The organism is Sphingopyxis sp. GW821-FHT10B01, assembly GCF_059415685.1.
This window is the reverse complement of sequence record NZ_JBWKNS010000004.1, coordinates 110,685-331,905: the sequence shown is the minus strand read 5'-3', so window position 1 is coordinate 331,905 and position 221,221 is coordinate 110,685. Positions and strand designations below refer to the sequence as shown.

At 64.7% G+C, this 221,221-nt stretch carries 223 protein-coding genes and 2 tRNA genes (2 of these 225 only partly in view); 103 read left to right on the top strand and 122 right to left on the bottom strand.

The genetic code is table 11. The annotated features are described in order from the left end of the window. Together AC07NV_RS14330 and AC07NV_RS14325 are read left to right on the top strand one after the other, a co-directional pair. Window positions 1-387, top strand: the 3' end of a protein-coding gene (locus AC07NV_RS14330) for a response regulator (RefSeq protein ID WP_495167037.1). The gene continues 393 nt to the left of window position 1, outside the view; the window shows 387 of its 780 coding nt (coding positions 394-780); the start codon falls outside the window, past its left edge; the stop codon is at window positions 385-387. Next, window positions 384-1,748 (top strand): ATP-binding protein, encoded by a 1,365-nt coding sequence (locus AC07NV_RS14325; protein ID WP_495167036.1) that lies wholly within the window; start codon window positions 384-386, stop codon window positions 1,746-1,748. The genes AC07NV_RS14330 and AC07NV_RS14325 overlap by 4 nt, the downstream gene beginning before the upstream one ends. Here AC07NV_RS14325 and AC07NV_RS14320 read toward each other — a convergent pair. The 4 genes from AC07NV_RS14320 to hppD form a co-directional block, all read right to left on the bottom strand. Next, window positions 1,745-2,116, bottom strand: a complete 372-nt coding sequence (locus AC07NV_RS14320; protein WP_495167035.1) for a Rieske (2Fe-2S) protein — start codon at window positions 2,114-2,116, stop codon at window positions 1,745-1,747. The two genes, AC07NV_RS14325 and AC07NV_RS14320, sit on opposite strands and share 4 nt — an antisense overlap. Window positions 2,117-2,164: 48 nt before the next feature. Continuing rightward, window positions 2,165-3,463 carry a fumarylacetoacetase gene (gene fahA / locus AC07NV_RS14315; protein ID WP_495167034.1) on the bottom strand — a complete coding sequence of 433 codons (1,299 nt, stop codon included), beginning with the start codon at window positions 3,461-3,463 and terminating at the stop codon, window positions 2,165-2,167. Then, window positions 3,460-4,752, bottom strand: a complete 1,293-nt coding sequence (gene hmgA / locus AC07NV_RS14310; protein WP_495167033.1) for a homogentisate 1,2-dioxygenase — start codon at window positions 4,750-4,752, stop codon at window positions 3,460-3,462. Before hmgA ends, fahA begins: the two co-directional genes overlap by 4 nt. A gap of 69 nt (window positions 4,753-4,821) precedes the next feature. Beyond that, complete coding sequence (hppD, locus tag AC07NV_RS14305; protein WP_495167032.1) at window positions 4,822-5,868, bottom strand: 4-hydroxyphenylpyruvate dioxygenase; 1,047 nt, start codon at window positions 5,866-5,868, stop codon at window positions 4,822-4,824. Window positions 5,869-5,943: 75 nt separating this feature from the next. Here hppD and AC07NV_RS14300 point away from each other — a divergent pair, with 75 nt between their 5' ends. Then, the gene (locus tag AC07NV_RS14300; protein ID WP_495167031.1) at window positions 5,944-6,405 is read left to right on the top strand and encodes a MarR family winged helix-turn-helix transcriptional regulator; all 462 of its coding nucleotides are present in this window, start codon (window positions 5,944-5,946) and stop codon (window positions 6,403-6,405) included. Window positions 6,406-6,491: 86 nt separating this feature from the next. Here AC07NV_RS14300 and AC07NV_RS14295 read toward each other — a convergent pair whose 3' ends face one another. Continuing rightward, complete coding sequence (locus AC07NV_RS14295; RefSeq protein WP_495167030.1) at window positions 6,492-7,793, bottom strand: HAMP domain-containing sensor histidine kinase; 1,302 nt, start codon at window positions 7,791-7,793, stop codon at window positions 6,492-6,494. Continuing rightward, the gene (locus AC07NV_RS14290; RefSeq protein WP_495167029.1) at window positions 7,790-8,506 is read right to left on the bottom strand and encodes a response regulator transcription factor; all 717 of its coding nucleotides are present in this window, start codon (window positions 8,504-8,506) and stop codon (window positions 7,790-7,792) included. The genes AC07NV_RS14295 and AC07NV_RS14290 overlap by 4 nt, the downstream gene beginning before the upstream one ends. A 168-nt stretch (window positions 8,507-8,674) precedes the next feature. Here AC07NV_RS14290 and AC07NV_RS14285 point away from each other — a divergent pair, with 168 nt between their 5' ends. The 6 genes from AC07NV_RS14285 (at window position 8,675) to AC07NV_RS14260 (ending at window position 14,555) form a co-directional block, all read left to right on the top strand. Continuing rightward, the gene (locus AC07NV_RS14285; protein WP_495167028.1) at window positions 8,675-9,001 is read left to right on the top strand and encodes a BA14K family protein; all 327 of its coding nucleotides are present in this window, start codon (window positions 8,675-8,677) and stop codon (window positions 8,999-9,001) included. 181 nt (window positions 9,002-9,182) lie between these two features. Then, window positions 9,183-9,752: an EF-hand domain-containing protein gene (locus AC07NV_RS14280; protein WP_495167027.1), complete on the top strand. Its 570-nt coding sequence runs from the start codon at window positions 9,183-9,185 to the stop codon at window positions 9,750-9,752. Between the two features lie 74 nt (window positions 9,753-9,826). Further along, a complete protein-coding gene (locus tag AC07NV_RS14275) occupies window positions 9,827-11,239 on the top strand; it encodes an efflux transporter outer membrane subunit (RefSeq protein WP_495167026.1) in 1,413 nt (470 codons plus the stop codon). Next, window positions 11,236-12,624, top strand: coding sequence for an efflux RND transporter periplasmic adaptor subunit (locus AC07NV_RS14270; protein ID WP_495167025.1), 1,389 nt, complete (start codon window positions 11,236-11,238; stop codon window positions 12,622-12,624). The genes AC07NV_RS14275 and AC07NV_RS14270 overlap by 4 nt, the downstream gene beginning before the upstream one ends. Window positions 12,625-12,627: 3 nt before the next feature. Next, entirely contained in the window at window positions 12,628-13,350 is a 723-nt protein-coding gene (locus tag AC07NV_RS14265; protein WP_495167024.1) for an ABC transporter ATP-binding protein, read from the top strand. Next, window positions 13,347-14,555 carry an ABC transporter permease gene (locus AC07NV_RS14260; RefSeq protein ID WP_495167023.1) on the top strand — a complete coding sequence of 403 codons (1,209 nt, stop codon included), beginning with the start codon at window positions 13,347-13,349 and terminating at the stop codon, window positions 14,553-14,555. Before AC07NV_RS14265 ends, AC07NV_RS14260 begins: the two co-directional genes overlap by 4 nt. A gap of 164 nt (window positions 14,556-14,719) precedes the next feature. Here AC07NV_RS14260 and AC07NV_RS14255 read toward each other — a convergent pair whose 3' ends face one another. The 5 genes from AC07NV_RS14255 to AC07NV_RS14235 form a co-directional block, all read right to left on the bottom strand. Further along, entirely contained in the window at window positions 14,720-14,995 is a 276-nt protein-coding gene (locus AC07NV_RS14255) for an HU family DNA-binding protein (protein WP_495167022.1), read from the bottom strand. Window positions 14,996-15,346: 351 nt separating this feature from the next. After that, window positions 15,347-15,423, bottom strand: a tRNA-Arg gene (locus AC07NV_RS14250). Window positions 15,424-15,472: 49 nt separating this feature from the next. After that, window positions 15,473-15,940 carry a DUF1178 family protein gene (locus AC07NV_RS14245; RefSeq protein WP_495167021.1) on the bottom strand — a complete coding sequence of 156 codons (468 nt, stop codon included), beginning with the start codon at window positions 15,938-15,940 and terminating at the stop codon, window positions 15,473-15,475. A 2-nt stretch (window positions 15,941-15,942) separates the two neighbouring features. Beyond that, window positions 15,943-16,203, bottom strand: coding sequence for a glutaredoxin 3 (gene grxC / locus AC07NV_RS14240; RefSeq protein ID WP_495167020.1), 261 nt, complete (start codon window positions 16,201-16,203; stop codon window positions 15,943-15,945). A 4-nt stretch (window positions 16,204-16,207) separates the two neighbouring features. Beyond that, a complete protein-coding gene (locus AC07NV_RS14235) occupies window positions 16,208-17,089 on the bottom strand; it encodes a ComF family protein (protein ID WP_495167019.1) in 882 nt (293 codons plus the stop codon). Window positions 17,090-17,113: 24 nt separating this feature from the next. Between AC07NV_RS14235 and AC07NV_RS14230 the strand changes: the two genes are divergently transcribed. Beyond that, the gene (locus AC07NV_RS14230) at window positions 17,114-17,965 is read left to right on the top strand and encodes a methyltransferase domain-containing protein (protein WP_495167018.1); all 852 of its coding nucleotides are present in this window, start codon (window positions 17,114-17,116) and stop codon (window positions 17,963-17,965) included. Here AC07NV_RS14230 and AC07NV_RS14225 read toward each other — a convergent pair. After that, the gene (locus AC07NV_RS14225; RefSeq protein ID WP_495167017.1) at window positions 17,962-18,390 is read right to left on the bottom strand and encodes a (deoxy)nucleoside triphosphate pyrophosphohydrolase; all 429 of its coding nucleotides are present in this window, start codon (window positions 18,388-18,390) and stop codon (window positions 17,962-17,964) included. The genes AC07NV_RS14230 and AC07NV_RS14225 overlap by 4 nt on opposite strands. 23 nt (window positions 18,391-18,413) lie before the next feature. On the opposite strand from AC07NV_RS14225, the gene AC07NV_RS14220 reads away from it, so the two are divergent. Together AC07NV_RS14220 and AC07NV_RS14215 are read left to right on the top strand one after the other, a co-directional pair. After that, on the top strand, window positions 18,414-18,626 hold the full coding sequence (locus AC07NV_RS14220) for a Flp family type IVb pilin (protein WP_495167016.1): 213 nt from the start codon (window positions 18,414-18,416) through the stop codon (window positions 18,624-18,626). A gap of 149 nt (window positions 18,627-18,775) precedes the next feature. Next, complete coding sequence (locus tag AC07NV_RS14215) at window positions 18,776-18,937, top strand: Flp family type IVb pilin (RefSeq protein ID WP_495167015.1); 162 nt, start codon at window positions 18,776-18,778, stop codon at window positions 18,935-18,937. 88 nt (window positions 18,938-19,025) lie between these two features. On the opposite strand, the gene AC07NV_RS14210 is transcribed toward AC07NV_RS14215, so the two are convergent. From AC07NV_RS14210 to AC07NV_RS14190, 5 genes are all read right to left on the bottom strand, one after another. Continuing rightward, on the bottom strand, window positions 19,026-20,525 hold the full coding sequence (locus tag AC07NV_RS14210; protein ID WP_495167014.1) for a M48 family metalloprotease: 1,500 nt from the start codon (window positions 20,523-20,525) through the stop codon (window positions 19,026-19,028). Window positions 20,526-20,661: 136 nt separating this feature from the next. Further along, window positions 20,662-21,609: an acetyl-CoA carboxylase carboxyltransferase subunit alpha gene (locus AC07NV_RS14205; RefSeq protein WP_495167013.1), complete on the bottom strand. Its 948-nt coding sequence runs from the start codon at window positions 21,607-21,609 to the stop codon at window positions 20,662-20,664. Window positions 21,610-21,619: 10 nt separating this feature from the next. Continuing rightward, window positions 21,620-22,531: a tyrosine recombinase gene (locus AC07NV_RS14200; RefSeq protein ID WP_495167012.1), complete on the bottom strand. Its 912-nt coding sequence runs from the start codon at window positions 22,529-22,531 to the stop codon at window positions 21,620-21,622. Window positions 22,532-22,556: 25 nt separating this feature from the next. Then, on the bottom strand, window positions 22,557-24,368 hold the full coding sequence (locus tag AC07NV_RS14195) for a hypothetical protein (RefSeq protein WP_495167011.1): 1,812 nt from the start codon (window positions 24,366-24,368) through the stop codon (window positions 22,557-22,559). A gap of 2 nt (window positions 24,369-24,370) precedes the next feature. Continuing rightward, the gene (locus tag AC07NV_RS14190) at window positions 24,371-24,769 is read right to left on the bottom strand and encodes a hypothetical protein (RefSeq protein ID WP_495167286.1); all 399 of its coding nucleotides are present in this window, start codon (window positions 24,767-24,769) and stop codon (window positions 24,371-24,373) included. Here AC07NV_RS14190 and AC07NV_RS14185 point away from each other — a divergent pair. Beyond that, window positions 24,717-25,202: a shikimate kinase gene (locus AC07NV_RS14185; protein WP_495167010.1), complete on the top strand. Its 486-nt coding sequence runs from the start codon at window positions 24,717-24,719 to the stop codon at window positions 25,200-25,202. The two genes, AC07NV_RS14190 and AC07NV_RS14185, sit on opposite strands and share 53 nt — an antisense overlap. After that, complete coding sequence (gene aroB / locus AC07NV_RS14180; RefSeq protein ID WP_495167009.1) at window positions 25,190-26,284, top strand: 3-dehydroquinate synthase; 1,095 nt, start codon at window positions 25,190-25,192, stop codon at window positions 26,282-26,284. The genes AC07NV_RS14185 and aroB overlap by 13 nt, the downstream gene beginning before the upstream one ends. Window positions 26,285-26,510: 226 nt before the next feature. Here aroB and AC07NV_RS14175 read toward each other — a convergent pair whose 3' ends face one another. From AC07NV_RS14175 to AC07NV_RS14155, 5 genes are read right to left on the bottom strand one after another with little or no spacing between them, the layout of a single operon-like run. Then, window positions 26,511-28,412, bottom strand: coding sequence for a cation:proton antiporter domain-containing protein (locus AC07NV_RS14175; protein ID WP_495167008.1), 1,902 nt, complete (start codon window positions 28,410-28,412; stop codon window positions 26,511-26,513). Then, entirely contained in the window at window positions 28,409-28,837 is a 429-nt protein-coding gene (locus tag AC07NV_RS14170) for an iron-sulfur cluster assembly scaffold protein (RefSeq protein ID WP_495167007.1), read from the bottom strand. Before AC07NV_RS14170 ends, AC07NV_RS14175 begins: the two co-directional genes overlap by 4 nt. Beyond that, entirely contained in the window at window positions 28,834-29,379 is a 546-nt protein-coding gene (locus AC07NV_RS14165; RefSeq protein WP_495167006.1) for a CvpA family protein, read from the bottom strand. Before AC07NV_RS14165 ends, AC07NV_RS14170 begins: the two co-directional genes overlap by 4 nt. 10 nt (window positions 29,380-29,389) lie before the next feature. After that, window positions 29,390-30,751: a DNA repair protein RadA gene (radA, locus tag AC07NV_RS14160; protein ID WP_495167005.1), complete on the bottom strand. Its 1,362-nt coding sequence runs from the start codon at window positions 30,749-30,751 to the stop codon at window positions 29,390-29,392. A 47-nt stretch (window positions 30,752-30,798) separates the two neighbouring features. Beyond that, entirely contained in the window at window positions 30,799-32,301 is a 1,503-nt protein-coding gene (locus AC07NV_RS14155; protein WP_495167277.1) for a serine hydrolase domain-containing protein, read from the bottom strand. A gap of 239 nt (window positions 32,302-32,540) precedes the next feature. Between AC07NV_RS14155 and fsa the strand changes: the two genes are divergently transcribed. Beyond that, entirely contained in the window at window positions 32,541-33,191 is a 651-nt protein-coding gene (gene fsa / locus AC07NV_RS14150; RefSeq protein ID WP_495167004.1) for a fructose-6-phosphate aldolase, read from the top strand. Between the two features lie 430 nt (window positions 33,192-33,621). Here fsa and AC07NV_RS14145 read toward each other — a convergent pair whose 3' ends face one another. The 4 genes from AC07NV_RS14145 to AC07NV_RS14130 all read right to left on the bottom strand — a co-directional run bounded on the left by AC07NV_RS14145 (window position 33,622) and on the right by AC07NV_RS14130 (window position 40,171). After that, a complete protein-coding gene (locus AC07NV_RS14145; protein WP_495167003.1) occupies window positions 33,622-35,091 on the bottom strand; it encodes an HlyD family type I secretion periplasmic adaptor subunit in 1,470 nt (489 codons plus the stop codon). After that, window positions 35,088-37,274: a type I secretion system permease/ATPase gene (locus AC07NV_RS14140; RefSeq protein WP_495167002.1), complete on the bottom strand. Its 2,187-nt coding sequence runs from the start codon at window positions 37,272-37,274 to the stop codon at window positions 35,088-35,090. Before AC07NV_RS14140 ends, AC07NV_RS14145 begins: the two co-directional genes overlap by 4 nt. A gap of 227 nt (window positions 37,275-37,501) precedes the next feature. After that, entirely contained in the window at window positions 37,502-39,550 is a 2,049-nt protein-coding gene (locus AC07NV_RS14135) for a M10 family metallopeptidase C-terminal domain-containing protein (protein ID WP_495167001.1), read from the bottom strand. Between the two features lie 159 nt (window positions 39,551-39,709). Then, window positions 39,710-40,171, bottom strand: coding sequence for a hypothetical protein (locus AC07NV_RS14130; RefSeq protein WP_495167000.1), 462 nt, complete (start codon window positions 40,169-40,171; stop codon window positions 39,710-39,712). A gap of 461 nt (window positions 40,172-40,632) precedes the next feature. Here AC07NV_RS14130 and AC07NV_RS14125 point away from each other — a divergent pair, with 461 nt between their 5' ends. Together AC07NV_RS14125 and AC07NV_RS14120 are read left to right on the top strand one after the other, a co-directional pair. Next, the gene (locus AC07NV_RS14125; RefSeq protein WP_495166999.1) at window positions 40,633-41,427 is read left to right on the top strand and encodes a crotonase/enoyl-CoA hydratase family protein; all 795 of its coding nucleotides are present in this window, start codon (window positions 40,633-40,635) and stop codon (window positions 41,425-41,427) included. A 1-nt stretch (window position 41,428) separates the two neighbouring features. Beyond that, the gene (locus AC07NV_RS14120) at window positions 41,429-42,940 is read left to right on the top strand and encodes an acetyl-CoA acetyltransferase (RefSeq protein ID WP_495166998.1); all 1,512 of its coding nucleotides are present in this window, start codon (window positions 41,429-41,431) and stop codon (window positions 42,938-42,940) included. A 39-nt stretch (window positions 42,941-42,979) separates the two neighbouring features. Here AC07NV_RS14120 and amaB read toward each other — a convergent pair whose 3' ends face one another. Beyond that, a complete protein-coding gene (gene amaB / locus AC07NV_RS14115; RefSeq protein ID WP_495166997.1) occupies window positions 42,980-44,479 on the bottom strand; it encodes an L-piperidine-6-carboxylate dehydrogenase in 1,500 nt (499 codons plus the stop codon). Window positions 44,480-44,561: 82 nt separating this feature from the next. Between amaB and acs the strand changes: the two genes are divergently transcribed. Beyond that, window positions 44,562-46,541 (top strand): acetate--CoA ligase, encoded by a 1,980-nt coding sequence (acs, locus tag AC07NV_RS14110; RefSeq protein WP_495166996.1) that lies wholly within the window; start codon window positions 44,562-44,564, stop codon window positions 46,539-46,541. Between the two features lie 183 nt (window positions 46,542-46,724). On the opposite strand, the gene AC07NV_RS14105 is transcribed toward acs, so the two are convergent. From AC07NV_RS14105 to AC07NV_RS14070, 8 genes are all read right to left on the bottom strand, one after another. Continuing rightward, window positions 46,725-47,921 carry a serine hydrolase domain-containing protein gene (locus tag AC07NV_RS14105; RefSeq protein WP_495166995.1) on the bottom strand — a complete coding sequence of 399 codons (1,197 nt, stop codon included), beginning with the start codon at window positions 47,919-47,921 and terminating at the stop codon, window positions 46,725-46,727. Between the two features lie 81 nt (window positions 47,922-48,002). Next, entirely contained in the window at window positions 48,003-48,737 is a 735-nt protein-coding gene (locus AC07NV_RS14100; protein WP_495166994.1) for a proteasome-type protease, read from the bottom strand. A gap of 46 nt (window positions 48,738-48,783) precedes the next feature. Then, the gene (locus AC07NV_RS14095) at window positions 48,784-49,587 is read right to left on the bottom strand and encodes a transglutaminase family protein (protein WP_495166993.1); all 804 of its coding nucleotides are present in this window, start codon (window positions 49,585-49,587) and stop codon (window positions 48,784-48,786) included. Beyond that, window positions 49,584-50,525, bottom strand: a complete 942-nt coding sequence (locus tag AC07NV_RS14090; protein WP_495166992.1) for an alpha-E domain-containing protein — start codon at window positions 50,523-50,525, stop codon at window positions 49,584-49,586. Before AC07NV_RS14090 ends, AC07NV_RS14095 begins: the two co-directional genes overlap by 4 nt. Then, window positions 50,525-51,922, bottom strand: coding sequence for a circularly permuted type 2 ATP-grasp protein (locus AC07NV_RS14085; protein ID WP_495166991.1), 1,398 nt, complete (start codon window positions 51,920-51,922; stop codon window positions 50,525-50,527). The genes AC07NV_RS14090 and AC07NV_RS14085 overlap by 1 nt, the downstream gene beginning before the upstream one ends. Before the next feature lie 329 nt (window positions 51,923-52,251). Next, window positions 52,252-54,987 (bottom strand): preprotein translocase subunit SecA, encoded by a 2,736-nt coding sequence (gene secA, locus AC07NV_RS14080; protein WP_495166990.1) that lies wholly within the window; start codon window positions 54,985-54,987, stop codon window positions 52,252-52,254. 110 nt (window positions 54,988-55,097) lie between these two features. Beyond that, window positions 55,098-55,352 (bottom strand): hypothetical protein, encoded by a 255-nt coding sequence (locus AC07NV_RS14075; RefSeq protein ID WP_495166989.1) that lies wholly within the window; start codon window positions 55,350-55,352, stop codon window positions 55,098-55,100. 89 nt (window positions 55,353-55,441) lie between these two features. Continuing rightward, a complete protein-coding gene (locus AC07NV_RS14070) occupies window positions 55,442-55,981 on the bottom strand; it encodes a hypothetical protein (protein ID WP_495166988.1) in 540 nt (179 codons plus the stop codon). A 110-nt stretch (window positions 55,982-56,091) separates the two neighbouring features. Between AC07NV_RS14070 and AC07NV_RS14065 the strand changes: the two genes are divergently transcribed. Next, the gene (locus tag AC07NV_RS14065; RefSeq protein ID WP_495166987.1) at window positions 56,092-56,895 is read left to right on the top strand and encodes an SDR family oxidoreductase; all 804 of its coding nucleotides are present in this window, start codon (window positions 56,092-56,094) and stop codon (window positions 56,893-56,895) included. Window positions 56,896-57,078: 183 nt separating this feature from the next. Here the strand turns inward: AC07NV_RS14065 and AC07NV_RS14060 are convergent, their stop codons facing one another. Then, the gene (locus AC07NV_RS14060; protein ID WP_495166986.1) at window positions 57,079-57,789 is read right to left on the bottom strand and encodes a head GIN domain-containing protein; all 711 of its coding nucleotides are present in this window, start codon (window positions 57,787-57,789) and stop codon (window positions 57,079-57,081) included. 41 nt (window positions 57,790-57,830) lie between these two features. After that, entirely contained in the window at window positions 57,831-58,598 is a 768-nt protein-coding gene (locus tag AC07NV_RS14055; protein WP_495166985.1) for a head GIN domain-containing protein, read from the bottom strand. 125 nt (window positions 58,599-58,723) lie between these two features. On the opposite strand from AC07NV_RS14055, the gene AC07NV_RS14050 reads away from it, so the two are divergent. The 6 genes from AC07NV_RS14050 (at window position 58,724) to AC07NV_RS14025 (ending at window position 63,949) form a co-directional block, all read left to right on the top strand. After that, window positions 58,724-59,200, top strand: a complete 477-nt coding sequence (locus tag AC07NV_RS14050) for a GreA/GreB family elongation factor (protein WP_495166984.1) — start codon at window positions 58,724-58,726, stop codon at window positions 59,198-59,200. Continuing rightward, the gene (locus tag AC07NV_RS14045) at window positions 59,197-59,376 is read left to right on the top strand and encodes a hypothetical protein (protein WP_431562591.1); all 180 of its coding nucleotides are present in this window, start codon (window positions 59,197-59,199) and stop codon (window positions 59,374-59,376) included. The genes AC07NV_RS14050 and AC07NV_RS14045 overlap by 4 nt, the downstream gene beginning before the upstream one ends. 6 nt (window positions 59,377-59,382) lie before the next feature. After that, window positions 59,383-60,561: a BaiN/RdsA family NAD(P)/FAD-dependent oxidoreductase gene (locus AC07NV_RS14040; protein ID WP_495166983.1), complete on the top strand. Its 1,179-nt coding sequence runs from the start codon at window positions 59,383-59,385 to the stop codon at window positions 60,559-60,561. 67 nt (window positions 60,562-60,628) lie between these two features. Beyond that, complete coding sequence (locus tag AC07NV_RS14035) at window positions 60,629-62,500, top strand: DEAD/DEAH box helicase (RefSeq protein WP_495166982.1); 1,872 nt, start codon at window positions 60,629-60,631, stop codon at window positions 62,498-62,500. Continuing rightward, entirely contained in the window at window positions 62,497-62,874 is a 378-nt protein-coding gene (locus tag AC07NV_RS14030; RefSeq protein WP_495166981.1) for a hypothetical protein, read from the top strand. Before AC07NV_RS14035 ends, AC07NV_RS14030 begins: the two co-directional genes overlap by 4 nt. A gap of 88 nt (window positions 62,875-62,962) precedes the next feature. Continuing rightward, complete coding sequence (locus tag AC07NV_RS14025; protein WP_495166980.1) at window positions 62,963-63,949, top strand: quinone oxidoreductase family protein; 987 nt, start codon at window positions 62,963-62,965, stop codon at window positions 63,947-63,949. A gap of 27 nt (window positions 63,950-63,976) precedes the next feature. Here the strand turns inward: AC07NV_RS14025 and fghA are convergent, their stop codons facing one another. After that, window positions 63,977-64,825 (bottom strand): S-formylglutathione hydrolase, encoded by an 849-nt coding sequence (gene fghA / locus AC07NV_RS14020; RefSeq protein ID WP_495166979.1) that lies wholly within the window; start codon window positions 64,823-64,825, stop codon window positions 63,977-63,979. 68 nt (window positions 64,826-64,893) lie between these two features. Next, window positions 64,894-65,475 carry an NAD(P)H-dependent oxidoreductase gene (locus AC07NV_RS14015; RefSeq protein ID WP_495166978.1) on the bottom strand — a complete coding sequence of 194 codons (582 nt, stop codon included), beginning with the start codon at window positions 65,473-65,475 and terminating at the stop codon, window positions 64,894-64,896. Between the two features lie 89 nt (window positions 65,476-65,564). On the opposite strand from AC07NV_RS14015, the gene AC07NV_RS14010 reads away from it, so the two are divergent. Next, the gene (locus AC07NV_RS14010; RefSeq protein ID WP_495166977.1) at window positions 65,565-66,500 is read left to right on the top strand and encodes a LysR family transcriptional regulator; all 936 of its coding nucleotides are present in this window, start codon (window positions 65,565-65,567) and stop codon (window positions 66,498-66,500) included. Here AC07NV_RS14010 and AC07NV_RS14005 read toward each other — a convergent pair. The 13 genes from AC07NV_RS14005 to AC07NV_RS13945 form a co-directional block, all read right to left on the bottom strand. After that, a complete protein-coding gene (locus AC07NV_RS14005) occupies window positions 66,497-67,000 on the bottom strand; it encodes a prolyl-tRNA synthetase associated domain-containing protein (RefSeq protein WP_495166976.1) in 504 nt (167 codons plus the stop codon). The two genes, AC07NV_RS14010 and AC07NV_RS14005, sit on opposite strands and share 4 nt — an antisense overlap. Window positions 67,001-67,009: 9 nt before the next feature. Beyond that, window positions 67,010-67,390: a VOC family protein gene (locus tag AC07NV_RS14000; protein ID WP_495166975.1), complete on the bottom strand. Its 381-nt coding sequence runs from the start codon at window positions 67,388-67,390 to the stop codon at window positions 67,010-67,012. A gap of 54 nt (window positions 67,391-67,444) precedes the next feature. Then, entirely contained in the window at window positions 67,445-68,314 is an 870-nt protein-coding gene (gene purU / locus AC07NV_RS13995; RefSeq protein ID WP_495167276.1) for a formyltetrahydrofolate deformylase, read from the bottom strand. Further along, a complete protein-coding gene (locus tag AC07NV_RS13990) occupies window positions 68,314-68,697 on the bottom strand; it encodes a VOC family protein (RefSeq protein WP_495166974.1) in 384 nt (127 codons plus the stop codon). Before AC07NV_RS13990 ends, purU begins: the two co-directional genes overlap by 1 nt. A gap of 7 nt (window positions 68,698-68,704) precedes the next feature. Continuing rightward, a complete protein-coding gene (locus AC07NV_RS13985; protein WP_495166973.1) occupies window positions 68,705-69,817 on the bottom strand; it encodes an S-(hydroxymethyl)glutathione dehydrogenase/class III alcohol dehydrogenase in 1,113 nt (370 codons plus the stop codon). 109 nt (window positions 69,818-69,926) lie between these two features. Beyond that, window positions 69,927-70,226 carry a phage baseplate assembly protein V gene (locus AC07NV_RS13980; RefSeq protein WP_495166972.1) on the bottom strand — a complete coding sequence of 100 codons (300 nt, stop codon included), beginning with the start codon at window positions 70,224-70,226 and terminating at the stop codon, window positions 69,927-69,929. A 22-nt stretch (window positions 70,227-70,248) separates the two neighbouring features. Further along, window positions 70,249-71,628, bottom strand: coding sequence for an L-serine ammonia-lyase (locus AC07NV_RS13975; RefSeq protein WP_495166971.1), 1,380 nt, complete (start codon window positions 71,626-71,628; stop codon window positions 70,249-70,251). Between the two features lie 119 nt (window positions 71,629-71,747). After that, entirely contained in the window at window positions 71,748-72,362 is a 615-nt protein-coding gene (locus AC07NV_RS13970) for a superoxide dismutase (protein WP_495166970.1), read from the bottom strand. A 94-nt stretch (window positions 72,363-72,456) separates the two neighbouring features. Further along, entirely contained in the window at window positions 72,457-74,052 is a 1,596-nt protein-coding gene (locus AC07NV_RS13965) for a cisplatin damage response ATP-dependent DNA ligase (protein ID WP_495166969.1), read from the bottom strand. Further along, the gene (locus AC07NV_RS13960) at window positions 74,049-75,062 is read right to left on the bottom strand and encodes a ligase-associated DNA damage response exonuclease (protein ID WP_495166968.1); all 1,014 of its coding nucleotides are present in this window, start codon (window positions 75,060-75,062) and stop codon (window positions 74,049-74,051) included. The genes AC07NV_RS13965 and AC07NV_RS13960 overlap by 4 nt, the downstream gene beginning before the upstream one ends. Then, window positions 75,062-76,492: a UdgX family uracil-DNA binding protein gene (locus AC07NV_RS13955; RefSeq protein WP_495166967.1), complete on the bottom strand. Its 1,431-nt coding sequence runs from the start codon at window positions 76,490-76,492 to the stop codon at window positions 75,062-75,064. Before AC07NV_RS13955 ends, AC07NV_RS13960 begins: the two co-directional genes overlap by 1 nt. Beyond that, complete coding sequence (locus tag AC07NV_RS13950; protein WP_495166966.1) at window positions 76,489-77,739, bottom strand: putative DNA modification/repair radical SAM protein; 1,251 nt, start codon at window positions 77,737-77,739, stop codon at window positions 76,489-76,491. Before AC07NV_RS13950 ends, AC07NV_RS13955 begins: the two co-directional genes overlap by 4 nt. 50 nt (window positions 77,740-77,789) lie before the next feature. Beyond that, entirely contained in the window at window positions 77,790-79,262 is a 1,473-nt protein-coding gene (locus AC07NV_RS13945; protein WP_495166965.1) for a GAF domain-containing protein, read from the bottom strand. A gap of 281 nt (window positions 79,263-79,543) precedes the next feature. Between AC07NV_RS13945 and AC07NV_RS13940 the strand changes: the two genes are divergently transcribed. Further along, window positions 79,544-80,338, top strand: a complete 795-nt coding sequence (locus AC07NV_RS13940; protein ID WP_495166964.1) for a response regulator — start codon at window positions 79,544-79,546, stop codon at window positions 80,336-80,338. 87 nt (window positions 80,339-80,425) lie between these two features. On the opposite strand, the gene AC07NV_RS13935 is transcribed toward AC07NV_RS13940, so the two are convergent. Further along, window positions 80,426-80,980 carry a sigma-70 family RNA polymerase sigma factor gene (locus tag AC07NV_RS13935; protein ID WP_495167275.1) on the bottom strand — a complete coding sequence of 185 codons (555 nt, stop codon included), beginning with the start codon at window positions 80,978-80,980 and terminating at the stop codon, window positions 80,426-80,428. 133 nt (window positions 80,981-81,113) lie between these two features. Here AC07NV_RS13935 and AC07NV_RS13930 point away from each other — a divergent pair, with 133 nt between their 5' ends. The 4 genes from AC07NV_RS13930 to AC07NV_RS13915 all read left to right on the top strand — a co-directional run bounded on the left by AC07NV_RS13930 (window position 81,114) and on the right by AC07NV_RS13915 (window position 84,386). Then, window positions 81,114-81,500, top strand: coding sequence for a NepR family anti-sigma factor (locus tag AC07NV_RS13930; protein WP_495166963.1), 387 nt, complete (start codon window positions 81,114-81,116; stop codon window positions 81,498-81,500). Continuing rightward, a complete protein-coding gene (locus AC07NV_RS13925; protein WP_495166962.1) occupies window positions 81,500-82,132 on the top strand; it encodes a sigma-70 family RNA polymerase sigma factor in 633 nt (210 codons plus the stop codon). Before AC07NV_RS13930 ends, AC07NV_RS13925 begins: the two co-directional genes overlap by 1 nt. A 181-nt stretch (window positions 82,133-82,313) precedes the next feature. Next, complete coding sequence (locus tag AC07NV_RS13920; protein WP_495166961.1) at window positions 82,314-83,492, top strand: PQQ-dependent sugar dehydrogenase; 1,179 nt, start codon at window positions 82,314-82,316, stop codon at window positions 83,490-83,492. Between the two features lie 120 nt (window positions 83,493-83,612). Beyond that, complete coding sequence (locus tag AC07NV_RS13915; protein WP_495166960.1) at window positions 83,613-84,386, top strand: esterase/lipase family protein; 774 nt, start codon at window positions 83,613-83,615, stop codon at window positions 84,384-84,386. Here AC07NV_RS13915 and AC07NV_RS13910 read toward each other — a convergent pair. Further along, window positions 84,365-84,883, bottom strand: coding sequence for a GNAT family N-acetyltransferase (locus tag AC07NV_RS13910; RefSeq protein WP_495166959.1), 519 nt, complete (start codon window positions 84,881-84,883; stop codon window positions 84,365-84,367). The two genes, AC07NV_RS13915 and AC07NV_RS13910, sit on opposite strands and share 22 nt — an antisense overlap. 247 nt (window positions 84,884-85,130) lie before the next feature. On the opposite strand from AC07NV_RS13910, the gene AC07NV_RS13905 reads away from it, so the two are divergent. From AC07NV_RS13905 to AC07NV_RS13890, 4 genes are all read left to right on the top strand, one after another. Then, window positions 85,131-85,589, top strand: coding sequence for an RrF2 family transcriptional regulator (locus AC07NV_RS13905; RefSeq protein ID WP_495166958.1), 459 nt, complete (start codon window positions 85,131-85,133; stop codon window positions 85,587-85,589). Further along, the gene (locus AC07NV_RS13900; protein ID WP_495166957.1) at window positions 85,582-86,277 is read left to right on the top strand and encodes a class I SAM-dependent methyltransferase; all 696 of its coding nucleotides are present in this window, start codon (window positions 85,582-85,584) and stop codon (window positions 86,275-86,277) included. Before AC07NV_RS13905 ends, AC07NV_RS13900 begins: the two co-directional genes overlap by 8 nt. Before the next feature lie 59 nt (window positions 86,278-86,336). Further along, window positions 86,337-86,891 (top strand): helix-turn-helix domain-containing protein, encoded by a 555-nt coding sequence (locus tag AC07NV_RS13895; RefSeq protein ID WP_495166956.1) that lies wholly within the window; start codon window positions 86,337-86,339, stop codon window positions 86,889-86,891. Between the two features lie 72 nt (window positions 86,892-86,963). Next, on the top strand, window positions 86,964-87,569 hold the full coding sequence (locus tag AC07NV_RS13890) for an HD domain-containing protein (RefSeq protein WP_495166955.1): 606 nt from the start codon (window positions 86,964-86,966) through the stop codon (window positions 87,567-87,569). On the opposite strand, the gene AC07NV_RS13885 is transcribed toward AC07NV_RS13890, so the two are convergent. Next, on the bottom strand, window positions 87,566-87,994 hold the full coding sequence (locus AC07NV_RS13885; protein WP_495166954.1) for a VOC family protein: 429 nt from the start codon (window positions 87,992-87,994) through the stop codon (window positions 87,566-87,568). The two genes, AC07NV_RS13890 and AC07NV_RS13885, sit on opposite strands and share 4 nt — an antisense overlap. A gap of 169 nt (window positions 87,995-88,163) precedes the next feature. Between AC07NV_RS13885 and AC07NV_RS13880 the strand changes: the two genes are divergently transcribed. Both AC07NV_RS13880 and AC07NV_RS13875 read left to right on the top strand, forming a co-directional pair. After that, complete coding sequence (locus AC07NV_RS13880) at window positions 88,164-89,483, top strand: S41 family peptidase (protein WP_495166953.1); 1,320 nt, start codon at window positions 88,164-88,166, stop codon at window positions 89,481-89,483. A 13-nt stretch (window positions 89,484-89,496) separates the two neighbouring features. Continuing rightward, window positions 89,497-89,946 carry a MarR family winged helix-turn-helix transcriptional regulator gene (locus tag AC07NV_RS13875; protein WP_495166952.1) on the top strand — a complete coding sequence of 150 codons (450 nt, stop codon included), beginning with the start codon at window positions 89,497-89,499 and terminating at the stop codon, window positions 89,944-89,946. A 7-nt stretch (window positions 89,947-89,953) separates the two neighbouring features. Here the strand turns inward: AC07NV_RS13875 and AC07NV_RS13870 are convergent, their stop codons facing one another. The 4 genes from AC07NV_RS13870 to AC07NV_RS13855 are packed head-to-tail and all read right to left on the bottom strand — an operon-like array spanning window position 89,954 to window position 92,587. Beyond that, entirely contained in the window at window positions 89,954-90,448 is a 495-nt protein-coding gene (locus AC07NV_RS13870; protein WP_495166951.1) for a GNAT family N-acetyltransferase, read from the bottom strand. Next, window positions 90,445-90,942 carry a GNAT family N-acetyltransferase gene (locus AC07NV_RS13865; RefSeq protein WP_495166950.1) on the bottom strand — a complete coding sequence of 166 codons (498 nt, stop codon included), beginning with the start codon at window positions 90,940-90,942 and terminating at the stop codon, window positions 90,445-90,447. The genes AC07NV_RS13870 and AC07NV_RS13865 overlap by 4 nt, the downstream gene beginning before the upstream one ends. Then, on the bottom strand, window positions 90,939-91,340 hold the full coding sequence (locus tag AC07NV_RS13860; RefSeq protein WP_495166949.1) for an acyl-CoA thioesterase: 402 nt from the start codon (window positions 91,338-91,340) through the stop codon (window positions 90,939-90,941). The genes AC07NV_RS13865 and AC07NV_RS13860 overlap by 4 nt, the downstream gene beginning before the upstream one ends. Further along, complete coding sequence (locus AC07NV_RS13855) at window positions 91,337-92,587, bottom strand: threonine ammonia-lyase (RefSeq protein WP_495166948.1); 1,251 nt, start codon at window positions 92,585-92,587, stop codon at window positions 91,337-91,339. The genes AC07NV_RS13860 and AC07NV_RS13855 overlap by 4 nt, the downstream gene beginning before the upstream one ends. Window positions 92,588-92,644: 57 nt before the next feature. Between AC07NV_RS13855 and AC07NV_RS13850 the strand changes: the two genes are divergently transcribed. The 4 genes from AC07NV_RS13850 (at window position 92,645) to AC07NV_RS13835 (ending at window position 97,719) form a co-directional block, all read left to right on the top strand. After that, the gene (locus AC07NV_RS13850; RefSeq protein WP_495166947.1) at window positions 92,645-93,523 is read left to right on the top strand and encodes an NAD(P)-dependent oxidoreductase; all 879 of its coding nucleotides are present in this window, start codon (window positions 92,645-92,647) and stop codon (window positions 93,521-93,523) included. Beyond that, window positions 93,520-95,184: an amidohydrolase gene (locus tag AC07NV_RS13845; RefSeq protein WP_495166946.1), complete on the top strand. Its 1,665-nt coding sequence runs from the start codon at window positions 93,520-93,522 to the stop codon at window positions 95,182-95,184. The genes AC07NV_RS13850 and AC07NV_RS13845 overlap by 4 nt, the downstream gene beginning before the upstream one ends. Beyond that, a complete protein-coding gene (locus AC07NV_RS13840) occupies window positions 95,174-96,457 on the top strand; it encodes an FAD-dependent oxidoreductase (protein ID WP_495166945.1) in 1,284 nt (427 codons plus the stop codon). The genes AC07NV_RS13845 and AC07NV_RS13840 overlap by 11 nt, the downstream gene beginning before the upstream one ends. A gap of 113 nt (window positions 96,458-96,570) precedes the next feature. Beyond that, complete coding sequence (locus AC07NV_RS13835) at window positions 96,571-97,719, top strand: alpha-hydroxy acid oxidase (RefSeq protein WP_495166944.1); 1,149 nt, start codon at window positions 96,571-96,573, stop codon at window positions 97,717-97,719. 81 nt (window positions 97,720-97,800) lie between these two features. Here AC07NV_RS13835 and creD read toward each other — a convergent pair whose 3' ends face one another. Both creD and AC07NV_RS13825 read right to left on the bottom strand, forming a co-directional pair. Further along, window positions 97,801-99,201 carry a cell envelope integrity protein CreD gene (gene creD / locus AC07NV_RS13830; RefSeq protein ID WP_495166943.1) on the bottom strand — a complete coding sequence of 467 codons (1,401 nt, stop codon included), beginning with the start codon at window positions 99,199-99,201 and terminating at the stop codon, window positions 97,801-97,803. Window positions 99,202-99,428: 227 nt separating this feature from the next. Beyond that, window positions 99,429-100,175: a TorF family putative porin gene (locus tag AC07NV_RS13825; RefSeq protein WP_495166942.1), complete on the bottom strand. Its 747-nt coding sequence runs from the start codon at window positions 100,173-100,175 to the stop codon at window positions 99,429-99,431. Between the two features lie 263 nt (window positions 100,176-100,438). Here AC07NV_RS13825 and ispG point away from each other — a divergent pair, with 263 nt between their 5' ends. Both ispG and AC07NV_RS13815 read left to right on the top strand, forming a co-directional pair. After that, window positions 100,439-101,590, top strand: coding sequence for a flavodoxin-dependent (E)-4-hydroxy-3-methylbut-2-enyl-diphosphate synthase (ispG, locus tag AC07NV_RS13820; protein WP_495166941.1), 1,152 nt, complete (start codon window positions 100,439-100,441; stop codon window positions 101,588-101,590). A 62-nt stretch (window positions 101,591-101,652) separates the two neighbouring features. Then, the gene (locus tag AC07NV_RS13815) at window positions 101,653-102,084 is read left to right on the top strand and encodes a hypothetical protein (protein ID WP_495166940.1); all 432 of its coding nucleotides are present in this window, start codon (window positions 101,653-101,655) and stop codon (window positions 102,082-102,084) included. Window positions 102,085-102,102: 18 nt separating this feature from the next. Here the strand turns inward: AC07NV_RS13815 and AC07NV_RS13810 are convergent, their stop codons facing one another. Beyond that, complete coding sequence (locus AC07NV_RS13810) at window positions 102,103-102,999, bottom strand: beta-1,6-N-acetylglucosaminyltransferase (RefSeq protein WP_495166939.1); 897 nt, start codon at window positions 102,997-102,999, stop codon at window positions 102,103-102,105. Window positions 103,000-103,266: 267 nt separating this feature from the next. Here AC07NV_RS13810 and AC07NV_RS13805 point away from each other — a divergent pair, with 267 nt between their 5' ends. Next, window positions 103,267-103,746 (top strand): GNAT family N-acetyltransferase, encoded by a 480-nt coding sequence (locus AC07NV_RS13805; protein WP_495166938.1) that lies wholly within the window; start codon window positions 103,267-103,269, stop codon window positions 103,744-103,746. A gap of 102 nt (window positions 103,747-103,848) precedes the next feature. Here AC07NV_RS13805 and AC07NV_RS13800 read toward each other — a convergent pair whose 3' ends face one another. The 4 genes from AC07NV_RS13800 to AC07NV_RS13785 all read right to left on the bottom strand — a co-directional run bounded on the left by AC07NV_RS13800 (window position 103,849) and on the right by AC07NV_RS13785 (window position 107,957). Continuing rightward, a complete protein-coding gene (locus tag AC07NV_RS13800; RefSeq protein ID WP_495166937.1) occupies window positions 103,849-104,958 on the bottom strand; it encodes a S41 family peptidase in 1,110 nt (369 codons plus the stop codon). Window positions 104,959-105,041: 83 nt separating this feature from the next. Continuing rightward, entirely contained in the window at window positions 105,042-105,239 is a 198-nt protein-coding gene (locus AC07NV_RS13795; RefSeq protein WP_495166936.1) for a hypothetical protein, read from the bottom strand. Window positions 105,240-105,249: 10 nt separating this feature from the next. Continuing rightward, window positions 105,250-106,383 carry an acyltransferase family protein gene (locus AC07NV_RS13790; RefSeq protein WP_495166935.1) on the bottom strand — a complete coding sequence of 378 codons (1,134 nt, stop codon included), beginning with the start codon at window positions 106,381-106,383 and terminating at the stop codon, window positions 105,250-105,252. A 56-nt stretch (window positions 106,384-106,439) separates the two neighbouring features. After that, window positions 106,440-107,957: an acyl-CoA carboxylase subunit beta gene (locus AC07NV_RS13785; RefSeq protein WP_495166934.1), complete on the bottom strand. Its 1,518-nt coding sequence runs from the start codon at window positions 107,955-107,957 to the stop codon at window positions 106,440-106,442. A 56-nt stretch (window positions 107,958-108,013) separates the two neighbouring features. Between AC07NV_RS13785 and AC07NV_RS13780 the strand changes: the two genes are divergently transcribed. The 4 genes from AC07NV_RS13780 to AC07NV_RS13765 all read left to right on the top strand — a co-directional run bounded on the left by AC07NV_RS13780 (window position 108,014) and on the right by AC07NV_RS13765 (window position 111,868). After that, window positions 108,014-108,502: a thioredoxin family protein gene (locus AC07NV_RS13780; RefSeq protein ID WP_495166933.1), complete on the top strand. Its 489-nt coding sequence runs from the start codon at window positions 108,014-108,016 to the stop codon at window positions 108,500-108,502. Between the two features lie 19 nt (window positions 108,503-108,521). Next, on the top strand, window positions 108,522-109,292 hold the full coding sequence (locus AC07NV_RS13775) for an SDR family NAD(P)-dependent oxidoreductase (protein ID WP_495167274.1): 771 nt from the start codon (window positions 108,522-108,524) through the stop codon (window positions 109,290-109,292). Then, window positions 109,289-110,890: a S10 family peptidase gene (locus AC07NV_RS13770; protein ID WP_495166932.1), complete on the top strand. Its 1,602-nt coding sequence runs from the start codon at window positions 109,289-109,291 to the stop codon at window positions 110,888-110,890. Before AC07NV_RS13775 ends, AC07NV_RS13770 begins: the two co-directional genes overlap by 4 nt. A 75-nt stretch (window positions 110,891-110,965) precedes the next feature. Continuing rightward, window positions 110,966-111,868: a DMT family transporter gene (locus AC07NV_RS13765; protein ID WP_495166931.1), complete on the top strand. Its 903-nt coding sequence runs from the start codon at window positions 110,966-110,968 to the stop codon at window positions 111,866-111,868. On the opposite strand, the gene AC07NV_RS13760 is transcribed toward AC07NV_RS13765, so the two are convergent. After that, window positions 111,865-112,797: an L-threonylcarbamoyladenylate synthase gene (locus AC07NV_RS13760; protein WP_495166930.1), complete on the bottom strand. Its 933-nt coding sequence runs from the start codon at window positions 112,795-112,797 to the stop codon at window positions 111,865-111,867. The two genes, AC07NV_RS13765 and AC07NV_RS13760, sit on opposite strands and share 4 nt — an antisense overlap. A 72-nt stretch (window positions 112,798-112,869) precedes the next feature. Between AC07NV_RS13760 and AC07NV_RS13755 the strand changes: the two genes are divergently transcribed. The 3 genes from AC07NV_RS13755 to AC07NV_RS13745 all read left to right on the top strand — a co-directional run bounded on the left by AC07NV_RS13755 (window position 112,870) and on the right by AC07NV_RS13745 (window position 119,683). Continuing rightward, a complete protein-coding gene (locus AC07NV_RS13755) occupies window positions 112,870-114,612 on the top strand; it encodes an acyl-CoA dehydrogenase (protein ID WP_495166929.1) in 1,743 nt (580 codons plus the stop codon). 114 nt (window positions 114,613-114,726) lie between these two features. Continuing rightward, window positions 114,727-117,018 carry an EAL domain-containing protein gene (locus AC07NV_RS13750; RefSeq protein ID WP_495166928.1) on the top strand — a complete coding sequence of 764 codons (2,292 nt, stop codon included), beginning with the start codon at window positions 114,727-114,729 and terminating at the stop codon, window positions 117,016-117,018. A 724-nt stretch (window positions 117,019-117,742) separates the two neighbouring features. Then, the gene (locus AC07NV_RS13745) at window positions 117,743-119,683 is read left to right on the top strand and encodes a ribonucleoside-diphosphate reductase subunit alpha (RefSeq protein WP_495166927.1); all 1,941 of its coding nucleotides are present in this window, start codon (window positions 117,743-117,745) and stop codon (window positions 119,681-119,683) included. On the opposite strand, the gene AC07NV_RS13740 is transcribed toward AC07NV_RS13745, so the two are convergent. After that, the gene (locus tag AC07NV_RS13740) at window positions 119,677-119,994 is read right to left on the bottom strand and encodes a hypothetical protein (RefSeq protein WP_495166926.1); all 318 of its coding nucleotides are present in this window, start codon (window positions 119,992-119,994) and stop codon (window positions 119,677-119,679) included. The genes AC07NV_RS13745 and AC07NV_RS13740 overlap by 7 nt on opposite strands. A gap of 42 nt (window positions 119,995-120,036) precedes the next feature. Between AC07NV_RS13740 and AC07NV_RS13735 the strand changes: the two genes are divergently transcribed. The 5 genes from AC07NV_RS13735 to AC07NV_RS13715 all read left to right on the top strand — a co-directional run bounded on the left by AC07NV_RS13735 (window position 120,037) and on the right by AC07NV_RS13715 (window position 123,554). After that, complete coding sequence (locus tag AC07NV_RS13735; protein WP_495166925.1) at window positions 120,037-121,101, top strand: ribonucleotide-diphosphate reductase subunit beta; 1,065 nt, start codon at window positions 120,037-120,039, stop codon at window positions 121,099-121,101. A 126-nt stretch (window positions 121,102-121,227) separates the two neighbouring features. Continuing rightward, entirely contained in the window at window positions 121,228-121,452 is a 225-nt protein-coding gene (locus tag AC07NV_RS13730) for a hypothetical protein (protein WP_495166924.1), read from the top strand. A gap of 68 nt (window positions 121,453-121,520) precedes the next feature. Beyond that, window positions 121,521-122,375 carry a putative phage abortive infection protein gene (locus AC07NV_RS13725; RefSeq protein ID WP_495166923.1) on the top strand — a complete coding sequence of 285 codons (855 nt, stop codon included), beginning with the start codon at window positions 121,521-121,523 and terminating at the stop codon, window positions 122,373-122,375. Between the two features lie 215 nt (window positions 122,376-122,590). Then, window positions 122,591-122,872: a GIY-YIG nuclease family protein gene (locus tag AC07NV_RS13720; RefSeq protein WP_495166922.1), complete on the top strand. Its 282-nt coding sequence runs from the start codon at window positions 122,591-122,593 to the stop codon at window positions 122,870-122,872. Window positions 122,873-123,095: 223 nt separating this feature from the next. Continuing rightward, a complete protein-coding gene (locus tag AC07NV_RS13715; RefSeq protein WP_495166921.1) occupies window positions 123,096-123,554 on the top strand; it encodes a hypothetical protein in 459 nt (152 codons plus the stop codon). A 90-nt stretch (window positions 123,555-123,644) separates the two neighbouring features. On the opposite strand, the gene AC07NV_RS13710 is transcribed toward AC07NV_RS13715, so the two are convergent. Then, on the bottom strand, window positions 123,645-124,121 hold the full coding sequence (locus AC07NV_RS13710; RefSeq protein WP_495166920.1) for a hypothetical protein: 477 nt from the start codon (window positions 124,119-124,121) through the stop codon (window positions 123,645-123,647). A gap of 255 nt (window positions 124,122-124,376) precedes the next feature. On the opposite strand from AC07NV_RS13710, the gene AC07NV_RS13705 reads away from it, so the two are divergent. Together AC07NV_RS13705 and AC07NV_RS13700 are read left to right on the top strand one after the other, a co-directional pair. After that, window positions 124,377-124,499 (top strand): hypothetical protein, encoded by a 123-nt coding sequence (locus AC07NV_RS13705; RefSeq protein WP_495166919.1) that lies wholly within the window; start codon window positions 124,377-124,379, stop codon window positions 124,497-124,499. A 166-nt stretch (window positions 124,500-124,665) separates the two neighbouring features. Beyond that, complete coding sequence (locus AC07NV_RS13700; RefSeq protein WP_495166918.1) at window positions 124,666-125,133, top strand: hypothetical protein; 468 nt, start codon at window positions 124,666-124,668, stop codon at window positions 125,131-125,133. 203 nt (window positions 125,134-125,336) lie between these two features. On the opposite strand, the gene AC07NV_RS13695 is transcribed toward AC07NV_RS13700, so the two are convergent. Beyond that, entirely contained in the window at window positions 125,337-125,576 is a 240-nt protein-coding gene (locus AC07NV_RS13695; RefSeq protein WP_495166917.1) for a DUF2171 domain-containing protein, read from the bottom strand. Window positions 125,577-125,713: 137 nt separating this feature from the next. On the opposite strand from AC07NV_RS13695, the gene AC07NV_RS13690 reads away from it, so the two are divergent. Beyond that, window positions 125,714-126,076 carry a hypothetical protein gene (locus tag AC07NV_RS13690; protein ID WP_495166916.1) on the top strand — a complete coding sequence of 121 codons (363 nt, stop codon included), beginning with the start codon at window positions 125,714-125,716 and terminating at the stop codon, window positions 126,074-126,076. A 32-nt stretch (window positions 126,077-126,108) separates the two neighbouring features. On the opposite strand, the gene AC07NV_RS13685 is transcribed toward AC07NV_RS13690, so the two are convergent. The 3 genes from AC07NV_RS13685 to mnmA form a co-directional block, all read right to left on the bottom strand. Beyond that, window positions 126,109-126,837: a DsbA family oxidoreductase gene (locus AC07NV_RS13685; RefSeq protein WP_495166915.1), complete on the bottom strand. Its 729-nt coding sequence runs from the start codon at window positions 126,835-126,837 to the stop codon at window positions 126,109-126,111. A 231-nt stretch (window positions 126,838-127,068) separates the two neighbouring features. Continuing rightward, window positions 127,069-127,494 (bottom strand): hypothetical protein, encoded by a 426-nt coding sequence (locus AC07NV_RS13680; RefSeq protein ID WP_495166914.1) that lies wholly within the window; start codon window positions 127,492-127,494, stop codon window positions 127,069-127,071. A 51-nt stretch (window positions 127,495-127,545) separates the two neighbouring features. Next, window positions 127,546-128,682, bottom strand: coding sequence for a tRNA 2-thiouridine(34) synthase MnmA (gene mnmA / locus AC07NV_RS13675; RefSeq protein WP_495166913.1), 1,137 nt, complete (start codon window positions 128,680-128,682; stop codon window positions 127,546-127,548). 144 nt (window positions 128,683-128,826) lie between these two features. Between mnmA and AC07NV_RS13670 the strand changes: the two genes are divergently transcribed. The 3 genes from AC07NV_RS13670 to AC07NV_RS13660 all read left to right on the top strand — a co-directional run bounded on the left by AC07NV_RS13670 (window position 128,827) and on the right by AC07NV_RS13660 (window position 129,936). Then, the gene (locus AC07NV_RS13670; protein ID WP_495166912.1) at window positions 128,827-129,207 is read left to right on the top strand and encodes a hypothetical protein; all 381 of its coding nucleotides are present in this window, start codon (window positions 128,827-128,829) and stop codon (window positions 129,205-129,207) included. 2 nt (window positions 129,208-129,209) lie between these two features. Continuing rightward, complete coding sequence (gene sciP, locus AC07NV_RS13665) at window positions 129,210-129,509, top strand: DUF1153 domain-containing protein (RefSeq protein WP_495166911.1); 300 nt, start codon at window positions 129,210-129,212, stop codon at window positions 129,507-129,509. Between the two features lie 145 nt (window positions 129,510-129,654). Then, a complete protein-coding gene (locus AC07NV_RS13660; protein WP_495166910.1) occupies window positions 129,655-129,936 on the top strand; it encodes a hypothetical protein in 282 nt (93 codons plus the stop codon). 217 nt (window positions 129,937-130,153) lie between these two features. Here the strand turns inward: AC07NV_RS13660 and AC07NV_RS13655 are convergent, their stop codons facing one another. Further along, window positions 130,154-130,789 carry a GNAT family N-acetyltransferase gene (locus AC07NV_RS13655; protein WP_495166909.1) on the bottom strand — a complete coding sequence of 212 codons (636 nt, stop codon included), beginning with the start codon at window positions 130,787-130,789 and terminating at the stop codon, window positions 130,154-130,156. Window positions 130,790-130,950: 161 nt separating this feature from the next. Here AC07NV_RS13655 and AC07NV_RS13650 point away from each other — a divergent pair, with 161 nt between their 5' ends. Beyond that, entirely contained in the window at window positions 130,951-131,301 is a 351-nt protein-coding gene (locus AC07NV_RS13650) for a helix-turn-helix domain-containing protein (RefSeq protein WP_495166908.1), read from the top strand. 7 nt (window positions 131,302-131,308) lie between these two features. Here AC07NV_RS13650 and lepA read toward each other — a convergent pair whose 3' ends face one another. After that, window positions 131,309-133,132: a translation elongation factor 4 gene (gene lepA / locus AC07NV_RS13645; RefSeq protein WP_495166907.1), complete on the bottom strand. Its 1,824-nt coding sequence runs from the start codon at window positions 133,130-133,132 to the stop codon at window positions 131,309-131,311. Window positions 133,133-133,536: 404 nt separating this feature from the next. Here lepA and AC07NV_RS13640 point away from each other — a divergent pair, with 404 nt between their 5' ends. Further along, complete coding sequence (locus AC07NV_RS13640) at window positions 133,537-134,436, top strand: HNH endonuclease (protein WP_495166906.1); 900 nt, start codon at window positions 133,537-133,539, stop codon at window positions 134,434-134,436. Here the strand turns inward: AC07NV_RS13640 and AC07NV_RS13635 are convergent. From AC07NV_RS13635 to AC07NV_RS13625, 3 genes are all read right to left on the bottom strand, one after another. Next, window positions 134,426-135,328, bottom strand: coding sequence for a transposase (locus AC07NV_RS13635; RefSeq protein ID WP_495166905.1), 903 nt, complete (start codon window positions 135,326-135,328; stop codon window positions 134,426-134,428). The genes AC07NV_RS13640 and AC07NV_RS13635 overlap by 11 nt on opposite strands. Next, window positions 135,316-136,383: a HEAT repeat domain-containing protein gene (locus AC07NV_RS13630; RefSeq protein ID WP_495166904.1), complete on the bottom strand. Its 1,068-nt coding sequence runs from the start codon at window positions 136,381-136,383 to the stop codon at window positions 135,316-135,318. The genes AC07NV_RS13635 and AC07NV_RS13630 overlap by 13 nt, the downstream gene beginning before the upstream one ends. A gap of 69 nt (window positions 136,384-136,452) precedes the next feature. After that, window positions 136,453-136,596 (bottom strand): hypothetical protein, encoded by a 144-nt coding sequence (locus tag AC07NV_RS13625; RefSeq protein WP_495166903.1) that lies wholly within the window; start codon window positions 136,594-136,596, stop codon window positions 136,453-136,455. 176 nt (window positions 136,597-136,772) lie between these two features. On the opposite strand from AC07NV_RS13625, the gene AC07NV_RS13620 reads away from it, so the two are divergent. Beyond that, the gene (locus AC07NV_RS13620) at window positions 136,773-137,723 is read left to right on the top strand and encodes a YncE family protein (protein WP_495166902.1); all 951 of its coding nucleotides are present in this window, start codon (window positions 136,773-136,775) and stop codon (window positions 137,721-137,723) included. Between the two features lie 144 nt (window positions 137,724-137,867). Here the strand turns inward: AC07NV_RS13620 and AC07NV_RS13615 are convergent, their stop codons facing one another. The 4 genes from AC07NV_RS13615 to argH are packed head-to-tail and all read right to left on the bottom strand — an operon-like array spanning window position 137,868 to window position 141,564. Next, a complete protein-coding gene (locus AC07NV_RS13615) occupies window positions 137,868-138,656 on the bottom strand; it encodes a precorrin-2 dehydrogenase/sirohydrochlorin ferrochelatase family protein (protein ID WP_495166901.1) in 789 nt (262 codons plus the stop codon). Window positions 138,657-138,658: 2 nt separating this feature from the next. After that, the gene (gene lysA / locus AC07NV_RS13610; protein WP_495166900.1) at window positions 138,659-139,918 is read right to left on the bottom strand and encodes a diaminopimelate decarboxylase; all 1,260 of its coding nucleotides are present in this window, start codon (window positions 139,916-139,918) and stop codon (window positions 138,659-138,661) included. An 18-nt stretch (window positions 139,919-139,936) separates the two neighbouring features. After that, on the bottom strand, window positions 139,937-140,188 hold the full coding sequence (locus AC07NV_RS13605; protein WP_495166899.1) for a hypothetical protein: 252 nt from the start codon (window positions 140,186-140,188) through the stop codon (window positions 139,937-139,939). Continuing rightward, window positions 140,188-141,564 (bottom strand): argininosuccinate lyase, encoded by a 1,377-nt coding sequence (gene argH / locus AC07NV_RS13600; protein WP_495167273.1) that lies wholly within the window; start codon window positions 141,562-141,564, stop codon window positions 140,188-140,190. The genes AC07NV_RS13605 and argH overlap by 1 nt, the downstream gene beginning before the upstream one ends. Between argH and AC07NV_RS13595 the strand changes: the two genes are divergently transcribed. Next, window positions 141,563-142,192, top strand: a complete 630-nt coding sequence (locus AC07NV_RS13595; RefSeq protein WP_495166898.1) for a TlpA family protein disulfide reductase — start codon at window positions 141,563-141,565, stop codon at window positions 142,190-142,192. The two genes, argH and AC07NV_RS13595, sit on opposite strands and share 2 nt — an antisense overlap. Before the next feature lie 391 nt (window positions 142,193-142,583). Here the strand turns inward: AC07NV_RS13595 and AC07NV_RS13590 are convergent, their stop codons facing one another. The 12 genes from AC07NV_RS13590 to zwf form a co-directional block, all read right to left on the bottom strand. Then, window positions 142,584-144,479 carry a hypothetical protein gene (locus tag AC07NV_RS13590; protein WP_495166897.1) on the bottom strand — a complete coding sequence of 632 codons (1,896 nt, stop codon included), beginning with the start codon at window positions 144,477-144,479 and terminating at the stop codon, window positions 142,584-142,586. 254 nt (window positions 144,480-144,733) lie between these two features. Beyond that, the gene (locus AC07NV_RS13585; RefSeq protein WP_495166896.1) at window positions 144,734-145,072 is read right to left on the bottom strand and encodes a hypothetical protein; all 339 of its coding nucleotides are present in this window, start codon (window positions 145,070-145,072) and stop codon (window positions 144,734-144,736) included. A gap of 122 nt (window positions 145,073-145,194) precedes the next feature. Further along, entirely contained in the window at window positions 145,195-146,196 is a 1,002-nt protein-coding gene (locus AC07NV_RS13580) for an NAD(P)H-dependent glycerol-3-phosphate dehydrogenase (RefSeq protein ID WP_495166895.1), read from the bottom strand. 148 nt (window positions 146,197-146,344) lie between these two features. Continuing rightward, window positions 146,345-147,280 carry an alpha/beta fold hydrolase gene (locus AC07NV_RS13575; protein WP_495166894.1) on the bottom strand — a complete coding sequence of 312 codons (936 nt, stop codon included), beginning with the start codon at window positions 147,278-147,280 and terminating at the stop codon, window positions 146,345-146,347. Window positions 147,281-147,400: 120 nt separating this feature from the next. Next, complete coding sequence (locus AC07NV_RS13570; RefSeq protein WP_495166893.1) at window positions 147,401-148,246, bottom strand: alpha/beta hydrolase; 846 nt, start codon at window positions 148,244-148,246, stop codon at window positions 147,401-147,403. A 1-nt stretch (window position 148,247) separates the two neighbouring features. Next, window positions 148,248-149,696: a DUF3336 domain-containing protein gene (locus tag AC07NV_RS13565; protein WP_495166892.1), complete on the bottom strand. Its 1,449-nt coding sequence runs from the start codon at window positions 149,694-149,696 to the stop codon at window positions 148,248-148,250. A 23-nt stretch (window positions 149,697-149,719) separates the two neighbouring features. Next, the gene (locus tag AC07NV_RS13560) at window positions 149,720-151,276 is read right to left on the bottom strand and encodes a wax ester/triacylglycerol synthase family O-acyltransferase (protein ID WP_495166891.1); all 1,557 of its coding nucleotides are present in this window, start codon (window positions 151,274-151,276) and stop codon (window positions 149,720-149,722) included. Between the two features lies 1 nt (window position 151,277). Continuing rightward, the gene (locus AC07NV_RS13555; RefSeq protein WP_495166890.1) at window positions 151,278-153,587 is read right to left on the bottom strand and encodes a glycerol-3-phosphate 1-O-acyltransferase; all 2,310 of its coding nucleotides are present in this window, start codon (window positions 153,585-153,587) and stop codon (window positions 151,278-151,280) included. Between the two features lie 152 nt (window positions 153,588-153,739). Beyond that, entirely contained in the window at window positions 153,740-155,314 is a 1,575-nt protein-coding gene (locus tag AC07NV_RS13550; RefSeq protein WP_495166889.1) for an HAD-IB family hydrolase, read from the bottom strand. A gap of 68 nt (window positions 155,315-155,382) precedes the next feature. Further along, entirely contained in the window at window positions 155,383-156,006 is a 624-nt protein-coding gene (eda, locus tag AC07NV_RS13545; RefSeq protein WP_495166888.1) for a bifunctional 4-hydroxy-2-oxoglutarate aldolase/2-dehydro-3-deoxy-phosphogluconate aldolase, read from the bottom strand. A 102-nt stretch (window positions 156,007-156,108) separates the two neighbouring features. Continuing rightward, complete coding sequence (locus tag AC07NV_RS13540; protein ID WP_495166887.1) at window positions 156,109-158,031, bottom strand: dihydroxy-acid dehydratase domain-containing protein; 1,923 nt, start codon at window positions 158,029-158,031, stop codon at window positions 156,109-156,111. Window positions 158,032-158,127: 96 nt separating this feature from the next. Then, entirely contained in the window at window positions 158,128-159,612 is a 1,485-nt protein-coding gene (gene zwf, locus AC07NV_RS13535; protein WP_495166886.1) for a glucose-6-phosphate dehydrogenase, read from the bottom strand. 103 nt (window positions 159,613-159,715) lie between these two features. Here zwf and glpD point away from each other — a divergent pair, with 103 nt between their 5' ends. After that, complete coding sequence (gene glpD, locus AC07NV_RS13530) at window positions 159,716-161,218, top strand: glycerol-3-phosphate dehydrogenase (protein WP_495166885.1); 1,503 nt, start codon at window positions 159,716-159,718, stop codon at window positions 161,216-161,218. Window positions 161,219-161,289: 71 nt separating this feature from the next. Here the strand turns inward: glpD and AC07NV_RS13525 are convergent, their stop codons facing one another. Continuing rightward, window positions 161,290-162,036, bottom strand: coding sequence for an SDR family oxidoreductase (locus tag AC07NV_RS13525; RefSeq protein ID WP_495166884.1), 747 nt, complete (start codon window positions 162,034-162,036; stop codon window positions 161,290-161,292). Between the two features lie 97 nt (window positions 162,037-162,133). Between AC07NV_RS13525 and AC07NV_RS13520 the strand changes: the two genes are divergently transcribed. After that, entirely contained in the window at window positions 162,134-163,045 is a 912-nt protein-coding gene (locus AC07NV_RS13520; protein ID WP_495166883.1) for an AraC family transcriptional regulator, read from the top strand. Here AC07NV_RS13520 and AC07NV_RS13515 read toward each other — a convergent pair. Genes AC07NV_RS13515 through AC07NV_RS13505 form a run of 3 tightly spaced genes read right to left on the bottom strand, consistent with a single transcriptional unit; the run spans window position 163,042 to window position 165,963 of the window. Next, complete coding sequence (locus AC07NV_RS13515) at window positions 163,042-163,704, bottom strand: MOSC domain-containing protein (RefSeq protein WP_495166882.1); 663 nt, start codon at window positions 163,702-163,704, stop codon at window positions 163,042-163,044. The genes AC07NV_RS13520 and AC07NV_RS13515 overlap by 4 nt on opposite strands. Before the next feature lie 40 nt (window positions 163,705-163,744). Beyond that, window positions 163,745-164,914, bottom strand: coding sequence for an MFS transporter (locus tag AC07NV_RS13510; RefSeq protein ID WP_495166881.1), 1,170 nt, complete (start codon window positions 164,912-164,914; stop codon window positions 163,745-163,747). Between the two features lie 14 nt (window positions 164,915-164,928). Next, window positions 164,929-165,963 (bottom strand): aldo/keto reductase, encoded by a 1,035-nt coding sequence (locus AC07NV_RS13505; protein WP_495166880.1) that lies wholly within the window; start codon window positions 165,961-165,963, stop codon window positions 164,929-164,931. A 325-nt stretch (window positions 165,964-166,288) separates the two neighbouring features. Between AC07NV_RS13505 and AC07NV_RS13500 the strand changes: the two genes are divergently transcribed. From AC07NV_RS13500 to mobA, 3 genes are all read left to right on the top strand, one after another. Beyond that, window positions 166,289-167,230: a LysR family transcriptional regulator gene (locus tag AC07NV_RS13500; protein ID WP_495166879.1), complete on the top strand. Its 942-nt coding sequence runs from the start codon at window positions 166,289-166,291 to the stop codon at window positions 167,228-167,230. 236 nt (window positions 167,231-167,466) lie between these two features. Further along, window positions 167,467-168,270, top strand: a complete 804-nt coding sequence (fdhD, locus tag AC07NV_RS13495; protein WP_495166878.1) for a formate dehydrogenase accessory sulfurtransferase FdhD — start codon at window positions 167,467-167,469, stop codon at window positions 168,268-168,270. Next, the gene (gene mobA, locus AC07NV_RS13490) at window positions 168,267-168,776 is read left to right on the top strand and encodes a molybdenum cofactor guanylyltransferase (RefSeq protein ID WP_495166877.1); all 510 of its coding nucleotides are present in this window, start codon (window positions 168,267-168,269) and stop codon (window positions 168,774-168,776) included. Before fdhD ends, mobA begins: the two co-directional genes overlap by 4 nt. On the opposite strand, the gene AC07NV_RS13485 is transcribed toward mobA, so the two are convergent. The 6 genes from AC07NV_RS13485 to AC07NV_RS13460 form a co-directional block, all read right to left on the bottom strand. After that, window positions 168,771-169,421, bottom strand: a complete 651-nt coding sequence (locus AC07NV_RS13485; RefSeq protein ID WP_495166876.1) for a DUF1345 domain-containing protein — start codon at window positions 169,419-169,421, stop codon at window positions 168,771-168,773. The two genes, mobA and AC07NV_RS13485, sit on opposite strands and share 6 nt — an antisense overlap. Further along, window positions 169,418-171,685 (bottom strand): FdhF/YdeP family oxidoreductase, encoded by a 2,268-nt coding sequence (locus AC07NV_RS13480; protein WP_495166875.1) that lies wholly within the window; start codon window positions 171,683-171,685, stop codon window positions 169,418-169,420. Before AC07NV_RS13480 ends, AC07NV_RS13485 begins: the two co-directional genes overlap by 4 nt. Before the next feature lie 50 nt (window positions 171,686-171,735). Next, window positions 171,736-172,314: a methylated-DNA--[protein]-cysteine S-methyltransferase gene (locus tag AC07NV_RS13475; RefSeq protein WP_495166874.1), complete on the bottom strand. Its 579-nt coding sequence runs from the start codon at window positions 172,312-172,314 to the stop codon at window positions 171,736-171,738. Window positions 172,315-172,523: 209 nt separating this feature from the next. Then, entirely contained in the window at window positions 172,524-172,850 is a 327-nt protein-coding gene (locus tag AC07NV_RS13470) for a DUF3325 domain-containing protein (protein WP_495166873.1), read from the bottom strand. Then, complete coding sequence (locus tag AC07NV_RS13465; RefSeq protein WP_495166872.1) at window positions 172,847-174,373, bottom strand: PepSY-associated TM helix domain-containing protein; 1,527 nt, start codon at window positions 174,371-174,373, stop codon at window positions 172,847-172,849. Before AC07NV_RS13465 ends, AC07NV_RS13470 begins: the two co-directional genes overlap by 4 nt. Beyond that, window positions 174,370-174,675, bottom strand: coding sequence for an iron transporter (locus tag AC07NV_RS13460; RefSeq protein WP_495166871.1), 306 nt, complete (start codon window positions 174,673-174,675; stop codon window positions 174,370-174,372). The genes AC07NV_RS13465 and AC07NV_RS13460 overlap by 4 nt, the downstream gene beginning before the upstream one ends. 193 nt (window positions 174,676-174,868) lie before the next feature. On the opposite strand from AC07NV_RS13460, the gene AC07NV_RS13455 reads away from it, so the two are divergent. Beyond that, the gene (locus tag AC07NV_RS13455) at window positions 174,869-177,019 is read left to right on the top strand and encodes a TonB-dependent siderophore receptor (RefSeq protein WP_495166870.1); all 2,151 of its coding nucleotides are present in this window, start codon (window positions 174,869-174,871) and stop codon (window positions 177,017-177,019) included. A 154-nt stretch (window positions 177,020-177,173) separates the two neighbouring features. On the opposite strand, the gene AC07NV_RS13450 is transcribed toward AC07NV_RS13455, so the two are convergent. From AC07NV_RS13450 to AC07NV_RS13435, 4 genes are read right to left on the bottom strand one after another with little or no spacing between them, the layout of a single operon-like run. Next, window positions 177,174-178,499 (bottom strand): CitMHS family transporter, encoded by a 1,326-nt coding sequence (locus AC07NV_RS13450; protein WP_495166869.1) that lies wholly within the window; start codon window positions 178,497-178,499, stop codon window positions 177,174-177,176. A 2-nt stretch (window positions 178,500-178,501) separates the two neighbouring features. Beyond that, window positions 178,502-178,819: a DUF4387 domain-containing protein gene (locus tag AC07NV_RS13445; RefSeq protein ID WP_495166868.1), complete on the bottom strand. Its 318-nt coding sequence runs from the start codon at window positions 178,817-178,819 to the stop codon at window positions 178,502-178,504. After that, complete coding sequence (locus AC07NV_RS13440) at window positions 178,812-180,197, bottom strand: acyclic terpene utilization AtuA family protein (protein ID WP_495166867.1); 1,386 nt, start codon at window positions 180,195-180,197, stop codon at window positions 178,812-178,814. The genes AC07NV_RS13445 and AC07NV_RS13440 overlap by 8 nt, the downstream gene beginning before the upstream one ends. Beyond that, a complete protein-coding gene (locus AC07NV_RS13435; RefSeq protein ID WP_495166866.1) occupies window positions 180,194-182,434 on the bottom strand; it encodes a TonB-dependent receptor in 2,241 nt (746 codons plus the stop codon). Before AC07NV_RS13435 ends, AC07NV_RS13440 begins: the two co-directional genes overlap by 4 nt. A 145-nt stretch (window positions 182,435-182,579) precedes the next feature. On the opposite strand from AC07NV_RS13435, the gene AC07NV_RS13430 reads away from it, so the two are divergent. Then, window positions 182,580-183,251 (top strand): Crp/Fnr family transcriptional regulator, encoded by a 672-nt coding sequence (locus AC07NV_RS13430; RefSeq protein WP_495166865.1) that lies wholly within the window; start codon window positions 182,580-182,582, stop codon window positions 183,249-183,251. Between the two features lie 150 nt (window positions 183,252-183,401). Here the strand turns inward: AC07NV_RS13430 and AC07NV_RS13425 are convergent. Then, window positions 183,402-183,478: transfer RNA gene (locus AC07NV_RS13425), tRNA-Arg, on the bottom strand. A gap of 71 nt (window positions 183,479-183,549) precedes the next feature. On the opposite strand from AC07NV_RS13425, the gene AC07NV_RS13420 reads away from it, so the two are divergent. Together AC07NV_RS13420 and AC07NV_RS13415 are read left to right on the top strand one after the other, a co-directional pair. After that, the gene (locus AC07NV_RS13420; protein ID WP_495166864.1) at window positions 183,550-184,299 is read left to right on the top strand and encodes a queuosine precursor transporter; all 750 of its coding nucleotides are present in this window, start codon (window positions 183,550-183,552) and stop codon (window positions 184,297-184,299) included. Window positions 184,300-184,303: 4 nt separating this feature from the next. Continuing rightward, window positions 184,304-184,699 carry a hypothetical protein gene (locus AC07NV_RS13415; RefSeq protein ID WP_495166863.1) on the top strand — a complete coding sequence of 132 codons (396 nt, stop codon included), beginning with the start codon at window positions 184,304-184,306 and terminating at the stop codon, window positions 184,697-184,699. On the opposite strand, the gene purQ is transcribed toward AC07NV_RS13415, so the two are convergent. The 3 genes from purQ to AC07NV_RS13400 all read right to left on the bottom strand — a co-directional run bounded on the left by purQ (window position 184,661) and on the right by AC07NV_RS13400 (window position 186,309). After that, window positions 184,661-185,326, bottom strand: coding sequence for a phosphoribosylformylglycinamidine synthase subunit PurQ (gene purQ, locus AC07NV_RS13410; RefSeq protein ID WP_495166862.1), 666 nt, complete (start codon window positions 185,324-185,326; stop codon window positions 184,661-184,663). The two genes, AC07NV_RS13415 and purQ, sit on opposite strands and share 39 nt — an antisense overlap. A 14-nt stretch (window positions 185,327-185,340) precedes the next feature. Next, complete coding sequence (gene purS / locus AC07NV_RS13405) at window positions 185,341-185,571, bottom strand: phosphoribosylformylglycinamidine synthase subunit PurS (RefSeq protein WP_439569334.1); 231 nt, start codon at window positions 185,569-185,571, stop codon at window positions 185,341-185,343. A gap of 111 nt (window positions 185,572-185,682) precedes the next feature. Next, the gene (locus AC07NV_RS13400) at window positions 185,683-186,309 is read right to left on the bottom strand and encodes a class I SAM-dependent methyltransferase (protein WP_495166861.1); all 627 of its coding nucleotides are present in this window, start codon (window positions 186,307-186,309) and stop codon (window positions 185,683-185,685) included. A 227-nt stretch (window positions 186,310-186,536) separates the two neighbouring features. Here AC07NV_RS13400 and AC07NV_RS13395 point away from each other — a divergent pair, with 227 nt between their 5' ends. From AC07NV_RS13395 to AC07NV_RS13385, 3 genes are all read left to right on the top strand, one after another. Further along, a complete protein-coding gene (locus tag AC07NV_RS13395) occupies window positions 186,537-186,710 on the top strand; it encodes a (2Fe-2S)-binding protein (RefSeq protein WP_447760881.1) in 174 nt (57 codons plus the stop codon). Between the two features lie 100 nt (window positions 186,711-186,810). Continuing rightward, window positions 186,811-187,293 (top strand): bacterioferritin, encoded by a 483-nt coding sequence (gene bfr, locus AC07NV_RS13390; protein ID WP_495166860.1) that lies wholly within the window; start codon window positions 186,811-186,813, stop codon window positions 187,291-187,293. A gap of 234 nt (window positions 187,294-187,527) precedes the next feature. Next, window positions 187,528-187,947, top strand: coding sequence for an addiction module antidote protein (locus AC07NV_RS13385; RefSeq protein WP_495166859.1), 420 nt, complete (start codon window positions 187,528-187,530; stop codon window positions 187,945-187,947). A 426-nt stretch (window positions 187,948-188,373) separates the two neighbouring features. On the opposite strand, the gene AC07NV_RS13380 is transcribed toward AC07NV_RS13385, so the two are convergent. The 3 genes from AC07NV_RS13380 to AC07NV_RS13370 are packed head-to-tail and all read right to left on the bottom strand — an operon-like array spanning window position 188,374 to window position 193,046. After that, window positions 188,374-188,910: a Slp family lipoprotein gene (locus AC07NV_RS13380; protein ID WP_495166858.1), complete on the bottom strand. Its 537-nt coding sequence runs from the start codon at window positions 188,908-188,910 to the stop codon at window positions 188,374-188,376. A 49-nt stretch (window positions 188,911-188,959) separates the two neighbouring features. Continuing rightward, window positions 188,960-191,857 carry a M16 family metallopeptidase gene (locus tag AC07NV_RS13375; protein WP_495166857.1) on the bottom strand — a complete coding sequence of 966 codons (2,898 nt, stop codon included), beginning with the start codon at window positions 191,855-191,857 and terminating at the stop codon, window positions 188,960-188,962. A 43-nt stretch (window positions 191,858-191,900) separates the two neighbouring features. Beyond that, on the bottom strand, window positions 191,901-193,046 hold the full coding sequence (locus tag AC07NV_RS13370; RefSeq protein WP_495166856.1) for a GGDEF domain-containing protein: 1,146 nt from the start codon (window positions 193,044-193,046) through the stop codon (window positions 191,901-191,903). 159 nt (window positions 193,047-193,205) lie between these two features. Here AC07NV_RS13370 and AC07NV_RS13365 point away from each other — a divergent pair, with 159 nt between their 5' ends. Next, window positions 193,206-195,194, top strand: coding sequence for a lipoxygenase family protein (locus AC07NV_RS13365; protein WP_495166855.1), 1,989 nt, complete (start codon window positions 193,206-193,208; stop codon window positions 195,192-195,194). Window positions 195,195-195,278: 84 nt separating this feature from the next. Here the strand turns inward: AC07NV_RS13365 and purC are convergent, their stop codons facing one another. After that, complete coding sequence (gene purC, locus AC07NV_RS13360; RefSeq protein ID WP_495166854.1) at window positions 195,279-196,058, bottom strand: phosphoribosylaminoimidazolesuccinocarboxamide synthase; 780 nt, start codon at window positions 196,056-196,058, stop codon at window positions 195,279-195,281. Between the two features lie 375 nt (window positions 196,059-196,433). Here purC and AC07NV_RS13355 point away from each other — a divergent pair, with 375 nt between their 5' ends. Further along, window positions 196,434-197,357, top strand: coding sequence for a crotonase/enoyl-CoA hydratase family protein (locus AC07NV_RS13355; RefSeq protein ID WP_495166853.1), 924 nt, complete (start codon window positions 196,434-196,436; stop codon window positions 197,355-197,357). Between the two features lie 4 nt (window positions 197,358-197,361). On the opposite strand, the gene AC07NV_RS13350 is transcribed toward AC07NV_RS13355, so the two are convergent. The 5 genes from AC07NV_RS13350 to AC07NV_RS13330 form a co-directional block, all read right to left on the bottom strand. Further along, complete coding sequence (locus AC07NV_RS13350; protein WP_495166852.1) at window positions 197,362-197,577, bottom strand: hypothetical protein; 216 nt, start codon at window positions 197,575-197,577, stop codon at window positions 197,362-197,364. A gap of 21 nt (window positions 197,578-197,598) precedes the next feature. Next, complete coding sequence (locus tag AC07NV_RS13345; RefSeq protein WP_495166851.1) at window positions 197,599-198,021, bottom strand: SRPBCC family protein; 423 nt, start codon at window positions 198,019-198,021, stop codon at window positions 197,599-197,601. After that, window positions 198,018-198,341: an ArsR/SmtB family transcription factor gene (locus AC07NV_RS13340; RefSeq protein ID WP_495166850.1), complete on the bottom strand. Its 324-nt coding sequence runs from the start codon at window positions 198,339-198,341 to the stop codon at window positions 198,018-198,020. Before AC07NV_RS13340 ends, AC07NV_RS13345 begins: the two co-directional genes overlap by 4 nt. A 196-nt stretch (window positions 198,342-198,537) precedes the next feature. Continuing rightward, a complete protein-coding gene (locus AC07NV_RS13335) occupies window positions 198,538-200,166 on the bottom strand; it encodes an alkaline phosphatase D family protein (protein ID WP_495166849.1) in 1,629 nt (542 codons plus the stop codon). 70 nt (window positions 200,167-200,236) lie between these two features. Further along, on the bottom strand, window positions 200,237-201,361 hold the full coding sequence (locus AC07NV_RS13330; protein ID WP_495166848.1) for a DUF3667 domain-containing protein: 1,125 nt from the start codon (window positions 201,359-201,361) through the stop codon (window positions 200,237-200,239). 79 nt (window positions 201,362-201,440) lie between these two features. Here AC07NV_RS13330 and AC07NV_RS13325 point away from each other — a divergent pair, with 79 nt between their 5' ends. The 18 genes from AC07NV_RS13325 to rplQ all read left to right on the top strand — a co-directional run bounded on the left by AC07NV_RS13325 (window position 201,441) and on the right by rplQ (window position 214,945). Further along, window positions 201,441-202,727, top strand: coding sequence for a glutamate-5-semialdehyde dehydrogenase (locus AC07NV_RS13325; RefSeq protein WP_495166847.1), 1,287 nt, complete (start codon window positions 201,441-201,443; stop codon window positions 202,725-202,727). Window positions 202,728-202,758: 31 nt separating this feature from the next. Next, entirely contained in the window at window positions 202,759-203,013 is a 255-nt protein-coding gene (locus AC07NV_RS13320; protein WP_495166846.1) for a CopG family ribbon-helix-helix protein, read from the top strand. Continuing rightward, window positions 203,010-203,297 carry a type II toxin-antitoxin system RelE/ParE family toxin gene (locus tag AC07NV_RS13315; RefSeq protein ID WP_495166845.1) on the top strand — a complete coding sequence of 96 codons (288 nt, stop codon included), beginning with the start codon at window positions 203,010-203,012 and terminating at the stop codon, window positions 203,295-203,297. Before AC07NV_RS13320 ends, AC07NV_RS13315 begins: the two co-directional genes overlap by 4 nt. Beyond that, complete coding sequence (locus AC07NV_RS13310) at window positions 203,294-203,947, top strand: nicotinate-nucleotide adenylyltransferase (protein ID WP_495166844.1); 654 nt, start codon at window positions 203,294-203,296, stop codon at window positions 203,945-203,947. Before AC07NV_RS13315 ends, AC07NV_RS13310 begins: the two co-directional genes overlap by 4 nt. After that, window positions 203,944-204,342, top strand: a complete 399-nt coding sequence (gene rsfS / locus AC07NV_RS13305; RefSeq protein ID WP_495166843.1) for a ribosome silencing factor — start codon at window positions 203,944-203,946, stop codon at window positions 204,340-204,342. The genes AC07NV_RS13310 and rsfS overlap by 4 nt, the downstream gene beginning before the upstream one ends. A gap of 145 nt (window positions 204,343-204,487) precedes the next feature. Then, a complete protein-coding gene (locus tag AC07NV_RS13300) occupies window positions 204,488-204,916 on the top strand; it encodes a 23S rRNA (pseudouridine(1915)-N(3))-methyltransferase RlmH (RefSeq protein WP_495167272.1) in 429 nt (142 codons plus the stop codon). Then, on the top strand, window positions 204,913-206,127 hold the full coding sequence (locus AC07NV_RS13295) for a murein hydrolase activator EnvC family protein (protein ID WP_495166842.1): 1,215 nt from the start codon (window positions 204,913-204,915) through the stop codon (window positions 206,125-206,127). Before AC07NV_RS13300 ends, AC07NV_RS13295 begins: the two co-directional genes overlap by 4 nt. A 134-nt stretch (window positions 206,128-206,261) precedes the next feature. Then, window positions 206,262-207,662: a S41 family peptidase gene (locus AC07NV_RS13290; protein WP_495166841.1), complete on the top strand. Its 1,401-nt coding sequence runs from the start codon at window positions 206,262-206,264 to the stop codon at window positions 207,660-207,662. Between the two features lie 13 nt (window positions 207,663-207,675). Then, the gene (locus tag AC07NV_RS13285; protein ID WP_495166840.1) at window positions 207,676-208,158 is read left to right on the top strand and encodes a disulfide bond formation protein B; all 483 of its coding nucleotides are present in this window, start codon (window positions 207,676-207,678) and stop codon (window positions 208,156-208,158) included. Next, the gene (locus AC07NV_RS13280; protein WP_495166839.1) at window positions 208,155-208,670 is read left to right on the top strand and encodes a demethoxyubiquinone hydroxylase family protein; all 516 of its coding nucleotides are present in this window, start codon (window positions 208,155-208,157) and stop codon (window positions 208,668-208,670) included. Before AC07NV_RS13285 ends, AC07NV_RS13280 begins: the two co-directional genes overlap by 4 nt. Window positions 208,671-208,750: 80 nt before the next feature. Beyond that, a complete protein-coding gene (locus AC07NV_RS13275; protein WP_495166838.1) occupies window positions 208,751-209,359 on the top strand; it encodes a hypothetical protein in 609 nt (202 codons plus the stop codon). A 238-nt stretch (window positions 209,360-209,597) separates the two neighbouring features. Then, the gene (locus tag AC07NV_RS13270; protein ID WP_495166837.1) at window positions 209,598-209,987 is read left to right on the top strand and encodes a hypothetical protein; all 390 of its coding nucleotides are present in this window, start codon (window positions 209,598-209,600) and stop codon (window positions 209,985-209,987) included. A gap of 51 nt (window positions 209,988-210,038) precedes the next feature. Further along, a complete protein-coding gene (locus AC07NV_RS13265) occupies window positions 210,039-211,382 on the top strand; it encodes a TldD/PmbA family protein (RefSeq protein ID WP_495166836.1) in 1,344 nt (447 codons plus the stop codon). A 13-nt stretch (window positions 211,383-211,395) separates the two neighbouring features. Continuing rightward, window positions 211,396-212,187, top strand: a complete 792-nt coding sequence (locus AC07NV_RS13260) for an inositol monophosphatase family protein (protein ID WP_495166835.1) — start codon at window positions 211,396-211,398, stop codon at window positions 212,185-212,187. A gap of 198 nt (window positions 212,188-212,385) precedes the next feature. Then, window positions 212,386-212,754: a 30S ribosomal protein S13 gene (gene rpsM / locus AC07NV_RS13255; RefSeq protein ID WP_439569310.1), complete on the top strand. Its 369-nt coding sequence runs from the start codon at window positions 212,386-212,388 to the stop codon at window positions 212,752-212,754. 105 nt (window positions 212,755-212,859) lie between these two features. Next, the gene (rpsK, locus tag AC07NV_RS13250) at window positions 212,860-213,249 is read left to right on the top strand and encodes a 30S ribosomal protein S11 (protein ID WP_003040416.1); all 390 of its coding nucleotides are present in this window, start codon (window positions 212,860-212,862) and stop codon (window positions 213,247-213,249) included. 100 nt (window positions 213,250-213,349) lie between these two features. Next, the gene (locus AC07NV_RS13245) at window positions 213,350-214,408 is read left to right on the top strand and encodes a DNA-directed RNA polymerase subunit alpha (RefSeq protein ID WP_495166834.1); all 1,059 of its coding nucleotides are present in this window, start codon (window positions 213,350-213,352) and stop codon (window positions 214,406-214,408) included. A 114-nt stretch (window positions 214,409-214,522) separates the two neighbouring features. Then, the gene (rplQ, locus tag AC07NV_RS13240; protein ID WP_495166833.1) at window positions 214,523-214,945 is read left to right on the top strand and encodes a 50S ribosomal protein L17; all 423 of its coding nucleotides are present in this window, start codon (window positions 214,523-214,525) and stop codon (window positions 214,943-214,945) included. Between the two features lie 81 nt (window positions 214,946-215,026). Here the strand turns inward: rplQ and AC07NV_RS13235 are convergent, their stop codons facing one another. Then, window positions 215,027-215,920, bottom strand: a complete 894-nt coding sequence (locus AC07NV_RS13235; RefSeq protein ID WP_495166832.1) for a hypothetical protein — start codon at window positions 215,918-215,920, stop codon at window positions 215,027-215,029. Between the two features lie 131 nt (window positions 215,921-216,051). On the opposite strand from AC07NV_RS13235, the gene AC07NV_RS13230 reads away from it, so the two are divergent. The 5 genes from AC07NV_RS13230 to AC07NV_RS13210 form a co-directional block, all read left to right on the top strand. Continuing rightward, a complete protein-coding gene (locus AC07NV_RS13230) occupies window positions 216,052-216,627 on the top strand; it encodes a GbsR/MarR family transcriptional regulator (RefSeq protein ID WP_495166831.1) in 576 nt (191 codons plus the stop codon). A gap of 9 nt (window positions 216,628-216,636) precedes the next feature. Next, window positions 216,637-217,305, top strand: a complete 669-nt coding sequence (locus AC07NV_RS13225) for a DUF4166 domain-containing protein (protein ID WP_495166830.1) — start codon at window positions 216,637-216,639, stop codon at window positions 217,303-217,305. After that, window positions 217,298-217,705, top strand: coding sequence for a thiol-disulfide oxidoreductase DCC family protein (locus tag AC07NV_RS13220; RefSeq protein WP_495166829.1), 408 nt, complete (start codon window positions 217,298-217,300; stop codon window positions 217,703-217,705). The genes AC07NV_RS13225 and AC07NV_RS13220 overlap by 8 nt, the downstream gene beginning before the upstream one ends. Further along, the gene (locus AC07NV_RS13215; protein ID WP_495166828.1) at window positions 217,702-219,357 is read left to right on the top strand and encodes a saccharopine dehydrogenase family protein; all 1,656 of its coding nucleotides are present in this window, start codon (window positions 217,702-217,704) and stop codon (window positions 219,355-219,357) included. Before AC07NV_RS13220 ends, AC07NV_RS13215 begins: the two co-directional genes overlap by 4 nt. An 89-nt stretch (window positions 219,358-219,446) precedes the next feature. Then, a protein-coding gene (locus tag AC07NV_RS13210; protein WP_495166827.1) for a prolyl oligopeptidase family serine peptidase crosses the window boundary here: on the top strand, window positions 219,447-221,221 show its 5' portion. It continues 385 nt past the right edge of the window; only the first 1,775 of its 2,160 coding nucleotides appear in the window; its start codon is at window positions 219,447-219,449; its stop codon lies off the right edge, out of view.

Sequence of the window (221,221 nt, the reverse complement as noted above, 5' to 3'; positions counted from 1 at the left end):
GTCCGCAGCGTGATCCGGCGCGCCTATAATCCGATGAAGGCGCCCGAACCGCCGCCGGCCAAGCGGGCGATGTTCCGCGACTGGACGCTCGACTTCGAAAGCAGGCGCCTGTTCAAGGCCGACGGCCGCGTGGTCATGCTGTCGGGTGCCGAGTATAGTCTTCTCAAATTCCTGCTCGAGAATGCCAATGAAGTGCTCACCCGCGAACATATCCTGACGCTGACGACCGACGACGAAGACCATGGCAGCCATTCGGGACAGCGTATCGCCGATCTCCAGATCAGCCGCCTGCGCCAGAAGCTCAACGACAATGCCCGTGCGTCGGACCTGATCATGACGGTCCGCGGTCAGGGCTATGTACTGGCCGCTGCCGTCACCTTCGAATGAAACTGCGCCATTTCTTCTCGACGATGGCGGGACGCCTGTTCGTGTTCCTGCTGATCGGGGTGGTCGGTTCGGCGACGCTTGCCCTGGCGCTCGCCGATCGCCAACGGCAATCCGACCTTCTCCGCATCCGGTTCGAACGTCTGGTCGACCGGATGAGCGACTTTCTGACTGTCGCCGATAACGCGCCCGAACCGCTACGCATCGAACTGCTCGCAAATGGTGTCACCGGAATACGGCGCGCGACGGGCACCGAGCATATCGAGCGGCGCGACAACGAACTCACCAAGAGGCTGGCGGCACGATGGGAAAGACCAGTGAACGCCGAACGCGCAGCGCCAAACACCTGCTTCGTCCAGCCGCCGATATCGGGAGCGCGGAAGGATTTCGACTGCTGGGTGGTCACCGCCCGCCTGTCCGATGGCGGGCTGATCAAGCTCCAGTTGCGAGGTCATGTCCAGGCTGACCCGATTTCGCTCAACCCCATCGTGGTGTCGGTGCTCGCCATTTTGATGGCAACGCTGGCGTTTATCGCAGCGCGCATGGCGGCCGCACCGCTCGGCAATCTCGCGCGCGCCGCAACCGCACTTGGCGACGATCTTGACCAGCAGCCGCTGCCCGAACGCGGCCCGCGCGAAGTGCGCGATGCGGCGCGGGCCTTCAATACGATGCAGACCCGGCTTCGCAGCTCTGTCGTCGAGCGGACCCAACTCCTCGCCTCGATCACCCACGACCTCCAGACACCGATGACGCGGCTCCGGCTGCGGCTCGAAAAGGTCAGTGACGCCGCACTTCGCAGCCGCCTCATTGACGACCTCGGTACGATGCAGGCCCTTATCCGCGAAGGGCTCGACTATGCGCGCAGCAACCAGACGACCGAACCCTTTGCCAGTCTCGCAATCGACCAATTGCTCGATCTCGTCGTCGAGGATGCGGCCGAAGGTGGCGCACAAGTGCGTTTCGATGCCCGCAGCGGCTGCGACATCGAGGCACGGCCACGCGCGCTTCAGCGCTGCCTCGACAATCTGATCGACAATGCGGTCAAATATGGCGGGTCGGCGGACGTCTCGGCGGCCCACGTCGGCGATACGGTCGTCATCCGGATTCGCGACCAGGGTCCCGGCATTCCCGAGGAACAGCTGAGCCATGTCTTTGAACCCTTCGTGCGTCTGCAAACCGGGTCTGGACCGTCCGGGGACGGAATCGGGCTCGGCCTCGCTATTGCACGGACACTTGCAGAAAAAAATGGTGCCTCACTGGTCCTGCACAACCATCCCGAAGGCGGTCTGGAGGCCCTGTTGACGCTCTGTCGAGGCGTCACTCCGCACCGGGACGACGCGCTCACCAATTCAGGGGCGAATTAGGCCGCCTCGCCGGTTACAATCGATCCATTCGCTACGTGGACCGGCCAAGCGGCAAGCCGCGCACCGCTGCACGGTCCACCGACACAATGGCCGGTCTCGACCTCAAACAGCGCCGCGTGCCAATCGCAGACCAGGAGATCGCCGCGTGGCGTCAGATAGTCGTCGAGCGTCCGGGCAAGTGGCAAGCCCATATGCGGACATCGATCGACATAGCCGTAAACATCATCGCCGCGCCGGACGACGAAGCCATGGAAACGTCCTGCCTTGAGCTGGACAACGAAACTGCGGGCCTTGTCCGGTGCAATCAGACCAAGCGGGCCAAGATCGATGCCCGCCGGTGTCTTGTAGACCCGCGCATCGCTGGTCATGTTGTTTCCGCCGGCGATTTTTCGCGCCGCGAGCCCCGCGGTACCATTTCAGGCAATCGCCGGGAGAACCACCGCGCGGCAACTTCCGAAACCGATCGGAACCTGGCCCTCCTTCCGGGCGCGAGCCGACAAAAATATCTCGTCGCCATCTTCGACAAAACGCCGCATTTCGCCGTTCGGGAGCATCACGGGTTCGCTACCGCCGCGGGTAATTTCGAGCAGGCTGCCGTAGCCGTCCCTGTCAGGCGCCGAGATCGTCCCGGTGCCGAGCAGATCGCCGGGATTGAGATTGCAGCCGTTCGAGGCGTGGTGGGTGACCATCTGTGCGACGGTCCAGTACATGTTGGATGCCGGACCGTGACTCAGCCGCGCGGGTGCCATGCCTGCCGCGCGCATTCGCTCGGTCAGCAGATGCACCTCGAGTTCGAGTTCGAGCGCGCCCGTTTCCTGATCGGCCGCATCCCACAGATAGGGCAAGGGCTGCGGATCGCCGGCCGGCCGCGCGGGTTGCGCGCCGCGGAACGGTGCAAGGGCTTCGGCGGTCACGACCCAGGGAGAAATCGTCGTCTGGAAATTCTTCGCGAGAAATGGGCCGAGCGGCTGATATTCCCACGCCTGAAAGTCGCGCGCCGACCAGTCGTTGAGCAGGCAGAAGCCGGCGATATGCTCGGCCGCCAAACCGATCGGGATCGTCGTGCCGAGAGCATTGCCCTCGCCGATCCAGACGCCGAGCTCGAGTTCATAGTCGATCCGCTGCGACGGACCGAAGCTCGGCACCGCGGCGTCGGGCGCCTTGTGCTGCCCAACCGGCCGCACCACGGGCACACCCGATGGCCGGACCGACGAGGCACGGCCATGATAACCGATCGGTACATGCTTGTAGTTGGGGAGCAATGGATTGTCGGGCCGGAACAATGTTCCGACATTGGTGGCGTGATGAATACCAACATAGAAATCGGTGTAATCGCCAATCGCAGCAGGCAAATGCAATTCGCAATCTGTCGTGGGATGCAGTGCGGGCTCGATGGCAGCCCGATACTGGCCGTCGGACAGCAGCGACGATAGTCGCCGGCGCAGCACCAACCGCTTGGCACGCGGCAGCGCGAACAGGCTGTTGAGCGTCTTTTCATCAAAGACATGCGTCATGTCGGACGGCAACAGCGCGGCAATCGCCGCGAGGTCGAGAATATGATCGCCGATCGCGACGCCCGGACGCGGGGCACCGCTTGGCGGCGAGAATATTCCGAACGGCAAATTCTGGATCGGGAAGTCGCGATGGCCATTGGCGTCGGCGACCCAGCTCGTCCGTTCGAGCCGATGGGTTTCGTCGATAATCGGAAAAGTCATGCTTCACTGTCTCCCACCGGGACCTGCGCCTTGCGGAATCCGCTCCAGCAATCATCATAGTCGAGCTGCGCGATCGGCGTTTCGGTCGCGAAGCGGGTCGGACGCAGCACCATCCGGCTTTCGAACATGAAGGCCAGGCTGTTCTCGATCTTGTGCGGAACAAGCGCGGCGGTGACCGCACTCTCATAGCTCGCCTGATCGGGGCCGTGTCCCGCCATCTGGTTGTGCAGCGAGGCGCCGCCCGGAGCGAAACCACCCGCCTTTGCGTCATAGGCGCCGGTGACCAAACCCATGAACTCGCTCATCACATTGCGGTGGAACCATGGTGGGCGAAATGTGCTTTCGGCGACCATCCAGCGCGGTGGAAAGATCACAAAGTCGCAATTCGCCGTACCGGGCGTATCGCTCGGACTGGTCAGCACCGTGAAGATCGACGGGTCCGGATGATCATAGCTTACCGTATTGATCGTGTTGAAACGCCGCAGGTCGTATCGACAGGGGGCGAGATTGCCGTGCCAGGCAACGACATCGAAAGGCGAATGATCGAGCATGGTAGCCCACAGGCCGCCCTGAAACTTTTGGACGATTTCGACGGGCTCGTCGCGATCCTCAAACCAGGCGACGGGCGTCTCGAAGTCGCGGGGGTTGGCGAGGCCGTTCGAACCGATCGGGCCGAGATCAGGCAGACGGAACAGGGCGCCGTAATTTTCGCAGATATAGCCCCGCGCCGCCGCGTCGAGCAGCTCGACCCGGAAACGCAATCCGCGCGGGATGAGGGCGATCTGCTGGGGCTCTACTGTCAGCACGCCCATCTCGGTCACGAGGCGAAGCGCGCCTTCTTGCGGAACGATCAGAAGCTCGCCGTCGGCATCGTAAAAGGCTCGTCCGACCATCGACCGGTTACAGGCATAGAGATGCACGCCGATCCCGACACCCGCGCCGACGTCGCCATTGCCGCAATAGGTGACGAGGCCGTCGACAAAATCTGTCGGCGCGGCGGGACAGGGAAGCGGGTCCCAGCGCAGTCGGTTGGGCGATGGCGGCAGTTCGTCGAACGGCGCCGAACGAAGCTGCGTCGACCGTTCATAGGGCTGATAAGCCGGATGATTGGCGGTCGGGCGCAGGCGGTAGAGCCAGCTGCGCCGGTTCTCCGCCCGCGGCGCGGTGAAAGCTGTGCCGGACAATTGCTCGGCATAGAGTCCATAAGGCACATGCTGCGGCGAATTACAGCCGACAGGCAGCGCCCCTGCCACAGCCTCGGTCGCGAAGTGATTTGCAAAACCGGACATCGTCCGGGGCTCGGCTTTCGCCGGCGCAGATTCATGGACGGTCATATTTTCTCCCCCCGCGCCGGTCGCTCACTCGTCGATCGTGACCACGCCGCGACGAATCTGGTCGAGTTCGATCGACTCGTAAAGCGCCTGAAAATTGCCGTTGCCGAAACCCTCGTTACCCTTGCGCTGGATGACCTCGAAGAAGATCGGTCCAAACATATTCTCGGTGAAGATCTGGAGCAGGATGCCTTCGCTCTCGACGTCGCCGTCGATCAGAATGCGGTTCTTCTTCAGCCGTTCGAGGTCCTCGCCATGCCCGGGAACGCGCTTGTCGACGAGTTCATAATAGGTCTCGATCGTGTCCTGCAGACGGACGCCGCGTGCGCGCAATTTTTCTACGGTCTCGAAGATATTGTCGGTGGTCAGCGCAAGATGCTGGATGCCTTCGCCGTTATAGTCGCGGATGAATTCCTCGATCTGGCTCTTGTCGTCCTGACTTTCATTGAGCGGAATACGGATCGCGCGGTCGGGGGCGATCATCGCCTGGCTGAACAGGCCCGTCGCCTTGCCCTTGATGTCGAAATATTTCTGCTCCTCGAAACCGAAGAGCCTGGCATAATAGTCCGACCACACACGCATCTGCCCGCGGCGGACATTGTGCGTCAGATGATCGAGAAGATCGAGACCGACCGATTGCTTCGCCGACTCCTCGCGCCAGCCGGGAACTTCACTCCAGTCTGCGAAGGGGTCGCCCTCAACGAGGTAGAGTAGCGCGCCGCCGATCCCTTCAATCGCTCTCGCGCCGGGCAGCGCGCTCGTGCTTGTGTCGGCTGCCTTGGCACCGCGCTCCAGAGCAAGCGCATAAGCCTTTTCGGCATCATGGACGTTGAACGCCATGCCGTTCGCCGACGGGCCGTGCAGCGCGCGAAATTCTGCCGCCTGGCCATCGCCCGCGTTGAGGACGAAGGCGATCCGCCCCTGGCGATAGAGGGTCAATCCCCGGTCTGGAATCTGCGCTGCCGCGACAAACCCGAGCCGCTCGAAATGTGCCGCCATCGCCGCCGGATCGGGCGAGGTGAACTCACCGAAGGCAAAACCATCGAGGCCGAGTGGGTTATTTTCATCGTTCATGCGAAGCTCCCAATTGGTAACAATTGAAACCACATAGACTGGTTGCAAAACTAGTGTCAATTGATACTATCTCCCATGGACAAACCCTCGCTGCTGCTTGACAGCTTCCTCCCGTACCGGCTCTCCTTCACGACCAACCGCGTCAGCGACGTGATCGCAAGTGCCTATGAAGCGCTGTTCGCGCTACGCGTTCCGGACTGGCGCCTGGTCGCAGTAACTGCAGAGAATCCCGAGGGAATCACGCAGCAGGAGATCGGGATAAAGACCCGGATGGACAAGGTGACGGTGAGCCGCGCGGCGATCGCGCTTATCGATCGCGGCCTGCTCGCGCGAAAACCGATCAGCGGCGATCGGCGCTCGCACCTGCTCCAGCTAACTCTTGCAGGCTGGGAGCTTTATGGCGCCGTGGCACCCAAAGCGCTCGAACTCGAAAAGCGGATATTCGACTCCTTCCCGAAGGAAGACCTGATCCGGTTCGAAGAGATGCTGCGCGATATCGACCGGATCGTGTCGGAAATCGAGATCGAACAGGGCTGAGTTGGTCCCGCGATGGATGATCATCGGCACCCTGAATAGCGGAACCCCGCCAGGATCGCAGGCTCAAGCGACGTGCCTGTCGGGCCCTATCCGCGCGGCAGGGCGTCCGCACCGGGTATCTCGAGGCTGACGACCAGCCCGCCGCCTTCGCGATTGCGCGCACTGATCCTACCCCCATGGAGCGCGACGCCGCGCTTCGCGATCGCCAGGCCGAGACCGAAGCCGAGACTTCCGTCGTCACCGCGGGCGAACGGCTCGAACATCGCATCGATACTCGCTTCGTCTATGCCGGGGCCGCCGTCAGTTACGCTGATATGGTGGATGCCAGACTCCCACCTGTAATCGACATCGACCGCCTGCCCGGCCACCGAGAAACGCAGGGCGTTGCGGACGACATTGTCGATCGCCCTCCGGACCGCCTCGGCGTTGCCACGTATCAGCGGCGGCTGGTCGCCGGACAATGTGGCGTCACCCAGGCGGATCGAGACATTGTGCGACCTTGCCTCGAACTCTGCATCCCCGATCACACTGCGCAATACGCCCGCGAGATCGAAATAATCATCGCCTTCCCCGGCGCGATGCTCGGACCGCGCAAGACCGAGCAATTCGCCGACCAGTGCGTCGAGGCGAGCGGCTTCGCGATCGATCCGGTCGAGCGATACTTCGGTCCGTTCGGGCGATTGCCGCGCGAGGCCGATCGCCAGCTGCAGCCGGGCAAGGGGAGAACGAAGTTCGTGCGAAACATCATGAAGAAGCCGATCCCTCGCGCCGACCAACTCTTCGAGCCGCTGCGCCATCCGGTCGAAATCCCGTGCAAGATCGGCAATCTCGTCGCGGCGGTTACCGATGACCGGCGTGAGGCGCTCGGCGAAGCGCCCCTGCGCCAGCCGCTCGAACCCGCGACGCAGCTGACCGAGCGGCCGGGTGAGATACCAGGCGAGCGTTGCGGCAAAGAACAGTCCCCCGATCAGACCGAGCGTCAGAAGCGCCGGCGGAACGTTGAAAATCTCGGCGCGACGGGATGGTTCGCGATACCAGTAGCGGAGCACCAGTCCCTGCCGTCCCGGCACGCTCACCTCGCGCGCCACCGATCCTGCAAAATCCCGCGCGGGCGCGACAACAGGCTCGCCAATGGATTGCAGCTGCAACCGCGCCCGCTGGCCGGGCGGCAGGGCTGCGACGAAGCTGTCGAAACCGGCCTTGCCCGACCGCCTCACTTCCGCTTGCGCTGCCGAAAGCAGCGTCGGCGCCATCTGTTCGATCATGAATCGCTCGGGCGGCGGCCGGTCATCGCGGCGCAGCTGGAAGATCAGCCAGACACCTTGCGTGATGGCAAAGAAGGTCAACCAGAAGGCAAGCAATATCTTCCAGAAGAGCCGCGTCTTCATGACTTGCTCCGTAGCCGGTAGCCGACCCCGCGCACGGTTTCGATGCCGATGGCGCCGGCCGATATTCCTTCGAGTTTCAGACGCAGATTGCTGATGTGCACATCGACGCTGCGGTCATAGGACTGGCGCGAACGGCCGAGGGCGCGTAGCGAGAGTTCGTCCTTGGTCTGAACATCGTCGCCCGCGCGAAGCAGGGTGACGAGCATGTTGAATTCGGTCGCGGTGAGATCGACAACATCGCGGTCCCAATTTGCCCGCCGTTCCGCGACGCGGACCTTCAGATCGCCAAGTTCCAGAATCGATCCGCGCAAGGCGGCGGCGGGGGCCTGTCGCCGGAGGATCGCGCGCAGGCGGGCGACGAGTTCGCGCGGATAATAGGGCTTTGCGACATAGTCATCGGCACCCAGTTCGAGCCCTACGACCCGGTCCACCTGATCCCCTTTGGCCGTGAGCATCAGGACCGGCACATCATTCGCCTGGCGGATCTGGCGCAAGACCTCGATCCCGTTGAGCCGCGGCAGCATGACATCGAGAACCACCGCATCAAACTCCCCCGACAGCGCGCGCACGACGCCGCTCGCGCCGTTGAAGACGGCTTCAACATGAAAGCCCTCGCTTTCCAGATATTCGCGCAGCATCGCGCTGAGATCGACATCATCGTCGATGAGCAGGATATGCCGGAGGGATGGCTCTTCTTCCACAATCGGGGTCATCGCGCGGCGCCCCTACGATGTCATCCCGTCTTTTCACAAACTTTACACTCCCCTTACGAACTCTTGACCCTCCGCGCTCCCCCGATGGTCCATACCGGATAGCGAAATGCGTCCCGCCCGCATCGGTCCGCTGATCGCGGCGGGCCGGCAAATTCGAGGAGTAGTGCCGTGAAATTTCTGATGAGCTGTACCCTTGGCGCCGCGATGATGATTGCAGCCCCTTCGATCGCCGCCTCCCGGCCGGGCGAGTCAGGTGCGCGTCAGGATCGCCCGGCTGCCGCCGCTGCCAAGAAGACCGCTCCCGCGCCGAAGGGCCCCTATGGCCAATGGAACAAGAGCTGGGGCGCCCAGCCCCCCGCACCGCCGAAGCATTGGTCGAAGAAGAGCGACTGGTATCGCCACGTCCGGGCCTGCCAGCAGAAATATCGTTCCTACAACGCGCGAACCGATACCTATCAGGCAGGCGCTGGAGCGGCACGTCGCTGCTCGCTCTGACCCGCTTTCCCGGATCAGCTTTCCCCATCCTTTCCGTCCGGAAGACCGATCGATGAACAAGGCGCTGCTCGGCGTTTGCCTCCTTCTTGCCTGCGTTCCCGCACATGCCCAACACGGCGGCGGCCGCCAGGGCGGCGGCCCGCCGGGCGGCAGGGAAGGATCGCGGGAAGGTCCCCCCCGGATGCGGGAGATCGAGCCGGTTTCGCGCGCGAAATTCGACAAGATCGTCACGGCCATGTTCCACGACGCCGACCAGAACCGCGACGGTTTCGTGACGATCGAGGAAATCCGGGCCATCGCGGCTATGCGGCGCGACATATTGATCGGCAAGCGCTTCGAGCGCATCGATACGAACAAGGACCGGACGATCAGCCGCGAGGAGTTTTTCGCCTGGCAGCACGGGCTCGGCTCGGTTGCCCAATCCGACGAAGCACAGACGATCGGCCCTGCCGGGCTGATCCCCGAGACCGTGGCCCCCGACTATGGTGACGACGCGCAGGCGCGCCTCCTCGCCGGTCTCATCGAGCCGCTGAGCACGGGCCTCGTGACAAACGCCAATGTCAACTATGACGCCGGCCTCTCGCTCGAAGAATTGCTCGCCTATGAAGGCAAGCGTTTCGATGAGGCCGATCGCGACCGAAACGGGGCGATTTCGATGGGCGAAGCCCCTCAGCCCGAAGGACGTCGCCGAGGCGGCCGCCCCGGACCTTCTCCCGGCGGCCCGGCCGAGCCTCCTCCCGGAAGCGAATAGGGAGCCCGGGAATGAAAGCCGCGGCCTCCAGACAAAACTCGGATTGCGGCGCAGCTGGCATCCACAGCCCGCCGGTGGCCGATATCGCCCGGTGGCGCTGTCTCGTGACACTCGCAGCTTCGCTCTCGCTGGCAGCCTGCACCGTCGGTCCCGACTATCGGCCGGTGGCCCCGGGCGATCTCGGCGTCCCCGCCTCCTACAGCGACGACAGCAGCGCCGCCGCCGACCCCGCGGAGCTCGCATCCTGGTGGAAGCGCTTCGACGATCCGGCGCTCGATCAACTGGTCGACCGCGCGATCGCGGCCAATCTCGACATCGCACAGGCCGAGGCAAGGCTGCGCCAGGCGCGCGAAGCCTCGGTTCAGGCCGGCGCCAGCCTGCTTCCGACCGCCACCGGAAGCGGCGGCGCCGGCCGCAACGTCGACAGCCAAGGCCCAGACAACAGCAGCTTTTCGCTGGGGATCGATGCCGACTGGCAGCTCGACCTGTTCGGCGGCGGCCGGCGCGGGATCGAGGCAGCGCGCGCCGACGAGGCGGCGAGCGGCTATGATCTCGCCTCGGTGCACGTCGCGATCATCGCCGAGCTCGTGAGCAATTATATTCAGCTTCGCCTCGCCCAGCAGCAACTCGGCATCGCGGAGGACACGCTCCGCTATCAGCGCGACAATTATGATATCGCTCGCTGGCGTACCCAGGCAGGGCTCGCTTCCTCGCTCGACGAAGAACAGGCGCTAACTCAACTTGCGCAAACCGAAGCAAGTCTCCCCGCGTTCAGGACGAGCATACAGGGTGCGCTCAATCGCATCGCGGTGCTGATCGCCGAGGCCCCGGGCGCGTCGACGGCATCGCTCGAAACCGCAGGACCGGTCCCGGTTCCGCCTTCCAGGGTCGCGGCAGGCTTTCCAGCCGATACGCTGCGCCAGCGGCCCGACGTGCGGTCGGCGGAACGAAGCCTTGCCGCAGCGACCGCGCGCGTCGGGGTCGCCAAGGCGCAGTTGCTGCCCGCCTTCACCATCAGCGGCTCGCTCGGCACGAGCGCGGCCAAACCCGGTGGGCTCTTCGATGCGATCACCGGATCGCTCTTCGCCGGCCTTTCGCAGATCCTCTTCGACGGCGGCGCACGCGCCTCGCAGGTGCGATCGCAGCAAGCCGCGGTCGACGGCGCCTATGCCGCCTATCATCAGGCGGTCCTGACTTCGCTCGAGGAGGTCGAAAATGCGCTGACCGCCGTTACTTCGGCACAGACGAGCAGCGCGCAATTTGCAATCGCCCGCGAAGCCGCAAGCAACAGCGCGATCATGGCGCGGCTTCAATATCGGTCGGGTCTCACCGACTTCCAGACCCTGTCGAATGTCGAAACCTCGCTTCTCTCGTCGAGCAACAGTCTCGCAAGCGCACGGGCGACGCAGGCTCTGGCGATCGTGCAACTCTACAACGCGCTCGGCGGCGGTTGGCAGACAATGGACATGGATGGAAACGGCGAATGACCGAAGCTCAGGCTGCTCATCAGAAGCTCGACGACTTTCTGGGCGTGAAGCCCCAAAGTCCCTGGATGCGCCGCGGAAAATGGGCCGGTGTCGCAGTCCTTGCACTGGTGATCCTTCTCGTCCTCTACCGCTGTTTTGGCCCGGCGAATGAAGTGCGCTATTCGACCGAGGAGGTGCAAAAGGGTGCGCTTACGGTCACCGTGTCGGCGACCGGCAACATCAAGCCGATCAACCAGGTCGACGTCGGTTCAGAGCAATCGGGCCTCATCACCCATGTCTATGTCGATGTGAACGACCGTGTGACCAAGGGGCAATTGCTTGCCACGCTCGATGCCGCGCGCCTTCAGGATTCTGTGGTCCAGGCCCAAGCAAGTGTCGCAGCGGCGCAGGCGAATGTCGGCGAGGCACAGGCGACGCTCGCACAGGCGAACGCGACGCTCGCGCGCCAGGAGGAGGTGTCGCGCCTCTCGGGCGGCCGCGTGCCGTCGAAGACCGAACTCGACGCCGCGCGCGCCGACCAGCAACGCGCGGTCGCCTCGCTCGCCGCCGCGCGCGCACAGGTCGCCGAGCAGCGCGCGGCGCTTGGCACCGCGCAAACCAATTTGTCGAAGGCGCGTATCTATTCGCCGGTAATTGGCGTGGTCCTGTCGCGCGACATCGAACCCGGCCAGACCGTGGCAGCCTCGCTCAATGCGCCCGTTCTCTTCACCATCGCCGAGGATCTGAGCCAGATGGAACTCCAGGTGTCGGTCGACGAAGCCGACGTCGGACAAGTGAAGGAAGGGCAGGACGCGAGCTTCACCGTCGATGCCTTCCCGGGACAGCGCTTTCCCGCGAAAATCACGCGCGTCAACGTCGGGTCGAACAACAGCTCCTCTTCGTCGACCTCGACCACCACCACCGCGACCACGGGGGAAGTCGTCGCCTACACGGCGATCCTGTCGGTCGACAATACGAAGCAGACGCTGCGCCCGGGAATGACCGCAACTGCCGACATCGTCACGACGGAAAAACAAAATGCGATGCTCGTCCCCAATGCCGCACTACGCTATCGCCCCGCGACGAACGCTGGCGGCCCGGGCGCGGCCACGGGCGGGATCACCGGAGCGCTTGTCCCCCGCGGAGGGCGACGCGGCGGCAACGCGGCTCCGCAAAATGTCACGACCGAACGCGGCGCGCAGCAGACCATCTATATTCTCGGGAACGATGGCAAGCCGCAGGCTCTCCAGGTTACGACGGGCGATACCAACGGTGCGCTCACCGAGGTCACCTCAGGCAAGCTCAGCGCAGGCATGAAGGTCATCACCGGGCAGCTTTCGGACGACGCGCCGGCATCGGGCGCCGCCGGCGGAGCGCGGCCGTCCGGAGCACGGAAAGGCGGCTGAGCCATGCCCGACCCGATCATCCATCTCAGTGGAATCGTGAAGACCTACGGCGAAGGTCCGACCGCCTTCCAGGCACTGAAGGGCGTCGATCTCGACATTATGTCGGGCGATTTTGTCGCGGTGATGGGTGCATCGGGCTCGGGAAAGTCGACGACGATGAACATCCTCGGTTGCCTCGACGTTCCAACTCTCGGTGAGTATCGGTTCCGCGGTCATCATGTCGAGGCCTTGACGCGCGACCAGCGAGCGCTCCTGCGCCGCAAATATTTCGGTTTCGTCTTCCAGGGCTTCAACCTGCTCGCACGCACGAATGCGCTCGAGAATGTCGAGCTCCCGCTCCTCTATCGCGGGGATCCCAAGGCCGAGCGGCGCGAAGCCGCACTTGCCGCGCTCGACAAGGTCGGACTCAAGGATTGGTGGGACCACACGCCCGCCGAGTTGTCGGGCGGGCAACAACAACGCGTCGCCATAGCGCGCGCGATCGTGACGCACCCTGACGTGCTGCTCGCCGACGAGCCGACCGGCAATCTCGATTCCGAGCGTTCGGTCGAGATCATGGAACTGCTCACCGCACTCAACCGCGAGAGCGGGATCACGGTGCTGATGGTGACGCACGAGCCCGAGATGGCCGCATTCGCGCACACGCTTGTGCATTTCAAGGACGGGCTGGTCGAGAGCATCGAGATCAACGCCGCGTCACGCAGCCGCATGGGACCGCGCGCATGACCGGCACGACCTTCCTTCTCGCGCTGCGCTCGATCCGCCGCCATGTGCTGCGCTCCTTCCTGACGGTGCTCGGCATCGTCATCGGCGTCGCGGCGGTCGTGACGATGGTGACGCTGGGCAACGCAACCACCGCAGCGGTGCAGAGCCAGATTTCGGCGCTCGGCACCAACATTCTCCAGATCCGTCCCGGCCAGGGCTTCGGCCGCGGCGGCGGCGGCCCCCGCCCGCCCGATTTCAAGATGACCGACCTCGATGCGATCGCGCAGCAGATCGCGGGCGTCACCGCGGTCGCACCCCAGGCGCAGAGCAGCGGAACGGCCATCTATGAAGGCGCAAACTGGTCGACGACGGTCAACGGCACCACCGACGCCTATTTCACCGTCCAGCCCTGGCCTCTCACCGAGGGTCGCACCTTCACGCCCGCCGAAGAGCAGGCGGGCAAGGCGGTGTGCATCATCGGCAACACCGTACGCCAGAACCTCTTCCGCGGCGGCCAGGCGGTCGGCGAACGCTTCCGGATCAAGGGCATCAGCTGCGACGTGATCGGCATATTGTCGACGCGCGGCCAAGGCGGCTTCGGCGGCGACCAGGACGATGTCGTCATCATGCCGGTCAAAGCCGTCCAGCGGCGATTTACCGGCAACCAGGATATTTCGGTCATGCTCGTCGGCGTCGACCAGAGCTTCGCGACCGCGCAAGTCCAGGCATCGATCACCGACCTGTTGCGCGAGCGCCGGAAAATCACCGATGGCAAGGATGACAATTTCAACATCTTCGACACGAAGCAGATATCCGACACGCTGACCGGGACGACCACACTTCTGACGCGCATCGTGGCCGCGGTCGCCGCGATCTCGCTGCTCGTCGGCGGCATCGGCATCATGAACATCATGCTCGTCTCGGTGACCGAGCGCACGCGCGAGATCGGAATCCGGCTCGCGATCGGCGCTGTCGCCCGCGAAGTGCTGATGCAGTTTCTCGTCGAGGCGATCGTCCTCTCCTGCCTTGGCGGTCTCGCCGGCCTCCTCATCGCGCAGCTCGCCATCGCGTTGCTGTCGCCGATCATGCAAGTGAGCTGGATGTTCGACGCTCAGATCAACATCGTCGCCTTCGTTATCTCGGCGTTGATCGGCGTCGTCTTCGGCTATTTTCCGGCTCGCCGCGCAGCAAGCCTCAACCCGATCGACGCATTGCGACACGAGTAGACGCTGCGGGCAAAGGCCCCCGGGGCGGGATGCTGAGGTGGCACGCTCACCGACGCAGCAAAGCTTCCTGTGCGATCGCGCCGAAGCGTCCGCTCCCAGCAGCTAGAGTGCGCTCGGTATACTGGTAGATTTCCCCGCCGGCAGCGCCGGCGGGGAAGACGGGATCAGCCGTTGAGGCGATCCTTGACCGCTTTGGCCGCGCCGAAGCTCAGCTTCTTCGATGCAGCGATCTGGATCGCCGCGCCGGTCGAGGGATTGCGCCCTTCACGTGCGGCCGATTCCTTGACCTTGAACTTGCCGAAGCCGTTGACCGAGACTTCGTCGCCCTTGGCGGCGGCATCGGTGATCGCGGCGAAGACGGCGTCGACGGCCTTCTTGGCGTCAGCCTTGCTGACGTCGAGCGAGGCTGCGACGCTGTCAGTGAGTTCGGCATGGTTCATATATTTTCTCCTGGCGCGCCCGGGCCGATCCCGAACGGTAAGCCGCTATAATGAGCAGCGCCCGGCGGCGCCAATATCTATCCTCCTGGCGATCACAGCCCACCATCGGATGCACTTCAGATACTGTTTCTGGTCGACGTTTATCGTGACGCGGTGATGCCTCGTAGCTTATGCCCGCGCTGAGAGCCTGCACCCTCGCTCCAATCGTGACCTCGTTGCAAGATCTCCCTTTCCTTTCAACCTGGAAAGTGGGCGTCGAATACGTCGCGCGTCGCGACGTGCCAAGGTGATTGCTAAGTGATTGCTAGAATCTCTGACCCTTGACGAATGCACACATAAGTCATTGAAAAATGGTGCACCCGGCGGGATTCGAACCCACGGCCCCCAGATTAGGAATCTGATGCTCTATCCTGCTGAGCTACGGATGCGCCGCCGCTCGTGTAGCGGCGCGAGACACAAAGCGTCAATCAGGATGGATCAATTGACCGCCTCGGGCGGAACGATCGGTACCAGTAAAGGCATCGCGGCGATTCCGTCGTCGCGGAGCGATTGCGCCTCTTCGGGCGAGGCCTGGCCGTGGATCAGGTCCTCTGCCGCACGCCCCTCGTGCATCGCGCGCGCCGCGTCGGCAAAATCCCGGCCGACCCAACGCGACTGCGGCAGCATTTCAGCCTGTTTTGCGGCAATATCGGCGAGAATCTTGCGCACCAGTTCGGGCGACGGCTCGCTTGGACTGGGCGGGTTGGCGGGCGCCCGATCAATAGTCTGCCGGTTGGATTTGGCCCCCACCCGCGGCGCCATCACTGCTTTGCGGACGGCATCGTCACCGCAAACGGGACAGGCGATCAGCCCCCGCGCCTGCTGGTCGGCAAAGCTGTCGCTGCTCGCAAACCAGGCTTCGAAGCGATGATCGCCCGCGCCGCAACAAAGGTCGAAAACGATCAAGATCAGGCGAGCCCGAGCAACGGATCGAGCCCGCCGCGCGCGTCCAGCGCGGCAAGGTCGTCGCTGCCGCCGACATGCTTGCCGTCGATGAATATCTGCGGGACGGTGCGCGCACCACCGGCGCGTTCGACCATCGCGTCGAACCCGGCACGATCCATCGTCAGGTCGATTTCCTGATACTCCACGCCCTTGCGCTCGAGCAACGCCTTCGCGCGCGAGCAATAGGGGCAGAAGAATTTTGTAAAAACTTCGATCTTGGCCATTCGGCTATCCTGTCATCACTTGGTCCGTCATATCGGAATCCAACGAAGCAAAGTCAAATATGTTGCCCGTCATCAGCGCATCGGGAACAACGCGTGCCCAAGTGAGCGCCGACACATGCGCAGCGCCGCTGCGTGCCAGCACCCGCGCCGCTGCGCGCAGCGTGGCGCCGCTGGCATGGACGTCGTCGACCAGCACCAGATGCCGCCCCGCCGCGCGCGCCCTGCCATCGGGGGCCAGTGCGAATGCCCCGGCAACGATGCGTTCGCGCTCGCGCCGCCCCTTGCCGCGCAACGATGCCGTCGACTTGATCCGCAAAAGGAGATGATGGTCGCGCGCCGCGCCGGTCAGCCGCGCCAGTTCGTCGGCCACCAGTGCCGCCTGATTGAACCCGCGCGACCAGAGCCTCCAGCGGTGCAGCGGTACCGGCACCAGCAAAACCGGATCGACGGCGCCCAACGCGGCCAAGTGCCGCGCCATCAACCGCGCCATTAGCCGCGCATGCCCGGTCCGTCGCCCATATTTGAGGCGCAGCGCGACCGTCCGCGCAACGGGACCATAGGCGAGCGCGGCAGGAGCGCCAGCGAACGGTGGCGGGTTTGCAAGGCAAGCGCCGCACGCGACCCGCTCGCCCGGCAGCCCGGTCGGCAGCGGAATCGAACAGCGAAAGCAGGACGGTCCGTCGAGGAAATCGAGCGACGACCAGCAGGTCAAGCAGAATTGCCGATCTTCGCCGACGATGATGCCGCAGCCGGGGCAACGCGGCGGCAGCGCATAATCGACGATCGCGCGCGCCGCGACGCGCCATGCACCGAGCCATGCGCGCGCTGGCGCGCTTTCTTCTTCGCCATCCCCCGCACTTGTCGCCATCACCGACTTGTGAAGCATCGCCGGGGACGGCACAAGCGGCGCATGTCGCAGTCACCCCGCCCGCTCTTTTCCTCTGCCCGCCACCGCGCCCAGCGCGACCGTATGGCGCGCCTCCCTGCATCGGCCAATTTCCTCGCGCCGATCATCGCCGAAACCTTGCTCGACCGGCTCGCGATGGTGACCCGCGAATTTCCGAGAACGCTGCTCATCGGGGCGCATGATGCGGCGCTCGCGGACCATTTGCGCGCGATCGGGACCAAACTTACCATTGCCGAAGCCGGACCACGCCTCGCCGCCGGGAGCGGCGCCGTCGCTGTCGAAGCCGATGCCATCGACCTGCCCTTTGCCAGCTTCGACCTCATCCTCTGGCCCGGCGGGCTCGACAGCATCAACGATGTTCCCGGCGCGCTCCTTCGCCTCCGCGCGCTGCTCGCGCCCGACGGCCTGTTGCTCGGCGCCTTTGTCGGCGACGGCAGCCTGTCCCGGCTCCGCCGCGCGGTGATGGCCGACGGAGTGCGCTCGATCGCCCGTTTGCATCCGCAGATCGATCTCGCCGCGATGGGCAATCTGCTTCAGCGCGTCGGCTTCACCATGCCGGTCGTCGACGTCGATGCACTGACGGTGCGCTACGCCGACTGGTTCGGGCTCGTCCGCGATTTGCGCGCCGCGGGCCTGTCGAGCCGGCTTGCGCCGGTCCCGCCGCCGCTGACCCGCGAGGAAGCAGCCCGGATCGCGGCCGCCTTTGCGGCACTCGCCGACCCCGACGGGCGCATCGGTGAAAATTTCCGCGTCGTGCATTTCAGCGGTTGGGCGCCGCATCCCGATCAGCCACGGCCGGCGCGCCGCGGCAGCGGTACTGCCTCGCTCGCCGACGTGCTGAAGCCGAAGCGCTAGATCAGCGCCTCGAGCAAACCGATGAGCGGTTTGTCGGCCGGCGGCATGTCGAGCGCGTGCAACTCCACCGGCCGCACCCAGCGGAGCGCGCTCGCATGCTGTGCCACCGGCGTTCCGCGCCATTTTCGGCATACATAAAGCAGCAGGAGCAGATGCTTGTTCCCCAGCGGCTCGCTCGCAAAACAGGCTGGCGCGAGGCAGGCATGATCGACGTCGATCGCGAGCTCCTCGGCCAATTCGCGGATCAACGCCTGCTCGGGCGTCTCGCCAGGTTCAAGCTTGCCGCCCGGAAACTCCCACAGCCCCGCCATCGGCAAGCCTTCAGGCCGCTGCTGGACAAGCAGCCTCCCGTCGCGGTCGACAAGCGCCGCCGCCACGACAATGAACGGAATTTCTGGCAGTTTTGCGGGGCTAGACGCCGACAAATTGTTAACCTTCCTATGCGAATATGGGAACCTTCGGGAACTATAGATTAGTCAGGGGTGGAACAATGCGAAGCTTTTACAGGCTGATGCGGTCGACCAGGGCCGCCACGGCCGTCGAATACGGGCTGATACTGGCCTTGGTCTTTCTGGCGACCGTCGTTGCAGTTGGCAATGTCGCAAACTCCACAAGAGCTATGTGGAACAAGGTCTCATCCAACGCCGCGACGAATATGTAGGACGGCCAGAGCAGCCGTCCCTTTTTTGGACGACGGCCCGGCAACCGCGCCCGCCACCGTTAAGATTTTCAAAACCTATTCACCCTAAACTTCCAGACGTTGACCCAGACCAGACCGTCAACAGGGTAAGTGAAATCAGGAGACCAGTCATGAAGTTCATCAAGAAGTTCGTCCGCAACACCAAAGCCGCCACTGCTATCGAATATGGCCTGATCGCCGCTCTGATCGCTGTCGCCGGCATCACGGCTTTCAAGAGCGTCGGCACCGCCATCAGCGGCACCTTCAACAATGTTTCCGCCAACATGAAGTAATCGGGTTACGGCTTTCGCGCTTCAGGGCGCGGGCCAACCAGAAAGGGCGGCGAGGCAACTCGCCGCCCTTTCCTGTTTTCGATCGCTATTATCTGGTGGCGTAAACGACGATTTTCACCTTCTGCCCCGGCGTCAGCCGGCTCGACGCGGTCAGGCGATTGAGAACCTGGAACCGTTCGGCCTGATAATTGCTGTATGCCATGCGCCGCGCGAGGCTGGCCAAGGTGTCGGAGCGGCCCGCCGTCACCACATCGACCCGCCGCGGCTTGATCGCTGCCGCTTCCGCTGCACTCAGCCGCCGGACGCTGTTGAACATCGAATTGAACACGCCGCCGCCGCCGGCCTGCGTCAATGTAACGAAGTGGAACGCGCTGCTGCGCGAAAATTCATAGGCAAAGACGGTGACGTCAACCTGACCCGACTGGCTGTTCACTCGTGCGGTCGAATAGAACGCCGGAATGCCACCCACCGTCGTGCGCTGGATCGAACCGGGGCTGATCGCCGCGTTGCCCGCGACCGCCTTGAAGGCGGCGGCGATATAAGCGTTCATGTCGCCGCTGTACGCGCCGGTGGTAAACTGCGCCTGTCCACCATTGCCGCTGATCGACACCGCGTCGGCACCGTTTTGCATCCCGTAGCCGTTCGGTACGGCGAATTTGAGCCGCAGATCAGGGTGCAGAAATTCATTGCCTTCGACCACGCCCTGCGCCGGGTCGTCGCCATAAAGGATGTTATCGACCGAAGCGAGAAACGCATCGGCGTTGCGTGTCCCGCCGCTTCCGCCGACGCGGCTCGCCAGTGTCTGCGCATTGCGGACGCGCGACGCGGGATCGGGGTGGGTGCTCGCCCATGCGGGAAGCGAACGCGCGTCACCACCCGAAAGGCGCGCATCGAGGGTCGTCTGGTTGGCCAGGCTGGTCAACATCGTCGATAACGCGAGCGGGTCGTATCCCGCACTGCGCAGATACTGGACGCCGAGCTGGTCAGCCTCGAGTTCCTGTCCGCGCGAGAAGCCCAGCGTCGCCATCTGCGCGACCTGCATCGAATTATTCTGGAGTAGTCCACCGAGCCCGCCGAGCAGTCCGCCATTGTCGCCGATCGCGCCGCCCAGCACGGCGCCAAGCACGCCGAGGATCTGGTTGCGCGTCGCCGCCGACTGGCGCTTTTTGCTGTGCTGTGCCGCGACATGGCCAACCTCGTGCCCGAGCACCCCGGCCAGTTCGGCTTCGTCGTTCATCAGCGCCATCAGCTGTCGGGTGACGTAGACATAGCCGCCGGGGATCGCGAAGGCGTTGTTCACGGGCGAATTGAGCAAGGTGACGGTGAAATCGCTGGGACTGCGCGACAGGCCCGACTGGACCGCAATATTCTGCCCGATGCGGTTCACATAGGCAGCCTGCGGTCCGCTGTAAGCACCGCCGAATTCGGCCATCAGCTGCGGGTGCGCATCGGTGCCCTGCTTGCGTTCGGCAGGCGAAATGCTCGTCACGGTTCTGATCGCCTTCAACTGTGCGTCGGCCACCCCGGTCACGGCGACGCCGCCCATCGCCAGCACGGCCGCCAGTGTCTTTCCAGTCTTCCAGCTCATCGAAATGCCTCCCACTTAACTCTTTCGGTCAGGGTATCCCCGTCACACGACAAGGCAAGCCGTACGATAAACCGCGGCTTGCATATTTCGAAAATGGGAACGCAAGATCCCGCAATCGGGTTCCGCGGGAACGTGCCTAAGCGCGTCCCATCGCCAGGAATTTCTCTTCGCGCGCGGCCAGCAGCGTGTCGCGCGGCAGGCCCGACAATGCGCCCAGTTCCTGCTCGATCGCGTCGCCCAGCGCCGCAATCGCAGCGTCGGGATCACGATGCGCACCGCCGACGGGTTCGGTAACGATCCGGTCGATGACTTTCAGCCCCAGCAAATCCTGCGCCGACATTTTCATCGCCGCTGCCGCATCGGCTGCCTTGTCGGACGTACGCCACAGGATCGATGCGCAGCCTTCGGGCGAAATCACCGAATAGACGGCATGTTCGAACATCAGCACGCGGTTCGCAGCTGCCAGCGCGATCGCCCCGCCCGACCCGCCTTCGCCAACCACGGCGGCGATCATCGGCACGCCAAGTGCAAGGCATTGTTCGGTCGAGCGCGCGATCGCTTCGGCCTGCCCGCGTTCTTCGGCCTGAATACCCGGAAAGGCGCCCGACGTGTCGACCAAAGTCACGACCGGCAGGCCAAAGCGGTCGGCGAGCTGCATCAGGCGGATCGCCTTGCGATAGCCCTCGGGCTTCGCCATTCCGAAATTATGCTTCATGCGCGATGGAATATCGTCGCCCTTTTCGTGGCCGATCACCATCACGCGGCGCCCACGGAAACGCGCCATTCCGCCCAAAATCGCCTGATCGTCGCCAAAATTGCGGTCGCCCGCGAGCGGCATCCAGTCGTCGAACAGCCCCGCAACATAATGTTTGAAATGCGGGCGATCGGGGTGGCGGGCGACCTGCGTCTTTTGCCAGGGCGTCAGCTTCGAATAGATTTCGCGCAGCAATTTCGAGGATTTATCCTCCAGCCGTGCGATATCATTGTCGATGTTGAGCGTGGGGTCGTCCCCCATTTCGCGCAGCTCGGCAATTTGCCGATCGAGCGCCGCGACCTGTTTTTCGAAGTCCAGAAAGGCTGTCATGGCGTGAGCGCTAGGACGATGACGCCTTCAGGTCAACGCCATCCATCCGTGCCAACGGGTGACGGCGGTTGACCAGTTCGACAAGGCGGCGGCTGTCGACATGCGTGTAAATTTCGGTGGTCGCAATATCGGCATGGCCGAGCATCAGTTGCAACGCGCGCAGATCCGCCCCGCCCTCGAGCAAATGAGTAGCAAAGGCGTGGCGCAGCACATGCGGACTGACCGCGGCCGGATCGATACCCGCCCGGCCCGCCAGGTCGCGCAGCATCTGGAACAGACGGACACGCGACACATGGCTTTTGCCCGACGGAAACAGCCACAACGCACCATCGGCAAGCAGCGGCGTCCAGCGATCGAGCGCATCCCGCGCGCGTTCGGACAGCGGCACCAGCCGTTCCTTGTCGCCCTTGCCGCGTATGATCAGATATTCGCGCTCGCCGGCGATCGCCCGCCGCGGCAACGACACCAGTTCGCTCGCCCGAAGCCCCGATCCATAGAGAAGTTCGAGCAACAGCAGCATACGCACGGCGGCGGCAGGCGGCACCTCTCCCACGGCTTCCTCTTCGGCCTGTTCGAACAGCCGCGCGACATGCTCATGGGTCAGAATCCGCGGCAGCGGCCGCCGCGTCGCGGGGCGCGCGATATCGAGCGCAGGATTGTCCGTCCGCTCGCCCTCATCAAGCAGAAAGGCAAAAAACTGGCGTAGCGCCGACAGCTTGCGCGCCGCGCTGCTTGCCGCAAGCGACTGATAATCCGCCATCAATTTGCGCAGGACCGCCGCATCGGCATCGGCGAGGGGCCCCTTTACCCACTCGACCGCCTGCTCCAGATCGCGGCGATAGGCGGCAAGCGTGTTCCGCGAAGCCCCCCGTTCGGCCGCCATCATTTCGAGGAAGCGATCGATCAGAGCCCGGTCAGACATGGTCTGACTGCAACATCAGCCCCCCTCAGACACGCACCAGCGCTTCGGCGGCGATCATCCGCGCTTCGGAGGGCAGGCCCACTTCGCGCAGCGCCCGGACGATATAATAGAGATGATAGGGCGGCACCTTCGACCATTCGCCCTGCATCCCCGCCGCCGCGAGCAACGCCACCATGCCCTGTTCGCGGCGCTCGGCTGCCTCCATGATCGCGCGCGACCAGCGCGTCTGCTTGCCGAGATCGACATCAAGGTCGCTCGCCGCCGATGCGGCCGCGCTCGCATCGAGCCGTCCAAGGCCAGCAAGGCCCGCAAGCAGGAATTTCGACCGCAACGTATCGGCGCTGTCGTCGTCGCCCGAAAACTGTCCGACGGCACCCGCGCTCATTCCGGTGAGCGGCCGCGGCGAACCGACGGCGAGCACGCCCCATGCTCGGCTGCCGACCGAGACGGTCGGGACCCACGCAATGGCATTTTCGTCATAGCCGCCTGCCAACATCGATCCCACCAGCTGCCACGGATCCTTGCCGACGTCGGTATTGGCCGGCAGCGCCGCCGCCGCACGGGCGGTCGCCACCATGGCGGCATAGCGCTGCGTCGGGCTGGTGCCTGCGCCCCACAGTCGTTCCATCGCCGCATAGCGGTCGGCGCCGCTGGCAAAGCGAAAGGCGCCGCGAAGCTGATCGGTCTGGACCGCCAGCGCTTCGGCGGGTTCTTCCTCGCTCGCCGCTGCGCTCAGCAACGACACATAGGCCTCGCTCGACAGCACACCGCGTGCCGCCGCTTCGGGCGCCGCAGCGATACGGCTGGCCATGTCGGTCATCGGCGCGAGCACCGTCCAGCTCTTGATATTGGACGGCGCCGACGTGCGCAGCGCTTCGGGAACCGGGATTGCCGTCGCGGTCGCCATGCCGAAACGCCAACTGGTCAGCCGGTCGACATTGTCCCATTCGATCGTCGTCGAGCGGCGTCCGCTGCCCGTCGCGCCGAGCACGCGTTCAGCCAGCAATATGTCGAAGTTCGAGATTTTTCCGCTCGACCGCACGCGGCCGATCGCCCAGCCTGCAGGGCCCGCCTCGCCCGACAGGCCCGAACAGATGGCAGCCGACAGGCGCCATGCCTGCTCGTCTCCATGGGCAAGACCTGCGGGAACATAGGGGCACATGCCCGCCGGGTCGGCGTTGGCAAGATAAGTCTGCTGCGCGACCGCGACGAGACGCGGGCTCGCGCGGTCATAATCGACCGCCTGAACGATCCAGCGCGCCGCGATCGATTCGCCCATGCGAAGCAACAGCGAGGCGCGATCCGCGGCAAGGTCGGCGCCGTTGATCGTGTCGGGCGTGTCGATTGCCGAGGCGAGCGAACGGCGGAGCAATATCTGGCCCCAGCGCGACGCGAACTGGCCATTCGTCTTGCGCATGATCGCAGCGGCATATTGACCACGCACACCAAATGCATCAGGCGCAAGCCCGCCGGTTTCGGGGGTCAGCGGCCCGATGCGCGTCAGCAGGCGGCGCGCGCCGGGGGGAAGGTCATATTTCAGCCCGCCGGACGCGACCTCTTCGCCGTCCTCGGCCTCTTCCCCCTCTTCGGCCGCTACGCTCGTGGTCGTCGGGCTCAGCGTCGGGGCAACCGGCGGCGGGGCCGCGCCGTTCCTGGGCGTAGAAGTGGGCGTCGGCGTAGAGGTCGGCGACGGCGTGGGCGACGGCCGCGGCGCGGGCGTGTCGGCGGGGTTGCCGAATCCTTCGGGCAGCAGCGATTCCTGCGCAAGCGCGGGGAGCACCAGCGCAGCGGCAAGAGCGGTCCCCGACAGGCCCAGCGTGAGCGATAGCGTTTTCATCTTCATTGCGGTGCGCTTTCGGCAATCTTGTCGGTCACGTCCACCTCAATCATTCGCGGCTCGATCGGTCGGCCCAGGAACAGCAGGAACAGAAAGAAGGCAATCAGCATCAGTGCCAGCACGATCAATCGTGCAATCCAGCGGCCTTTTCCCGATCTGCCCCGTGTTCGCAATATCCGATGCCCGCCGTTCGTCCCATAACGCACGCGCAGCAAAACCATTGTCCCGCGCGGCTTGGGCGGTATAGCCGCCCGGACCATGTCGCGAAACCCGAAAAGCCCGGGCCCAACTTCATCTAGGGCCATCCCCGCGTCGATCCGCGACCGGTCGATCGTGCTCGTCGGTTTGATGGGATCGGGAAAATCGACGATCGGCCGCCGCCTCGCGCAGCGACTGGGCATGCGGTTCGCCGATGCCGACGACGAGATCGAACGCGCCGCCGACACGACGATTTCCGACATTTTCGAACGATTCGGCGAGGCGCATTTCCGCGATGGCGAACGACGCGTGATCGCGCGGCTGCTTGCCGGAAAGCCGATGGTGCTGGCGACCGGCGGCGGGGCGTTCATCAACGAGGAGACGCGAGCGCTGATCCTGAAGGACAGTCTTTGCATCTGGCTCGACGCCGACATCCCGACATTGGTCGAACGCGTCGGCCGCCGCAGCCATCGCCCGCTTTTGAAGAACCGCGATCCCGGCGAAGTTCTTCGCGAACTGGCGGTGGTCCGCAACCCCATCTATGCCGAGGCGCATCTGCGCGTCAGTTCGGCGAGCACCCCGCACGACCACACGGTGCGCGACATAATGGAGGCATTGGCGACATGGAACAGCTGACTGTCGAACTCGGCGACCGCAGCTACCCGATTCTGATCGGCGACGGGCTGATCTGCGGCGTCGGCGCGCATGTCGCACCGTTGCTGAAGCGTCCGCGGACGATGATCGTCACCGATACGCATGTCGCCGAACATTATCTGGCCCCGCTCGGCGCCTCGCTGGGAATGGAGGGCATATCCTTCTCCTCCTTCGTCCTCGAGCCCGGCGAAAGCACAAAAAGCTGGGCCGGCCTCGCGCGCCTCACCGAATGGCTGATCGGCGAAGGCGTCGAGCGCGGCGATCATGTCATCGCCCTTGGGGGCGGCGTGATCGGCGATCTCGTCGGTTTCGCGTGCAGCATCGTCAAGCGCGGCTGCCATTTCATCCAGGTGCCGACCACCCTGCTTGCGCAGGTCGACAGCAGCGTCGGCGGCAAGACCGCGATCAACGTTCCCGCCGGCAAAAACCTCATCGGCGCTTTCCACCAGCCCGCGCTCGTCGTCATCGACCCCACGACGCTCGAAACGCTATCCCGCCGCGAACTGGGCGCGGGTTATGCCGAAGTCGTCAAATATGGCCTGATCGACGACGCGGATTTCTTCGCCTGGTGCGAGACGCACGCCGCCGCGCTGCTCGCAGGGGACAGCGAGGCCCGCCACAAGGCGATCGCGCACAGCGTCGCCGCCAAGGCGCGCATCGTCGCCGCCGACGAACGCGAGACGCAGGATATCCGCGCCCTCCTCAATCTCGGCCACAGCTTCGGCCACGCGCTCGAAGCCGAAACCGGCTATTCGGACCGCCTGCTCCACGGCGAAGCGGTCGCTGCGGGCATGGTGCTCGCGCATCAATTCTCGGCCGCAAACGGCCTCTGCCCGGACGAAGATGCCGAACGGGTGCGCGCGCATCTCGCCAGCGTCGACCTGCCGCACAGCCTTGCCAGCGCGGGCATCAACACCGACGGGGCGACGCTCGCGGCGCATATGGCGCACGACAAGAAAGTGCGCGGCGGCAAACTGCCGCTGATCCTGACCCACGGCATCGGCCAGAGTTTCGTCACCGAAGACTATGGGTTGGATACCGTCGCAACCTTCCTCGATGGCTAAGTTTCCGACGTTGCCACTTCCCGGAGGATCGGGACGAAGAAGAAAGAATAGCAGCAAGCGACCAATTGCCTCCTATTGAACATCGTCACCCCGGACTTGATCCGGGGGCTGCCTTCTTGACGGAAAAGGCGGGTCCCGGGTTAAACCCGGGATGACGGAAGTCGGTGAGGTAACGTCCGCTTCCCACCCCAAAGCGGACATCCGCGGCCTCCCTCAAACGCGCGCGTTAGCTCGCGACACTTTCCGCAGCGGCCGCTTCCGCCTCTTCCTTCGCCAGTTTCGCAGCCCGGCGCCGTTCGCGCAGTGTTTCGAGTACGCTTGCCGCCTGCCGCCCGCCGCCGGCGATGAAGCGGTGGTCCATGCCCGCAGTCAGGTCGCCTTCGCTCAACTGCATGTGGAGCCTTTCCGCGTCGAGGTGGCGAAGCGCGAGCTCGACGTCGGCGATCTCTTGCTCGCTGACATCGATCTGCTTGAGCGCCATCATCCCCAGCGCGATCGAGCTTTCGAAGGTTTCGCGCACCGCGCCATCGACCCCCGCGCCATCGATCGCCATCAACTGGCGGCGGTCGAACACGCGGGTGAGGATTTTCGCGTTGGGGAACGCCTTGACGATCGGCGCCAGCACATTGGCGTCGACGGTGCAGTCATCGGTACAGAAAATGATCAGCCGCGCGTCTTCGGCATCGGCGCGGCGCAGCACGTCGACGCGCAGCCCGTCGCCATAATAGACCTTGGTATCGAAACGCCCCGAGCTTTCGATCTGGCTCGGCTTCTTGTCGATCAGCGTCACCGAACAATCGACTGCGTTCAGCATTTGCGCGACAATCTGCCCGAACCGGCCATAGCCGACGACGATCGCCGACCCGCGCGGCGCATGTTCGGGCCCGTCGAGGTCCGCTTCACTGCTTTCGGGCGCGAACTCCAGGTTGCGTGCGAACAGCATCAGGAAGGGCGTCGACACCATCGACAGCGTCACGACCGCGCTGAACAGGCTTGCCGCCTCGGGGGCGATCAGCTGCGCCTGCGTTGCCTGCGTAAACAGCAGGAATCCGAACTCGCCGCCCTGGCTGAGCAACAGGCCGAGGCCGAGCGCGACACTCCACGGTTTGCCGAACAGGCGCACGATGCCGGTGAGCACCGCGACCTTTACCGCGACCAGTCCGGCGGCGAGCGCGACGACGCGAAGCGGGTCCTGAAGAATGACATTGATATCGAGCACCATGCCGACGGCGAGGAAGAACAGTCCGAGCAGCACGAGACGGAAGGGCTCGACGTCAGCCTCGATCTCGTGCCGATAGGGCGAATCGGCGAGCATCACGCCCGCGATGAAAGCACCGAGCGCGGTCGACAGATGCAGGCTGTGCATGAAGGCCGCGCTCGCAAGGACGACGAGCAGGCCGACGACAACGAACAACTCGCGCTCGCCATAGCGCCCGACGATCCGCAACAACGGGTTGACGACGAAACGCCCGGCCAGAACGAGCACGATGATCGCCCAGACGGTGAAGAAGGCGGTCTGCCACCCCGGCGGGGCGTCGGGATTGGCGGGCGCACGCGACAGCGCGGCGACGATCGTGATCATCGGCACGATCGCCAGATCCTGGAACAGCAGGATCGAAAAGGCTTTTTCGCCGAAGGGCGAGTTGATCCTGCCCGAGCTTTTGAGGCTCGGCAGGACCTGTGCGGTCGACGAGAGGGCCAGCGGCAGGCCGAGCGCCAGCGCCGCCTGCCAGCTGAAACCGAGCGTCAGGATAAGCAGGCCGGTGAGGATCAGCCCCGTGACGACGACCTGCGCGAGACCAAGGCCGAAGATCGCACGCCGCAGATCCCAGAGCCGCCGCGGATGCAGTTCGAGCCCGACAAGGAAGAGCAGGAAAGCGATGCCGATTTCGGCGAAGGCCAGCTTCGATTCGCCGCCGCCGACGAGCCCCAGGCCGTGCGGCCCGACCAGCGCACCCGCGATCAGATAGCCAAGCACCGCGCCGAGGCCCAAACGGCGGAAAATCAGCACGAACAGGGTCGCGACCCCCAGCAGGATCGCCGCCTCGGTCAGCGCGGTATCGGTCGCCGTTTCCGCCACCGCCCCGGCTGCCCCGGAGGCTGCCGCGGTGAGCGCCAGCAACGTCATGCCGCCGCGGCCCGATCCTCGAGTGCCGCGATGGCAGCGTCGAAGGGCAGCAGGATCGCGCCGTGCCGTGCGGGATAGTCGCGCGCCGGCGCGAGCAGTTCGAAACCCGGCCAGTCGGGATGGTCACCGGTGCCGTCGAACCAGCGCGCAATGCCATCGCGCGCGCTCCGCAGATCGGCGAGGACCAGCCCCGGCGCATGGCGGGCGAGCAGCGCCGCCGATGCCTGGCCAAGCGCGCAGGCCTCGACGTGCATGCCGACGCGGGTCACGCGCCCGGAGTCATCGGCGTCGAGGTCGAGAATGATCGCGCTGCCGCACAGCGGCGCCCGCTTGCTCACCCGATATTGCGCGTCGGGGTTCGGCAGATATTCGGAGGTCGCGACCGCCAGCGCCAATATGTCGCGATTATAGAGCGTCGCGGTCATGATTTGTCGGCCTTGGCGGCTTCGGCCTCCGCTTCGCGCGCCTGCGCGCGGCGTTCGGCGATTACCTTGCTCATCGCCGCGCTCGTCGCGTTGAGCGCCGGATAGGTCCGGCTGTCGGTCATCCACGCCGGGCGCTGCGCATTGCCATAACCGATATCGTACAAGAGGGTCACGAGCAGGAAGCCGATCGAGGCGATCAACAGGCCTTTGACCGCGCCGAATCCCGCACCCAGCCCGCGGTCGAAGCCGCCGACGAGCGAGGCCCGGCTGCGTTGCCCCATCGCCCGCGCGCCCCATTTCGCGAGCGCAAACACCCCGCCGAAAAGCAGAACGAAGGCCAGCATCGCCGCGCCGCCCTCGGTGCCGACCCAGCCGGCAAGCAGGTCGGTCGCCAAGGGATGAAAGAAGCGCACCGCCGCGATCGCCAGGATCCAGGCGAGCAACGTCGTTACCTCCTGCACGAGCCCGCGCGAGAAACCGAGTACGGCGCCGCCGCCAACCAGCGTCAGCACGACGATATCCAGAGCTGTAAGACTTCCCATTGGGCGAGCGCTAATCGCGCCCGAGCATCAGGTCAACGAGTTCGCCGAGGCGTTCGAAACCGGTAACCGAAATCCCGCCGACCGCTTTCATGCCTTTCGGCCCCCAGCCCCGCGAAAAACCGAGCTTCGCGGCTTCGCGAAGGCGCAGCCCGTCGTGCGAAACCTGCCGCACTTCGCCCGACAGCGACAGCTCGCCGAATACGATTGCGTCGGCGGGCACCGGCCGCTCGCTGAATGCCGAGATCAGCGCCGCCGCCACTGCCAGATCGGCGGCGGGATCGGTCAGCCGGTAACCGCCGGCGATATTGAGATAGACTTCGGCGGCGCCCATCTGGAGCCCGCAACGCGCTTCGAGGACCGCGAGCACCATCGCGAGCCGCCCGCTGTCCCAGCCGACCACAGCTCTGCGGGGGGTCGCCCCGCTCGCCAGCCGCACGGTCAGCGCCTGCACCTCGACCAGCACCGGCCGCGTGCCCTCCAGCGCCGGGAACACCACCGACCCCGGCACGTCGCGGCTGCGATCGGTCAGGAACAGGCTCGACGGGTTGGACACTTCGCCCAGCCCTTCTTCGCCCATCGCGAACACACCGATCTCGTCGGTACCGCCAAAGCGGTTCTTCACCGCGCGCAGGATGCGATATTGATGGCTGCGCTCGCCCTCAAACGCCAGCACCGTGTCGACCATATGTTCGAGCACGCGCGGTCCAGCGATCGTCCCATCCTTCGTCACATGGCCGACCAGCACGATCGCGGCATCGCTGTCCTTGGCGTAGCGGATCAGTTCCTGCGCACTCGCGCGCACCTGGCTCACCGTCCCCGGCGCACTGTCGATCAGGTCGCTGTGCATCGTCTGGATCGAATCGATCACCACGAAATCGGCGGTTTGCCGGTCGAGTGTCGCCAAGATATCGCGCACCGACGTCGCACTCGCGAGCGCGACCGGCGCATTGCCAAGCCCGAGCCGCTGCGCGCGCAGCCGCACCTGCGCCGCCGCTTCCTCGCCGCTGATATAAACGACCGACTTGCCTGCCTTCGCCAGCCGTCCCGCCGCCTGCAACAGCAAGGTCGACTTGCCGATCCCCGGGTCGCCGCCGATCAGCGTCGCCGATCCCGCAACGAAGCCGCCGCCCAATGCGCGGTCGAATTCGGCGATGCCGCACAGCATCCGCTCGGGCATCTTGCTGTCGGCATCGAGCGTTTCGAGCGCGATCGTCCGCCCGCCCTTGCTCAGGTCGTGCTTCGCCGAAAAGACCGTCTCGCCCGCTTCCTCGACCAGCGTGTTCCACTCGCCGCAATCGGCGCACTGCCCCTGCCAGCGATAGGTGGCGGAGCCGCAATTCTGGCAGACATATTGGCGTTTCGTTTTGGCCATCCGATCCGCATAATGGGAACAAAGATGGAACGCTAGAGGTTTCGAGCTCACATACGATCGAAAATCAAGACCCCGCCGCCCCCGATGACCATCAGGCCCTGCACCGATCGATCCGCTCGCCGATCGAACGACAATTGCAACGTCCCGGCCGGGATATAGGCGTCGGGTACCACGTAACGATGGCTCGTTACGGCGACCAGGGCGCGCGATTTTCCTTTCGCGGTCATTTGCAGACCCTCGCCAGACCGGATGATCTCGAGGCTTTCGGCGCTGAACACCGTGTCGAGAAGGCCGGCGAGTGCCCGGTTCTGATCCGCCCGCCGTTTATAGCTGCCGACAAAGCTCTCGGTCAGACTGGTCGCCGCAATCGGCCCCGTCCGCACCGACCAGTCGCCCGGCCACGACAGCGCATCGGAAACCGCGTTGCGGATCTCATCGCCCAGCACATCGCCGTTCGTACCGTTGGTCAAAATCACCAGTCCGTCGCCACTGGCCAGATTGCCTTCGATATAAGCCTTGTAGCTGTCGTTCGCCCCGGCGTGATGGAAGATATGCGCGGCGCCTTCGCCGGCCAGGCGCGGTCCGAGCCCGAAAGGCCCCGGCGACACGGCGGTCATCATATCGATCGCCAGCTCTTGCGGCAGATAGCCGCCCGGCGCGCGGGTGCTCGCGCCCAGCGCCAGGACGAGACGGGCCAGATCGTTTGCCGATGTCCAGAGGCCCGACGGCGCGAGTTCGGGAAAGCTTTGCCACCCCCGGGGTAGCGCAACGGCCTTTCCATCGCCGTCATGGGCGTGCGCGATGTCCGCTGTATCGGCCGCCGGGGCGGCATCGAACCGGCTTCGCTTCATACCCAGCGGCGCAAACAGATGGCGCGATGCCACGGCGGCAAGCGGCGCGCCCAGCGCATCTTCGATCACCGCCTGTACGATCATGTACCCACCGCCCGAATAGCGCGACCGCGTCCCGGCCGCATCGATCCGCGCCAGCGGCTTGTTCAGCGCCGGAGCCGCGCCGTCGAGCGTCTGGACCAGCGTCGGCATCGGCGCACCGGGGGCGATATCCTCAAAGCCGTGCACGTTGAAACCTGCGGTGTGCGACAATAGCATACGCAGCGTGATGATGCCGCTGTCACCCGCGGGGCCCGCAGGAACCCGCCAGCGCTTCAACCAGCGATCGACATTCTGGTCGAGGTCGAGCCGACCCAGCGCCACGAGTTTCAGGCACAGCGCTGCGGTCGCAACCTTGCTGACCGATCCCACCGAAAACAGCGTGTCGGGTCCGACGGGAGCGGCCTGCCCCGCGCTCCGGACGCCATGACCCGCAGCGCTGTCGATCCGGCCATCGCGCAAGATCGCGATCGCCGCGCCCGGAACGCCGCGGTGGGTCATCCGGTCGGCCAGCGTCCATTGTTCGCTGCCCGTGTGGATAGTTGGCCGAAGCAGGAGTGGGCGCGATTCGGCGGCGGCAGCGGGCGCCGACGGCAGAAGACCGGCAAGCGGCAGGGTCAGGCTTCCGGCGAGAATTTGGCGTCGTTCGAGAAAGGGCATGGAATCCACCGTGTGTCGGCAGCGCCCGCCTGCTGTCGTTCCAACGCCGATCCGGTGCCCTAATCGACGCGTTTGGTGCATTCACCTGTTCATTCGCCAACGGCAATGCACCCCGGTTCCATGCACAGCGGCACGCCGTCCGTCAATTGGGTGCGATCGCGCATCGGCCTGTTTGGTCTCGACCGCGGGAGGGCTATAGGCGGAACGACGAATCGCTCGCATAAGGAACGCCCCGCGCCATGAAATTCTTCGCCGACACCGCCGAAATCACCGACATCCAGGAACTCGCCGCGACCGGCCTGCTCGACGGGGTCACCACCAACCCGTCGCTGATCGCCAAGTCGGGCCGCGATTTCAAGGAAGTGACCCGTGAAATCTGCGCGCTGACCACCGGTCCGGTATCGGCCGAAGTCGTCGCACTCGACCATGCGACGATGATGAAAGAGGCCGAAATCCTCCGCAAGATCGCGCCCAACGTCTGCATCAAGGTGCCGCTGACGATCGACGGGCTCAAGACCTGCAAGGCGCTGACCGGCGACGGCACGATGGTCAATGTCACGCTCTGCTTCTCGGCGGCGCAGGCGCTGCTCGCCGCGAAGGCCGGCGCAACCTTCGTCTCGCCTTTCGTCGGACGCCACGACGACAATGGCTTCGATGGCATGCAGCTGATCTCGGACATCCGGCTGATCTACGACAATTATGGCTATGAGACCGAAATCCTCGTCGCGAGCGTCCGCCACGGCATCCATGTGCTCGAAGCGGCCAAGATCGGCGCCGACGTGATGACCGCGCCGCCGTCGGTGATCAAGGGCCTGTTCAAGCATATCCTGACCGAAAAGGGCATCGAAGGCTTCCTCGCCGACTGGGCGAAGACCGGGCAGTCGATCTGATCTTTTACCGTCGTCCCCGCGACCCCGGAGGCACCGATGTTATAACTCGGCTAGCCTCGGGTCGCGGGTTGTCGTTTGCGAAGCCCACAATACCCATCAATGATCCATGAAGGGTGACATGAACCTCGCCGCGCCCGTCACCGGACTGCAGAGCGATCTTGCCGACCAGGGAACGGATATCGCTTGAAGCATCAAGGCGCGTGTCGGGGTTTTCGACGATTTCGGTATGCTGTGCGACCTGATGACAGTCTTTGTGGGTCCAAGCTCGATATCTTCTCGCGCAGCGGCAGCACGAAAATCCTCAGCGGAATTGCGATCGCACGCACGCCGAATCGCGACCGTCTTTGCTGTAGCGTCCGTCAGGCAACTGGATGGCCCAAAACGCGTCGTGTGCTCGTCCACCGCCATAGTCCGTCGGTTTGTTTGACGGTCATCGCTCCCTTCCGGCCTCGTCAAGCGCCTGTGTGATCGGCGACAACAAATATTGAATAATCCGCCGATCGCCCGTCTTGATTTCTGCCTGGACGGCAAGCCCCGGCCCGATCGGCTGATCGCGCCCGGCGACACGGATGCTGCGCCGTAGCAGGCGGATGCGCGTCGTATAGATGAGGCCCGGCTGGACGACGCGACCGTTGCGGTCGCGCTCCTCGGCGGCGCCGGGTTCGCTCGTATCGACGGCATCGCGGCTGATGCTTTCGACGACACCGGGGACAATGCCGTAGTCGGTAAAGGGATAAGCCTCGAGCTTCACGCGCACCGGCTGGCCCTCGCGGATGAAACCGATGTCCTTGTTGAGGATGCGCGCCTCGACCACCGGCGCGGCGTTGTCAGGCACGACGATCATCAGTGTCTGCGCGGGCTGGACGACCCCGCCGACGGTCGCGATCGAAAGCTGCTGGATGGTCCCCGAGACCGGCGCGCGGAGCTGCATAAAGGCTTGCCGGCGCTGTGACTTGGTCACTTCCTCACGCGCCAGCCCCGTTTTTTGCTGACTTTCGGCAAGCTCGGTCGCCGCCGTCTTGCCAAAGCTGCCGCGCAGCCGTGCGAGCTGGGCGTCGATATTGGCGATCGCCGCGCGGGCACGCGCTGCATTCGCCTTTTGCACCGCGATATTCTGAACATGCTCGATCTTGAGCTGCTCATATTCGAGTAGGCGGATCTTCGAGAAATAGCCCTTGTCCGAAAGTTCGCGCCGCGCGGCGAGCTGCTGCTCGACGATCGGCAGCGTCTGCTCGAGCTTCGCGATCTCGGCGCCGACGCTCGCGAGTTCGGCGGCGTTTTCGGCGCGTTGCTGCGTCAAGCTCGCGCGCTCGCCCTCATATTCGGCAATCGCCGAGCGGACATATTGCGACTGGGTCGTCGCGATATCGGACGAGGTCCCCGCGGGCGCAGCGAAACGCGACGATCCGCTGCCGAGATGGCCGAGCAACGCCGCATTGCGCGCGGCATCGACTTCGGCATTGAGCAAACCCTTGTTCGCCTGTTCGGCTTCGGCGCCGACGAGCGTCGGGTCGAGTTCGACGAGGAGCTGCCCCGCTTCGACATGCTGGCCGTTCTTCACATGGATCGCGCGGACATAGCCGATCTCGATCGGCTGAATCTGTTTGATATTGCCCACCGGCACAACCTTGCCGCTCGCGGTCGCAACGACATCCACGCGCCCGAAGATCGACCAGACGAGCGCGACGAGCAGCAGCCCGCACAGCGACAGCATCAGCCAGCGCAGCCCGGGGCTCGGCGGCTTTTCCATGATCTCGAGCGCCGCGGGCAGGAATTCATGGTCGGTGCGCGGCCGCGCGAGCCGGTCGGCCTCGTCTTGGCGGCGCCAGCTTTCGCCGAGGATCGCGATGTGCCGCGCGGTCCCTGGAAAGCGCTGCGACAGGCGTTCGCGCCAGCTCATACGGTTGCCCCGCCCATCTGCTTGCCGTGGAGCTGCGCATAGCGCCCGCCGGCGCGAAGCAGCTCGGCATGGGTCCCCGTCTCGGTCACTTCGCCTGCCTCGACGGTGATGATGCGGTGGCACTGGCGCACGGCCGACAGGCGGTGTGCAATGATGATGACCGTCCGCCCCGTGGCGATCTTCGCAAGATTATGCTGAATAATCTCTTCGCTCTCGGCATCGAGCGCCGAGGTCGCTTCGTCGAGGATCAGAATACGCGGGTCGTTGATCAGCGCGCGCGCGATCGCCATGCGCTGGCGCTGGCCGCCCGACAGATTGCCGCCGCGTTCGTCGATCACCGTGTCATAGCCATGATTGAGTTCGAGGATGAACTCGTGCGCGCCTGCCAGCTTCGCAGCCTCGATCACCGCGTCCATCGGCCGCGTCGGGTCGCCGAGCGCGATATTTTCGCGCACCGTGCGGTTGAAGAGGATATTTTCCTGGAGCACCACGCCGACCTGCCGCCGCAGCCAGGGCGGATCGACGAGCGCGAGGTCGACGCCGTCGACGAGCACGCGCCCCTGTTCGGGCACATAGAGGCGCTGGACGAGCTTGGTGAGGGTCGACTTGCCCGATCCCGACGGGCCAACGATCCCGAGCATTTCGCCCGCCGCAACGTCGAGGCTCACCCCGCGCAGCGCCTCGGGCGCGTCGGGCCGATAGCGGAAGCGCACCTTGTCGAAGCGGATCGCGCCCGCGATGGGCGGCAGGCTGGCGCGATTGGGGTTATATTCGGGCTCGGCGGGGGCGTTGAGCACGTCGCCTAGCCGCTCGACCGAGATACGCACCTGCTGGAAATCCTGCCACAGCTGCGACAGGCGCAGGATCGGCGCCGCGACGCGCCCCGACAGCATGTTGAAGGCGACGAGCGACCCGACGGTCAGGTCGCCCGCGATGACCGCCTTGGCGCCAAAATAGAGGATCGCAACGGTCGTCAGCTTCGATACGAGCTGGATCAGATGGCTACCCCAATTGGCGAGCTTCGCCACATCGAAGCCGGTGTTGGTATAGCCCGCGAACAGCTTTTCCCAGCGGTCGCGCATTTGCGGTTCGACCGCCATCGCCTTCAGCGTGCCGATGCCGGTCACGCTTTCGACAAGGAACGACTGATTCTCGGCACCGCGCTGGAATTTTTCCTCGAGCTTGCTGCGCAGGCCCGGCGAGATCAGCACCGAGATCAATATGTAGCAGGGGATCGATAGCAGCACGATGAGCGTCAACAGCGGCGAGTAGAGATACATGACCGCGAAGAAGACGATGGTGAAAAACAGGTCGATAACGACAGTGACCGCATTCGACGTCAGAAACTCGCGGATACGCTCCAGCTCGCGGACGCGCGCCACGCTGTCGCCCACACGCCGCGCCTCGAAATAGGAGAGCGGAAGGTTCAAAAGATGCCGGAACATCCGCGACGACAGCTCGCTATCGACCCGATTGGTCGTGTGAGCGAAGAGCCAGTTGCGGAGCCCCGACATCAGGGTTTCGAAGATCAGCACCGCGGCGAGACCGAACGCCAGCACGTCGAGCGTCGTCATCGATTGGTGCACCAGCACCTTGTCGATCACCAGCTGAAAGAAGATCGGAGAGACCAGCCCCATCAGTTGAAGGAAGAAGGAGGCGATCAGCACGTCGCGAAGCGGACCGCGGTACCGCACAAGCGCCGGGATGAACCACGCGATATCGAACGGCCGCGTTTCGCCCACCATCTTTTCGCGGCTCGTCATCAGCAGGAAGCGCCCGGACAGGCGCTCGGCCACCTCGGCATGGCTCCAGATCTCGGGGCGCCCTGCCTCGCCGCGCTGGACGAGATAGCGCGGATTCAGGCTGGCATCTTCGACCTTGAGCAAAATGACAGCATCGTCATCGACGGTTTCCGCGAGGGTCGGCAGCGGCAGCTTCGCGAAGCCTGCCACCGGCACCTGACGGACGCGCGCGGTCAGCCCGAGACGTTTGGCAATGCGAGCGAGGTCTTCCAGCCGAAAAGCTTCGTCGCCAGCCCCGCGATCATGGACGATCTGACCGGCATCGGCCGGTACGCCAAGGAACTTCGCCAGCAAAATGAAACATGCCAGCGATCGGTCCACCCGGACGCCGCTTTCCTTGTTCGGGCTGCCCGGAGAGGATGAATCGATCGGATCAGACATGTGGCGGGAGACACTCCTCAATTAGCTCTTGATGGGACCGCCCTTGTCGAGCGGTCCGCTTTTACTGGATATCAGCCCTGATAGAGTGCCGCAGTCAATCCGCCAGACCGCTCGTGCAACGCTTCAGGCGGCACGCAACGACATCGGGCGCCTATCGAAGCTTGCCTCGACGCACGAAACGCCCGGAACACATTGTTCCGGACGTTTCCGATGCATTCACCCAATTCCTAGGCGGCAATCATATAATCATAACGATAGGCGCGATCGCCGCTCCCGAACGCCGACATTTCGCCCGAGCTCGCACCGAATGCAGCCATGTCCTGCGTCATGCGAAGAACCTGCATATCGGTAACACTGGCGATGGAGGCCGAAGACGAAGGCGTAATTCCCTTCTTTCCGACGCTGTAGGTTTCGCCGTTGGCAAAGCTGATCTTCTCGATCCCCGTCAGCGTATCGGTGCCGTCGTCGCCATCGGCCGTCGCATCGAGATCGACGATGGTGACGACCCCGCCATTGACGGTGATCTGATAGGAGGATCGCGCTCCGGCAAAGATCGCCACGTCATTGCCATTGCCGCCGCCAAGGCTGTCGTTCCCCGCGCCGCCGGTCAGCCTGTCGTCGCCATTGCCGCCACTGAGGTTGTCGTCCCCGGCACCGCCGGTCAGCCCATCGTCGCCATTGCCGCCGCTAAGGTTGTCGTTCCCGGCACCCCCGGTCAGCATATCGTCGCCGTTGCCGCCGTCGAGCGTGTCATTGTCGTCGCCGCCGTCGAGCACGTCATTGCCGTTGCCGCCGTCGAGCAGGTCGACACCTGCACCGCCGAAAAGCGTATCATTGCCGTTGCCTCCGGTGACCCTGTCGTCGCCACCCAAGCCGGATAGCCAGTCATTGCCGTTGCCGCCCGTCAGCGTGTCGGCATGATTGCTGCCTTCGAAGCGCTCAATGCTGATATATTTGTCGCCGGCGGCGTCCCCGGTACCCGTAACCGAGTTCGTGCCGACAACGAGCGTGATACCCGCCGCCGCACCGCGGTAGCTGGCGGTATCGATCCCCGCACCGCCATTCAGCTTGTTGGTCACTGCATTGCCGACCAGGACATCGTTGCCCCCGCCGCCAACCGCATTCTCGATCCATGCACCATAAGCAATGCCGACATTGTCGACGAGCCTCCCGAGAAGCGGGTTGGCAGCCAGCGCCGCCATATTGGCGTCATAGGCCGCCTGCGCGATCGGCGCATATCCCATCGCCGCGCGATTGGCGTTGACTTGGGCGAAGCTGAGCCCCGCCTGCGCCTCGGCGAGCGTGACGCCGCCGATGCTGCTCAGCGAACCCGGATTCAGATCGATGATCTGATCGGTATTATAGCCCGACGCATCCAGCGTATCATTGCCCCCGGCATCCCAGATAGCGACGGTGGGCGCCTTGTTGATGGTAAAGTCGAAGGCGTCACGACCGGCGGTGCTGTTGAAACCATAGACCGTGTCACCGGTCCGCGTCGTCATGTCGGCGCCATAAAGACGCTGAATGGCCAGAATATCATGGACCATCGGCGTCGAACCATAAGCGACCGCCATCACGTTAAAGTTGAAATCGCGCGCACCGATGTCGCGCGGGTTCCAATAGGACATGATCGTATAGTTGCGCGCGTCCTGATAATATTCCGCGCCATTGGCGTAATTGACTTGGAAACCCGGACCGAAATTATAGTTGCCCGGATGGGAAAGGCCGATTGCATGACCGATTTCGTGAACAAGCGTGTTCAGACCGTAGCCGCCGGGCGTAAGCTGGAAATTGCTTGCCTGGCTGGCCGACACCCAGACGTCACCGGCAATCCCCTGAACCTGCTCGTTAACATGGGCATTGCTGGACAACGTGCCTAGCGGCAGCCGCGCATAGGCCTGCGTATCCGGAGCGTTCGCGAGATTACCGAAGTTGATGTCGGCCTGATCCGAAGTCGTTTCGCGGAACGACACCGCGGCGACGTCGTCCCAATATTGCATCGCCTGTCGCGCGGTTGCCATTTGGGCGTTCGAAAAGGCGGCGAAATTGAAATATTCGGAGAGACCGTAATAGTTTCCACCGAGCTCATAGACATAGCCATTGTCTTCCAGGCTCTGCTGATCGAGATGAAAGCCGAAAGTGATTTCCTGCAGATTGGCATCCTGCTGCGGCGCGGGATCCGGCCCACCGGTCCAGCTCGCGCCCGAACGATTGAGATATGCTGCGATCTGGGCCGGAGTCCAATAGGCCTTCCCGTTCGGCGCGGTCCCCGTCATGCCATCAACCGACGCCGACTCGGTGGAGGGATCGGCCCCAGAAGTCACCCTGTCGATCATGACTTCAGGTCCGCGGCCTCCATCGCCAGTGTGATCTTCGTCAAACTCCCCGGTACGAAGAATATTCATCTCTGCCCTCTCCTGCTGCTTCATGATGCCCTATGTTCCGGGCGCTTGATCTCCACTCATCGGCGTTGCGCCCGCATCGGCTTTTCGCGCCTTCCAAGGCAACGTGTCGGCCAGCGCGGCGGCGAGTTCGGGCGTGATCGCGGCAAGTGCCGCGCGATCGCTTGCTCCTACCCGCGCGGCGCGCGGCGCGGCGCCGAACAGCTGGCCGCCATTGTCGGAAGCGTTGCGGAAGGGTCGGACGCTCAGTGCGGCAAGGCGGTCGGCACCGTTGCCGGTGATCGCGACATGGACGAGAATCGTGATCGTGTCGGACTTCAAAACCTCCGGGTCGCCCAGTCGAATGACCGAAACCGGCACCGGCGCGACATGCGCGACGGTAGAGCGCGCGTGCTCGCAAACGCCTCGATGCAGTTCGCCCGCATCGACCCCGCGCGGTGTATTGACCAGGCAAAGGACACTGACCTGACGGACATCGGCCCAGAACAGGGGCACATTCGCACCCGGGCGCGGCGCAGAAGCCTCTCGCGCCCCTTCGCCCGGCCTGGAATTTCCGGTTTCCGACTGGCTCACTGTTGTCCCGCCCCCACAGCTACCCAGGATGGCAAAGACGGCAACGATACGAAAACCCCGAGTCCATACCATGCCTGATCCTCATCCGTTTGAGTCGAAAGGATATAGCGATTTCGGTCTTCTGGTCTCAAGGCTATGGGGCTCCGCCACCATGGTCAACATGTTTTCCGATGAAACCATCTGGCGGACAGTTTTTGGTGTCATAGGAGGACATATCCCGCTGTTGATCGTCACGCGCTTTCAAATAATCACTGCCGCAAGCAATAATATAGGTGCGCCCGGGAACGGGGCTGACGATCTCGTTTCCGACTCCGCTCACTGCCCTTTCCAGTTGACGTAAACGTCAACTCACCGCGATACTCTTCCGAAAGGGAGAGATTCGCATGACCGATACGACCATCCTCACCGAGCGCCGCGGGCATATCCTGATCATCACGATCAACCGGCCCGAGGCGCGCAATGCAGTCAACGCCGCAGTCCATGTCGGCATCGGCACCGCACTCGAAGCGGCCGAGGCCGACCCCGAAATCCGCGTCGTTGTCATCACCGGCGCGGGCGACAAGAGCTTCTGCGCCGGCGCCGACCTCGTCGCGCTCTCGCGCGGCGAGAGCCTCTACCCCGATGATCCGGCGCAACAGGCATGGGGATTTGCCGGCATGGTGTCGCACCCGATCTCGAAACCGATCATCGCCGCAGTCAACGGCTTCGCCTTTGGCGGCGGCTGCGAGATCGCGCTGACGAGCGACATCATCGTCGCCGCCGATCACGCGCAATTCGGGTTGCCCGAGGTGAAGGTCGGCCTGTTCGCTGCGGCGGGCGGCGCCTTCCGTCTCGCGCAGCAGCTGCCGCGCAAGCTCGCGATGGAATATATGCTCACCGGCGACCCGATCCCCGCCGCGCGCGCCGCCGAATTCGGGCTGGTCAACCATGTCGTCCCGCTCGCCGACCTGCTCCCCGCCGCGATTGCGCTGGCGGAAAAGATCGCCGCCAACGCGCCGCTGTCGGTCCAGGCGTCGAAACGCGTCGCGCTCGGCATCGACGAGGGCCGCATCGCCGCCGACGCGCCTTTCTGGGAGCATAACACCCGCGAACGCGGCGTGCTGATGCGCAGCGAAGACGCGCGCGAGGGGCCGCTCGCTTTCGCACAGAAACGCAAGCCCGAGTGGAAGGCGCGCTGATATGGCCCAAGGGACCCAGATGACCGATCCCGAGCGCATTCCCGTCATCATCGGTGTCGGACAGGTCAACGACCGGCCCGAAGATCCCGATCAGGGGCTCGATTCGCTCGGGCTGATGGTCGCCGCGCTACAGGTTGCGGCGGACGACGCGGGCGTGTCGCTGACCGAAATCGACAGCCTTGCGATCGTCGACCAGATCAGCTTCCACAGCCTCGGCAAGCTTCCCGAACCCCTCGCCGCTGCGATCGGTGCCAATCCCGCAATCAACTATCAGTCCGCCGCCCCGCACGGCGACACGCCGGTGCGTCTGCTCAACGAAGCCGCGAACCGCATCGGCGCGGGCGAGGTCAGGCTCGCCGCGATCGTCGGTGCCGAAGCCTTGCGCACCGCTGCGGGCCGCGCCGCCAAGGCCGCGAGCGGCGAAGACAAAAGCTATAATGCGATCCGCAAGGTCGCGACGCGGCGCGAGCCGAATTACGCTCAGCTTCACGGCCTCGCCGCACCGGTCGATGTCTATCCGCTCTATGAAAATGCAACACGCGCCGCGTGGGGCCAGAGCCTTGCCGAGGCGCAGTCCGAAAGCGCCGAAATCTGGTCGCGCTTTTCCGAAATCGCCGCCGCCAACGACGGCGCGTGGATTCGCAAACCCGCCTCGCCCGCCGATATCCTCACAGTCGACGAACGCAATCGCCCGATCGCCTTTCCCTATTCGAAGCTGATGGTCGCGAACTCGTCGGTGAATCAGGGCGCGGGCTTCATCGTCGCCAGCCTCGCCGAAGCGCGGCGCCGCGGGATCGCCGAGGACCGGCTGATCTACGTCGGCATGGGCGCTGCGGCAAAGGAACCCGCCAGCATCCTCCACCGCGACCGCTACGATGGCAGCGTCAGCATGGAGACCTCGATAACGCGCACGCTCGAACTGAACGCGATGACCGCCGCGGATTTCGACTTTGTCGAACTCTACAGCTGCTTCCCCTGCGTCCCCAAGATGGCGCGGCGCATCCTCGATTGGCCGTCGGACCGCCCCGCGACGGTCTTCGGCGGGCTGACCTTCGGCGGCGGCCCGATCGCCAATTATATGAGCCATGCCATCGTCTCGATGGTCGACAAGCTGCGGCGCGAAGGCCGCACGGGCTTCCTCTTCGCCAATGGCGGCTTCGCGACCGACAATCATTGCATCGTGCTGGGCAAGCAGCCGATCGCGGCGGCAAGCTTCCCGCAGAATTTCGACTATCAGGCCGAAGCCGAAGCGAAGCGCGGACCGGTGCCCGACCTGGCCGAGGATTATGCCGGATCGGCGACGATCGAGAGCTACACGGTGTTTTACGGCCGCGACGGCGGCGCGAAGGCGGGCGTGATCGTGGCGCGGACGCCCGACGGCAAGCGCACGCTCGCGCATGTCGATGTGAGCGACGCGGCGATGCTGGCGTTCCTGACCGACGGGACGCGCGAACCCGTCGGGACGACAGGGCAGATCGTGGCGCAAGAGGAAGGTTTCGGCTGGCGCACATAATCCTCCCTTCCTCCCGCAAGCGGGAGGAAGGGAGCCAGGTTAAATATCGAACGAAACCCCCTGCGCCAGGGGCAGCGTATCCGAATAATTCACCGTGTTCGTCGCGCGCCGCATATAGGCCTTCCAACTGTCCGACCCGGACTCCCGGCCGCCGCCGGTTTCCTTCTCGCCGCCGAACGCCCCGCCGATCTCGGCGCCCGACGTGCCAAGGTTGACGTTGGCGATCCCGCAGTCACTCGCGACCAGAAACCGCTCGGCCTCGCGCATGTCGGTCGTGAAGATCGCCGACGACAGCCCGGCTGCGACGTCGTTGTGCAGCTCGATCACCGCATCCAGATCATAATAGCGCATCACATAAAGGATCGGCGCGAACGTCTCTTCGAGCACCGGCCCGGTTTGTGACGGCATCTCCACGAGCGCGGGTTTCACATAAAAGCTCGCGCCCTCGCCGATGCGCGTCCCGCCATGAACGACCCCACCTGCAACACGTGCTGCCACCAGCGCTTCCTGCATCATCTCATAGGCCGCACGGTCGATTAGCGGCCCGACGAGCACCTCGCCCTCGAGTGGATTGCCGACGCCCACGCTGGCATAGGCGGCCTTCAGCTTGGCAACGAAACCGTCGTAAATGCTGTCGTGCAGGAACAATCGCCGCGTCGTCGTGCAGCGCTGCCCCGCCGTGCCCATCGCGCCAAAGGCGACACCGCGCAGCGCAAGATCGAGGTCGGCCGACGGCGCAACAATCGCGCCATTGTTGCCGCCCAGCTCCAGAATCGCGCGCGCGAACCGGCCGGCCAGCCGCGGCGCGATCGCGCGGCCCATGCGCGTCGATCCCGTCGCCGAGACGAGCGCGACACGCTTGTCGTCGACCAGCGCCTCACCCGCTTCGCGCCCGCCGATCAGCAGTTGCGCCAACCCTTCGGGTGCATCGCCGAAACGCGCCACCGCGCGCTCGAACACGGCCTGAACGCCGAGCGCGGTCAGCGGCGTCTTTTCCGACGGTTTCCACAAAACACTATTGCCGCAGACCAGCGCGACCGCCGCATTCCATGCCCAGACCGCGACCGGAAAATTGAAGGCCGAAATCACCCCGACGACGCCGAGCGGGTGCCAGACCTCCATCATCCGGTGCCCCGGCCGCTCGGTCGCGATGGTGAGGCCATAGAGCTGGCGCGACAGGCCGACCGCGAAATCGCAGATGTCGATCATTTCCTGCACTTCGCCCGCCCCCTCGGACGGAATCTTGCCCGCCTCGATCGTCACCAGCTTGGCCAGATCGTCCTTGGCCGCCCGCAATTCCTCGCCCCACAGCCGAACCAGCTCGCCGCGGCGCGGCGCGGGGACATGGCGCCACGCGCGAAACGCCGCGGTTGCGGCATCGAGCCGTTCGTCGATCGCGGCGGTGTCCGCGACCCGCACCATGGCCAGCCGTTCGCCGGTCAGCGGCGTCACCGATGGCATCGACCCATCGGCCCACAACGCCCGGTCGACCCCCAGCCTGTCGAGCAATGCGCCTGCCTCCTGGCCCGGTTGAACCATCGTCTGTCCCTTCATAAACGCCTTCGCGCCTTGCAACTTGTGGCTCGCGGGTTATCGCAGCGAGCGAACAATGAAAACCCGAATGGGAGAGTCGTCTGTGTCCGAACTGCCGCCGTCTGAGCCTTTTGTTCCCGTTCCCGCCGAGGCTGCCGCCAATACGCATTGCAGCGCCGCCGATTACGATCGGCTTTATGCACAGAGCATCGACGATCCCGACACGTTCTGGGCGGAACAGGCGAAGCGCATCGATTGGATCACCCCGCCGACAAGGATCGGCAACTGGTCCTACGATCCGGTCGAGATCAAATGGTTTGAGGATGGCGTCCTCAACCTCTGCCACAACGCCGTCGACCGCCACGTCTCTGCCGGACATGGCGACCGCACCGCGATCATCTTCGAACCCGACGCTCCCGACGGCGAAACGCGGACGATCAGCTATGCTGCGCTGCTCGCCGACGTCATCCGTTTCGCGAATACGCTCAAGAAAATGGGCGTCCAGAAAGGCGACCGCGTCACCATCTATATGCCGATGATCCCCGAAGGCGCGGTCGCGATGCTCGCCTGCGCGCGCATCGGCGCAGTCCACAGCGTCGTCTTCGGCGGCTTCTCGCCCGAGGCGATCCACGGCCGGATCGAGGATTGCGCGAGCGACTGGGTGATCTGCGCCGACGAAGGGCTTCGCGGCGGCAAGACCGTGCCGCTCAAGGCCAATGTCGACAAGGCGCTCGAGCGCGTCGATGTCAAAGCGGTGCTGGTCATCGCGCACACCGGCGGCGATGTCGCGATGAAGGAGGGCCGCGACCATTGGTACGACGCGCTGTCCGCCGATGTCGGCGACAGCTGTCCCTGCGAGCCGATGAACGCCGAGGACCCGCTGTTCATCCTCTACACCTCGGGCTCGACCGGCAAACCGAAGGGCGTGCTCCACACCGTCGGCGGCTATTCGGTGTGGACCGCCAGCACCTTCTATTATGGCTTCGACTATCGCCCCGGCGAGATTTTCTGGTGCAGCGCCGATATCGGCTGGGTCACCGGCCACAGCTATGTTGTTTATGGCCCGCTTCAGAATGGCGCGACGACGTTGATGTTCGAGGGCGTGCCGAATTACCCCGACCACGACCGCTTCTGGCAGGTCGTCGACAAGCATAAGGTCAACATCCTCTACACCGCGCCGACCGCGATCCGCGCGCTGATGCGCGAGGGCGACGATTATGTGACGCGCCACGATCTCAGCTCGATCCGCCTGCTCGGCAGCGTCGGCGAGCCGATCAATCCCGAGGCGTGGCGCTGGTATCACCAGCTCGTCGGCAAGGGCCGCGTGCCCGTCATCGACACCTGGTGGCAGACCGAAACCGGCGGCATCATGATCACCACCTTGCCCGGCGCGCATCCGATGCAGCCCGGCAGCGCGGGGCGTCCCTTCTTCGGCATCCGCCCGCAACTCGTCGATGCCGAGGGCGGCGTGCTCGCCGACGAACAGATCGGCGGTGCGACCGAGGGCAATTTGTGCATCACGCACAGCTGGCCGGGTCAGGCGCGGACGATCTACGGCGACCACGGCCGCTTCGCCGAGACCTATTTCTCGACCTACAAGGGCAAATATTTCACTGGCGACGGCTGCCGCCGCGACACCGACGGCTATTGGCGGATCACCGGCCGCGTCGACGATGTCATCAACGTGTCGGGCCACCGCATGGGCACCGCCGAAGTCGAAAGCGCGCTCGTCCTCCACGATCTCGTCGCCGAGGCCGCCGTCGTCGGCTTCCCGCACGATATCAAGGGCCAGGGCATCTACGCCTATGTCACGCTCAACGCCGGGGTCGAGCCGACCGAAGAGGTCGCCGCGGCGCTGAAGCAGCAGGTGCGTAAGGAAATTGGCCCGATCGCGACCCCCGACCATATCCATTTGACCCCGGGGCTTCCCAAGACGCGTTCGGGCAAGATCATGCGCCGCATCCTGCGCAAGATCGCGGAGAATGATTTCGGTTCGCTAGGCGACACGTCGACCTTGGCCGACCCAAGTCTGGTCGACGGGTTGATCGAAGGACGGAAGAACCGCTGACAACGGCGCGCACCGCATCAGCATAGGCTCTATCATGCTTTGGTATGATTGAGCGCAAAGCCGTCAGGCCCCATATAGGAGGCACCCCCGAGTTCCGGTGGCCCCTCCCCCTCCCTGGCGGCCGGAGCAACATGGCCCGGAAGGTTACGTACCTTCCGGGCCCTCCCTTTTCCAAAATGGACTTTAGCGGTTCGAGCCCGCCAGCGCCTCGCACAGGCCATCGGTCGCCAGCGCGATCCGCGATTCCGCCGTTTTGCGATTGGCGGCGCTATTCTCGACCCCGCGCGTTTCCGTGTTGAACGCCAGCAGGCTGCCGACGCCTTGGTCGGGGCAGAGGCTGAGGTAAGCGCGAAAGCCGTTCTGATCGCCATTATGTCCGACGAAGCGCACCGCCGCGCTGCGGTCGATGAAAAACGACAGGCCGCTCTGCGTCGTCTTCGCCATGCGCCCCTGCGTAAAATCCTCGCCCGCCGATATTTGCGGCGCCCACATTTCCTCAAGCGAAGACCGTTTCAGCACCCGATCATAGTCGGACTGGCGCGCCGGATCGCCGAGCAGGAACGCCGTATATTTCGCCATGTCGGGCATCGGCGCGTTGAGCCCGCCGTTCGACACCGTCACGCCTGTATCGACATCGAAGGGTGCCGCAACGCGCTTGCCATCGCGAATATAGTAACTGTGCGACCGGTGCGGCAGCAGGTGCGGCGGGGTGCGGTCGAAATAGCTGCCGTGCATGCCGAGCGGCTTCAGGATATTCTTGTCGATATAGACTTCATAATCCTCGCCCGACAGACGCTCGATGACCTGCCCCAGATAGACGATGCCGGGGTTCGAATAGCCGAAGCGGCTCCCCGGTTTGAACTCGACCTGCGTGTAGGGCAGCATCGCCACGAGCTGCGCCCAACCCTTCGGCTCGAACGGCTGCCAGTCCTGATCGCGCCATGGCCAGGTCCCGCTGCGGAATCCCGCGCTGTGGCTCATGAGTTGGCGTAGCGTGATCGCGCCCGTGTCGCCATAGGGGTTATGGACGGCGGCGAGTTCGGGGACATAACGAACGATCGGGTCGTCGAGCGATAGCAGGCCGCGATCACGCAATTGCATGATCGCAATCCCCGTCATCGTCTTGGTGATCGAGGCCCAATGATAGATGGTGTCGGCGTCGACCGGCACATGCGCATCGGCATCCTGCTCGCCCAGATGGTCGGCAACGACGGTCCGGCCATCGCGTACGACATAGAAGCTGCTCCCCGCGATCTTCGCGCGGCCGGTCTCGCTGCGATGCAGCTCACGAAAATCGCGCAGCGCCTTGTCGAAGCCCGTCTCCTCGGCCGCCGCCGGATTGGCCATCAGAACAAGTGCAGCAGCTATCCAGCGCAACATCGCGATCCCTCCCGTTCCATTGTGTCGGGACGGTGGCCGAAGGCGATCAGAAATGAAAGTCGGGACGGTGGCCGAAGGCGATCAGAAATGAAAGTCGGGAAGCTCCGCGAGCGCGATCCCGAGCGCCTCGGCCCAGCCGTCGGCGACGCTTTCGAAATAGGGATCGTTGCGCTCGAACCGCCGTTCGCGCACGCCGACGAAATCGTCGCGCTCGTGCACCTTGAGGTCGATCGGCAGGTCGACCCCGGCATTGGCGCGGATCGTCGAATCGAACGATACGCAGAGCAATTTCACCGCATCCTCGAACGACATTGCTGGATCGTAGGAGCGGACGATGATCGGGCGGCCGTATTTCGTTTCGCCGATCTGGAAGAAAGGATTGTCCTCGCCCGCCTCGATGAAATTACCCTCGGGATAGATCAGGAACAGTCGCGGGTCAGATCCCTTGATCTGCCCGCCGACGATCAGCGAGGCGCGGAACAGCGAATCCGCCGCCGATTGGCCCTCGTCATTGTGGCGCATCACGATGTGACGCAGCGTCTCGCCGATGATCGTCGCGACCGCGAACATCGACGGCGCGGCGAGGATTGACGGATGCCGCTCCTCGGGCGCCTTGGTCCGCTCGTCGAGCAGGCTGACAACCGCCTGCGTCGTCGCAAGATTGCCCGCCGACATCAATGTGATCACCCGCTCACCCGGCACATGCCAGCTGCGCATTTTGCGGACCTGCGAAATGTCGTCGACGCCCGCGTTGGTGCGGGTGTCCGACATGAACACCAGCCCTTTGTTCAAACGCATGCCAACGCAATAAGTCATCGAATCCCGTTTCCCCGCCCGGAGTATCTAGATCGTCCCGGTCCGCTTATTGCTGGACCTGCAATTGAACAACCAGATTTTCCCGCGCCGCACCATAGCGCATGCCGCGAACCGGGGCGGCATCGCGATAATCGAGCCCCGTCGCGACGCGGATATAACGCTGATCGGGCGAATGGCCGTTGCTGACGTCAAAGCCGATCCAGCCGATATGCTCGAAATGCGCCTCGGCCCACGCATGTGTCGCGTCTTGCTGCGTGCGATCGTTCATCATCAGATAACCCGACACATAACGCGCGGGGTGCCCAAGGTGGCGCATCGCGGCAATGAAGATATGCGCATGGTCCTGGCACACCCCGCCTTCGCTGCCGAGCGCCTGTTCGGCGGTCGTTTCGGCATCGGTAAAGCCGATCCGATACGCCAGCCGGTCGATGATCAGCGCCGACAGCGCGTGCGCGCGTTCGATCTCGCTCGCATGGTCGCGGCCGAGCTGTGCGGTCAGCGCGCGCACCTGCCGCCCAACGCGCGTTAGCGGCGTCGGGCGGAGGAAGGTCCACAGCGGCATCGCGCCGCGATGGACTCCGATCACGCCGTCCCACGTTTCGAGTTCGATCGTACCGTGACAGCGGACGACAAGCTCGCTCGTCCCGCCATGCACCGCGATCAAATCGACGCCATTGCCGTGATGGTCGGTGTAGTGGAGCTGCTGCGCGCCCCCCTCGACCTCGATCACCCAGTCGAGAACGCGCTGCTGCCCCGGACGGTCTTTCGGGGTCAGCTTGAGCTGCTGCAGCGCATAGCTGACCGGCGCATCATATTGATAACGGGTGGTATGGTCGACGCGCAGTTTCATTCGACAAACCTGTAATCGCGCTCGACCTGCCGCGCGAGCGCCGCGGTGTCGCGCAGAAAGCCGGTCACATATTGGTGAAGGCCGCCATCGAAGATCGACTGGATCGGCCCGGCTAGCTTTTCATGAGCCAGCGTGTGCGCTCGCCGCCACGCCTCGGTCTCCTCGCCATAATGCCGCTGCAGTTGCGCCAGATTATCTTCCATCCGCTCGCAGCAGAAAGCAAGGCTGCGCGGCATTTGGCGATAGAGGATCAGGAATTCGGCGATCTTCAGCGCGCTAATCTCGGCACCATAGAGCCAGCGATACGCGCGGTGCGCCGACACCGATCGCAGGATCGTCTCCCACTGCACATTGTCGATCGAAGTGCCAATATGCGCGACGGAGGGGAGCAGGAGGTAATATTTGACGTCGAGGATGCGCGCAGTGTTATCGGCGCGTTCGAGGACGGTGCCGAGTTGAACGAAATTATATCCGTCGTTGCGCAGCATCGTGCCGTTCAGGGCCCCGCGGACATGCGCGCTCTGCTGGCGGATCGTCGCGAGCACGTCGGGCAGATCATCCTCGCGCACCGGGCGTTTGAGCAGCGCGACGAGCGTCATCCAGCTCGTGTTGACCGCCTCCCACGTCTCGCGCGTCAACGCGGTGCGCGCGGTGCGGGCATTGTCGCGGGCGAGCTTGATCACCGAGAGGATGCTCGACGGGTTGGCGGGATCGCGGAGCAGGAAATCGATCACCCGCGCCGAGCTATAATCGCCATGCGCGGCCTGAAACGCCTGATTGACCCCCGCGGTCACCAGCACCGATTTCCACTCGGCAGCGGCGGTGCTCGACCGGGTGAGCGCAATGCGGAACCCCGCGTCGATCAGACGCGCATTATTCTCGCTACGCTCAAGGTAACGCGCCATCCAGAAGAGCGAGCCTGCGGTCTTGCCCAGCATCAGTCTTCCAATACCCAGGTGTCTTTGGTGCCGCCGCCCTGGCTCGAATTCACCACCAGCGATCCCCGCGTCATCGCGACGCGCGTCAGCCCGCCGGGAGTAATTGTGATCCCCTGCGGCGACATCAGCACGAAGGGGCGCAGGTCGACATGCCGCGGCGCGAGGCCCTTCTTCGTAAAGATCGGCACGGTCGAGAGCGACAGCGTCGGCTGCGCGATATAGTTGCTGGGGTTCGCCTCCAGCTTGGCGCGGAACGCCGCGAGTTCCTTCTTGCTCGCCGCAGGGCCGACGAGCATCCCGTAACCGCCCGACCCATGGACTTCCTTGACGACGAGTTCGGGCAGGCGGTCGAGCACTTCGCGCAAATGCTCGGGGTCCGAACAGCGCCACGTCGGCACATTGGGCAACAGCGCCTTTTCGCCGGTGTAGAATTCGATGATGTCGGGCATGTAGCTATAGAGCGCCTTGTCGTCGGCGATGCCCGTGCCCGGCGCATTGGCGATCGTGATCCCGCCGGCGCGATACACATCCCAGATGCCCGGCACGCCGAGCATCGAATCGGGGCGGAAATTCAGCGGATCGAGGAAATCGTCATCGACGCGGCGATAGATGACGTCGATCGCCTTATAGCCCTGCGTCGTCCGCATCGCGACGCGCCCGTCGACGACGCGCAGATCGTGCCCTTCGACCAGCTCGGCGCCCATATGGTCGGCGAGGAAGCTATGCTCATAGTAGGCGCTGTTGTGAATCCCCGGCGTCAGCACCGCAACCGTCGGCGTGCCGCCGCACGCGGGCGGCGCGCACGCCGCGAGCGACTTCAGCAGGTTGATCGGATAGTCGCTGACTTCCCGCACCGGCACTTTCGCGAACAGCTCGGGGAACATCTGGAGCATCGTTTCGCGGTTTTCGAGCATGTACGAGACGCCCGACGGGGTGCGTGCATTGTCCTCGAGCACATAAAATTCATTGGCGCCGGTCCGCACGATATCGGTGCCGCTGATGTGCGTGTAGATGCCGCCCGGCGGATCGAGCCCCATCATCATCGGCAGGAACGCCTCGTTCCCCGCGATCAGTTCGACCGGCACACGCCCGGCGCGCAGGATCTCCTGCCGGTGATAAATATCATGGAGGAAGGCGTTCAATGCGCGCACGCGCTGTTCGATCCCGCGCGACAGGCGGCGCCATTCGCTGGCGGAGATGATCCGCGGCACGACATCGAAGGGGATCAGCCGCTCGTCGCCGTCGGCGGCGCCATAAACGTTAAAGGTGATCCCGGTGGTGCGGAACAGCGCTTCGGCCTGCTGCGTCTTGTGCTGAATTCGTGCCGCATCCTCGGCCTCGAACCACCCGCAATAGTCTCGATAGGGCGACCGGGTTTCGCCCTCCTGGCTCGTCATTTCATCGAAAAAGGAAATGCGCCTGCCCTTTCCACGCAACATGCCGTCCTCTGCCGCGCGCCCGATGTTTTCGGCCTGCGCGGCGCACATGTTCCAGCTGCTGCGTCGCCCGCTGGCTACATGGCCACCAAGCTTATGGGGGCGATGCTAATCGCGCTCGCGCGCCTTGGCAAGCGGGCTCATCGCTCCGATTGATACGGTAACATCAAGGGGTTGGCTTACCCTTCCTTCGTCATGCCGGACTTGATCCGGCATCCATCCTCGCGGCGGAGGCATGGACCCCGGATCAAGTCCGGGGTGACGAAGGGAAAAGCTGTCGGCCGCCGGCGTCAGATCGCCCCGTGACAATGCTTGTACTTGCTGCCCGAACCGCAGGGGCACGGCGCGTTGCGGCTGATGTCGAGCGCCGCATAGGGATTCTCGCCCTCGGGCAGGTCGGGGCGCGGCGACTGCATCGGCGGCAGCGTGTTCGCAATGACGCCCAGATCGCCGCCATCGATATCGGCGCTATTGTCTTCGCCCGTGAACGGATCGATGTGCGTCGTCAGGAAATCGGGGAGGTCGGGCAACGGCATCGCCTCGGGCTCTTCGAAGCGCAGGTCGATCCGCGCGACGGTGCGCGTCACATCCTCGCGGATGTTCGACAGCATGCGTTCGAACAGCGCAAAGGCTTCCTGCTTATATTCGTTGATCGGCTGCTTCTGCGCATAGGCGCGCAGGAAGACGACCTGACGCAGCGCGTCGAGCGTCGCGAGATGCTCTTTCCAGTGATGGTCGAGCGTCTGGAGCAGCACCGACTTTTCGATGCCCTTCCATGTTTCCTCGTCGACCAGTGCCGCCTTTTCGGCCGCAACGGCGTCGGCCTGCGCCTGGATGCGTTCCTCGAAGATTTCGGCGTCGACCGCATCTTCTTCCATCCAGTCGTCGATCGGCGGATTGAGGTCGAGGATGTTGGCAACGCGCTCCTTCATCTGCTCGATATTCCACTGCTCGGGATAGCTGCCCGGCGGGCACGCATCGGCAATGATCGCGTTCACCGTCTCGGCGCGCATCGCCAGCATCACTTCGTCGACGGTCTCGCTGTCGATGATCTCGCCGCGCTGTTCATAGATGACCTTGCGCTGGTCGTTCATGACATTGTCATATTCGACGACCTGTTTGCGGATATCGTAGTTGCGCGCTTCGACCTTCTTCTGCGCGGTCTCGATCGCCTTCGACAGCCATTTCGACCCGATCGCCTCGCCATCCTCGAGATTCTTGTTCATCATCTTCGAAAACAAGGTGTCGGGGCCGAAGATGCGCAGCAGGTCGTCGTCGAGGCAGAGGTAGAATTTCGACAGGCCCGGATCGCCCTGGCGCCCCGAACGGCCGCGCAGCTGATTATCGATGCGGCGGCTTTCGTGGCGCTCGGTCGCGAGCACGAACAATCCGCCGGCGGACTTCACCGCCTCGCGCTCGGCCGCGACTTCGGCCTGGATGCGCGCGATGCCCGCCTCGCGCTCGGCGCCTTCGGGGACGTCCTTCAACTCGTCGTCGATGCGGAATTCTTCGTTGCCGCCCAGTTTGATGTCGGTGCCGCGGCCCGCCATGTTGGTCGCGATCGTCACCGCGCCGGTGCGGCCCGCCTGCGCGACGATATGCGCTTCACTTTCATGGAAACGTGCGTTGAGAACGCTGTGCGGGACATTTTCCTTTTCGAGGAAGGAGGACAGCAGTTCGGACTTTTCGATCGATACGGTGCCGACGAGCACCGGCTGGCCGCGCTCGTTCGCTTCGCGGATCGTCTTGGCGATCGCGCCGAACTTGTCGGTGATATTCTTGTAGAACTCGTCCTCGTCATCCTTGCGCGCGATCGGGCGGTTGGTCGGGATGGTGACGCAGTTCATCTTGTAGATGTCGAAGAATTCGGCCGCCTCGGTCGACGCGGTGCCGGTCATCCCCGACAGTTTCGGGTACATGCGGAAGTAATTCTGGAAGGTGATCGACGCGAGCGTCTGGTTCTCGGGCTCGATCTGGACGCCCTCCTTCGCCTCGACCGCCTGGTGCAGGCCATCGGACCAGCGGCGGCCGTCCATCATACGGCCGGTGAATTCGTCGATGATGACGACCTTGCCGTCCTTGACGATATAATCGATGTCCAGTTTGAACATCTGGATCGCCTTCAGCGCCTGATTGACGTGATGAACGACCTGCGTGTTTTCGATATCATAGAGGTTGTTGCCCTGGAGCAGGCCCGCCTCTTCGAGCAGGCGTTCGACATGCTCGGTGCCATCCTCGGTCAGGTTGATCGACTTCGACTTTTCGTCCTTCTCATAATCATCCTCGGTCAGATGATGGACGACCTCGTTGACGCGAACATACATTTCCGACTTGTCATCGGTCGGACCCGAAATGATCAGCGGCGTGCGCGCTTCGTCGATCAGGATCGAATCGACCTCGTCGACGATGCCGAAGTTGAAGGTGCGGTGGACCATCTGCTGGCGGTCGAACTTCATATTGTCGCGCAAATAATCGAACCCGAGCTCGTTGTTCGTCGCGTAGGTGATGTCGCTGTTATAGGCGTCGCGGCGCTGCAATTCGTTGAGGTTGGGGACGATGATCCCGGTGGTCAGGCCGAGGAAGCCATAAACGGTTCCCATCCATTCGGCGTCACGCGTGGCGAGATAGTCGTTCACCGTAACGACGTGGACGCCCTTGCCTTCGAGCGCGTTGAGGTAGCAGGGCAGCGTCGCCATCAGCGTCTTGCCCTCGCCCGTCGCCATTTCGGCAATCTCGCCGCGGTGGAGGACGATGCCGCCGACCATCTGGACGTCGAAATGGCGCATGCCGAGGGTGCGGACCGCGGCCTCGCGCACCGTCGCAAAGGCTTCGGGAAGGATATCGTCGAGCGACTCCCCGGCAGAAAGCCGGTCGCGAAATTTCTGCGTCTGCGCTTGCAAACCCGCATCATCGAGCGCTTGCATCGCGGGCTCGAAAGCGTTGATCTTGTCGACGATCTTGCGGATCGAGGCGACATAACGGTCGTTGGACGAGCCGAACAGGCTCTTGGCAAGGCCAGCAAACATGGATTTTCCTTGGAATTAGAATGAAATGGCGGCGCTCTAGTGCCGCGAACATATGAAAAAGGCCCCATAGCGGGGCGGCGCCTTCGGCAAAGGCGCTGGAGCGCTACGCGCTATTCGAGCGCGCGGTCGCTGCCGGTAAGAAGGCCGGGAAGGTGCGGCGGAGGGGCTTTGCGCGGCTTGCCGCTGCCACTCGATGTCCGCCGTGTCGGTACGGTCGTTGCCGGGCGGCGTTCGGTATCGCTTGCCTCCGCCTTGCCCGCCGTTTCGGCGAACATTACCAGAGCCCCCATCGCCGCCGGAACGGCAGGCGCGGCAACGGCCCGGTCGGCGGTCGCCAGGCCGGTCAGCAATGCCAAAAGGGTCAACAATAACCGCAAGAATCGCCCCTCTTTACGTCCGGAACGACAGTTATTGCGCCCCGTTCCCTGAACATAGGGTGAAAGGAGGGCGGCGTCTAGGGGGTTGGCTCCGCTACGGGTGCCGCCAGATCGGGGTTCAGCCCCTTCACTTCCATGAGGAAGCTCTTGGGCTTCTTGAACAATTTGCTTTTGCGGTCGACTTTCAGCCCCGCGACTTCGGCCAGTTCCATCACGAAATGGACGCAGTTGAACTTGTTCAGACTATAGCTTGGTTGCTCGCGGTCGCGCCATTCGGCGACTTTCGCCATCAGCCGCGCATAAGTCGCATCGTCGATGGTCACGTCGAACTGGCGGTCGCTCTTCGCGATATAATCGGGTTCGGACGATTCCACTTTGCCCTTCACCGCGCCGAACAGGATCGCGGGGCTGACCGACATCGCCGTGAAGCCGTAATTGGCATCGACGACTTCGCCCGTTGCGTCGACCTTGCCCTTCAGCACGATAAAGGCGTGTGGAAAACGATCCCCGAAATCATGGCTGTAAAAGCTCACGACCACCTCGGCGCGCGCCGGGGCGGTCAGTCCGGCGCAAAGAAGCAGCAGGGACAGGAGGATCAGGCGCAGGCCGCGGGTCATCGCTGCTCTCTTAGCCAGCCGCTCTTCCCCTTGCCAAGCCACGATTGCCACTTGACGCGAACGTCAGCTTCGCACCATGTCCCGCTGACATGAATGTAAGGAGGGGCCCCATGGCACGGAAGGCGATTTTCATCACTGGCGGCGGATCGGGCATCGGCCGCGCCGTTGCGCGCCATTTTGCCGGACAGGGCTGGTTCGTCGGGATCGCCGACGTCAACAGCACGGGGATCGACGAAACCGCCGCGCTGTTGCCCGATGGCGCCTCGTCGCGCCACGTGATGGACGTGCGCGACCGCGACCAGTGGAAAGCCGCGCTCGATGCCTTCGCGCAGCAAAGCGGCGGCCGCCTCGACGTATTGTTCAACAACGCGGGCATCGGCACCGGCGGCCAATTCGCCGAGATGCCGCCAGCCGAGGCCGACCGGCTGATCGCGATCAATTTCGGCGGTGTCGTCAACGGCATTTATGCCGCGCTGCCGCTGCTCCGCGCGACGCCGGGATCGACGATCCTCAACACCGGGTCGGCGTCGGGATTCTACGGCGTCGCGGGGCTCGCCATCTATTCGGCGACCAAATTCGCAGTGCGCGGGCTGACCGAGGCGCTGGAGATCGAATTCGCGAAACATAACATCAAGGTCCGCTCGCTGATGCCGGGCTTCATCGACACGCCGCTGCTCGATCAGGTCAGCGCCGACAGCAACGAACCGGCGCGCACCCGCCTGTCCGACAGCGGGTTCGAAATCGTCCCCGTCGAACAGGTCGCCGAGGCGGCATGGACCGCGGTGCACGGAACAAATGTCCACACGACCGTCGGCAAGATGGCCAAGCGGCTGTCGCGTCTCGCGCGCTGGTTCCCCGGGCTGATCGTCCGCCAGTCGAAGAAGATCGACGGACTGGGTACGGCTGGGCATTGAGCATCGCTTCCACCGAGGTTCGGTCGGGGTGGGAAGCGAACGTTGCCTCACCCACTTCCGTCATCGCGGGCCTGACCCGGGACCCGCCTTTTCCGTCAAGAAGGCAGGCCCCGGATCAAGTCCGGGCTGACGATAATCGATAAGCCGCCTTCCGGTCGAAAGCCGCCATTTCTTCGGCGCCCCCTATTTCCCCGCCCCGCACGTCACCGAGGCATTGCCGATATTGCGCACGGTACAGACGGGTTTGCCGAGCACGACCGTCTTGCCGATACCGCGTGCGGTGACTGCGGCGGTCTTGACCGCGCGCACGACATTGTCTCCGGCCCCTTCGCTTTCGAAGGTCAGTTCGCCGACCGCCAGCGCGCTGGCATCGAACACGCCCGCTCCCGACAGCGTCATCTGCGCAGTCTTCGCGGTCCCGCCCAACGTCATCGTGCCATTGCCGATCATCACGGCCGACAAGCGGTCGGTTTCGATCGCTCCGACCGACAGACGGCCGGGCCCGCGCAGGCCGATCGTTACGCGCGTGCCTTTCAGCCGGTCGATCTGCAGCGACCCCGCGCCACCGATCGTCGCGGACCGCAAATTCGCGGCATTGACGCGGACCGTCACGGCCCCACGCGGGGCGCGCCGCTTTTCGTCGCCAGGAAATTGCCGCTCGCTGATGATCAGCCGGCCGTCGCGCGCCTCGACGCTCAGCCGGTCGAGCGCGTCGGGCGATCCACTCGCGACCGCGCTGACGGGGGCGCGGGTCACGACCTCGACCGCGACATCGGCGTTGACCTCGATCGCCTCGAAGCTGGTGAGGCCATAGCGTTTTTCGGCGGCCGACGCCGGACCGGCGGCTAGCAGGGCAGCGGCCGCGATCGCGGCGCATCGTGTGGCAAGGGTCATGGCGCCGTCTTACCCCGTCCCGGGAGACGGCGCCAGCGACGTCACTTGCAGGTCGCGGTACCCGAACCCATCTGTTTGGTCGTGCAGGTCGCGCCGCCGGTGATCTTGGCGTCACCCGATCCCAGGATGCGAACGTCGGCCGTGCCGGTCGCCTGCGCGTCGACATTGCCCGATCCGGTGATCGCGACTTCGAGCGTCGTCGCGACGAGCCCGTCGGCGTCGATATCGCCCGATCCGGTGACGCTCAGCTCGCCCGATCCGGTCGTGCCGCTGCCGATCTCGATATCGCCCGACCCCGAAACGGTGATCTCGGCGCGCTTGCCGGTCAGCTTTGCGACCTTCAGATCGCCCGATCCGGTCACGACGGCCTCGACCGCATCGCCATCGACGATGTCGGCATCGATCGTTCCCGACCCGGTCAAGCGGACCGCATCCAGTTTCGGCAGGGTGATCGCGATGTCGAGATCATCGTCATCGCGGCTTGAAAAACTGAAGCTCCCGCGCTTGCGCCCGATCACGAGCTTTGTGCCGTCGAGCTTGATCTCGAGCTGGTCGAGCGTTTCCTTGCGGCCCCGTGCGGTGATCGAGAAGTTGTTGCCCTGACGGATGGTGACATCGTCGGGACCCGCGACCTCGACGCCCGTGAAGCCGGTCAGAGCAAAGCTCTGCGTCGTAATCGGGCCAACGCTGGCCGGCGCACCCGTTTCGCGCTTGGCCTGCCGGTCACCGTCCCCGTGATCGGCGCCGTTGCACGCCGTTACCGTCAGCCCCAACGCCAGCGGCAAAATCGCCATCGTCCAGTTACGCATCGCAATCTCCTTTGTGTATTGCTTGTATAACACACGATCGCTGGCGCTGTCCAGCGGTCCTGCCATCTTGTCGCCACCTTCGGCGTGCAAAGCGCCGTTCCTCCCCCCGATCCGAAAGCCAGACCATGAGCGTAGCCTTTCGCCGCGAGAGCGACGACGAGCATAAGGAACCCGAATTCGAGCTGCCCATCGCGGTCGGCCCGAACCTGGTGACTCCGCGCGGGCTGCGCCTGCTCGGCGAAGAGGTCGCGCGGCTCGAGGCAGAAATCGAGGACACCACCGACGAGGACGCCCGCAAGAAATTGCAGCGCCGCCTGCGCTATTTCCATACCCGCCAATCAACCGCCGACGTACAAACGCCACCCGAGGGCGGCAGCGTCGGGATCGGCAGCCGCGTGACCTATCGGCTGAACAAGGCCGAAAAGGCGATCACCATTGTCGGCGGCGACGAGGCCGATCCGGCGCGCGGTCATATTGCCTTTTCTGCCCCGCTTGCGCGCGCGCTGATGGGTGCCGAGGCTGGCGAAAGCGTCGAATATCAGGACCGCGAGGACGCGATCACCATTCTTGCGGTCGAAGCCGATCCGGAGATGCAGGCATGAAAGACAAGTTCGAGCGCCACAAACAGCCATGGACCCCGGCCGAAATCGACAAGCTCCATACCCTTGCCAAGAAGGGCATGCCGCTGAAGTCGATCGCCAAGGCGCTGACGCGCAGCGAGGAATCGGTGAAGATCCGCGCCAAGGCCGACAGCCTGCCGATCGCAAAGCTGCACTGAGCCATCATGCCGATCAATGAATTTGATGCCATCGTGCTGGGTGCCGGCGCGGCCGGGCTGATGTGCGCCGCGGTCGCAGGACAGCGCGGCCGCCGGGTGCTGCTGCTCGACCATGCCGACCAGGTGGGCAAGAAAATCCTGATCTCGGGCGGCGGGCGCTGCAACTTCACCAATGTGAATACCGCGCCCGACCGCTTCCTCTCCGCGAACCCGCATTTCGCCAAGTCGGCGCTCGCGCGCTACACGCCCGCCGATTTCATCGCGCTCGTCGAGCGCTATGGCATCGCGTATCACGAGAAAACATTGGGCCAGCTCTTCTGCGACGGCTCGGCAAAACAGATCGTCGCGATGCTGCTCGACGAGTGCGCAAAGGGTGGCGTCGACATCCGCTGCGGTCAAGTTGTAGGACAAATCGACCATGCCGACGGTACGTTCCGCGGCACTTTCGGCAACTTCCACTTCGCCGCTCCCGCGCTCGTCATCGCGACCGGCGGCCCGTCGATCCCGCAGATGGGCGCAACCGGATTCGCCTATGATCTCGCGCGCCAGTTCGGCCTCAAAGTCGTCGAGCCGCGCCCCGCGCTCGTCCCGCTGACGCTCGGCGGCGACGATGTGCTGTTCCGCGAGCTATCTGGAATCGCCGCGCCCGTCGAAGCGCGCGCGGGCAAAGCCGCCTTCCGCGAAGCTGCACTCTTCACCCATCGCGGCCTTTCGGGTCCCGCGATCCTTCAGATCAGCAGCTATTGGCGCCACGGCGAACCCGTGACGATCGACCTGCTGCCCGATGCCCCACAAGGCTGGCTGCTCGACGCGAAACGCACCCGGCCGCGGGCCACCGTGCGCGCTGCGCTGGGTGCCTTGCTTCCCGACCGCCTCGCCGAAACGCTCGCCGAACGCCTCGCGCTTCCCGGCGAACTCGCCGCCCAGACCGACCGCAAACTCGCCGATGCCGAGTCGCGGCTTGCACGCTGGATTTTCCACCCCAACGGCACCGAAGGCTTCGCCAAAGCCGAGGTCACAATCGGCGGAATCGCCACAGCCGGGCTGTCATCGCAAACAATGATGGCCAAAACCGTCCCGAACCTCTATGCGGTCGGCGAGGCCGTAGATGTCACAGGGTGGTTAGGCGGCTATAATTTTCAATGGGCATGGGCCAGCGGCAACGCCGCGGGCCAGGTGATTTAGGCCCATTGAGCCCCTTTTCTGTCGGCCCGTCACCGCACCGGTGACCGCCAAACCTGTTGAGATAAAAATGCCTTTCGAGAATCTTTCCCCCGTCCTTTCGGACGCCCTTACCGCGCGCGGCTATGAAGCGCTCACCCCCGTCCAGACGCAGGTCAGCGAGGACCAGGCCAAAGGCCGCGACCTGCTCGTCTCCGCCCAGACCGGGTCGGGCAAGACCGTCGCCTTCGGCCTCGCGATGGCCGACGAACTGCTCGAAGACGGCCGTATGCCCTTCGCGACCTCGCCGCTCGCGCTGATCATCGCCCCGACGCGCGAACTCGCGTTGCAGGTCAGCCGCGAACTGAGCTGGCTTTACGCCAAAGCCGGTGCACGCATCGCAACCTGCGTCGGCGGCATGGACGCCAGCAAGGAACGCCGTGCATTGGGCCAGGGCGTCCAGATCGTCGTCGGCACCCCCGGGCGCCTGCGCGATCACCTCGAACGCGGCGCGCTCGACCTCACCGCGCTTCGTGTCGCGGTTCTCGACGAAGCCGACGAAATGCTCGACATGGGTTTTCGCGACGACCTTGAGGAAATCCTCGACGGCACCCCCGCGACGCGCCGCACCTTGCTCTTCTCCGCTACGATCCCCAACCCGATCGTTCAGCTTGCCAAGCGGTACCAGAAGGACGCGCTGCGCGTCTCGACCGTTGGCCAGGATCGCGGCCATGGCGACATCGCCTATCAGGCCGTGACCGTCGCCCCCGCCGACATCGAAGGCGCGGTCGTCAACCTTCTCCGCCTGCATGACGCCGAAACCGCGATGCTGTTCTGCGCTACCCGCGACAATGTCCGCCGCCTCCACGCCAGCCTCGTAGAACGCGGTTTCGCCGCGGTCGCTTTGTCGGGCGAGCATAGCCAGAACGAGCGTAACGCCGCGCTGCAAGCGCTCCGCGACCGCCGCGCCAAGGTCTGCGTCGCAACCGACGTCGCCGCGCGCGGTATCGATCTGCCGACGCTCAGCCTTGTCATCCACGTCGAAATCCCCCGCGATGCAGAGGCGCTCCAGCACCGTTCGGGCCGCACCGGCCGCGCGGGTAAAAAGGGCACTGCGGTCATCATCGTCCCCTATCCGCGCCGCCGCCGCGTCGACGGCATGCTGCGCGGTGCCCGGATCAACGCCGAATGGATGGACGCCCCCACCGCCGCCGACGTGCGCAAGCGCGATCAGGAAAGGCTGATGGAGAAGTTGCTCACCCCCGTCGAGCATGAGGCCGAAGATCTGGAACTCGCGCAGCGCCTGATGGCCGAGCGCACCCCCGAAGACATCGCGGCGTCGCTTGTCCAGGCGCACCGTGCGCTGATGCCGCCGCCCGAAGATCTGATCGACAACAGCGCACGCGGCCGCGACAGCGCCGGCCGCCCCGAACGCGGCGAACGTTTCGAGCGCCCCGAACGCGGCCCCGGCGGCGATCAGCGCGAAGGCTTCGAGGACAGCGTCTGGTTCCGCCTCAATATCGGCCGCCACCAGAATGCCGACCCGCGCTGGATCCTGCCTCTGCTCTGCCGCCGCGGCCATGTCAGCAAGAACGAGATCGGCGCGATCCGCATCGGTCCCAAGGAAACGATGTTCAACATCCCGCGCGCGATCGCCGATCGCTTTGCCGAAGCGGTGGTGCGCAGTGCCAACGAGGACGGCGAGGATGATAGCGGCGTGTCGATCACCCCGGCACCCGACGGCCCGACCTATCCGCCGCGCCGCGACAAGGGCGGGCATGGGGGCGGCCATAGCGGCCCGCGCGATGGCGCCCCGCGCAGCACGCTCGGCCGTGCGCCCGGCGGCGATCGCGGTTTCGGCGATCGTTCGGGTCCGCGCGGCCCGCGTGGCCCGGGAGGCAACAACGAACGCTACAAGCCCAAGCCGTTCGGTCAGCGCAGCCCGCGCCGTCCGAGCAAATGAAGTCGCCCCCTCCCGTTAGGGCACAGCCGCCTCTCAGTGACGATGAGACGGGGCTTCTCGAAGATTGCTACGAAGATTGGCGCGGGCTTTGGGAGCTGACTTGGGGCGACCCAAAGAAGCCGGTTGAGCAATGCATCGCATTTCTCAAGCCGCTTGTTGCCGCGGGGTATTTGACGACTCTGCATCTTGCTGACTGGGATGCGGCCTCCACCACCGAACCGATGTCCACCACCGAAGCTCTCGCGATTATATCCGATCCGATAAATTATGCGCCGCCGGACGATGCGGACGCCATGTTCTATGTCCTATCGATCACCAAGAAGGGCGAGGCAGCGATCCCTCCCGGAGCATTCCCGGATTTGCAAAGTAGCTGATCGTCCCCGGACGAAGGGCTTTCATCGCCTAGCCCTTGCACCGCCCTCTCCGGCCCACCAAATGGACCGGACAGCAGGAGAGCGGCGCATGCAAGCGATCGAAGCCTTTATCGAAAGCCAGGGTGGACCCGAGGTCATCGACTGGCGCGAGGTGACGCTCGGCGACCCCGGCCCCGGCCAGGTCCTGCTGCGACAGACCGCGGTCGGGCTCAACTATCTCGACACCTATCACCGCGACGGCACGTATCCCGTTCCGCTGCCGAGCGGGCTCGGCGTCGAATCTGCGGGTGAGGTGATTGCAGTCGGTGAAGGCGTCACCGGCTTCCAGCCCGGCGACCGCGCGGCAACCTTTGGCCCCGAACGCACCGCCTATGCCAGCGCGCGGCTGGTCGGCGCCGCGTCACTGTTCAAGCTCCCTCCCGACATCGACGACGAAACCGCCGCCGCCGCGCTGCTGAAAGCGTGCACGGTCGAGATGCTCGTCGAGCGCTGCGCCAAGGTTCAGGCCGGCTGGCCGGTGCTCGTCCACGCCGCCGCGGGCGGAGTCGGGCTGATCCTCGTCCAGTGGCTGAAGGCGATCGGCGCCACGGTGATCGGCACCGTCAGCACCGAGGCTAAGGAACATGCCGCACGCGAGGCCGGCGCCGACCATGTCATCCGCTACAAGGACGACGACGTCGCAGCGCATGTCCGCGAGATCACCGACGGCCAGGGCGTGCCCGTCACCTTTGACGGCATCGGCATGGCGACATGGGAGGCTTCGCTGAAAGCCACCGCGCGGCGCGGCCTGATCGTCAGCTATGGCAATGCGGGCGGGCCGGTGACCGGGGTCAATCTGGGCGTGCTCGCGCAGCACGGGTCGCAGTTTGTGACCCGCCCGACGCTGTTCGACTATTATCTCCACCCCGGCGAACGCGCCGCGGGCGCCGCGCGCGTGTTCGAGATGATCGCATCGGGCGCGGTGAAAATCACCGTCGGCCAGCGCTATGGGTTGCAGGATGCGGCAAGAGCGCATGCCGATTTGCAGGCCGGGCGAACGACGGGGTCGACGCTGCTGATTCCAGAGCACGGTTAACTCCCTCCCACATGCGGGAGGGGGAAGCTATGCCTTCAACCGCTCCGCATGCCACGCGACGTGCTCGGCCAAAAAGGTCGAGATGAAATAATAGCTGTGGTCATAGCCCGGCTGCATGCGGATCTCGGCCTTCTGCCCCGCCCGCTCGCACGCCTCGACCAGCAGATGCGTCTTGAGCTGCTCGGTCAGGAAATTATCGGCCTCGCCCTGATCGACAAGCAGATCGGGCACGCGCAGCCCCTGGTCGAGCAGCGCGCAGGCGTCATAGGCGTACCAGTCCTCGCGATTGTCGCCGAGATAATTGCCGAGCGCCTTCTCCCCCCACGGGCACTGCAGCGGCGCGACGATTGGCGAAAAGGCAGACACCGAGCGAAAGCGATCCTGATTACGGAGGCCAATGGTGAGCGCACCATGCCCGCCCATCGAATGCCCGGTGATCGCCTGCCGCGTCAGATCGGCCATCGCGAAATTGCGCAGCACCAGCGAAGGCAACTCGTCCTCGATATACGACCGCATCCGGTAATTTTTCGCCCATGGCTCCTCGGTCGCATCGACATAAAAGCCAGCGCCGAGCCCGAAATCCCACGCGCTCTCGGGATCGTCGGGCACGCCTTCGCCGCGCGGGCTGGTGTCGGGCGCGATGAAGATCACGCCATGTTCGGCGCAAGCGGCACGATACTCGCCCTTCTCCATGACATTGGCATGGGTGCAGGTCAGTCCCGACAGATACCAGAGCACCGGCAACCTGGCGCCCGGTTCATGGTCAGGGACAAAGACCGCAAACGTCATGTCGGTGCCGGTGGTCGTGCTCGCATGCTTGTAAACGCCTTGCGTGCCGCTGTGACTGCGAACGGTGGAGAGGGTTTCAATGGACATGCGCGCCTTCTGCCGTGCGCGCCGGGGCGGCGCAACCCCGCCGTCCGCGTGCGCGTTCTGGCCGGCCGTCAGGCTGCCACGGCCACATCCGCTACCGGTGTTGCGGCAATGAACCCGCGCAGTGCCATCTGATAGCCGGGTCCGGCTGCCGCGGCCTGCGCTTCACTCAGCGCATTGGCATGGTAGAGGATGTACGGGGTGTGCCAAGGCAGGCCCGCGCGTATCGCGGTCGCACGCAATGGCGTGAAAATCTCTTCGAGCGAGATCGCGATCTGGCCGCCGGACCGATAATTGTCGGGCGTGTTCCCCGCTGTCGCGGCGATCATCAACGGCGTGCCGGCCAGATGATCGCCCTCGGTCTCGGCAAAGACATAATACATCCGCGTGAACACCGCATCGATCCAGTCCTTCATCAGCGATGGCACCGAATACCACTGAACGGGAAACTGAAGGACGATGCGGTCGGCGCCCAGCAGCCGCTGCGCCTCGATCGCACCGTCGGTCATCAGATCGATCCGGCGGTCGGGAAAGACCGCTGCGATGTCGACGACTTCGACGCTCTCTACCTCCGCGGCAGCACGTGCCAGCGCAGCATTGGCGACAGATTTTTCGGGATCGGGGTGGAACATCAATATCAGCGTCTTGCTCATGATTGCCTCCTTGGCTTTCGATGACCCCGATATGGCCCTCGCCCCAAAAGCATTCCAATTTATATTATATATGCTCTATTATTGATTTTATGAATTTACGGACGATCGACCTCAACCTGCTGGTGATCCTCGACGCGCTGCTCGACGAAGCGCATGTCAGCCGCGCGGCACAACGGCTCGGGCTAACCCAGCCGGCCGTCTCGGCCGCCTTGCAACGGTGTCGTACCTTGTTCGGCGATCCGCTGCTCGAGCGCGGTCGCGGGGTGATGCGACGCACGCCGAGAGGCGACGCGCTCCGCGCCCCGTTGAAGGCATTGCTGAGTGAGGTCGAGGCACTGGTCGATCCACCCGAAATTCCGCTGGGTGCGATTCGGCAATCGGTCCGCCTGATGCTTGCCGACCAGATCGCGGCACTTCTCATCCCCCGACTGCTCGACCGTCTTCGCGCGACCGCGCCCGGAATCGACCTCGTCGTGCGCTCGTGGCGCGGTGCCGAACAGGCCTATACCGACCTGCTCAGTGGCGACGTCCATCTCGCAATGTCCATGTTCGACCGCGAAGCCGAGGGGATCGACCGCCGCCATATCCTCGACGAACATTATGTTGTCGTGATGCGACGCGGCCATCCGGCGACGGCCGCCTTCGACCTCGACGCTTGGCTTGCCTTTCCGCATGTCGTGGTGTCGGGGTCAGGCGAGGCACGCACCCCGCTAGACGCCCGGCTCGCGGAGTCGGGCCAGCGGCGGCGGGTAGGGATCGTCGTGCCTAGCTTCATGATGGTTCCGGACATCCTGCTCGCCACCGATTTCATCGCGATGATGCCCGCGCACGCGATCCGCGACGGATTGCGCGACGGGATCGCCGTCCATGCACCACCGCTGCCCGTCGACGGCTTTCCGCTTCATCTTGCCTGGGCAAGACGGGCGCGCGGCGACAGGGGATTGATGCATGTGACGAACGAACTCGCAGATCTGGTCGCCGCACTCGTCGCACCCGGGACCGAAATCGGCCCGGTGCCCGCTTAGGCGGCGGCGACCGGTATCTGCGCCACCAGCGGCGCATGGCCCCAATGGCGGAGCAGATCGAGGACCGCCGCGCCCGACAGACCGATTGTCGCCGTGTTGCGTAGCGGGTGGACGTTGACCGGATTGGCGATGGCCAGCACTTCGTCGAGCACCACGGTGAGGCTTCCCGGTACGGCATTGATCGCCGCAAGCGGGGTCACCGACCCCGGCGTGATCCCGAGCAGGCGTTCCATGTCTTCGGCCTTGCCGAAACTCACATGCTTGCACCCGATCGCGGCGGGCAGCGCCTTCAGATTGACCCGCGCGTCGGACGGCACGGTGACAAGCCAGAAGGCGCCGCCCTTGTCCTTCAGGAACAGATTCTTGGTATGCGCGCCCGGCATCGCGGCGTGCACCGCATCGCTCTCCGCAACGGTGAACACCGCTTCATGCTCGTGCGCGGCAAAGGGGATCGCCAGCACGCCCAAATCGGCCAGCAATCCCGCTTCGCCTCGCATCATAGTATCGGCTCAGACGACGCGATGAAGCGCGCAGAGCTTGTTGCCCGACGGATCGCGCAGATAGGCAAGATAGAGCTGGCCAAAGCCGCCCTCGCGCACACCCGGCGGATCTTCGATCGAGGTCCCGCCATTGGCGACGCCGGCGTCGTGCCAGGCCTTCGCCTGTTCGGGGCCTTCCATCGCAAATCCGATCGTGCAGCCGTTGCCAACAGTCGCCGGCTCGCCGTCGATCGGCGCGCCGACCATGAAGATGCCGCCATTGTGAATATACATCAGGCGCCCCTTGTCATCGACGATCGCGGGCTTGCCGCCGAGCGCCTGGAAGGTCGCATCATAGAATTTCTTGGCGGCATCGAGGTCGTTCGCCCCGACCATATTGTGACTGTACATCGCCTTTGCTCCTCTGGTTTTGGTTGCGAATCGATACGTATCTTGTTCGCAAGCCTAGCGGAAGACCACCGTCTTGCGTCCGTCGATCAAAACGCGCTGCTCGGCGACCCAGCGCACTGCTTTCGCCAGCACCTGCGCCTCGACATCGCGGCCGATGCGGATCAGGTCCTCGACGCTGTCGCGGTGATCGACGCGCTCGACCGCCTGTTCGATGATCGGTCCCTCGTCGAGGTCGCTCGTCACAAAATGCGCGGTCGCGCCGATCAGTTTGACCCCGCGCTCATGCGCGCGGTGATAGGGTTTCGCGCCCTTGAAGCCCGGCAGGAAACTGTGGTGGATATTGATGCAGCGCCCCGACAGCTTCGCCGACAGATCCTGCGACAACACCTGCATATAACGCGCAAGCACCAGATGTTCGGCCCCCGCATCGTCCATGATCTGCAGGATCGCACTCTCCTGCTCGGCGCGATTGGCATCGCTGACCGGCAGATGATGGAACGGCACCGCGTGCCATTCGGTCAGCCGCCGCTGATGCTCATGGTTCGACACCACGGCGGCGATGTCGATCGCCAGATTGCCCGTCGACCAGCGGTGGAGCAAATCGTTGAGGCAATGGCTGCCCTGCGACACCGCGATGACGAAGCGCGGCTTGACCCGGCGGTCGCTGATCCGCGCGTCCATCACAAAGCGATCGGCGATCGGCGCGAACGCCGCCTGCACCGCCGCGAGGTCGCCCGGAAAACGCGGCCCTGCCCCGCTAAATTCGACACGCATGAAAAAACGCCCCGAATCGAGGTCGGCATATTGCTGGCTGTCGAGAATGAAGCCGTCGCGCTCCGCCAGAAGCCCGGTCACCGCCGCAACAATGCCGACGGCGTCGACACAGCTGAAGGTCAGGACAAAGACAGGCTGGTCCGTTTCCATCACGCCAGCCGGTGCGTCGCGCACAGCTTGTTGCCGGCGGGATCGCGCAGATAGGCAAGATAAAGCGTCCGCCCTTCGGTTCCGTGCCGGATACCCGGCGGGTCTTCGATCATCGTACCGCCATTGGCCGCGCCCGCGCTGTGCCAGGCATCCACCGCATCGGTCGACGCCGCGACGAACCCCAGCGTGCCGCCATTGGCGCCGGTTGCGGCGTCGCCGTCGAGCGGCTTCGTGATCAGGAAGCGCCCGCCCGCGTGCGAATAGATCAGGCGGCCCCACGCATCGACGACGCCCGGCGGCACGCCTAGCGCGCCGAGAGCGGCATCGTAGAAACGGCGCGCGGCTTCGATATCGTTCGCGCCCAGCGCGACATGGCTGAACATCGTGCCCTCAGAACACGACGACGGAACGGATGCTCTCGCCCGCATGCATCAGATCGAACCCCTTGTTGATGTCTTCAAGGCCCATGACGTGGGTGATCATCGGGTCGATCTCGATCTTGCCGGTCATGTACATGTCGACGATCTTGGGCACGTCGGTGCGCCCCTTGGCGCCGCCGAACGCGGTGCCGCGCCAGTTGCGCCCGGTGACGAGCTGGAACGGGCGCGTCGCGATTTCCTTGCCCGCCTCGGCGACACCGATGATGATCGACGTGCCCCAGCCGCGGTGGCAGGCTTCGAGCGCGGTGCGCATCACTTCGGTGTTGCCCGTGGCGTCGAACGTATAGTCGGCGCCGCCGTCGGTCAGCTGGACGATCGCGGCGACCGTGTCTTCGCGGCTCATACCCTTGGTGTTGAGGAAGTCGGTCATGCCGAACTTGCGGCCCCATTCCTCACGCGCGGGATTGATGTCGACGCCGATGATCTTGTTCGCGCCCGCGAGGCGCGCACCCTGGATCACGTTCAGCCCGATGCCGCCGAGCCCGAAGATGACGACATTGTCGCCGACCTGGACCTTTGCGGTGTTGATGACCGCGCCGACGCCGGTGGTCACGCCACAACCGATATAGCAGCTCGACTGGAACGGCGCGTCTTCGCGGATCTTCGCGACCGCAATCTCGGGCAACACGGTGAAGTTCGAGAAAGTCGAACAGCCCATATAATGGAAGATCGGCTGGCCCTTGTAGCTGAAGCGCGTCGTGCCGTCGGGCATCAGCCCCTTGCCCTGCGTCGCGCGGATCGCGGTGCAGAGGTTGGTCTTGCCCGAAAGGCAGCTTTTGCACTGGCGGCATTCGGGGGTGTAAAGCGGGATCACATGGTCGCCGGGGGCGACGCTCGTGACGCCCGCGCCAACCTCGCGCACGATACCTGCGCCCTCATGGCCGAGCACGCTGGGGAAGATGCCCTCGCTGTCGAAGCCGTCGAGCGTATACGCGTCCGTATGGCAGATGCCCGTCGCCATGATCTCCACCAAGACCTCGCCCGCCTTCGGGCCTTCGAGGTCGAGTTCGACGATCTCCAGCGGCTTCTTCGCTTCGAATGCTACAGCGGCGCGGGTCTTCATGGTAAAAACTCCAAGGATCGTCGATGCGTCGCCTTTTCCATCTCCGGCGCGGCCGCGCAAGCTTCAATCTGGCCCGATCGGCCGCGCTTTATCTCCCCATGGTCGGGACCTAGCCAACGTCGGGGGCGGGACCGGCAAAACCCCCTTCACCAGCCCTCCAGTAACAACCGACCCAGATGGGACGGTTGGGATCGCCACCCTCGAATTCGACCCAGACACCGGTACCAAGGGGTGGGATCGCGCGCGAACGTTCTTTCTCCACGCTATAGGGCATGCAGGGCATCGCCCAATTGAGCTCGGATCCGGTCACGTCCGGAACAGCGACCTGCAATCGCCCGGACAGCAGAGGGTCGATATTGTTGACAACCTGACCGCGATATTTTCCAGAAAAGAGTTGCTCGTTCATCATCCGATCGCTCCCGCTCGTAACATCAACACTCAACGACGCTAACCGCTAGCCCGCCTTTCGAGGTTTCCTTATATTTGTCGCGCATGTCGCGGCCGGTCTGCAGCATCGTCACGATCACCGTGTCGAGGCTCACCACATGCGTACCGTCGCCGATCATCGCAATGCGGCTCGCGTCGATCGCCTTGATCGAGCCCATGGCATTGCGCTCGATGCACGGGATCTGCACCAAGCCGCCAATCGGATCGCAGGTGAGCCCGAGATTATGCTCCATGCCGATCTCGGCGGCATTTTCGACCTGCGCGTTCGTGCCGCCCAAGGCCGCAGTCAGCCCCGCCGCCGCCATCGAACAGGCGACGCCGACTTCGCCCTGACAGCCAACCTCGGCGCCCGAGATGCTCGCGTTGCGCTTATAGAGCGCGCCGACCGCGCCCGCGGCAAGCAGGAAGGTGCGCACGCCCGCGTCGTCGCCGCGATAGCCGCGCCGGTAAAAGCGGATCACCGCCGGAATGATCCCCGCCGCGCCATTGGTCGGCGCCGTGACGACCTTGCCGCCGGCGGCATTTTCCTCATTCACCGCCATCGCCCACAGGTTGATCCAGTCCATCATCGCCAGCGGGTCGGTCAGATTCGCCTCGTGGCGGTTGCGAATGTCGGCGGCAATCTGCGGCGCGCGGCGCTTGACCTTCAGGCCTCCCGGCAGAATTCCGGTGCTCGAACAACCCGCATCGATCGACGCGTCCATCGCCCCCGCGATCGCGTCGAGGCCGGCGTTCACCTCTTCGAGGCTGCGGTGCGCCAGCTCATTCTCGAGCATCATCTCGGCAAAGCTTTTGCCCGATGCCGCGCCCATTTCGAGCAGGTCGGCGCCCGACGTGAAGGCGAAGGGCAGTTCGACCTCATCCTCGGCGCCGCGGCTGTTGCGCCCCGCCTCCTCCTCGTCGACGACGAAGCCGCCGCCGATCGAGAAATACATGCGCTTGGCAAGGATTTCGCCCTCGCCATCGCGCGCGGTAAAACTCACCGCATTGCTGTGAAAAGGCTGACGCTGGCGCATCTGGAAATGCAGGTCGCGCGCGGGCTGGAAACGCGCCCGCTGGCGCCCGAGCAGATAGAGGAAGCCTTCGCTCTCCGCCCGGTCCCAATGCGCCTTGATCGCGGCGAGGCTGGTCGAGGCCGGGATTTCGCCGGCAAGTCCCGCGACGATCGCGGTGTCGGCGGCGTGGCCCTTGCCAGTCAGCGCAAGCGAACCATACAGGTCGGCTTCGACATGCACGGTCTTCACGAGCAACGCCTGCTCGTCGAGCCAGACCGTGAAGCGCCGCGCCGCAACCATAGGGCCCACGGTGTGCGAGCTCGAAGGTCCGACGCCGATTTTGAAAAGTTCGAAAAGGCTGATCGTCATGGCGGCCCTATAGGAGAAGCGCCGGCATGAGGATAGGCCCGCGCGGGCCGATTTTCGTTACGGCATGCACCGACGACGACGATCCTCCCCACCGCTTCGCGGCAGGGAGGGTTTATCGATCAGGCCGGATAGGTCCAGGTCGTGTCGCGCGCGAAATTCTCAGCGGCGAAGTCCCAGTTCAGCAGTTCGTCGACCACCGCGTCGACATAGGCCGGGCGCAGATTCTTGCGGTCGATATAATAGGCATGTTCCCACACATCGATGACGACCAGCGGCTTGATGCCTGCAGTGAGTTCAGTGCCGGCATCATGCGTGTCGGTGACCGACAGCGTGCCGTCGCGCGAGACGAGCCACGCCCAGCCCGACGCGAAATGATTGACCGCGGTTTCCTTGAGCTTCTTCTTCAGATCGTCGAGCGAACCGAAATCGCGCTCGATCGCGGCGAGCAGATCGCCTGCGGGCGCGGTCTTCGTCGGCGACAGGCTTTCCCAATAGAAGGCATGGTTCCACGACTGCGCCGAGTTGTTGAACAATCCCTTGTTCCCCGCGCCTTCGGCATGGTGGACGATTTCCTCCAGCGGCTTGTCGGCCAGCTCGGTCCCCTCGATCGCGGCATTGACCTTGTCGACATAGGCCTTGTGATGCTTGCCATGATGCGTCGCGAGCGTGTCGGCCGAAATATGCGGCTCGAGCGCGTCCTGCTTGTAGGGCAGCGGGGGAAGAGCGATCGTCATGGCAGTCCATCCTTTTTATAGGGGTTTGGGGCCTTTAACTCGGTATCGACCCCACCGGTTGCAACCCCGTGGCGGGAATTTTTCCGGTGAACGCTCAGGTCACCATCGCCTGAAGCGTTGCGATCCGGTCGGCCTCTTCGGCGGGCTTGTCGCGGCGGATGCGCGAAATGCGCGGGAAGCGCATCGCCAGCCCCGACTTGTGGCGCTTCGACATATGGATCGAATCGAAGGCGACTTCGAGCACGAGCGATTTTTCGACTTCGCGCACAGGGCCAAAGCGGTTGAGCGTATTGTCGCGGACAAATTTGTCGAGCCACTTCAATTCCTCGTCGGTAAAGCCCGAATAGGCCTTTCCGACGGGCAGCAACTCGCCCGCCTCGCTCCAGCAGCCGAAGGTGTAATCCGAATAGAAGCTCGCGCGGCGTCCGTTGCCGCGCTGCGCATACATCATCACGCAATCGGCGGTGAGCGGGTCGCGCTTCCATTTATACCACAGCCCCGCGCGGCGCCCCGCGACATAAGGCGCGTCGCGGCGCTTGAGCATCACCCCCTCGATCGCCGCATCGCGCGCGCTGGCGCGACGCTCGGCAAGATCGTCAAAGTCGCTTACGTCGATCACCTGCGACAGGTCGAAATGGCTGTCGGCGAGGCGCGGCACGAAGTCCTCCAATTGCCGCCGCCGCTCGGTCCACGGCAGCCCGCGCAGGTCGTTGCCGTCGACCGCAAGCAGGTCGTACACCCGCACGAATGCGGGATAGTCGGCGAGCATCTTCTTTGACACGACCTTGCGCCCGAGCCTTTGCTGGAGCGCATTGAAGCTCGCCGCCCCTCCCTGTGTTTCCGGGCCGCCCTGCACCTCACCGCGCACGAGCAGTTCGCCATCGATCACCGCATCCTGATCGAACGCCGCGACCAGTTCGGGGAAGGCGCCGCTGATCTCCTCGCCGCCGCGGCTGTAGATGCGCGTCTCGCCGCCGCCCCCACGGCCACCGCGCACGATCTGGACGCGGATGCCGTCCCATTTCCATTCGGCGGCATAGTCGGCAAGGTCGACGCTCTCTTCCTCGAGCGGATGCGCGAGCATGAAGGGGCGGAAGAAGGCAACATCTTTGAGGTCGGGGCGCTCGGCCCTGCCCTCGCCCCACGCGAAGAGCGGCGCATAGGGCGGCGCGATCGCGTGCCACAGCTCCTCGACATCGTCGACGGGCACGTCGAACGCCTGTGCGAAGGCCTGTTTCGCGAGCCGCGCCGACACGCCGACGCGCATCCCACCCAAGGCCAGCTTGAGCAGCGCATAGCGCCCGTCAGCGTCGAGCCGGTCGAGCAGCGACGCGACGACGGCGGGGGCGTCGCTGCGGGACGCCCCCGACAGCGCATCGACGGCGGCCGACACACTGAGATCTTCCTTCTTCCCCGGCGCATCGGGCCAGAGCAAGGCCGCCGTCTCGGCCGTATCGCCGACAAAATGTCGCGACAGGCGGAACAGCTCTTCGTCGACGCGCGTTGCGAGCAGGGTCCGCACCGTTCCCGCCTTCACCGCCGGGAAATCGAGGCTCTCGGTCAGTGCCGCGATCGCCCAGCCGCGATCGGGGTCGGGCGTGTGCCGTAGATAGTCGACGATCAGCGCGAGCTTGCTGTTTCGCGAGCGCGTGTAGATCAGCCGGTCGATCAGGGCCGCGAAGCGCTTCACCCCTCTTCCTCCAGATCGCGACCCACCAGATGCAGCGCGCGCGCCTTGCGCTGATGCAGTTCGCACCAGCGGAGCAGGCCGTCCTCGCTGCCGTGGGTGATCCAGCTTTCCTTCGGGTTCACCTCCGAAATCGTCGTCGTCAGCTCGTCCCAGTCGGCATGGTCCGAAATGACGAGCGGCAGCTCGACCATCCGCTGGCGCGCGCGCTGCCGCACGCGCATCCAGCCCGACGCCATCGCGGTCACCGGATCGGGCAGCCGCCGCGACCAGCGGTCATTGAGCGCCGACGGCGGCGCGAGGACGATCTGCCCCGCCATTTCGGCCTTGCCGGTTTCGCTGACGAGCCGCAGTTCGCCAAGGCCGACACCGTGCACCGCATAAAGCTGACACATCTTCTCGAGCGCGCCGTGAATATAGATGGGCGCATCCCATCCCGCCCCGCGCAATTCGGCGATCACCCGCTGCGCCTTCCCCAGCGCATAAGCGCCGACGAGCACTGACCGATCGGGCTCGGCGCGCACCGCGCCGATCAGCTTGGCGATCTCGTCGGCGGTCGGCGGGTGGCGGAACACCGGCAGACCAAAGGTCGCCTCGGTCACGAAGATGTCGCACGGCACGACCTCGAACGGCGCGCAGGTCGGGTCGGGCCGGCGCTTGTAGTCGCCGGTGACGACGATCCGCTCGCCCTGATATTCCATCAATATCTGCGCGCTGCCGAGCACATGCCCCGCGGGATGGAAACTGAAGCGTACCCCGCCGCGTTCGAACCCGTCGCCATAGGAAAAGGCCTGATTATGGCTCGCCTCGACATCGACACCGTAACGCAGCGCCATGATCGCCAGCGTCTCGGGAGTCGCGAACACTGCGCCGTGGCCGCTGCGCGCATGGTCGGCGTGACCGTGCGTGACTGCGGCGCGCTCGACGGGGCGCGAGGGATCGATCCACAGGTCGGCGGGCTTCACATAGATGCCACTCGGATGCGGCTCGATCCAGGTCTTCGCCTTCGCCATCAGGCGGCGAGTTTCCGCGCGCGGACCAGGTCGGCGACGAACATCGCGCGCTCCTCGGCGGCGCGCTCGCGATCGGGCAGGCGCAGCAGGAAGGACGGGTGGATCGTCGCGATCAGCTTGCTTCCCCCTTCCAGATTGTGCACCGCACCGCGCATCGATTTGATGCTCGCACTCTTGCCGCTGACCCCGCGCAAAGCGCTTCCGCCCAATGTCACGATCAGGTCGGGCTGAACAAACGCGCGTTCCTTGTCGAGCCACCAGCGGCACATGTCGATCTCGCCGGTCGTCGGGTTCTGGTGAAGGCGGCGTTTGCCGCGCGGCTCGAACTTGAAATGCTTGACCGCGTTGGTGAGGAACAGGCGTGCTCGATCGACACCCGCTTCTTCCAGCGCCTCGTTGAGCACCTGCCCCGCCGGCCCGACGAACGGCCGCCCCTGCAAATCCTCCTGATCGCCCGGCTGCTCGCCGACGAGCATGATGCGGGCGGACTTTGGTCCCTCGCCCGCCACACCCTGCGTCGCGTTGCAATGGAGCGGGCAGCGCGTGCAGCGATCAACCGCGCGTGCGAGGTCGCCCAGCGTCCTTACATCGTCATCGAGGAGCAGTTCGTCGGGCACGCGCGTCCGCCATTTGTCGGTCAAAGGGTTCGCCAAGGAAACGGCCGTTTCGCGCATGCGTTCCACCCGCGCCTCGGCGCCCGCGAGCAACGGCGCGATATCCTGCGCCTCGGGAAGGTTCTTCCAGTATTTCTTCGGCATCTCGGCGCGCATCGCATCGATCTTCACCCGCGCCGGGTTGAAGATCGCGCCATAATAAGTGCGCCACTGATCCTCGACGATATCGCTGTCGGGCACGTCGTTTTTCGTACCACCGGGGCCGTAGCTCAGCGTTTCGGCCTGCCAGATCGCGCGCGCGTCGGGCGTCACAATCGCCCAGTCCATACCGTAAAAGCGGCGCTGAAAGAAGGGCGCGGTCACCCGCAGGATGCGATGCGACGGCTCGAACCACGCGGCGAAGCTCTCGCGCCCCGCCTCATCCTCGCCGAGCCGCCGGAAGCGCACGAAAGCGTGCATCTTGTGCACGTCGCGGCGGATCGCCTTGTCGGCCTTCATCAACCAATCGACATCGGCATCTGTCCGCCGCGCCAGAATTTGCCGATCGTTCGCCGCGCGCCAGACGATCCGGTAGAGCCGCGCCGGAACTTCGGCATCGCGGTGGCAAATCACCCGTTCGGCGACTTCGAGCAATTCGCGCGGTAACGAGACCGCGCCTCCGGTCGTCGTAATCTCCTCGTCACCAAACAACGACGCGCCTTCGGCATTGCCGCGCCAGCTCACATCTTCGGGCGCTACGCCCCCGGCGAGCAGCCCGCGTGCGGCCCTGCGCCATTCCGTAAAATCGCCCGGTTCCTTGAGGACAACTTCCCTCACAGTGCCAGGACCAACTGCTCGGGCGGCGGCGCAAAGCGCGCGCGCAAGTCGGCGCTGTCGGTCAGCGTCCCCGGCCGCCAGTCTGGCAGCACGACGAAGGGTAGCAGTTTTTTGACCGATGCGGTCAGCTTTGCCAGATCACCGAGCCGCAACCTGCCCAGCCGCCGCGCCGCGACGATCCGGTCGACCGCGCGCGTCCCGAGCCCTGGCACGCGGAGCAGCAATTCGCGCGGTGCACGATTGATATCGACCGGAAAGGCTTCGCGCCGCATCAGCGCCCACGCGAGCTTCGGATCGATCGCCAGGTCGAGCATCCCGCCGCTCGCGCCCTCCATAATCTCCGCGCGCTCGAAGCCGTAGAAGCGCAGCAACCAGTCGGCCTGATACAGCCGGTGTTCGCGCATCAAGGGCGGGCGGACGGGCGGCAAGTCGCTGCTCGCGTCGGGGATCGGGCTGTAGGCGGAATAATAGACACGGCGCAGCTGATAGCCCGAATAAAGGTTGGTCGCGGTCTTCAATATATCGTCGTCGCGCGATGCGTCCGCCCCGACGATCATCTGCGTCGACTGCCCCGCGGGCGCGAAACGCGGCGGCATCGCCTTGCCGATCAGCCGGCTTTTCGCGGCGTCGATCGCATCCTCGGCGCCGACGCGCACCGACGCCATCGTCTTGCGGATCGTTTCGGGCTTCTTTTCGGGGGCAAAACTGCTGAGCCCTGCCTCGGTCGGCAGTTCGACATTGGTCGACAGCCGGTCGGCGTAGAGACCCGCGAGCGCGATCAGCGCGGGGTCGGCGCCCGCGATCGTCTTGAGATGGATATAGCCCTGAAAACGATGCTCCTCGCGCAGGATGCGTGCGACCTCGACGAGCTGCTCCATTGTATAATCCTCGGAGCGGATGATCCCCGACGACAGGAACAGACCCTCGATATAATTGCGCTTGTAGAAATCGAGCGTCAGCCGGACGACCTCCTGCGGGCTGAAGCGGGCGCGCTCGACATTGCTCGACGCGCGGTTGATGCAGAAGCGGCAGTCGTAGATGCAAAAGTTCGTGAGCAATATCTTGAGCAGCGAAATGCACCGCCCGTCGGGAGCATAGCTGTGGCAGATGCCCATCCCTTCGGTCGACCCGATGCCCTTGGTTTCGGTCGAATCGCGCGTCACCGTGCCCGACGAGGCGCAGGAGGCGTCATATTTGGCCGCGTCGGCCAGCACGGCGAGCTTTTCCAGAATCGATTTGGCAGACATATCCCATGGCTAGCACGGGAACATAATAAGAACAAATACGACGAACGCGCTCAGGCGTCACGCCACCGCGCCGGCATGGCGATTTCCGCAACCAGCCCGCCCGGCTCCCAGCGCCGTTCAATCGTTCCGCCGAGGTTGTTCTTCACGCTGCGCTCCATCAGCATCGTGCCGAAACTCGCCCGGTCGGGCGCGGTAATGTCGCTCGCGCCCGTTTCCGTCCAGGTCAGGCGAAACATCCGCGACTCGCTGTCTTCGGGATCCTGCGTCCATTCGACATCGACGTTGCCACCCTCATTGGTCAGCGCGCCATGTTTGACCGCATTGGTCGCCAACTCGTTGAAGGTCAGCGCCATCGCGACCAGCGCATTTTCGGGCAGCAGCAGATCGGGGCCCGACCAGCGGATGCGGGGAAAGGCGGCCTCGACCTCGCGCATCAGCGCGTGCATCGACCCGGTCATGAAATTGGCGCCGAGCAGAACGTTCTGCGCGCGGTTGAGTGCGTCGAGCCGGCTGCTGATCCGCTCGACATAATCCTCGACGTCGCGCGCGGCGTGGCGGGTGAGCGAGATGATCGCGCTGACCGTCGCGAACAGGTTGCGCATCCGGTGGTGCAATTCGCGCATCAGCAGATTGGCATTTTCCTGCCGGCTTTTCTGCTCTGTTATATCGATGCTGACCCCGGTGAGCATCGCGTCGTCCGATCGCACATCCCAGTCGCCGCGCACCGCGTTCCAGCGCACGCCGCGCTCGGGATTGAGGACGCGATATTCGGCGGCATAGGGCGTGCCGTTCGCGATCGCTTCCTTCAATATTTCGCGCAGGGCGGCACGGTCGTCTGGATGGACAAGATCGAAAAAGCCATTGCCGGTCGCCAGCATCGCCTGGAATTCGGAGCCCCACAATTCGGCACCGGCGCCCTGCGTGCGCAACCGATCGGTCCGCGGGTCATATTGCCACGACGCTATCCCTGAAAAATCGAGCGCGCGCTCCAGCGTTCGCCGCGCTTCGTCGCGCTCGGCGCCGATCCGGCGAAGGTCGGCTTCGGCCATGATGATCCCGGCGAAATCTTCGAGCCGGCCAAGTTCGACCTCGGTCAGCCCGCCGCGTTCTTCGCGGTCGATCACGCAAAGGCTGCCAAGGATGGCACCGTTATAGGCGCGAAGCGGCACCCCGGCATAGAAACGGATGTGCGGATCGCCGGTGACCAGCGGGTTATCGTGAAAGCGCGGGTCGCCGAGAACGTCGGTGACGACAACTGGCCGGTCTTCGGCGATGACATATTGGCAGAAGCTCATTTCGCGCGGGGTTTCGGTCGTGTCGAGGCCATAGGCCGATTTGAACCACTGGCGGCAATCGTCGACCAGTGACACCAGCGCGATCGGCACGCTGTAAAGGTCGGCGACCATTTTTGTCACGCGGTCGAACGCCTGCTCCGGCGGGGTGTCCATGATCCGGTATTCGCGAAGCGTGTCGAGACGCAGCCTTTCGGCCCGTGCCGCCCCTTCGTCTCCCCCGTCCGCCAAATCCCGTCCCTCGCTACCAGGCGATGCCGCTGGAACTGCATCGCTTATGTCCCCTGGGAGGCGCTCTGCCATGAATATGGTCCCTACAAAAGCATGCTCGTCGCGCAATAAAGAAAATGGTTTCATTCCACTTACTTACGCAGCGTTTTCATCGCGTCCCGGCTGACTCTACGCATTAGGGCGCGACAAGTTGCAGCCGCGCGCGCCGCTTTTCGGTTACGACCCGCGGAACCGACCCGCGCCGGGCTGCGTATGACGGGTGTAAAACGGAAGGAATATGAATGGCATTGGGTGAAGAAATCCGCGGACATCTTCCTTTCCTGCGCCGCTACGCGCGCGCATTGACGGGCAGCCAGCAACATGGCGACAATTTCGTTCATACGACACTGGAAGTGATCGTCGCGGCGCCTGACGAATTCCACAATGGCTATGGCACCCGGATCGACCTCTACCGCAACTTTCATCGCATCTGGGAAAGCGCCTATATCGACGATGGCGAGGGGAGCGACGATAGCGAGCATCCGCTGGTCCGCGCCGCCAACCAGCGCCTCGCGCAGATCACACCGCTTGGCCGGCAAATCCTGCTGCTCACCGCGCTCGAGGGTTTTTCGGTCGAGGAAGCCGGATTGATCACGGGAACCGATGGCTCGACCGTTGAAACCCTGCTCGCCGAAGCGGTCGGCGAACTCGACCGCGAATCGCGGACCTCGGTGCTGATCATCGAGGACGAGCCGCTGATCGCAATGGAACTCGAACAGATTGTTCGCGACCTTGGCCACCGCGTCGCGGGAATTGCCACGACGCATGAAGATGCCGTCGCCGCCTTCGAGGCGACCGATGCCGGGCTGGTCCTCGCCGATATCCAGCTTGCGGACGGATCGTCGGGGATCGACGCGGTGCAGGAGATATTGGCGATCGCGCCGGTCCCGGCGATCTTCATCACCGCCTTTCCCGAAAAGCTGCTGACGGGCGGGCGAGTCGAACCGACCTTCCTGATTTCCAAGCCCTTCCGCGAAAACACGGTGCGCGCGGCGATCAGCCAGAGCCTGCTTTTCACCCCGGAGCTCGCCGCATAGCGGGCATCATCCGGGCGTCGACGCGGCGCCCGGGAACATTATGCGAAGAAGGCCGATGAAGGCCGTGGGCGATCTCGACCGCGCCACTCAATCCAGCGATGGCACCCCGCCGGTCAACTGGTCGACATTGTCCATGATCGTGCGGAATGCTTCGCTCGACGGCATCACATCGGTGCTGCGCCGCGGCATTTCGCCGCTTTCCAATATCGTCTGCAGCGCCGTGCGGCCGCGCGATACGCGGCTTTTCATCGTGCCGACGGCGCAGCCGCAGATCGCTGCGCCCTCCTCATAGGATAATTGCCCCGCACCGATCAGCACCAGCGCCTCGCGCTGGTCGACGGGCAGCAGCATCAACGCGCGCTGCACATCGGCGAGGTGCAGGCTGTCATCTTGGTCGTCGGGCGCGACAAGCAGCCGTTCGGCGGCAAGCTCGTCATATTCGGCGGTGAATTTCTTGCGCCGCATCTGCGAGAGGAAACAGTTGCGCAGGATGACGAAGGCCCAGCTTTTCATGCTGGCGGGTCCCGGCACATATTGCGCACGCGCCTTCCACGCCTTCAGCATCGTTTCCTGCACCAGGTCGTCGGCCAGGTCGGCGTTGCCCGTCAGGCTCCGTCCGAACGCACGCAGATGCGGCAACATGGCCGCCAATTCCCTCTTGAAGCTGGCATCGTCGAGCGGTTGGGGCGTTTCGTCGCTAGTCACACGGTCCTGATCGGTTGGGCGCCCTGAAGCGCCGCTGAATGGACAACAGGCTTAGCTGGTTGAATCCTTTATGGGAACCGAAAGCGCACGCGGGGTACTCAAGCCGTCCTCTCGCCCGACTTGCTGTGCTTTTCCCGCAACACGGTTCGTCGAAAAAACCGACTGTGCGGGAACCCGCAGCCTGTTTCGTCGTTGCTCCATCATGGCTACGCAAGGCAACAACAGGATGAACGGCAAGGGCACCCGGCCCCCGATGCCCGATGCCCCGCATCGCGCTCAGGGCACTTTTCCCGGCACCAACGGCGACCAGTGGCATCGAACGCTGACCGGCCGGCAGGCGCCCGAGCCTGTCAGCGCGAAATTGCGCATGATTTACGGCAACATCGTCGCCGAACAATTGCCCGATAATATGCTCGACCTCCTTTCCCAGCTCGATCAGAAAAGCCCGAAGCAATAATGACCGGATCAACCGCTGCTGCGCAGCCGCAGCCCGACGCCCTGTCGGACGGTGAATTCAAGACGCTGCTCGCCAGTGTCATTCCGCACTTGCGCGCCTATGGCCGCAGCCTGTCGGGCAACCCCGACCTCGCCGACGACCTGACGCAGGACACGATGGTCAAGGCGTGGGCATCGCGCGAACGGTTCGAACGCGGCACCTCGATCAAGGCTTGGACCTTCGTCATCCTGCGCAACACTTTCCTGTCGCAGATGCGCCGCAACAAGTTCGTTGGCGAATATGACGAGACCGCGGTCGAACGCACCATGTCGACCCGCGCCAGCCAGGAAGACAGCGGCGAGATGGCCGACCTGCAGCGCGGGTTGATGGAATTGCCGCAGGACCAGCGCGAAGCGTTGATCCTCGTCGGCGCCGGCGGGCTATCCTATGAAGAGGCCGCGAGCATCTGCGACTGCGCGCTCGGCACGATGAAAAGCCGCGTGTCGCGCGCGCGCGCCGCGCTCGAGGAAATCATGGAAAGCGGCCAGTTTTCGCAAAAGCGCGCCGACGCGCCCCCCGCGGGCGAAGCGGTCGACGCGATCATGGACAGCGTCGAGACGATCACCGCGCGGCGCGAGGCGGCGAACCGCTAATAAGCTGCCCCCCAAATCCTGTTCGTGCTGAGCTTGTCGAAGCACCGTTCTTCTTCTCGACGTCGCAAAATGAACAGCCCTTCGACAAGCTCAGGGCGAACGGGCTGTTGGTGGCTCTCGACATCCGGCGGGCGGCGCGTCAGAACGGCGCGTCCTTCCCCAGCAAAGCGAGCCCGTTCCGATGAAAAATCTGCCGCACCTTGGTCTGATCGCCGCGCTGACCGTCGCCGCCTGCTCGGCCGCCCCCGCCTCGACCGAAGCCGCGCCCGCCGATACTGCCAAGCTCGACGCTTCGGGGGCACAGCCCGCAGTGCCGCTCGCCGACGCACCTTTCACCGTCAAGGAGATCGCCAGCTTCAACGAGCCCTGGGCGATGACCTTTGTCCCCGGCACACGCGCGGCGCTGATCACCGAGAAATCGGGCAAGCTCAAACTCTGGCAGGAAAGCGGCCCGACGCTCGACGTCGCGGGCGTGCCTGCGGTCGCCTACGGCGGTCAGGGCGGCTTTGGCGACATCATCGTCGCGCCCGATTTTGCGACCAGCGGCACGATTTACCTCAGCTGGGTCGAGGCGGGTCCGGGCAAGACCTATGGCGCGGTCGTCGGCAAGGCGAAGCTCAAACAAGGCGCAGCCCCCGCGCTCGAGGGGCTCCAGATCATCTGGAAGCAGGATCCCAAGGTCACCGGACAAGGCCATTTCTCGCACCGCCTCGCCTTCTCGCCCGACGGCAAATATCTCCTTATCGGCTCGGGCGAACGCCAGAAGTTCACGCCGGCGCAGGATATGACGGGCAATCTCGGCAAGATCTTGCGTCTCAATCCCGACGGCAGCGTCCCCGCCGATAATCCCTTCGCCAGCGAAGGCGGCGTCACCGCGCAAATCTGGTCGCTCGGCCACCGCAACATCCTCGGGCTCGCCTTCGACGGTAGCGGCAAGCTCTGGAATCAGGAAATGGGCCCGAAGGGCGGCGACGAGGTCAACCTGGTCGAGGCGAAGTCGAACTACGGCTATCCGATCGTGTCGAACGGCGACCATTATGACGGCAAGGACATTCCCGACCATCCGACCCGCCCCGAATTCGCCGCGCCCAAATTGTGGTGGAACCCGTCGGTCTCGCCCGGCGGGCTCGTCTGGTATGGCGGCGATCTGTATCCGGGCTGGAAGAACAGCCTGCTGATGGGTGCGCTGTCGGGCGAGGGGCTGATCCGCATGGCGGTCGACGGCGACATGCTGCACAAATCGGACCGCTGGGATTTCGGCCAGCGCATCCGCGAGGTCGAAGTGCGCGACGACGGGTCGGTCTGGCTGCTCACCGACGGCGAGAATGGCAAGCTGCTGAAGCTCGTCCCCAAGCGCTGACCCTCACTTTTCGTCACCCCGGACTTGATCCGGGGTCCAGCTTTCCCATCTCATGGGAGGAGCAAGGGTTCACTGGATTCCCGCTTTCGCGGGAATGACGATTATGGGATTAGGCCCACGATGATCCGCGGTCTCCTCACCCGGCGCGCCGAATGGCCGGCGCGCATTCCCGACCCCGACGCGCTGCCGCCGCTCAAGTTGCTGTGGCGCGAGATCGGGTCGCTCGCGCGCGCGATCGGCGGGCGCATCCGCCCGATGCCGCCCGAGCCGAATCCGGACAGCGCGCATCCGCCGGTGATGGTCCTTCCCGGCTTCCTGTCGGGCGACTGGGCCACCAAGGCGCTGCGCGCCGACCTCCGCCGGTCGGGCTTCCGCTGCTACGCCTGGGGCCTCGGCTTCAACCGCGGCGCAACCGCGGATATCATCGATCGCATCGACACCCGCGTCCAGTGGATCATCGACCGCACCGGCTATGCTCCGGCGCTCGTCGGCTGGAGCCTCGGCGGCATCTATGCGCGCGAATATGCCAAGCATCATCCGGACAGGGTCGCGCGCGTCGTCACCCTCGGTTCGCCCTTTTCGGGCAGCCGCCGCGCCAACCGCGCCTGGCGCCTCTATCACCTCGTCGCGCGCCACCCGGTCGACAATCCACCGATCGACTTCCACCCCGCACCGCGCCCCGAAATGCCGACCTTCGCGCTCTGGTCGAAGCATGACGGCGTCGTCGCGATCGCCAGCGCGCGCGGCCAGCCGCACGAAAGCGACCGGCAGGTCGAAGTCGACTGCGGGCATATGGGCTTTGCCTATGCCCCCACCTCGGTGGCCGCGATCGTCAAGGCGCTGACCGAAGAGGTAAGCTCCGGGTCCGCCGATCAGCACACATCGATGCGATAGGCAGGCGCTGCACGCCAGCTCATCAACATCCGCCCCGGACGCCGCCCCGCGCGCCCCGTCGACACGAACCCGATTCGCCGCAACAGCGCACGCGACCGCTCGTTATCGGGGTGGCATTCGGCGACGATCGAACATCCCGGCCGCGATGCGGTGAGCGCGCCGACGACTGCGCGCACCGCCTCGGTCGCGATACCCCGCCCGCGCGCCCGCGCCGCGAACCAGTAACCGATCTCATATTCCTGCCCCGCGCGGCGATGGACCCCGATCACACCATTGAGATCGAGGCCGCTTTCGTCGCGCACCGCGTGAAACACGTCACCACCGCCCGATCCGGCGATCAGCGCGCGGGCATCGGCTTCGGTGAAGGGCGCGTGCAGGAAATGGACCTGCGAGGTCACCGTGTCGTCGGTGATCGCGGACAATGCGCGCGCATCATCGGCATAGAGCGGGGTGATGCGGCAATGGTCGGTCGACAGGGCAAGCAAAGTATCGGTCATGTCGCGTCTTCTTCAAAAAGCGCACGCCGTGACCGGGGGTTGGTGGTGTGATGATGACCATTCGCCTTGTCCGAACACGGCGGCGATGGTCACAGGATGATGCCATGCCGCTCCTAGGTAAAGGAGCGCCAATACGCCTTGAATCGCAGGGATTGATCGTTGGTCATCGTGGGCGGACCTAACAGCGCCGCGCGCGGCGATCAAGTCCCTGCTTGACGATCGCATTTCACGCACTATTTAAAGTTACATGAAACGCGACAGCCGACTCTCGGGCGTGCTCCACGTCCTGCTCCATATGGCCGAACAAGATGCGCCGATGACCTCGGACCAGCTTGCCAAGGCAATGCAGACGCATGCCGTCGTCATCCGCCGCATCCTTGGCGGGCTGCGCGATACGGGTTTCGTCCACAGCGAAAAGGGCCATGGCGGCGGCTGGACGATCGCGCGTGACCTTGCCGGGATCACCATGCGCGACGTCTATGACGCGATCGGCCGGCCCAGCCTGATGGCGATGGGCAACCGCACCGAGGCGCCCGGCTGCCTTGTCGAACAGGCGGTCAACGCCGCGCTTGATACAAGCTTCCGCGACGCCGAGACATTGCTCCTCGCGCGCTTCGGCGAAGTGACGCTCGCCGCACTCGCCGCCGATTTCCACGCGCGCATGGCCGCGCGATCCATCGACACACAGGAGCATATGCATGGCTGAAGGCGCGCGACATTTCCTCGACAGCTTCAAGGATCCAGCGGCGGTCGCGCACTATACCGAAGGACCGCGGCGCTTCGTCCCCGGGCTCGACGGGCTCCACCGCATGACCGGGCTATTGCTCGCCGAGCGCGCGCCCGACGACGCGCACATCCTCGTCCTCGGCGCGGGCGGCGGCAGCGAGATGAAGGCGATGGCGGAGGCGCATACGGGCTGGCGCTTCACCGGCGTCGATCCCGCCGGTCCGATGCTCGACCTCGCGGCGCAAGTGCTTGGCGCCAATGCGCACCGTGCCGAGTTGATCGAGGGCTATATCGACGATGCACCCGCCGGACCTTTCGACGGCGCAACCTGTCTCCTCACGCTCCACTTCCTCGAGCGCGAGGAACGCATCCACACCGCCGCCGAGATCCGCCGCCGCCTGAAACCCGGCGCGCCCTTCGTCGCGGCGCACGGCAGCTTCCCGCAGGGCGCCGGCGAGCGCGACCGCTGGCTCGACCGCTATGCCGCCTTCGCCATCGCCTCGGGCGGCGATCCCGAACAGGTCGCCAAGGGCCGCGAGGCCGTCGCCACCCATGTCGCGATGCTCAGCCCCGAAGCCGATGTCGAGGTTCTGCGGGCCGCAGGCTTCACCGGCGTCGAACAATTCTATGCCGCCTTCACCTGGCGCGGCTGGGTGGGTTATGCGTGAGCCCTGCCGGCACTGACGAAGGATATTGCCCCCCTATCCCGGCGCGCTAATATCCCGCCATGATCCAAAATCTGCCTGTCGGGCGGGCGCTGCGCCGCTTTCGCCGCCTCAACGGCATCAAGCAGGGCCATTTCGCCGAACTGCTCGCCGTTTCGCAGGGCAGCGTGTCGCGATGGGAAAGCGGCACGCACGAACCCGACGCGCCGCACCGCGAAAAAATTGCCGCCCTCATCGCGGCGCATACCGGCAATGATGCCGATGCGGCGCTGAAAAAACTGGTCGAGACCTCGTCGCAGGCGGTGCATCTGATTTGCGATGCCACCCACCGGCTGCTGGCGGCATCGCCAACCCGCGCCGAATCGTGGAACGCTGGCGCCGGGGCCTATATCGGTACGTCGCTGTGGCGTTTCGCCAGCCGCGAAATCATCACCGCCGAAGAGGGGCTGGACGCGGCGGGTTGGTTCGAGCGTCCGTTTCAGACGCTGGATTTCGACACCGGCAGCAATGGCAGCGCGGAAATCCCGGTGTGCCCCGGGCAGATGCGCTGGGAGACCATTCCGCTGTCCGGCGGGCGCATCGGCCGGCTGACGACGACGATCGACCGGCACGCATAATTTTTGCGTGTCCGCGTGCGCCACGCGTTCCTATGGCCGCACCCATCCGATGTCATCGCCAAGGACCGCCCGATGGAACAGACCATTCAAATCGAACCCGCCCGGCTCGAAGGCATACTTGCCTTCGTTCAGGCGGCCGAACAGCTGAAGGATACGCTGCGCAGCGGCATCACGTCGCAGGGGCGCGCCGAAAGCACCGCCGAGCATAGCTGGCGGCTCTGCCTGATGGCGATATTGTTCGACCTCGAGCTCGGCGACTTCGACCGGTTGAAGCTGCTCAAACTCTGTATCGTCCACGACCTTGGCGAAGCGATTTCGGGCGACGTGCCCGCGACAGAGCAGATCGACGGCGACGGACGCGCCAGCCAGGAACGCGCCGACCTCATCACGCTCTGCGCCCCCCTGCCCGCCGATCTGCGCGAGGAGCTGGTCGCACTATGGGACGAATATAGCTCGGCCGCCTCATTCGAAGCGGTGCTGGCAAAGGGCTTCGACAAGCTGGAAACCATGCTCCAGCATCTGATCGGAAAAAATGCCGCCAGCTTCGATTACCGGTTCAACCTCGGCTATGGTGCGAAGCATACCGCCAGACACCCGCTGCTCGGCGAACTGCGCCGCCTCGTCGACCGGGAAACGCAAAAGCGCTTGGACGAAACGGTGGCGGGCGGGACCGGCTAAAAGCGGATCTCGACCGACGGTACGCTCCGCGCATGCGCGCCATGATGGACCGCCTCGATATTATTGCCGTCGGGGTCGAGCAGGAAGGCGGCGTAATAGCCCGGATGATAGGGCCGCTCGCCCGGCGCGCCATTGTCGCGACCGCCCGTCGCGAGGCCCGCCTTGTAAAAGGCGTCGACCGCGGCGCGGTCCGCCGCCTGAAAAGCCAGATGATGCCGCCCGGTCAGCTTGCCCTCCGCCGCCGCGCTGTCGGCGGTCGACACGAACAGCTCGTCGACCCAAAAATAATCCTCGGCCTCGCCGCCAATCGGCACGCCCAGCACATCGAACAGAGCGCCATAAAAAGTGCGGCTCGCCTTCAGGTCGGTGACCACCAGCTGGATATGGTCGATCAACCGGCCGCGATGCAGCAACTGCGTTTCCATCCGCTTCACTCCCGTCTTGCGCCCGCCTGCTGCTCTCGAAAACCCGGATCGCCCGGCGATGGTTCCGGCGCTTCCCGCCCCCTCGATCGATCCAGCCCTCTTGCACTACCGATTAATACAATATATTGCGCAATATATTGTACGAATCGCAAGGCAGGCAGGAAACCGAATGAACAACAAGCGCTGGGCCGTCTTTCTGGCCGCCACCACGGCCTGGCTGGCGACCGTTGCCGCCGCGGACGAAGCCCCGCTCTCCGCCGCCGACCGGCGCGCCGTAGTCGAGCAGCTCGGCCAGACGCTGGAGGCGAATTATGTCTACCCCGACAAGGCCAAGACCATCGCCGCGACCTTGCGCCACAACCTCGACGTCGGCGATTATGACAAAGCGCACGACCGCGCCGCCCTCGCGCGCGAACTGACCGACGATCTGATTGCCGCGAGCAACGATCTGCATTTCGCCGTCGGGGTCGATCCGGCGTGGGTCGCCGACTATGCCGCACGGCAGGACCCCGTACGCGCCGCGGCGCTGCGCGACGAAGAGCGCAAGGACGAAGCGCGCCGGAATTTCGGCTTTGCCGGGCTCCGCTACCTCGACGGCAATATCGCCTATGTCGACCTGACGCATTTCGCCGACCCCGAACTCGGCTATGACGCCGCCGCCGCGGCGATGCGCTTTATCGAGAATGGCGACGCGGTGATCTATGACATGCGTTACAACAATGGCGGCCATCTCGAGATGGCGCAGCTGCTCGCGAGCCAGCTCTTCCGCGGCGACAAGGATCAGGAGCTGTTCGACTATTATTATAATCTCGACGGCCGCCGCGTCGAACGCGGCCAGTGGGTCCTCCCCGCGCTGCCCGCGAAACGGCTGACCGGAAAACCGGTCTATGTTCTCACGGGCTCGACCAGCTTTTCCGCCGCCGAATGGTTCGCCTACACGCTCAAGAAGCTGGGCCGGGCCACGCTGGTCGGCGAACGCACCGCGGGCGGCGCGCATCCCGTCGACCGCAAGCCCGTCGGCCGTGATTTTTTCCTGCAGGTGCCGATCGGCCAGATCCGCGACCCCGTCGATCGCGGCGATTTCGAGGGACAGGGTGTTACGCCCGACCATGAAGTCGCCTCCGCCGATGCGCTCGCCGTCGCGCATCGCCTCGCGCTGGCCGACCTCGTCAAGGCCGATCCGGCGAAACGCACCGACGCCGACTGGCTCGCGCCCGAGCTCGCCGCGCGCGCGCAGCTATCTGCCGCCGCGCTCAAGATGATCGCCGGCCGCTACGAAGGGCGGCGCATCGACCTTGTCGACGGCAAATTGCTTTACACCTGGCGCGAACGTTTCCGCCTGACGCTACAGCCGCTCGCCGGCGATCTGCTGGCCATCGAAGGCGTGCGCGATTTCCGCTTCCGCGTCGTGCGCAAAGGCGGCAAGATCGCCGGGCTCGAACGCATCGACCGCGATGGAACGACCCAGATTTATGCCCGCCTCGACTGATCTCCCAAATGTCTTGAATGACATCTCGTTCCTCGGCCGCCTCAGCGAAGCATTGAGCCAGCGGATCGAGGAACAGACGCGTCCGCTGTTCGACGACGCCGGCATCACCATCCCCGTCCGCTCCTGCTCCTTGCTCACCGCACTGGACGCGGCGGGCGAAGCCACGGCGGCCGAGCTCGCGCGTGCGCTCGGCCAGTCGCATCAGCTGGTGGTCCAGAAATGCCCGGCGCTGCTTCGCCTCGGCGTCATCACGCAGCACGCCGACCCCGCCGACGCGCGGCGCAAGATTTTCCGGCTGACCCCCGAAGGACGCAAGCAGCAGGACCGGATCGAGGCCTATAGCGCACGAATTACCGAGGTTTATCGCGACCTGTTCGACGAAGTCGGCGATGTCCATGGGGCGATCCGGTCGACCCTCGATGCCCTCGCGAAAAAGCCGCTGCGCGAGCGATTCCGGGAGTAGATCGACGTCAGAGCGCGCGGAACATCACCAGTGCGTCGACGAAACCCTCGGCCGGATGATCGAACGCCCCCGGCAGGCGGCCGACGATCTCGAACCCCAGCGACTGCCACAGCCCGACCGCGCGCACATTGCTGCTGACGACGAAATTGAACTGCATCGCGCGAAACCCGCGCGCCTTGGCGTGGTCGAGCGAGTGCAGGCACATCGCCCTTGCGACGCCGCGGCCGACCGCCGCCGCGCCGGTCATATAGCCGGCGTTGCAAACATGGCCGCCGCCGCCCGCCTGATTGGCGCGCAGAAAATAGGTACCGAGGACGACGCCGTCGGCCTCGGCAACGAATGTCTCCTTGTCCGCGCCGAACCAATAGCCCAGCGCATCGTCCTCGGACATGTCGCGATCCAGCGTATAGGTTTCACCCGCGCGGATCGTCGGCCCGACGATCGCCCATATCGCGGCGGCATCGTCCTGGCGCGCCGGCCGGATCAGCAACGAGGCGGTCATGCCGCGTCGATTCCGCGCTGCATCAGATGCGACCCCGGTCCATAGGGACCTTCGATGGCGGCGCCGACATAGTCAAAGCCTTGCGCGTGCCAATAGCTGTCGGCGCCCTGGATCGCGACCAGCCGGATGTCGCGGCAGCCTTCGATTTTAGCCTGCCGCAGGGCGAAGGCAGTCGCGCTCGCCCCGGCCCCGCTTCCGCGCGCCGCGGGCAGCAGCGCGATGTCGTGAAGATAATAGCTGTCTGCCGACGGCATCGCGCCCAGCAACGCCCCGAGCTTCGGCGGCGCCGCATCGCGCGGCCAGGGATGGCTGATCAGATAACCCAAAGGCGCGCCATCGCGCTCGAAGATCGCGCAGCCCGCCGGATAATGCGCGAGGCGATCGGCGAACGTTGCCAGCGGCTCGGTAAAATCGCCATGCACGGCGTCGGAAATGCCGACGACCACAGGCAGGTCGTCCACGCGCATCGGCCGCCACTGTCCCGCGCCGCTCATGCTGCATCGCCGAGGAAGGGTGCGACGACCTCGGCCGTCACCCGCGACGGTCGCCCGCTCGCCTTGTCGAGCAACGCCCACACCGTGCGGGCGCGGACATGCACCTTGCCGTCGGCACCGGTGAATTCCATGAAGCGGTCGAACTTCGCACCCTGCGGCTTGTCGGCGACCCACGTCCGCGCGGTCACGCGTTCGCCGGGGCCCAGCGCGCGCAGATAATCGATCTCGTGGCGCACCACGACCCAGATATAGGCGTCCTTATGGCTCTGCGGCGCTGCGGCCTCCCAATGACCCGTCGCGACCTGCTGGATCCACTGGACCCAGACGGCGTTGTTGACATGGCCCAGTTCGTCGATGCTCTCGGGCGTCGCGACGAGATCGAGGGCGAACGCCTTCATGCGAGCTCGACGGTGGTCACCATATAACCCGCATCGCGGAGCGCGCTGACGAGGCTATCGAGATGCTCGCGGTCGCGCGCTTCGCACTCGATGTCGGTGATCAATCCCTTGGCGGGCAGCGTCGTGAAGATACGCTGGTGATAGATTTCGATGATGTTGACCTGCTTCTCGTCGAACAGCTTCATCACCTTGAACAGCGCGCCGGGACGGTCCTGCAACCGGATACGCAGCCGCGCGATGCGGCCCGACCGTGCGAGATCGCGCAGCAGCACGTTCGCGAGCAAGCGCGTGTCGATGTTGCCGCCGGTCAGCACCAGCCCGACCTTGCGTCCCTTGAACTCCTCGGGATGCGCGAGCATCGCCGCGAGCCCCGCGGCACCGGCGCCCTCGACCACCGTCTTTTCGATCTGAAGCAGCAGGCTGACCGCACGCTCCAGATGCCGTTCGGCGACAAGCACGATGTCGTCGTTCAGCTCGGCGACGATCTTGCGTGTATATTCGCCGGGCTCTTTTACCGCGATCCCCTCGGCCAGCGTGTCGCCCTCGCACGCCATGTCGACTCCGTTGAGCTGGGCATACATCGACGGATAGAGCTCGGCCTGCACCCCGATGAGGCGCATGTCGTTCTTGATCCCGCGCGCCGCGGTGCCCATGCCGGTGAGCAGGCCGCCGCCGCCGATCGGCACGATCAACGTGTCGAGATCGGGCACATCCTCGAGCATTTCGAGCGCGACCGTTCCCTGCCCCGCCGCGATATGCGGATGGTCGAACGGATGGACAAAGGTCAGCCCGCGTTCTTTTTCCAGCACCCGCGCATGCGCCGAGGCGTCGTCGAACTTCTCGCCGAACAGCACGATTTCGGCGCCATGGCTGGCGGTCTGCGACACCTTCACCTGCGGCGTCGTCTGCGGCATCACGATGGTGACGGGCACGCCAAGCCGCTTGCCATGATAGGCCAGCCCCTGCGCATGATTGCCCGCCGACGCCGCAATCACGCCGCGCGCCTTGGCTTCGTCGCTGAGCAGTAGCAGTGCATTGAGCGCCCCGCGCTCCTTATATGCCGCGGTAAACTGCAGATTTTCGAACTTCAGCCACACTTCGGCGCCGACCAGTTCGGACAAGGTTTGCGAATGCAGGGTCGGTGTCCGTACGACCGCGCCGTTAATTCGCTCTGCCGCCGCGCGCACATCGTCCAATGTGATCGCCGGAAAATCGGCGGTGGCGGTCAGGGTGAGTTGCTCTGTCATAACGACAGGCGCCGTACCCCATCTGGCGCGCGAAGCAAACAATGCTATGGACCACCTATGAGCGAACAAAAATTGCGTATCAGCTTCATCGGCACCGGCGTCATGGGCGGACCGATGGCAGGTCATCTCGTCAAGGCAGGCCACGACCTCACCGTTTACAACCGCACGCGCGCCAAGGCCGACGCGTGGGTCGCGCAGCATGGCGGCACCGCGGCGGCGACTCCGGCGGAGGCCGCGCGCGACGCCGATGTCGTCCTGACCTGCGTCGGCAATGACGACGATCTGGCACAGGTAACGCTCGGCCGCGACGGCGCGTTCACGGCGATGCGCAAGGGCGCGCTGTTCGTCGACCACACCACCGTCTCCGCCCGCATCGCGCGCCAGCTGTCGGTCGAGGCCGAGGGGCTCGGCATCCTTTGCCTCGACGCCCCCGTCTCGGGCGGCGAAGCCGGCGCACAAAATGGCACCCTCTCGATCATGTGCGGCGGCACCAAGGCCGCCTTCGATGCCGCCGAACCGGTGATGCAGGCCTATGCCGCGCGCATGGTCCATATCGGCGGCCCCGGTGCGGGACAGACGACGAAGATGGTCAACCAGATTGCGATCGCCGGGGTGATCGAGGGCCTGTCCGAAGCGCTGCGTTTTGCACAGGCATCGAAGCTCGACACCGACAAGGTGTTCGAAGCCGTGTCGGGCGGCGCGGCGGCAAGCTGGCAGATGCTCAACCGCTGGGGCACGATGTCAAAGGACGAATTCGACTTCGGTTTCGCCGTCGACTGGATGCGCAAGGATCTGGGCCTCGCGCTCGACGAGGCGCGGGTGAACGGCGCAACGCTGCCGGTCGCCAGCCTCGTCGACCAATTCTACGCCGATGTGCAAAAAGCCGGTGGCGGGCGAAGGGACACCAGCTCGCTCGTGACGAGGCTGCCGAAGTGAAGCGCCTGATCCTCGGCGCCCTCGCGCTCACCCTCGCCGCCCCCGCGCACGCCGACACGCTGGTCGACAATGTCAATGGCATCACGCTCGACAAGGACGGCAAGCTCGTCCGCTTCACCGGGCTCGTCATCGACACGCAGGGCAAGGTCAAGCAGCTGCTCGACCGCAAGGACAAGCGCCCCGAACGCCCCGATTTCAAGGAAGACGGCAAGGGCCGCACCCTCATCCCCGGGCTGATCGACGCGCATGGCCATGTCATGGGACTGGGCTTTCAGCTGATGCTGCTCGACCTCAGCGAGACCAACAGCCTTGCCGAGGCGCAGACGGCAATCCGCAAATATGCCGCCGACAACCCCGAAATGCCGTGGATCATCGGCCGGGGCTGGAATCAGGAAAAATGGGGCCTCGGGCGCTATCCCACCGCCGCCGACCTCGATGCCGTGGTGCCGAATCGCCCCGTCTGGCTCGAACGCGTCGACGGCCACGCCGGCTGGGCGAACAGCGCGGCGATGGCAGCGGCGAAGATCACTGCGGCGAGCAAGTCGCCCGAGGGTGGCCGCATCGAAATGGAAGGCGGCAAGCCGAGCGGAATTCTGGTCGATGCGGCGACCAGCCTGATCGACAGCGCAAAGCCCAAGCCGCTCGCGCGCGACCTCGACCGCGCGCTGTACCTCGCGCAGCAGAAATTGCTCGAACAGGGCATCACCGCGATCGCCGACATGGGCACGAGCATCGCCGACTGGCAGGCGTATCGCCGCGCCGGTGACAAGAAACAGCTCGCCGTGCGTATCCTCAGCTATGGCGGCGACATCGACAATATGGCGATCATCGCCGGGTCCGAACCGACACCCTGGCTCTATGACGACCGCCTCCGCATGGTGGGGGTGAAGCTCTATCTCGACGGCGCATTGGGTTCGCGCGGCGCATGGCTGAAAGCGCCATACAGCGACGCGCCGGGGCAAAAGGGCCTGCCGCTCCTCACGCCCGCGCAGCTTCGTAACAAGATGGTGCGCGCCTCGATGGACAAGTTCCAGGTCGCGATCCACGCGATCGGCGACGCCGCCAATGCCGAGGCGCTCGACGCGATCACCGACCTCACCGCCGACCTGCCCGGCGAACGCCGCTGGCGCATCGAGCATGCGCAGATCATCGACCCCGTCGACATTCCGCGCTTCGCAACGCTCAAGGTCATCGCCTCGATGCAGCCCGTCCACCAGACAAGCGACCGCCTCATGGCCGAAGCGCGGCTCGGCCCCGACCGCCTCAAGGGCGCCTATGCGTGGCGCAGCCTCGAAAAAGCCGGCGTCCGCCTTGCCTTCGGGTCCGACACACCGGTCGAAAGCGCGAACCCCTTCCCCGGCCTCGCCGTGGCCATCTCGCGCACCGACGAAAAGGGCGAACCCTTCGGCGGCTGGCGCCCCGAGGAGATCGTGACCCGCGAAACCGCGCTCGACGGCTTCACGCGCACGGCGGCTTTTGCGGGCTTTGCAGAGGACCGGATCGGCACCCTGATGCCCGGGATGCGCGCCGACTTCCTGATCGTCGATGCCGACCCGATGCTCGCCAGCCCCGACGAGATCCGCCGCATGACCCCGCTCGAAACCTGGATCGGCGGGTATCGCTATTACAAGAAAAGCGCGGGCGCGACCGTTGGCCGCTGACGTTCCGCCCAAGAACGTGTCAACGCGGCGCGCGCTTCTGACGGGGCTCGCCGCGTTGCCGGTGGCGGCAGCAGCAACCGCTGCCGAGCGCAAGGAACGCCGCTCTAAGAAACGCAAACCCGCCAAGCCCAAGGTGCAGCATGTCGATGTCGCGATCATCGGCGCGGGGGTGTTCGGCGCGTGGACCGCATGGCATCTGCTACGCGCCGGCAAGTCGGTTCGCCTGTTCGACGCCTATGGCGCCGGCCATGCGCGCGCCTCGTCGGGGGGCGAAAGCCGCGTCATCCGCATGGGGTACGGCGCCGACACCATCTATTCGGAGATGGCGCGCGACTCGCTCAAATATTGGAAGGACCTGTCCGACAGCGCGAGCGCGCCGATCTTCCACAACACCGGCGTGCTCTGGTTCGCGCCGCAGGGCGACGCCTACACCGCGCAATCGCTCGCCTGGCTCCAGGCGAACCGCGTCGGGCACGAGCATGGCGACGTCCGCTGGCTGCAGGACAAATATCGCCAGATGCAATTCTATCAGGGCGAGACCGGCGTTCTTGAAACCGAAACCGGGGCGCTGATCGCGGGCCGCGGCGTGCAGGAACTGATCGCCGACGCGCAGATCGAGGTCGAACGCGTCGTGATGCCCGCGCCGCTGTTTTCGAAGCGGATCAAGCGCCACACGCTTCCCGACGGCGGCACCGCCGATCATCTGGTCTATGCGGCGGGTCCGTGGATCGCCGAACTCTTTCCCCAGCAACTCGGCGGCAAGATCGTCGCGACGCGGCAAGAGGTTTATCATTTCGGTGCGCCGCAGGGCGATACGCGCTTCGCTCCGCCCGAGCTTCCGGTCTGGGCCGACTTCAACAACGGCCGTATCGTCTACGGCATCCCCGATCTCGAAGGCGCAGGATTCAAGATCGCAATCGACGCCCACGGCCCGGTGGTCGACCCCGATACGATGGAGCGGCAACTCGGCCCCGCGGGAATCGCCGAAGCCCGCGCCTATCTGACCCGCCGCTTCCCCGGCCTCGCCTCCGCCCCGCTGATCGGCGGCCGCGTCTGCCAATATGAGAATAGCTCCAACGGCGACTATCTGATCGACCGTTTCCCTGGGCAGGAGCATGTCTGGCTGGTCGGTGGTGGATCGGGGCACGGGTTCAAGAATGGGCCCGCGGTCGGCAAACGCATCGCCGCGCACATTCTCGACCCGAACCTCGCAGTCGAACCGCGCTTCAGCTTCGGGGCCAAGGGGACGGCTGCGGCGCGGACTGTGTTCTAATGGATAACCGGACCCCGCTATCCCGTTCGTGTCGAGCGAAGTCGAGACACCCATCGTCGGCGCCTGCCTTCACGGCATCTCGACTTCGCTCGATGCGAACGGAAATTTAGAGCATGAAACTCACCAACTGCCACAATATCGACGATTTCCGCGCGCTGGCGAAGCGGCGCCTGCCCTGGCCGGTGTTCGACTATATCGACGGCGCCGCCGACGACGAGGTCACCCGCCGCCGCAACCGCGCCGCGTTCGATCAATGCGACCTCATCCCGCGCGTGCTCGCCGGGGTCAAAAGCGTCGACATGCGGACGACGTTGTTCGGGCGTGAGATGGCGATGCCGCTCTTCCTCTCGCCGACCGCGCTCCAGCGGCTGTTTCACTGGCAGGGCGAACGCGCCGTCCTCCGCGCCGCGGCGAACGCCGGAACGGTGGCGGGCATATCGAGCCTCGCGACGATCGGTCTGGCCGAAGCCGGCGCGCTCACCGACGGGCCCAAGCTGTTCCAGCTCTATGTCCATGAGGACGAAGGGCTGAACCAGGCGATGCTGGAGGCTGCCCGCGCAGCGAAATTCGACGCCGTCGCACTCACCGTCGATACGATCGTCGGCGGCAACCGCGAACGCTGCCTGCGCTCGGGCTTCACCTCGCCGCCGCGCTTCACCGCGCGCAACATGCTGAGCTACGCCGCCAAGCCCGGCTGGGGCCTCAACTATGTGCTGCGCGAAAAGTTCAGCCTGCCCAACCTCGCGACCCACGTGTCCGAAGGATCGAGTGTGCCGAAATCGGTCGCCGAATATTTCACCTCGATGCTCGACCAGAGCCTCGACTGGAAACGCGCCGAGGCGATCCGCAAGCAATGGGATGGCCCCTTTTGCCTGAAGGGCATTGCCGCGGTCGAGGATGCCAGGCGCGCGGTGGACATCGGCGCGACCGCAATCATGGTCTCCAACCACGGCGGGCGCCAGCTCGACGGCAGCATCTCGCCCTTCGACGCGCTCGCCGACATCGTCGACGCGGTCGGCGACCGGATCGAGGTGATCTGCGACGGCGGCATCACGCGCGGCACCCATGTATTGAAGGCGCTGTCGGTCGGGGCGAAGGCCTGCTCGGGCGGCCGGCTCTATCTCTATGCGCTCGCCGCGGCGGGCGAGGACGGCGTCGCGCGTGCGATCGCCCTGCTCCGCGCCGAGATGGAGCGCGGCATGAAATTGATGGGGGCCAAGACCCTATCGGATCTCGGCCCCCACAATCTGCGCTGGCGCTGAGCCAAAATGAACCCCGGCGAAAGCCGGGGCCCAGATCGGTAACGCGACGTCGAATGGACCCCGGCTTTCGCCGGGGCACACTCAGGCCGCTGGCAAAGCCTCATCCTTCTTGCCAATCCCGCTCCAGTCGATGCTCCGCGTCATGTACATCACCCCGGCGAGGGCAAAGAACATCAGCACCGACCCGATGAGCAGCGAATAGGCTTCGAGGTTCAGCAGCACATAGAGCAGCGCATAAAGCCCGATCAGCAGCGCCGCGAGGAAGCGCGCGCGCTTCCAGCTCTTGAGCACCGCCGCGCTATAAAAAGCGAGCAGCCCGATGATCGCCGCCGACGCCAGCATATAGGCGAAGGTGAAGCCGATCACTTCGGCGAACGCCAGTAGCAGCACGAAGAACAGCACCAGCGCGACCCCGGTCAGCAGATATTCGGCCGGTGCCACCCGTGCGCCCGCAATGATGTCGAACATCAGGAAGGCGACGAAGGTGAAGCCGATGAACAGGAAGCCATATTTGATGCTGCGGTCGACCTGGCTGTAGAGATCGACGGGTTCGACCAGGCTGATCGCCACTGCTTTCGCGGTGCCGCCCGATGTCTCGGCCGCGCTGCCGTCGTTCGAAGTGACCTCCGCCGGCACGTCATAGGAGTCGCGCCGGCCATAGTTGGTCGTGACCGGCGGCGACAGGTCGCCCGTCAACACCTGTGCCTGCCCCAGCGCGAGATTCGGGATCGCATAGGTCGCGGTAAAGCCGCTGCCCTTCACCTCGCGCTTCGCGGGCAGGAAATCGCCGCCGAAGCTCGGATTCGGCCAAGTCGACTTCACCGTCCAGCGCGTGTCGACGCCGCGCGGGATCAGCTTGAAGTCGCCCAGCCCGCGCACGCCGATCCTGTAGTCGACCTTCAGCGGCGTCGCCGCGGTCCAGTCGACAAAGGCAAAGGTGCCCGAATTGCCCGTCGAGAGCAGCCCCTTGCCGGGCTGCAACGCAAGCGGGGTGCCGTTGACCGCGACGCTGTTGCCGTCGACGAGCCCGCGGGCATCGCTGACGCCAAGGCGGACTTCGGCACGTTCGAGCATCAGCGCTTCGCGTGCGACGCCGAAGCGCGCGATGTCGGCGGGCAGCACAAACTCGGCATGTCCCGCGATCTGGCTTTCATAAACGACGGTCTCGTAGATCGCCTTCTTCCGCTTCTCGGGCTTGATGACGACATCGGCCGCGTTCGTTTGCGGCGAGAGATAGAGGTTGCGGATCGTGTTGACCGTTCGCGTCACATCCTTGCCATTTTCGGTGACCGTCGTCGTTTCGGTCGCGCGATAGGGGATGACGATCGCCGGCCCGGCGATCGTCTGCTGCCCGCCCCAGCCCTGCCCGATCGAGGCCTGCGCGGTCTGCGCCTGCTGCTGGCGGTCCCAGAGCAGACCGTAAATCATGAGGAGAGGGACCATCAACGCGACCGCGATCAGCACCGCGATGACCAGCTTCACGCCGGGGCTTCGCTCGCTTCGCGCTGGAGGATTGGGGGGCGGGGCGGGAGGAACGGAAACGCTTTGAGTCATGGGGGATAAACTCCGCTGCTTCAACTGGTCGACGGATTTGCACGGTTCGTCGACACGGTCAAGCGCGATGCGACAAAGCGCCTTTGCGCACGAAAAAGGGGGCGGCCTCCCCCGAAGCCGCCCCCTTAGCGCGTGGTCGCTGACCCGCTAGGCTGTCAGAAAGAGACGCCCAGCGTAAAGACCACGGTTGGATCGTAAAGCGTATCGATGGCCTTGACGCCCGACTTTTTGACGTCGGTATCGATATATTGCACCGAGAAAGTCGCCGGACCCGCGGCAAAAGACGCGCCGAGCGACCAGTCGATATATTTGCCGTCGGGCGATACAAGGCCGAGCGATCCGTCATTATAACCGATACCGGCGGTCAGCGTGACCGGCGAGTTGGGGATGCCGGCGGCAAGGCCGAGGTTCAGATAGATGTTGTCGTCGTCGCCGAGCGAATTCTGCTTGGGCGCATAGGCGACCATCGCGGTTGCGCTAACCGGGCCGATGTCGTGCGACAGCTTGCCGATGCCCTCGAAATAATCGGTCGGCGCGCCGCCATCCTCGCTACCCGGATAGGTATAATAGGTGACACCGACGTCGACCTTGGTGCCCGAAGCGATTTCGGTTGCAAAACCGCCATACAGGTCGAGCTCGAACTTGCCGTAGGCGGGGCTGTCGGGAAGGGTCGAGCCCCATACGCCGGCATAGAGGCCGCTTTCGTGGCTGACCGTCAGCGTCGGCTGGACGGCGACCTTTTCATTCGACAGCGAAATGCCGCGGAAACGATAGTCGGAGGTCACTGCAATACCGCCCGAAAGCGAGAACGGGCCGCTGGCTTCTTCTTGGGCGAAGGCGGGCGTCGACATGGCGGACGCAGTGAGAAGCATGCCGAAACACGCTTTGGTAAGAAACTTCATGGGTGATCCCCCTACATAAAAAACGGATCGTCCCGGCCTGCCGTACGTATCCACGCCTCTCTGATGCGGGCGTGTGATCACGAACGCTTAAGAAGTTGCCGATTTTGTTGCGATGCACAAACAAAAATTGCTCAAAAGTTACGAATCCGTATCAAACTGTGTCTTTCCAGCAACAATCGACCTTGCACATGCCGGGCTTTGCCAAGTCGGCCGCGGAAGGCTAAAGAGCAGCGCACATCTCCCTTCGTATCGAGCCCGCACCTATGAGCGATCACAATCCCGGCCTGCGCCCCTGGCGCGATATTGCGCGGCGCGCGTCGCGCCAGATCATGGTCGGCGCGGTCCCGGTCGGCGGCGGCGCGCCGATCAGCGTGCAGACGATGACCAACACGCTGACATCGGATGCGGTGGCGACGATCGACCAGATCCGCCGCTGCGAGGAAGCGGGCGCCGACCTGATCCGCGTCTCGTGCCCCGACACCGAATCGACCGCGGCATTGGGAAAGATCGTCCGCGCCGCGCGCATCCCGATCATCGCCGACATCCATTTCCACTATAAGCGCGCGCTCGAAGCCGCCGACGCCGGCGCCGCATGCCTGCGCATCAACCCCGGCAATATCGGATCGTCGGAGCGCGTCGGCGAAGTCGTCCGCGCCGCAAAAGCGAACGGCTGTGCGATCCGCATCGGCGTCAACGCCGGCAGCCTCGAGAAGGATCTGCTCGAAAAATATGGCGAGCCCTGCCCCGAGGCACTCGTCGAAAGCGCGCTCGACCATATCAAACTGCTCCAGGACCATGATTTCCACGACTATAAGGTCGCGGTGAAAGCCAGCGACGTGTTCCTCGCGGTCGCCGCCTATGCGCAGCTCGCCGACGCGGTCGACTGCCCGCTCCATCTCGGCATCACCGAAGCGGGCGGACTGATCGGCGGCACCGTCAAGTCGGCGCTCGGCATCGGCAACCTGCTGTGGGCCGGGATCGGCGACACGATTCGAGTCTCTCTCTCGGCCGAACCCGAAGAGGAAGTGCGCGTCGGGTACGAGATCCTCAAATCGCTGGGCCTGCGCACCCGCGGTGTCCGCGTCGTCTCGTGCCCCAGCTGCGCGCGCCAGGGTTTCGACGTCATCCGCACCGTCCAGGCGCTCGAAGAAGCGCTCGGCCACATCAAGACCCCGATGTCGCTCTCGGTCCTCGGCTGCGTCGTCAACGGCCCCGGCGAAGCGCGCGAAACCGACATCGGCATCACCGGCGGCGGCAATGGCAAGCATATGGTGTTCCTGTCGGGGGTCACCGACCACCATGTCGAGGACGCCGACATGATCGCGCACATCGTGAAGCTGGTCGAAGCCAAGGCTGCCGAGATCGACGCGGGCAGTTCAGTGAGCATGGACACGCTGCACGGCAAGGCGGCGTAAAGCTTTTTACATCCGTGTCAGCAGGAACTAGCCTCGCTTCATTCTGAAGGAGGAGGCCAGACATGACCGCAAAGCCCGATGCCCTCGACCGTCTCGTTCAGCTCCTGCCACTGATCGCCGCGGCCACCACGATCGCTAACGGCGCCTTCATGCTCGTCAAGCCGCTCGACTGGTATGTCTTCGTCCCCACCGTCGTCACAACAGGGCCGCCGAACGCGCATTTCATCCGCGATATCGGCCTCGCCTATCTCGGGTCGGGGCTGGTCCTGTTCTACGCGGCCGCGAACCCGGTCCGCCGCTGGCGCGCAGCCATCGTCGGCGGCCTGTGGCTGACTCTCCACGGCCTGCTCCATATCTATGAAGTCGCCGCGGGGATTTGCGGCCCCGCGACCTTCTGGGCCGATGCCCCGGCGGTTATCGGCCAGCCGCTCCTCGTATGGATCGCGCTCGCGATCATCCTTGTCCGCGGGCGAGCGGCGGCGGGCGCGAACTAACGCACCCGCCGCGCAGGATCAGGCCGCTTCCAATGCCCGATCCTGCGGCGTTTCGGGCGCCTCGCCGACATAGACATTGCCCGCCGGCGTCTTCAGATGCGCCTCGAGCAGGTCGAAGATCACCGCATCCTCCTCCGCATCGAATTTGCGCGCGAACAGGTCACCGCTCAGCGTCAGGCGCAGCGCGTCGGCCGCCACAAAGGTACGCGGACGCAGCTTGATGTCGCCATCGGGCACCCAGTCGATCGCACGCAGATCGTCGTTCATCACTTCGCCCTGCGCGCGGCTGTTCATCATCAGCGTCTGGAAAAAGGCTTCGTCGGGGATGAAGCTGCGGCGATAGAATGTCTTGAAGCGCTCGGCGCCGGGGTGATGGACCGCGAACTGGCAAAAGCTGCGCGTCACCGTTTTCCATTGCGTGCCGATAAACGGCGTCGCGCCTTTCAGGAACGGACGCGGCACACGGGTGCGGAACATCCGCCCCAGTGCTTCGACAAACACATGGCTGACACGGTTCATCGTGTCGGGCCGCATCTCGCGCTGGTCGAGCGCGCGAATATATTGGCGGCGCGGATTGGCGCGCAGGAAGTCACGGATATAGGCCTGCGACTTCAGCGGGAAATCCTGTCCGCTCAGGTTGATATAGTGGGTCCAGCTGCGGTTCATTTTCAGCAGCTTGGCCATTCCGCGCAGCTCGGCATCGACGAGGCTGTATCCGCCCCACAGCGCCTTCTTCGATTCGATGATCGCCACCCCCTGAAAGGGTTTCAGAAAGGCCGCGATGTTGGCGGCAAACTCGGGCCCCGACCCTTTGTCGACATGGATTACATAGCTGTTTCCCGGCGCATAGATGGCGTGGAACATCCGTTTGAACTGTTCGGGAAAGCGGTGGAGGAGGATAAAATAGCCGATCATGAAGGCATGCCTTTCGGATCGCCGAACCGGGCTGTCAGCTCACCGGAATCGCGATCATTTTCCTGTCCCGGAAAACCCAACCAAAATCATTCTGATCGATAGGAGACAATGCCCGACAGTTGTCCTGCCGCGTTGCGACGCGGCGTGGTCCAGTGGCATGATCTTCATATGGGGCGGCGGCCGGCGATTGTAAGAGCGGCGCCATTGCCCTCCGGGCCGCGCTTTCGCTAAAGGCTGTGCGACGCCGCTTCATGACAGGATATTTGCGTGACCCTCTCGATCCGCTCCGCCTCGCCCGCCGACCTGCCGCTGATCGCGCAATTCATCCGCGACCTCGCCGCCTATGAAAAGCTCGCGCACGAAGTCCGCTTCGACGAGGTAAAACTCGGCGAGAAGCTGTTCGGTCCGCGCCCCTATGCCGAGGTGGTGATCGGCGAATTGGACGGGACGCCGCAGGGCTTCGCGCTCTTCTTCCACAATTTCTCGACCTTCGAGGGCCGCCCCGGCATCTATCTCGAAGACCTGTTCGTCCGCCCCGAAGCGCGCGGCTCGGGGCTCGGCAAGGCGCTGCTCGCCCATCTCGCAGGGCTCGTCGTCGAGCGCGACTGCGCGCGGCTCGAATGGTCGGTGCTCGACTGGAACGCCCCGGCGATCGGCTTTTACCAGAGCCTCGGCGCCAGGCTGATGGACGAATGGACGGTGATGCGCGTCGACGGCGACGCGCTGATGAAGCTGGCTGCCTCGTAAGTGTAAATCCGTTCGCATCGAGCGAAGTCGAGATGCCCATCGGTAGGGCGCGACTTCAGGGTGTCTCGACTTCGCTCGACACGAACGGAATCGGGACGCCGCCTATTTCGCCCCGCGCGGCTTCCGCCGCTCCATCGGCCAGCTCGGCATATGCGCGTCGGACAGCGTCTTCGCTTCCGCCGGCGCGACGCCAAGATCGGTGAGCACGCGTACCAGCGCGTCGGCGGGCGGCACCGCGATGTCGGGCTGCACACCCTCGCCCTCCCAATCCTTGCCTGTCACGGGATCATAGGTGCGCCCGACCGGGATGAAGGCAGCATAGCCTCCGCCCAGATCCTCGCCGGACCCGAAATGATTGGCGCCTGCCGTCGGCGCACCGACCAGCGTACCGCGCCCCGTATGTTTCATCGCGAGCGAGAAATGTTCGGCCGCCGACGCGCTCGCGCCCGACGTCAAGACATAGATCTTGGCATCGCGCAGCCGCGTGTCGGCGTTCGGCGTTGCCCAATGCTCGCGCGCCACCATGCCCGCGTCGCCCTTTACCACGCGCATCGATGGTAACCCGTCGATCGGCGAGCCGCCGCGCGCGTCGACCGAGGCGCGCGTCGCCATCGTCACCAGCCGCGTCGGTTCCGAAAACAACCACGGAAAGATCACGTCCATCTGGTCAAGCCCGCCACCATTATGGGTGCGGATGTCGAAGATGATCGCCTTCGCATCGGCATGATCGGCCATGAATTTCGCCGCCGCCGCCGTAACCGCTGCATCTTGCGGAAAGACGTTGAAGCGGATGAAGGCGATCCCCGGCGCGATCCACCCCGCCTGCTCGACGGGGACCTTCGGCGGACGGCGCACCGGCGCCACGCCACCCGGCGCCGCGGCTGCCGGTACCCCCGCGGCTTCGGGCGCGCGCAGGCGCAGATGGCCGTCGGGCGCGACAGCATTCACATCGGCATCGATCGCCTCACCCAGCGCGGGGCCGGACAGCGCCTTGTAGCGCCCCGCAGCAATGCCCGCGCGGATCGCCGCGGCATAACGCTTACCCGTCTCGGGATAGACATAGTCGCGCTCGAGCAGGACCGCATATTTTTCGGCGATCGCATCGGCGCTCGCCTCGTCCGCCGCCGTGGCGGGTGTCGGCGCCCATATCGGCCCGACCGCCATGCCGGCGGCGAGCAACAGCGCGGGCAAAATATGCGAAGAACGAATCATCCTGATCTCCAATCCAGCCCCGGTTTGGAAGAAGGTGTATCATATTGACAATACAGATCAACTACATTTGTAGTCGTGCCAGATTATTTTTTCCGCGCGAACCAGACCAGCACGACCCCGACCACCGCGAGGATCGCTCCATTGCGGGTCCATATCGTGTCGCCCAGCATGAAGCTGCTTGCGGGCCAGCGCACGATATCGAGCCCTTGCAGCACCCACAGCCCGCCGACGAGGATCGCCGCAATGCCGACGATCGCCAAAACGCCTTTCAATGCTCCCATGTCGCCCTCCCTATTTGCGCTGCAGTCCGATCAGCGGCCGCAACCAACCGATGTTGCGCCCGATGATGTAGAATAGCCAGCATCCCGCGGCGGTCGCCGCGACGAGGATCAGGAAGGACGCCAGCGCCCCGACCCCGGCCCGCAACAGGTACCAGCCGGTGACGACGATGATCGTCTGGTGGATGATGTAAAAGGGGAATACCGCCTCGGCGAGCGTCGTGCGCCATGGGTAATCGCGGTTCCACCGGGCATCGGCAATCCCGACGAGCGCAACGATCGTCGCCCAGCCCTGCACCAGATGCGCGATATCGAATGGCAGGCGCCCCCAATCGGCGGATTGCGCTCCGGTCAGCCAGAGACACATGATCCATGCGACAACCCCGAAGGCCGCGACCGCGATCGCCAGCGCGACGCGCCAGCATCGGGCCACCGCATCGAACAGCCGCGGCCGCACGCGGAGCAGCCAGCCGACAAGGAACGGGACCAGATAGTGAAGGTGCGACGGCCCGTCGTCGAACAGCGCATGCGTCTCGTCATGGTCGGGAAAGGCGGCATAGACGAGCAGCCACAGCGCGAGCGGCCAGACAAGCAGGCCCCGGCCGTGCAGCAGCCGCGCCGCGCCGTCGGCTATCTTCGTGCCCGTCCCCGCAGGGATGACCGCCACCAGCAACGCCGCCAACATCGTATAAACCCATAGATAGACGACGAACCACAGATGCTGCCAGGTCGGCAGGACGATCCCGCCCAGCGATCCGAAGCGGAAATAATCGTGGAGCCAGAAATGGAGGAAGCCATGCGCATAGCCGTGCTGGCCGACCAGCTCGATCCATGGCTGCGGCGGGATGACGACGATGATGCCAAAGACCAGCGGGATCAGCAGCCGCGCACTCCGCGACCGCACAAAGGCGCCGCTGCCGCCGAGCTTCGCGAACAGTGCGGCGCTCGCATAGCCCGATACGAGGAACAGCAACCCGAGCCGCCAGCTGTTCGTCGCCAGCATCGGCACCTGCACCCAGTCGAGCGGTTGGGCGATCTTCACATGCCAGCCCCACGGCACGAAATACATGCCGATGTGATAGAGGATCAGCAGGCCGAACGCCCCGATCCGCAACCAGTCCATGCCGTGATGGCGTGCGCCGGTCATCAGCCCCCCCCCAATTATCGTCATCCCGGATCAAGTCCGGGATGACGATTGCGGATCTACTTCAGCACCCGCCACGCCAACTCGGCAAACTCGCATAGCAAAGGCCGCGTGTCGCGCGGGTCGATAATGTCCTCGACCCCGAATTTCTCCGCCGTCCGGAACGGCGAGCGCACGCGATTGAGCCGCTCGCGGATCGCCTCCAGATGCGCCGCCGGGTCCTCGGCCGCCTCGAGCTCGCTCTTGTACGCGACCTCGACCCCGCCCTCGATCGGCAGGCTGCCCCAGTCGCCCGAGGGCCAGGCGAAGCGGTACTGGAACCGTTCGGCGTTCGACATCGCGCTGCCCGCGATCCCGTAGGCGCGGCGCACAACGACCGACGCCAGCGGCACCGTGGCGCGATAGATCGCATTCATCGCCTGCACACCATAGCGGATCGTCCCCGCGCGCTCGGCCTCGCCGCCGATCATGAAGCCCGGATTATCGACGAGGTGGACGATCGGCAGCCGGAACTGGTCGGCCAATTTGACGAAGCGCTCGGCCTTCTCGCTCGTCTTGGCATCCCACGACCCGCCGAGGTATGACGGATCGCTCGCAAGCACCGCGACGGGATAGCCGTCCAATCGCGCGAACGCCGTGATCACCGCCCGCCCCCAACGCGCGCCCATTTCGAAGACGCTACCCTGATCGAACACCGCGCCCGCGATGCGGCGCATCGAATAAACCTGCTTCGCCTCGCGCGGGACGGCCGACAGCAAGGCCTCCTCGCGCCGGTCGACCGGATCGCTGCACGGCGCCCGCAATGCGCGGTCGTGGATCGACGACGGCAAATACGACAAAAACCGCCGCGCCGCCGCAAAAGCCTCGGCCTCGCTCGCCACCTCGTCGTCGACGACACCGTTGCGCGTATGCACGTCGGTCCCGCCGAGTTCCTCGCGGTCGAGCGTGTCACCGATCGCCGCCGCGACCGCGGGCCCCGCCGCGAACAGCTGCGACAGCCCGCGCACCATGATGCTGTAATGGCTCGCGACGACCCGCGCCGCGCCCAATCCCGCAGTCGGCCCGAGCGCGAGCGCGACCACCGGCACGGTGTCGAGATTGGCGATGATCTCGTGCCAGCCGGGCACATGCGGGATATAGGTGTAGCCCATATCCTCGAGCGTCTTGACCGACCCGCCGCCGCCGGTGCCGTCGATCATGCGGATCAGCGGCAGGCGATATTCATGCGCCATCGCCTCGCACTGGACGAATTTGCGGTGCAGCGCCGCATCGGCCGCGCCGCCGCGCACGGTGAAATCGTCGGCGCTCGCGACGACCGGCCGCCCGTCGATATTCGCGCGCCCGAAAATGAAATTCGACGCGGCCAAGTCTTCCAGCTCGCCATCGGCGCCATAGCGTCCGCGCCCCGCGATCTTGCCGATCTCGCGAAAACTGCCTGCATCGACGATCGCCGCCAGCCGCGCCCGCGCGTCCATCTTGCCGCGGCCGTGCTGGCGCGCGACCTTTTCCTCGCCACCCATCTTCTCGGCCATCGTGCGACGTTGGCCCAATTCGTCGATCTCTTTTTTCCAGCTCATGGAGCGAAGGCTATCTGACGTTGACGGAAACGTCATCCGAAACCTATCGTCGGTGGATGAGCCGTCCCATCGCCCTCGCCCTCGCCGCCGCGCTGCTCGCTCTGGTCCCCGCCGCAGCCAGCGAAACGCGCTCGCTCCCGGGCGTCGCGGACGCTTACAAGAGCGACGCCTTCATCGCCGATCCAATGCCCGCTATCGACGCCGCGCTCGCCGCGGCAAAGCAATCGGGCAAACCCGTGCTGCTCGTGATGGGCACCGGCGGCTGTCACGACAGCGCATGGCTCGCCAATTTGATCGCAACCGATCGCTTCGCGCCCGTCCGTGCCCGCTACGAAATCGTCTACGCCGACATCGGCATGCCGCATATCCGCGGCTGGGGCCGCAACCCTGAGGTGGCCAAGCGCTTCGGCTTCCGGATCAAGGGCACGCCGACCGTCGCGATCCTCGGTGCCGACGGCGCCGTGCTCAACCGCAAGGCGGCGCCGAAATGGCGCAACGCCGCAAGCCGCAGCGACGACGACATCTATAATGAACTGATGCGATAGGGAGAGACACGTGGCCGACATGAACCTCGCGGGGCGCGTCGCGCTCGTCACCGGCGCCTCGCGCGGAATCGGCCGCGGCATCGCGATCGGGCTGGCGGAGGCCGGCGCAGATGTCGCGGTGAACTACACCCGCGGCGAGCAGGAAGCCGCCGAAACCGTCGCCGCGATCGCAGCACTCGGCCGCAGGGCAAAGGCCTATCAGGCGTCGGTCATCGACGAGGCCGCGTGCGCCGCGATGGTCGCGGCAGTCGCGGCCGACTTCGGCCCGCTGTCGATCCTGATCAACAACGCTGGCATTGCCAGCCGCGGGCTATCCGTCGCCGACACCAGTCCCGAAGAAGTCGACAAGCTCTTCGCCGTCCACGCCGCTGGCCCGCACCGCCTCAGCCGCCTCGCACTGCCCCAGCTGCGCACCCACAAGCGCAGCGACATTATCGTGATTTCCAGTATCGCGACCTACACCCATTCGCCGAACGGCGCGCCCTACACGATGGCCAAAGCCGCCGGCGAAGCGCTGGCCTATGCGCTCGCCAAAGAGGAATTGCAGAACGGCGTCCGCGTCAACATCGTCGCCCCCGCGCTCACCGTCAGCGACATGGGCGAAAAGCTGTCACGCGCGATCACCGGCAACACCGACATCCACCATCTCGACGCCAAAATGCCCTTCGGCCGCGTCGCGGTCCCCGCCGACGTCGCCGCAGCGGTCGTCTGGTTCGTCAGCGATGCGAACAGCTATTGTTCGGGGCAAAAACTCAATATCGACGGAGCAGGACAGGCGACCTTCAGATGAAACAGATACTTCTCGCGGCGACCTTCGCCCTCGCACTTGGCGGCTGCGCGGCCGCGCAATCGAAAGAGCCGCGCCCGGCCGCAGACAAGCCTGCGCCCGACGCGCCGATGTTTGCCCCGACCGCGGTCGAAAGCCGCGGATCGGTGACGATCGGCGGCGTCGCCATTCCGTATCGCGCGGTCGCGGGCACGCTCGTCATCCATCCGAAAGGCTGGGACGACACGGTACCGATCGAACGCAAGCGCGATGAGGATGCCGCCGCAGACATCCCCGATTCCGAAGCGTCGATGTTCTACACCGCCTATTTCAAGGAAGGCGCGCCCGCCGAAACCCGGCCGGTCACCTTCCTCTTCAACGGCGGCCCGGGGTCGCCGACGCTCTGGCTCCACATGGGCGCCTATGGTCCCGTGCGCGTCGAGACACCCGATCTGGTGCACGGCAGCGCGCCCTATCGCACCACTCCGAACGACCAGAGCCTGCTCGACGTATCCGACCTCGTCTTCGTCGACGCTCCCGGTACGGGTTTCAGCCGCGTCGCTGGGAAGGACAAGGACAAGGCGTGGTTCGGCGTCGATCAGGACATCCACGCCTTTACCGTCTTCGTCCGCGACTTCCTGTCGAAATATGGCCGCTGGAAATCGCCCAAATATCTCTATGGCGAAAGCTATGGGACGATGCGCGCGGCGGGGATGACGCTGGCGCTGCAGAAACAGGACATCGACCTCAATGGCGTGATCCTGCTCTCCGACATATTGAATTGGGATCTCCTCCCCGACGATCCGCAAGTCAATCCGGGGGTCGACCTTCCCTATGTCGTGACGCTCCCGACCTATGCCGCGACCGCCTGGTATCACAAGCGCGCCGGCGCGGGGCGCGATCTCGCGTCCTGGCTCGCCGAGGCCGAAGCCTTCGCGACGGGCGACTATACGCTCGCGCTGATGAAGGGCAACGACCTCACCGATGCCGAACGTCAGGCGGTTGCGACAAGGCTCCATGCCTACACCGGGCTGCCGGTCGACTATCTCGTAAAGACCAATATCCGCATCCAATATGGCGCACTGCAAAAGGAACTGCTCGCCGACAAGGGGCTGACCACCGGGACACTCGACACGCGCTTCACCGGCGCGACGCTCGATCCGTTGAGCAAGGTCGCCTCGAACGATCCGCAGGGCGCTGCGATCGGCGCCGCTTATACCGCCGCCTTCAACGACTATGTCCGCGGAACGCTCGGCTACGGCGCGGACCGCCATTATGAAGGCGGGCTCGATGTATATTCCAGCTGGGACTATAAGCACCGCCCGCCCGGCGCCGACCGCGCGCTGATCGCGCTGCCCAATGTGCTGCCCGACCTCGCGGTTGCGATGAAACAGAACCCGAAGATGAAGCTGCTCGTCACCGGCGGCTATTTCGACGTCTCTACCCCCTATTTCGCCGGCCGCTACGAGCTGCGGCACCTGCCCGTGCCCAAGGAACTGCAGGCGAGTATCGCGTATAAATATTATACCGCCGGGCACATGGTCTATGTGAAACCCGAACTGCTGGCCGAAATGCGAACCGACGCCGCCGATTTCATCCGCCGGACCGACGGGATCGACTGACTGCCCTTTCAGGCAGCGAAGAAAAGGACAAGATCGATCGGGACGAATGGCTGCGCGGACCGCTAAAGCCCTCTCATGCGTCCCGATTCGGCCTCTCCCGTCATTCCGTTCCTGATCGCGTGCGCGGGCATTGCGACCTTTTCGGCGATGGATGTGCTGATGAAGGGGCTGTCGATCGGTATCGGCGCCTATAATGCCGTCTTCTGGCGCACGAGCACCGGCACCCTCGTCGCCGGGGCGCTCTATTTCGCGAGCCGCCCCGCGATGCCCGACCGGCCGACGCTGCGCATCCATGCGGTCCGCTCGCTGTTCGTCGCGGGCATGGCGCTCAGCTTCTTCTGGGGCCTTGCGCGCCTGCCGATGGCCGAGGCGATCGCGATCGCTTTCGTCGCGCCGCTGATGACGCTCTATATGGCGGCGCTCTTCCTTGGCGAGCGAATCGGTCCGCGTTCGGTCGCCGCGTCGATGCTCGGCATCATGGGCGTGGTCGTGATCGTCGCCGGCAAGCTGGGTCGCGGCGACTATGCGCCCGAAGCCTTGTGGGCGGTCGGCGCGGTGTTCCTTTCGGCCTTGCTCTATGCGTACAACCTCATTCTCGCGCGGCGACAGGCAAAGATGGCCGAGCCGCTCGAAATCGCATTTTTCCAGAATTTCTTCGTCGCGCTGGTCTTTGCGGCCGGGGCGCCATGGTTCGCGGTGATACCGGGCAGCGATCAGGCGATGCCGATCCTCGGCGCCGCGATCCTCGCCACCACGTCGCTGCTGCTGCTCAGTTGGTCCTACGCCCGCGCCGAAGCGCAGATCCTCGCGACGACCGAATATACCGGCTTCCTCTGGGCGATGCTGTTCGGCTGGATGTTCTTCGACGAAGCGGTAACCTGGCCGACGATCGCGGGCGCTCTGCTGATCGTTGCGGCGTGCCTGATCGTGGCGCGGAAGGTGCCGCACGGCGATCCGGTGGAGCCGGCCGCCGCCTAAACCGCCGCCCTGGCCAATCGGTCGTTGATCGCCGCGCCCAGCCCCCCGGCCGGAATCGCCGCCACTGCAATCTTCGTCTTCGCGCTCGCCGCCCCCGCATGCAGCGCATCGAACAGCCGCGCCGCCGCCTCGGTCAGATCGCCGGCCGCGCTCAGATCATAGTCGCCCACGACCGCGCCGAACCCGATGCCATATTCGTCATCCGCGAAATCCGTCGCGCCCAGCCGCACCGGCTTGCCCGGCGCATAATGGCTCGCGAGCATCCCCGGCGCGACGATCTCCGACCCCTCCACGCCCGTCACCGCCAGCCTGCTCGCTTCGCCCAGCATCTCCGCCGTGACCGGCCCGGGCCGCAGCACCTCGACCGCACCGTCCTTCACGCGCGCGATCGTCGACTCCACGCCAGCCGTCGTCGGCCCGTCGTCGATCACCAGCACGATCCGCCCGTCGAGGCTCGAGATCACATGCTCGGCCTTGGTCGGGCTCACCCCGCCGCTCGCATTGGCGCTTGGCGCCGCCAACGGCGCACCGCTCTCCGCCAGCAAGGCCCGCATCGCGCGATGTCCCGGCACGCGCAGCGCAATCGTATCGAGCCCCGCGGTCGCGATGCTCGCCACCGGGCAATCGGCGGTGCGCGGCACCACCAGGGTCAGCGGCCCGGGCCAGAAACGCTTCGCCAGCGCGCGCTCGACCGCGCCGAATACGCCCAGCGCCTCCGCCGCCGCCAGATCGGGCACATGGACGATCAATGGGTTGAAATCGGGCCGGCCTTTCGCCGCATAAATGCGGGCCACGGCTTCGGCATTCCGCGCATCGGCGGCGAGGCCGTACACCGTCTCGGTCGGCACCGCGACCGGCTGCCCCTCCCCGATAAGCCCCCCGGCGCGCGCCATTGCCTCCGCACCAAAGCGGCGGATATCGGTTGTCATGTGCGTTTGACCGTCGGCCATGCCGCGCTATAGCGCCCGCGCAACGATATTTACCAGCAAAGTGTCCAGTCTATGACCTACACACCGCCCACCACCGAACAGCTCTTCGTCCTCGACCACATCGCCCGCATCGACGCGATGGCGGCGCACGACAAATTCGCCGACGCGACCCCCGACATGGTCGAGGCGATCGTCACCGGCATCGGCGAATTCGCGGCCGAGGTTTACGCGCCGCTCAACCGCGTCGGTGACGTGACCAACCCGAAATGGTCGGACGGCAAGGTCACGATGCCCCCGGGCTTCAAGCAAGCCTATCAGCAATTCGTCGACGCCGGCTGGGGCAGCATCGACGGCCCCACCGCCTATGGCGGCCAGGGCCTGCCCTTCACGCTCGCGACCGTGATCATCGAGGCGCTCGGCACCGCCGATATGGGCTTTACCCTCTGCAACATCCTGACCCCCGGCGCGATTCACGCGCTGATGGCCTATGGCACCGAGGAACAGCGCCAGACTTGGCTGCCGAATCTCGTCTCGGGTGCTTGGAACGGCACAATGAACCTGACCGAGCCCGCCGCGGGCAGCGACGTCGGCGCGCTACGCTCGACCGCCGAAAAGGTCACCGAAGGCGAGCATGCAGGCCTCTATAAAATCAAGGGCCAGAAGATCTTCATCACCTTCGGCGAGCACGACCTCACCGACAATATCGTCCACCTCGTCCTCGCGCGCACCCCCGGCGCACCCGAGGGGACGCGCGGCATCTCGCTGTTCCTCGTCCCCAAATATCGTCTCGATGCCGAGGGCAAACCGGCGCATTCGAACGGCGTCCATTGCGCCTCGATCGAGCATAAGCTCGGCATCCACGGCTCGCCGACCGCAGTGATGGTTTACGGCGAGGACGAGGACTGTCTGGGAGAGATCGTCGGCGAAGAAATGGGCGGCATGCGCGCGATGTTCGTGATGATGAACAACGCCCGCCTGATGGTCGGCTGCCAGGGTGTCCAGATCGCCGAACGCGCGACGCAGCAGGCGCAGCGCTTCGCCGCCGAGCGCGTCCAGTCGTCGCTCGCGGGTTCGCCCGACCGCACCCCCGTCACCATCGACCAGCACCCCGACGTGCGCCGCATGCTGTGGCGGATGCGTGCACAGACCGAGGCCGCACGCGCGCTCGTCTATTATGCTTCGGCGCAGACCGATTTCGGCAAGCTCGGCGACGAAGCCGCCGCAATGCGTGCCGAAATCCTGATCCCGCTGGTCAAGGCGCATGCGACCGACATCGGCTGCGAGGTCGCGAGCCTCGGCGTTCAGGTCCATGGCGGCATGGGCTTCATCGAGGAAACCGGCGCCGCGCAGCATTACCGCGACGCGCGCATCGCCCCGATCTACGAAGGCACCAACGGCATCCAGGCCGCCGATCTGGTCGGGCGCAAGCTCGGCATGGCGGGCGGTGATCTCGTCCGCGGGCTGATCGACGATATCGCGCGCGGTGCGGCCGATTTCCCCGAGCTCCGCCAGCTTGTCGATGCCTGCCGCGCGGTGACCGACTGGATGGCGACGGCCAATACCGGCGACCGGCTCGCGGGCAGCTATCCCTATCTCACGATGCTGTCGACCGCGACGTGCGGGTGGCTGATGGCGCTCCAACACAAGGCAGCGCGCGCCGAACTCGATCAGGGACAAGGCGATGCCGCGTTCCTCGAGGCAAAGATCGCCTCGACGCGCTTTTACCTGCAGCAGATCGTCCCCGCGGCGACCGGCCTCGCCGCGTCGGCGCTTGCCGGCGATGCGGCGCTTTCGCCGCTGCCTGCAATGGCCTGAATCAGCCGGGATCCTGCGCCTTGCGCTCCGTTACGCGGCGCAGGCTTCCGCTCATGATTAACGCGATGATAACCATCTGGGACTAGGCACGACCGGCAATTGCTGGAGACGTGCGTGCCCATTCCGGTCAAAAGTCTGATCATCAGCTGGCGAACTATCGCGCTATCGCTGCTGATCGCGTTGGCGGTGGGCTTTTCGTCGGCCGGCGAGCTGGCCGACCGCGTGCTCGATTCGGTCGTCGGCAGCCTCGCCAACCGCCCGGTGACCGGCGAAGTCGTCATCGTCGCGCTCGACGAGCGGACGATGGAGCAGTCGGCCAACCGCAATTTTTCCATGACCCAATATGCGACTGTCGTCGACGCGGTGAACCGCGCCGGCGTCAAGCGCCTGCTGATCGACTTTTACTTCGACCGCAGGGAAGTCGATCAGGATTTCCCGCGCTTTGTCGAGGCGATCAAAAACATGGGCGACCGGGTGGTGCTGGCCGTTTCGACCCGTCAGGTGGCGGGCAGCGACCAAAAGGTCACGATCTTCCCGAGCGAGAAATTCGGCCCCGACGTCCCTATTGCGAGCATCGCCATCGAAAACGAGTTCTGGCAGGTCTGGAGCGCGCCGATTGCCTATCGTGCCGACGGGAAATTGCTTCCGACCTTTGCCGCGATCATTGCCGGCAAGCGGAGCGACATCCCCGAAAGCTTCCGGCTCGACCTGAGCTACGATACAAAGACGATCACCGAATATAGCGCTGCCGACCTGCTTTCCGGCAAGGTCGGCGCCCGCGAGCTCGCGGGCAAGGACGTGATCTTCGCGCCGACGGCGCCCAGCTTCCAGGATTATTTCTACCTGCCCGGCCATAACCGCATCCCCGGCGGCTATCTTCACGTCATCGCGGCCGAAACGCTGAAGCGCGGGAATCCAGTCGATATCGGCTGGGTCCCTTCGCTGCTTTTCGCCGTCGCGGCGACGGGTATCGTGCTGCTTCGGCGCTTTCAACGCGCCTTCGCGCTCGTCGCGTTGGCGACGACCATCATCCTTATCGGGGGCAAGGTCCTTCTCGGCTCGATGCTGGTTACGTCGTGGATCGGTGCCGCGCTGTTCTATATCGGGGCGATCAGCGCCAATGTATCGCGCACGCGCCGCAGGAACTCGGCGCAGCGCGAGAACCCCGTTTCAGGGCTGCCCAATTTCGAAGCGTTGCGGTCGCAGCCGGCGTTCGGCAGCGCGACGGTCGTCGCCGCAAAGGTCGTCAATTTCGAAGATCTCGCCGCCTTCATTCCGGGCGACGGCATCGGCAAGCTCGTCGAACAGGTCACCCGCCGTCTCCAGCTCGCGTCGCAGGGTACAACGCTCCACCATGATCAGGACGGCACCTTTGCCTGGCTCGTTCCCTATTATCAGCACAGCCAGATCGAAGGACAGCTCGCGGGTCTGGCGGCGCTGTTCAATGCGCCGCTGACGATCGGCGAGCTGCGCGTCGACGTCGCGATCGCCTTCGGCGTCAACGACGAGTTCGAAGGATCGAACGCCCAGCGGCTCGCCGCGGCGCTCGTCGCCGCCGAGCGCGCGATCCGCACCCGCTCGCTGTGGACAAAATATACGTCGCGCCAAAAGGAAGACGCCGGCTGGCAGCTCTCCTTCCACTCGCAGCTCGAAGACGCGCTGACCGGCGGCGACATCTGGGTCGCCTTCCAGCCACAATATGAAATCGCGACGCGCAAGCTGGTCGGGGTCGAGGCGCTCGCGCGCTGGACGCATCCGACGCGCGGCCCGATCCCGCCCGACGAATTCATCGTCCAGGCCGAAAAGAGCCAGGACATCTATCGCCTCACCCTGTTCGTGATGGACCAGGCTATCCGGTCGGCGGCGCAGCTGCGCGAGCGCGGGGTCCATATCAATATGTCGGTCAACCTGTCGGCGAGCCTGCTCGACCACAGCGACCTTGTCGGCACGATCCGCGTTATGCTGACCGCGCATCATCTGCCGCCCGAAATATTGACGATCGAGATCACCGAAACCGCGCAGATCGAAAACAGCCGCCAGGCACGCCAGACGCTCGCGCAACTCCGCCGCTCCGGCATCCGGCTGTCGATCGACGACTATGGCACCGGCCAGTCGAACCTCGAATATCTGACCGAGATCGAGGCCGACGAAATCAAGATCGACAAGCGATTCGTTATGACGATGCGCGATTCGCAACGGAACCTCGAAGTCGTCAAATCGACGATCGATCTCGCGCACCGTCTCGGTGCCGTTGCGGTCGCCGAAGGCATTGAAGACGGCGAAACCATGACCCTTCTCGAAGGCCTCGGCTGCGACGTCGGTCAAGGTTATCATCTTGGAAAACCTCAACTGTTTTCCGAACTGACCGCAGCCCTTTCCAGCCCGTTCCAGAACCGCACCGCGTAGCAGCCAAACTGGCAGCATTGCGTATAGTTAAGACTCGATTTACCTTGTCTATTAAGGTATATGCTCCGTTAACTGTTCTTCGTGGGCAGTGCGAACAGGAGATTGATCATGGGTTGGTTTTGGCGCTTCCTGGGCGGCACCGGTACGGATAGTGCTGGCGGTCAGGCCTAAGCAGGAACAGGTTACAAGATGGGGCTCCGGCATCGCCGGGGCCCTTTCTTTTTGTCCTGCGGCCGCGTGGAGAGCCGCCGCATGACAATCCTCTGCCAAATCTCCGATCGCCTCCGCCGGGTATCGCCGGCGCACGCCTCCGCCCCGCTCGCGGCACCCGGTAAATTTCGCTTTTCGCCCCCCTGTGGCCTGATCGCGGCGCAAACCCGCAGAAAGGCTGGCGCGATGCCTCTTGCTCGTCCATCAGCAGCGGCGAAACGAATCAAATTATCGACGAGTTGAGTCGTCAATCTGTCATTTACTGTCTTGCATCGCCGCGCCGACGTGGCACTATAGGTGGTGGGTCAACCACAGGGGCACCCCAATAAATAGTATAAGGCTGCGAATGGCGGATTTCCGTCGTCCATCCCATATGGACACGGGAAAACCCTTCCTGCGCCCAAAAAAAGTGCCCCGTGGACGGGTTTAGATGCTAAGACCGGGGCTTCGCCCTGAGTCGAACAAGACAGGAACAAAACGCACCATATGTGCGTTCAGATCGAGGGCGAATTAGATGGATTTTCGGGAAACGGAACGGGTGGAGACGAGCGACGTGGCGACGGTGGAACTGACGAAAAATGATGCGCCCGCGGTTGGCGAATCGGCTCCCGAGGCGCAGACGGCGGCCAAGCTGAATGACAGCAGCGAGGCCAAGGTTCACGCGCGTCGATTCGACGTCGTCACCGACAAGAGCCGCGACGCGCTGCTCACCGACTTCGGCAAGGAAACGCTCGAAGATCGCTATCTGCTTCCCGGCGAATCCTATCAGGATCTCTTCGCGCGCGTCGCGTCGGCCTATGCCGACGATCAGGAGCATGCGCAGCGCCTGTACGACTATATCTCGAAGCTCTGGTTCATGCCCGCGACCCCCGTGCTCTCGAACGGCGGCACCGGCCGCGGCCTGCCGATTTCCTGCTACCTGAACTCGGTCCCCGACAGCCTCGAAGGCATTGTCGAGACGTGGAACGAAAATGTCTGGCTCGCCTCGCGCGGCGGCGGCATCGGCACCTATTGGGGCAGCGTGCGCGGCATCGGCGAGCCCGTCGGGCTCAACGGCAAGACCAGCGGCATCATCCCCTTCGTCCGCGTGATGGATAGCCTCACCCTCGCCATCTCGCAGGGCAGCCTGCGCCGCGGTTCGGCCGCCTGCTATCTCGACATCAGCCACCCCGAGATCGAGGAGTTCCTCGAAATCCGCAAACCGTCGGGCGATTTCAACCGCAAGGCGCTCAACCTCCACCACGGCGTGCTGATCACCGACGAGTTTATGGAAGCCGTCCGCGACGGCACCGAATTCAACCTCCGCTCGCCGAAGGACCAGAGCGTCCGCGGCAGCGTCGATGCACGCTCGCTGTTCCAGAAGCTCGTCGAGACGCGCCTCGCGACCGGCGAACCCTACATCATCTTCATCGACCAGGTGAACCGCATGATGCCCAAGCATCACCGCGACTTGGGCCTCAAGGTCACCACCTCGAACCTCTGCTCGGAAATCACGCTGCCCACCGGCCGCGACCATCTCGGTCAGGATCGCACCGCGGTCTGCTGCCTCTCGTCGCTCAACCTCGAAACCTGGGACGAGTGGAACGGCGACAAGGGCTTCATCGAAGATGTCATGCGCATGCTCGACAACGTCCTGCAGGACTATATCGACCGCGCCCCGCCCGAAATGGCGCGCGCCAAATACAGCGCCAGCCGCGAACGTTCGGTCGGCCTTGGCGTCATGGGTTTCCACAGCTTCCTTCAGGCGCGCGGCCTGCCTTTCGAGGGCGCGATGGCAAAATCGTCGAACCTGCGCGTCTTCAAGCATATCCGCGCGCAGGTCGATCAGGCGTCGATGCTCCTCGCCAAGGAACGCGGCCCCTGCCCCGACGCCGCCGATCAGGGCGTGATGGAGCGGTTCAGCTGCAAGATGGCGATCGCGCCGACCGCATCGATCTCGATCATCTGCGGCGGCACCAGCGCGTGCATCGAGCCGGTGCCCGCGAACATCTACACGCACAAGACGCTGTCGGGCAGCTTCTCGATCCGCAACCCGCACCTCGAGGCGCTGCTGGTCGACAAAGCAAAGAACAGCGACAATATCTGGAACTCGATCCTCGAAAAGGGCGGCAGCGTCCAACACCTCGACTTCCTGACGCAGGACGAGAAGGACTGCTACAAGACGAGCTTCGAGATCGACCAGCGCTGGCTGCTCGAACTGTCGGCCGACCGCACACCCTATATCGATCAGGCGCAGTCGCTGAACCTGTTCATCCCCGCCGACGTCGAGAAATGGGACCTGCTCATGCTCCACTATCGCGCGTGGGAACTCGGCATCAAATCGCTCTATTATCTCCGCTCGAAATCGGTGCAGCGCGCCGGCTTCGCGGGCGGGGTCGAGGCCGACAACACCGCCGAAGCCCCGGTGTACGACCTGCAGACCACCGATTATGACGAGTGTCTTGCTTGTCAGTAAAAGGCTTCCTCGCCGACGCTTTTGGCATCACGCAATTGCGGGAAAGTCATGAAGCACTCGGCGCCGGAAAGTTTTGGATCGTGATGGGTACCACGCTGGCGTATGTCGTGATCGGCATCGCGCTTATGGTATCCGCCGTGTGGCCCGGCAGTTGCGATCATGAAGGTCGCCGGCTCGCAGGGATGATAAAGAGATATGGTTGCAGCCCCGACCTGCTTTCCGGAGGCGCAGTCGAAATAGGTTTGTTTGTCTGGCTCTGGTCGATGCCGACGATCGTTATCGTCGCGGTTGCCTGGTCCTGGATTCATCATTTCCGGCGCAAGCGCGCTCGAACGACGCAGTGGAGTAAGTAGATGCCCCTTCTAGAAGCCCGCAAGACCTACAAGCCCTTCGAATATCCGTGGGCGTTCGATTTCTGGAAGCGCCAGCAGCAGATCCACTGGGTGCCCGAGGAAGTGCCGCTGGGCGAGGATTGCCGCGACTGGGCGCAGAAGATCAGCGACCACGAGCGCAACCTGCTCACGCAGATTTTCCGCTTCTTCACGCAGGCCGATATCGAGGTGCAGGATTGCTACCACGACAAATATGGCCGCGTGTTCAAGCCGACCGAAATCAAGATGATGCTGACCGCGTTCAGCAACATGGAAACCGTGCATATCGCGGCCTATTCGCACCTGCTCGACACGATCGGCATGCCCGAGAGCGAATATGGCATGTTCCTCGAATATGACGAGATGCGCGCCAAGCACGACTATATGCAGCAGTTCGGCGTCGACAGCGACGAGGATATCGCGCGCACGCTCGCGATGTTCGGCGGCTTTACCGAGGGGCTTCAGCTCTTCGCCAGCTTCGCGATGCTGATGAACTTCCCGCGCTTCAACAAGATGAAGGGCATGGGCCAGATCGTCAGCTGGTCGATCCGCGACGAAAGCCTCCACTGCGAAGGCATCATCAAGCTGTTCCACGCCTTCACCAAGGAACGCGACTGCCTGACCAAGGCGGTGAAGGAAGACATTATCGACACCTGTCAGAAAACGGTGCGGCTCGAGGATGCGTTCATCGACCTCGCGTTCGAACAGGGCCCCGTCCCCGGCATGACGCCCAAGGAAATCAAGCGCTACATCCGCTACATCGCCGACTGGCGCCTTGGCCAGCTCGGGTTCCAGCCGATCTACATGATCGACGAACACCCGCTCCCCTGGCTCGCCCCGCTGCTCAACGGCGTCGAGCACGCCAACTTCTTCGAAACGCGCGCGACCGAATATAGCAAGGGCGCGACCCGCGGCGAGTGGAACACGGTCTGGTCGAGCTTCGACAATCGCAAGAAAGCCAAGGCCAACGACGACGCGACCCCCGTCATCACCGCCGAAACCGACGGCGACGACATGTTCAAACAAGCCGGCATCGCCGCCGAGTAAAACCAAAACCCCTCCCCTTCAGGGGAGGGGCAGCGAGACTTACCAGCTTGCTGGTTAGTCGCAGCGGGGTTGGCTAAGAGCGGCCAGACCGCCATCGCGGCGCCCGCAACAAGCAGAAGAACCCAAATGACCGAAAAACAGAAAATCCTCATCCTCAGCCAGCCGCAGCGCACGACGCTCGAAGGCCTGTCGAACCGCCGCCCCCAACTCCCCACCGACCCGATCCGCGACGAACTCGTCACGCTGGGACTGGTGGTCAAGCAGGGCACCAAATGGGCGCTGACCCCGCAGGGCAAGAAGGTGCTGGCGGCGAGCTCGAACCGGCGGAATGCTGGGGGGTTTTCGGTTTGAAATCACCCATGACGCCGCTAAAATGAAGCGACAAAAGATCGCTAGTTAGCAGCTAAGGGGGAAGTACTTTGAAACGGAAGATTTCCGTCTACGCAATAGCAATCACCATTTCTTTGCCGTGGCTGATCTGGTTAGCTATTCTGACGAACGAAAATACGTTTAAGCACCTCTTTGAAACTGGCGATAACAACTTTTACGCTTTATCCGGGGCTTTTGGAGACTCTTTTGGATTTGTCGCATCGCTAATGACTATGATCGCGGCAGTAGGTGTATATGTAACGTTCTCTAACGAACAACATGCGAGAACAATATCTCAGTTCGAGTCGAATTTTTTTACCCTATTAAAAAACTTGGAATCGATAACATCACAAATCCAGGTAGAGCTACTAAAAAATAGAAAAGACAGCACCTATAAGGCAAAATACCACCCACTTCTCAGGGTCGGAACGCGGATTCCAATAAGGACTCTAAATGGAAGAGAGGGCCTTAAGGTCATTCTTTTCGTTATACGAAATGGGATTGGACCAGAAGGTTATTCTAATATAAAAGTTGTTTCAAGAAATTATAACGAAACATACAATAGATTTGTTCACTTCCTTGGACACTACTTCAGAACTGTATATCATATATATAGGCTAATTGACGAAAAATGCCCGAAGGATGACGGACTATCGTACCACTATGCAAGAATCGTTAGATCCCAGCTAAGCAATCCGGAACTATGCCTTCTTGCTTACAATTGCATTGTCGGGGAAGGTCGGCATAAATTTAGATATCTCGCAGAGAAGTATGCGATTTTTCATAATATGCATAGAGAATTACTTGACGAATACGAACAGCCCGAGCTGGATTTTTTTCTAAGAAAACTCCACTGCACCGCTTTCAGGTTTGAACCAATAGTCCCTATTACTTTTGACGACTAGATATTCAAATTTTTACGCCTTTGGGAATTACGCTGATGGTTTACTAGACTTCCAATTGCCATCAGCCGCTTAAATGCCGGATCAAGTCCGGCATGACGGTCCGAAGAGAAACCTCCAATCCGACCCTATCTTCGTCACCCCGGACTTGATCCGGGGTCCATCGCCGCCCTAACCCCCACCCCATGCACGCCGATTTCCAGCCCTGCGCCACTATCATGGCCAGCGTGCGCCACGGCACGCTCTACACCGGCGTCACCTCGCACCTGATCCAGCGCATCTGCCAGCATCGGGGCGGCAGCTTCGACGGCTTCACCAAACGATATGGCGTCAAAACGCTCGTCTGGTTCGAACTCGCCGGGACGATGCACGCCGCGATCACGCGCGAGAAGCAGATCAAGAACTGGCAGCGCAAATGGAAGATCGAGCTGATCGAGGCGGCGAACCCGGAATGGCGCGATCTGGCTGAGGAATTGGGATTGCCGCCGCTGGGTGGGTGACGCCCGCTGGCCGCACCTCCCCCTGTCATTCCGCACCTCCCCCTCATTCGTCATGCCGGACTTGATCCGGCATCCATGCAGCGGCGCAGGAATGGACCCCGGATCAAGTCCGGGGTGACGAAGAGGAGGAGCCGGGCTTCTTCACCACCCCAAAATCCTATTTCGTACATCCCACCCAAAAAACCGCTGTCCTACATTATTCGCCTATGCTCCAAACTGGCAGATGAGCCACATCGCCCCCATCCCCGCGCCCGACGCGGCCCTCGCCCCCATCGCCGAAACCGCGCTCGACGCGCACGGCCACGACCCCGCCGCTTATAACTGGGTGCCGGTGCTGAAAAAGCGCCGCAAGGACGGCTGGTCGCCCGACAAACAGCGCGCCTTTATCGAGGCGCTGGCCGACAGCGGCTCGGTCGTCACCGCGGCGATGAGCGTCAACATGTCCGAATCCTCCGCCTATCGCCTGCGCCGCGCGCCGGGGGCCGAGGCGCTGGTCCATCTGCACCCCGAAGCGCCCGCCGCACCCGCCGCGCTGATGGCCCCCGACGATCTCGCGGTCGCGCTGGAGGTGGCCGATCTGTGCGACGGCACACTGCCGCCCTGGTATCGCGACGACCGCGACGAAGCGGTCCCGGCACCCCCGGAGATGCCGGTGCACCGCGATGGGGCTGAACTTCCCTGAACTTTGGATGCGCCCGGCGATGCCGATGGCGATGGCCATAAGGCTGAACTTCACTGTACTTTGGGCGCCGGCGGAGCGGCGCCGCGCCCCTCAATGCACCGAAACCGGAACCGGCGCGCCTCCCGCCCGCGCCACCGCGAACATCACCGCGTCGCGTACCACCTCGGGCCGGTCGGCCAGCAGATAGAGTTTCACCAGTTCGCGCGTCACTTCGCTGTCGTCGTCGACGACCAGCCGCAGCGCGTTTACGCCGAGTTCGCCGCGCACGACGGTCACGTCGCGGATCGCGATGAGCGGCCAGGAGGCGGCGCTGCCGCGATAGAGCGTCCGGCCGTCGTGGCGCACATAGGCGTTCCGCCGCCGCCACACGCCCAGCCAATAGGCCCAGATTGTCAGCACCGCGGCGACCCCGATCAGCACCAGCGGATGCCCGAACACCATGTTCCAGAAGACGTCGCCCGGATCGCCGCGCCAGTCGAGCTCGCCCAGCAACAGCCCCAGCGACACAAGACACCCCGCCTGCCACGCCACCAGTGGCGCCGTCCGCAGCCGCGCGATTACCACCATAGTCCATTCCCCGCCTTCCATCGCGGCCACCATAGGAAGCGCGGCGACGCTGCACCAGTCGAAGCCGGCCAAAACCGGCACGGCGCATGAATTGGGCTGCCGGCTCCGAACCATCGGCGCCGGACCGGCCGCGCGCTGCGGTGCGCCGATGCAACCTTCGCGCGAGGTAGCAGTAGCATGTGCGGTGCACACGCCTGCCCCGACGGAGTACGGACCATAGAGACCAGAACCCTTATCGCATACGGCCTGATCCTGTTGATGATCGCCGCCGCCATCGCCGGCATCGCCTATCTGCGCCACAACAGCCATGAACGGAAGATCGCTCGTCAGCGCGCGCGCGAAGATGCGCGCCGCAACAAGAAAAACCACCCGCTCTGACCGGATCGACGCCCTGCCCGCGTCGATCCGGCTACACGGGCGACGGCCGCTTGTCGTGCGATTGCGACAATCCACCGCGTTTGGACCCCGCGCATGCAACGGGCGGCGCCTCGGTCGGTTTTCCGGGCAACGCATCCAGCCGGGATGCCGCCCAAGGAGACAGTCCATGCGCAAAGCCCTCGCCCTGCTGATGGCCGGCCCCGCCTTCCTCGCCATCCCCGTGCTCGCCCAGCTTGCCCCCGACGGCAGCGCCAACGTCAATCTGGTCGGCAAGGTCGGGCTGAAGGGCGGCGCGGTCGATGCCGCGGTCGATGGCATCGCCAATCCCGTCGGCGGCACCGTCGACCGCCTCGACGGCACGCTGAACAAGACGGTCGACGCAACGAACCTCACCCTCGCCACCCGCGAGCAGGTGCGCGCTGGCGCGGAGCTTTATGACACCAGCGGCAACAGCGTCGGCACGGTGCAGAGCATCGAGGGCGACACCGCGGTCGTGATCCGCGGCGGCAAGCTCTACAATGTGCCGATCGCCGACATCTATCATGGCGCGGTGGGCGCGACCCACGGCCTCGTCACCAAATTGTCGCGCGCCGAGATTCAGGCGCGGACCACCGCCGCGGTCGAATCGCGCTAAACGAAAAACAGGTCCGGGACGCCGCAGGCCCCGGCGTGCCCCCCGTGCCCCGCTGCTTGTTCCATCGCCAGGGTCCACCACCGGGCCCGACTTGAGATATCGCATATGAAACTGGCCGGCCCCGGGGATGGGGCAGGCCAGTTTCAGTGCCTCGGTGCCGGCGCGCCCGATTGCGCCGCCGGCCCGCTGTTACAACGGCCCGGCTATTCGGACTCTTCGAACAGATCGACCGCGTTCGCGGCGTTCGCCGACAGCCGGACCGTATCGCCCTCGACCGCGGCGACAAGGCCGGCGGGCAGATAATGATGCTTGCCGTCAACGCTGTCGGCCCTCGTCAGCTTGATGCGCTCGCCATCGAGATGATCGACTGTGCCGATATGGACACCGTCGGCGCCGACGACGTTCATATCTTCCTTGATCGCGCTATGGTCATGCTCAGCCATCGTCATTCTCCTTGTCGCTCCGGAGAGGGAGCCTGGCCATCATACGCACGGGAATCGAGTCGGCTCCATAGGCTTGGACGAACCGCCCCAAAGTCGGGCCGCTTTCCATTCACTCGCCGCGGCACTACGCTTCGTCCATGCGCAGCGTCCTTGCCTTCGGCGGCCTCGCGCTGCTCGCAACGCCGCTCCCCGCTGGCGCCTGCTCGGTCGCCCCGGGCTATCGCGTGCCGACCAATATGGAACTGGTCGAACGAGCCGAACTGATCCTGCTCGGCACCGTGGCCCACGACAATTACGAACCGGGCAGCGGCGCCCGGCCGTTGATCACGGTCGTCCCTGTTGCTGTCTTCCCGCGGACGGTCGCGGCGCGCGGCTTCGGCAACGCTCTGCGCCTGCGCGTCCTCGTCATCCTGCTCGCGATTGCGGGCTTCGGGCGCTTCGTCGGCTTGGGCATCTGCCTCGCGGGGATCGTCGATCATGGCCGGCTCCTTTCTGGATAGCCGGGAAACGCGCAGGATCGCACGGCCGTTCTTCAGGCGGCGGCCGCCAGTACCTTATTCTCGATCACCCGGATGAACACCTCGGGATCCTGAGCACCCGGGATCAGCATCCGCCCACCCAGAATGAAGGCCGGCACACCGGTGATATTCCGGTCGGCCCAATAGCTCTCCTCGGTGCGCACCATATCGCCAAACTCGCCCGAGCCGAGGATCGCCGCAGCACGATCCCGGTCGAGCCCTACCGACGCCGCAACATCGGCGAGGACATCATGGTCGCTGACGTCGCGATTGTCCGTGAAATGCGCGGTAAACAAGGCGAGCTTCAGCGCGGTCTGCACACCCGTTGCCGCCGCCTGTTCGGCCTCCTCGAGCGCTGCGGCCCAAGTCAGCAGGCGGTGCGCATCGAAACTGTTGCGCATCCGGAAGCCGGGGCCGCGGTTGAAGGCGAAGCCGAGTTCGGCGGCGACCCCCGCCATCTTGCCGCTGTTCGTGCGGCTCTGCTCGGCGCTGATACCATATTTCCGCATCACATGTTCGGCGGCGTCCTCGCCTTCTGCGGGCATATCGGGATTGAGCTCGAACGGATGCCACTGAACGCGAAAATCGAGCCGGCCCTCGAAATGTGCCATGACTTTCTGGAATTTCAGCCAGCCAATGATGCACCACGGGCACATCACGTCGGACACGATGTCGACGCTCAGGCGCGGCACGCGCGGTTCGGTCAAAATCTGTCTCCCGTTGGCGCCGGGCAGCACGCTCATTCGGGCGTCCGGCGATCCTTGTCCGTGCGCCGCTCGGCCTTCCGGCGATCCGGCCCCTGGTAATTTGAATCCTGGGCGACACGCCTGTCTGCCGAACGTCTGTCTGTACTTGCCCGCCTGTCTTCACCGGATGCCATACGCCCCCTCCCACCACAAAGGAAACAGCGACCCGCTGTGCAATAACTCACATTATGGTCAAAAAGACAAGTAACGGCCGGTTTTCATCGATCTTCACACCGGATCGGTCGGCTGAACGGCCGGATCGAGTGTCGCTCCTGGACGCGACAACACCCACCAGCTCGCAACCATCAACGCGACGGTTAGCGCCTCGATGATCATTGCCTGTACGATCGCTCCATTGACGAGGTCGCCCATTGCCGTGCCGATCAGGCGGCCGATCAGCGCTGTGCCGTAAAGCGCCGCAGGAACCAGCAAGGCGCGTGTCCACCCCGGCACCAGCGCGCCGATCGCTGCGCCACCCGCTGCAACAAGGAAAAAGGCCGAAAGGTCGGCGCGCACCGTGTTAGCGGCGGCGCCATCGATACCGATGCCGAAAGTTTCGGTGAAGGTCGCGGGATCGAGCACCCCCTGGACGCCAAGAATCGTGAAAAAAGCAGCCCACAAAAGCACCGCGCCGCGCCAAACCCAGTTGATCATCCTTTGTCTCCCTTGACGCACAGGCTGCGGCATCGGGGCGAAAAGTTCAATCTATTCTGCGGCGAAGGTTTCTTCGATCCAGCCACCGCCCAGAACGCGGCTCTCGTTCGCTGCATCATAAAGCACCGCCGCCTGCCCCGGCGCGACACCATATTCGGGCGTCGCAAAGATCAGCCGCTCACCCGCGACGCGTGCCGGGACCGGTCGCGCCATACTGCGCACCTTGGCGAGTACGTCGCGCCCGTCGACCACGCCAAGCCAGTTCGCTTCGCCCAGCCGCGCGCCCGACACAGCAAGCGCCCTCCGCGGGCCGACGATTACCTGCTTCGCTCCGGCGTCGAGGCGGACAACATAAAGCGGCTCTGCCTGCCCGCCGATCTCAATCCCACGCCGCTGGCCAACCGTATAGTGGATCAGCCCCTTATGTGCGCCCAGCACCGTGCCATCGACATGGACGATCTCGCCCTGATCGTCGGCTTCGGGACGCAATTTGCGCACCAGCGTCGCATAGTCGCCATCGGGAACAAAGCAGATGTCCTGGCTGTCGGGCTTGCCGGCGACGCCAAGACCAAGGTCTCGGGCGATTTCGCGCACGACGCTTTTCTCGAGTCCGCCCAAGGGAAAGCGCAGAAAATCGAGCTGATCCTGCGTCGTCGCGAACAGGAAATAGCTCTGGTCGCGCGCCGGATCGACCGCGCGGTGCAACTCGGCCCCCGCAGGCCCCCTCACGCGCCGGACATAATGACCGGTAGCAAGGCAGTCGGCGCCCAATTCCTTGGCGAGACGGAACAGGTCGGTGAACTTCACCCCCATATTACAACGTACGCAGGGGATCGGCGTCCGGCCGTTCAGATATTCGTCGGCGAACTGGTCGATCACGGTGTCGCGAAAACGGCTTTCATGATCATAGACATGATGCGCGAAACCCAATCGGTCGGCGACTGCGCGGGCATCGCGGATATCCTGCCCCGCGCAGCAGGCGCCGACGCGCTTTGCCTTGGCGCCATGGTCGTACAGCTGCAACGTCACACCGATCACCTCGGCGCCCGAGCGCGCCGCAAGCGCGGCAACGACGCTCGAATCGACTCCGCCCGACATCGCGACCACGATTCGCCGATCCTTTAGCGGCTGCGCGAGCTGAAAGTCGGCCTGGGCAAGCCCCGCAGGAGAAGAAAGCAATGTCGCCATATGATGCGTCATCTAGGGATACAAAGGCAAAAATGCCAGCTTTTCCGCGCTCGGCGTCAATATATTGACAGGGGTTAAGCTTCGCTAACAAGCCATGAAATAGGCATTTACTGGACCTTAGGCCGTCTTCGCTAGACGGGTCTCATGAACTTCGCTCCCTCCGAACTTCCACGCATCGCCGGTGCGGCCAGATTGTCGAAGCCCGGCTTCGACATCATCATGGCCGTTTCCAGCGCGCGCCAGGCCTTGTTGCCGACCGTGCGCCTGTTGCGGGCGCAGGCGAATCGCGAAGCCCATTTGGCGACTCTTAACGCGCTGAGCCATATTTTGGGCGGCACCCGCCGTGCGGTGGAACAAAAGGCACCCCGGGTCGTTCGTTTCTTCGATTTATCCGACGATGTGAACGCCCTGCCCGAAACTATGAACAGCCTGTTTACCAGAGGGTTTCAGCCGATGTTGAGCCCCTCTCATTTAGAGCAAAACGCGTCGGAACAATTCCCCCCCGACGTAGAAACCATGGAATGACTATGATCGAGAATCAGAAAATCCGGCCCGCACAGGTCATCGGCCCCTTGGGGGAACCGCTGACGCTGGACTCACTGCCCCCTCCGTCGACGACCCGCTGGGTGGTTCGCCGCAAGGCAGAAGTCGTCGCGGCCGTTAACGGCGGGCTATTGACCGTCGACGAAGTGTGCGAACGTTATGGCCTGACACTCGAGGAATTTGCCGGCTGGCAGCGATCGATCGATCGCAGCGGCATGCCGGGGCTGCGCGTGACGCGCATCCAGCACTACCGTGACCTCTATGAACGCCAACAGCGCTTCTGAGCAACGGGACCGGACCGGATAAACGGGAGAGGGCGCTTCGAGCGCCCTCTTTTTTTATGATATTACAACAGTATGACGATTTGATTGCAACCCTTGCGTTCACCCCGCGTTAAGCCCCGGAGTCAACTTTGGGAGTCACTCTATTATGCGCAAGATGTTCATTACCCTCGCCGCCACCTCGGCCCTCGCTCTCGGCGCGTGCCAGAGTCCGGCCGCCGACAAGGTCGAAGATCAGGCCGAAGCCAAGGCCGATGCGATCGACGCGCAGGCCGACGCAATGCCCGAAGGCGCGGCGAAGGAAGCAACTGAGGCAAAGGCCGACGCCGTTGAAGCCGCTGGCGAGGAAAAGGCCAACGCGATGGACGATAATGGCGAAATCGCGCCGTCGGAAACCGGCGCCAAACCGGCGGATCCTGCCAAGAAGTAAGGGCTGCCCCCCCAAAAAATGGGCAGATTAAGGGCGCTGGAATGAAACTCCGGCGCCCTTCGTCGTGCACGGCCCTTTTTGCAGCCTGTGATCGCGATCACCGCCCGCCCCAGCAATTGCGATTATGGATTCAATTCGGGACGGGAACACGCTTTCAGCGAACCGCTTCACGGACCACCCTCCCGTCGCCACCTGCGACCCAAGGCGGCGGGGGGGACTAGGACGCGCCCTCCAGCGCCTGCAGCACGTCCTGCACTCCGGGCGCGTCGGTATCGGTGCGCAGCGCTTCGATCCCCGCCGCGACATCGAGCCGATATTCGGCAACCCCCGCGGACTCGCCGGTCCATTCCGCGCCCATCGATTTCACCAAATTCTTCGCCGCCACATTTCCGGACAGGATGTGAACATCGAGTTCAGCAAGTCCTTCCAGGCGGCAGTGGACAAGCAGAGCCGCGGTCATCATCCGCGCGAGACCCCGGCCTTGGAATTCGTCGAGCACCGCGACCGAAAATTCGCCCACCGGTCCGTCATGCCGGTGGCGCACCGCATGCACCGCACCGATCGCTGGCCGGCCTGGACAGTCGCTGCACAGAGCACCCCAGGCGATATGGTCGTGCCCGTCGACATTGGCCAACCGGTGTACCACAGCTTCGGGCAACACCGGCGCCGGGGAGAAAAAACGCAGGTAACGCGATTCGGCTGACAGTTTGGCGATTCCCTCACGGATCCGGTCCTCGTCGTCAGGCCTGATCGTGCGCAGAGATACCGCGGTGCCGTCGTTCAACCTGCTGTGCACCGCAATCTCTTCGATCCGCGCTGCCTGGCTTTGCGTCTGCCTGTCCGTTCCGGTCATCGCGACCTCCAAGTCCGGCACGATAGGCAAGGAGTGGGCAGCCCGCAATCCGTCCGCCACTATGGGTAAAGCTACCGCCACGAAATCGGTGAGATGTTGAAAGCCGAACCGGCTTTAACTTGGTAATTGTTGCACATCCAAGTCTGAAAGGTTGCAGGTCGATGATCCATGCTCCGCCAGATGATATTTCAGAGGCCGCGAGCTTCGAAGGTCTCGGAGACCGTCTAGCGCGGCTGCGGCGGACGAAGGGGTTTAGCAAGACCGATCTCGCCGAACGCCTTGGCGTCACCGTCACCTCAATCTGTTATTGGGAGCAAGGCCGGTCTCGGCCACGGCTGGCGCGATTGCAGGAACTGGCCGACCTGCTCGGCACCTCACCCGCCGAATTGCTGAGCCGGGACAGCCCGCCGGGGCGCGACCATCTCGCCGATCTTGTCACCCGCATGCGCGCCGAAATTGCCCACGCCGCAGGCACCACGCCGTCGAAAGTACGGATCGTCATAGAGATATAGGCGCTGGCTAGGAGTCGTCGCCCATCCGCAGCGCCGCAATAAACGCCTCCTGCGGAATGTTCACATTGCCATATTCGCGCATCCGCTTTTTGCCCTCTTTCTGCTTTTCGAGCAGCTTCTTCTTGCGGGTCGCGTCGCCGCCATAGCATTTGGCGGTCACATCCTTGCGCAGCGCGGCGATGGTTTCGCGGGCGATCACCTTGCCGCCGATCGCGGCCTGGATCGGGATCTTGAACATGTGGCGCGGGATCAGGTCTTTCAGCCGCTCGCACATGCCGCGGCCGCGCGTCTCGGCGGTGCCGCGGTGGACGATCATGCTCAGCGCATCGACCGGCTCGTTGTTAACGAGGATGCTCATCTTGACGAGGTCGCCAGGGCGGTGGCCGATCTGGTGATAGTCGAAGCTGGCATAGCCGCGGCTGATGCTCTTCAACCGGTCATAGAAATCGAACACGACTTCGTTGAGCGGCAGTTCATAGGTGATCTGCGCGCGGCCGCCCACGTAAGTCAGATTCTTCTGCACCCCGCGGCGGTCCTGGCACAGCTTCAGGATCGGGCCGAGATATTCGTCGGGGACGTAAATCACCGCCTCGATCCAAGGCTCCTCGATCTCGTCGATGCGGTTCGGATCGGGCATGTCGGCGGGGTTGTGGAGCTCGATCTCCTTCGCCGCCTCATTCTTGGTATGACCCAGCTTGAGCTTGTATACCACCGACGGCGCGGTGGTGATCAGGTCGAGGTCATACTCACGGGTCAACCGCTCCTGGATGATCTCGAGATGGAGCAGGCCGAGGAAGCCGCAGCGGAAGCCGAAGCCGAGCGCGGCCGAACTTTCCATCTCGAACGAGAAGCTCGCGTCGTTGAGGCGGAGCTTCTGGATGCTCTCGCGGAGCTTTTCGAAGTCGTTCGCGTCGGTCGGGAACATGCCGCAGAACACCACGGGCTGGACTTCCTTGAACCCCGGCAGCGCCTTCGCTGCGGGCTTCTTCGCGTCGGTCACCGTGTCGCCGACGCGCGCCTGCGCGACGTCCTTGATCTGCGCGGTGATGAAGCCGATTTCGCCGGGGCCGAGCTCGCTGAGCTGCTCGATCTTGGGCGTGAAACAGCCGACGCGGTCGATCAGGTGCGTGGTGCCGGCCTGCATGAACTTGATCTGCTGGCCTTTTTTCAGCACGCCGTCGATGACGCGGATCAGGATGACGACGCCGAGATAGGGGTCGTACCAGCTGTCGACGAGCATCGCGACGAGCGGCGCGGTCGCGTCGCCCTTCGGCGGCGGGATGCGCGTGACGATCGCTTCCAGCGCTTCCTCGATGCCGATGCCGGCTTTGGCGCTGGCGAGCACCGCGTCGTCGGCCGGCAGCCCGATGATATCCTCGATCTCGGCCTTCACCTTGTCGACGTCGGCCGCGGGCAGGTCGATCTTGTTGATCACCGGCACGATTTCATGGTCGTGCTCGATCGACTGATAGACGTTCGCCAGTGTCTGCGCCTCGACCCCCTGCGCCGCGTCGACGACGAGCAAAGCACCCTCGCACGCCGCGAGCGACCGCGACACTTCATAGGCGAAGTCGACGTGGCCGGGCGTGTCCATCAGGTTGAGCTGATAGGTCTCGCCATCGTGCGCCTTATAGGCAAGACGCACCGTCTGCGCCTTGATCGTGATCCCGCGCTCTTTCTCGATATCCATATTATCAAGGACTTGCGCCGACATCTCGCGCGCGGTGAGCCCGCCGGTGAACTGGATCAGCCGGTCGGCGAGCGTCGACTTGCCGTGATCGATGTGCGCGATGATCGAAAAATTGCGGATATGGGACAAAGGCGTGGTCATGCGGGGCGCACTAGCAGGCGAAAGCGCCGCTGTCAGCAGGGTCTTAAAGCCACAAAAGCCCCGCATGTGCGGGTCGGTTTTGGGGCTTTTGTAGCCTTAAGGGGACAAAGGATACCGACATATGGTGCAAAACTGTCTCCTTTGTCGCTTTAGCGGCGGGGCAAAGGTCGCGAAGATCGTCCACAGCGCGCACGGGTGAAAGATCGCGAAGGTTGCACCTAGCTGCAATGTTTCGCGCACGCCCGGAGTCAGAGGCAATAGCAGATTTCTACGGAGTCAAAGAGCCAGCACGGAGGCTGGCATGGCAGGATAATGTAGGAAAGGCTTTGTTTGCATTTAGATTTCACGCTCTGCATCCCAGCAAATGCAGTATCGTATTCGCAGCTAGCAAGGTATCAATACGCATGGGATTTGGCGTATTCATTCATCGATCCGATTCGATCTACGACGACACGCCGGCGGAGCGCTATCAGTTTCCCAAACAGTATCTCGAACGAGCAAAAGCCTGCATCAACGATTGGATCGTCTATTATGAACCGCGCAAAGTGGCCAACACCAGAGGCTATTACGCTGTCGCCAAGATAGAACAAATCATTCCGGATCCATCGACGCCCGGGATGTATCTCGCGTTGATCGAGCCCGGCAGTTATCTTGACTTTGCAACGCCTGTTCCATTCGCCGATAGCAACGGCCCTATCGAGCGCGGCGTCCTCAACGAAGCCGGAGGGATTTCAGGGCGCGCGCAAGCTGCTGTTCGCGGGCTATCAACGAGTGATTTTGGTCGCATTGTAGATGCCGGCCTCGCAGACGAAAACCTGCTTCTCCCACGAACCGATCTCGCCGCCATCGACCAAGCCGTCCGCGAAGAACGCGCGCAGTTTGTTTTCGACGAAGCGCGGCCGCGTGTTTCGATGATCGTGTCGCGTATTGTTCGTGACCGCGTTTTTCGGAAGATCGTGTTGCGCGCCTACGGCGAGCGCTGTGCCGTAACGGGCCTAAAGTTGATCAACGGCGGCGGCAGGGCTGAAGCGGAAGCCGCACATATCCGTCCCGTCGAAGCGAATGGCCCCGATATCGTCAGCAACGGCCTTGCTCTTTCTGGCACAGCGCATTGGATGTTCGACCGAGGCTTGATAGGACTGGACGACGACTTGCGCATCATAGTGTCGCGACAGGTCAATGACCCGGACGGCATTCGTTCAATTATCAACTCGAGCGGCAGAGCATTAACGCCAACTCGCGAAGCAGATCGTCCGCACGCCCAATTTGTCCGTTGGCACAGGGAATATTGCTTTAAGCACTAAGGTCCGCGCTAGAATTCAGCCACCTCGCACAATCGTCCCGCACTCGCGCATCCCCATCGCGCAGCCCGCGCTCCAGCACCGCTTCCCTTCCCGCACCCTCCTCCACCGCCGCCAGCGCCGCCATCGCATTCGCGCGCACCCGCGGCACCGGATGCGTCTTCGCGAACTGCTCGGCCAGATCCTTCCCGTTATCCGTCAAATGCACCGCGCAGCGGAGCAGCATTTCGCCGCTGGTCAGCGTCGGGCGCTTGGCGATCGTTCCGTGCTCGAGGTCGACGATATATTGGTCGCGCCAGGGGACGTGATCGCCCTCGTCCATGATGTTGAGGCTGACCGAGAGGCTTTCGGGGGGCAGCTGGCTGTGGATGTCGCGGTGGGCGCGGTAGAGGAGCATCTTGCCTTGGCTTAGGCTGCTGCGCTCGATGAATGTCAGGTCCAGCGGCTCGCCGAGGCGGCCGTCGACGGCTTCGGGGTCGACCTCATAATGGTCGCTGACATAGCCGGGACCGAAGTAGCCCGCCGTCAGGAACGAGAAATTATGATCGTGCGGCACGCCATAGGCGAAGGCCGCGGGGCCGCTGGTCGCCAAAGCGGCGTCGCGTGCCGAGGGCCACATGTTCGCGCGGAGGTAATAGCCACGCGGGCTGCGGTGGAGGAGGAAGACCTGCGCCGAATAAAGGTTGATTTCGAGCTGGTCGGCGTAGCTCGCCGTGAGCGCGGCGATGACGCGATGGGCGAGGAAATCGGGGTTGCGCTGGAGGCCTGCGAGCAGGTCGGCGCAGCGCGCAATGCTGTCATCGTCGGTCAGGTCGACGCCGCTTTCGTCGAGCCGCGCAGCCACTTCGTCGAGGTCGAGGGGCGGCCCTTTGGGCGGGTCGATCAGGCGGGGCATGCCACGTCCGCCGGTTCGCCTCGGGTTTCGGGGGTGGAAGGTACCGGGCCCGTGCAAGGCCCCGGACTTCCACCCCCCTCCCGCCCCGTCTCACCGGAGGGCGGGAAGATCAACGCGTGCGTCGCCGCAGCGGTGCAGCGAACCTCGGGATGCGGGTCGGATGCCGCCACATCCGCGAGCGGTGCGCGCGCCGCCGCGGGGTCGAGCGCGATCAACTCGCGCATCGCGTGCCAGCGCGCGGCAAAATCCTCGCTCGCGGTTTCCGCCACGAAAAGCGGCGCGGCGTCGGAGCGGCCGAGATGGCGCAGCAGCGCGAGCGCCATCTGGCGAAAGCTGCTGTCGCGGCGCGAGGCGCTGACATGGGTCAGCCGGCCGCTCGCGAGATCATAGGCGCGAATGGGAAGCCGCGACGGTGGCTGGACGGTGAGTTCGAGGAGCAGCACATCGCCGTCGCCGCCCGCAAGCGTGAAGCTTTGACGGGCGGTGTCGAGCAGGATCGTTTCGCCCGCGCACAGCGGACGCGGTGGCCGGCTATGGCAGGGTGCGGCGGTTGCCGCGGTGAATTGGCCGGCGTCCTCGGCGGGGCTGACCGCGACCCGATGCTCGCAGAGGAATGCGCCGCCCGGACGAAGCACGCAAAGGGCGGCATGGCCGGGGACGAAGAGCGCGTTGGCTGCGGCATTTGCGCGCGCCGCGAACGGCCGGAGTTGGAGCCTCAGGCGGACTACGCCGCGATCGGCGAGGATCAGCCCGCCGCAGCCGCTATCGCCGCCGCCTACCGGACGCAGCGGCGGGCGGGCGAACGGGTCGGCGGCCATCAGCGCCTGTGCCGCGTCGAGCCGGCGGCAAAGCCAGCCCGTGTCGGAGAGCCACGGCAAGAGGCGCGCGATCGCGATGCCCGCGGGGAGATCGGCGACCGCGTCCATGGCGGCCATCAAACCGTCGGACGCGGTATCCGCGGCCGTCCAGGCGGCGTCGAGATCGGCGGCGGCGAGGCGCATCGCCGTGCGGCGCGCGGTATCGGCGCGGGGAAAATGATCGTGACGGGAGAGCATGGCGGGCATGGCAAAAAGCGCGGGAACGGATGGGCGCGGGTTGGAGATCCCGCCCGTTCCCGCCGCCGCTCAGTCGTAGATGACGAGCGCGATGGTCACGCTGAGTTCGAAGATCGACGGTCCCGACGCGCCTTCGCCGGCGAGCGAGCCGAACAGGCCGACCGAGGTGTCGAGCAACGGCAACATCTCGATATCGATGGCTGGCAAATTCATAGTCCCACTCCTGTTCCTGACCGGCGGCGCAACCTGCCGCCGGCGACAAGGCTAGGAAGCCGGACGCGCGCTTCCCAGTTAACTTATCGTAATCGCGCCCATGTTGCCGGTCGAAGCGGGGTTGCCGCGGCCAGTGACGGGGATAGGGTGGCGCCATCGAAACCGGGAGACTTGCCATGCGCCGCACGATCGCCGCCGCCTTTTGCGTCCTGTTGCTCGCCGCACCCGCTGCGGCCGAGACGCTGCTCGTCGGTAACAAGGGCGAGGACACGCTGAGCGTCATCGCGCTCAGCTCGGGCGAAGAGCTCGCGCGGCTGCCGACTGGCAAGATGCCGCACGAAATTGCGATTTCCCCCGACGGCAAGCAAGCCGCGGTCGTCGCCTATGGCAGCACGACGATCGATGTGTTCGAGGTCGCGGGGCGGACGAAGGTCCGGACAATCGACCTCAGCCCGAATCAGCGGCCGCACGGGCTGCTCTGGTTGTCCGACGGGCGGCTGGTCGCGACGACCGAGGGCAGCGATTCGGTTGCGGTGGTCGCGCCGGGCGGCAAGGTCACCTCGATTTCGACCGGGCAGAAGGGCACGCACATGATCGTCGTCGCGCCCGACAACCGCACCGCTTACACCGCCAACATCGGATCGGGGACGGTCAGCGTGCTCGACCTGAAGACGGCGAAGAAACTGCGCGATTTCGCGGTTGGCGGCAAACCCGAGGGGCTGTCGCTGACCCGCGGCGGGCGCGAATTGTGGGTCGGCGACCTCGATGCGCCGCGCGTGCAAATCTGGGATACGAAGAAGGGCAGGAAGATCGCCGAGCAGCCGGTCGATCCGGTCGCAATCCGCGTGCTGGCGAGCCCCGACGGCAGACTGGTCGCGACGAGCAATATCGCGAGCGGCACGATCAGCCTGTTCGATGCCGAAACGCGCGCGCCGGTGCGGACGATCAATGTGTCGGGCGAGGCCGCGAAGGGCCAGGTGACATTGCTGTTCAGCGCCGATTCGAAGCGGCTTTATGCGGCCGAGACCGGGCACGACAAGGTCGCCGAAATCGACGTCGCCAGCGGTAAGATGTTGCGCCGGATCGCGGCGGGGAAGAATGGCGACGGGCTGGCGATCGCGCCTTAGTTGCGGGCCGCTTAAAGGTGGAAAGCTGCCACTTGTGCACCCCGGCGAAAGCCGGGGCCCATGCGGAAACACGCGAGGTCCGCGTCAGGCTTCTGGACCCCGGCTTTCGCCGGGGCACACATCTCTATCGGCAGCAATCGGTCGCTAGCCGTCGTCAGAAATCGCGGGCATTTCCAGCCAGAGCGACAGTCCCGTCGGCAGAGCAGCCGGCGCTGCATCCATGACGTGCCGCACAGCATCGGCGCGGGCGCGATCGAGGGTCGCCGTGGGAATATTCGCCGGGTGGAAAATATGGTCGGCCTCACCCAGCAGGCGCGCGGCGCGGAGGGTGAGATCGTCTGGGTCGGCGCTAGCGAGGCGGATCGTTTCGAGGCGCGGCGGCTGAATTGCGGTTTCGCTGGCCAACCAGCGTTCGACCTTGTCCGGCGCGTCGCCATCGAGCGGGTCGAGCGTTCCGCCCCGGGCCAGCGCAGCGTCGATGGCGCGGCGGCGGTCGGCGGCGGCCGGCCAGCGCGCGGCCATCGCGGCGCGCGCGGCGAAAAGCGCTGCGGCGAGCGCGCCCAACCGCGCGGGCAGCAGCGCCTCGATGCGCTGGCGCACCGCCTTCGCCAGCCCTGCCGATGCGCCGCCGGTGCCAACCGCGATCGTGACCGGCGCGCGGTCGACGATCGCGGGGGTGGTAAAATCGCAGAGGTCGGGCCGGTCGACGACATTGACGAGCAGACCGCGCGCACGGAGTTCGGCGGCGGCCGCGCGCGCCTCGCCGTCGCTATCGAGGGCGACAAAGGCGATGGTCGCGCCCGCTTCCCAGTCCGGAACGATCCGTCCGCCGGCGCGCGCGATCAACCGCGCCTTGGCGTCGGCCGCCTCCCCCTCCCCGACCAGCACGACCGTGCGGCCGCGCAGGTTGAGGAAGATGGGAAGCTGCTCCACCCTCAGTCGATCCAGTCGGGGACGCGCTCGGCGGCCATGATCGTGCCCGCGGCGATGCGGTCGGCGACGACGGCATAACGGTCGCCGTCGACGAGCACCTCGGGAACGAGGCTGCGGCTGTTGTATGTCGATGCCATCGTTGCACCATAAGCGCCCGCGGTGCGGAAGACGGCGAGGTCGCCTTCCTCCACCTTGTCGGTCGTGCGGTCGCGCGCGAAGGTATCGCCGGTCTCGCACACCGGGCCGACGATCGACGCCGTCATCGTCTCGCCGCTCGGCTTGACCGCGACAAAGTCGTGATACGCATCGTAGAGCGCGGGGCGCGCAAGGTCGTTCATCGCGGCGTCGACGATCACAAACGGTGTGGACGCGCCGGGCTTGACCCAGAGCACTTCGGTGAGGAGCACCCCGGTGTTGCCCGCGATCACGCGGCCGGGTTCGAACATCAGGGTGACGTCCCAATCCTTGGTCACGCGCGCAACCATCGCGCCATATTCGGCGGGGCTCGGCGGATTGTCGTCGGCCTTGTACGGCACACCCAGCCCGCCGCCGAGATCGACATGGGTGATGCTGTGCCCTGCGGCGCGCAGGTCGGCGACGAGGCGGCCGACGCGTTCAAACGCCGCCTCGAGTGGGTCGAGACTGGTGAGCTGGCTGCCGATATGGACCGCGACGCCGCGCATCTGGAGCCCCGGCAGCGCCGCGAGGCGAGCGAAGATGGCGGGCGCGCTGTCGATGCCGACACCGAATTTGTTGTCGGCCTTGCCGGTCGAAATCTTGGCATGCGTACCCGCATCGACGTCGGGATTGACGCGCAGCACCGCCGGCGCGGTCATTTCCTTTGCGAGCGCGATCTCGGCGAGCGCGACGCCTTCGGGTTCATGTTCGATGTTGAACTGACCGATGCCGCGATCAAGGCCCTGCGCCAGCTCGGCGCGCGTCTTGCCCACGCCCGAAAAGACGATGTCTTCGGGCGCCATACCCGCGGCAAGCGCGCGTTCGAGTTCGCCCCCCGACACGACGTCGGCGCCATAGCCCTGCCGCGCGAGGACACGCAGCACACCGAGGTTGGGATTGCACTTGATCGCAAAGGCGAGATGCTTGCGGGGAACGTCCTTCAGCCCGTCGCGGAACGCCTGCGCATGGCGTTCGAGCGTGGCGCGCGAATAGACATAGACAGGGGTGCCGATTTCTTCGGCAATGCGCGGCAAGGGGATGTCTTCGACGTGGAGGACGCCGTCACGAAATTCAAAATGGTTCATTGGATGAAAGTCCTAAGCTCAGCCCGGAGGCGGCAAGTCAAAATCGTCGGGTTCACGCTGTTCGGACCGTTTGAGAAGTTCGTCGCTGCGCGCGGGCCGGGCCTGCGCGTCAGGCGTCGTAAGCTCCTCCGTGGTCGGGGCGCGGGTCGCGCCGACGGGAATCGCCGGGGCAGGCTGGCCTGCCACGGGTTTCAGATCTTCCTTGCCGCCGCATCCGCCGAGCAGCGCGGTTGCAGCGAGCGTCACTATGATGAGGCGCTTGGTCGCCATCAAATCGTTCCTTCCAGCGCGGCGCGGGCCGCGGCTATCGCCTGCCTTACCCGTTCGGGCGCGGTGCCGCCATAGCTGGTGCGACTGGCAACCGAGGCCTCGACGGTGAGCGCCGCCAGCACGTCGGGGGTGACCGCTGCGTGGATGGCCGCGGCATCCGCCTCGGGTAGCGCCGACAGTTCGACGCCCAGTTCCTCGGCGCGCTTCACGCACGAACCGACGACATGATGCGCGTCGCGGAACGGCAGCCCCGCCTCGCGGACCAGCCAGTCGGCGAGATCGGTCGCGGTCGAATAGCCCGACGCAGCGAGCGCGCGCATGCGGTCGGTGCGGAAGGTCAGCGTTTCGACCATGCCGGTCATCGCCGCCAGCGACAGCGCGAGCGCGTCGAAAGCACCGAAGACGGTTTCCTTGTCGTCCTGCAAATCCTTCGAGTAAGTGAGCGGCAGGCCTTTCACGATCACCGCGAGGCGCTGGAACGCGCCGAGCAACAGCCCCGCGCGCCCGCGCACCAGTTCGGCGGCGTCGGGGTTGCGCTTTTGCGGCATGATCGAGCTGCCCGTCGACCAGGCGTCGGGCAGGCTGATGAAGCCGAAGGGCTGGCTGGCCCAGATCACGATTTCTTCGGCGAGGCGCGACAGGTGGATCGCGGCAATCGACGCCGACGCGCAGAATTCGAGCGCGAAATCGCGATCGGACACGGCGTCGATGCTGTTCGCCATCGGACGGTCGAAGCTGAGCGCGGCGGCGGTCGCGTGGCGGTCGACGGGGAAACTGGTTCCCGCGAGCGCCGCGGCACCGAGCGGCGATTCGTTGAGGCGGCGGCGCGCATCGGCAAAACGGCTGCGATCGCGGCCGAACATCGCGACATAAGCAAGCAGATGATGGCCCAGCGTCACCGGCTGCGCGACCTGAAGATGCGTGAAGCCGGGCATGATGCTGTCGGCGTGTTCCTCGGCACGTTCCAATAGCGCGGTCTGGATCGCGGCAAGTCCGGCGTCGATGCGTTCGCAAGCGGTGCGCGTCCACAGGCGGAAATCGGTCGCGACCTGATCGTTGCGCGAGCGCGCGGTGTGGAGCCGTCCGGCCGCCTCGCCGACCAGTTCCTTCAGTCGCGATTCGACGGTCATGTGGATATCTTCGAGCGCGAGGTCGACGGGGACACCGTCGCGCGCGAATTCATCGGCAATCTGCGCGAGACCGCGGTCGATCACGACCGCATCGTCGGCGCCGATGATGCCCGCGGCGCCGAGCATCGCGGCGTGCGCGCGGCTGGCCGCGATATCTTCTTCCCACAGACGCTTGTCGACCGGGATGGAGGCGTTAATCTCTTGCATGATCGCCGCGGGTCCGCCACCGAAGCGACCGCCCCACATGCTGTTGCTATCCGGAGTATTCGCCATCCGCCGCGTTCCAAGCCCGTATCTTGCGATCCTCGCCGTGTTTCTGGCCGGATCAATCGCGGGCTGCGATAGGGAAAAGCAATCGGGCGGGCAAGCGGCAGAAGGCCAAGCAAATATTTCGCCGGGCCAAGCGAAGGATGGCGGCGTCGACCATTTCCAGCATCAGGTCGACCGGAGCCAGAAGGGCAAGATGGCGCCCACGGTTACCTTCGGCGGTCCCGACGATGCGCCGGTGACGCTGGCCTCGTTTCGCGGGAAGCCGTTGCTCGTCAATCTGTGGGCGACGTGGTGCGCGCCGTGCGTTGCCGAAATGCCGACGCTCGACGCGCTCGCGGCAAAGAGCGCGGACCGGATGACGGTGATCGCGGTCGCACAGGATCTGCAGGGCGCCGAAATCGTCGACCCCTGGTTCCAGAAGGCCGGGATGAAAGCGCTGCAACCCTATATCGACCCGAAGAACGGCCTGCTCGACGCCGCGAACAGCGCGCTGCCGACGAGCATCTATTATGACGCCGAAGGCCGCGAAATCTGGCGCGTTGTCGGCGCGATCGACTGGCAGGGTGCCGAGGCGAAAGCTTTGCTGGCGGAAGGTGGGAGTTAGAATCTCCGTCGCCCCAGCGAAGGCGGGGGCACCGATGTTCCTGGCAAGTAGCCGTCGGTCCGGTCTGGAGTTTTGGCGCTTGCGCGGCGGACATCACATCTCGTGATGTCACCAACCTTTGGGTCGTTGCCTCGGCGGCCGACGGGGTGATGCGGTTCTGCCTCGGAACAAGCTTCTGATGATTTTGTAGTTACGATGACGGGAAGTGTCACTCTGTATAGGTTCCGTATAGGTAGTGGCGGCGCTTTTTTGCACCGCCACCGATCAGCAGGAAATGTCTTCGACCTGCCAACCCCGCCACGTCTCGAGCCCTTAGTCGCGTGAGATCGCAACTGAGATCGCAACAAGGGAAAATCCCAAGGCTCGGCGAAATCCCAAGTTCAGGTCAGCATTACAGCGGCGTCCAGCCAGTGCTGTCTTTCTCGTAGGTCGTCGTGCCCGAGCCTCCATCCGTACGGCGCGCCATTGATCCGGCAGGCGCAGCAATCATATCGTCCGGAGCTCCCGTGCACACAAACGACCCCGGAGCGCCGGGCCCTCCTCCCGACACGCGATAATATCTGTCGGGCCCATCAAAGCCGAACAGCGTGACGCTCGTCTGATTGTCCACAGATCCCATAACAAGGCCCGCGCAAGCCGCCGCGCCGACGCGGCCGACGTAATTGAGCTTCGGCGTTCGGGTATCCCGGAAACGGATATGACCAACGCGGGTTACCTGATCTACGGCGCCCGCCTGCGACACAAGGAAGCCGTAACCTGGGCCGTTCGGATCGCCAACATCCTCCATATCGAGTAGGTCGACCGAAAGCTCCGACGTGACGCCGGGAGTCGTCGAGGTCGTGCGGTTCCAGAACGCCGCCCCCCCGGTTCGGGCCCGATAGTGACCAACCGTCACTATGCCGTTGCGGTTCTCGAAACCAATCCCCGAGCCGGCAATCGAGAGGTAGCCAATGTTCACCGACGGGGCAGCGCCGTTGTAGGCAATGATTGCATAGGGCGTGTTCACGTCCGCCCGCCCTCCGGCGATATGCAGACGGCCGACGTTGAGCCTCGCTGCATAGAATATCTCCGCCGTCGCACTGGTCCCGGTAATCCCCGAAACGCTGAAATCTCCAATGTTGAGAGTGATCGCATAATGGGTGTGCCACGGTACCCCCGGGCGGGGCACGATATCGCATACCCACTTTCCGATATCGATGACCATCGCGTCGGCATTGGTTGCGGTTGTTCCCGCCGTGAAATCATTGCCGGAGCCCTTTGTGTAGAGCGCGTCAATCATAAGACGGTTCTTCACCGACCCATCGAAGCTGTCGGGTTCGATATCGAGGCAATTGCCATCGGTCGTATCGGGAGCATTGCCCGTCAGCGTGGAGCCGCCCAGGCTATTGTCGAGCCACGCCGATCCGATATGAACATTGTCGAAAGCTTGACCGGCCAGGCACTTGCGGCCCGCCGTGATGCCGACGACGCGACCGACGTAGCCGTCGCACGTCCCGCGCGTGTTGTCCGTGCCGCCAATATAAACGGTATCGCCAAAGCAATTGCGGCTGTCGATCGCCTCGATATAGAAATTTGTCGTGTTAAACAGAAACACGCCGTGCATATGCTCATTGCCAGCGGCGACGTTCGCGGCGTTGCCGTCGACCTTGAGAATGCCATGGACGCGGACATTGTCGGCGCCCTCGAACGAAACCGTGCGGCACCAGTCGGGGGCGTTGTCGGCGAGCTTGATCGTACCGCCTTCGCAGAAGATCACGGCGTTGTCGGGTATCTTCAGGGCATAGGAATAAGCACCCCCGCCAATGGCGCTCGCAGGATCATATTCGACGACATAGGTGGAGCCTTTCGGGATACGAAGCGGGCGGCCCGCGTCCAGAATGCGCTTCAATGCCGGCAGCGTATTTACCGAGATGCTTTCCGCCGGACCGAGAGCCTCGTCGGGTGTCACCGAAATCGCCCGGAGCTTGGCAAGGACGTCTGCATCGAGTGCGCCGGCCAAATTCTCCGAATATCCGACCCTTCCCGCACCCAGCGGAGCGGCCAGTACATCTTGGGACACTCCAAGAGCGTCAATCGCCTGCTTGACCCGCAGAGGGGTCATGGCTTTGTCGTTGATCATTCCACCCTCGGCTTCTGCCTGGGTCGCGACGGGGACGGCTGCATTTATCACTGAGATTTCCTTTCTCGTTCTCTCCAAGGACCAGAGGAGAGAACAAGAAGGGAACATGCGATTTCCTACAATGCATCCTATTTCGCAACAGCTGAACTCAACTACGAAATCCGTCATGGTTCGGCTCCTATGCCGCCACCGCCGCGCACCTAGTCCAATAGCCACTTCGGTCGCAGGCCAATCGAGTCAGTCAGCGGGAATCAGGCAATTCTGGAACCTCCTCGAAGCTCAGATGGCGACTTCCAGCGAGTTAGGATCTTCGTCGCCCCCGCGAAGGCGGGGGCGACGAAAGGATAGCGAAAAGGGCGAGCGCCCCATGACGCCCGCCCTTCCCTGCGACCCGGAGCAAGCTCCGGGGAAACCGGCAGGGGTTAGCCGCCGACCGTCACGCGGCCGCTGCGATAGCCCTTCTTGCGCATTTCCTTCACATAATCCTTGTCGGCGTCGACCACCTCGGTCTCCCATTCATCCCACGCGTCCCAGCGGTCCTCGCGGTCGGTCGAATGGCGAAGGTCGCTGGTCAGCTCCTTCTCGGCTTCGAGAATATCGGCTTTGTAATTATACCATTGCTGGTTCACGATACCCGCGATCGGCGCGGTGCGGATGTGCGGCGCGTCGAATCCCGGCGGCTGCGAACCATAGGGAACCGCGGCCACGGCGGCGGTGGCGGGGAGCGCCAGAATTGCGGCAAGGGTGGTCCATTTTTTCATCGTCCATCTCCTGATTGCCCGCCCTTTGCGGAGCGGTCAGGGAGTCAACGAAGCAAGGCGCCGATTTCTTCGCAGCCGGACGGAGATTCGGCACGTCTGGCGGTGGAATCGCCGACAAAGGCTCAGCCGGGATGTGCTTCGTCGCCGACGGCCGAGCGGAGAAGGCCGCGAAACACGTCCTGCGCGCTGCGTTTTCCCTGCGTTACGTCATACACATCGCGCGCGATCGGCATGTCGAGGCCATAGCGTTCGGCCAGCGCGATCACCGTCGGCGCGCTCTTCACGCCCTCAGCCACCATGTTCATGCCCGCGATGATCTCGTCGATCGGGCGCCCCTTGCCGAGTTCGACCCCGACGTGACGGTTGCGCGACAAGGGGCTGGTGCAAGTGGCGATGAGGTCGCCCATGCCGGTGAGGCCGGCGAAGGTTTCCGCACGGCCACCCATCGCGACGCCGAGCCGGGTGATTTCCGAAAGCCCGCGCGTCATCAGCGCCGAGCGCGTGTTATCGCCGGCCCCCAGCCCGTCGCCCATGCCGACCGCGATCGCGATGATATTCTTGAGCACCCCGCCAAGCTCGCAGCCGAGCAGGTCGGTGTTGGTGTAGACGCGGAACAGCCCCGAATGGAACACCGGCTGGAGCGCGCGGACGACGATCTCGTCCTCCATCGACAGGACGCTCGCCGCCGCCTGTCCGGTCATGATTTCGCGCGCGAGATTGGGGCCGGTGAGGACGCCGACGGGATGGCCGGGCAGCACTTCCTCGATCAGCTCGGTCATCCGTTTGCCCGAGGCGAGTTCGAGCCCCTTGGTCAGGCTGATCACCGGCACCCACGGGCGAAGATGGTTGCGCGCCTCCTCCAGCACCGCACGGAAGCTGTGCGACGGGACGCCCATGACGAGCACGTCGGCGCTGGCGACGACCTCGGCCATGTCCGCGGTGGCGCGCAACTGTGCCGGCAGCTTGATTCCGGGAAGATATTTGCGATTCTCGTTATCGGCGTTGATGCCGTCCACCGTTTCGGCATCGCGCGCCCACAAGGTGATCGGCGCATTGCGCGACACCAGCGATGCGACCGTCGTCCCCCAGCTGCCACCGCCGAGCAGCCCCACCTTCAACCGCATATGCCTCTCCCTGTTTTCGGGGAGAGTGACGCGGGACAGGATGGTTGGCAAGCTCGACGTCGCCCCCGCGAAGGCGGGGGCCGCGGTCGTTTTACGCGGCGTTGCAGAGTCTGGCCGCCAGCGGCCCCCGCCTTCGCGGGGGCGACGATCAGGATAGCCGTCCGAGGAAGCCCGTCATCACCCCGGCGGTCGCTTTCGGATCCTCGATCATCGGGACATGGCCGACATGGTCGAAGATATGCGACGTGCTGCCGGCGATGCCCGCTTCGAGAACGGGAACGCAGCTGACGTCGAGCAGCCGGTCGTGGCGGCCCCAGATGATCAGCGTCGGCACCTTGACTTCGCCGAGCCGGTCGTTGAGCGGATGGTCGCGGCCTTCGGTCGCGATGACCCAGAAGATCGTGTCGAGCTGGTCGCGATATTTGAGCGCGTCGGCGTATAATATGGGCTTCAACCGCGCGGGGATATGCGGCGGCTTGTGGACCACCATCGCCACCAGCCGGTCGGCGTCCGCCAGATTGGCGATGACGAGCGGGTTATAATCCTCGTTCGCCGCCTGTTTCTGCAGATCGCTTTCGTTCGCGCCATTGACCCCGGCGTTGTCGAGCAGGATCAGGCTGGCGAGCGCTTGCGGATAATCGATCGCGTAGCGCAGCGCGATCCAGCCGCCCATGCTGTTGCCGGCAACATGCGGGCGCTGCAGCCCGAGCGTGTCGGAAAATGCCTTCAATCGCGCCGTCTGCGCCTGCAGGTCATAGGCAAGGTCGGGGTTGCGCTCATTCTCGCCGAACCCGGGCAGGTCGGGCGCGATGACATGATAGTCGCGCGTCAGATAGGGCGCGATCATCGACCAATTATCCTTGTCGCCGGCAAAGCCATGGACGAGCAGGAGCAAGGGTTTCGATGGGTCGCCGCCTTCGAGATAGGGCCATGTGCGGCCGTCGACGACGACTTTTTTCTGCACCATCCCGCCGCGCCGCCGGAGCAGCGCACGGCCCAGCGCGACGAGGCGGCCGGGGAAGACAAAATACATCAGCGCGAGCGCGATCAGCGGCGCGAAGAGGAGGATGAGGAGGATTCTCATGGTCTGGAACTCGATTCCCACTTTCCGTTCGCATCGAGCGAAGTCGAGATGCCCATCGGCGTGGCGCTACCCTGACGGGTGTCTCGACTTCGCTCGACACGAACGGGATGTAAACTTGGTTTAGTCTTTCGCCACATGCGCGTCGAACCAGCCGATCAGATCGTCGAGCACGGCATCGCGTTCGGGCTCGTTATAGATTTCGTGGAAGAGGCCCGGATAGATTTCGAGCCGCTTGTCCTTCGACGCGACATTGTCGAACAGATAGCGCGACCCCGCCGGGGCGGTCAGCCGGTCGGCCTCGCCATGCTGGATCAGGATCGGCAGATGGATCTTTGGCGCATCGGCCTGCGCGACCGCCATCGCATCCATGAATTCCTTGCCGAGCCGGGCGCCGATCTTGCCATCATAGACGAGCGGATCGGCCCGATAGTCCGCGACCACCTGCGCATCGCGGCTGACGCCATTGGAATCGAGCGACAGCACGCCGAGGCGCGGGAAGAAGCGCGACAGGAAACGGCTGATCCACATGGTGAAGCGCGACGGCGGTTCGGCGGGCAGGATGGCGGGGCCGGAGAGCGCGGCCGCGACAAAGGCGTTTTGGCGCTCGATCAGGAACAAGGTCGCGATCAGCCCGCCCATGCTGTGGCCGAGCAGCAGCCGCGGCGTATCGGCATGGTTGACCTCGACGAGCGTCAGCAGCTCGGCCATGCCGTCGAGAAACGCCGAAAAGCGCGGCACGAAGCCGCCCTCGCCGTCCGAATTGCCATGCCCCCAATGGTCGACGGCATAGATGGCATAACCGGCGCCGGTCAGCCGTTTGGCGACATGTTTATAGCGCCCGGCGTGCTCGGCATAACCGTGCGCGAGCAGCACGACCGCGCGCGGACGGCCTTCGGGGAGCCAGTGGGTGACGTGCAGTTTTGCCCCTGCCCCCGCCGACCCGGCCGGCAAGATCACCACCGCCATATCAGCGCACCGCTTTTTGGAGCGCCGCGCTGCGGTGGCCGGGGCCGTCGTCGCCGGCCTTGTCGATCTTCGCCAAAATGGCTTCGAGCGCGCGGCTGATCGCGGTCTGGGTGCGCACCATTTCGACCTTGGGCCAGGCGGTGCGCAGACCCGTGTCGATCAGCTCGTCGATGTCGTCCTGCGCCAGATCGCTCAATATCTTCGTCGGCGACCAGAATTTGGGCGGACGGATGATGTTGATGTCGCCGGTATATTCCTGATTGATCACCGATCGCGCCATGTTCGCGAGGCTGTTGAGCGGCGGCACCCATTCGAGCGGTTTCTGGAAAATCACCATGTTCGCGTTGAGCCACGCCTTGAAGGTCGCCATCGACGCATGCTGGATCGCCTCGATCGGCGCCATCTGCTTGCGCGTGTCGGTCGCGAAAGGCAGCGCGATCGGGTTCGCCTGACTGACGATATGGTGGTTCACGCCGTAAAGGCGCTCGAGCCGCTTGGTCGGGATGTCGTGCGTCACCGACCCGTCGACCCAGCGCCGGTCGGGCTGATAGGGGACGCGATTGCCCGCATCGTCGCGCGCCATCAGCATCACCGGCGGAAAGACCCCGGGCACCGCGCACGACGCGAGCACGGCTTCGCGGATCAGCACATTCGGCGCGGTGATTGCGTTGAGCAAGCGGCCGTTCTGGTGCTTCTCCGCAGGCGCGACCGAGACGTTGAGATGGCGGCCGCTGACCTCATAGGCTTCCTGAAAGGTCAGGTCGGGGATCAGGTCGGCGAGCCGGTCGCGGACATCGTCGGGCGCCAGTCGTTTCTGTTCGGGATCGCGGGCGGGGTTCGCAAGGCGTCCGCTTTCGAGGAAGGCGCCGATGTCGGCATTCCTGCGCGTGCAGACGACCGCGGCGACGATCGACCCGCCGCTCGCCCCCGACATGATCGCGGGCAAAACCCCCTCGGACCACAGGGCCTTCACGACGCCGATATGGAAGAACAGGAAGCTTCCCGAACCCGAGAGCAGCAGCGCCGAGCGGCCGTAGCAATGCTGGGCGCGGCGGAAGAAATCGCGCTTTTCCTCGCGTCCGATGCTGCGCGCGGCGGCGATCTTGTCGAGCGAGGCGACAACCTCGGCGACATAATCCTCGATCAGTTTCTTGGTACCGAAGCGCGCCTTTTGATAGAGCCGTTCGTGCCCCATGCCGTCGATATTGCCGTGGATGCCTTCGTTGAGGACAAAGAGCAGCCCCTTGACGTCCCCCGCCGCCGACAGCTTGCGCAGCTTTTCGAGCCGCGCACGGATCGCCTTATAATCGAAATGCTTGCTTTCGTCGGCGTCGCGCCATGCCTGCAGCCCCGATTTCTTGTCATGCTCGCGCGCGGCCTTGGTCCATGCGGCATAATCGGTCGCGGTCACAAGATCGCGGTCGGCGCTGAGCGTCGGGGTGAAAAGCATTCGGTAATCCTGCGAGAGCATGGTTATTTTTTGCGAGTCTTGCCGGTTGCGTTCGCTTTAGCAACCGGTTTCACCTTGGGCTTTGCGGCAGGTTTCGGGACAGCTTTCGGTTTCGGCTTGGGCGTCGCAGCGGGTTTCGGCGTTGCCGTAGCGGCTTTCGGCTTGTCGGCTTTGGGCACCGCCGCCATCAGGTCGGCGAAACTTTCCTCGATACATGTCCGGAAAAAGGCGATGTCGGGCATCACCGCGCGTTCGGAAATCAGCGAAAAGGCGATCCGGCCGTTGTAGCTGGGGGTGGCGACGAACAGCCCCATATTGTTCGCGAGCGGCGCCATGCCGTGCTGCGTCACGAGTTGCGCGCCCGCCAGATAGAGCGGCACCTGCGCGCCGGGAACGTTCGAGATGAACAAATTGGTGCCGCGCACCGCGAAGCGTTCGCTGGTGACGAGCCGCGCCACTGCCGCCATCGTCGCGCCCGGAATATGCTGCGACAGATCGGTCATGATCCGCGCGCTGACCCCCGCCTTCGCTTCTTTCGCTTCGACCGTATAATCGCGCACCGCCGCAAGCCGCGCGAGCGGGTCGGCGATGTCGGTGCGGATCGGTACGCTCATCGCCGACACCTGGTTTCCGGGCTTCGAGGCCTTGCCGCCCTTTCCGCGCAGGTTGATCGGCGCGACCGCGACGAGGCTGTCCTTGGGCAGCTCCTTATGCTTCGCGAGATATTTGCGCAGCGCGCCGCCGACGGTGGTGAGGACGACGTCGTTGACCGTCGCGCCGGGGACCTTCTTGCGGATTTCGGCGACATCGGCGAGCGCGACCGACGTTCCGTCGAACATCTTGTGCGGACCGATGGGCGCGTTGAAGCGCGTTTCGGGGACGCCCGCGGTCATCCCGCCTTCGGATATCGACTTGCGCGCCGAGGCGATGATCGCGGGCGACATTTTCATCAGCGCGTTCATGAACTTGACCGGCGACTGCATCGACGCCGACCAGGCGCGCGACAGCGTTTCGGTGCTCGACGGAGCCTTGCCAAGCTCTTCGAGCGGCGGCGGCTCGGGAATGGCGGGCGTACCCTTTGCGTCGATGTCGCTCATCGCGATGAAGGCGTGGGCGCCCGACGCGCCATCGACCGCGGCGTGGTGGACGCGGTGGAGCATCGCAAAACTGCCCTTGGGAATGCCCGGAATCCGGTCGAGCCCCTCGATGATATAAATGTCCCAGAGCGGGCGGTTCATATCCATCGGTTTCGAGAAATAGCGCGCGACCGCGATGCAGAATTGCCGCCAGTCGCCGGGTTCGGGCAGGCGCGCGTGGCTCATATGCGCCTCGATGTCGAAATGCTCGTCCTCGACCCAATAGGGATGGTCCATGTCGAACGGCAGGCGGTGGAGGCGGCGCTTGAAAAGCGGCGAGGTATCGACGCGGCTTTCGACGTGGCGAATGATGTCCTTGAACCGCACGAAGCCGCCCGGCGCGGTCGAAGGGTCGTAGATATAGACCCCCATGATGTGCGTCAGATTGTTCGCGGTCTGCGTGTAGAGGAACTGGGCGTCCTGCGCGCTGAGCTGTTTGAGCATCCTATCCTCCTGAACCGGGTAATCGATCTGCGAGCGCCACGGTCGAGAGGCGCATCGTTTCCATGACGTTGGCGAGGCCGCGCAATTCCGTCAGCAGCGCGCGGCGCGCGACGAGGTTCGCGGGGGTCGCCTCGTCCGCAAGACCCATATGGCGCATCAGCGACAGGCCGTTGGCGAAGAGCAACTTGCCGATCGCCGCCTCGCTGCTGATCCGGCGGAGCAGATAGGCCTGCTTGCCTTCGGCGAGCGCAGCGCCCTCCAGCGCCTTGTCATCGACGACATCGCCCGGCTTCGCCCGCGTGAGCAGGTCGGCGACGACCGAATAGGCCTCGGCGAAGGGCAGCAGGATCGCGTGACCGACGACCGGCTGGCAGCGGCGGAGCAGCTGTGCGATGCCGCGGTCGCCGCTGGCGAGGCGGCGGTCCCAGACGGGATCGATCCGCGCCAGCTCGGCCTCGAGTGCCGTACGATGCTCATCGCGTGGCGGGTAAAAGAATTCGAATTTGAACAGGTCGCGGAGGCGGTCGATCCTGGCCCAGAAGGCCGCGGTCGCATCGCCGCTGTCGGCATCGCGCAGCTCGAACAGCGCGAGTTCGATCATCGCGCGGTCGAGGAAATGATGCGCGATGATATTGCGGTAATAACTCGCCATCGGATGCTTGGCGGGATCGATCGAATAGACATTTTCGCTGCCGGCCTCGTAGCGCGTGAGCAGCCCGCTCGTCACAAGCGTATCGACGGTAGCGGAGAGCGCCGCGTCGTCACCGCTTTCGAGCTCGCTGCTGAGGCGGATATCGCGCGCGCGCGCCCAGTCGGTCACCGCGCCGATCGCCCCGAGCAGTTCGGCCGAGGTCGCGCCGCGCGGTGCCATGCCGAGCAGGATCAGGCACATCACCGAGGTGACGGTCAGCGGCGTCACCCGGTTCGCCTCGACCGCGACCGCGAAGGCAATCCTCTCGAGCGCGCGCTTGTCGTCCGGGCGCGGCGCCTCTGCGATCACCACCGGATTACCGATGTCGAGCCGGATGCGGCCCGAGGGCTCCTTGAGGCTTTTCATATAGCCAAGAAACCATGAGAGGCTTTCGGGCTTCTTGTTCCGCCCCGTCTGCTCGGCGGCATATTCCTCGACATCGCGGATCAGGTCGAAACTCGTCACGAACGGCACGAAGTGCACATCCTTCGTCCCCGTCGCATGCGCGGCGTCGAGGACATATTTCATCAGGCCATATTTGGGCGGCATCAGCTTGCCGAGCCGCGACCGCGTTCCCTCGAACGCCCAGCTCAGCGGGAAACGCTTGGCGAGCAGCCAGGCGATATAGTGGCGCAGCACGAGCTTGTAGACCGGCTGGTCCTGAAAGCTGCGCCGGATGAAGATCATCCCCGAGCGGCGGAAGAATTCGCCCATCACCGCAAAGTCGAGGTTGGCGCCGCCGAAGCTGTGCAGCATCGGCATATCGTTTTCATAGGTCAGGCGGCTGGGCGTCGCGCCGTCGATATAGGTTTTGTGCGTGAAGAGGATCGCGGTCGGATGCTCGCGCAGGATCGAGCGCAGCCGCGCGAGTTCGGCGGCATCGACCTCCATCGCGGGCGCATATCCGCCGAACATCATCCGGTCGAGGCGCGCGCGCAGGTCGAGGAACAGCGCACTCGGCCGCGCGATGACCTCCTTCATCAGCGGTCGTGCCTCGCGGAAGAGGTCGGCGACGGGGCGGCCGGTCGCTTCGGACAGCTCGGCGAGCGCAGCGCGGAATTTGGGGCTGGTGCGCAGCCCATCGGCGACGAAGCGCGGCACCTTGTAGCGCGTGCCGCGGATGCCGCGTTCGGCGACGTCGAGCGCAAGCCCCGCCTGCCGCGCGACGAAGCCCGCGAATTCGGGGCCCGCCGCGCCATCGCCATCGCCGCCGCCGGTCTGCCGGCAGAAACGGTCGCGCAGCGCATCGAGCGTCGCCGCCTCGCCCACCAGTATCTGCGCGCGGCGGCGGTCGCGAAGCAGGATCAACCGCGCGCGGAGCGGTCCGGGATGGCGCGGGTCGCCGAAAACAAGGTGACGGAATTTCAGCGCGCGCTCGCGTTCAAAACCCGGGATGCGCCACGCGACGCGCAGCGGCACGACCAGCCGCGACGGCGATCCGTCGAGCCGCGCGCGCAGCATGTCGAGCGGCAGCGCATGATCGTCATCCTCGATCGCAAGGCTGGTCCACGCGGGTTCGGTGTCACCCGAGGTGGCATGGATCCAGTCGAGCAGTATCCGCCGCTCGACCCCGTTGCGCGCGTCGATGATATAGAGCCGGTCGGCCGCGTCCTCCGTCACGATCGGTGTGCGGGGCGTTCCGTCGGCCACCGCTCAATAACGCCCCGCCAAAGACCCGTTCGTGTCGAGCGAAGTCGAGACACCCGTCGGCATAGTGATGCATCGATGGGCCTCTCGACTTCGCTCGATGCGAACGGCAAGAAAATGGCCAGTCACGCCTTGGTCGCCTTTCCGGCCGCCTTCTTCTTCGGCGCAGCCTTCTTGACGGCCGCTCTTTCCGGCTTCGCCTTTTCAGCCTTGGCTTCGGGTGGAGCAGCCTCGGGCGCTGGTCCCTTTGCCACCGATTCCGCGACGCTTTCCTCGGGCTGGCCGAGCGTGCGAAGGAACATGTTGCGGACGTCGCGGACGTGCGTGTTGATCGTCCTCGGTGTCCATTTCGACGTATCGACCGGGGGCAGCACGGTGACACGCACCGTCGCGGGGCGCATCACAAACTCGTTTTTCGGCGCGACGTCGGTCGCGTTATGAATGACGATCGGGACGATCGGGACGCCCGCCTGCATCGCCAGATGGAATGCGCCCTTTTTGAATGGCTCGAGTTTCGGGGTCAGGCTGCGCGTGCCTTCGGGCGAGATACAGATCGACTTGCCCTCGACCTTGATCGCGTCGACCAGCGGCTCCATCGCCTTGATCGCGCTCTTGCCGTCGGCGCGGTCGACGAAGACGGTGCCGCCCCACTCCATCAGCTTGCCGAGGATGGGGATGTCCTTGATCTCCTTCTTGCCCACCCCGCCCATGTCGCGGCGGATGAGCTTGGCGAGGATCATCACGTCCGCCTTGCTCTGGTGGTTGAAGATGAAGACGCACGGGCGCGAGGACCAGAGGTTCTTCTCGTCCTCGACCTCGAGCTCGACCCCGGTGATTGCGGTCGCGAAATCGCCGAACAGCCCGATCGAGAAATTCGCCGCCTCGCGCTGCGAGCGGGTGAGCGCCCAGATCGGCAGCCCCGCGGCAAAGGCGCCGACGAGCGAGCCGGTGGCGTAGATGGTGCGCGTGTAGTCGACCCACGACGGCGTGCCGCGGCTGCCAAAACGCTGCACCGGCCAGCCATTTTCCTCGGCGATCGCCTTGAGTTTCAGATTCGGGTTGAGCGGGCGCGGCTTGCCGACGCGTTCGAGCAGTTCGATATCGTCGTCGCTGTCCGAGTAGAAAAAGCTCTGGTCGAGATCGAGGCCATATTCGGCGGCGAGTTCCTCGGCGGCGAGCACCTTGCCCTCGCCGAAACACAGCGGGCGGATGATCTCGCCGGTGAAGACGCCGTCCTCGATTTCATAGGCCGAGCATTTGATGTCGTCGATCCCAAGGTCGCGCGCGGTCGGTTCGATCTGGTAGATCGTCGCCGACGAAATGATCGCGACGCGGTGGCCCTTGGCCTGATGCGCCTCGATGATTGCGCGCGTTTCGGGATAGATTTTGCGCGCGATATGCTTTTTGTAGAGTTCTTCGCCGAACTCGATGAAGCTGTCCTCGTCGACGCCCTTCATGAATTTGGCGGCGCCCGACATCAGCCCCGAAAAGCCGATGGTGCCAAGGCTGTGCTGCGCGATGATCTGCGCAGTCTCGGCAATCTCTTCCATCGACATTTCGCGGCGCTGGAATTTCTCGCGCAGCATTGCCGTCGCGGAATAGCCCGAGATGATCGTGCCGTCGAAATCGAACAGCGCAGCGATATGCGATCCCGGCTCCGATGCCAGAACTTCGTCCAAATGCGGTTGCGGCCTCGCCACGCCTGTCTCCCCACCAACGGCTATATTGCCGCCTTATCCCTGCACAGTGACAGGTAAAATGGGGTTAATCAATGGCGTGAAAGTGCAGCGGCTTCGCGAGCGAGTGTCTCGATTTTCGCGGGATCGAGCGGCCCCGAGGGCACGACCCAGCTGCCGCCGACGCAGAGCACCGCTTCGAGCGCGAGCCATTCGGGTGCGGTCGCGAGGCTGATGCCGCCGGTCGGGCAGAAGCGCGCCTGACCGAACGGGCCGGCAAGCGCTTTCAGCGCCGGGATGCCGCCGCTGGTTGCCGCGGGGAAGAATTTGAAACGGTCGAGACCGAGATCCATTCCGCGCATGATATCGCCGGCATTCGCGGTACCGGGCAGAAAGGGAATGCCGCTCGCCACCGCCGCCTTGCCCAGATTGCCGGTGAGGCCGGGCGAGACGATGAATTCGGCGCCCGCGGCGATTGCGCTGCTCAGCATCGCGGGATCGAGAACGGTGCCCGCGCCGACGACCGCGCCCTTGACCGCCTTCATCGCGGCGATCGCGTCGAGCGCGGCGGGGGTGCGCAGCGTGACCTCGAGCACCGTCAGCCCGCCCGCGACCAGCGCCTCGGCCATCGGCACCGCATCCTCGACCCGGTCGATGACGATCACCGGGATGACGGGGGCTAGCGCCATGATCTGGTCGATGCTGTTGTCGGTCATTCTTATTCCTTCGTTGCCCCCGCGAAGGCGGGGGCCGCTATCAGTGTTGCGCAAGGTTGCCAGAGGCACGTGACTCTGGTCGCCCTTCGCGGGGGCGACGGACTAGATTACCGCCTCCATCGCCGCGAGCACCGCCGACCCGCCCTTTTCGGCTTCGTCGGCATGATGGCGGAACAGGGCGAAAAGTTCGCGGCCGACGCCCAGCGCGGGCGGCGGGGCGACAGCGGGGCTGCGCGCAGCCCATGTCGCCTCATCGACGAGCGCGACGACTTCGCCGTTAACCGCGCAGACGCGGACGATATCGCCGTCCTGCAAATAGGCGAGCGGGCCGCTCACCCCGTCGGTGCCGGGCAAGGCTTCGGGCGAGAGGTGGATCACCGCGGGCACCTTGCCGCTCGCCCCCGACATGCGGCCGTCGGTGAGCAGCGCGACGCGGAAGCCGCGGTCCTGCAGCACGCCGAGCGCGGGGGTCAGCTTATGGAGTTCGGGCATGCCGTTGGCACGCGGCCCCTGGAACCGGACGACGACGATGACGTCGCGTTCGAGCTCGCCCGCCTTGAACGCCGCCAGTACCGCGTCCTGCGTGTCGAAGATCCGGCACGGCGCCTCGATCGTCCAGCGATCCTCGGCGACGGCGCTGGTCTTGATGATCGCACGGCCGAGATTGCCCGCGAGCAGGCGCATGCCGCCGTCGGGCGAGAAGGGCGCGGCGACCGGGCGCAGCATCGTGTCGTCGCGCGAGATTTCGGGAGCGGGTCGCCACTTGAGGGAGGTGAACCCCGGCGAAAGCCGGGGCCCAGTTGCACCGTCCGAAGATGGGCCCCGGCTTTCGCCGGGGTTCACGTCATCGCCGACGTCGCTCAATATTGGTTCATAGCCATAATCGGCCATCGTCCCGCCGACCGTCAGCACATCGCCGTGGAGCAAGCCCGCGCCGAGCAATTCGCGCACGACATAGCCGATGCCGCCCGCGGCGTGGAAATTGTTCACGTCGCCCGCGCCGTTCGGATAGACGCGCGCGAGCAGCGGCACCGCGTGGCTGAGCTCGTCGAAATCCTGCCAGTCGATAATGATGCCCGCGGCGCGGGCGATGGCGGGCAGGTGGATCGCATGATTGGTCGAGCCTCCGGTCGCGAGCAGGCCGATGGCGGCGTTGACGATTGCTTTCTCGTCGACGCAGCGCGCCAGCGGGCGATAGTCGTCGCCGTCCCAGCCGATCGCGGCAACGCGGTGCGCGGCCGCGCGCGTCAATTCCTGGCGCAGCTTGGTGCCGGGATTGGTGAAGGCGCTGCCGGGGACGTGGAGCCCCATGAGCTCCATCATCATCTGGTTCGAGTTCGCGGTGCCGTAAAAGGTGCAGGTGCCCGCGCCATGATAGGAAGCGGCTTCGGCTTCGAGCAGTTCGTCGCGGCTCGCCTTGCCTTCGGCATAGAGCTGGCGAATGCGCTGTTTTTCCTTGTTGGCGAGGCCCGAGGGCATCGGTCCGGCCGGCACGAGGATCTGCGGCAGATGGCCGAAACGCAACGCGCCGATCAGCAGGCCGGGGACGATCTTGTCGCAGATGCCGAGCAGCAGCGTCCCTTCGAACATCGCGTGGCTGAGTGCGATCGCGGTGCCCTGCGCGATATTGTCGCGGCTGAACAGCGACAGGTCCATGCCCGCCTGCCCCTGCGTCACCCCGTCGCACATCGCGGGGACGCCGCCCGCGACCTGCGCGGTCGCGCCGACTTCGCGCGCGAAAACTTTGATCTGTTCGGGGTAGCGGCCGTAGGGCTGATGCGCCGAGAGCATGTCGTTATAGCTGGTGACGATGCCGATGTTCATCTCGGCGCCCGACCGGATCGCGGGCTTGTCCTCGCCCGACGCGGCAAAGCCGTGCGCGAGGTTGCCGCACGAGAGGTTGCCGCGGTTGGTGCCCGCTTCGCGCTGGCGATCCATCAGGTCGAGATAGGCGGCGCGGCGAGGGGCGCTGCGCGCGATAATCCGATCGGTAACCTTGGCGATGGTGGGGTGGAGAGTGGTCATAATATGTCCTCGTCGCCCCCGCGAAGGCGGGGGCCGCTGGCAAGCTGGCGCAAGGCCGATGGCGGCCCCCGCCTTCGCGGGGGCGACGTGTTTTCCTCAGTCATGCCAGCTCGCTCCGTCGCGTTCGATCAGCGCGATGGCGCTCGACGGGCCCCAGCTTCCCGCGGTGTAATTCTGCGGCGCCATATCGACTTCGGCCCAGGCGTCGCGGATCGAATCGATCCACTGCCACTGCGCCTCGACCTCGTCGCGGCGGACGAACAAGGTCTGGTCGCCCTCGATGAAATCGAGCAGCAGGCGCTCGTAGGCGATACGCCGCCGCTCGCCGGCAAAGCTGTGCGAGAGCGAGACGTCCATCGTCACCTCTTTGAGCTTCACGCCGTCGCGGTCGAGCCCGGGCTGCTTCGCCATCACCTTGACCCGGATATTCTCCTCGGGCTGGAGGTTGATGATCATGCTGTTCGCATCGAGCTTGCCCGCGCCGACGCGCGCGAAGATATTATGCGGCACCGGCTTGAACTGGATCAGCACCTCGGACTTGCGCTGCGGCATGCGTTTGCCGGTGCGCAGGTAAAAGGGCACGCCCTTCCAGCGCCAATTGTCGATATAGGCCTTGATCGCGACGAAGGTTTCGGTGTTCGACGGATTGCCGAGCTCATCGGCGTACCCCGCGACCGCGCCGCCGTTGACCGCGCCGCTGGTGTATTGGCCCTTGACGCTGTGCGCCTTCACATCCTCGGCGGTCAGCTTGCGCAGGCTCCGGAGCAGCTTGACCTTTTCGTCGCGCACCGCGGTCGACGACACGCTCGACGGCGGCTCCATCGCGATGATCGCGAGCAGCTGGAGCATATGGTTCTGGACCATATCCTTGAGCGCGCCGACACCGTCATAATAGGAGACGCGGCCTTCGAGGCCGACGGTTTCGGCGACGGTGATCTGGACATGGTCGATCGCCTGCGCATTCCACAAAGGTTCGAACAACATATTGGCAAAGCGCAGCGCGAGCAGATTCTGCACCGTTTCCTTGCCGAGATAATGGTCGATGCGAAACACGCGATCTTCGGCAAAGGCCTCGCCGACCTGCGCATTGACGTCGCGCGACGAGGCGAGATCGTGGCCGATCGGCTTTTCCATCGCGATGCGGCAGTCGGCGCAGGCGATGTTCGCGGCGGCAAGCCCCTGCGCGATCGGGCCGAACATCGACGGCGGGGTCGAGAGATAGACACCGATCGGGCGACCCATGCGATCGCCGAGCAGCGCGGCAAGGCCATCGTAACCCGTGCCCGCACCGGCGTCGATCGCACAATAATCGATGCGGTCGAGGAAGGCTGCGACGCCCGCATCCTCGATGCGGTCGGCAGGCAGATGTTCGGTCAGCGCATCGCGAACCTGCTGTTGGAACGTCGCGCGGTCCATCTTCGAACGCCCCGATCCGATGATCGTCAGCGCGCCGGCGAGCAGCCCGTCGAGGTGAAGATTGTAGAGCGAGGGAAAGAGCATGCGCTGCGCGAGGTCGCCCGTCGCGCCGAACAGCACCAATGTTTCGACTTTCACGCTCACATTCGTCCCCTTGGATAACATGCAAAGAATTGGGCGATACACGACGCGAATGCAACGCGCATACGTAGGCCGCATACGATGTCGGCCCTTGGCAAATCCGACAACGCTGCCATAGGAAAACACAATGCCCGACAGCGCCCTCCCCTATGATGTCATCGTCGTCGGCGGCGGCGTCAACGGCGCGGGGGTCGCGCGCGACGCCGCCGGGCGCGGCGCACGCGTGCTGTTGCTCGAGGCGGGCGATCTGGCGCAAGGCACCTCGTCGGCGTCGACCAAGCTGATCCACGGCGGGCTGCGCTACCTCGAACATTATGAATTCGGCCTGGTGCGCGAAGCGTTGAAGGAGCGCGAGATTTTGTGGGGCATCGCGCCGCACATCATCCATCCGCTGCGTTTCGTGCTGCCCTATCGCGACGGATTGCGCCCGCGCTGGCTGCTGCGGCTCGGCCTCTTCCTCTACGACCATATCGGCGGACGGAAAAAGCTTCCCGCGACGAAATCGATCGACCTGCGCCGCCATGCAGCAGGCGGTCCGCTGCAGCCGCAATATGTGCGCGGCTTCGAATATTCGGACGGCTGGGCCGACGATGCGCGGCTGGTCGTGCTCAACGCGCGCGATGCCGCCGAGCATGGCGCGCGGGTGCGCACGCGAACGCGCGCCGAAATGCTGCGCTGCGAGGACGGCATGTGGATCGTCGATGCGAGCGACGATCAGGGCCACCAATATCGCTTCACCGGCCATAGCGTCGTCAACGCGGCGGGACCCGCGGTGCTCGATCTGCTCAAACGCGCCGATGCCGAGCCCGATCACCAGATGCGGCTGGTGCGCGGGTCGCATATCGTCGTGCGCAAGCTGTTCGCGCATGACTATGCCTATTTCTTCCAGCTTCCCGACGGGCGGATCTTCTTCGCCATTCCCTATGAGCGCGACTTCACGCTGATCGGGACGACCGATCAGGACCATCAGGACCCGGCGATCGTCCCGCGCGCGAGCGACGAGGAAATCGCTTACCTCTGCGAAGGCGCGAGCCTCTATTTCCGCGAGCCGATCACGCCCGCCGATGTCGTGTGGACCTATTCGGGCGTCCGGCCGCTGATCGAGGACGGGTCGGGGCGTCCCGAGGCGGCGACGCGCGGCTATCGCATCGATCTCGACATGGCCGAAGGTGCCCCGCTGCTCACCATCTATGGCGGCAAGATCACCAGCTATCGCCATGTCGCCGAGGCCGCGGTCGACGAACTGACCGATCATGTCGCCGCGCTCACCGGCAAGCGCTGGACGGCGAAGGCGCCGCTGCCGGGGGGGAATTTCCCGACGAACGGCGCCGCGGCGCTCAAAGCCGAATATAAACTCGCCCATCCCTTCCTGACCGCCGCGACGGTCGACCGCATCGTCAAGGCCTATGGCACCGATGCGCGCGCATGGCTCGCCAACGCCGAAGACTGGGACGCGCTCGGCGGCGAGATCGCGCACGGGCTGAGCGCCGCCGAAGCCGAGTGGCTGGTGACGCACGAATGGGCGCGCACCACCGACGACATCTTGTGGCGGCGAACCAAGCTGGGGCTGCATTTCGCCGAGGATGAGGTGGCGAAGCTCGCCGCCTGGCTCGAAGCGAAGCGCGCCTAGCCCTGTTCCCCGGCAAAAGCCGGGGCCCAGTACAGCCCCGCGATCGATCCCGGCTTTCGCCGGGAAACCGCTTATGTCGAAGCTGCCGCGATTGCCACGGCATCGGCACCCGCGGGGAAATGCGCCTGCCCCGTCTCATCGTGCACCGCCTGCCACACTGCGTGCGCGACATCGGCCTCGGTCGTGACCAGCGCGGGCTCCGCGAGCGCGGCCAGAATCGGCTGCGCATGCGACCAATAGGGTTCGGGCAGCACCTCCTCGATGCGAATGTCGCTGTTCTGCGCAAAGGCGGTCGTCGCGGCATAGCCGGGTTCGACCAGCTTCACGACGATGCCCAGCGGCAGCAGCTCGTGCGCCAGCGATCCGGTGAAGCCCTGGATCGCGGTCTTGGTGGCGGTGTAAGCCGACATGAACGGAAAGGATGCCAGCGTCACGGTCGACGTGACATTGACGATGACGCCCGCGCCACGCTCGCGGAACTGCGGGATGACCGCCTGCGTCATCGCGATCACGCCCAGCGTGTTGGTTTCGAATATGTCGCGGATCTTCTGCATCGGCGAATGTTCGAGCGCGCCGATGAGGCCGATGCCGGCGTTGTTGACGAGCACGTCGACCGGACCCGCCAGTTCGAGCGCCAGCGCGATGCTGTCGGCGTCGGTGACGTCGAGCGCGAGAACGCGCAGCCGGTCGGAGGCGGGGAAAAGGTCGGGGCGCGGGGTGCGCATCGTCGCGATGACGTTCCAGCCCTGCGCATGAAAGTGGCGCGCGGTTTCAAGTCCGAAGCCCGACGAGGCCCCGGTGATCAATATGGTCTTCATGGTCTTTCCTTTCGAGCTTGCGATGGAAAGCCTCTAGCCAAGGCGATCAGGACTATCTATAATTTATAATCCAAAATTCGTTACCAAGAGTCCTGAAATGCTCGATCCCCTCTCCGATCTCATGGCGCTGCTGCGGCCGCGCACCATCTTCACCAAATCGATCAGCGGCGCCGGCCCCTGGGCGGTGCATTATGGCAATTTCGGTCATCCCGGCTTTTGTACCGTGACCGAGGGGTCGTGCCGGATCGCGATCGACGGGCAGGATGCAGTGACCTTGGAAGCGGGCGATTTCGTCCTGCTGCCCGCGACGCCGGGCTTTACCCTGTCGAGCATCGAGCCCGCCGAACCGGTCTTTGTCGATCCGCACGCAGCGGCGGTCCAATTGGCGGAGGTTCGCCACGGCAGGCAGGATGGCGATCCCGATGTCCGCATGATCGGTGGCCATTTCGTCTTCGATTCGCCCGACGACGGCCTGCTGGTGTCGCAGATGCCCAGCCTGATCCACCTTCGCGCCGCCGAACGGCTGGCCGCCATCGTGCGCATGATCGGCGAAGAAGCAAAAGACGACCGCGCGGGACGCGACCTCATGCTCGTCCATCTCGTCGAAATATTGCTGATCGAGGCGATCCGGTCGGCATCGAGCGAATGCGGCGGAGCCCCGACCGGGATGCTCCGCGGCCTCGGCGATCCGCGCCTCGCGGCCGCGATCCGCCGCATCCACGCTGACCCCGCACATCCCTGGACGGTGGCCGACCTCGCGAAGGAAGCGGCACTGTCGCGATCGGCCTTCTTCGACCGCTTCGTCCGGACCGTGGGGATACCGCCGATGGAATATCTGCAGAGCTGGCGCATGAGCCTCGCCAAGGATTTGCTACGCCGCAAGGCGGGCGGGCTCGCCGAGATCGCAAGCCAAGTCGGCTATGGGTCGGCAAGCGCATTCAGCACCGCTTTTGCGCGCCATGTCGGGCTGCCGCCGAAACGCTATGCACAGGCGAACGGCGGCGCCTAGTTCACGCCATATTGCTCGGCGAGCTTGGCGCGGCGGACCTTCCATGTTTCGGCGAGGACAGGCACGTTGCGCAGCGCGCTGAGATCGGCCGGGCGATCTTTCGCCTCGCCGCCAATCAGCAGCGCGAACAGCGACGCCAGCGGCCATTCGGGATAAGGGCGCTCGACGAGTTCGAGCGTATCGCCCGCCCGCACCTGCCCCGGCTCGAGCACACGATAATACCAGCCCGTGCGCCGCGTCTTCACGACCTGCGCCATCACGCCCTTTGCCCCGAAGCGATGGTCGAGTTTCCAGCACGGCTGGCGTGCCTGGCTCACTTCGACGAGCGCGGTGCCGAGGCGGAAGCGGTCGCCTAGAAACACATTCTGCTCGTCGAGCCCGGATGTGGAGATATTCTCCCCGAACGCACCCGGCGCATCGAGCAAGGGGGCGTCGTCCAGATACCCCCGCCACCAGTCATAATGATCGGCGGGATAGTGGTGGATCGCCTTGTCGATCCCGCCATGGACGGTGCGGTCGGCCTGCTCGTCGCCGGCGAGGCCCATCGGACCGACGGCGACCAAGTCCGCGACCGGCAGCTTGCCGATGGCGCTGGGTTCGTCGTCACCGCGGAACGGTCGGACCTTGCCAAGGAGGACAGCGAGAATTTCGGCGTTCATGCCGCCGAGTGCATAGACTCCGCGCGAAAAATGGCAATCGTCAGGCTTCGGCGGCGAGCGGGAGCGGCGCTGCACGCGTCCGCGATGCGAGCACGATCGCGAGCCCGGCGAGCGCCATTACCGCGCCGGCGATCGACACCGCGGGGAAGCCGAGGCCGAGGCCGATCACCCCGCCGCCGACCGCAGCACCGACGGCGTTGCCGAGGTTGAAGGCGCCGATATTGACCGCCGAAGCGAGGTTCGGCGCATCGGACGCAGCCTCCATCACGCGCATCTGGAGCGGCGGGACGATCGCGAAGGTCGCGACGCCCCACAGGAAGATCGTGACCGCGGCGGCGATGGGCGAGACCATCGTCCCCGCGAACAGCAGCAGCAGCGCGGCGAGCGCGGCGAGCGAGACGATCAGCGTGCGGTCGATCGAGCGGTCGGCAAAGATGCCGCCGAGCCAGTTGCCGAGCGTCAGGCCGAGCCCGTAGATTACCAGCATCGCCGTGACGAACAGCGTCCCTGCCCCCGTCGCCTCCTTCAGGATCGGCGCGATATAGGTGAAGACGGTGAACATCGCCGCCGAGCCGATCGCGGTCAGCGCAAGCGCGATGAGAACCTCGCGCCGTTTCAGCACCCCGAGTTCGGCGAGCATATTGCCGCCCTCGGCACGCGGGATATCGGGGAGCGCGAAGCGGAGCGCGACCATGGTGATCAAGCCCCAGACGGTGATCGCGCCGAACGCGGTGCGCCAGCCGAAGGTTTCGCCGACCCATGGCGCGAGCGGCACGCCGACGACATTGGCGAGCGTCAGCCCCATGAACATCGCGGCGACCGCGCTCGCACGCTTTTCGGGCGCGACGAGGCTGGCCGCGACGACCGAGCCGACACCGAAGAAGGCGCCATGGTTGAGCGAGGTGATGACGCGCGCGACCATCAGCGTCGAATAATCGCCCGCGATGGCGGAGAGGAAATTGCCCAAGGTGAAGATCGCCATCAGGCCGATGAGCAAGGTGCGGCGGTTCATCCGCGCGGTGGTCAGCGTCATCAGCGGCGCGCCGATCAGCACGCCGAGCGCATAGGCCGAGACGAGCAGCCCCGCGGCGGGGATCGACACCCCGAGCCCTTCGGCCATGTCGGGCAGCAGGCCCATCGGGGCGAATTCGGTGATGCCGATGCCAAAGGCACCGGTGGCGAGGGCGAGGAGGGGAAAGTTGATTTTCATGTCGGTTCTTCCGATCAGACCAGCGGCGGGTTCAGGCGGGCGAACCCCGCCTGCTGCCGATAGGGGGTGTGCGGATAGGGCGGCAGCACATCGCTCGCGGCGTCGAGCGTCGCGACCTGCCCGGCGGTCAGCGCCCAGCCGACCGCGCCGAGATTCTGCCGCAGCTGTTCCTCGTTGCGCGCGCCGATGATCACCGACGACACGGTCGGACGCTGGAGCAGCCAGTTGATCGCGATCTGCGGCACGGTCTTGCCGGTTTCGGCGGCGACCGCTTCGAGCGCGTCTATCACGCGGTAGAGCAGGTCCTCGGTTACCGGCGGCGCGAACTGTTCGGTCTCGTGCAGGCGGCTGCCCGCGGGGACCGGGCGGTCGCGCCCGATCTTGCCGGTGAGGCGGCCCCAGCCGAGCGGGCTCCACACCAATGCGCCGATACCCTGGTCGGCGGCGAGCGGCATCAGGTCGGCCTCATAGGCGCGGCCGATCAGCGAATAATAGACCTGGTGTGCGACGAAGCGCGGGGTGCCAAGGCGGTCGGCGGCGGCCTGCGCCTTCATCAGCTGCCAGCCGGGATAGTTGGAGACGCCGGCGTAGCGCAGCTTGCCCGCGGCGATCAGCGTCGCGAGCGTGTCCATCAATTCGTCGACCGGGGTCGAGGCATCGAAGGCGTGGAGCTGGAGCAGGTCGATATGGTCGGTGCCGAGGCGCCGGAGCGCATCCTCGACCGCGCGGATCAGCCGCGCGCGCGAAGCGCCCCAATCCTGCGGACCGTCGCCCATCGGCAAGCCGGCCTTGGTCGAGATCAGCACCGCGTCGCGGCGCCCCTTGATCGCTTCGCCCAAAATCGCTTCGGACGCGCCGTTCGAATAGACGTCGGCGGTGTCGAAAAGGGTGACCCCGGCGTCGAGGCTGATGTCGATCAGCCGCCGTGCCTCGGCAGCGTCGCTGGTGCCCCAGGCGCTGAACAGCGGCCCCTGGCCGCCGAAGGTGCCGGTTCCGAAGCTCAAGGCCGGAACGCGCAGTCCCGACGATCCCAATTGGTGATATTCCATGATCCTGCCCTTTCATCTTGAAGATCATCGTTTGCAAAACCAGAACGAACGCCGGCTTTTGGGGAGTGGACATTCAATTTCGTCATGCTGAACTTGTTTCAGCATCCATGGCCCGAATTCCAATCCGACGCAGCGTCGAAGGAAACGGCAGGCCATGGACCCTGAAACAAGTTCAGGGTGACGAAATAAATACGTCCGCTACCCGTCGAAAACGGTCGTCCCTTGATTTTCAAACGATCATCGCCCTTTCATTTGCGATGTTGAAGCATAGATGGACGCGCAGGCCCGCACGCAGTAGCGTCCCAAAAAGCGAAGGATTTGTGCAATGAACGCAAAGATCGCCGAAACGAGCGACCGCGCGCGTGCGATGGAAATCTTCACCGTCGCGGTCGCCGAGGGCAGTTTTTCGGCCGCAGGCCGCTGCCTCGGACTGACCCCGTCGGCGGTCAGCCGCACGATCGACCGGATCGAGGCGCGGCTGGGGGTGCGGCTGCTGTTGCGCTCGACGCGCGCGCTGGCGCTGACCGCCGAGGGCGAGGCCTATCTGCGCGCCGCACGCCGCATCCTCGCCGACCTCGACGACGCCGAGCAGGTGATCGCCGACCAGGGTGCGCCGCGTGGGCGGCTGCGGGTCAGCGCGGCGCAGGCGCATGGGCGGCTGAGCATCGTGCCTTTGCTCGGCGAGTTCGTGGGGCTCTACCCGCATATCCTTGTCGACATCAGCCTCGCCGACCGGCTGGTCGACCTCGCCGCGGGGCAGGCCGATGTCGCGATCCGCTTTGGCCCGCTCGCCGACAGTATGCTGACCGCGCGCAAGCTGGGCGAAAGCCGCCGCGTCATCATCGCGTCGCCCGCCTATCTGGCGCAGCATGGCATGCCCAAGGTGCCCGAGGATCTGCACGCGCATAATTGCCTGAACTTCAACTTTCGCCGCGCCGAGCCGACCTGGCCTTTTCGCGACGGCGCACGCGAATATTCGCTGCCGGTGCAGGGCAATATCGAGGCGAATAATGGCGAGACGCTGGGGCAGCTCGCCGCCGCCGGGGTCGGCATCGCGCGCGTCGGTGCATTCAGCATCGCCGAAGAGATGGCGCGCGGAGAAGTGGTGCCGATATTGGAGGAGTATAATCCGGGCGATGTCGAGGCGATCCACGCGGTGTTTGCGGGCGGCGCCAATACGCCGGCGCGGGTGCGGGTGTTCGTCGATTTCCTGAGCGAGCGGTTGGGGCGTGGAGGTTGCGGCGAGGGCTGGATTGCCCGCCGCTAAGGCCGGGAAATGGGTGTGACGGGAGCCGGCCGATTGTTGCCGATAGCGATGTGATCCCCGGCGAAGGCCGGGGCCCAGAACTCTCAAGCGAGGCCGGCATGTTGCCGCACTGGGCCCCGGCTTTCGCCGGGGATCACGAGCTGGGGCTTAGGGCACCTCTCCACCCCAAAGCTGCCGCGCCATGACCCATGCGGCCGGCTTGAGACAAACTCATGCCGATGGGCTATCATGCAACCATGAACGACGCGATGATCGACCTTCCGGTCCGGCGGCTGGGCCTCGGCGAGCCCGGCGATGCGGAGCTGACCCGCAGCATCGCCATCGAAACGCCGGTGTCGATCGAAGTCGGCGGGATCGGCTATGCGGTGATGATGGCGACGCCGGCCGATCTCGACGATTATGCCGTCGGCTTTGCGCTGGGCGAGGGGCTGGTTGAGACGGCCGATCAGATCGGGCGCATCGACGCGCAGCCGATCGAGGGCGGCTGGGCACTGCGCATCTGGTTGCCGCCCGAGCGCAACGATATCGCGCTCGAACGTGCGCGCACGCGCGTCAGCGAGAGCAGCTGCGGGCTGTGCGGGATCGAGAATATCGAGCAGGTGCTGCGGCCGTTGCCGCCGGTAACCGCGCGCATCGGGACCGACCGCGGCGCCATCGCGGCGGCGCTCGCGGCGCTCAGCGATCACCAGCCGCTCGGGCGCGCGACGGGCGCGGTGCATGCCGCCGCTTTCTGTTCGCCGGGGGGCGAAATCCTTCATGCTCGCGAAGACGTTGGCCGGCACAATGCGCTCGACAAGCTGGTCGGGGCGCTGGCGCGCGCGGACATCGATCCCGGGGCGGGCTTTATCCTGCTGTCGGCGCGGTGCAGTTACGAGCTCGTCGAAAAGACGGTGCGCGCGGGCTGCCCGATGCTCGTCACGATTTCGGCGCCAACCAGCCTTGCCGCCGAGCGGGCGGCGACGGCGGGGCTGACGCTGGTGACGCTGGCGCGTGCGGATTCGGCGCTGGTCGTGAGCGATCCGCACGGAATGATCGGATGAGGACGCTCGGCGCGGTGCTCGCGGGCGGGCGGTCGAGCCGCTTCGGGTCGGACAAGGCGCTGGCGATGCTCGATGGGCGGAGCTTGCTCGACCATGCGCTGACGGCACTGACTCCGCATTGCGATGCGGTGATCGTCGTCGGCAGGGAGAAGGTCGCCGACTGGCCGCGCGCCGATATGGGGCCGCTTGGCGGCATCGCGGGCGCGCTGATCCGCGCGGCGGATCGGGGGTATGATCAGCTGCTGACAGCGCCCGTAGATTGTATCCGCCTGCCCGCCGATCTTCGCGCTTTGCTCGAACCGGCGCCCGCCGTTCTGGAAACGCAGCCGGTGATCGGGCTGTGGCCGGTGTCGGCGCTGGGCGAGCTACGGACGACGCTGGAGGATGGGCGCGACCTTGCCGTGCGGGCCTATGCCCGGCGGATCGGTGCGCGGCCGGTCGCGAGCGACTTTGTCCCGCCGAATATCAACAGCCTTACCGATCTGGAGCGACTGGCGAGCCTATGACCCGCCGATGGCGTTCACGGTGAACGCCAATATGCCCATATTGAAGACGAACGCCGCCATGCAGTGGCCGAGCACGACGCGGCGCATATGCGCGCCCGATATCGTCACGTCCGACGTCTGAAAGGTCATGCCCAGCGTGAAGCTGAAATAAAGGAAGTCCCAATATCCGGGCTCCTTGACCCCCGGCACCTCGATCCCGCCCCGATCATGGCCGCGCGCCTGCAGATAATAGAGATGCGCATAATGGAGCGTGAACACCATGTTCGCGAACAGCCATGCGAGCGCGAGCGTCGCGACGATCAGCACGATATCGGCGCGGTCGAGCTTGCCCGGGCTGGCGATCAGCGTCCCGACCGCGAACAGGACAACGAGCGACAGCAGCACGGTGATCGCGAGCAGGCCGGCGCGGTTGGCGTCATTCGCTTCGGCGGTGCGCCGCATCCGGCCGGGATCGGCCGAGAGCAACGGCACGATCGAGCAAAGGAAGATGAACGCCGCGAGGTCGAAGCCGATCAGCAGCGCGGTGCGGGGATCGCAGCCGAGCGCCGCTGCACCGCCGCCAACGGCGACCAGCGCGGCGGCAAAGATCAGGAAGCGCGCGGGGGCGATGCGCTGGCCGACGGCGACGGACCGACGCGCTGTCATGCGGCGACGACGCGCACCGGGATCGACTTGGCGGCAGGACAGCCGCTGGTCTTGTCATAATGGGCGAGCGGCAGCAGCGGGTTGAGTTCGGGATAATAGCCCGCGACCGAGCCGCGCGACATCGGATAGTCGATGATCGTCAGCCCCTCGACGCGGCGGTGGGCGCCATCGTCGCTGATCGTTTCGAGCGCGACTTTCGTACCGGCCTCGAGCCCGCGCGCCGCGATATCGTCGGCGTTCATAAACAGGATCATCCGGTCGTTGTACACGCCGCGATAGCGATCGTTATAGCTGTAGATCGTCGTGTTGAACTGATCGTGCGAGCGGACGGTGGCAAGCCGCAGCATGTCGGGATCGGCGACCGGCGCGTTCACCGCGAGCCCCGGCAGGATCAGGAAATTGGCCTTGCCGTTCGGGGTCGCCCACGCGCGGCGGCGCGGCGGGATGTCGAGGTGGAAGCCCATCGGCGCCTTGATACGCTGCGAAAAATCGCTGTAGATCGCAGGATAGACTGCGGCAATCTTGTCGCGGATCAGGCTGTAGTCGTCGATATAGCTGGCCCAACCGGTCTTGCTGTCGGGCAGCGTCGCGATCGCCATGCGGCAGACGATCTCGGTCTCGGTCAGCAGATGTTCGCTCGCCGGTTCGAGGACGCCGCGCGACGCGGTGACGTTCGACATCGAATCCTCGATCGTGACGAACTGTTCGCCCGCCGCGGTCTCGATCCGTTCGGAGCGCGCGATGACCGGCAGGATCAGCGCGTCCTTGCCATGGACGAGATGCCCGCGGTTGAGCTTGGTCGCGATGCCGACGGTCAGGTTGAGCCCCCGCATCGCGTCGTACGAGCGATCGGTATCCGAAATGGCGCGGACGAAATTGCCGCCGAGGCCGATGAAGACCTTCGCCGTGCCCGCCATCATCGCCTCGACCGATTCGACCGAGTGATGGCCATGCGCGCGCGGCGGTTCGAAGCCGAAGACGTCGCGCACCTTGTCGAGATAGGCCTGGCTCGGTTTCTCGTCGATGCCGACGGTGCGGTCGCCCTGCACGTTCGAATGGCCGCGGATCGGCGAGATGCCCGCGCCGGGTTTGCCGTAATTGCCCTTGAGGAGCAGGATATTCGCGATCTGCTGGACGAGCTGCGATCCCTGCTGATGCTGGGTCACCCCCATGCCGTAGCAGATGATCGTGGCGTTCGAGCGGATATAGATTTCGGCGCAGCGGCGGATCTGGGCTTCATCGAGCCCCGAAGCGGCAACGATTTCGGGCCAGTCCTGCGCCGCAATATCGGCCTGCAGCGCGGCGAAGCCTTCGGTATGTTCGGCGATGAAATCGTGGTCGAAGACGGTTTCGCCCGCCGCCTCGCGTTCGAACATGACCTTCATCATGCCCTTCAAGAGCGCGAGATCGCCACCGATCTTGATGTGGACAAATTCGCTGCTGATCTCGGTCGAGCCGAAGGTCGCCATCTGGACGATGTCCTGCGGCTCGGTGAATTTGATCAGCGCGCGTTCGGGCATCGGATTGACCGCGACGATCGGCACCCCGCGCTTTCGCGCCTCGACCAGCGGGGTCATCATCCGCGGCGCGTTGGTGCCGGCGTTGTGACCGATCAGGAAAATCGCCTCGGCATGGTCGAAATCCTCGAGGATCACCGTCCCCTTGCCGATGCCGATCGCGGGCGGCAGGCCGCGGCTCGTCGGTTCGTGGCACATGTTCGAACAATCGGGGAAATTGTTCGTCCCATACTCGCGCACGAAAATCGAATAGAGGAACGCCGTCTCGTTCGCGGTGCGGCCCGAGGTGTAGAATTCGGCGTGATCCGGGCTGTCCAGCGCGCGCAAATGTCGGCCGATCAGGGCAAAGGCATCGTCCCAGCTGACCGGCACATAATGGTCGGTCGCAGCATCGTAGCGCATCGGCTCGGTCAGCCTGCCCTGCATTTCGAGCCAGTAATCCGACTGCTCCATCAGCTCGGAAACGCTGTGCTGCGCGAAAAATTCGCGGGTGACGCGAAACTTCGTCGCCTCGTGCGCGAGCGCCTTCGCCCCATTTTCGCAAAATTCGAGCTTCTTGGTGCACGCCGCGTCGGGAAAGGCGCAGCTCGGGCATTTGAAGCCGCCCGGCTGGTTCATCGACAGGAGCGCGCGCGACCCCTTGGTGACGACGCTTTGCTCGAGCAGCACCTTTGCCGTCGCCGCCGCCGCACCCCAGCCGCCGGCGGGGCTGCCATATGTTTTGTACCGGGGTTTGTCGTCAGCCATCGCGGCAGATTAAAGCATAGCCGCGGCATATCCAACGGTCTTTGGCCTGCTCAGAAATCGAAACGCGCCTGCGCCTTGTCTTCGGCCCTGGGCGCTGGCGCTGCATCAATCACCACGCCTTCGAGTTCGAGCATGCGCGCTTTCGACATCGACCCGCCGGGCGCCGAAAAGCCGCCGATCTTGCCGCCCGCTCCCGTCACGCGGTGGCACGGCACGATCAGCGGAACCGGATTATTCGCCATCGCCTGCCCGACGTCGCGGGCATATTCGGGACCGGCGCCCAGCGCCCTGGCAACCGCGCCATAGGTCGTCGTCTCGCCCCAGTCGAGCTTGCGCACGAACGCATAGACTTGCTCGAAAAAGGGCTCCTGCTCGCCCAGGTCGACCGGCGTTGCGTTGAAGTCGATTCTCTCGCCGGCAAAATAGCGAACGACGGCATCGATCACGTCCCTGACCCGCGGCGGCGGCGCGCTTCGCTCCGCGTCGGGAAAGCGGCGGAGCAACGCGCGCGCAGCCTCCTGCTCGCTTGCGGCAGGCAGCCGCAAAGCCGAAATCCCGGCGTCGTTCCAGCCCAGCGCGACGAAGCCCGCGGCTGTTTCAAACAGATGATAATCGGTCCGCCTGGCCATGCCCCTATATTTTACGGCCGCCGCCCAAATGCAACATCGCCTGCGCAAATTGTGCAGCGCCTCCCGGCCTCCCCCGCGCGCGTAGCGAGCCTCCTGCGACCCGGGGCGAACGGAAGGGGGATGCTCGGCTTCAACCCAAAGCCTCGCCTCGGTGCAATGCACGCATCCATCTGCGCGCCGGTGCATAAACCCGCACCACCTACCAAACCCTATTGCAACAGCTGCAAAAGCCCGGCGAAGCCTCCGATCACGCTGCCGCCGATTGCCAAACGCGGCAAAGCGCGTGGAACAAGGTGAAGGAGCATCACGACGAGGGCGGCCGCGAGGGCGGCAAGGCCGATCCATTCGACGAGTGCAAATCGCCAATTGGACGCCGCGAGCGCCACGACCAGCGACAGCGATATCACGCCCCAGCCCAGGGCGCGCAGCCAGCGCGGCTCGCTTGTCAAGCCTGCATCGCGCGCGTGACGCCGCATCGACAGGCTGATCAGCGACAAGCCGCCAAAAGCCAAAGGCAGCACGGCGAAGGCATTCATGGCTGAACCGATCGGCGACGGCGCGCCGGCAAGCTGTCCGCCGGCGTCGCGCGCGCCTTTCGCGCGATCGTCAACGCGAACGCCGCCAAAGCGAACAATATCAGATCAAAGCCGGTGAAGAGCCAGTCTTGCGCGGCCACGGCGGCCCATAACCCGCGTCCGGTCAGCCCGAACGACAGGAACGGCAGCGCGGCGGCGCTCAGCGCCATGAACGCAAAGGCTTCGCGCCACGCGCGCTGCGGCGGACGCAATATGGCAAAGAGCAGCGCCGCGCCCCACGCCCAGAAAAAGGCGCTCACCTCGGCTTCGGCGCGGCCCGACATCTGTATCGGCAGCAAGCGGTTGGCATAGAGAAAGGACAGGATCGCGATCGGTACCCCCGTCACGGCGCCGACATTCAATCGGGCGGCAAGCCACGGGCCCACTCCCCGCGCCTGCGACCGCGACCGGACCCAGAGGACGAGCCCCGTCGCAATCGTCGCCGCGAGCGCGAGGCCGCACAGGAAATAGAGCCAGCGGCTCAGCTGCGGCGCGAACCGTCCCATATGGAGGCCATAGAGCACATCATAGGTTTGCCGCGCCGGCCGCGCTTCTGTGTAGCGACCGATGAGGCGGCCGGTCGAACCGTCGAACGTCACCGTCTTCGCCGCATAAGCCAGTTGATCGCCATCATGATTGCCGATGGTCACGATCGCATGCGCGTCGCCCGGATTGGCGATGCTGACCCGCCCGACGCGCCCATCGCCAAATTGCCGCTGCGCCGCGGCGAGCATCGGCCCGATCGGGGCCAGCGGCGCCGGACGGCCCGCCGCATCGCGGCTCACCAGACCCGGAGACGCTTCGGCAAAGGCCGTCTTCAGATCGTCGCCGTAACTCGCAACGGTGCCCCATGGCATGGCAAGCGTCAGCACCGTAACGATGCCAGTGACGGTGATCATCAGATGGAAGGGCAACGCCAGCACGCCCAGAACATTGTGCGCATCGAGCCAGCTGCGTTTGCCCTTCCCCGCCCGGAACGTGAAATAATCCTTGAAGATCCGCTTGTGCGTCAGAATGCCGCTGATGATCGCGATCAACATCAGCATCGCCGCCGCCGAAGCGAGGAGGCGGCCCCAAGGATAAGGCAGCTGCAGATCGAAGTGAAAGCGATAGAGGAATTCGCCGCCCAGCGTCTCGCGCGCCACATCGGGGCGGCCGCTGACCGGGTCAAGCGCGATATCGCGATAGCCGAGCGGCGCCGCCGGATCGTCGAACACCGCCTGCGTCGTCAGGATCCGGTCGTCGGGAGCCGTCAGATACCAGCCGGCCGCTTTGGGATGATGCGTGCGGAGCCAGCCGACGGCGGCCTCGATCGCGGCGTCGGGGGGCGCCGCGCGGGCAATTTCCGGCCGCATCCAGCCGCTGATTTCGGACCGGAATATGGTCGCCGTACCGCTGAGCACGATCGCGAACATCAACCATCCCAGGATCAGCCCGGACCAGCTGTGCAGCCCGGCCATCGATTGGCGGAACCCCTGCCTCATCCCGGCTGTCCGATGAGCGCCGCGATCCCGCCGAACAGCGCCGCAAGTCCCGCGATGCCTGCCGCCGCCTGCCAAAGCCGCGGCACGGAATAAACCCAGATCGCCGCGGCGGGCATCGCAAGAATGGCGGCAAGCGAGGCCGTGACCGTCGCCTCGGCTCGCGGCATCGGCAATCCGCGCGCGAGGACAAAGGCCAGCGCGACGGCCACGGCATAGCCGCCGACCGACGCCAGCAGCAAACGGGCCGTTATACGCAGGATCAGAAATATGCGCGGGAACGGCCGCGACCAGATGATCGGCATCGGCCCCCTATTACCTATTGCGACTTATTTGCAATAACTATTGCCCCTTCAAGGGCGTTTTGTGGCTGCGACAGGCCCTGCATCGCACTTCGGTCAAAACGAAAGACGGGTCTCCGCATATCTTGCAAATGCGAGTTAGTCGCATTACTGGCCCTTCACCGGATCCGGGACGATCCACAAAAAGGGGAAAATGATGCGCCGTTCATTTCGTTTGCTGCTGACCGGATCGGCTTGGCTGTGTGCGCCGGCCTTGCTCCATGCGCAGCAGGCAGAGCGACCGTTATCGTCGGACGACGGCACGGAAGATGCCATTGTGGTGACCGGCTATGGCCGTACCGACCAGCCCACCGCCGCAACCGGACTTCGCCTCTCTCCGCTCGAAACGCCGCAGACGATCAGCGTCATCACGCAGCAGCAGATGCAGGATCAGGCATTTAACACGATCAACGACGCGCTCGACTTTACCGTCGGCATTTCCAAAAAGGACGTCGACCGCGGCCGCAGCGCGATCACCGCACGCGGTTTCGAGGTTCAGAATTTCCAGCTCGACGGCGCGCCGTTCGTCAACGGCAATGTCGGCTTTGGCGAGACCAGCACCGCGCAATATGAACGCGTCGATCTGGTGCGCGGCGCCGCCGGCCTGATGCAGGGTTCCGGCGATCCGTCGGCGGTCGTCAACCTGATCCGCAAACATGCGACCGAGCGCGAATTCACCGGCAACATCAGCCTCGAGGCCGGATCGTGGGACCGCTTCGCCGCGACGCTCGACATTCAATCGCCGCTCAACGCCGCAGGGACGGTGCGCGCCCGCGTGGTCGCCCAGGCCAGCAAGCAGGACAGTTTCGTCGATCTGGAGGAAAGGAAGGGCCTCCTCCTCTATGGCGTGATCGACGCAGACCTTGGCGAGCGCACCACCCTGTCGTTCGGCGCGAGCTATCAGCGCGACGAACGCGACGGAATCATGTGGGCGCAGCTGCCCTATTGGTACAGCGACGGAACGCAGACCGACTGGCCGCGCTCCAAGACCACGGGCACCGATTGGGGTCATTGGAACACCACCGAAATTTCGGCCTTTGCCACGCTGAACCACGACCTGGGCGGAAACTGGAACATTCGCGCCGACGTCGGTTATCACAAGGGGCTCGAAAATTCGAAGCTGCTGTGGCTCGAAGGCCTGCCCGACCGCGTGACCGGCGCGGGAATGGGCACCACTGGCTATTGGTTCAAGGCCAACCCCGAACAATGGCACGGCAGCATCCTGGTCAACGGCCCCTTCACCCTGCTCGGCGGCGAGCATGACCTCGCCGTGGGCGCGATGGCGAGCCGCATCAACGGCGGCTGGACCAACCGGACCCCCGTTTCGATCGACCCGATGACCGATTTCAACAGCTTCGACGGCACGCAAATCGCCGACCCCGAGTGGGGCGATCGCTACATATCCGATCACGGCAATACCACGCAGGCGGCGGTCTATGCCTCGACCCGGATCAGCCTGACACGCGGGCTGAAGCTGATCGGCGGCGGCCGCCTCAGCTATACCAAGCGCAACGAGCTTGGCGCGACGGCGGCAATTCCGGACTATAGCGTCAGTTCGAAGGGCGTGTTCACGCCTTATGCCGGGCTCATCTACAACTTCACCGACAATCTGTCCGCCTATGCGAGCTATACCAGCATCTTCAAGCCGCAGACCAATTTCCGCGACCGCAACGGCGACTTTCTCGACCCGGTCGAGGGGAACAGCTACGAGGCCGGACTGAAAGCGCTGCTGCTCGACGGCAAACTGCTCGCCACAGCCTCCATATACCGCATCGAACAGGATAATCTGGGCGTTCCCGACGCCGGATATCTTGTGCCGGGCACGGCGACACCAGCCTATCGCGGCGCGAAGGGCGCTGTCGCCAAGGGCTATGAACTGGAGATCGTCGGCAAGATCACCCCCCAATGGGACATCAGCGCCGGCTGGAGCGACTATCGCGCAAAGGATGCCGATGGCGCGCATGTCCTCGCGCATCAGCCGCGCCGCGTGTTCAACTTCGCGACCAAATATGATTTTACCGGCGCGCTCGACGGGCTCAGCCTGGGCGGCGCGTTCAAATGGGAAAGCAGGCCACCGGTCACGGCAGACAATCCTGGCACGGTGGCCGTCGACAAGACCCCGATCGGCCAGCCCGCCTATGCCATTGCCAATATCATGGCGCGCTATGCGCTGAACGAGCAATTGTCTTTGCAGGTCAATGTCGACAATCTCTTCGACAAGCGTTTCTACAGCGGCAATGTCTGGTTCCCGGGCTTCGTCTATGGTGAACCGCGAAATGGCCGGGTGACATTAAAATATGCATTCTGATCCAATGGCATCACCAGAGTCCGGTCGTCGACATCCGGCCGGTAGCGGCTGGCCGCTTCCGGCCTGACCGGACATTTCTCCATGGCGGCGGCAACGGAAATAGGACGGGCCGCCGCTCCATCGGCAATCGAAGGACAATCTTCGCCGCGCGGCCCTAGGCTGCGAGCGGAATGACGCCGAAGACGAGAGCCGCCGCAATCAGCACAAAACAAAGCATGAGCGCATATTTCCATGCGAAGCGCTGTAGATCTCCAAGCTCGATCCCCAGCAGCGCGCATTTCAGATACACGGCAGCGACCAGCGGGCTCAGCGAATGGACAGGCTGGCCGAGCAACGACGCGCGACCGATTTCCTCGGCGGAAATGCCGTAATGACCTGCCGTTTCGGCCAGCACGGGCACGACACCGAAATAGAAGGCGTCGCTCGACAGAAAGAAGTTCATCGGGATCGAAATCAGCGCCGTGATAACCGCGAGATAAGGGCCAACGGCGGGGGGAAGGATCGCGATGATCGATTTGGCCATGCCGTCTATCATTCCCGTGCCGGCCATCACGCCGGTAAAAGCCCCGGCCGCCAGCACCATCACGCCGACGCTGAGGGCGTTGCCGGAGTGCGCGGTGAGCCGGGCGCGCTGGTCGGCAAGCCTGGGATAATTGACGATCAGCGCGGCGGCGAGCCCGCCCATGAACAGGATCGGCAGCGGGGCGAACCGGCCCACCACAAGGATCATGAGGCTCAGTGTCAGCGCGAGGTTGAACCAGATCAGCCGCGGCCGCAGGGCGGCAGGGTCGGCCTGAAAAATCTCCGCGATGCGGTTCGCGTCCAGTGTCTCGTCGACCGGCACCACCCCCGCAGTACCAATCGCGCCGATCCGCGCGCGCTCGCGGCGGCCGAACCACCAAGCGAGCAGGAAGACAAAGACGAGACCCGTCGCCGCGACAGGCAGCATCGGTACGAAGAGCGCAGACGGGTCGACGTGCAGCGATGCCGCGACGCGCGCGGCGGGACCGCCCCAGGGGCTCATGTTCATGATGATGAAGGACAGGCTGCCGATCACCGCAAAAATCATGACGTCGATGCCGAGCCGCTTGTAGACAGGCAACATCGACGACACGCCGACCAGAGCCGTGGTCGTGCCGTCGCCGTCGAGCCCTACGGCGCTGGCCAGCGTGGCATGCCCGACCGTCGCGCGCGCCGGATCATTGCCGACCCACGCGATGACGCGATTGACGAGCGGCTGGAAGAGCCCGGCATCGATCATGATTCCGAAATAGAGGATGGCGAAGATCAGCATCACCGCGGTCGTCGAGACTTGAGTGACACCCTTCATCATCATCGATCCCGTCTCGAACCCGTGTCCCGAGAGGATCGAAAAGACCAGCGGAACGAAAACCAGAGCCGGAACCGCCGTCATCCGCCGCGTCATGACGAGGATCATGAAGACGGTCACCATCGAGAAGCCGAGAATTGCTGGCGACATGATCATAACTCCCGATCAATCTCGACGGAGAGCAGGGGCACGAACAATTGGCCCGCATGCGAGTCCGCATCGCCCGGCGACCCCTGTGCGGTCGGCCGCGGAAAGCTGATCTTCAGCACATGAAGCGACGGCACGCGGAATTGGCGGATCTCGTTCTCCGAGAGGCCGTAAAGCCCGGCGATGGCTCGCGGCGCCAATCCGGGCGCGTTCGCAACGCGCTCGAAATCTTCGGCGTCGGTGCAGAAAATATCGATCGTGACCCAGAAGGGGCCGGCATTTTTCGAGCGAACATATTTCGCAATCTCGCCAAGCTTAGCCATGCGCTGCCTCCCCTATCGTTTCGATCACCGTGCGCGACAGCTGACCCGGCTCGTCAAGGTGCGCGACATGGTTGAGCTTGAACTCAAACTGACGGCCGAGTTCGACCTCGGCGGGCGAAAAGGGAAAGGCGAAACTCGGAAGCGGGTCGTCGAGGTTCAGCGGAAAATGGAGCAGAACGGGATTGCAATAGCGTGCGATCTCGGTCGCGAGTTCCTGCGTTACCGCTGACACGAGGGTCATGAGACCGACTTCATGCGGCGGCGTCGCGGGTGCCGGGGGGATGAGGGCTCCATGGCCATAGGGCCGGAATTCGAGCGCATAATCTTCGCCGCCGATTTCAAGGACATTGGCAATGCCCATACGCAAAAAGGTTTCGAGATTGCCGAGCCATTCGTCGAAACGCGCGAGCAATTTGGGGTCGGCAATCGCACTGAAGACCATCGTTCTATACCCTGTCCCGCCCGAACCCTCGAGCTTGACGGTATAGGGCCTGAACTCGGCGCGCGAGCCCGTGACTCGCACCGAACGCGCATCGATCGCGGTATATTCGGCATCGCGCGCGTCGAGAATGACGCCAGGCTCGGTCAAGCGAAACGGATCCGAATTCTCGTAAAGCAGGTGCGCGGAGACGGTATAGGGTGTGCACTGGTTCGCGGCGTGGAGCGGCTCGATTTCGAAACCGGCGGCGTCGATCGTGAGCATCACCCCACCCTGCCGCGTCTGCACCGTGCAAAGCCCCCCGCATTCGGCTGTCTTCGCCGCGTGCCATGAAGCGCCTGCGGGGAAACCCCGCATCAGCGGCACCGCGGAAAGGACCGCGGTGTCGGTCGTACGACCCGACAGGACGATATCGGCGCCCGTCGCGATCGCATCGGCGAGCGGTTCATAGCCAAGCAGACCAACGACATGGTCGCATTCGAGCAAGCGCTCGCGGGTCAGCGGCAATGCCGGATCGAGCGGCGCAATCTTCCCGGCCTCGAGCAGCGGCAGCAAAGCCTCGGGACGCTGCTCCGAATAGACGAGCGCAATGCGCGCGCTCAGGCCTTCCTCGCGCGCAATTTCGCGCGCGATATCCGCCATCCAGTCGACCCCGGAGTCGGTGCCGCAAGTGCCGCACGACCCGACAAGCAAGGGAATCTGCAGCCGGTCGCGCGCCAGCATCAACTGCCTGAGGTCGTGCTTCGTCGCGCGCCGCGTCATTTTCGACGTCCCAGTCCCCAGATAATAGGGACCGGAGTCCGTCGACCCGCCGTCGACGGCAATGCAGTCGGGGCCTAGCGAGACGCCGCGTTCGAGCGCTTCCTCGGGACAGCCCGCCCCGAGCACGCCCGAGGGGACGAGGATCTTGCAGATCGAAGCGGGATCGGCGGCGGTCACAGGAATTTGGCCCGGACCGTGACGCCGAACTGCCGCGGCGCGCCATATTGGACATATTGGTAAAAGCCGCCGTTGGTCTGCCAGATACGATAAACCTTGTCGGTCAGATTATGCCCCCAGAGCTGGACCGAATAGCGGTCGTCCAGATGATAAGTCAGGCTCGCGTCCCACAGCGTGCGCGGTTTGCGATATTCCTTATATTCGTTGATATTATTTTCGAAGGCGTCGCTTTGATAGTCCGCCGTGACTTCGGCGCGCAGCCAGCCCCATGAAGCATCGCGGGCGCTTTGCAGGCCGAGCGTGGCATTGACCGCATGTTTGGGAGTGCGGCTCATCCGGTTGCCCGCGCCATCGACGAAGCTCGGGTTGCCGGCGGCGTCGAAACCCGCCGTCTGGATGAAGCGCGTGAAATAGGGATGGAGATAGGTGTAACGGACCGTGGCATCGAACCAGTCGGTCGGCTGGACCACGAATTCGCTCTCGACTCCCTTGATCGTCGCGTCGGCGGAATCGACGGTCACGCGCGTCCCGACCGGTCCCTGCGAGAGGTCGGGGACGACCTTGATCGTCTGAAAGTCGCGATAGTCCATCCAGAAGGCCGAGACGTTGACGCGCAGCTTGCGGTCGAGCCAGTCGGTCTTCAGCCCGATTTCATAGTTGGTCAGCCGTTCGGGCGAGGTTGGCGTGCGCGCCAGCACCGCCGAGCCCGGCTGTTCCTGGAATGCACCCGATTTGAAGCCGGTCGAGACCGTCCCGAAAGCGAAGACATTGTCGCTGAAGCGATAGTCGGCGCCGACGCGATAGGTGAAAACCCCCTTTTCGAAGACGCCGGGCGTGGCTTCGGTATCGTAGCCCACGATCGGCGCCGCGATCGCCCCCTGCACGCGCCGCGCCCGATAGACCTTCTTTTCCTGCGTGAAGCGGCCACCGGCGAACAGGCGCAGGCCGAAATCGAATTTATATTGCGCTTCGCCGAAGACCGCATAGCTGTCGTTGATCGAGTGACCGAAGAAGCGGTTGATCGTTGTCGGCGTCGCCGACTGCTGCGTCTCGCGTTCGCGAAAAACCTCGTCGCGATTGTAGAACAGCCCGGCCACCCAGCTGAACGGCCCGTCGTGGAGCGATGAGAGGCGGCTTTCGAGCGACCAGGAATCGGCCCGTTCCTTCGCCAATGTCTGCAGGCCGCTTACGGGCAGGCCGATCAAGGCATTGGTCGCGGCATCGGTCCCGTCGAGATCGCTCGAAAAATCATAGTCGAGGGTGCGCCACGACGCGACCGTCGTCCAGTTGGCGAAGCCGAGCGTGTCGGTCGACAGCTCGGCGCGCAAGCCGCCCGTCGTCGAATCGGTGAAGCCCAGCCGGTCGGGATTGGCGCGGCGCGGCTTGTCATAATCGGCATAGCCTTTGCCGGGGGTAAAGGGGTTGAGCAGCACGTTGAACCGCGAGCTGTCGGACAGATTCTGGCTCGCGATATCGCCGGTGAGCAGCAGCCAGCTATCGGCGCCAAGGTCGGCGCGAACGTGGAGGCGCGCGCTCAGCTTATTCTCGTCATCGAGTGCGCGGCCGTCGAAGGTCTTGCGGAACCCGTCATTGGTCACCGCGCCGAGCGTCAACCGCGCCGCGAGACCGTTGGTGATCGGCGCATTGAGCATCAGATTGCCGTTCATCTGGCCATATTCGCCAAAGGTCAGCTGCGCATTGGCTTCGGTGAAATCGACGGGCTTCGCGGTCACGAAGTTGACCGAACCCGCGACGACATTCTTGCCCCAGAGTGTTCCCTGCGGTCCTTTCAGTACCTCGACGCGTTCCATGTCGTAGAAATCGATGCCGAGCATCGCTGCGCGCCCCAGATAGACGCCGTCGAGGAAAGCCACCGACGACGGGTCGCCGCCCGCGCCCTGGTTGCTGCTGCCGACACCGCGAAAGAAAGGACGCGGCGCGGCCTTCGGGAACGCGTCGAAATTGATGCCCGGCGTCGCCTGCGCAAGGCGGCTGAAGTCGGTAATCCCCTTCTCTTCGAGCTGGTCGCCGGAAAAGGCGGTCACGGTGATCGGCGCACTCTGCAGCGATTCCTCGCGGCGACGCGCGGTGACGATGATTTCGGCGATCCCGGCACCCTCGCCGGCGCGGGCTTCACCGGCCTCGGACTTGTCTGCCTCCTGGGCCATCGCAGGCGGCGTCATGGTCAGAAGCAACGCGCTCGATGCGCGAAGAATGATGATTTTCGTCGATACCATTAGGTCTTCTCCCTCCAATGGCCGGCTTGGGCCGGTCCCTGATTCGGGCGCCTTTTGCATCGAGCCGCTCGGCGCGGCATGTCACCTATGTTACATAGCATGTGGCCGACGGGGTGGTAGCAAGGCCCTCGGGAGAGAGGAACCGATGCAGAGGATATTTACCTACGAGAACTGGATCGGCGATCTTCCCGATCCGGCCCGTAGCGCCGTGCTCTCGCGCATGACCGAAATCGATGTGGCGCCGGGCGAAATGATTGCCGAGGCAGGACAGGAAGCGACGCGTATATTCCAGGTCGTGTCGGGGTATGTCCGGCTGAGCGGTCTGCACGAAGATGGCAGCGAGGCGCTGATCACCATCTATGTGCCGGGCAATTGCTATGCCGAAACGGCCATCATCTCGCGGCGCCCGTATAATCACACGTCCACTGCCATGGTCCCAAGCCGGATCCGCATCTTGCGCGTGCAGGATTTCTGGGACCTCTACAACAGCCACCCCGCGATCCCGGAGGCGCTCTGCCGCAAATTCGCCAAGGCCATCAGCCGGCAGTTCGCGGCGCGCGAGATTCGCGCAACGACACGGCTGCGATACCAGGTCGCCAGCATGTTTGCCGATTTCGCCGAACGGTGCGCGGGCGATCCTTCGCGTCCGATCGAGCTCGATTTCCCGTTCACCCAGTCCGACATTGCGAGCATCTTCGACGTGACCCGTCAGAGCGTTCAGCGCGAGATCAATTATTTCAAGGAGCATCAGCTGGTCGAGAAGCGCGACGGCTCGTGGGTCGTCCTCGATTTGAAACGACTGAGACACGCAGCCTGACGCTGCTTCGGGTCCAGCACGGCAGGACAGTGCTGGCGGTCGATCAAGCGGAAGATGGACAGGGTATCGATATAGCGGAGATGCTGGCGCACCCATTCGGACAAAGTCCGAACTATCTTTTAAAAAGAGAGTGACCATTTCTTTTGGAAATGGCGCGCCCGGCAGGATTCGAACCTGCGACCACCCGCTTAGAAGGCGGGTGCTCTATCCAGCTGAGCTACGGGCGCGTGCACGAGGCTGTCCGCCGCGCGAATAGCGCGGTTTGCGTGGGCTGCAAAGCGCGTTAAGCAGGAGGTGCATGTCCGAATCTTCTCCTCCGACGAGCCAGCCGGTTCAGGTCAACGCCGCCAGCGTGCGCCATTTCCGTTATTATGATCTGTTGATGGCCGCCTTTGTCGCGATATTGCTGTTGTCGAACATCATCGGCGCGTCGAAACCGAGCTACGTCACGCTGCCGAACGGCACCCAATGGGCGTTCGGTGCCGGCGTCCTCTTTTTCCCGATCAGCTATATCATCGGCGACGTGCTGACCGAGGTCTATGGCTATGCCCGCGCACGGCGGGTGATCTGGACCGGGTTTGCGGCGCTTGCGTTCATGGCATTCATGGCATGGATCGTTGTCGCGCTGCCGCCCGCCGACGGCTGGCCGGGCCAGCAATCCTATGAATTCGTGTTCGGCAACAGCTGGCGCATCGTCATCGCGTCGATGACCGCCTTCTGCGTCGGCGAATTCGCCAACTCCTATGTGCTGGCACGAATGAAGATCTGGACCGGCGGAAAGCAGCTGTGGACGCGCACCATTGGCTCGACGGTGGTCGGCCAGGGTCTCGACAGCCTGATTTTCTACCCGCTCGCCTTTTACGGGCTTGCCGGCTGGCCGCCCGAGCAGCTTTACGAAGTCGTTCTGTCGCAATGGCTGATCAAGACAGCGTGGGAAGCCGCGTTGACGCCGGTGACCTATCTGGTCGTGGGCACGCTCAAGCGGCGCGAAGGGGTCGATGTGTTCGACGAAGGCACCGATTTCAACCCGTTCGGCGCAAAGGTCTAATTCCATGACTATCATCGAGATCGCCTCGCTGTTCGAGGCGCGGAAGGTTTCGGTGATCGAGGCGACCGGGCTCGGCAAGGATGCGCTGCACATCTATTTCGGGCTGGCGCTGTTTCTGGCGGTTCGGCTTGTGTGGCGCCGGCGCGGCGGCTGGGTCCTTGCCTGGCTTGCGGTGCTGGCGCTGGCGTGCGGCGGCGAATGGCTCGACATGGCGGCCGAAGCCGGCAGGTCGGCGATCCAGCCCGATGCCGCGCATTGGCACGACATCTGGAACACGATGTTCTGGCCGACGGTCTTGCTGCTCGTCGGCCGCTGGCTTCAGCCCAATGCCAAGGCGCCGGCCGATGGGCCAGCAGTTCTATCAGGCGAGAACGCCGAGCGCGGCCTCGAACAGACGTAGCCCGTCGGTGCCGCCGTGCGCGCGGTCGATCGCGCGTTCGGGGTGCGGCATCATACCGAGCACATTGCCCGCATCGTTGAGCACGCCCGCGATATCGCGCGCCGATCCATTGACCGCATCGGCATAACGGAACGCAACGCGGCCCTCGCCCTCGATCCGGTCGAGCGTCGCCGCATCGGCGAAATAATTGCCGTCATGATGCGCGACGGGAATGTTGATCGTCTCGCCCGCATTATAGCTGGCGGTAAACAGCGACTGGCTGTTCTCGACCTTGAGCGGCACCGTGCGGCAGACGAAGTTGAGGCCGGCGTTGCGCATCAGCGCGCCGGGCAGCAATTGCGCCTCGGTGAGCACCTGAAAGCCGTTGCACACGCCGAGCACCGGCACGCCGCGCCCCGCGGCGTCGGCGACGCTGCGCAGGATCGGCGACCGCGCGGCCATCGCGCCCGAGCGGAGATAGTCGCCATAGGAAAAGCCGCCCGGGAGCGCGATGAAGTCGATGCCGTCGGGCAGGTCGGTTTCGCGGTGCCACACCATCGCGGGCGCACGGCCGGTAACCTGTTCCAGCGCAACCGCCATGTCGCGGTCGCAGTTGGAGCCCGGAAAGACGATGACGGCGGTCTTCATGGTCGCGGTTCCTTTTAGGGGCGTTCGATGCGGTAGTTTTCGATCACCGTGTTGGCCAGCAGCTTGGCGCACATCGCGTCGAGATCGGCATCGGCGACATCGTCGGCAACGTCGAGTTCGATGAAGCGGCCCGCGCGCACATCGGCGACACCGGCAAAACCCAGTCCTTCGAGCGCATGATGGATCGCCTTGCCCTGCGGGTCGAGAACCCCCGGCTTGAGCGTCACATAGACATTCACTTTCATGGGGGCGGACCTTTGCTTGGAAGGGCGGAAATGATGCGCGCGCCTATGCCCGCGAACGTCGCGGGGGGCAAGCAAAAGCTCCCGTCGCCCGGACCCGGAACGCGCTGAGCGTCACGCCCGGCTCGCCCGAGCGCTCAGCCAGTGATCGCCGGGCCTGCCGATGCACTTTCGTATCTCGCTGACGGTCCAGCCGGCGTCGGTGAGGACAGAGCGAAACGGGGCCTCGCGCCAATAGGTCTCGACGTAGCGCCGGGGGTCGGCCGCGCTGCCCTCGCGGGTCACATCCCCGCCATCGCCATCCCTGACCGACGCGTGCAGCCAGCCCCCGGCCCGGGTCGCGGCGGCCAGTCGCGCCAGTACAATAGCGAGGTCTTCGCGCGCGACATGGATCAGGCAGGCACAGGCCCAGACGCCGTCATACGGCGTGCCGGGCCGCTGCGGGTCGGACAGATCGTCGGTGAGCGGGTCCAGCTGTGCGGCGTCGAAGCCGCCCGCGCGGAGCAGGTCGACGAAGCCCTGTGCAATGTCGGTGCGCCGGACGCTGATCCCGCGCTCCTCAAGCGCCAGCGCATCGCGGCCGCCGCCGCTTCCGATCTCGAGCACCCGGCCCGCGCCGCCCAGCGCGGCCACGAACGCGTCGATCTCGCCCGCCACCCATATGGGCATCGCCGCCGCCTCGGCAGCATAGTCGGCAGCGGCGCTGTCGTAGGACCGCACGGTGTCCCGGTCTGTGCTCATCCCTTGCTCCTCGCTGCGGACCATAGCGGAGATATGATCCGGCATGCCAGCCGCTACACGAGCGGACGTCACGCCCGCGAATCGGCGCGAATCGGCGCGGATCATCCGCGCCGCATGATCCGCGAGGCCAACCGCGCCACCTGTCAGGATTGCGAACCAGTCGCATCTTAACTGTTGCGAATCCCTCGCACTATCCCTACATCACTCTTGTTGAGAAGGATTCGCACATGGTCGTCTGTGTCTGCAACGCAATAAAGGAAAGCCAGCTGCGCGATGTCGCGCGGAGTGGCCAATTGCGGTGCGCCAAGGCCGCCTATGCGCAACTGGGTCGCAAACCCAAGTGCGGACAGTGCCTGCCTTTCGCTCGCAATATCATCAGCGACGTCGCCGCGACCGCCTGATTTTTCTTGGTTTTCCGCCATTTTTGACCTTGGCCTGATGGGGCCGGGGCGCCTATAATGCGCCCATCCCATTCCAAGACAAAATGACAGGACTGACACCATGAAGGGCGACGAAAAGGTCATCGATTTTCTGAACGAGGCGCTCAAGAACGAGCTGACCGCGATCAACCAATATTGGCTGCATTATCGCATGCTCGACAATTGGGGCGTCGCGCGCCTCGCCGCGTTCGAGCGCGAAGAGTCGATCGACGAGATGAAGCACGCCGACCAACTCGCGGACCGCATCCTCTTCCTCGGCGGCCTCCCCAATTTCCAGATGCTCGGGCGCCTGCGCGTCGGCGAGACCGTCGAGGAAGTGCTGAAGGCCGACCTCGCGCTCGAGGAAGAAGCGATTCCGCTGCTCAAGGACGCCATGGCGCACAGCGAAAGCGTGCGCGATTATGTCAGCCGCGACCTGTTCGGGGCAATCCTCGCCAGCGAAGAACATCATGTCGACGAACTGGAAAAGCAGTTCGAGATGATCGAGCGCATGGGCATCGAAAATTACATCCAGCTCCAGTCGAAGCCTGCCGGCGACGATTGATATCCGATTCGACGGCAAAACGGGCAACGTCCACGCCTTAAAGCGTTGATAAAAGAGGTGCTTTCGGGCGCCTCTTTTTTTGCTTGTATTTGCGAATAATTCTCAATAGCAAGGTGAGGCAGTCCCCTCCTGCCGGCCGCTGCAACTTAAAGCTGCGCTTTAAAGCGGCCGGCATCTTTTTCGAGAAACGAGGAAGCGGACAGACGGACTGCGTGGCCGGGAGACGAGACCATCATGCAAAGCAGCGAGTTGATCCGCCAATTGACCGAGCAGCCGCTGGTGCGCGATTTGTCGGTCGAAGCGGCGCAGGCGGTCCTTGCCCTACGCTATTGCATTCTCTGCCGGCGCAGCGAGCGCGACCCGATGCCCGAGCTCGAACGGCGATGGGGCAATATCCTCGCGGCGCGGCGCTATCGGCTGGTCGTCGAGGCGATCGGCCATGTCTGGCCCGAACCCTTTGCCGTTGCCCCGCCCTGCTGCCCGCGCGTCAGCTTCGACGAGGCGCTGCTCGCCGCGATCGTCGGCGCCGCCTCGCGCCGCGACCGCGTGCAGTTCGACTGGCTGACCGCCGAGATGCTGGGCGGCGACGCGCGCGAGATGCTGTTTATCGCGCTGGAGAATTTCATCCGCGCGCGGGCCCCGGGGCGAGTTTAGGGCCTGCTGAAAGCTCCGCGGACGTGAGCCAGTTTTTGGGGTGGCGCAAGGACCGCGCAATCATTCCAAAGTTCAGGAAAGTTCAGCCCAATGCATCGCCCGATTTGGACCTCGCGGCGTGCTGGACGCGCCCGACACACTCCGCCGCAGTCGCACCCGCACGCCGGGCAGCGACCGCTTTATCCACCAAATGAAAGAGCCGGATGAAGGCTGGCACAGCCGGATAATGTAGGAAAGGCCTATTTGAAGGCGGCGTCGGCTTTGGGGTGGGAAGCTGCCACTTGTGCACCCCGGCGAAAGCCAGGCCCCATGCGGAAACACGCGAGGTCCGCGTCAGGCTTCTGGACCCCGGCTTTCGCCGGGGCACACATCTCTATCGGCAACTATCGGTCGTTAGCGGATGTTACCTAAGCGCTCCCCGGCGGCTCACTCTTCCACCGGCATGGCCGTCAGAAAGCCCTGCTTGCACACCGGGCTGTCGTCGCCCGACAGGCAGTCCGACCAGCGATATAGTTTCTCGATGCTGATGGTGGCACCATCGGATCCGCCGCCGCCCATGCCGATATATTGCTTGCCGGTGATCCGGCCGATGATCGTCACATTGGTATAGGGGTGCACGAGATCGGCGTCATAGACGCCCGGCCCGCACGCGACGAAGGCCTGATATGTCGGCTCCGGAGTCCAGCGCGGCTCGCCATGGTCGCCGCCGCGCGCAAAGTTGACCGTCAGGCAGCGCCCGTCGATGCCATAGACACCGCCGGCCCAGCGCACGCGCTTGCCGACATGCTGTTTGTCGAGCGCGTCGTCGGGGGTGAGCGGAACGACTTCGGCGCCCTGCAACGCTTCGAGCTCCTGCAAGAGCTGGGCTTGATCCGGGTCGGCCGCAAAGGACTCCGCCCCGGTTTCGGGCGGCTGAGCAGTCGCCCCCGGCGCCATCGACGCCGCGAAGAGCAACAAGGCCATCCTTGCGGCGACCGCACCTCTATTCATGCGCAGCACCATGGTGTCCGCCCTATTTGCCCGCCTTGTCGCTCACCGCCTTGATCACCAGCGCCTTGTTGTCGACCAGATAGCGCTTGGCGAGCGCCTGCAGCTGCGCCGGCGTCGCCGCCTCGACTTCGCCGATGCCCTTGCGGCTGCGGTCGAGGCGATCGGCGTGGCTTGCGGCCTCGCCGACATAGTTCAGCCAATAGCTGTTCTCGCGCCGCGACTTTACCATCGCTTCGAGCAGCGGCTTGCGCGCCCGGTCGAGCAGGTCGGCGTCGACGGGCTTGTCGCGCAGCTCCTTTGCGATGGTGAAGATCGCGGCGCGGGTCGTCGCCAGATCCTTGTAATCGACATTGCTCGCGGCGAAGAGGTGACCATAGCCCGGAAACTCGTCCGACAGGCTGGCGGCGGCGCCGGGGCTGTAGCTTTCGCCGAGCTTCTCGCGCAGCTCCTCGGTGAGCATCAGCTGCATGACGCGCGCGAGCAGGTTGAGCTGCATCGCCTCGGCAAGGTCGCTGTCGTCGCGCGCCGGCCAGTAAACGCGCAGTTCGGCCTGTTCGGCCGGCCCCTTGTGGATCAGCGTGCGCTCGCTGCGGTCGGCCGCGAACTGGCGCGCACGCGCATCGGGGCGCGGATCGAAAGCGGCGCGGCGTTCGGGCAGCGCACCAAAGGTCGCCGCAATCGCGTCGATCGCCGCCTGTTCTTCGATATCGCCGACGACACCGATCTCGATCGCACCGTGGCCGAAGCTGTCGGCAACCGCGGTTTTCAGCTGCGCCCAGTCGAGCGCCATCAGCTTTTCGAGCGGCGGGTTCTGCGAACGCGGGTCGTCGTTCGCAAGGATACCGCCGGCATCGCGGCCGAGCACCGCCGCGGGCGTCGCGTCGTTGGCGGCATATTGCTGCGGCAACACGCGGCGGATCAGCGCGAGGCCGTCGGGGCGGTAGCCCGGATGCGTGAGATAGGCGGCCATCAGCTTGGCCTGCAGCGCGAAATCCTCGGGCGAGGTCAGCGCGCTGCCCCCGAAGGCGTCGGTGGCGTTGCCAAAGGTCGGGCTGATCGTCTTGCCCGCGAGGATCGAGCGCAATTCGTCGAGGCTGTGCGCTTCGAGCCCGCCGAGCATCAGCGAGCCCGCCAGCGAAACCTTCGTCGGATCGTCGCGGGTGGCGAGCAGATTGCCGCCGTCGACGCGGAGCGACAACAGGACCTTGTCCTTCTGGAAATCGGTCGTCTTGATGTTGAGCATGACATTGTTGGCAAAGCGGATCCGGCGGATGCCGAGATCCTCGACCCGTTCGTCGCTGACGATTTTGCCCGGGGTACCGAAATCCTCATAGGCGAAGGCGGTTTTGGCGGCCTCGGCCGGCGGCGCAACGGCGACCTTGGTCGAGGCGCGCAGAGTCGCGAGAATCGCGTCGGTGCCGCCTTCGACCGGCTTTTTCGCGGTCACGCGCGCGAGCGGGGCGCTGAACCCTGCCATGCGTTTGCGGAATGCGGCGGTGACTGCAGCGGCGGTCAGCGACGGCGCCGTTGCCTCGAACAAGGCCTGCGAGGTTTCGGGGCGGACGACGACGAAATCGCCCTCGGCGGCCGAGATCAGCGTATCGGCGAGGCCGTCGCTGCGCCGCGTCGTGACCCCGGCAACGGCATTTTTGAACGCGGTGCGGCGGTTCGCCAACTGCTCGTCGACCTCGGCCTGGGTAAATCCATGCTCGACGGCACGGCGCTGTTCCTGCTCGACCAGCGCCAGCGCCTCTTTCCACGCGCCTTCCTTGGCGACCGCGCCAACCGTGATCTGGTCGAAGGTCTTCCAGCCCTCTGCTTCGCTGAAATAGCCGGTCAGGATCGGCGAATCTTCATTGAGCGCGATCTTTGCCAGCCGGCGATTTACGATCGCCTCGCCGACATCTTCGGCAAGGTTGCGGGCCCGCTTCGCCTTGGTATCGGGTTCGATCACCCATGGTTTGAAGGCCGCGACGGTCACCGAGTCCTGGATCGCCGGATCGACGAAATCGTCGGCTGCGGCGGCGCGCTTGTAATCGACATTGCCGATGTCGGGATCGGCGCCCGCGGGCCCGCGGCCCTTCCAGTCCGAAAAGCGCGCCTTGATCTTCGCCTCGACCGCGGCGGGATCGAAATCGCCGACCATCACCAGCGTCGCGCGCTCGGGCCGGTAATAGCGATCATAGAGATCGCGCAGACGTGCCGGAGGTGCGGTCTTGATCACTTCCTCGGTGCCGACCGGGATGCGGTTCGCGACCTTCATCCCCTTCATCTGGAAATCGAGCTGGTCGATCAGGCTGCGCAATTGATAGGTATCGCGCGCGCGACGTTCGGAGAGGATGATCCCGCGCTCGCGATCGACCGCGGCGGGATCAATCGTCAGCTCGCCGCCCGTCTCGCGCATCAGCATCAGCCCGGTGTCGATCAGATCGTCGGACGCGTTGGGCAGGTCGAGCTTGTAGATCGTCTCGTCGAACCCGGTCGATGCGTTGGTATCGGCACCGAACGCCAGCCCCTTGCGCTCGAGCAGCTTGATCATCTCGCCCTCGGGCACATGGGTCGATCCGTTGAACGCCATATGTTCGAGGAAATGCGCGAGGCCGCGCTGGTCGTCGGCCTCGGCAAAGCTGCCGACGGCAAAGCGCATGCGCAGGACGACGCTGTCCTTCGGCGTGCTGTTTTTCAGCAGCGCATATTTCATCCCGTTGGGCAGCACGCCAAAGACGATGTTCGGGTCGACCGGCACGTCGCTTGGCGCAAAATTCCAGGCCTTGGCGGCGGCAGACTGCGGATTGACCGCCGCCGGCGCGGCAGCCGCCTTGGCGGGGGCCTCTTTGGCGTAAACCGGGGCGGTGCTGACAGCGAGAAGGACGAAGGGCGACAGCGCGGTCGAGGCACGCCGGACAAGGGATTTGATCATGGCTATCGGTGTGACCACCCCCCTTCGGGCGGTCAAGCCATGTTCACGCGACCCGGCCGATGCTTTCGACAGACGACGTCTGGCCACGCTCGGCGGCCTTCGCGGCATAAAGCGCGCGATCGGCGACCTCGAGCAATTTGCGCGCGCTGTCGCCATCCTGCGGCCAATAGGCGGTGCCGATGCCCGCACCGACGCCGATCGGCCGTCCGCCGATGCGATAGGGCGCGGCCAGCACCGCAAGAACATGGTCGGCGAGCGCGGTTTCGAGCAGCAGCGATCCGGCGGGCACAAGAATGGCGAACTCGTCGCCGCCCTGGCGGGCAACGACCGCATGATCGCCGCACGCACGGCGCAGCCGCTCGGCCAGTTCGCACAGCACGCCGTCGCCGATCGCATGGCCGTGCTGGTCGTTGATCGGTTTGAAGCCGTTGAGATCGAGCAGCGCGATCGCAAACGGGCTGGATTCATCAGCCTTTGCAATCTCTTCGTCGAGCCGCATGTCGAACTCGCGGCGATTGGCGAGCCCGGTGAGCGGATCGGTGTGTGCGAGATCGCGCATCTGGTGCTGAAGCTGGAGCAGGTCGATCAGCTGGTCATGCTGCTGAAGGATCATGCGCAGGAGGAAGATCGTCGCGACGACGAGGCTGGTCCCCGCAGCGATTTCGGGCGCGATGCCGGAGGTCAGCATCAGGATCGAAATCGGGACGAGCCCGATGATCAGATTGACGAAGGTCGCAAAGCGGACCGACGACAGGCAATAGGCGGTCGCGAGCGAGCCCATCGCCATGATCATCGCATAATAGCTATGCGTCGCGGGCGGCGCGGCGAGCCAGTTGACCACCGTCCAGATGCTGCACATCGCGCCGGTCACCCCCGACAGCCAGGTCGATTCGACGATCATCCGCCGCGCGCGGCGAACGCTCATCCGCCGGCCGCGGTTGTGCATCAGAAACAGGAAGCCGAGCAGGCCGACGACGGCCAGCGTCATCGGAAACCCGATACGGATCACCGGATGCACGGTCTGCACCCCGGCATAGATCGCGGTCGGCGTCGTCGCCGCCAGCATCAGGAAAAGCATCGGGGTCAGCGTTTCGATGCGATTGGCGCGCAGCAACGCGACGTCGTCCCGAATCGCGTCCGGAATCGGCGGAAAGAAGCGCGAACGCAGCCAATGATAGACCCCCGTCATAACGGCGGGATAGCAAGCGCGGGTAAAGCAGGGGTTAAGGATCGAAACCTTGCCTTATCACGAACCTAAGGCCTCCGCGCCAGCGCATGGCTTGTGAAATATTAACTATGTCAGGCGATAGCAGCGGCCGAATTTTCCGCGCCCGAGAGGAGCCACGCCATGTCCTATCCGATGCCGCCGCTGACCACAGCCACCGCAGCACCCACCGTGCCGATGCCCTCGGCAAACCCGACGCTGCCGCAGAATGACACGCCCGCCGAGCAAGCGGCGCGCGCCGCGCAGCTCGCCGCGACGCAGACGGTTTATACATGGACGACCGATGTCCCGACCCTGCCCGGCGTCCCGCTCGCAACCGATGTGCCGAAGAATGACGAGCCGACGATCGCATGGTTCGTGGTCCTCATCGGCGTCGGCCTCGATATCGTGCGCAACGCACTGACGGTAAAGCTGGGCGGGGTCGACAAGGGCGAATTAGACAGCCCGCGCGCCGACTATGAAGCCGCGCTGGTCGAATGCGATGCGATCGAGGCTTCGGCAACGAAGATTGCGGCCGAGCATGGTGTCCACACCGGCGGCAATATCTTCGAACGCATGATCGGCGACGTCGAAAATATCGTCGCCGCCGCGGAGCGCGACGCGCATGTCGCATTGCTCAAAACCTATAAGGACCGGCTCGAAGAGCTGATGAAGGTCGAGGATGCCGACGGGCTCGGCAGCAAGACGCCGCGCAGCATCGAAGCATATCGCGCGCTGTTCGCGACGCTGCCCGTCCCGGGCATCAGCTATATGTTCCAGGACGACAGCGAATTTGCGCGGCTGCGTGTGCAGGGTCCGAACTGCATGCTGATCACCGCAGTCGGCGATGCGCTGCCCGCCAACTTCCCGCTGAGCCCCGCAAAATACAGCGCCGTCGTCAATGGCGACACGCTGGCCGCCGCGCTCGCCGACGGGCGCCTATTCCTGCTCGATTACAAGCTGCTCGAGATTCTCGACCCCGGCACCTATGCCGGCCAGGCCAAATATGCCTGGCAGCCGATGGCGTTGTTCGCAGTGCCGCCGGGCGGATCGGCGCTGGTGCCGGTCGCGATCCAGTGCGGGCAGGACCCGATCGACTATGCGATGTTCACCCCCTCGCCCGTCGCCGACAAGATATGGGGCTGGGAAATGGCGAAGTTCGTCGTGCAGGTCGCCGACGGCAATTATCACGAGCTGTTCGCGCATCTGGCGCGCACCCATCTGGTGATCGAGGCGTTCGCGGTGGCAACGCACCGCCACCTCGCCGAAGCGCATCCGGTCTGGGCGCTGCTCGTCCCGCATTTCGAGGGGACCTTGTTCATCAACGAGCAGGCGGCAACCTCGCTGATCGCGGCGGGCGGCCCGATCGACCATATTTTCGCAGGCACGATCACGTCGAGCCAGCTCGCCGCGGTCGATGCAAGACTGGCGTTCGATTTCTATGGCAAGATGCTTCCGGCCGACCTGTCGGCGCGCGGCGTCGGGGTCGATACGGCGCTCGCCGACTATCCCTACCGCGACGACGCGCTGCTGGTGTGGGACACGATCCACGAATGGGCGCGGCAATATGTCGACCTCTATTATGCGCACGACGCCGATGTCGTTGGCGATACCGAGCTCACCGCATGGGCGGCGTGCCTGGCGGGTGAAGCGAAGATCAAGGGGTTCGGCCCGGTAACGACGCGCGCGCAGCTCGCCGAAATCTGCACGATGGTGATGTTCACCGCGAGCGCGCAGCACGCCGCGGTCAATTTCCCGCAAAAGGACATCATGGCCTTCGCCCCCGCCGTCACCGGCGCGGGCTGGCAGGCGGCGCCGAACGGGCAGCGCGGCCACGACAAGACAGGCTGGCTCGCGATGATGCCGCCGATGGCGCTCGCGCTCGAACAATTGAACGTGCTCGAACTGCTGGGATCGGTGCATTACCGCCCGCTCGGCGATTATCGCAGCAACGCCTTTCCCTATCCCTTGTGGTTCCAGGACCCGCGCGTGACCGCTGCCGAAGGCCCGCTCGCGTGGTTCAAGGCGGCGCTGGCCGGGGTCGAAGCGGAGATCGTGGCGCGCAATGCCGAACGGATGCAGCCTTACCCATATCTGCAGCCGAGTTTGATCCCGACCAGCATCAATATCTGACCGCGCAAAATGCGAACCCCGGCGAAAGCTGGGGTCCATGCGTCATTTAGCTGGGCCCCGGCTTTCGCCGGGGTGCATCAAGGCTCAGCTGCCCTTTTTCTTCCGGTGGCTTTCGAGGTCGAGCACCGCATTCTCGCCGCCCTCGGGAAGCAGGCCGAGCCGGCGCGCGACTTCCTGATAGGCTTCGACTTCGCCGCCGAGATCGCGGCGGAAGCGGTCCTTGTCGAGCTTTTCGTTCGTCGTCATGTCCCACAGACGGCAGCCGTCGGGGCTGATCTCGTCGGCGAGGATGATGCGGCTGAAATCGCCTTCGTAGAGGCGGCCGAACTCGAGCTTGAAGTCGACCAGACGAATACCGACCGCGGCGAACATGCCCGACATGAAGTCGTTGATGCGGATCGCCATGTCCTGAATGTCGTGCAGCTCTTCCTGGCTGCACCAGCTGAAGCAGGCGATATGCTCTTCGGCGACCAGCGGGTCGCCGAGCGCGTCGTCCTTGTAGCAATATTCGATCAAAGTGCGGGGAAGCTGCGTTCCCTCTTCGATGCCGAGGCGTTTCGACAGCGTGCCCGCGGCGACGTTGCGCACGATCACTTCGATCGGCACGATCTCGACCTGCCGGATCAGCTGCTCGCGCATGTTGAGGCGGCGGATGAAATGGTGCGGCACGCCGATATTGCCGAGCAGCGTGAAGACATGCTCCGAAATCCGGTTGTTGAGTACGCCCTTGCCGCTGATCGTGCCCTTTTTCTGGGCGTTGAACGCGGTCGCATCATCCTTGAAATACTGGATCAGCGTGCCCGGTTCGGGGCCTTCGTACAGGATCTTCGCTTTGCCTTCGTAGATCTGGCGGCGACGGGACATGGCGTGCAAACTTTCTGTCGGAACCAAATGAATGGCCCCGGCAAAGCGACTCAAGCGAGGCGCGGCGCCGGGGCGATGGGGCGCCTATAGCGACAAAGGTCGCGCGCGTCATCAGTCACGTCGCGCCTTGCACGTGGAGATAATGCGAGGCTTTCCACTCTCGTCACCCTGAACTTGTTTCAGGGTCCATGGCCTGATCTCTCATTACACGCGGCGCGGCCGGAAAGGGCCGGCCATGGATGCTGAAACAAGTTCAGCATGACGAAAATGGAACGAGGGTCTCTTACAGGCGACGCACCCCTTTACGTTTACGTTAACTAGAGCTTGCACTCCTGGACATCGCTTGCAACGATGAGGAGAACAAGGAGAGAGATTATGAGCTTCGACCAGATTCGCCTCGACAAGCATGAGGGCATCGCGCTGCTCACGCTCCACCGGCCCGACCGGATGAACGCCTTTACCACCGAGATGATGCTCGAAATCGTCGCCGCGCTCGACGAAACCGACGCCGACGACGCAGTGCGCGCGGTGATCTTCACCGGATCGGGCGACCGCGCCTATTGCGCCGGCGCCGACCTCGGTCAGGGCGCCGCGACCTTCGATTACGACAAGCGCACCGACAAGGCGGCGATCCTGCCCGAGGGCATATCGGCCAGCCCGATCGCCGCGGACGGCACGATCGACTGGTCGCACCCGCTGATCCGCGATTCGGGCGGCCGCGTGTCGATGCGCATCTTCGACAGCAAGAAGCCAGTATTGGGAGCGATCAACGGCGCCGCGGTCGGGATCGGCGCGACGATGACGCTGTCGATGGACGCCCGGCTGGCGAGCGAGACCGCGCGCTATGGTTTCGTCTTCGCGCGGCGCGGTATCGTGCCCGAGGCCGCATCGAGCTGGTTCCTGCCGCGGCTGGTCGGCATCCAGAACGCGGTGGACTGGTGCTATTCGGGCCGGTTGATCGACGCCGCCGAAGCGCATGAAAAGGGTCTTGTTCAATCGGTGCACAAACCGGGCGAACTGGTCGACGCCGCGATCGCCAAGGCGCGCGAGCTCACCGATCACAGCGCGCCGGTGTCGGTCGCGCTGACCCGCCACATGCTGTGGCGGATGCTCGGCGCGCCGCACCCGATGAGCGCGCACCGCTGGGACAGCCGCGCGATCTTTGCCCGCGGACGCAGCGCCGATGCCGCCGAGGGCGTGTCGAGCTTCCTCGAAAAGCGCCCCGCGAACTTCACCGTCAGCGTCGCCGACGATTATCCGTGGTTCGCCGAATTCGAGGATACGCCGCCGTATAGCTGAGGGATCAGCCGGCCGCGCCGCCGCGCTTCCTGAGATAGGGCCGGAAGAACATGTAGAGGCCGGAGAATATCAGCAGGAAGAGCGGCGGCAGCGGCAGGTAATAGACCCACTCGGCGGGCTGTTGCCCGATGCCGAGCGTCACGAAAATGGCGAGAACGATCGCCGAGAAAAGGATCGATACCCAGCGGTGGAATTGTCGGATCCAAAGGCTCCAGTTCATAAGATTCTCCCTGTCTGACGGTCAGTCGAGCGTCGCCACGACCTTTTCGAGATTTTCGAGATGGATCCGCCAGCCGCCCTTGGCGCCGCCGAAGGCCTGCTTCTGGTCGGGCCGGAAACCGACCTGCTCCATGCGCAGCAAGGTGCCGGCGGGCGTCGGTTCGAGCGTGAAGGTGACGGTGCTTTCGAGCCGATAGGCCGGATCGTCGTGCGCGTAATTCCATGTGTAGGAGAGGCTCCGCCCCGGGTCGACGTCGAGGATTTCGCAATCGACGTTCCCCCAGTCGCCGCGCAGCTGGAAGCGGTGGCCGAGGTCGAGGCCGAAATCATTCTTCATCAGCCATTCTTCGATCAGATGCCGCTGCGTCAGCGCGCGCCAGAGCTTTTCGGGCGAGTGCGGAATTTCGCGCTCGACGGTGACGGTGCGCACATCGGTATCGGTCATTGATCCATCCTTTTGAGCAAATCTTCGAGATCGTCGAACCGCGCCTCCCAGAAGCGGTTCATGCGCCCGGTCCAGTCGACCAGCGGCGCGAGCGCGCGTTGCTGCGCGCTGTAATGCGTCTGGCGGCCCTCGTGCCGGTCGAGCACCAGCCCCGCCTGTTTGAGTATGCCAAGATGTTTGGATACCGCGGGCTGCGAGATGCCGGCGCCCGCGGTCAGCATTCCGACGGTCTGTTCGCCATCGAGGCACAGCCGTTCGAAGAGCGCGCGGCGGCTGGGATCAGCGAGCGCCCTGAAAAGAAGGTCCGGAGACGATTGCATCGATTCATAACTCCTTGGCTATGGATAACTCCATAACCATTGAGTTATGAATGTGTCAAGCGCGCATCAGAAATGAAGGAATGCCCGCCCCTTTTTCGTCACCCGAGCTTGACCCGGCACCCGCCTTTCTTCCTCCAAAAGGCAGGCCCCCGATCAAGTCCGGGGTGACGACAGCGAGGCGAAGGCGAACGGTCGCTCAGGCGTCGTATTTCCGTCGCCCGCGCGCCGCGGTCATGCTGTGCGTGGCCTTCAGCGCGGGGGTGTGGCTGCGGATCGTTTCCATATTATGCCAGTTCGCGGTCACCCGCTCGCGCGTCAGCTGCACCGTCACATAGCCGCGATCCTCGGTATTCGCCCATTTGAGTTCGGGCGAAGAGCCGCGTAGCGCCGCGACGCGCTGCGCATCGGAAATCCCGCGCGTGTAGCTTTCATAGCCGGGCGACGTGACACTCTGCCCCGCGATCTCGATCCCCGCGGGCCGCCCGTCCTCGGCAAGGTCGAACGCCCACGCATTGTGCGTGTCGCCGGTCAGCGTGACGAGGTCGGCGTCGGCGCGCTGCGCCGCCGCGAGCAGGCGCGAACGCGCCGCGGGATAGCCGTCCCACGCATCGAGATTGAACGGCAGCCCCGCTTTCGCTGCGAGCAGCCCGGTCTCGACGCGGCGACGGACATAGTCGGGCTGGTTGCCGCCGAACCAGTCCTTGGTCTCGGGCGGGGTGAACAGACTGCCCATCACCACCTGCTGCGCGCAGACCTGCCAACGCGTCCCGGCTTTGGTCGATTTGGCAAAACCGTCGAACAGCCAGCTTTCCTGCTGCACGCCCATCATCTGACGCGCCGGGTCGCGGTACGTGCCTTCGGCGAACTGCTTGAGCTTCGCCAGCGCGTCGCCGGCACCCGCGACGATCTCGTCGACCTCAAACTGCTTGTCGCGAGCGGTGACGCGCGTTTCGGGCAGGAAGATCGTTGCGAGGTCGCCGACCTGATAATCGCGCCAGCGCATATCGGCGACCGGCATCCATTCGCGATAGGCGCGTTCGGCAGCGGCGGCGCGATCGGTCCACGCGCCCTCGCCGTCATTGTGATTCTCGGCGCCGCCCTTCCACACGTCGTTTGCGAACTCATGATCGTCCCACTGCGCGATCATCGGAAAAAGCTGGTGCAGCCGCTGCAGATCGGGGTCGCTGCGATAGGCGGCATAGCGCAGGCGATAATCGGCGAGCGCGACGATTTCGTGCGTCGGCTGGATATCGCGGCCGGGCACCGCCTGCTTGATCGAGGGATAATCACCGGCCTTATATTCGTAGAGATAGTCGCCGACATGCGCGACGAGGTCGATGTCGTTGCGCGCCGCGGCATGGGCATAGGCATTGAACCAGCCGAACGGCATGTTCGAGCAGGAAAAAAGCGCGATGGTGAAGGCGCTCGTCGGCCCGGCGGGCAGCGTGCGCGTGCGGCCGGTGACCGATTTCGTCCCGTCGGGCGCGACGAAACGGTAGAAATACCAGCGGCCGGGTTCGAGGCCGTCGACCACCAGCTTGGCGGTATGATCGCGCTCGCCCTTTGCGGTGACACTGCCGCCACCGGCGATGCGCGCGAAGTCGGCGCTTTCGGACAGTTCAACCGTCAAAACGCTATCGTTCGCTGCGGCATAGCGCGTCCACAGCAGCACCGAATTGGCGCCGGGCTCGCCGCTCGCGACGCCGTGGGTGAAGCCCTGCGCCGTCATCGCCCGCGCCGCGCCGGGCAGCGACAGGGCGGCGAGCCCCGCGGTGCCGAGCTTGATCAGCAGGCGTCGGTCCATTTCGCCCCAAAGCTGGTGCATCGCGTCTTCTCCCTTTTCGTCCGGCGGGTCTTTGCCCGGCCTTTGTTACGATTCGGCGTGCAGGGTCGCCCTATCCCATCACCCCGAGTGCGAGCAGCAGCAGCATGAAGGTGGTGACCGAAAAGAGGCTGAAAAAGAGCAACAGCGACGTGCGAACCAACGCCCCGAATCGCGAAGACCGATAGGCGCCGCGAAGCTGGCGATACATGTGGAACGGCACATAGAGCATCGCGGCGCCGGTCGCGAATCGGTCCAGCATCGTCAAGTTGAGCAATCGCACGACGACGAACAGGAGCAGCATGAAACTGATCGAGTAAGTGACGAAGACGAAATGGTCGTAGGTGCGAAAGCGCCGGCTGAATGGAAAGAGCAGCCACATGAAGGGCAGCGACAGCGGGATCAGCGCCCACGCGAATTTATAGGCGTTCGCCTGCAATTTATAGAAGACGAGCGCGGGGTTCGCGAGGGCCTTTTCGAGGCCATGATCGATGAAGGGAACCCCGGTGTTGACCTTGGTGCGCGAGATGAACTCGACGCCGGTCATCATCTGCTTGGTCGGATCGTCGAGTATCGGCGGCCCCTTGTGGCGCTCTTCCTCGCTGAGGCCGCGCGCGACGCCGAGATAATCGGCGCTTTTCTGCAGCGTTTCGCGTTCCTCCTCCAGCGTCCGCCGGTCGGCGACCTTCAAATCCTTCGCCGCAAGGCGCGAATCGACGCGCTTTACCTCTGCCTCGAAACTCTCCTTGAGCGCGTTGGAGCGCGTCTGCTGCGCCGCGGCTTTCGCAATCCCCTCGCCGACGCCGCCGCCGGGGCCGACGATCGCGAGCACCGCATAGGTCAGGAAGACCGCGAACAGGAACAAAGCGAGCGGCGAGATGAAGCGCGCGCGCTCGCCATGAATGAAGCGCCGCGTCAGGTCGCCCGGACGCCAGCTCAGCAGCGGCAACGTGTTCCAGATCTTGCCTTCGAAATGGAAGATCGCATGGACCAGATCATGCCCGATCGCGCCGAAGCTGCGGTGAACATCGGCGCGCTGGCCGCAATAATGGCAATGCGAACCCGCGAGACTGGTGCCGCAGTTCAGGCAGCGCGCGCCGGGATGCACCATGCCCGTTCCACCGTGCCGCGGCTCGACCGCATGCCCCGCCAATCCGGCGGTGACCGCCGCCCCGATGCCTTCGATATCCCCGCTCATGGCGCCCTGCCTAAAGGCGCGCGAAGGATGGCGCAACGGGACTTTCGGGCGTCATGCAAAACGTGATAGTGGCAGCGCCATGAACGCCGAAGCCCTGACCGCCCCGCCGATGCCCGGCGACGCCGCCGCCCTGATCGCCGACATGGGCGCGCGCGCGCGCGCCGCGGCAAAGCGGCTCGCGCTGACGCCGACCGCCGACAAGGCCGCAGCGCTGGTTGCGGCAGCATCGCAAATCCGCGCGCGCTCGGCCGAAATCCTCGCCGCCAATGCCGAGGATATGGCCGCCGGGCGGACGAATGGCCTGTCGGGCGCGATGCTCGACCGGTTGCGGCTCGACGAAGCGCGGCTCGCGTCGATCGCCGACGCGATCGACGATGTCGCGGCGCTGCCCGATCCGTCGGGCGCCGAAATCGATCGCGCGACGCGCCCCAACGGACTGGTGCTGAGCCGCGTGCGCGTGCCGCTGGGCGTCGTCGGCATCATCTATGAAAGCCGCCCCAATGTGACCGCCGATGCCGCAGCGCTCGGGCTGATGTCGGGCAATGCTGTGATCCTGCGCGGGGGCAGCGAGGCCGTGCATTCGAACCGCGCGATCCATGCGGCGTTCGCGGCAGGGCTGGTCGAGGCCGGGCTGCCCGCCGATGCGGTGCAACTTGTGCCGACGCAGGACCGCGCCGCGGTTGGCGCGATGCTGCGCGCGCAGGGGCTGATCGACATCATCATCCCGCGCGGCGGCAAGGGCCTCGTCGCGCGCGTGCAGGACGAGGCGCGCGTGCCCGTGCTCGCGCATCTCGACGGGATCAACCATCTCTATATCGACGCCGCTGCCGATCCGGCGAAAGCGGCCCTCCTCGCGGTCAACGCCAAGATGCGCCGCACCGGCGTGTGCGGCGCAACCGAGACGATCCTGATCGACCGCGCCTATCGCGCGCCGCTCGCGATCATCGACGCGCTGGTCGCGGCAGGCTGCGAAGTGCGCGGCGACAAGGCGATCACGGCGCTGAGCCCGCACGTCGACCCCGCATCGCCCGGCGACTGGGACACCGAATATCTCGACGCCATCGTCTCGATCGCCATGGTCGACGGCCTGGCCGGCGCGCTCGCGCATATCGACGCGCATTCGAGCCAGCACACCGACGCAATCGTCACCGAGGATGCGGCGGCGGCCGAACGCTTTCTGTCCGAAGTCGACAGCGCGATCGTCATGCACAATGCCTCGACGCAATTCGCCGACGGCGGCGAATTCGGATTGGGCGCCGAAATCGGCATCGCTACGGGGCGGCTGCATGCCCGCGGGCCGGTCGCGCTCGAAGGGCTCACCACCTATAAGTGGCTGGTGCGCGGGAACGGCCAAGCGCGCCCTTGAATCGCTTGTATACAAGTGATACAAGCGATTCATGACAAAGCACTCCGTTATTTCTGCTCGAATCGATGCTGAAACCTTGGAATTGGTGGACAAGATCGTCGCCGAACAGGGACGCAGCCGGGCTTGGTTCGTGGCACAGGCGGTTCGACATGCCGCCGAACAGGAAGCGCGCTTTGCCGCCTTCATTCAGGAAGGGCGCGACGATGTCGCCGCCGGCCGGGTAGTGGATCATGCCGACGTCCTGAAGACGATGGACGATATGATCGCCCGTCACGAGGCAAGATGACCCGAATAATATGGTCGGAAAAGGCCGTTGCGGATTTGGTCGCGCTGAATGACTGGCTGACCGAATATCGACAGCCTCGGGAAGCGGCCGAATCCATTCGGGCCATTCGCAACCAGGTGGCCAATTTCGACCAATTTCCCGCGCTCGGATCGCCCGTTTATGCAGGCACGCGCAAGCTGCTGATCAAAGGACAGCCCTTTGTGCTCTTGTATGAGGTGGCCGATGGTCAGCTCTTGATCCTTCGCCTCGTCCATAACCGCAGCGACTGGCAGTCGCTCCTGTGATCCCCACCGGCCTCCTCGGCGGCAGCTTCAATCCCGCGCATGGCGGGCATCGCGCGATCAGTTTGAACGCGATCGACGCGCTGGGGCTGGACGAATTGTGGTGGCTGGTGTCGCCGGGCAATCCGCTCAAGCCAAAGGCGGGCATGGCGTCGCTGCCAGCGCGGCTCGGTTCGGCGCAACGGATGGCGCGGCGGTCGCCGATTCGCGCGACGGGAATCGAGGCCGAACTGGGCACGCGCTACACGATCGACACGCTCAAAAAGCTCGTCCGCCGCTACCCGAACCGGCAGTTCATCTGGATCATGGGGGCCGACAATCTGGTCCAATTGCCCCAATGGCGCGACTGGCGGGGGATCGCCCGATTGATGCCGATTGCGGTTATCGCGCGTCCGGGCTATAATGACCGCGCCCACGCAAGACGTGCGATGGGTTGGCTTCGGCGCTTCGTCCGGCCCGCGGACCAGAAATTACATTGGACGGACTGGAGACCGCCCGCCCTCGTGTTCCTGCGATTTTCGCCCGATGTGCGATCCGCAACTGCGATACGGCAGGCCAACCCCCGCTGGTTCGAACGCTATGAAGGTCGCGCACTGCGCGACCCGCTGACGCGTTCGCGGCTTGTGGACACGAACAGGAAAGGACGCATTTGATCTCCGCAACCCAGGATGCCGCCAATGGCGCCGCATCCGCAAATGACAGCGTGGAATCGCTCCACGCACTGATCCTCCACCAGCTGGACGAGGACCAGGCCCAGGAAACCATTTCCATCCCGCTTGCCGGCAAAAGCAGCATCGCCGATCATATGGTGATCGCGAGCGGCCGGTCGACGCGCCATGTCTCGGCCATCGCCGAGAAACTGGCACAGCGGATCAAGCAGGAAGCGGGCCGTCAGGTTCGCGTCGAAGGATTGCCCAATGCCGATTGGGTATTGCTCGATGCGGGCGACGTCATCGTCCACCTGTTCCGTCCCGAGGTGCGTAGTTTCTACAACCTCGAGCGCATGTGGTCGTTCGGCGACGCGCCGCCGGTTGTCGCCGCAAATTGACGTGTTTGATCTGTTCGGCCTAAAGCCCGAACAGAAGCGGCACCTGCCCACTCCCCCTCCCGGCCTCCCATAGGCTACTATCGTCAGGGAGGCCGGGAGGGGGAGTGGGCAGGTGCCGCTTTCACCGAAGGTGAACGAAAACGTCATGTTGCTGCACATCATTGCGCGCGGGCGCATCGGGCGCGGGCCCGAGGCCGAGCTGGTCGAGCGCTATATGAAGCGCGTGACCTGGGCGCAGAAGATTTCCGAGCTTCCGGATACGGGCGGTCGCATGCCTGCCGCCGCCGACAACAGCCGAACCATATTGCTCGACGAAGGCGGCGAACAAATGTCGTCGCTCGAATTTGCCAAATTGCTGGAAAGCTGGCGCGACGGCGGGGTGCGCGAGGCGCGCTTTTGCCTTGGCGCCGCCGACGGCTTCACGCCCGAGGAACGCGAGGGCGCAGCGAAAGTCATCGCCTTTGGCCGCGCGACCTGGCCGCATCTGATGGCGCGCGCGATGCTTGCCGAACAATTGTGGCGCGCGACGAGCATCGTCGCGGGTCATCCCTATCACCGCGAGGGCCGCCAGTGAGGCGCGCGCTCGCCGCCCTGGCGATCGCCGCCCTTTTTGCGGGCGGTGCGCTGGCCCTCGCGCAAAGCGATGTGTTCGACCCGCAGGCGATCGCCGCGCGCGAGCGCGAGCAGCTGATCGGTGCCAAGCAGCAATCGGCCGAAGCGATGGCGCGCAGCACGCGGCTGGAGGCGCAGGCGGCGGCGGCGAGCAGCGAAGCCGACCGGTTGAAAAAGCGCAGCGCAGCGCTGGCCGCACGCATCCAGTCGGCCGAAGCCGATATCAGCGCCGGCGAAGCCCGCGTCGCGCTGGTCAGCCGCCGCCTCGCGGTGCAGCGCGCCCGGCTGGCGCAGCAGCAGCAACCTTTGCTCGAACTCGCCGCCGCGCTCCAGCAACTGAGCCGCCAACCGCCCGTCAGCGTGCTCGCGCAGCCAGGGTCGCTGACCGACATGGTCCATGCCCGCGCCGTGATCGACGCCGCGATGCCGGTGATCGAACACCGCACCGCGGGTGTCCGCCGCGAGCTGACGCTGCTCGACGCGACGCGGCGCCAGCAGGGGGTGGCGCTGAGGGCGCTTTCGGGGAGCAAGGCGCAACTCGCGCACCGCCGCGACGCGCTGACCCGACTCGAAAATGAAGGACGGTTGCGGTCGCGCGAACTGATGAGCAGCGCCCAGCTCGAAGCCGACCGCGCGCTCGGGCTTGGCGAGAAGGCGCGCGATATCGTCGACCTGATGGATGCGCTGGAGGCCGACGGCGCGGTGCGCGCCGAACTGGCGCAGCTTGCGGGACCATTGCCGCGTCCGCGCAATCCCGAAGGCAATATCACAAATACCGCTCCGCCCGAGGCGACCGAAGCCGAATTGACGCAGGGCGCCTATCGCCTGCCGGTCGTCGGGCGCATCGTCGCCGGGCTGGGCGAGGTCAATGAAAGCGGCGTGCGCTCGCGCGGGATCACCATTGCCGCGCGCCCCGGCGGACAGGTCGTGGCGCCAGCCCCCGGCCGCGTCGGATTTGCGGGCGATTATCGTGGCTATGGCAAGATCGTCATCATCGACCACGGCGGCGGCTGGGTCTCGTTGCTGACGGGCATGATCGCACTGTCGGTCGGGGTCGGCGACACAGTCGATGCGGGAGCGCCGATCGGCCGCGCGGGATCGGGCGACAGCCGCATCACCGTCGAACTCCGCCGCGGCGGACGCCCGGTCGATGTCGTCGCGATGATCGGCTGATCGCGCCGGTTCATCGCGCGTTACGCCGCCGTTCCGTATCGGGATACGCCGCTTGACCCCCGCAGATTTGCGTAGGAGGATGGCGCACCGGGGATTATAAGGCGAGATTGCTCTCGCGTGACTGAAAGACGCCCATGACCGAATCGACCAAGACACCTGCGTCCCCGAAGCGCCGCTTCGCTTTGTGGCAGGGCGCGGCCGCGCTCTCGACGCTGGCGCTCGTCCCGCTGGCGACCGGCGCGATGGCGACCGTCGATTCGAAGACGCAGGAAGAAATTTCGCGCTTCATGGACGTCTATCTCGAAGTGAAATCCAACTATGTCGAACCGGTCGACGATTCGAAACTGATCGAGGGCGCAATCAACGGCATGCTCGCCAGCCTCGATCCGCATTCGGGCTATCTCGACGCACGCGGCTTTTCGAACCTGCGCACGCAGACCGACGGCGAATATGGCGGGCTGGGCCTGTCGGTGACGATGGAAGACGGCGTGGTCAAGGTGATCGCGCCGACCGCCGACACCCCCGCCGCCAAGGCCGGGATCAAGGCGGGCGACTATATCACCCACATCAACAAGGAGCTGATCTTTGGTCTGACGCTCGACGAAGCCGTCGAACAGATGCGCGGCAAGCCCGGCACGAAGATCGACGTCACGATCGTCCGCGAAGGCCAGGACAAGCCGATAGAAATGTCGCTGACGCGCGAGATCATCGACCTGAAGCCCGTGAAATGGGAAGTCAGCGGCGATGTCGGCGTGCTGACCGTCTCCAGCTTCTCCGCCGACGCGACCACCGACCTCCGGGCCGCGATGATGGCGGTCGAAAAGTCATTGGGCAAGAAACCGCGTGGCTGGATCCTCGACCTGCGTTCGAATCCCGGCGGACTGCTCGACGAAGCCGTCGGGATCAGCGACCTGTTCCTCGAGCGCGGCGAGATCGTCTCGCAGCGCGGCCGCAAGAAGGGCGACATCGAACGCTATTTCGCCGAACCCGGCGACCTCGCCGGCGGGGCGCCGGTTGTCGTCCTGATCGACTCGGGCTCGGCCTCGGCCTCCGAAATCGTTGCGGGCGCGCTGCAGGACCAGCATCGCGCGGTCGTGATGGGCGAACGCAGTTTCGGCAAGGGATCGGTGCAGACCGTCCTGCCGCTGACCGACACCACTGCGCTCCGCCTGACCACCGCACGCTATTACACGCCGTCGGGCCGCAGCGTGCAGGAAGGCGGCATCGAGCCCGATATTCGCGTGCCGCAGATTTCGGACCCCGATTATGCCTCGCGGCCGAAATTCCGCGAAAGCGACCTGCGCCGTCACCTCGTCAACGAAAAGAAGGTCGACAACGGCCTGCTCGAAAAGGACGAAAAGGCCGATCCACGCTTCACCGCAACCGCGGCCGACCTGAAGGCCAAGGGAATCGAGGATTTCCAGATGCACTATGCGCTGCAGACGATCGGGCGGATCAACCCGGCCGCGCCGCGCATGGCGCAGGGCGGCAAGCCGCCGGTCAAGCCCGCCGCCAAGCCGACCGCACGCAATTAAGGGTCCGCCAGACATGCTGACATCGCGCCTTTCCGCGCCCCTCGTCGCGTTCGCGGCGCCGCTGCTGCTCTATGGCGGCGCGCTCGTGTCGCAATATGGCTTTGGCCTGCACCCGTGCGAAATGTGTTACTGGCAGCGCTGGCCGCACCAGGCCGCAATGGTGCTGGCGCTGCTCGCGCTGCTCCTTCGCCGTAACGACAAGGCGATGCGTGCGTTCACCCTGCTCGCTGCCGTGGCGATCGCGATCAGCGGCGCGATCGGCATCTTCCACGCCGGGGTCGAATATGGCTTTTGGGAAGGCGTCACCACCTGCGCGACCGGCAGCAGCGGCCCGGTGTCGCTCGACGCGATCATGAACGCACCGCTGATCCGCTGCGACACCGCGCAATGGACGCTGCTGGGCGTTTCGCTCGCGGGGTTCAACGCCATCTTCTCGCTCGGCGCCGCCGCGCTCGTCTTGACCTTGCTGCGCCGGAAGACCACAGCTGGGGCATGACAAATAAGCGCACCGCATCGATGATCCGCGTCGACCAGGCGGGCGAATATGGCGCAACGCGCATCTATGCCGGGCAGCTCGCGGTGATGGGCGACCGTCATCCGATGGCGCGCGAGATCGCGCACATGGCCGAACAGGAAGAGCGGCACCGCAAATTCTTCGATGCCATGATCGCCAAACGCGGCGTGCGCCCGACGGCGCTCCAGCCCTTCTGGAACGTTGCGGGCTTTGCACTCGGCGCGGTGACGGCCGCGATGGGGCCGCGCGCCGCGATGGCGTGCACCGCCGCGGTCGAGACCGAGATCGATCGCCATTACAGCGACCAGCTGGGCGAACTGGGCGACAGCGATCCCGAACTCAGCGCCGCGGTCGCCGACTTTCGCGCCGAAGAGCTGGAGCACAAGGCAGCCGCGCTGGCCGCCGGCGCCGAAAGCGCGCCGGGCTATCCGATCCTCAGTCTCGCAATCCGCGCCAGCTGCCGTGCAGCCATCGCACTGTCGAAGCGTATCTGATAAACAGAGGCCTGCACCGTTCATGACGGATGCAGGGTCGCGGTGCCAAGCCGCGCCAAGAGTAGATAAAGGAAGATCCGATGACCCGCCTCCCCCTGTTCGCCTTGATCCTCGCCGGTAGCGCCGTCGCCCTGCCCGCCGGAGCGCAGCAGGCCACGGTCGAAGGCGAAAAGATCAACCAGGTCATCGTCTATGGTTCGGACAAGTGCGAACAGAGCAGCCCCGACGAGATCGTCGTCTGTAACCGCCTGCCCGAACAGGATCGCTATCGCGTGCCGCAGATGTTTCGTGGTGGCGACCCGCTCGATCCGCGGAACAATGCCTGGGCGAACCGCGTCGTCGCGCTCGAACGCGTCGGCCGCTTCGGCACCGACAGCTGCTCGCCGACCGGGCTCGGCGGCTTCACCGGCTGTACGCAGCAACTCGTCGCCAGCGCCAAGGCCGAAAAGAAGGCTGCCGACAAGACCGACTGGCAGACGATGATCGCCGACGAGCGCGCCAAGCGCATCGCCGGGATCGACGCGGCGTCGGACGAAGTCGAAGCCGCCGTTGTGGCCGAGGAACGCGCGCTCGCCGAGCGCCAGAAAGCAGCCGAGGACCTCGAACGCCAGGCGAGCGGCCGGGGCCCGGCGCCTGCAACCCCCGACGAGGCGGGCGCCGCACCGCTGCCCACCCCGCCGCGGCTCTAAAGCGACTCGGCGGCCCGGCGAAGGCCAGCCGGACCTGATCCATTGCCCCGCTACGCAGCCCGAATGGCTGCCGGTACTGCCAGATTTGCAGCAAAATTGCGGCCCAACACGATTTGGTTGCGAATCCGCGATGAACTGACCTCAAAAATTAACGAATCATGGGCAAGCTGTCTTGACTCGGGAGTTTTTGAGGCAAATCGTGCGGTTCTGGGAATCGCCGGCCTAAGGGGGCTGTAATATGGCATCAACATTTGGACCGCGCCTTTGGCGGCGCACGGCAGTCAGCGTGCCTCCGGCACGCAGTCTGGGCCGCCGAATGACGTTGCACGCCGCCGCCGCCCTTCTCGCTTTTGCGGCCCTCCAGATCTGGCTCGTCATGAGCGCGGTCGCCGCCGGGGCGCCTTCGGCGTTCATCGTCGTCGCGCTGGTCATGCTGCTGGCGCTCGCGCTTCCCGTTGCCCGTTCGACCGAACGGCGCTGGTATCGCCTCAGCCGTCAGGCGCTGGCGAGCTGGGGCCTGCACGCACGCTTCCGCCGCGACGTCCGCCGCCTGTGGATCGCGGCGCTGACTTTGCCCTTCCTGTGGATCAGCGGTGCGATGGCCGCGACCGCGGCGATCTCCGGCTGATCACCCGCTGCCGGGTTTGACGCTTTGCCGCGCGCCGTATAGGGCGCGGCGATGCTGAGTGTTTCCCAAGCCCTCGATCGCGCGCAAATGCTGTGCGACGCCGCCGCCAAAGCCGGCGCCGATGCCGCCGACGCGCTTTATTATTGCAACGCCGCCACGTCGGTCTCGATGCGGCTCGGCGCGCTCGAAGATGTCGAGCGATCCGAGGGGCAGGATATCTCGCTGCGCGTCTTTGTCGGGCAGCGTAGCGCCAGCGTGTCGACCGCCGACATGGACGCAGGCGAGCTGACAAAGCTGGTCGAACGCTGTGTCGCGATGGCGCGCGAGGCACCCGAGGACCCCTATGCGGGGCTGGCGCCCGAAGAGCTGCTGTTCAAGGGAACCGCGCCCGATTTCGACCTCGACGACGGCAGCGAAGCCGATCCCGCCGCCTTGCGCGCCGCCGCGCTGGCGGTCGAGGAAGCGGCGCGCGCGGTCACCGGCGTGACCAACAGCGAAGGCGGCAGCGCGAGCCACAGCCGCACGCGCTTCGCGCTCGCCACCAGCCACGGCTTTGCCGGCGGATACGGGTCGAGCGGCCACAGCCTGTCGGCAAGCGTCATAGCGGGCGAAGGCGCCGCGATGCAGCGCGACTATGGCTGGCACAGCGCGCACCATCTGTCGGATCTCGAGAGCACGCAGGACATCGGCACCCGTGCGGGCACCCGCGCCGTCGCCCGGCTGAACCCGGGCAAAGCGCCGACCGGCAAGATTCCCGTGCTGCTCGATCCGCGCGTCAGCAGCGGCATCGTCGGGCATCTGCTCGGCGCGATTGCCGGCCCCGCCATCGCGCGCGGGACGAGCTTCCTGCTCGGCAAGGAAGAGGAAAGGCTGTTCGACGGCAGCATCGTCATTCGCGACGAGCCGCATCGCGCCCGCGGGCTGCGCAGCCGCGCCTTCGACGGCGAAGGCCTGCCCACCGCAGCGCGCGACCTGGTCGCAGATGGCAAGATCACCGGCTGGCTGCTCGACACCGCGTCGGCGAAGCAGCTCGGCCTGACCCCGACCGGCCACGCGAGCCGCGGCGGCGGTGCATCGGGGGTCGGCGCGAGCAACCTCCACCTCGCCGCGGGCAGCATGACGCCCGCCGCGCTGATGGAGGGCGTATCCGAAGGCGTCTATATCACCGAGTTGATCGGCCACGGGGTCAACCCGGTGACGGGCGACTATAGCCGCGGTGCGTCGGGCTTTCTGATCCGCGACGGCGCGATCGCCGGCCCGATCGCCGAATTCACGATCGCGGGCAATCTGATCGACATGTTCGCCGCGCTGATCGCCGCCGACGACCTCGAATTCCGCCACGGCATCAACGCCCCGACGCTGCGCATCGACGGCATGACCGTCGCGAGCAGCTAAAGGCCGGACGCAGATGCCCGGCCGCAACCTCGAAGCCGTGATCGCCGCAACGCGCGAAGTCGGCGACATGGCAATGGCGCGCTGGCGCGGCGAGGGGCAAGCGGTCAACGTCTGGAACAAGTCGCACGACAATCCGGTCAGCGACGTCGACCTTGCGGTCGATGCGCGTCTGAAAGCCGTGCTCGGCGCGATGGTGCCCGAGGCAGGATGGCTGTCGGAGGAAACCGCCGACAGTCCCGATCGCCTGTCGTGCCGCGCGATGTGGTGCGTCGACCCGATCGACGGCACGCGTGATTTTATCCGCGGCCGGCCCGGCTGGTGCGTGTCGGTCGCGCTGGTGATCGACGGCACCCCCGAACTCGGCGTGCTTTACGCCCCCGCGCTCGACGAATTGTGGGTGGCGCAAAAGGGGCAAGGCGCGCTGCTTAACGGCGAAACGCTCCGCGCCAGCCGACGGATGATCTTCAACGGCGCGCGCGTTCCCGCCGACAGCCTGCCCAAGATCGACCGCGACCTCGTCATCGTGACCAAGCCGAACAGCATCGCGCTGCGCATGGCGCTCGTCGCCGACGATCGCGCCGATCTGGTCGCGACGCTGCGTTGGGGTTTCGAATGGGATGTTGCCGCCGCGGCGCTGATCGCGACCGAGGCGGGGGCGACGGTGACCGACGCGTTCGGCGAGCCCTTGCGCTTCAACACACCGCGCGCGCAGGCCTTTGGCGTCATCGCCTGCGCCCCCGGAATCCACCGCGGCGTCGTCGACCGCTTGCACGATCGCGCCGTCGCTCTTACATCTGCATCCTGACCGCCGATCCACGGCGCCAATCACCGCACTTCGCTTGACAATCGGGCCGACTCACCTTAGTTGCGCGTCCATTCCGACAGCCTGACCGGACGGCGAAGCGCCCTGTGCGCATCGTGGTCCGTTTTTTGCGTTGGGAAATCAGACGCTTTGAGATGGGGCCGATTGCCAACGGCCCTGTGGAGCAGGAGAAAGTTACCAATGGCACGTATTGCGGGCGTCAACTTGCCCACCAACAAGCGCGTTATCATCGCGCTCACCTACATCCACGGCATCGGTCGCAAGACCGCCGTCGACATCGCTACCAAGCTGGGCATCGACCAGACGCGCCGCGTCCAGGACCTGTCCGACGCCGAGGTGCTGCAGATCCGTGAAACGATCGACGCCGACCTGACGGTCGAAGGTGATCTTCGCCGCAACACGGCGATGAACATCAAGCGCCTGATGGATCTGGCCTGCTACCGCGGGCTGCGCCATCGCAAGGGCCTTCCGGTCCGCGGCCAGCGCACGCACACCAATGCGCGCACCCGCAAGGGCAAGGCCAAGGCAATCGCCGGTAAGAAGAAATAAGGTATGAGCGCGTCCATCCGGGCGCGCTTCCTTGTTTCTCGGCCGAAGGTCGCCAGCAACTGGCCCCGACGGCTTGCTTCAGGATTTAGGATTTAGGATAGCATCATGGCTCGTGAACCGCAGCGCCTTCGTCGGCGCGAACGCAAAAACATCTCGTCGGGCGTCGCCCACGTCAATGCGACCTTCAACAACACGATGATCACCATCACCGACGCACAGGGCAACGCAATTGCCTGGTCGAGCGCCGGCATGATGGGTTTCAAGGGAAGCCGCAAGTCGACCCCGTATGCGGCGCAGGTTTGCGCCGAAGACGCCGGCAAGAAGGCCGCCGAACATGGCGTCCGCACGCTGGAAGTCGAAGTCAAGGGCCCCGGCGCGGGCCGTGAATCGGCTCTCCGCGCGCTGCAGGCCGTCGGGTTCCACATCACGTCGATCCGCGACGTGACGCCGATCCCGCACAATGGTGTCCGCCCGGCCAAGCGCCGCCGCGTCTGACGCCTTTTCGGGCGCACCCCGCCGGGGCCCGCCCGTACCAAATCCTCGCTGGACACGGCAGTCGACCCCTGCCCGTCCCGCCCAAAGCAAAGGGAAGTCTATGACTGTCAATATCCGGAACTGGCAGGAATTGAAGAAGCCCAGCAACCTGGAAATCAAGGCTGGCAGCGACGGCAAGCGCAAGGCGACCTTCGTCGCCGAACCGCTCGAGCGCGGCTTTGGCCTGACGCTTGGCAACGCGCTGCGTCGCGTGTTGCTTTCGTCGCTCCAGGGTGCGGCTATCACGTCGATCAAGATCGAGAACGTCCTGCACGAATTCTCGAGCCTGGCCGGTGTGCGCGAAGATGTCACCGACATCGTCCTGAACGTGAAGCAGATCGCGCTCAAGATGGAAGGCGAAGGCCCGAAGCGGCTTCAGCTTTCGGCGACCGGTCCCGCGACCGTCAAGGCCGGCGACATCATGGTTTCGGGGGACATCAAGGTGATGAACCCGGGCCATATCATCTGCCACCTCGACGAGGGTGCGACGTTGAACATGGAACTCGTTGCCGACACCGGCAAGGGTTACGTCCCCGCCGTCGCCAACCGTCCGATCGACGCGCCGATCGGCCTGATCCCGGTCGACTCGCTCTACTCGCCCGTGCGCCAGGTCGCCTACAAGGTCGACAATGCCCGCATCGGCCAGGAACTGGACTATGACAAGCTGAACCTGACCGTCGAAACCGACGGCACGATCACCCCGGAAGACGCCGTCGCTTACGCTGCGCGCATCCTCCAGGACCAGCTGCAGGTCTTCGTCCACTTCGAAGAAGCGATGAACGACAGCGGTCTCATCGGCATGGCGGCGCCGTCGACCACCGCCGACGAGTCGGACGTCAACCAGCTCAACCGCTTCCTTCTCAAGAAGGTCGACGAGCTCGAACTGTCGGTCCGTTCGGCCAACTGCCTCAAGAACGACAACATCATCTACATCGGTGACCTCGTTCAGAAGACCGAAGCCGAAATGCTCCGCACGCCGAACTTCGGCCGCAAGTCTTTGAACGAAATCAAGGAAGTGCTGTCGTCGATGGGCCTGCGCCTCGGCATGGATATCCCCGGCTGGCCGCCGGAGAACATCGAAGAAATGGCCAAGAAGCTCGAACAAGAGCTGCTCGGCTGATCGAGATAGCGCCCCGGTTCGCCGGGGCGTCATCACAACGGGAATGGGTCAGCCCGCAATCGACCTGGCTTGGGGTACCTTAAACGGCCCCTCTGACAAACGAAGGAATGGATTATGCGTCATAAATCTGGTGGCCGGAAACTGCAGCGCACGAGCGCGCACCGTACGGCCCTGTTTCGCAACATGTCGGCTTCGCTCATCAAGCATGAGCAGATCACGACGACCGTCGCCAAGGCGAAGGAACTGCGCCCCTATGTCGAAAAGCTGGTCACGCTCGCCAAGCGCGGCGGCCTTGCCAATCGCCGCCTCGCGCAGAGCCGCCTGCTCGACGAAACGCAGCTCAAGAAGCTGTTCGACATCCTCGCCGAGCGTTACAAGGACCGCGCTGGCGGCTACACCCGCGTGATCAAGGCCGGCATCCGCGCCTCGGACGCGGCGCCGATGGCGATCATCGAATTCGTCGACCGCGACGTCGATGCCAAGGGCCAGGATTCGGGCCCCGTCGAGCAGTATGACGACGAGGCAGAAGCCGCGTAAGCTTCACCGCTTTGTACAAGATCAAAGGGTGGCATCCGGAAGGATTGCCGCCCTTTTCTATGGCTGGATAGCGCTGGCGATCTAGCGCCGGACGCGGGCCCGCGTTTCGAGGTCGGCGATGCGGCGATCCAGATAGCTTCGATCGTCGCTCGTCGGCGCCGTGCGGTCATAGGCGGCGGCAAGACGCGTCAGGTCGCCCAATTCCACACGCACCTGCGCCTGCGCCGCAGCGTTCAACCCGCTGGCGCTCAGCGCGCGATCGATATTGGACAGGCGCGTGCGGTTGTCGATCACGGCCGGACCGCCACCATAAGCGGTGTCCCCGACGCGGGCATCGAGCGCATCGAGACGCGTGTCGAGATCCTCGCGCTCGCGCCGGCTGATGCCGTCGCGGGCATAGGATGCCTCGGTCTGGATCAGCGCCGCATAGTCGCTCTTGAGGCGGGTTGCTTCGGTCCGGCTCAGGCGGCGCGCCGTAACCCCCGCATCGACGCGGCGGTTGAATTCGGCGCGGCCGTCGGCAACCGACAGGCTGTCCGAATCCTCGTCCTCGTCGGCATAGCCACCCTCGGTCAGCGCCTGGGTCAGCGCGCCATAGCGATCGCTGAGGTCGGTGCGCTCGGCGGTCGTGAACCGGTTGTCGGCGCCATAGCGCGCTTCGAGCGCAACGAGCTCCTCATATTCCGCTTTTACGCGCGTTCCGTTACGGGCAGTCAACGCCCCTGACCGAACATCGGCGTCGATACGGGCGATGAACTGCGCGCGCTGGGTTGCCAGCGGCTTGCGGCCAGCCGCCCATTGCCGCTCGACCGACGTCGACACGCCGAGCCGGTCACCGAACAGGGTCCCGAGGATCGCGCCCACACGGTCCTCCTGCGCCTCGGTCGACTGATCCGAAGAGCCGGCCTGGGCGGAGGCCACGCCGGGAGCGAGAATCAATGCGCCGGCGGCCATTGCGGTGAAGGTCCTGATCATGAGATATTTTCCTTTTTTAACTTCGACCCGGAAACGCCCCGATTGCAGATCTGGTTGCACCGGCGCTCGGCCGGGCATCGCGCTTCGCAGCGGCTCTTGACTCCAGATCGTTTCTGTCGGATATTTCTGTTATGACAGAAATTAAGGAACATGGATCGAAACTGCCCTCGGCAGCGACCGATTTCATTCTCCATTGGGGCAATCTCGGCGGACAATGGGGCGTCAACCGCTCGGTGGCGCAGATCCATGCGCTGCTGTTCATTTCCGACCGCGCGCTCCATGCGGAGGAGATTGCCGACATGCTCGGGCTCGCGCGCTCCAACGTTTCCAATTCGATCAAGGAGCTCCTCGGCTGGCGGCTGATCGAACGCGTCCCCGTGCTCGGCGACCGGCGCGATCATTTCACGGCCGAGAAGGATATCTGGGAAATGGTCACGCGCATCGCCGCGGGCCGCAAGGCGCGCGAGATCGACCCCGCCGAGGCGGCGCTGAAAGCCTGTGTCGCGCAGGCAGCGAACGATCCCGAACTCAGCGCAGGCGCCAGGGCGCGCCTGTCCGACATGCTCGATTTCGTGACGACGATGAGCCGGTGGCACGACGAGATGCTGCAGGTGCCCAAACCCGCGCTGATGCGGCTGATCAAGCTTGGCGCGGGCGTGACGAAGTTGATCAACTGGCGCCCGGGCAAGGGCAAAGGCGCCGGCTAGGAGCGAGACATGCGGAGCGGACCAAAACGCCAGATCGAAGCGCCCCCGTTGCTCGCGCACGATACCGACGATGCGCTCGTCGACGATCGCTTCCGTCGCCTTGTCCCCTGCGCAGACTGGGACGCGCTGCCCGGCGATGTCCGCCGCCGCTTTTCCAAGTTCCTGTCGGGCACGGCAGTTGCGACATATAGCGGGGAGATTGTGTGGACGCGCCTGTCGCGCGCAGGCTGGCTGCTTGCGCAACTCTGCCGCCTGATCGGCGCGCCCTTGCCGACAAGCGCCAGCGGACCTGCGCCAGCCGCCGTCGCAGTGAGTGAGGACCGCACAACTGGTGGCCAGTGCTGGACGCGGCTTTACGGCCGCGTTCGCGGTCACCCGCAGGTGATCCATAGCGCCAAGAGCTTTTCCGGGGCCACCGGGCTCGAAGAGCATATCGGCGGCGGCTTCGGCATGGCGCTCATGGTGCGCGCGGAAGCCGACGCTCTGGTCTTCGCATCCGACCATTATTTCTGGCAGCGCGGCAGGCTTCGCATCCGCCTTCCCCGCTGGCTCGTTCCCGGCGCGACGCTGGTTACGCACCAGCATCTAGGCCATGGCCGCTTCGCCTTCGACCTCAAGGTCACGCATCCCCTGTTCGGCGAATTGCTGAACCAGCACGGCTTGTTCCGCGATGCCTGACGCGGGCGGCCCGATCATCCTGTTCGACGCCGAATGCGTGCTCTGTTCGGCGAATGCGCAGTTCGTGTTGCGGTACGACAAGGCCGCGCGGTTTCGTCTCGCGTCGATCCAGGGCACCGCAGGCGCTGCGCTGTGCCGCGAACACGGCCTTGATCCGGACGACCCGACGAGCATCCTCGTCGTCGATGGCACGAAGGTGCGGCGCGACAGCGATGCAGTGCTTGCGATCTACGAAGGACTTGGCTGGCCGTGGCAGGGGCTTGCGCTCCTTCGCCTCGCCCCCCCCTTCCTCCGCGATCCTGTCTACCGGTGGATCGCGCGTCATCGTTACCGCTTGTTCGGAAAGCGCGCGACCTGCTGGGCGGCACCGCCCGAATTTCATAACCGGATTTTGACATGAAGATACTGATCCTCGGCGGCTATGGGGTGTTCGGCGGGCGGCTCGCCGAACTGCTGGCCGACATGCCGGACCTCGACCTGTTGATCTGCGGCCGCGACCTCGATCGCGCGACACGCTTCTGCGCCGCCTATCGCGGTGCTGCACGCGTCCATCCGCATGCGCTCGACCGGCGCGCGATTGCGCCAGCGCTGGGCCGTTTTCAGCCCGATCTGGTCGTCGACGCATCGGGGCCGTTCCAGGATTATGGCGCCGAAGGCTATCAGGTCGTCGAGGCGTGCATCGCCGCCGGGGTCGACTATCTCGATTTCGCCGATGGCGCCGATTTCGTCTTCGGCATCGACCGCTTCGATGCCGCGGCCAAGGCGGCGGGCGTCTTCATCCTGTCGGGGGTCAGCAGCTTCCCCGCGCTGACCGGCGCGGTGCTCCGCGAAATGGCCAAGACGATAGACATCCGCGGCGTCGAGGGCGGGATTGCGCCGTCGCCCTTTGCCGGCATCGGGCTCAATGTGATGCGCGCGGTCGTCGGCTATGCCGGCGCGCCGGTGATGTTACGGCGCGGCGGCAAGGACACACACGGCATCGGGCTCGCCGAAAGCCTGCGCTATACCGTCGCCGTCCCCGGCCGCGTGCCGCTGCGGAACATCCATTTCTCGCTCGTCGACGTACCCGATCTCCAGCTGATCCCACGCGCTTATCCGGCGCTCGACGATATCTGGATGGGCGCGGGGCCGGTGCCCGAAATCCTCCACCGCATCCTGAACCTGCTCGCCAAGGCGCGCGCGCGCTTTCGCCTGCCGTCGTTCGAGCCGTTTTCGCGCCTCTTCTACGCCGTGCTCAACCGCATGCGGTTCGGCGAACATCGCGGCGGCATGTTCCTTCGCGTGCGTGGCATCGAGGGCGGGCAGACGGTCGAACGCAGCTGGCATCTTTTGGCCGAGGGCGACGACGGCCCCTATATCCCGTCGATGGCGATCGAGGGGATCGTCCGCACATTGCTCCGGGGCGGTCGCCCTGCCGCCGGCGCGCGCTCGAGCGTCGATGCGCTCACGCTGGCCGATTATGACGCATTGTTCGAAGGCCGCTCGATCCATACCGGCTTCCGCAGCGAGCAACCCGAAGCCCCGCTGTATCGCCAGATACTTGGCCCCGCTTTCGACACGCTGCCACCGAAGCTTCAGCTTTTGCACGGAAGCAAGGCCGCGCGCCGCTGGCAGGGTCATGCCGAAGTCCGCCGCGGCACCGGACTCCTCGCGCGCTTCGCCGCCGCAGTGATGGGATTTCCGAAAGCCGCGGCGCGCATACCGGTCGCCGTTGCCTTCACCCCCGAAAAAACCTGCGAGCGCTGGACCCGCGATTTCGGCGGCAAGCGCTTCGCCTCACTGCAATCGCGCGGGACCGGCCGGAACGACTATCTGCTGGTGGAGCGCTTTGGCCCGCTGTCCTTCGCGATGGCGCTTGTGGTCGTGCAAGACCGCCTCCATCTCGTCCCGCGCCGCTGGTCGGCCTTTGGCATCCCGATGCCGCGCTGGCTGCTGCCCCACGGCACCAGCTTCGAGACCGAGGCCGACGGCCTATTCCGTTTCGACGTCGAAATCGCGGCGCCGTTCATCGGCTTTATCGTCGGCTATCGCGGATCGCTCGACGCGGCCTGAACGGCATTGAATCCCCTTGCCCCTGCCTTTGCCATCCTTACATATCGGCGCACGATAATGTCCCCCAAGATAATGAGGATCGCCTTGCCATGTCCCGTAAAGCCCTGTCCGCGCCGCTGGCGTTGGTTGCCCTGACGATGACGGCGGGTGCAGCACAGGCGGCCGACGCCGCCGCGACATCGGCGACGGCGACGGCGCCCGGCTATCCCGACACCGCGCGCGGAAGCACGGTCGACCCGCAGTTCGGCGTCGACGTCGCCGATCCCTATCGCTGGCTGGAGGACGATGTCCGCGTCAACCCGAAGGTCGCCGCGTGGGTTGCGGCGCAGAACAAGGTCACCGACACCTATCTTGAAACGCTGCCCGGCCGCGACACCTTCAAGAAGCGGATGACCGAGCTGTATAATTACGAACGCTTCGGCCTGCCGACCAAGGCGGGGACGCGTTATTTCTATACCCGCAACGACGGGCTGCAGCCGCAATCGGTGCTCTATGTCCGCGAGGGGCTGAAAGGCGAAGGCCGCGTCCTGATCGACCCCAATACATGGGCCAAGGACGGCGCGACCGCGCTGGCCGAGTGGGCCCCGTCGGACGATGGCAGGCATCTGCTCTATTCGGTGCAGGACGGCGGCACCGACTGGCGCATCGTCCGCGTGAAGGATGTCGCGACCGGTCAGGATCTGTCCGACGAGGTCCGCTGGGTCAAATTCTCAGGCCTCGACTGGGCCAAGGACGGCAGCGGCTTCTATTATTCGCGCTTCCCCGAACCCGCCAAGGGCGCAGCGTTTCAGTCGCTCAACGAGCATCATGCAGTCTATTTCCACAAGCTCGGCACGCCCCAGAGCGACGATGTGCTGATCCACGCGACGCCCGACAAGCCGAAACTCAACAACAGCGCGGTCGTTACCGACGACGGCAAATATCTGCTCGTCGTCTCGTCCGAGGGGACCGACCAGCGCTATGGCCTGACGCTCCATCCGATCGGCAAAGCCGGCGCAAAGCCGATCGTGCTGGTCGACGATTATGCGAACAACTGGGAATATGTAACCAACGACGGCCCGCGCTTTACCTTTGTCACCAACAAGGGTGCGCCGCGCGGACGGATCGTCTCGATGGACGTGAAAAAGCCCGCCGCACTGACGCAGCTCGTCGGCGAGGATGATGCAACGCTTGTCGGTGCCTCGCGCGTCGGCAACCGCCTGATCCTCTCATACCTCGGCGATGCGAAGTCGGAGGCGATGATGGTCGCGCTCGACGGCAAGCCGGTCGCCAACATCAAGCTCGCCGACATCGGCGCGGCATCGGGGTTCGGCGGCAAGTCGAGCGACCCCGAAACCTTCTACAGCTTCTCGAGCTATGCGCGGCCGACGACGATTTACCGCTTCGATACCGCGACCGGAAAAAGCGAGATTTTCGCCGAACCCAAGCTGACCTTCAAACCATCGGACTTCAGCGTCGAACAGCGCTTTTACAAATCGAAGGACGGCACCGAAGTGCCGATGTTCGTCGTCATGAAAAAGGGCCTCGACCGCAGCAAGGGATCGCCGACGCTGCTCTATGGCTATGGCGGCTTCAACGTCTCGATGACCCCCGGTTTTTCGCCGACCAAGCTCGCATGGGTCGACGAGGGCGGCGTGCTTGCGATCGCCAATCTGCGCGGCGGCGGCGAATATGGCAAGGCGTGGCACGACGCCGGCCGGCTCGACAAGAAACAGAATGTCTTCGACGATTTCATCGCCGCCGGCGAATATCTGATCGCCGAAGGGATCGCGGGCAAGGGCCAGATCGCGATCGAGGGCGGGTCGAACGGCGGCCTGCTGGTCGGCGCGGTGACCAACCAGCGCCCCGATCTGTTCGCCGCGGC

Bases quoted from the DNA above. Each gene is read 5' to 3' on its own strand.
- AC07NV_RS13585 (WP_495166896.1), bottom strand. From the start codon at position 145,072: ATGAAAAAATGGACCACCCTTGCCGCAATTCTGGCGCTCCCCGCCACC.
- AC07NV_RS13485 (WP_495166876.1), bottom strand. From the start codon at position 169,421: ATGACAGCGCGTCGGTCCGTCGCCGTCGGCCAGCGCATCGCCCCCGCG.
- AC07NV_RS13235 (WP_495166832.1), bottom strand. From the start codon at position 215,920: ATGATCAGGACCTTCACCGCAATGGCCGCCGGCGCATTGATTCTCGCT.
- AC07NV_RS13925 (WP_495166962.1), top strand. From the start codon at position 81,500: ATGACCGGATCAACCGCTGCTGCGCAGCCGCAGCCCGACGCCCTGTCG.
- zwf (WP_495166886.1), bottom strand. From the start codon at position 159,612: ATGTTATCCAAGGGGACGAATGTGAGCGTGAAAGTCGAAACATTGGTG.
- AC07NV_RS14065 (WP_495166987.1), top strand. From the start codon at position 56,092: ATGGCACGGAAGGCGATTTTCATCACTGGCGGCGGATCGGGCATCGGC.
- glpD (WP_495166885.1), top strand. From the start codon at position 159,716: ATGCCCGACAGCGCCCTCCCCTATGATGTCATCGTCGTCGGCGGCGGC.
- purS (WP_439569334.1), bottom strand. From the start codon at position 185,571: ATGAAAGTGAATGTCTATGTGACGCTCAAGCCGGGGGTTCTCGACCCG.
- lysA (WP_495166900.1), bottom strand. From the start codon at position 139,918: ATGAACCATTTTGAATTTCGTGACGGCGTCCTCCACGTCGAAGACATC.
- AC07NV_RS13225 (WP_495166830.1), top strand. From the start codon at position 216,637: ATGCGGAGCGGACCAAAACGCCAGATCGAAGCGCCCCCGTTGCTCGCG.
- AC07NV_RS13335 (WP_495166849.1), bottom strand. From the start codon at position 200,166: ATGCACCAGCTTTGGGGCGAAATGGACCGACGCCTGCTGATCAAGCTC.
- AC07NV_RS14175 (WP_495167008.1), bottom strand. From the start codon at position 28,412: ATGACGTTGCTGGCGCTCACCGCGGCAGCCTCCGGGGCAGCCGGGGCG.
- AC07NV_RS14265 (WP_495167024.1), top strand. From the start codon at position 12,628: ATGCCCGACCCGATCATCCATCTCAGTGGAATCGTGAAGACCTACGGC.
- AC07NV_RS13580 (WP_495166895.1), bottom strand. From the start codon at position 146,196: ATGCGGTTGAAGGTGGGGCTGCTCGGCGGTGGCAGCTGGGGGACGACG.
- purC (WP_495166854.1), bottom strand. From the start codon at position 196,058: ATGTCCCGTCGCCGCCAGATCTACGAAGGCAAAGCGAAGATCCTGTAC.
- fdhD (WP_495166878.1), top strand. From the start codon at position 167,467: ATGAACGACGCGATGATCGACCTTCCGGTCCGGCGGCTGGGCCTCGGC.
- rplQ (WP_495166833.1), top strand. From the start codon at position 214,523: ATGCGTCATAAATCTGGTGGCCGGAAACTGCAGCGCACGAGCGCGCAC.
- hppD (WP_495167032.1), bottom strand. From the start codon at position 5,868: ATGAACGATGAAAATAACCCACTCGGCCTCGATGGTTTTGCCTTCGGT.
- AC07NV_RS13935 (WP_495167275.1), bottom strand. From the start codon at position 80,980: ATGTTGCCGCATCTGCGTGCGTTCGGACGGAGCCTGACGGGCAACGCC.
- AC07NV_RS13700 (WP_495166918.1), top strand. From the start codon at position 124,666: ATGCGCAAAGCCCTCGCCCTGCTGATGGCCGGCCCCGCCTTCCTCGCC.
- AC07NV_RS13355 (WP_495166853.1), top strand. From the start codon at position 196,434: ATGAGCTTCGACCAGATTCGCCTCGACAAGCATGAGGGCATCGCGCTG.
- AC07NV_RS14270 (WP_495167025.1), top strand. From the start codon at position 11,236: ATGACCGAAGCTCAGGCTGCTCATCAGAAGCTCGACGACTTTCTGGGC.
- fghA (WP_495166979.1), bottom strand. From the start codon at position 64,825: ATGTCCATTGAAACCCTCTCCACCGTTCGCAGTCACAGCGGCACGCAA.
- grxC (WP_495167020.1), bottom strand. From the start codon at position 16,203: ATGGCCAAGATCGAAGTTTTTACAAAATTCTTCTGCCCCTATTGCTCG.
- AC07NV_RS14140 (WP_495167002.1), bottom strand. From the start codon at position 37,274: ATGTCTGATCCGATCGATTCATCCTCTCCGGGCAGCCCGAACAAGGAA.
- AC07NV_RS13595 (WP_495166898.1), top strand. From the start codon at position 141,563: ATGCTGTTGCTATCCGGAGTATTCGCCATCCGCCGCGTTCCAAGCCCG.
- AC07NV_RS13970 (WP_495166970.1), bottom strand. From the start codon at position 72,362: ATGACGATCGCTCTTCCCCCGCTGCCCTACAAGCAGGACGCGCTCGAG.
- AC07NV_RS13950 (WP_495166966.1), bottom strand. From the start codon at position 77,739: ATGTCTGCCAAATCGATTCTGGAAAAGCTCGCCGTGCTGGCCGACGCG.
- lepA (WP_495166907.1), bottom strand. From the start codon at position 133,132: ATGACCACGCCTTTGTCCCATATCCGCAATTTTTCGATCATCGCGCAC.
- AC07NV_RS14300 (WP_495167031.1), top strand. From the start codon at position 5,944: ATGGACAAACCCTCGCTGCTGCTTGACAGCTTCCTCCCGTACCGGCTC.
- AC07NV_RS13515 (WP_495166882.1), bottom strand. From the start codon at position 163,704: ATGAACGCCGAAATTCTCGCTGTCCTCCTTGGCAAGGTCCGACCGTTC.
- AC07NV_RS14010 (WP_495166977.1), top strand. From the start codon at position 65,565: ATGAATTTACGGACGATCGACCTCAACCTGCTGGTGATCCTCGACGCG.
- AC07NV_RS13695 (WP_495166917.1), bottom strand. From the start codon at position 125,576: ATGGCTGAGCATGACCATAGCGCGATCAAGGAAGATATGAACGTCGTC.
- AC07NV_RS13280 (WP_495166839.1), top strand. From the start codon at position 208,155: ATGACAAATAAGCGCACCGCATCGATGATCCGCGTCGACCAGGCGGGC.
- AC07NV_RS13730 (WP_495166924.1), top strand. From the start codon at position 121,228: ATGACCGAAAAACAGAAAATCCTCATCCTCAGCCAGCCGCAGCGCACG.
- AC07NV_RS13900 (WP_495166957.1), top strand. From the start codon at position 85,582: ATGGCTGAAGGCGCGCGACATTTCCTCGACAGCTTCAAGGATCCAGCG.
- AC07NV_RS13400 (WP_495166861.1), bottom strand. From the start codon at position 186,309: ATGAGCACAGACCGGGACACCGTGCGGTCCTACGACAGCGCCGCTGCC.
- AC07NV_RS13640 (WP_495166906.1), top strand. From the start codon at position 133,537: ATGGGATTTGGCGTATTCATTCATCGATCCGATTCGATCTACGACGAC.
- AC07NV_RS14025 (WP_495166980.1), top strand. From the start codon at position 62,963: ATGCAAGCGATCGAAGCCTTTATCGAAAGCCAGGGTGGACCCGAGGTC.
- AC07NV_RS13825 (WP_495166942.1), bottom strand. From the start codon at position 100,175: ATGAAGTTTCTTACCAAAGCGTGTTTCGGCATGCTTCTCACTGCGTCC.
- AC07NV_RS14070 (WP_495166988.1), bottom strand. From the start codon at position 55,981: ATGACCCGCGGCCTGCGCCTGATCCTCCTGTCCCTGCTGCTTCTTTGC.
- AC07NV_RS14215 (WP_495167015.1), top strand. From the start codon at position 18,776: ATGAAGTTCATCAAGAAGTTCGTCCGCAACACCAAAGCCGCCACTGCT.
- AC07NV_RS13780 (WP_495166933.1), top strand. From the start codon at position 108,014: ATGAGCCGTCCCATCGCCCTCGCCCTCGCCGCCGCGCTGCTCGCTCTG.
- AC07NV_RS13340 (WP_495166850.1), bottom strand. From the start codon at position 198,341: ATGCAATCGTCTCCGGACCTTCTTTTCAGGGCGCTCGCTGATCCCAGC.
- AC07NV_RS13810 (WP_495166939.1), bottom strand. From the start codon at position 102,999: ATGATCGGCTATTTTATCCTCCTCCACCGCTTTCCCGAACAGTTCAAA.
- AC07NV_RS14105 (WP_495166995.1), bottom strand. From the start codon at position 47,921: ATGTTGCGCTGGATAGCTGCTGCACTTGTTCTGATGGCCAATCCGGCG.
- AC07NV_RS13960 (WP_495166968.1), bottom strand. From the start codon at position 75,062: ATGGCGAAGGCGAAGACCTGGATCGAGCCGCATCCGAGTGGCATCTAT.
- AC07NV_RS13765 (WP_495166931.1), top strand. From the start codon at position 110,966: ATGCGTCCCGATTCGGCCTCTCCCGTCATTCCGTTCCTGATCGCGTGC.
- AC07NV_RS14320 (WP_495167035.1), bottom strand. From the start codon at position 2,116: ATGACCAGCGATGCGCGGGTCTACAAGACACCGGCGGGCATCGATCTT.
- AC07NV_RS13625 (WP_495166903.1), bottom strand. From the start codon at position 136,596: ATGAATTTGCCAGCCATCGATATCGAGATGTTGCCGTTGCTCGACACC.
- AC07NV_RS14145 (WP_495167003.1), bottom strand. From the start codon at position 35,091: ATGAGCTGGCGCGAACGCCTGTCGCAGCGCTTTCCAGGGACCGCGCGG.
- AC07NV_RS13635 (WP_495166905.1), bottom strand. From the start codon at position 135,328: ATGCCCCGCCTGATCGACCCGCCCAAAGGGCCGCCCCTCGACCTCGAC.
- AC07NV_RS14325 (WP_495167036.1), top strand. From the start codon at position 384: ATGAAACTGCGCCATTTCTTCTCGACGATGGCGGGACGCCTGTTCGTG.
- AC07NV_RS13465 (WP_495166872.1), bottom strand. From the start codon at position 174,373: ATGAGGCAGGGGTTCCGCCAATCGATGGCCGGGCTGCACAGCTGGTCC.
- AC07NV_RS14030 (WP_495166981.1), top strand. From the start codon at position 62,497: ATGAAGTCGCCCCCTCCCGTTAGGGCACAGCCGCCTCTCAGTGACGAT.
- eda (WP_495166888.1), bottom strand. From the start codon at position 156,006: ATGACCGACAACAGCATCGACCAGATCATGGCGCTAGCCCCCGTCATC.
- AC07NV_RS14035 (WP_495166982.1), top strand. From the start codon at position 60,629: ATGCCTTTCGAGAATCTTTCCCCCGTCCTTTCGGACGCCCTTACCGCG.
- AC07NV_RS13755 (WP_495166929.1), top strand. From the start codon at position 112,870: ATGACCTACACACCGCCCACCACCGAACAGCTCTTCGTCCTCGACCAC.
- AC07NV_RS14195 (WP_495167011.1), bottom strand. From the start codon at position 24,368: ATGAAAACGCTATCGCTCACGCTGGGCCTGTCGGGGACCGCTCTTGCC.
- AC07NV_RS14230 (WP_495167018.1), top strand. From the start codon at position 17,114: ATGTCGCAGTCACCCCGCCCGCTCTTTTCCTCTGCCCGCCACCGCGCC.
- AC07NV_RS13520 (WP_495166883.1), top strand. From the start codon at position 162,134: ATGCTCGATCCCCTCTCCGATCTCATGGCGCTGCTGCGGCCGCGCACC.
- AC07NV_RS13865 (WP_495166950.1), bottom strand. From the start codon at position 90,942: ATGAGCGGCGCGGGACAGTGGCGGCCGATGCGCGTGGACGACCTGCCT.
- AC07NV_RS13430 (WP_495166865.1), top strand. From the start codon at position 182,580: ATGCAGAGGATATTTACCTACGAGAACTGGATCGGCGATCTTCCCGAT.
- AC07NV_RS13500 (WP_495166879.1), top strand. From the start codon at position 166,289: ATGAACGCAAAGATCGCCGAAACGAGCGACCGCGCGCGTGCGATGGAA.
- AC07NV_RS13745 (WP_495166927.1), top strand. From the start codon at position 117,743: ATGGATTTTCGGGAAACGGAACGGGTGGAGACGAGCGACGTGGCGACG.
- AC07NV_RS13885 (WP_495166954.1), bottom strand. From the start codon at position 87,994: ATGGAAACGCAGTTGCTGCATCGCGGCCGGTTGATCGACCATATCCAG.
- AC07NV_RS14015 (WP_495166978.1), bottom strand. From the start codon at position 65,475: ATGAGCAAGACGCTGATATTGATGTTCCACCCCGATCCCGAAAAATCT.
- rpsK (WP_003040416.1), top strand. From the start codon at position 212,860: ATGGCTCGTGAACCGCAGCGCCTTCGTCGGCGCGAACGCAAAAACATC.
- AC07NV_RS13575 (WP_495166894.1), bottom strand. From the start codon at position 147,280: ATGAGAATCCTCCTCATCCTCCTCTTCGCGCCGCTGATCGCGCTCGCG.
- AC07NV_RS14235 (WP_495167019.1), bottom strand. From the start codon at position 17,089: ATGCTTCACAAGTCGGTGATGGCGACAAGTGCGGGGGATGGCGAAGAA.
- AC07NV_RS13735 (WP_495166925.1), top strand. From the start codon at position 120,037: ATGCCCCTTCTAGAAGCCCGCAAGACCTACAAGCCCTTCGAATATCCG.
- AC07NV_RS13510 (WP_495166881.1), bottom strand. From the start codon at position 164,914: ATGAAAATCAACTTTCCCCTCCTCGCCCTCGCCACCGGTGCCTTTGGC.
- fsa (WP_495167004.1), top strand. From the start codon at position 32,541: ATGAAATTCTTCGCCGACACCGCCGAAATCACCGACATCCAGGAACTC.
- ispG (WP_495166941.1), top strand. From the start codon at position 100,439: ATGAGCGATCACAATCCCGGCCTGCGCCCCTGGCGCGATATTGCGCGG.
- AC07NV_RS13275 (WP_495166838.1), top strand. From the start codon at position 208,751: ATGACCCGCCTCCCCCTGTTCGCCTTGATCCTCGCCGGTAGCGCCGTC.
- argH (WP_495167273.1), bottom strand. From the start codon at position 141,564: ATGTGGGGCGGTCGCTTCGGTGGCGGACCCGCGGCGATCATGCAAGAG.
- AC07NV_RS13680 (WP_495166914.1), bottom strand. From the start codon at position 127,494: ATGATCAACTGGGTTTGGCGCGGCGCGGTGCTTTTGTGGGCTGCTTTT.
- AC07NV_RS14255 (WP_495167022.1), bottom strand. From the start codon at position 14,995: ATGAACCATGCCGAACTCACTGACAGCGTCGCAGCCTCGCTCGACGTC.
- AC07NV_RS13795 (WP_495166936.1), bottom strand. From the start codon at position 105,239: ATGGGAGCATTGAAAGGCGTTTTGGCGATCGTCGGCATTGCGGCGATC.
- mobA (WP_495166877.1), top strand. From the start codon at position 168,267: ATGAGGACGCTCGGCGCGGTGCTCGCGGGCGGGCGGTCGAGCCGCTTC.
- rpsM (WP_439569310.1), top strand. From the start codon at position 212,386: ATGGCACGTATTGCGGGCGTCAACTTGCCCACCAACAAGCGCGTTATC.
- AC07NV_RS13605 (WP_495166899.1), bottom strand. From the start codon at position 140,188: ATGGCGACCAAGCGCCTCATCATAGTGACGCTCGCTGCAACCGCGCTG.
- mnmA (WP_495166913.1), bottom strand. From the start codon at position 128,682: ATGGCGACATTGCTTTCTTCTCCTGCGGGGCTTGCCCAGGCCGACTTT.
- aroB (WP_495167009.1), top strand. From the start codon at position 25,190: ATGGAACAGCTGACTGTCGAACTCGGCGACCGCAGCTACCCGATTCTG.
- AC07NV_RS13860 (WP_495166949.1), bottom strand. From the start codon at position 91,340: ATGAAGGCGTTCGCCCTCGATCTCGTCGCGACGCCCGAGAGCATCGAC.
- AC07NV_RS14135 (WP_495167001.1), bottom strand. From the start codon at position 39,550: ATGACGGGGACCGCGCCGAACGGGAAGGCCTATTGGACTCCGGCCCAG.
- AC07NV_RS13655 (WP_495166909.1), bottom strand. From the start codon at position 130,789: ATGACCGGAACGGACAGGCAGACGCAAAGCCAGGCAGCGCGGATCGAA.
- AC07NV_RS14200 (WP_495167012.1), bottom strand. From the start codon at position 22,531: ATGTCTGACCGGGCTCTGATCGATCGCTTCCTCGAAATGATGGCGGCC.
- AC07NV_RS14280 (WP_495167027.1), top strand. From the start codon at position 9,183: ATGCGGGAGATCGAGCCGGTTTCGCGCGCGAAATTCGACAAGATCGTC.
- AC07NV_RS14095 (WP_495166993.1), bottom strand. From the start codon at position 49,587: ATGAAACTGCGCGTCGACCATACCACCCGTTATCAATATGATGCGCCG.
- AC07NV_RS14060 (WP_495166986.1), bottom strand. From the start codon at position 57,789: ATGACCCTTGCCACACGATGCGCCGCGATCGCGGCCGCTGCCCTGCTA.
- AC07NV_RS13320 (WP_495166846.1), top strand. From the start codon at position 202,759: ATGACAAAGCACTCCGTTATTTCTGCTCGAATCGATGCTGAAACCTTG.
- AC07NV_RS13760 (WP_495166930.1), bottom strand. From the start codon at position 112,797: ATGACAACCGATATCCGCCGCTTTGGTGCGGAGGCAATGGCGCGCGCC.
- AC07NV_RS14045 (WP_431562591.1), top strand. From the start codon at position 59,197: ATGAAAGACAAGTTCGAGCGCCACAAACAGCCATGGACCCCGGCCGAA.
- AC07NV_RS13990 (WP_495166974.1), bottom strand. From the start codon at position 68,697: ATGTTCAGCCATGTCGCGCTGGGCGCGAACGATATCGAAGCCGCGCGC.
- AC07NV_RS13370 (WP_495166856.1), bottom strand. From the start codon at position 193,046: ATGACGGGGGTCTATCATTGGCTGCGTTCGCGCTTCTTTCCGCCGATT.
- purU (WP_495167276.1), bottom strand. From the start codon at position 68,314: ATGGAAACGGACCAGCCTGTCTTTGTCCTGACCTTCAGCTGTGTCGAC.
- hmgA (WP_495167033.1), bottom strand. From the start codon at position 4,752: ATGTCCGGTTTTGCAAATCACTTCGCGACCGAGGCTGTGGCAGGGGCG.
- AC07NV_RS13920 (WP_495166961.1), top strand. From the start codon at position 82,314: ATGAAAAATCTGCCGCACCTTGGTCTGATCGCCGCGCTGACCGTCGCC.
- AC07NV_RS14190 (WP_495167286.1), bottom strand. From the start codon at position 24,769: ATGCCCAGTCGCTGCGCGAGGCGGCGGCCGATCGTCGATTTTCCCGAT.
- AC07NV_RS13505 (WP_495166880.1), bottom strand. From the start codon at position 165,963: ATGGAATATCACCAATTGGGATCGTCGGGACTGCGCGTTCCGGCCTTG.
- AC07NV_RS14085 (WP_495166991.1), bottom strand. From the start codon at position 51,922: ATGACGAGCCAGGAGGGCGAAACCCGGTCGCCCTATCGAGACTATTGC.
- AC07NV_RS13560 (WP_495166891.1), bottom strand. From the start codon at position 151,276: ATGCTCAAACAGCTCAGCGCGCAGGACGCCCAGTTCCTCTACACGCAG.
- AC07NV_RS13590 (WP_495166897.1), bottom strand. From the start codon at position 144,479: ATGACGGATTTCGTAGTTGAGTTCAGCTGTTGCGAAATAGGATGCATT.
- AC07NV_RS13265 (WP_495166836.1), top strand. From the start codon at position 210,039: ATGCTGAGTGTTTCCCAAGCCCTCGATCGCGCGCAAATGCTGTGCGAC.
- AC07NV_RS14000 (WP_495166975.1), bottom strand. From the start codon at position 67,390: ATGTACAGTCACAATATGGTCGGGGCGAACGACCTCGATGCCGCCAAG.
- AC07NV_RS13815 (WP_495166940.1), top strand. From the start codon at position 101,653: ATGACCGCAAAGCCCGATGCCCTCGACCGTCTCGTTCAGCTCCTGCCA.
- AC07NV_RS13285 (WP_495166840.1), top strand. From the start codon at position 207,676: ATGCTGACATCGCGCCTTTCCGCGCCCCTCGTCGCGTTCGCGGCGCCG.
- AC07NV_RS13710 (WP_495166920.1), bottom strand. From the start codon at position 124,121: ATGGTGGTAATCGCGCGGCTGCGGACGGCGCCACTGGTGGCGTGGCAG.
- AC07NV_RS13350 (WP_495166852.1), bottom strand. From the start codon at position 197,577: ATGAACTGGAGCCTTTGGATCCGACAATTCCACCGCTGGGTATCGATC.
- AC07NV_RS13345 (WP_495166851.1), bottom strand. From the start codon at position 198,021: ATGACCGATACCGATGTGCGCACCGTCACCGTCGAGCGCGAAATTCCG.
- AC07NV_RS13790 (WP_495166935.1), bottom strand. From the start codon at position 106,383: ATGACCGGCGCACGCCATCACGGCATGGACTGGTTGCGGATCGGGGCG.
- AC07NV_RS13415 (WP_495166863.1), top strand. From the start codon at position 184,304: ATGACTATCATCGAGATCGCCTCGCTGTTCGAGGCGCGGAAGGTTTCG.
- AC07NV_RS13420 (WP_495166864.1), top strand. From the start codon at position 183,550: ATGTCCGAATCTTCTCCTCCGACGAGCCAGCCGGTTCAGGTCAACGCC.
- AC07NV_RS13215 (WP_495166828.1), top strand. From the start codon at position 217,702: ATGAAGATACTGATCCTCGGCGGCTATGGGGTGTTCGGCGGGCGGCTC.
- AC07NV_RS13260 (WP_495166835.1), top strand. From the start codon at position 211,396: ATGCCCGGCCGCAACCTCGAAGCCGTGATCGCCGCAACGCGCGAAGTC.
- sciP (WP_495166911.1), top strand. From the start codon at position 129,210: ATGATCGAGAATCAGAAAATCCGGCCCGCACAGGTCATCGGCCCCTTG.
- AC07NV_RS13980 (WP_495166972.1), bottom strand. From the start codon at position 70,226: ATGATGAACGAGCAACTCTTTTCTGGAAAATATCGCGGTCAGGTTGTC.
- acs (WP_495166996.1), top strand. From the start codon at position 44,562: ATGGGAGAGTCGTCTGTGTCCGAACTGCCGCCGTCTGAGCCTTTTGTT.
- AC07NV_RS13245 (WP_495166834.1), top strand. From the start codon at position 213,350: ATGACTGTCAATATCCGGAACTGGCAGGAATTGAAGAAGCCCAGCAAC.
- AC07NV_RS13395 (WP_447760881.1), top strand. From the start codon at position 186,537: ATGGTCGTCTGTGTCTGCAACGCAATAAAGGAAAGCCAGCTGCGCGAT.
- AC07NV_RS13375 (WP_495166857.1), bottom strand. From the start codon at position 191,857: ATGATCAAATCCCTTGTCCGGCGTGCCTCGACCGCGCTGTCGCCCTTC.
- fahA (WP_495167034.1), bottom strand. From the start codon at position 3,463: ATGACTTTTCCGATTATCGACGAAACCCATCGGCTCGAACGGACGAGC.
- AC07NV_RS13470 (WP_495166873.1), bottom strand. From the start codon at position 172,850: ATGAATGCCTTCGCCGTGCTGCCTTTGGCTTTTGGCGGCTTGTCGCTG.
- AC07NV_RS14155 (WP_495167277.1), bottom strand. From the start codon at position 32,301: ATGCCCTTTCTCGAACGACGCCAAATTCTCGCCGGAAGCCTGACCCTG.
- AC07NV_RS14050 (WP_495166984.1), top strand. From the start codon at position 58,724: ATGAGCGTAGCCTTTCGCCGCGAGAGCGACGACGAGCATAAGGAACCC.
- AC07NV_RS14120 (WP_495166998.1), top strand. From the start codon at position 41,429: ATGGCCCAAGGGACCCAGATGACCGATCCCGAGCGCATTCCCGTCATC.
- AC07NV_RS13380 (WP_495166858.1), bottom strand. From the start codon at position 188,910: ATGGCCTTGTTGCTCTTCGCGGCGTCGATGGCGCCGGGGGCGACTGCT.
- AC07NV_RS14100 (WP_495166994.1), bottom strand. From the start codon at position 48,737: ATGACTTATTGCGTTGGCATGCGTTTGAACAAAGGGCTGGTGTTCATG.
- AC07NV_RS14295 (WP_495167030.1), bottom strand. From the start codon at position 7,793: ATGAAGACGCGGCTCTTCTGGAAGATATTGCTTGCCTTCTGGTTGACC.
- AC07NV_RS14090 (WP_495166992.1), bottom strand. From the start codon at position 50,525: ATGCTGGGCAAGACCGCAGGCTCGCTCTTCTGGATGGCGCGTTACCTT.
- AC07NV_RS14220 (WP_495167016.1), top strand. From the start codon at position 18,414: ATGGGAACCTTCGGGAACTATAGATTAGTCAGGGGTGGAACAATGCGA.
- AC07NV_RS13905 (WP_495166958.1), top strand. From the start codon at position 85,131: ATGAAACGCGACAGCCGACTCTCGGGCGTGCTCCACGTCCTGCTCCAT.
- AC07NV_RS14125 (WP_495166999.1), top strand. From the start codon at position 40,633: ATGACCGATACGACCATCCTCACCGAGCGCCGCGGGCATATCCTGATC.
- AC07NV_RS14210 (WP_495167014.1), bottom strand. From the start codon at position 20,525: ATGAGCTGGAAGACTGGAAAGACACTGGCGGCCGTGCTGGCGATGGGC.
- AC07NV_RS13230 (WP_495166831.1), top strand. From the start codon at position 216,052: ATGACAGAAATTAAGGAACATGGATCGAAACTGCCCTCGGCAGCGACC.
- AC07NV_RS13570 (WP_495166893.1), bottom strand. From the start codon at position 148,246: ATGGCGGTGGTGATCTTGCCGGCCGGGTCGGCGGGGGCAGGGGCAAAA.
- AC07NV_RS13975 (WP_495166971.1), bottom strand. From the start codon at position 71,628: ATGACGATCAGCCTTTTCGAACTTTTCAAAATCGGCGTCGGACCTTCG.
- secA (WP_495166990.1), bottom strand. From the start codon at position 54,987: ATGTTTGCTGGCCTTGCCAAGAGCCTGTTCGGCTCGTCCAACGACCGT.
- AC07NV_RS13525 (WP_495166884.1), bottom strand. From the start codon at position 162,036: ATGAAGACCATATTGATCACCGGGGCCTCGTCGGGCTTCGGACTTGAA.
- AC07NV_RS13880 (WP_495166953.1), top strand. From the start codon at position 88,164: ATGAACAACAAGCGCTGGGCCGTCTTTCTGGCCGCCACCACGGCCTGG.
- AC07NV_RS14165 (WP_495167006.1), bottom strand. From the start codon at position 29,379: ATGGGAAGTCTTACAGCTCTGGATATCGTCGTGCTGACGCTGGTTGGC.
- AC07NV_RS13890 (WP_495166955.1), top strand. From the start codon at position 86,964: ATGGAACAGACCATTCAAATCGAACCCGCCCGGCTCGAAGGCATACTT.
- AC07NV_RS13915 (WP_495166960.1), top strand. From the start codon at position 83,613: ATGATCCGCGGTCTCCTCACCCGGCGCGCCGAATGGCCGGCGCGCATT.
- AC07NV_RS13290 (WP_495166841.1), top strand. From the start codon at position 206,262: ATGACCGAATCGACCAAGACACCTGCGTCCCCGAAGCGCCGCTTCGCT.
- AC07NV_RS13385 (WP_495166859.1), top strand. From the start codon at position 187,528: ATGCAAAGCAGCGAGTTGATCCGCCAATTGACCGAGCAGCCGCTGGTG.
- AC07NV_RS13940 (WP_495166964.1), top strand. From the start codon at position 79,544: ATGGCATTGGGTGAAGAAATCCGCGGACATCTTCCTTTCCTGCGCCGC.
- AC07NV_RS13910 (WP_495166959.1), bottom strand. From the start codon at position 84,883: ATGACCGATACTTTGCTTGCCCTGTCGACCGACCATTGCCGCATCACC.
- AC07NV_RS13785 (WP_495166934.1), bottom strand. From the start codon at position 107,957: ATGAGCTGGAAAAAAGAGATCGACGAATTGGGCCAACGTCGCACGATG.
- AC07NV_RS13895 (WP_495166956.1), top strand. From the start codon at position 86,337: ATGATCCAAAATCTGCCTGTCGGGCGGGCGCTGCGCCGCTTTCGCCGC.
- AC07NV_RS13450 (WP_495166869.1), bottom strand. From the start codon at position 178,499: ATGTCGCCAGCAATTCTCGGCTTCTCGATGGTGACCGTCTTCATGATC.
- AC07NV_RS13985 (WP_495166973.1), bottom strand. From the start codon at position 69,817: ATGAAGACCCGCGCCGCTGTAGCATTCGAAGCGAAGAAGCCGCTGGAG.
- AC07NV_RS13720 (WP_495166922.1), top strand. From the start codon at position 122,591: ATGGCCAGCGTGCGCCACGGCACGCTCTACACCGGCGTCACCTCGCAC.
- AC07NV_RS13715 (WP_495166921.1), top strand. From the start codon at position 123,096: ATGAGCCACATCGCCCCCATCCCCGCGCCCGACGCGGCCCTCGCCCCC.
- AC07NV_RS13775 (WP_495167274.1), top strand. From the start codon at position 108,522: ATGAACCTCGCGGGGCGCGTCGCGCTCGTCACCGGCGCCTCGCGCGGA.
- amaB (WP_495166997.1), bottom strand. From the start codon at position 44,479: ATGGTTCAACCGGGCCAGGAGGCAGGCGCATTGCTCGACAGGCTGGGG.
- AC07NV_RS13740 (WP_495166926.1), bottom strand. From the start codon at position 119,994: ATGATGAATCCAGGACCAGGCAACCGCGACGATAACGATCGTCGGCAT.
- AC07NV_RS13435 (WP_495166866.1), bottom strand. From the start codon at position 182,434: ATGGTATCGACGAAAATCATCATTCTTCGCGCATCGAGCGCGTTGCTT.
- AC07NV_RS14040 (WP_495166983.1), top strand. From the start codon at position 59,383: ATGCCGATCAATGAATTTGATGCCATCGTGCTGGGTGCCGGCGCGGCC.
- AC07NV_RS13565 (WP_495166892.1), bottom strand. From the start codon at position 149,696: ATGCTTTTCACCCCGACGCTCAGCGCCGACCGCGATCTTGTGACCGCG.
- AC07NV_RS13660 (WP_495166910.1), top strand. From the start codon at position 129,655: ATGCGCAAGATGTTCATTACCCTCGCCGCCACCTCGGCCCTCGCTCTC.
- AC07NV_RS13650 (WP_495166908.1), top strand. From the start codon at position 130,951: ATGATCCATGCTCCGCCAGATGATATTTCAGAGGCCGCGAGCTTCGAA.
- AC07NV_RS13480 (WP_495166875.1), bottom strand. From the start codon at position 171,685: ATGGCTGACGACAAACCCCGGTACAAAACATATGGCAGCCCCGCCGGC.
- AC07NV_RS13690 (WP_495166916.1), top strand. From the start codon at position 125,714: ATGCGCAGCGTCCTTGCCTTCGGCGGCCTCGCGCTGCTCGCAACGCCG.
- AC07NV_RS13850 (WP_495166947.1), top strand. From the start codon at position 92,645: ATGAGCGAACAAAAATTGCGTATCAGCTTCATCGGCACCGGCGTCATG.
- AC07NV_RS13315 (WP_495166845.1), top strand. From the start codon at position 203,010: ATGACCCGAATAATATGGTCGGAAAAGGCCGTTGCGGATTTGGTCGCG.
- AC07NV_RS13800 (WP_495166937.1), bottom strand. From the start codon at position 104,958: ATGATTCGTTCTTCGCATATTTTGCCCGCGCTGTTGCTCGCCGCCGGC.
- AC07NV_RS13630 (WP_495166904.1), bottom strand. From the start codon at position 136,383: ATGCTCTCCCGTCACGATCATTTTCCCCGCGCCGATACCGCGCGCCGC.
- AC07NV_RS13855 (WP_495166948.1), bottom strand. From the start codon at position 92,587: ATGACAGAGCAACTCACCCTGACCGCCACCGCCGATTTTCCGGCGATC.
- AC07NV_RS14290 (WP_495167029.1), bottom strand. From the start codon at position 8,506: ATGACCCCGATTGTGGAAGAAGAGCCATCCCTCCGGCATATCCTGCTC.
- purQ (WP_495166862.1), bottom strand. From the start codon at position 185,326: ATGAAGACCGCCGTCATCGTCTTTCCGGGCTCCAACTGCGACCGCGAC.
- AC07NV_RS13300 (WP_495167272.1), top strand. From the start codon at position 204,488: ATGTTGCTGCACATCATTGCGCGCGGGCGCATCGGGCGCGGGCCCGAG.
- radA (WP_495167005.1), bottom strand. From the start codon at position 30,751: ATGGCCAAAACGAAACGCCAATATGTCTGCCAGAATTGCGGCTCCGCC.
- AC07NV_RS14005 (WP_495166976.1), bottom strand. From the start codon at position 67,000: ATGATGCGAGGCGAAGCGGGATTGCTGGCCGATTTGGGCGTGCTGGCG.
- AC07NV_RS13685 (WP_495166915.1), bottom strand. From the start codon at position 126,837: ATGAGCGTGCTGCCCGGCGCCAACGGGAGACAGATTTTGACCGAACCG.
- AC07NV_RS13870 (WP_495166951.1), bottom strand. From the start codon at position 90,448: ATGACCGCCTCGTTGCTGATCCGGCCGGCGCGCCAGGACGATGCCGCC.
- AC07NV_RS13445 (WP_495166868.1), bottom strand. From the start codon at position 178,819: ATGGCTAAGCTTGGCGAGATTGCGAAATATGTTCGCTCGAAAAATGCC.
- AC07NV_RS14185 (WP_495167010.1), top strand. From the start codon at position 24,717: ATGGGATCGGGAAAATCGACGATCGGCCGCCGCCTCGCGCAGCGACTG.
- AC07NV_RS13835 (WP_495166944.1), top strand. From the start codon at position 96,571: ATGAAACTCACCAACTGCCACAATATCGACGATTTCCGCGCGCTGGCG.
- AC07NV_RS13670 (WP_495166912.1), top strand. From the start codon at position 128,827: ATGAACTTCGCTCCCTCCGAACTTCCACGCATCGCCGGTGCGGCCAGA.
- AC07NV_RS14055 (WP_495166985.1), bottom strand. From the start codon at position 58,598: ATGCGTAACTGGACGATGGCGATTTTGCCGCTGGCGTTGGGGCTGACG.
- AC07NV_RS13475 (WP_495166874.1), bottom strand. From the start codon at position 172,314: ATGGCCAGGCGGACCGATTATCATCTGTTTGAAACAGCCGCGGGCTTC.
- AC07NV_RS14170 (WP_495167007.1), bottom strand. From the start codon at position 28,837: ATGACCGCGACGCTCTATAATCGCGACATATTGGCGCTGGCGGTCGCG.
- AC07NV_RS13460 (WP_495166871.1), bottom strand. From the start codon at position 174,675: ATGCCGATCATCTGGTCGCGGCCGTTCCCGCGCATATTTCTGATCCTG.
- AC07NV_RS13455 (WP_495166870.1), top strand. From the start codon at position 174,869: ATGCGCCGTTCATTTCGTTTGCTGCTGACCGGATCGGCTTGGCTGTGT.
- bfr (WP_495166860.1), top strand. From the start codon at position 186,811: ATGAAGGGCGACGAAAAGGTCATCGATTTTCTGAACGAGGCGCTCAAG.
- AC07NV_RS13270 (WP_495166837.1), top strand. From the start codon at position 209,598: ATGGCATCAACATTTGGACCGCGCCTTTGGCGGCGCACGGCAGTCAGC.
- AC07NV_RS13330 (WP_495166848.1), bottom strand. From the start codon at position 201,361: ATGAGCGGGGATATCGAAGGCATCGGGGCGGCGGTCACCGCCGGATTG.
- AC07NV_RS13325 (WP_495166847.1), top strand. From the start codon at position 201,441: ATGAACGCCGAAGCCCTGACCGCCCCGCCGATGCCCGGCGACGCCGCC.
- AC07NV_RS13365 (WP_495166855.1), top strand. From the start codon at position 193,206: ATGTCCTATCCGATGCCGCCGCTGACCACAGCCACCGCAGCACCCACC.
- AC07NV_RS13220 (WP_495166829.1), top strand. From the start codon at position 217,298: ATGCCTGACGCGGGCGGCCCGATCATCCTGTTCGACGCCGAATGCGTG.
- AC07NV_RS13930 (WP_495166963.1), top strand. From the start codon at position 81,114: ATGGGAACCGAAAGCGCACGCGGGGTACTCAAGCCGTCCTCTCGCCCG.
- AC07NV_RS14205 (WP_495167013.1), bottom strand. From the start codon at position 21,609: ATGACAGCCTTTCTGGACTTCGAAAAACAGGTCGCGGCGCTCGATCGG.
- AC07NV_RS13770 (WP_495166932.1), top strand. From the start codon at position 109,289: ATGAAACAGATACTTCTCGCGGCGACCTTCGCCCTCGCACTTGGCGGC.
- AC07NV_RS13620 (WP_495166902.1), top strand. From the start codon at position 136,773: ATGCGCCGCACGATCGCCGCCGCCTTTTGCGTCCTGTTGCTCGCCGCA.
- AC07NV_RS13540 (WP_495166887.1), bottom strand. From the start codon at position 158,031: ATGACCACTCTCCACCCCACCATCGCCAAGGTTACCGATCGGATTATC.
- AC07NV_RS14260 (WP_495167023.1), top strand. From the start codon at position 13,347: ATGACCGGCACGACCTTCCTTCTCGCGCTGCGCTCGATCCGCCGCCAT.